The 228,298-nt window shown below is 70.8% G+C and carries 192 protein-coding genes, 5 tRNA genes, 8 pseudogenes and 1 riboswitch (2 of these 206 only partly in view); of the genes and pseudogenes, 89 read left to right on the top strand and 116 right to left on the bottom strand.

The genetic code is table 11. The features are described 5' to 3' along the window. The 5 genes in view from QFZ76_RS42385 to QFZ76_RS42365 are tightly spaced (at most 11 nt apart) and all read right to left on the bottom strand, a layout consistent with a single transcriptional unit that may run on beyond the window. Positions 1-122, bottom strand: partial view of a Gfo/Idh/MocA family protein gene (locus QFZ76_RS42385; protein WP_307678651.1) — the beginning only. 907 nt of this gene lie to the left of the window's left edge; 122 of the gene's 1,029 nt are visible here — the first part of the coding sequence; it begins with the start codon at positions 120-122; the stop codon falls past the left edge of the window. A gap of 11 nt (positions 123-133) precedes the next feature. Then, the gene (locus QFZ76_RS42380) at positions 134-1,036 is read right to left on the bottom strand and encodes a sugar phosphate isomerase/epimerase (RefSeq protein WP_307678650.1); all 903 of its coding nucleotides are present in this window, start codon (positions 1,034-1,036) and stop codon (positions 134-136) included. Between the two features lies 1 nt (position 1,037). Then, positions 1,038-1,958, bottom strand: a complete 921-nt coding sequence (locus QFZ76_RS42375; RefSeq protein WP_307678649.1) for an ATP-binding cassette domain-containing protein — start codon at positions 1,956-1,958, stop codon at positions 1,038-1,040. A gap of 5 nt (positions 1,959-1,963) precedes the next feature. Further along, a complete protein-coding gene (locus QFZ76_RS42370) occupies positions 1,964-3,040 on the bottom strand; it encodes an ABC transporter permease (protein ID WP_307678648.1) in 1,077 nt (358 codons plus the stop codon). After that, positions 3,040-4,059, bottom strand: a complete 1,020-nt coding sequence (locus QFZ76_RS42365) for a sugar ABC transporter substrate-binding protein (protein WP_307678647.1) — start codon at positions 4,057-4,059, stop codon at positions 3,040-3,042. The genes QFZ76_RS42370 and QFZ76_RS42365 overlap by 1 nt, the downstream gene beginning before the upstream one ends. A gap of 285 nt (positions 4,060-4,344) precedes the next feature. Between QFZ76_RS42365 and iolC the strand changes: the two genes are divergently transcribed. The 3 genes from iolC to galE (QFZ76_RS42350) all read left to right on the top strand — a co-directional run bounded on the left by iolC (position 4,345) and on the right by galE (QFZ76_RS42350) (position 7,432). Further along, positions 4,345-5,337 (top strand): 5-dehydro-2-deoxygluconokinase, encoded by a 993-nt coding sequence (gene iolC, locus QFZ76_RS42360; protein ID WP_307678646.1) that lies wholly within the window; start codon positions 4,345-4,347, stop codon positions 5,335-5,337. A gap of 116 nt (positions 5,338-5,453) precedes the next feature. Next, positions 5,454-6,239, top strand: a complete 786-nt coding sequence (locus QFZ76_RS42355; RefSeq protein ID WP_307678645.1) for a GntR family transcriptional regulator — start codon at positions 5,454-5,456, stop codon at positions 6,237-6,239. 122 nt (positions 6,240-6,361) lie between these two features. Continuing rightward, positions 6,362-7,432, top strand: coding sequence for a UDP-glucose 4-epimerase GalE (gene galE, locus QFZ76_RS42350; protein WP_307678644.1), 1,071 nt, complete (start codon positions 6,362-6,364; stop codon positions 7,430-7,432). 97 nt (positions 7,433-7,529) lie between these two features. Here the strand turns inward: galE (QFZ76_RS42350) and QFZ76_RS42345 are convergent, their stop codons facing one another. Genes QFZ76_RS42345 through QFZ76_RS42325 form a run of 5 tightly spaced genes read right to left on the bottom strand, consistent with a single transcriptional unit; the run spans position 7,530 to position 13,729 of the window. Then, positions 7,530-9,335: a glycoside hydrolase family 15 protein gene (locus tag QFZ76_RS42345; RefSeq protein ID WP_307678643.1), complete on the bottom strand. Its 1,806-nt coding sequence runs from the start codon at positions 9,333-9,335 to the stop codon at positions 7,530-7,532. Then, positions 9,332-10,348, bottom strand: coding sequence for a dTDP-glucose 4,6-dehydratase (gene rfbB, locus QFZ76_RS42340; RefSeq protein ID WP_307678642.1), 1,017 nt, complete (start codon positions 10,346-10,348; stop codon positions 9,332-9,334). The genes QFZ76_RS42345 and rfbB overlap by 4 nt, the downstream gene beginning before the upstream one ends. Then, positions 10,345-11,412: a glucose-1-phosphate thymidylyltransferase gene (locus QFZ76_RS42335; protein ID WP_307678641.1), complete on the bottom strand. Its 1,068-nt coding sequence runs from the start codon at positions 11,410-11,412 to the stop codon at positions 10,345-10,347. The genes rfbB and QFZ76_RS42335 overlap by 4 nt, the downstream gene beginning before the upstream one ends. Further along, positions 11,409-12,386, bottom strand: a complete 978-nt coding sequence (locus QFZ76_RS42330; RefSeq protein ID WP_307678640.1) for a UDP-glucuronic acid decarboxylase family protein — start codon at positions 12,384-12,386, stop codon at positions 11,409-11,411. Before QFZ76_RS42330 ends, QFZ76_RS42335 begins: the two co-directional genes overlap by 4 nt. A 17-nt stretch (positions 12,387-12,403) precedes the next feature. After that, positions 12,404-13,729 carry a UDP-glucose/GDP-mannose dehydrogenase family protein gene (locus QFZ76_RS42325; RefSeq protein ID WP_307680292.1) on the bottom strand — a complete coding sequence of 442 codons (1,326 nt, stop codon included), beginning with the start codon at positions 13,727-13,729 and terminating at the stop codon, positions 12,404-12,406. A gap of 760 nt (positions 13,730-14,489) precedes the next feature. On the opposite strand from QFZ76_RS42325, the gene QFZ76_RS42320 reads away from it, so the two are divergent. The 10 genes from QFZ76_RS42320 to QFZ76_RS42275 all read left to right on the top strand — a co-directional run bounded on the left by QFZ76_RS42320 (position 14,490) and on the right by QFZ76_RS42275 (position 27,879). Further along, on the top strand, positions 14,490-15,257 hold the full coding sequence (locus tag QFZ76_RS42320; protein ID WP_307678639.1) for a glycosyltransferase family 2 protein: 768 nt from the start codon (positions 14,490-14,492) through the stop codon (positions 15,255-15,257). A gap of 137 nt (positions 15,258-15,394) precedes the next feature. Then, entirely contained in the window at positions 15,395-15,862 is a 468-nt protein-coding gene (locus QFZ76_RS42315) for a hypothetical protein (RefSeq protein WP_307678638.1), read from the top strand. Next, the gene (locus tag QFZ76_RS42310; protein WP_307678636.1) at positions 15,859-16,110 is read left to right on the top strand and encodes a hypothetical protein; all 252 of its coding nucleotides are present in this window, start codon (positions 15,859-15,861) and stop codon (positions 16,108-16,110) included. The genes QFZ76_RS42315 and QFZ76_RS42310 overlap by 4 nt, the downstream gene beginning before the upstream one ends. 25 nt (positions 16,111-16,135) lie before the next feature. Then, a complete protein-coding gene (locus QFZ76_RS42305) occupies positions 16,136-18,472 on the top strand; it encodes a DUF2206 domain-containing protein (RefSeq protein WP_307678635.1) in 2,337 nt (778 codons plus the stop codon). A gap of 120 nt (positions 18,473-18,592) precedes the next feature. Next, on the top strand, positions 18,593-19,888 hold the full coding sequence (locus QFZ76_RS42300; protein ID WP_307678634.1) for a lipopolysaccharide biosynthesis protein: 1,296 nt from the start codon (positions 18,593-18,595) through the stop codon (positions 19,886-19,888). 65 nt (positions 19,889-19,953) lie between these two features. Continuing rightward, positions 19,954-21,729: a glycosyltransferase gene (locus QFZ76_RS42295; protein WP_307678633.1), complete on the top strand. Its 1,776-nt coding sequence runs from the start codon at positions 19,954-19,956 to the stop codon at positions 21,727-21,729. Positions 21,730-22,582: 853 nt separating this feature from the next. Then, entirely contained in the window at positions 22,583-23,752 is a 1,170-nt protein-coding gene (locus QFZ76_RS42290) for a glycosyltransferase family 4 protein (RefSeq protein WP_307678632.1), read from the top strand. Between the two features lie 149 nt (positions 23,753-23,901). Beyond that, complete coding sequence (locus tag QFZ76_RS42285; protein ID WP_307678631.1) at positions 23,902-25,101, top strand: glycosyltransferase family 4 protein; 1,200 nt, start codon at positions 23,902-23,904, stop codon at positions 25,099-25,101. 187 nt (positions 25,102-25,288) lie between these two features. Beyond that, positions 25,289-26,602, top strand: a complete 1,314-nt coding sequence (locus QFZ76_RS42280) for a glycosyltransferase family 4 protein (protein WP_307678630.1) — start codon at positions 25,289-25,291, stop codon at positions 26,600-26,602. 74 nt (positions 26,603-26,676) lie between these two features. Next, entirely contained in the window at positions 26,677-27,879 is a 1,203-nt protein-coding gene (locus tag QFZ76_RS42275) for a glycosyltransferase family 4 protein (RefSeq protein ID WP_307678629.1), read from the top strand. Positions 27,880-28,040: 161 nt separating this feature from the next. Here the strand turns inward: QFZ76_RS42275 and QFZ76_RS42270 are convergent, their stop codons facing one another. Next, positions 28,041-29,234 (bottom strand): glycosyltransferase, encoded by a 1,194-nt coding sequence (locus QFZ76_RS42270; protein WP_307678628.1) that lies wholly within the window; start codon positions 29,232-29,234, stop codon positions 28,041-28,043. A 192-nt stretch (positions 29,235-29,426) separates the two neighbouring features. Here QFZ76_RS42270 and QFZ76_RS42265 point away from each other — a divergent pair, with 192 nt between their 5' ends. Next, on the top strand, positions 29,427-30,398 hold the full coding sequence (locus tag QFZ76_RS42265; protein ID WP_307678627.1) for a class I SAM-dependent methyltransferase: 972 nt from the start codon (positions 29,427-29,429) through the stop codon (positions 30,396-30,398). Positions 30,399-31,144: 746 nt separating this feature from the next. Here the strand turns inward: QFZ76_RS42265 and QFZ76_RS42260 are convergent. Beyond that, the gene (locus QFZ76_RS42260) at positions 31,145-32,152 is read right to left on the bottom strand and encodes an NAD-dependent epimerase/dehydratase family protein (RefSeq protein WP_307678626.1); all 1,008 of its coding nucleotides are present in this window, start codon (positions 32,150-32,152) and stop codon (positions 31,145-31,147) included. Beyond that, positions 32,152-32,844 (bottom strand): sugar transferase, encoded by a 693-nt coding sequence (locus QFZ76_RS42255; RefSeq protein WP_307678625.1) that lies wholly within the window; start codon positions 32,842-32,844, stop codon positions 32,152-32,154. Before QFZ76_RS42255 ends, QFZ76_RS42260 begins: the two co-directional genes overlap by 1 nt. 183 nt (positions 32,845-33,027) lie before the next feature. Here QFZ76_RS42255 and QFZ76_RS42250 point away from each other — a divergent pair, with 183 nt between their 5' ends. Continuing rightward, positions 33,028-33,855: a 2OG-Fe(II) oxygenase gene (locus QFZ76_RS42250; protein ID WP_307678624.1), complete on the top strand. Its 828-nt coding sequence runs from the start codon at positions 33,028-33,030 to the stop codon at positions 33,853-33,855. Here the strand turns inward: QFZ76_RS42250 and QFZ76_RS42245 are convergent. Then, on the bottom strand, positions 33,852-34,817 hold the full coding sequence (locus QFZ76_RS42245; protein ID WP_307678623.1) for a glycosyltransferase family 2 protein: 966 nt from the start codon (positions 34,815-34,817) through the stop codon (positions 33,852-33,854). The two genes, QFZ76_RS42250 and QFZ76_RS42245, sit on opposite strands and share 4 nt — an antisense overlap. Beyond that, positions 34,814-35,878 (bottom strand): glycosyltransferase, encoded by a 1,065-nt coding sequence (locus QFZ76_RS42240; protein WP_307678622.1) that lies wholly within the window; start codon positions 35,876-35,878, stop codon positions 34,814-34,816. The genes QFZ76_RS42245 and QFZ76_RS42240 overlap by 4 nt, the downstream gene beginning before the upstream one ends. Positions 35,879-35,991: 113 nt before the next feature. Between QFZ76_RS42240 and QFZ76_RS42235 the strand changes: the two genes are divergently transcribed. Together QFZ76_RS42235 and QFZ76_RS42230 are read left to right on the top strand one after the other, a co-directional pair. Next, complete coding sequence (locus QFZ76_RS42235; protein ID WP_307678621.1) at positions 35,992-37,422, top strand: polysaccharide biosynthesis tyrosine autokinase; 1,431 nt, start codon at positions 35,992-35,994, stop codon at positions 37,420-37,422. A 7-nt stretch (positions 37,423-37,429) separates the two neighbouring features. Continuing rightward, the gene (locus QFZ76_RS42230) at positions 37,430-38,836 is read left to right on the top strand and encodes an O-antigen ligase family protein (protein ID WP_307678620.1); all 1,407 of its coding nucleotides are present in this window, start codon (positions 37,430-37,432) and stop codon (positions 38,834-38,836) included. Here QFZ76_RS42230 and QFZ76_RS42225 read toward each other — a convergent pair. From QFZ76_RS42225 to QFZ76_RS42210, 4 genes are read right to left on the bottom strand one after another with little or no spacing between them, the layout of a single operon-like run. Beyond that, positions 38,721-39,863, bottom strand: a complete 1,143-nt coding sequence (locus tag QFZ76_RS42225) for a hypothetical protein (protein WP_307678619.1) — start codon at positions 39,861-39,863, stop codon at positions 38,721-38,723. The genes QFZ76_RS42230 and QFZ76_RS42225 overlap by 116 nt on opposite strands. A 15-nt stretch (positions 39,864-39,878) precedes the next feature. Then, positions 39,879-41,462, bottom strand: a complete 1,584-nt coding sequence (locus tag QFZ76_RS42220) for a lipopolysaccharide biosynthesis protein (RefSeq protein WP_307678618.1) — start codon at positions 41,460-41,462, stop codon at positions 39,879-39,881. An 8-nt stretch (positions 41,463-41,470) separates the two neighbouring features. Beyond that, the gene (locus QFZ76_RS42215; protein WP_307678617.1) at positions 41,471-42,508 is read right to left on the bottom strand and encodes an LCP family protein; all 1,038 of its coding nucleotides are present in this window, start codon (positions 42,506-42,508) and stop codon (positions 41,471-41,473) included. Then, positions 42,508-45,261 carry a DegT/DnrJ/EryC1/StrS family aminotransferase gene (locus tag QFZ76_RS42210; RefSeq protein ID WP_307678616.1) on the bottom strand — a complete coding sequence of 918 codons (2,754 nt, stop codon included), beginning with the start codon at positions 45,259-45,261 and terminating at the stop codon, positions 42,508-42,510. The genes QFZ76_RS42215 and QFZ76_RS42210 overlap by 1 nt, the downstream gene beginning before the upstream one ends. 155 nt (positions 45,262-45,416) lie before the next feature. Between QFZ76_RS42210 and QFZ76_RS42205 the strand changes: the two genes are divergently transcribed. Together QFZ76_RS42205 and QFZ76_RS42200 are read left to right on the top strand one after the other, a co-directional pair. Continuing rightward, entirely contained in the window at positions 45,417-46,172 is a 756-nt protein-coding gene (locus tag QFZ76_RS42205) for a TetR/AcrR family transcriptional regulator (RefSeq protein ID WP_307678615.1), read from the top strand. Between the two features lie 555 nt (positions 46,173-46,727). Further along, positions 46,728-47,708: a hypothetical protein gene (locus tag QFZ76_RS42200; RefSeq protein WP_307678614.1), complete on the top strand. Its 981-nt coding sequence runs from the start codon at positions 46,728-46,730 to the stop codon at positions 47,706-47,708. Positions 47,709-48,027: 319 nt separating this feature from the next. Here QFZ76_RS42200 and QFZ76_RS42195 read toward each other — a convergent pair whose 3' ends face one another. Continuing rightward, positions 48,028-48,594: a TetR/AcrR family transcriptional regulator gene (locus QFZ76_RS42195; RefSeq protein ID WP_307672523.1), complete on the bottom strand. Its 567-nt coding sequence runs from the start codon at positions 48,592-48,594 to the stop codon at positions 48,028-48,030. Positions 48,595-48,669: 75 nt separating this feature from the next. On the opposite strand from QFZ76_RS42195, the gene QFZ76_RS42190 reads away from it, so the two are divergent. The 3 genes from QFZ76_RS42190 (at position 48,670) to QFZ76_RS42180 (ending at position 51,077) form a co-directional block, all read left to right on the top strand. Next, positions 48,670-48,996, top strand: coding sequence for a multidrug efflux SMR transporter (locus tag QFZ76_RS42190; RefSeq protein WP_307672522.1), 327 nt, complete (start codon positions 48,670-48,672; stop codon positions 48,994-48,996). 51 nt (positions 48,997-49,047) lie between these two features. Then, on the top strand, positions 49,048-49,473 hold the full coding sequence (locus tag QFZ76_RS42185) for a TIGR03618 family F420-dependent PPOX class oxidoreductase (protein ID WP_307672521.1): 426 nt from the start codon (positions 49,048-49,050) through the stop codon (positions 49,471-49,473). A 368-nt stretch (positions 49,474-49,841) separates the two neighbouring features. After that, a complete protein-coding gene (locus tag QFZ76_RS42180) occupies positions 49,842-51,077 on the top strand; it encodes an IS701 family transposase (protein ID WP_307679931.1) in 1,236 nt (411 codons plus the stop codon). A gap of 44 nt (positions 51,078-51,121) precedes the next feature. Here QFZ76_RS42180 and QFZ76_RS42175 read toward each other — a convergent pair whose 3' ends face one another. After that, on the bottom strand, positions 51,122-52,108 hold the full coding sequence (locus QFZ76_RS42175; protein WP_307678613.1) for an aldo/keto reductase: 987 nt from the start codon (positions 52,106-52,108) through the stop codon (positions 51,122-51,124). A 95-nt stretch (positions 52,109-52,203) separates the two neighbouring features. Then, complete coding sequence (locus QFZ76_RS42170) at positions 52,204-52,866, bottom strand: NUDIX domain-containing protein (RefSeq protein ID WP_307678612.1); 663 nt, start codon at positions 52,864-52,866, stop codon at positions 52,204-52,206. A gap of 196 nt (positions 52,867-53,062) precedes the next feature. Between QFZ76_RS42170 and QFZ76_RS42165 the strand changes: the two genes are divergently transcribed. After that, on the top strand, positions 53,063-61,366 hold the full coding sequence (locus QFZ76_RS42165) for a type I polyketide synthase (protein ID WP_307678611.1): 8,304 nt from the start codon (positions 53,063-53,065) through the stop codon (positions 61,364-61,366). Next, complete coding sequence (locus QFZ76_RS42160) at positions 61,363-62,874, top strand: tryptophan 7-halogenase (RefSeq protein ID WP_307678610.1); 1,512 nt, start codon at positions 61,363-61,365, stop codon at positions 62,872-62,874. Before QFZ76_RS42165 ends, QFZ76_RS42160 begins: the two co-directional genes overlap by 4 nt. 125 nt (positions 62,875-62,999) lie before the next feature. On the opposite strand, the gene QFZ76_RS42155 is transcribed toward QFZ76_RS42160, so the two are convergent. The 3 genes from QFZ76_RS42155 to QFZ76_RS42145 form a co-directional block, all read right to left on the bottom strand. Next, positions 63,000-64,199, bottom strand: coding sequence for a right-handed parallel beta-helix repeat-containing protein (locus tag QFZ76_RS42155; protein ID WP_307678609.1), 1,200 nt, complete (start codon positions 64,197-64,199; stop codon positions 63,000-63,002). Between the two features lie 185 nt (positions 64,200-64,384). Next, positions 64,385-64,588 (bottom strand): cold-shock protein, encoded by a 204-nt coding sequence (locus tag QFZ76_RS42150; RefSeq protein ID WP_266450516.1) that lies wholly within the window; start codon positions 64,586-64,588, stop codon positions 64,385-64,387. A 247-nt stretch (positions 64,589-64,835) separates the two neighbouring features. Continuing rightward, positions 64,836-65,696: an endonuclease/exonuclease/phosphatase family protein gene (locus tag QFZ76_RS42145; RefSeq protein ID WP_307678608.1), complete on the bottom strand. Its 861-nt coding sequence runs from the start codon at positions 65,694-65,696 to the stop codon at positions 64,836-64,838. Between the two features lie 82 nt (positions 65,697-65,778). On the opposite strand from QFZ76_RS42145, the gene QFZ76_RS42140 reads away from it, so the two are divergent. Next, a complete protein-coding gene (locus QFZ76_RS42140; protein WP_307680291.1) occupies positions 65,779-66,780 on the top strand; it encodes a glycoside hydrolase family 43 protein in 1,002 nt (333 codons plus the stop codon). A gap of 72 nt (positions 66,781-66,852) precedes the next feature. On the opposite strand, the gene QFZ76_RS42135 is transcribed toward QFZ76_RS42140, so the two are convergent. Further along, positions 66,853-66,926 (bottom strand) — tRNA-Pro (locus QFZ76_RS42135). 118 nt (positions 66,927-67,044) lie between these two features. On the opposite strand from QFZ76_RS42135, the gene QFZ76_RS42130 reads away from it, so the two are divergent. From QFZ76_RS42130 to QFZ76_RS42115, 4 genes are all read left to right on the top strand, one after another. Next, on the top strand, positions 67,045-67,572 hold the full coding sequence (locus QFZ76_RS42130; RefSeq protein WP_307678607.1) for a DUF309 domain-containing protein: 528 nt from the start codon (positions 67,045-67,047) through the stop codon (positions 67,570-67,572). A gap of 60 nt (positions 67,573-67,632) precedes the next feature. Continuing rightward, a complete protein-coding gene (cobF, locus tag QFZ76_RS42125) occupies positions 67,633-68,403 on the top strand; it encodes a precorrin-6A synthase (deacetylating) (protein WP_307678606.1) in 771 nt (256 codons plus the stop codon). A 165-nt stretch (positions 68,404-68,568) separates the two neighbouring features. Continuing rightward, positions 68,569-70,560 (top strand): MDR family MFS transporter, encoded by a 1,992-nt coding sequence (locus tag QFZ76_RS42120; protein WP_373464563.1) that lies wholly within the window; start codon positions 68,569-68,571, stop codon positions 70,558-70,560. A gap of 43 nt (positions 70,561-70,603) precedes the next feature. After that, positions 70,604-71,107 carry a hypothetical protein gene (locus QFZ76_RS42115; RefSeq protein ID WP_307678605.1) on the top strand — a complete coding sequence of 168 codons (504 nt, stop codon included), beginning with the start codon at positions 70,604-70,606 and terminating at the stop codon, positions 71,105-71,107. A gap of 12 nt (positions 71,108-71,119) precedes the next feature. Here the strand turns inward: QFZ76_RS42115 and QFZ76_RS42110 are convergent, their stop codons facing one another. After that, entirely contained in the window at positions 71,120-71,857 is a 738-nt protein-coding gene (locus tag QFZ76_RS42110; RefSeq protein WP_307678604.1) for a cobalt-precorrin-6A reductase, read from the bottom strand. 84 nt (positions 71,858-71,941) lie between these two features. On the opposite strand from QFZ76_RS42110, the gene QFZ76_RS42105 reads away from it, so the two are divergent. Then, a complete protein-coding gene (locus QFZ76_RS42105; RefSeq protein WP_307678603.1) occupies positions 71,942-72,751 on the top strand; it encodes an HAD-IIA family hydrolase in 810 nt (269 codons plus the stop codon). Here the strand turns inward: QFZ76_RS42105 and QFZ76_RS42100 are convergent. Both QFZ76_RS42100 and QFZ76_RS42095 read right to left on the bottom strand, forming a co-directional pair. Continuing rightward, positions 72,731-73,504 carry a sulfite exporter TauE/SafE family protein gene (locus tag QFZ76_RS42100; protein WP_307680290.1) on the bottom strand — a complete coding sequence of 258 codons (774 nt, stop codon included), beginning with the start codon at positions 73,502-73,504 and terminating at the stop codon, positions 72,731-72,733. The two genes, QFZ76_RS42105 and QFZ76_RS42100, sit on opposite strands and share 21 nt — an antisense overlap. 246 nt (positions 73,505-73,750) lie before the next feature. Beyond that, positions 73,751-73,994: pseudogene (locus QFZ76_RS42095) on the bottom strand (3-oxoadipyl-CoA thiolase); the annotation flags it as partial. A 187-nt stretch (positions 73,995-74,181) separates the two neighbouring features. Between QFZ76_RS42095 and QFZ76_RS42090 the strand changes: the two are divergent. The 3 genes from QFZ76_RS42090 (at position 74,182) to QFZ76_RS42080 (ending at position 76,085) form a co-directional block, all read left to right on the top strand. Beyond that, positions 74,182-74,664, top strand: coding sequence for a Dps family protein (locus QFZ76_RS42090; protein ID WP_266450499.1), 483 nt, complete (start codon positions 74,182-74,184; stop codon positions 74,662-74,664). 37 nt (positions 74,665-74,701) lie between these two features. Then, on the top strand, positions 74,702-75,034 hold the full coding sequence (locus tag QFZ76_RS42085; RefSeq protein ID WP_307678602.1) for a DUF3140 domain-containing protein: 333 nt from the start codon (positions 74,702-74,704) through the stop codon (positions 75,032-75,034). Between the two features lie 265 nt (positions 75,035-75,299). Next, positions 75,300-76,085 carry an SAM-dependent methyltransferase gene (locus QFZ76_RS42080; protein WP_307680289.1) on the top strand — a complete coding sequence of 262 codons (786 nt, stop codon included), beginning with the start codon at positions 75,300-75,302 and terminating at the stop codon, positions 76,083-76,085. 95 nt (positions 76,086-76,180) lie between these two features. Here QFZ76_RS42080 and QFZ76_RS42075 read toward each other — a convergent pair whose 3' ends face one another. After that, positions 76,181-77,329, bottom strand: a complete 1,149-nt coding sequence (locus QFZ76_RS42075; protein ID WP_307678601.1) for a sensor histidine kinase — start codon at positions 77,327-77,329, stop codon at positions 76,181-76,183. Positions 77,330-77,406: 77 nt separating this feature from the next. Between QFZ76_RS42075 and QFZ76_RS42070 the strand changes: the two genes are divergently transcribed. From QFZ76_RS42070 to QFZ76_RS42055, 4 genes are all read left to right on the top strand, one after another. Continuing rightward, complete coding sequence (locus QFZ76_RS42070; protein WP_307678600.1) at positions 77,407-77,880, top strand: DUF4333 domain-containing protein; 474 nt, start codon at positions 77,407-77,409, stop codon at positions 77,878-77,880. A 19-nt stretch (positions 77,881-77,899) separates the two neighbouring features. Then, positions 77,900-78,583 (top strand): ABC transporter ATP-binding protein, encoded by a 684-nt coding sequence (locus tag QFZ76_RS42065; RefSeq protein ID WP_307678599.1) that lies wholly within the window; start codon positions 77,900-77,902, stop codon positions 78,581-78,583. Positions 78,584-78,615: 32 nt separating this feature from the next. Then, the gene (locus QFZ76_RS42060; RefSeq protein ID WP_307678598.1) at positions 78,616-80,637 is read left to right on the top strand and encodes an FtsX-like permease family protein; all 2,022 of its coding nucleotides are present in this window, start codon (positions 78,616-78,618) and stop codon (positions 80,635-80,637) included. A 69-nt stretch (positions 80,638-80,706) separates the two neighbouring features. Next, on the top strand, positions 80,707-81,402 hold the full coding sequence (locus QFZ76_RS42055) for a response regulator transcription factor (RefSeq protein WP_307678597.1): 696 nt from the start codon (positions 80,707-80,709) through the stop codon (positions 81,400-81,402). A gap of 7 nt (positions 81,403-81,409) precedes the next feature. Here QFZ76_RS42055 and QFZ76_RS42050 read toward each other — a convergent pair whose 3' ends face one another. Then, positions 81,410-82,819: a cytochrome P450 gene (locus QFZ76_RS42050; protein ID WP_307678596.1), complete on the bottom strand. Its 1,410-nt coding sequence runs from the start codon at positions 82,817-82,819 to the stop codon at positions 81,410-81,412. Between the two features lie 254 nt (positions 82,820-83,073). Between QFZ76_RS42050 and QFZ76_RS42045 the strand changes: the two genes are divergently transcribed. From QFZ76_RS42045 to QFZ76_RS42020, 6 genes and pseudogenes are all read left to right on the top strand, one after another. Then, positions 83,074-83,922 carry a hypothetical protein gene (locus QFZ76_RS42045; protein WP_307678595.1) on the top strand — a complete coding sequence of 283 codons (849 nt, stop codon included), beginning with the start codon at positions 83,074-83,076 and terminating at the stop codon, positions 83,920-83,922. Between the two features lie 113 nt (positions 83,923-84,035). Further along, positions 84,036-84,848: an SAM-dependent methyltransferase gene (locus QFZ76_RS42040; protein WP_307678594.1), complete on the top strand. Its 813-nt coding sequence runs from the start codon at positions 84,036-84,038 to the stop codon at positions 84,846-84,848. Positions 84,849-84,887: 39 nt separating this feature from the next. Beyond that, a complete protein-coding gene (locus QFZ76_RS42035; protein ID WP_307678593.1) occupies positions 84,888-86,291 on the top strand; it encodes a glutamine synthetase family protein in 1,404 nt (467 codons plus the stop codon). Between the two features lies 1 nt (position 86,292). After that, a complete protein-coding gene (locus QFZ76_RS42030; RefSeq protein WP_307678592.1) occupies positions 86,293-87,468 on the top strand; it encodes an amidohydrolase family protein in 1,176 nt (391 codons plus the stop codon). A 33-nt stretch (positions 87,469-87,501) separates the two neighbouring features. Beyond that, the gene (locus tag QFZ76_RS42025; RefSeq protein WP_307678591.1) at positions 87,502-88,038 is read left to right on the top strand and encodes an NUDIX hydrolase family protein; all 537 of its coding nucleotides are present in this window, start codon (positions 87,502-87,504) and stop codon (positions 88,036-88,038) included. 55 nt (positions 88,039-88,093) lie between these two features. After that, positions 88,094-88,201: pseudogene (locus QFZ76_RS42020) on the top strand (FAD-dependent oxidoreductase); the annotation flags it as partial. A 180-nt stretch (positions 88,202-88,381) separates the two neighbouring features. Here the strand turns inward: QFZ76_RS42020 and QFZ76_RS42015 are convergent. Further along, positions 88,382-88,714 carry a DUF2218 domain-containing protein gene (locus tag QFZ76_RS42015; protein WP_307678590.1) on the bottom strand — a complete coding sequence of 111 codons (333 nt, stop codon included), beginning with the start codon at positions 88,712-88,714 and terminating at the stop codon, positions 88,382-88,384. Positions 88,715-88,904: 190 nt separating this feature from the next. Further along, positions 88,905-90,032 (bottom strand): Lrp/AsnC family transcriptional regulator, encoded by a 1,128-nt coding sequence (locus QFZ76_RS42010; protein ID WP_307678589.1) that lies wholly within the window; start codon positions 90,030-90,032, stop codon positions 88,905-88,907. A gap of 104 nt (positions 90,033-90,136) precedes the next feature. Here QFZ76_RS42010 and QFZ76_RS42005 point away from each other — a divergent pair, with 104 nt between their 5' ends. Together QFZ76_RS42005 and QFZ76_RS42000 are read left to right on the top strand one after the other, a co-directional pair. Further along, positions 90,137-91,426, top strand: coding sequence for an amidohydrolase family protein (locus QFZ76_RS42005; RefSeq protein WP_307678588.1), 1,290 nt, complete (start codon positions 90,137-90,139; stop codon positions 91,424-91,426). Further along, a complete protein-coding gene (locus QFZ76_RS42000; protein ID WP_307678587.1) occupies positions 91,426-93,006 on the top strand; it encodes an AbgT family transporter in 1,581 nt (526 codons plus the stop codon). Before QFZ76_RS42005 ends, QFZ76_RS42000 begins: the two co-directional genes overlap by 1 nt. A 47-nt stretch (positions 93,007-93,053) precedes the next feature. Here QFZ76_RS42000 and QFZ76_RS41995 read toward each other — a convergent pair whose 3' ends face one another. After that, entirely contained in the window at positions 93,054-94,901 is a 1,848-nt protein-coding gene (locus tag QFZ76_RS41995; protein ID WP_307678586.1) for an ABC transporter ATP-binding protein, read from the bottom strand. 1,599 nt (positions 94,902-96,500) lie between these two features. Here QFZ76_RS41995 and QFZ76_RS41990 point away from each other — a divergent pair. Next, complete coding sequence (locus tag QFZ76_RS41990; RefSeq protein WP_307678585.1) at positions 96,501-97,631, top strand: hypothetical protein; 1,131 nt, start codon at positions 96,501-96,503, stop codon at positions 97,629-97,631. 42 nt (positions 97,632-97,673) lie between these two features. Here QFZ76_RS41990 and QFZ76_RS41985 read toward each other — a convergent pair whose 3' ends face one another. Further along, a complete protein-coding gene (locus tag QFZ76_RS41985) occupies positions 97,674-98,084 on the bottom strand; it encodes a type II toxin-antitoxin system VapC family toxin (protein ID WP_307678584.1) in 411 nt (136 codons plus the stop codon). Then, on the bottom strand, positions 98,071-98,289 hold the full coding sequence (locus QFZ76_RS41980) for a hypothetical protein (RefSeq protein WP_210589781.1): 219 nt from the start codon (positions 98,287-98,289) through the stop codon (positions 98,071-98,073). Before QFZ76_RS41980 ends, QFZ76_RS41985 begins: the two co-directional genes overlap by 14 nt. 443 nt (positions 98,290-98,732) lie before the next feature. Here QFZ76_RS41980 and xerC point away from each other — a divergent pair, with 443 nt between their 5' ends. Beyond that, positions 98,733-100,199: a tyrosine recombinase XerC gene (gene xerC, locus QFZ76_RS41975; protein ID WP_307678583.1), complete on the top strand. Its 1,467-nt coding sequence runs from the start codon at positions 98,733-98,735 to the stop codon at positions 100,197-100,199. Here xerC and QFZ76_RS41970 read toward each other — a convergent pair. Further along, positions 100,162-100,238 (bottom strand) — tRNA-Pro (locus tag QFZ76_RS41970). The two genes, xerC and QFZ76_RS41970, sit on opposite strands and share 38 nt — an antisense overlap. A 134-nt stretch (positions 100,239-100,372) precedes the next feature. Here QFZ76_RS41970 and QFZ76_RS41965 point away from each other — a divergent pair. Beyond that, entirely contained in the window at positions 100,373-101,080 is a 708-nt protein-coding gene (locus QFZ76_RS41965; RefSeq protein ID WP_307678582.1) for a transketolase, read from the top strand. A 42-nt stretch (positions 101,081-101,122) separates the two neighbouring features. Continuing rightward, the gene (locus tag QFZ76_RS41960; RefSeq protein WP_307678580.1) at positions 101,123-102,040 is read left to right on the top strand and encodes a transketolase family protein; all 918 of its coding nucleotides are present in this window, start codon (positions 101,123-101,125) and stop codon (positions 102,038-102,040) included. Between the two features lie 60 nt (positions 102,041-102,100). On the opposite strand, the gene QFZ76_RS41955 is transcribed toward QFZ76_RS41960, so the two are convergent. The 8 genes from QFZ76_RS41955 to tdh all read right to left on the bottom strand — a co-directional run bounded on the left by QFZ76_RS41955 (position 102,101) and on the right by tdh (position 109,782). Beyond that, entirely contained in the window at positions 102,101-103,447 is a 1,347-nt protein-coding gene (locus QFZ76_RS41955; protein WP_307678579.1) for an MFS transporter, read from the bottom strand. 132 nt (positions 103,448-103,579) lie between these two features. Further along, positions 103,580-103,939 (bottom strand): MmcQ/YjbR family DNA-binding protein, encoded by a 360-nt coding sequence (locus QFZ76_RS41950; protein ID WP_266450460.1) that lies wholly within the window; start codon positions 103,937-103,939, stop codon positions 103,580-103,582. A gap of 30 nt (positions 103,940-103,969) precedes the next feature. Next, positions 103,970-104,521 carry a GNAT family N-acetyltransferase gene (locus QFZ76_RS41945; protein ID WP_307678578.1) on the bottom strand — a complete coding sequence of 184 codons (552 nt, stop codon included), beginning with the start codon at positions 104,519-104,521 and terminating at the stop codon, positions 103,970-103,972. Continuing rightward, positions 104,518-105,087: a helix-turn-helix domain-containing protein gene (locus QFZ76_RS41940; RefSeq protein WP_373464438.1), complete on the bottom strand. Its 570-nt coding sequence runs from the start codon at positions 105,085-105,087 to the stop codon at positions 104,518-104,520. Before QFZ76_RS41940 ends, QFZ76_RS41945 begins: the two co-directional genes overlap by 4 nt. A gap of 51 nt (positions 105,088-105,138) precedes the next feature. Then, a complete protein-coding gene (locus QFZ76_RS41935) occupies positions 105,139-106,500 on the bottom strand; it encodes a radical SAM protein (protein WP_307680288.1) in 1,362 nt (453 codons plus the stop codon). Between the two features lie 48 nt (positions 106,501-106,548). Continuing rightward, on the bottom strand, positions 106,549-107,451 hold the full coding sequence (locus tag QFZ76_RS41930; protein WP_307678576.1) for a LysR family transcriptional regulator: 903 nt from the start codon (positions 107,449-107,451) through the stop codon (positions 106,549-106,551). Between the two features lie 31 nt (positions 107,452-107,482). Next, entirely contained in the window at positions 107,483-108,682 is a 1,200-nt protein-coding gene (locus QFZ76_RS41925; protein ID WP_307678575.1) for a glycine C-acetyltransferase, read from the bottom strand. Positions 108,683-108,753: 71 nt separating this feature from the next. Beyond that, a complete protein-coding gene (tdh, locus tag QFZ76_RS41920) occupies positions 108,754-109,782 on the bottom strand; it encodes an L-threonine 3-dehydrogenase (RefSeq protein WP_307678574.1) in 1,029 nt (342 codons plus the stop codon). Between the two features lie 410 nt (positions 109,783-110,192). Here tdh and QFZ76_RS41915 point away from each other — a divergent pair, with 410 nt between their 5' ends. Next, positions 110,193-110,798, top strand: coding sequence for a GPP34 family phosphoprotein (locus QFZ76_RS41915; protein ID WP_307678573.1), 606 nt, complete (start codon positions 110,193-110,195; stop codon positions 110,796-110,798). 42 nt (positions 110,799-110,840) lie between these two features. On the opposite strand, the gene QFZ76_RS41910 is transcribed toward QFZ76_RS41915, so the two are convergent. From QFZ76_RS41910 to QFZ76_RS41885, 6 genes are all read right to left on the bottom strand, one after another. Continuing rightward, positions 110,841-111,419, bottom strand: coding sequence for a GAF domain-containing protein (locus QFZ76_RS41910; RefSeq protein ID WP_307678572.1), 579 nt, complete (start codon positions 111,417-111,419; stop codon positions 110,841-110,843). A 61-nt stretch (positions 111,420-111,480) separates the two neighbouring features. Beyond that, on the bottom strand, positions 111,481-112,080 hold the full coding sequence (locus QFZ76_RS41905; RefSeq protein ID WP_307678571.1) for an ATP/GTP-binding protein: 600 nt from the start codon (positions 112,078-112,080) through the stop codon (positions 111,481-111,483). Further along, complete coding sequence (locus tag QFZ76_RS41900; protein ID WP_053755441.1) at positions 112,058-112,429, bottom strand: DUF742 domain-containing protein; 372 nt, start codon at positions 112,427-112,429, stop codon at positions 112,058-112,060. The genes QFZ76_RS41905 and QFZ76_RS41900 overlap by 23 nt, the downstream gene beginning before the upstream one ends. 2 nt (positions 112,430-112,431) lie before the next feature. Then, complete coding sequence (locus QFZ76_RS41895; RefSeq protein ID WP_266450442.1) at positions 112,432-112,866, bottom strand: roadblock/LC7 domain-containing protein; 435 nt, start codon at positions 112,864-112,866, stop codon at positions 112,432-112,434. 68 nt (positions 112,867-112,934) lie between these two features. Further along, entirely contained in the window at positions 112,935-115,148 is a 2,214-nt protein-coding gene (locus QFZ76_RS41890; RefSeq protein ID WP_307678570.1) for a sensor histidine kinase KdpD, read from the bottom strand. A 1,086-nt stretch (positions 115,149-116,234) separates the two neighbouring features. Continuing rightward, positions 116,235-117,500, bottom strand: coding sequence for an MBL fold metallo-hydrolase (locus QFZ76_RS41885; protein ID WP_307678569.1), 1,266 nt, complete (start codon positions 117,498-117,500; stop codon positions 116,235-116,237). Positions 117,501-117,646: 146 nt separating this feature from the next. Here QFZ76_RS41885 and QFZ76_RS41880 point away from each other — a divergent pair, with 146 nt between their 5' ends. After that, entirely contained in the window at positions 117,647-118,825 is a 1,179-nt protein-coding gene (locus QFZ76_RS41880) for a glutamate dehydrogenase (RefSeq protein ID WP_307678568.1), read from the top strand. A gap of 119 nt (positions 118,826-118,944) precedes the next feature. Then, entirely contained in the window at positions 118,945-119,556 is a 612-nt protein-coding gene (locus tag QFZ76_RS41875) for a TetR/AcrR family transcriptional regulator (protein ID WP_307678567.1), read from the top strand. Between the two features lie 130 nt (positions 119,557-119,686). On the opposite strand, the gene QFZ76_RS41870 is transcribed toward QFZ76_RS41875, so the two are convergent. The 4 genes from QFZ76_RS41870 to QFZ76_RS41855 form a co-directional block, all read right to left on the bottom strand. Then, positions 119,687-120,472 carry an SGNH/GDSL hydrolase family protein gene (locus QFZ76_RS41870; RefSeq protein WP_307680287.1) on the bottom strand — a complete coding sequence of 262 codons (786 nt, stop codon included), beginning with the start codon at positions 120,470-120,472 and terminating at the stop codon, positions 119,687-119,689. Between the two features lie 145 nt (positions 120,473-120,617). Beyond that, the gene (locus QFZ76_RS41865) at positions 120,618-121,334 is read right to left on the bottom strand and encodes a DUF6250 domain-containing protein (protein ID WP_307678566.1); all 717 of its coding nucleotides are present in this window, start codon (positions 121,332-121,334) and stop codon (positions 120,618-120,620) included. A 197-nt stretch (positions 121,335-121,531) separates the two neighbouring features. Beyond that, positions 121,532-122,518 carry a LysM peptidoglycan-binding domain-containing M23 family metallopeptidase gene (locus QFZ76_RS41860; RefSeq protein WP_307678565.1) on the bottom strand — a complete coding sequence of 329 codons (987 nt, stop codon included), beginning with the start codon at positions 122,516-122,518 and terminating at the stop codon, positions 121,532-121,534. Positions 122,519-122,522: 4 nt separating this feature from the next. Beyond that, positions 122,523-122,680: riboswitch (cyclic di-AMP (ydaO/yuaA leader) on the bottom strand. Positions 122,681-122,987: 307 nt separating this feature from the next. Next, entirely contained in the window at positions 122,988-125,060 is a 2,073-nt protein-coding gene (locus QFZ76_RS41855; protein ID WP_307678564.1) for an alpha-galactosidase, read from the bottom strand. A gap of 180 nt (positions 125,061-125,240) precedes the next feature. Here QFZ76_RS41855 and QFZ76_RS41850 point away from each other — a divergent pair, with 180 nt between their 5' ends. Continuing rightward, entirely contained in the window at positions 125,241-126,038 is a 798-nt protein-coding gene (locus QFZ76_RS41850; RefSeq protein ID WP_307678562.1) for a tyrosine-protein phosphatase, read from the top strand. Between the two features lie 4 nt (positions 126,039-126,042). Here QFZ76_RS41850 and QFZ76_RS41845 read toward each other — a convergent pair. From QFZ76_RS41845 to QFZ76_RS41755, 20 genes and pseudogenes are all read right to left on the bottom strand, one after another. Continuing rightward, a pseudogene (locus QFZ76_RS41845) lies at positions 126,043-126,164 on the bottom strand (DUF6126 family protein). Beyond that, positions 126,161-126,625, bottom strand: a pseudogene (locus QFZ76_RS41840) (cupin domain-containing protein); the annotation flags it as partial. The pseudogenes QFZ76_RS41845 and QFZ76_RS41840, both read right to left, overlap by 4 nt. A 169-nt stretch (positions 126,626-126,794) precedes the next feature. Continuing rightward, positions 126,795-128,213, bottom strand: coding sequence for an aspartate aminotransferase family protein (locus QFZ76_RS41835; RefSeq protein ID WP_307678561.1), 1,419 nt, complete (start codon positions 128,211-128,213; stop codon positions 126,795-126,797). Next, positions 128,210-130,129 (bottom strand): 1-deoxy-D-xylulose-5-phosphate synthase, encoded by a 1,920-nt coding sequence (dxs, locus tag QFZ76_RS41830; RefSeq protein ID WP_307678560.1) that lies wholly within the window; start codon positions 130,127-130,129, stop codon positions 128,210-128,212. Before dxs ends, QFZ76_RS41835 begins: the two co-directional genes overlap by 4 nt. Positions 130,130-130,156: 27 nt before the next feature. Next, complete coding sequence (gene ispG / locus QFZ76_RS41825) at positions 130,157-131,314, bottom strand: flavodoxin-dependent (E)-4-hydroxy-3-methylbut-2-enyl-diphosphate synthase (RefSeq protein WP_307678559.1); 1,158 nt, start codon at positions 131,312-131,314, stop codon at positions 130,157-130,159. A gap of 4 nt (positions 131,315-131,318) precedes the next feature. Next, a complete protein-coding gene (hpnH, locus tag QFZ76_RS41820) occupies positions 131,319-132,341 on the bottom strand; it encodes an adenosyl-hopene transferase HpnH (protein ID WP_307678558.1) in 1,023 nt (340 codons plus the stop codon). 5 nt (positions 132,342-132,346) lie between these two features. After that, complete coding sequence (locus QFZ76_RS41815) at positions 132,347-132,988, bottom strand: 1-hydroxy-2-methyl-2-butenyl 4-diphosphate reductase (protein WP_307678557.1); 642 nt, start codon at positions 132,986-132,988, stop codon at positions 132,347-132,349. After that, the gene (gene shc / locus QFZ76_RS41810; protein WP_307678556.1) at positions 132,988-134,979 is read right to left on the bottom strand and encodes a squalene--hopene cyclase; all 1,992 of its coding nucleotides are present in this window, start codon (positions 134,977-134,979) and stop codon (positions 132,988-132,990) included. Before shc ends, QFZ76_RS41815 begins: the two co-directional genes overlap by 1 nt. Before the next feature lie 119 nt (positions 134,980-135,098). Then, entirely contained in the window at positions 135,099-136,163 is a 1,065-nt protein-coding gene (locus tag QFZ76_RS41805; RefSeq protein ID WP_307680286.1) for a polyprenyl synthetase family protein, read from the bottom strand. 71 nt (positions 136,164-136,234) lie between these two features. Beyond that, positions 136,235-137,662 carry a hydroxysqualene dehydroxylase HpnE gene (gene hpnE, locus QFZ76_RS41800; protein ID WP_307678555.1) on the bottom strand — a complete coding sequence of 476 codons (1,428 nt, stop codon included), beginning with the start codon at positions 137,660-137,662 and terminating at the stop codon, positions 136,235-136,237. Next, complete coding sequence (locus QFZ76_RS51970) at positions 137,659-137,799, bottom strand: DUF6380 family protein (protein WP_373464436.1); 141 nt, start codon at positions 137,797-137,799, stop codon at positions 137,659-137,661. Before QFZ76_RS51970 ends, hpnE begins: the two co-directional genes overlap by 4 nt. After that, positions 137,799-138,749, bottom strand: coding sequence for a presqualene diphosphate synthase HpnD (hpnD, locus tag QFZ76_RS41795; RefSeq protein ID WP_307678554.1), 951 nt, complete (start codon positions 138,747-138,749; stop codon positions 137,799-137,801). Before hpnD ends, QFZ76_RS51970 begins: the two co-directional genes overlap by 1 nt. Then, entirely contained in the window at positions 138,746-139,657 is a 912-nt protein-coding gene (gene hpnC, locus QFZ76_RS41790; protein ID WP_307678553.1) for a squalene synthase HpnC, read from the bottom strand. Before hpnC ends, hpnD begins: the two co-directional genes overlap by 4 nt. A gap of 387 nt (positions 139,658-140,044) precedes the next feature. After that, positions 140,045-140,824, bottom strand: a complete 780-nt coding sequence (locus tag QFZ76_RS41785; RefSeq protein WP_307678552.1) for an ABC transporter ATP-binding protein — start codon at positions 140,822-140,824, stop codon at positions 140,045-140,047. Next, a complete protein-coding gene (locus QFZ76_RS41780) occupies positions 140,817-141,746 on the bottom strand; it encodes an ABC transporter permease (protein WP_266450410.1) in 930 nt (309 codons plus the stop codon). The genes QFZ76_RS41785 and QFZ76_RS41780 overlap by 8 nt, the downstream gene beginning before the upstream one ends. A 96-nt stretch (positions 141,747-141,842) precedes the next feature. After that, positions 141,843-142,724 (bottom strand): glycosyltransferase family 2 protein, encoded by an 882-nt coding sequence (locus tag QFZ76_RS41775; protein WP_307678551.1) that lies wholly within the window; start codon positions 142,722-142,724, stop codon positions 141,843-141,845. After that, positions 142,721-143,500 carry a CDP-alcohol phosphatidyltransferase family protein gene (locus QFZ76_RS41770; protein WP_307678550.1) on the bottom strand — a complete coding sequence of 260 codons (780 nt, stop codon included), beginning with the start codon at positions 143,498-143,500 and terminating at the stop codon, positions 142,721-142,723. Before QFZ76_RS41770 ends, QFZ76_RS41775 begins: the two co-directional genes overlap by 4 nt. Then, positions 143,478-144,539, bottom strand: a complete 1,062-nt coding sequence (locus tag QFZ76_RS41765; RefSeq protein ID WP_307678549.1) for an iron-containing alcohol dehydrogenase family protein — start codon at positions 144,537-144,539, stop codon at positions 143,478-143,480. The genes QFZ76_RS41770 and QFZ76_RS41765 overlap by 23 nt, the downstream gene beginning before the upstream one ends. Beyond that, entirely contained in the window at positions 144,527-145,279 is a 753-nt protein-coding gene (locus tag QFZ76_RS41760; protein WP_307678548.1) for a phosphocholine cytidylyltransferase family protein, read from the bottom strand. The genes QFZ76_RS41765 and QFZ76_RS41760 overlap by 13 nt, the downstream gene beginning before the upstream one ends. Then, positions 145,276-147,099, bottom strand: a complete 1,824-nt coding sequence (locus tag QFZ76_RS41755) for a DUF5941 domain-containing protein (RefSeq protein ID WP_307678547.1) — start codon at positions 147,097-147,099, stop codon at positions 145,276-145,278. Before QFZ76_RS41755 ends, QFZ76_RS41760 begins: the two co-directional genes overlap by 4 nt. Positions 147,100-147,386: 287 nt before the next feature. On the opposite strand from QFZ76_RS41755, the gene galE (QFZ76_RS41750) reads away from it, so the two are divergent. The 3 genes from galE (QFZ76_RS41750) to idi all read left to right on the top strand — a co-directional run bounded on the left by galE (QFZ76_RS41750) (position 147,387) and on the right by idi (position 150,220). Further along, complete coding sequence (gene galE, locus QFZ76_RS41750; RefSeq protein WP_307678546.1) at positions 147,387-148,358, top strand: UDP-glucose 4-epimerase GalE; 972 nt, start codon at positions 147,387-147,389, stop codon at positions 148,356-148,358. A 145-nt stretch (positions 148,359-148,503) separates the two neighbouring features. Further along, on the top strand, positions 148,504-149,439 hold the full coding sequence (locus QFZ76_RS41745; RefSeq protein WP_307678545.1) for a cation diffusion facilitator family transporter: 936 nt from the start codon (positions 148,504-148,506) through the stop codon (positions 149,437-149,439). A gap of 187 nt (positions 149,440-149,626) precedes the next feature. Next, on the top strand, positions 149,627-150,220 hold the full coding sequence (gene idi, locus QFZ76_RS41740) for an isopentenyl-diphosphate Delta-isomerase (RefSeq protein WP_307678544.1): 594 nt from the start codon (positions 149,627-149,629) through the stop codon (positions 150,218-150,220). 6 nt (positions 150,221-150,226) lie between these two features. Here idi and QFZ76_RS41735 read toward each other — a convergent pair whose 3' ends face one another. Then, positions 150,227-150,736, bottom strand: coding sequence for an ATP-binding protein (locus tag QFZ76_RS41735; RefSeq protein WP_307678543.1), 510 nt, complete (start codon positions 150,734-150,736; stop codon positions 150,227-150,229). A 283-nt stretch (positions 150,737-151,019) separates the two neighbouring features. On the opposite strand from QFZ76_RS41735, the gene QFZ76_RS41730 reads away from it, so the two are divergent. Beyond that, positions 151,020-151,775, top strand: a complete 756-nt coding sequence (locus QFZ76_RS41730) for an enoyl-CoA hydratase/isomerase family protein (protein WP_307678542.1) — start codon at positions 151,020-151,022, stop codon at positions 151,773-151,775. Here the strand turns inward: QFZ76_RS41730 and QFZ76_RS41725 are convergent. Continuing rightward, entirely contained in the window at positions 151,762-152,397 is a 636-nt protein-coding gene (locus QFZ76_RS41725; protein WP_307678541.1) for a DJ-1/PfpI family protein, read from the bottom strand. The two genes, QFZ76_RS41730 and QFZ76_RS41725, sit on opposite strands and share 14 nt — an antisense overlap. Positions 152,398-152,720: 323 nt before the next feature. Next, complete coding sequence (locus QFZ76_RS41720) at positions 152,721-153,680, bottom strand: GlxA family transcriptional regulator (protein WP_307678540.1); 960 nt, start codon at positions 153,678-153,680, stop codon at positions 152,721-152,723. Between the two features lie 183 nt (positions 153,681-153,863). On the opposite strand from QFZ76_RS41720, the gene QFZ76_RS41715 reads away from it, so the two are divergent. The 3 genes from QFZ76_RS41715 to QFZ76_RS41705 all read left to right on the top strand — a co-directional run bounded on the left by QFZ76_RS41715 (position 153,864) and on the right by QFZ76_RS41705 (position 157,116). After that, entirely contained in the window at positions 153,864-153,995 is a 132-nt protein-coding gene (locus QFZ76_RS41715) for an LPFR motif small protein (protein WP_010042827.1), read from the top strand. A 96-nt stretch (positions 153,996-154,091) separates the two neighbouring features. Further along, a complete protein-coding gene (locus QFZ76_RS41710; protein ID WP_307678539.1) occupies positions 154,092-156,476 on the top strand; it encodes a Tex family protein in 2,385 nt (794 codons plus the stop codon). Positions 156,477-156,558: 82 nt separating this feature from the next. Beyond that, on the top strand, positions 156,559-157,116 hold the full coding sequence (locus tag QFZ76_RS41705) for a putative glycolipid-binding domain-containing protein (protein WP_307678538.1): 558 nt from the start codon (positions 156,559-156,561) through the stop codon (positions 157,114-157,116). Here the strand turns inward: QFZ76_RS41705 and QFZ76_RS41700 are convergent. Further along, positions 157,113-158,753: an ABC-F family ATP-binding cassette domain-containing protein gene (locus QFZ76_RS41700; RefSeq protein WP_307678537.1), complete on the bottom strand. Its 1,641-nt coding sequence runs from the start codon at positions 158,751-158,753 to the stop codon at positions 157,113-157,115. The genes QFZ76_RS41705 and QFZ76_RS41700 overlap by 4 nt on opposite strands. 49 nt (positions 158,754-158,802) lie before the next feature. Continuing rightward, positions 158,803-159,825 carry an oxidoreductase gene (locus tag QFZ76_RS41695; protein WP_307678536.1) on the bottom strand — a complete coding sequence of 341 codons (1,023 nt, stop codon included), beginning with the start codon at positions 159,823-159,825 and terminating at the stop codon, positions 158,803-158,805. A 66-nt stretch (positions 159,826-159,891) separates the two neighbouring features. On the opposite strand from QFZ76_RS41695, the gene QFZ76_RS41690 reads away from it, so the two are divergent. Continuing rightward, entirely contained in the window at positions 159,892-160,857 is a 966-nt protein-coding gene (locus QFZ76_RS41690; protein ID WP_307678535.1) for an FAD-dependent oxidoreductase, read from the top strand. A gap of 20 nt (positions 160,858-160,877) precedes the next feature. Here QFZ76_RS41690 and QFZ76_RS41685 read toward each other — a convergent pair whose 3' ends face one another. The 3 genes from QFZ76_RS41685 to QFZ76_RS41675 form a co-directional block, all read right to left on the bottom strand. Further along, positions 160,878-162,578, bottom strand: a complete 1,701-nt coding sequence (locus tag QFZ76_RS41685; RefSeq protein WP_307678534.1) for a BCCT family transporter — start codon at positions 162,576-162,578, stop codon at positions 160,878-160,880. An 88-nt stretch (positions 162,579-162,666) separates the two neighbouring features. Then, positions 162,667-163,911, bottom strand: a complete 1,245-nt coding sequence (locus QFZ76_RS41680) for a M14 family metallocarboxypeptidase (protein ID WP_307678533.1) — start codon at positions 163,909-163,911, stop codon at positions 162,667-162,669. Then, positions 163,908-165,860, bottom strand: coding sequence for a Xaa-Pro dipeptidyl-peptidase (locus tag QFZ76_RS41675; RefSeq protein WP_307678532.1), 1,953 nt, complete (start codon positions 165,858-165,860; stop codon positions 163,908-163,910). Before QFZ76_RS41675 ends, QFZ76_RS41680 begins: the two co-directional genes overlap by 4 nt. Before the next feature lie 198 nt (positions 165,861-166,058). Here QFZ76_RS41675 and QFZ76_RS41670 point away from each other — a divergent pair, with 198 nt between their 5' ends. Further along, positions 166,059-167,564: a M1 family metallopeptidase gene (locus QFZ76_RS41670; protein WP_307678531.1), complete on the top strand. Its 1,506-nt coding sequence runs from the start codon at positions 166,059-166,061 to the stop codon at positions 167,562-167,564. A 90-nt stretch (positions 167,565-167,654) separates the two neighbouring features. Further along, positions 167,655-168,545, top strand: coding sequence for an arginase family protein (locus tag QFZ76_RS41665; RefSeq protein ID WP_307678530.1), 891 nt, complete (start codon positions 167,655-167,657; stop codon positions 168,543-168,545). A gap of 12 nt (positions 168,546-168,557) precedes the next feature. Here QFZ76_RS41665 and QFZ76_RS41660 read toward each other — a convergent pair whose 3' ends face one another. Together QFZ76_RS41660 and QFZ76_RS41655 are read right to left on the bottom strand one after the other, a co-directional pair. Beyond that, positions 168,558-169,037 (bottom strand): macro domain-containing protein, encoded by a 480-nt coding sequence (locus QFZ76_RS41660; protein WP_307678529.1) that lies wholly within the window; start codon positions 169,035-169,037, stop codon positions 168,558-168,560. A 39-nt stretch (positions 169,038-169,076) separates the two neighbouring features. Continuing rightward, positions 169,077-169,226: pseudogene (locus QFZ76_RS41655) on the bottom strand (L-asparagine permease); the annotation flags it as partial. Positions 169,227-169,263: 37 nt separating this feature from the next. Here QFZ76_RS41655 and QFZ76_RS41650 point away from each other — a divergent pair. Further along, positions 169,264-169,965: a MerR family transcriptional regulator gene (locus tag QFZ76_RS41650; protein WP_307678527.1), complete on the top strand. Its 702-nt coding sequence runs from the start codon at positions 169,264-169,266 to the stop codon at positions 169,963-169,965. 58 nt (positions 169,966-170,023) lie between these two features. Here the strand turns inward: QFZ76_RS41650 and QFZ76_RS41645 are convergent, their stop codons facing one another. The 5 genes from QFZ76_RS41645 to QFZ76_RS41625 all read right to left on the bottom strand — a co-directional run bounded on the left by QFZ76_RS41645 (position 170,024) and on the right by QFZ76_RS41625 (position 176,281). Next, a complete protein-coding gene (locus QFZ76_RS41645; RefSeq protein WP_307678525.1) occupies positions 170,024-172,198 on the bottom strand; it encodes a 3-hydroxyacyl-CoA dehydrogenase NAD-binding domain-containing protein in 2,175 nt (724 codons plus the stop codon). 70 nt (positions 172,199-172,268) lie between these two features. After that, positions 172,269-173,483: an acetyl-CoA C-acetyltransferase gene (locus tag QFZ76_RS41640; protein ID WP_307678524.1), complete on the bottom strand. Its 1,215-nt coding sequence runs from the start codon at positions 173,481-173,483 to the stop codon at positions 172,269-172,271. A 19-nt stretch (positions 173,484-173,502) separates the two neighbouring features. Continuing rightward, positions 173,503-174,645: an acyl-CoA dehydrogenase family protein gene (locus tag QFZ76_RS41635; RefSeq protein ID WP_307678523.1), complete on the bottom strand. Its 1,143-nt coding sequence runs from the start codon at positions 174,643-174,645 to the stop codon at positions 173,503-173,505. After that, entirely contained in the window at positions 174,642-175,772 is a 1,131-nt protein-coding gene (locus QFZ76_RS41630; RefSeq protein WP_307678522.1) for a CaiB/BaiF CoA-transferase family protein, read from the bottom strand. The genes QFZ76_RS41635 and QFZ76_RS41630 overlap by 4 nt, the downstream gene beginning before the upstream one ends. Before the next feature lie 128 nt (positions 175,773-175,900). Next, positions 175,901-176,281 carry an MmcQ/YjbR family DNA-binding protein gene (locus QFZ76_RS41625; protein ID WP_307680285.1) on the bottom strand — a complete coding sequence of 127 codons (381 nt, stop codon included), beginning with the start codon at positions 176,279-176,281 and terminating at the stop codon, positions 175,901-175,903. A 93-nt stretch (positions 176,282-176,374) separates the two neighbouring features. On the opposite strand from QFZ76_RS41625, the gene QFZ76_RS41620 reads away from it, so the two are divergent. After that, a complete protein-coding gene (locus QFZ76_RS41620) occupies positions 176,375-177,553 on the top strand; it encodes a trans-acting enoyl reductase family protein (protein ID WP_307678521.1) in 1,179 nt (392 codons plus the stop codon). A 6-nt stretch (positions 177,554-177,559) separates the two neighbouring features. Here QFZ76_RS41620 and mmpA read toward each other — a convergent pair whose 3' ends face one another. After that, the gene (mmpA, locus tag QFZ76_RS41615) at positions 177,560-177,706 is read right to left on the bottom strand and encodes a morphogenic membrane protein MmpA (protein ID WP_307678520.1); all 147 of its coding nucleotides are present in this window, start codon (positions 177,704-177,706) and stop codon (positions 177,560-177,562) included. Between the two features lie 110 nt (positions 177,707-177,816). Beyond that, positions 177,817-178,506: an endonuclease V gene (locus QFZ76_RS41610; protein ID WP_307678519.1), complete on the bottom strand. Its 690-nt coding sequence runs from the start codon at positions 178,504-178,506 to the stop codon at positions 177,817-177,819. A gap of 49 nt (positions 178,507-178,555) precedes the next feature. Between QFZ76_RS41610 and QFZ76_RS41605 the strand changes: the two genes are divergently transcribed. After that, the gene (locus QFZ76_RS41605; RefSeq protein ID WP_307678518.1) at positions 178,556-178,852 is read left to right on the top strand and encodes a YciI family protein; all 297 of its coding nucleotides are present in this window, start codon (positions 178,556-178,558) and stop codon (positions 178,850-178,852) included. 3 nt (positions 178,853-178,855) lie between these two features. Here the strand turns inward: QFZ76_RS41605 and QFZ76_RS41600 are convergent, their stop codons facing one another. Together QFZ76_RS41600 and QFZ76_RS41595 are read right to left on the bottom strand one after the other, a co-directional pair. After that, positions 178,856-179,185, bottom strand: a complete 330-nt coding sequence (locus QFZ76_RS41600; protein WP_307678517.1) for a plasmid stabilization protein — start codon at positions 179,183-179,185, stop codon at positions 178,856-178,858. Between the two features lie 71 nt (positions 179,186-179,256). Then, on the bottom strand, positions 179,257-180,369 hold the full coding sequence (locus QFZ76_RS41595) for an oxidoreductase (RefSeq protein WP_307678516.1): 1,113 nt from the start codon (positions 180,367-180,369) through the stop codon (positions 179,257-179,259). Positions 180,370-180,612: 243 nt separating this feature from the next. Between QFZ76_RS41595 and QFZ76_RS41590 the strand changes: the two genes are divergently transcribed. Beyond that, entirely contained in the window at positions 180,613-181,029 is a 417-nt protein-coding gene (locus QFZ76_RS41590) for an SsgA family sporulation/cell division regulator (RefSeq protein WP_307678515.1), read from the top strand. Between the two features lie 143 nt (positions 181,030-181,172). Here the strand turns inward: QFZ76_RS41590 and QFZ76_RS41585 are convergent. Together QFZ76_RS41585 and QFZ76_RS41580 are read right to left on the bottom strand one after the other, a co-directional pair. After that, positions 181,173-181,871: pseudogene (locus tag QFZ76_RS41585) on the bottom strand (isocitrate lyase/phosphoenolpyruvate mutase family protein); the annotation flags it as partial. A 116-nt stretch (positions 181,872-181,987) separates the two neighbouring features. After that, positions 181,988-182,626: a GPP34 family phosphoprotein gene (locus QFZ76_RS41580; RefSeq protein ID WP_307680284.1), complete on the bottom strand. Its 639-nt coding sequence runs from the start codon at positions 182,624-182,626 to the stop codon at positions 181,988-181,990. Between the two features lie 312 nt (positions 182,627-182,938). On the opposite strand from QFZ76_RS41580, the gene QFZ76_RS41575 reads away from it, so the two are divergent. From QFZ76_RS41575 to QFZ76_RS41560, 4 genes are all read left to right on the top strand, one after another. Further along, positions 182,939-184,564, top strand: coding sequence for an ABC-F family ATP-binding cassette domain-containing protein (locus QFZ76_RS41575; RefSeq protein ID WP_307678514.1), 1,626 nt, complete (start codon positions 182,939-182,941; stop codon positions 184,562-184,564). 10 nt (positions 184,565-184,574) lie between these two features. Next, positions 184,575-186,830 carry an excinuclease ABC subunit UvrA gene (locus tag QFZ76_RS41570; protein WP_307678513.1) on the top strand — a complete coding sequence of 752 codons (2,256 nt, stop codon included), beginning with the start codon at positions 184,575-184,577 and terminating at the stop codon, positions 186,828-186,830. Between the two features lie 83 nt (positions 186,831-186,913). After that, positions 186,914-187,690, top strand: coding sequence for a dimethylargininase (ddaH, locus tag QFZ76_RS41565; RefSeq protein ID WP_307678512.1), 777 nt, complete (start codon positions 186,914-186,916; stop codon positions 187,688-187,690). Positions 187,691-187,901: 211 nt separating this feature from the next. After that, entirely contained in the window at positions 187,902-188,879 is a 978-nt protein-coding gene (locus QFZ76_RS41560; protein WP_307678511.1) for an acyl-ACP desaturase, read from the top strand. A 23-nt stretch (positions 188,880-188,902) separates the two neighbouring features. On the opposite strand, the gene QFZ76_RS41555 is transcribed toward QFZ76_RS41560, so the two are convergent. The 6 genes from QFZ76_RS41555 to QFZ76_RS41530 all read right to left on the bottom strand — a co-directional run bounded on the left by QFZ76_RS41555 (position 188,903) and on the right by QFZ76_RS41530 (position 192,206). Beyond that, positions 188,903-188,978 (bottom strand) — tRNA-Trp (locus tag QFZ76_RS41555). A gap of 15 nt (positions 188,979-188,993) precedes the next feature. Continuing rightward, on the bottom strand, positions 188,994-190,181 hold the full coding sequence (locus tag QFZ76_RS41550; protein WP_307678510.1) for a ribonuclease inhibitor: 1,188 nt from the start codon (positions 190,179-190,181) through the stop codon (positions 188,994-188,996). Continuing rightward, positions 190,178-191,506, bottom strand: a complete 1,329-nt coding sequence (locus QFZ76_RS41545; protein ID WP_307678509.1) for an SDR family NAD(P)-dependent oxidoreductase — start codon at positions 191,504-191,506, stop codon at positions 190,178-190,180. Before QFZ76_RS41545 ends, QFZ76_RS41550 begins: the two co-directional genes overlap by 4 nt. A 30-nt stretch (positions 191,507-191,536) precedes the next feature. Next, a tRNA-Glu gene (locus tag QFZ76_RS41540) sits at positions 191,537-191,608 on the bottom strand. Between the two features lie 10 nt (positions 191,609-191,618). Next, positions 191,619-191,689: transfer RNA gene (locus tag QFZ76_RS41535), tRNA-OTHER, on the bottom strand. Between the two features lie 271 nt (positions 191,690-191,960). Beyond that, positions 191,961-192,206 carry a WhiB family transcriptional regulator gene (locus QFZ76_RS41530; protein ID WP_266450345.1) on the bottom strand — a complete coding sequence of 82 codons (246 nt, stop codon included), beginning with the start codon at positions 192,204-192,206 and terminating at the stop codon, positions 191,961-191,963. 257 nt (positions 192,207-192,463) lie between these two features. Between QFZ76_RS41530 and QFZ76_RS41525 the strand changes: the two genes are divergently transcribed. Then, positions 192,464-193,258 carry a VOC family protein gene (locus QFZ76_RS41525; protein WP_307678507.1) on the top strand — a complete coding sequence of 265 codons (795 nt, stop codon included), beginning with the start codon at positions 192,464-192,466 and terminating at the stop codon, positions 193,256-193,258. A 15-nt stretch (positions 193,259-193,273) separates the two neighbouring features. Here the strand turns inward: QFZ76_RS41525 and QFZ76_RS41520 are convergent, their stop codons facing one another. Beyond that, a complete protein-coding gene (locus tag QFZ76_RS41520) occupies positions 193,274-194,308 on the bottom strand; it encodes a LacI family DNA-binding transcriptional regulator (RefSeq protein ID WP_307678506.1) in 1,035 nt (344 codons plus the stop codon). A 95-nt stretch (positions 194,309-194,403) separates the two neighbouring features. Next, positions 194,404-195,369, bottom strand: a complete 966-nt coding sequence (locus QFZ76_RS41515) for a multicopper oxidase domain-containing protein (protein WP_307678505.1) — start codon at positions 195,367-195,369, stop codon at positions 194,404-194,406. 189 nt (positions 195,370-195,558) lie between these two features. Here QFZ76_RS41515 and QFZ76_RS41510 point away from each other — a divergent pair, with 189 nt between their 5' ends. Both QFZ76_RS41510 and QFZ76_RS41505 read left to right on the top strand, forming a co-directional pair. Beyond that, complete coding sequence (locus tag QFZ76_RS41510; protein ID WP_307678504.1) at positions 195,559-198,054, top strand: ThuA domain-containing protein; 2,496 nt, start codon at positions 195,559-195,561, stop codon at positions 198,052-198,054. After that, a complete protein-coding gene (locus QFZ76_RS41505; protein WP_307678503.1) occupies positions 198,051-200,285 on the top strand; it encodes an OmpL47-type beta-barrel domain-containing protein in 2,235 nt (744 codons plus the stop codon). The genes QFZ76_RS41510 and QFZ76_RS41505 overlap by 4 nt, the downstream gene beginning before the upstream one ends. A gap of 13 nt (positions 200,286-200,298) precedes the next feature. Here QFZ76_RS41505 and ligD read toward each other — a convergent pair whose 3' ends face one another. Further along, positions 200,299-201,336 carry a non-homologous end-joining DNA ligase gene (ligD, locus tag QFZ76_RS41500; RefSeq protein ID WP_307678502.1) on the bottom strand — a complete coding sequence of 346 codons (1,038 nt, stop codon included), beginning with the start codon at positions 201,334-201,336 and terminating at the stop codon, positions 200,299-200,301. Positions 201,337-201,410: 74 nt separating this feature from the next. On the opposite strand from ligD, the gene QFZ76_RS41495 reads away from it, so the two are divergent. After that, entirely contained in the window at positions 201,411-202,475 is a 1,065-nt protein-coding gene (locus tag QFZ76_RS41495; protein ID WP_307678501.1) for an ATP-dependent DNA ligase, read from the top strand. 29 nt (positions 202,476-202,504) lie between these two features. Here QFZ76_RS41495 and QFZ76_RS41490 read toward each other — a convergent pair whose 3' ends face one another. Then, positions 202,505-203,695 carry a zinc-dependent alcohol dehydrogenase gene (locus QFZ76_RS41490; protein WP_307678500.1) on the bottom strand — a complete coding sequence of 397 codons (1,191 nt, stop codon included), beginning with the start codon at positions 203,693-203,695 and terminating at the stop codon, positions 202,505-202,507. A 190-nt stretch (positions 203,696-203,885) separates the two neighbouring features. On the opposite strand from QFZ76_RS41490, the gene QFZ76_RS41485 reads away from it, so the two are divergent. After that, positions 203,886-204,890 carry a DUF3048 domain-containing protein gene (locus tag QFZ76_RS41485; protein ID WP_307678499.1) on the top strand — a complete coding sequence of 335 codons (1,005 nt, stop codon included), beginning with the start codon at positions 203,886-203,888 and terminating at the stop codon, positions 204,888-204,890. A gap of 14 nt (positions 204,891-204,904) precedes the next feature. On the opposite strand, the gene QFZ76_RS41480 is transcribed toward QFZ76_RS41485, so the two are convergent. Continuing rightward, a complete protein-coding gene (locus QFZ76_RS41480) occupies positions 204,905-205,369 on the bottom strand; it encodes a MarR family winged helix-turn-helix transcriptional regulator (protein ID WP_307678498.1) in 465 nt (154 codons plus the stop codon). Between the two features lie 213 nt (positions 205,370-205,582). Here QFZ76_RS41480 and QFZ76_RS41475 point away from each other — a divergent pair, with 213 nt between their 5' ends. The 8 genes from QFZ76_RS41475 (at position 205,583) to QFZ76_RS41440 (ending at position 212,892) form a co-directional block, all read left to right on the top strand. Beyond that, a complete protein-coding gene (locus QFZ76_RS41475; RefSeq protein ID WP_307678497.1) occupies positions 205,583-206,338 on the top strand; it encodes a CoA transferase subunit A in 756 nt (251 codons plus the stop codon). Further along, entirely contained in the window at positions 206,338-206,982 is a 645-nt protein-coding gene (locus QFZ76_RS41470; RefSeq protein WP_307678496.1) for a CoA transferase subunit B, read from the top strand. The genes QFZ76_RS41475 and QFZ76_RS41470 overlap by 1 nt, the downstream gene beginning before the upstream one ends. Beyond that, a complete protein-coding gene (locus tag QFZ76_RS41465) occupies positions 206,979-208,181 on the top strand; it encodes an acetyl-CoA C-acyltransferase (RefSeq protein ID WP_307678495.1) in 1,203 nt (400 codons plus the stop codon). Before QFZ76_RS41470 ends, QFZ76_RS41465 begins: the two co-directional genes overlap by 4 nt. A 17-nt stretch (positions 208,182-208,198) precedes the next feature. Then, entirely contained in the window at positions 208,199-208,972 is a 774-nt protein-coding gene (gene pcaH, locus QFZ76_RS41460; RefSeq protein WP_307678494.1) for a protocatechuate 3,4-dioxygenase subunit beta, read from the top strand. 6 nt (positions 208,973-208,978) lie between these two features. Then, positions 208,979-209,584, top strand: coding sequence for a protocatechuate 3,4-dioxygenase subunit alpha (gene pcaG / locus QFZ76_RS41455; protein ID WP_307678493.1), 606 nt, complete (start codon positions 208,979-208,981; stop codon positions 209,582-209,584). Further along, positions 209,581-210,912, top strand: coding sequence for a 3-carboxy-cis,cis-muconate cycloisomerase (pcaB, locus tag QFZ76_RS41450; RefSeq protein WP_307678492.1), 1,332 nt, complete (start codon positions 209,581-209,583; stop codon positions 210,910-210,912). The genes pcaG and pcaB overlap by 4 nt, the downstream gene beginning before the upstream one ends. Further along, complete coding sequence (pcaD, locus tag QFZ76_RS41445; RefSeq protein ID WP_307678491.1) at positions 210,909-212,036, top strand: 3-oxoadipate enol-lactonase; 1,128 nt, start codon at positions 210,909-210,911, stop codon at positions 212,034-212,036. Before pcaB ends, pcaD begins: the two co-directional genes overlap by 4 nt. A 64-nt stretch (positions 212,037-212,100) precedes the next feature. Beyond that, the gene (locus QFZ76_RS41440) at positions 212,101-212,892 is read left to right on the top strand and encodes an SDR family NAD(P)-dependent oxidoreductase (protein ID WP_307678490.1); all 792 of its coding nucleotides are present in this window, start codon (positions 212,101-212,103) and stop codon (positions 212,890-212,892) included. A 1-nt stretch (position 212,893) separates the two neighbouring features. Here the strand turns inward: QFZ76_RS41440 and QFZ76_RS41435 are convergent, their stop codons facing one another. Beyond that, the gene (locus tag QFZ76_RS41435) at positions 212,894-215,578 is read right to left on the bottom strand and encodes an AAA family ATPase (protein ID WP_307678489.1); all 2,685 of its coding nucleotides are present in this window, start codon (positions 215,576-215,578) and stop codon (positions 212,894-212,896) included. A gap of 247 nt (positions 215,579-215,825) precedes the next feature. Between QFZ76_RS41435 and QFZ76_RS51965 the strand changes: the two are divergent. Both QFZ76_RS51965 and QFZ76_RS41430 read left to right on the top strand, forming a co-directional pair. Next, a pseudogene (locus QFZ76_RS51965) lies at positions 215,826-215,951 on the top strand (anhydro-N-acetylmuramic acid kinase); the annotation flags it as partial. Positions 215,952-216,011: 60 nt separating this feature from the next. Next, positions 216,012-217,022, top strand: coding sequence for a DUF2510 domain-containing protein (locus tag QFZ76_RS41430; RefSeq protein WP_307678488.1), 1,011 nt, complete (start codon positions 216,012-216,014; stop codon positions 217,020-217,022). 150 nt (positions 217,023-217,172) lie between these two features. Here the strand turns inward: QFZ76_RS41430 and QFZ76_RS41425 are convergent, their stop codons facing one another. After that, positions 217,173-217,787, bottom strand: a complete 615-nt coding sequence (locus tag QFZ76_RS41425; RefSeq protein WP_307678487.1) for a TetR/AcrR family transcriptional regulator — start codon at positions 217,785-217,787, stop codon at positions 217,173-217,175. 210 nt (positions 217,788-217,997) lie between these two features. Between QFZ76_RS41425 and QFZ76_RS41420 the strand changes: the two genes are divergently transcribed. Beyond that, positions 217,998-218,804 (top strand): phosphatase PAP2 family protein, encoded by an 807-nt coding sequence (locus tag QFZ76_RS41420; protein WP_307678486.1) that lies wholly within the window; start codon positions 217,998-218,000, stop codon positions 218,802-218,804. Next, the gene (locus QFZ76_RS41415; RefSeq protein WP_307678485.1) at positions 218,801-219,754 is read left to right on the top strand and encodes a hypothetical protein; all 954 of its coding nucleotides are present in this window, start codon (positions 218,801-218,803) and stop codon (positions 219,752-219,754) included. The genes QFZ76_RS41420 and QFZ76_RS41415 overlap by 4 nt, the downstream gene beginning before the upstream one ends. A 408-nt stretch (positions 219,755-220,162) precedes the next feature. Here QFZ76_RS41415 and QFZ76_RS41410 read toward each other — a convergent pair whose 3' ends face one another. Both QFZ76_RS41410 and QFZ76_RS41405 read right to left on the bottom strand, forming a co-directional pair. Continuing rightward, the gene (locus tag QFZ76_RS41410; protein ID WP_307678484.1) at positions 220,163-220,984 is read right to left on the bottom strand and encodes a phospholipid scramblase-related protein; all 822 of its coding nucleotides are present in this window, start codon (positions 220,982-220,984) and stop codon (positions 220,163-220,165) included. A gap of 64 nt (positions 220,985-221,048) precedes the next feature. Then, entirely contained in the window at positions 221,049-223,100 is a 2,052-nt protein-coding gene (locus QFZ76_RS41405) for a phosphocholine-specific phospholipase C (protein WP_307678483.1), read from the bottom strand. Positions 223,101-223,215: 115 nt separating this feature from the next. Between QFZ76_RS41405 and QFZ76_RS41400 the strand changes: the two are divergent. Beyond that, positions 223,216-223,418, top strand: a pseudogene (locus tag QFZ76_RS41400) (MFS transporter); the annotation flags it as partial. 77 nt (positions 223,419-223,495) lie between these two features. Here QFZ76_RS41400 and QFZ76_RS41395 read toward each other — a convergent pair. The 5 genes in view from QFZ76_RS41395 to QFZ76_RS41375 are tightly spaced (at most 52 nt apart) and all read right to left on the bottom strand, a layout consistent with a single transcriptional unit that may run on beyond the window. Continuing rightward, the gene (locus tag QFZ76_RS41395) at positions 223,496-224,428 is read right to left on the bottom strand and encodes a sugar phosphate isomerase/epimerase (RefSeq protein ID WP_307678482.1); all 933 of its coding nucleotides are present in this window, start codon (positions 224,426-224,428) and stop codon (positions 223,496-223,498) included. Then, complete coding sequence (locus QFZ76_RS41390; protein WP_307678481.1) at positions 224,425-225,036, bottom strand: nucleoside deaminase; 612 nt, start codon at positions 225,034-225,036, stop codon at positions 224,425-224,427. Before QFZ76_RS41390 ends, QFZ76_RS41395 begins: the two co-directional genes overlap by 4 nt. Before the next feature lie 14 nt (positions 225,037-225,050). After that, positions 225,051-226,577, bottom strand: coding sequence for a GMC oxidoreductase (locus QFZ76_RS41385; protein WP_307678480.1), 1,527 nt, complete (start codon positions 226,575-226,577; stop codon positions 225,051-225,053). A 52-nt stretch (positions 226,578-226,629) separates the two neighbouring features. Next, positions 226,630-227,775: an ROK family transcriptional regulator gene (locus tag QFZ76_RS41380; RefSeq protein WP_307678479.1), complete on the bottom strand. Its 1,146-nt coding sequence runs from the start codon at positions 227,773-227,775 to the stop codon at positions 226,630-226,632. Next, on the bottom strand, positions 227,769-228,298 hold the final stretch of the coding sequence (locus QFZ76_RS41375) for a carboxylesterase family protein (protein WP_307678478.1). Its footprint extends 862 nt past the window's final position; only the last 530 of its 1,392 coding nucleotides appear in the window; the start codon falls outside the window, past its right edge; it ends in the stop codon at positions 227,769-227,771. Before QFZ76_RS41375 ends, QFZ76_RS41380 begins: the two co-directional genes overlap by 7 nt.

Here is a 228,298-nt window from a genome sequence, read left to right as displayed (position 1 = left end):
GCCACGGCGGTCACCCGGGCGCCGCTGGTGACCTGTTGGATACGGCGGACATGATCGGCGCCCATCCGGCCGGTGCCGATGACGGCGACGCGGAGTTCCTCGCTCGTGCCACGGGTGGTCATGGTCGTCCCCTTCAGGCGCCGCAGGACCTCAGGAACGTGCGGGTACGCACGGCGATCGGCAGCGGTTTGTCCGGCTCGCACGGGTACATGTCCTGCTCGACGATCGCGAACAGCTCCACGCCGAGCCGCTGCGCGGCCACCAGGACCGGCTCCAACTCCGGTACGCCGGACGGTGGTTCGCACATCACTCCGCGCTGTACGGCTGGCCCGAACGGCACCCCGTTCTTGACGACGTCGGCGAGGATCTCCGGGTCGACCTGCTTGAGGTGGAGGTAGCCGACGCGTTCGCCGTACGTCTCGATGAGCTTGACGCTGTCGCCGCCGCAGTAGGCGTAGTGCCCCGTATCCAGGCAGAGGTTGACCAGGTCGGAGTCGGTCGAGTCGAGGAACCGCTCGACGTGGTCCTCGGTGTCGATGTGGGTGTCGGCGTGCGGGTGGACGACGATGTCGAGGCCGTACGTCTCCTTGACCTCATGGCCCAGCCGCTCCATGCCCTTGGTCAGCTGGGCCCACTGCTCGCCGGTCAGCTCCGGCGGCTCCAGGATCTCGGCGGTCTTGTCGTCGCGCCAGAAGGACGGGATGACGACGAGGTGCTTCGCTCCCATCGCCTGGGTGAGCGCGGCGACCTGGCTGACGTGCTCCCAGGTGGCCTCCCAGACGGAGGGGCCGCGGTGCAGGCCGGTGAAGACCGTGCCCGCCGAGACCTTGAGGTCACGCCGGGCGATCTCGTCCGTCAACCGGGCCGGGTCGGTGGGCAGATAGCCGTACGGTCCCAGCTCGATCCAGGAGTAGCCGGCCTCGGCGACCTCGTCCAGGAAGCGTTCCCAGGGCACCTGCGCCGGATCGTCCGGGAACCAGACGCCCCAGGAGTCAGGTGCCGAGCCGACCCGGATACGGTCCAGCGCAGAGGCCATGTCAGGACTTCCCTTCGCCGGTGGTCGCGACGGGTGCGGTGAGGTCCTTCTCCTCCGGGAGTTCCTCGACGTCGACGCCGCGGACCTGGGCCAACTCGTGCTTGAGTGCGGCGAGTTCGGTGCCGCCGGCCATGTGGTTGGTGAGCTCGTCCAGGCTGACCTCGCTGCGGTCGGCGGAGAGTTCCATGGTGCCCAGGCGCAGGACGCTGAAGTGATCGCCGACCATGTAGGCGTGGTGCGGGTTGTGGGTGATGAAGATGACGCCGAGGCCGCGGTCGCGGGCGGCGGCGATGTACTTCAGCACCACGCCGGACTGCTTGACGCCAAGAGCGGCGGTGGGCTCGTCCAGGATGAGGACGCGGGCGCCGAAGTAGACGGCGCGGGCGATGGCGACGCACTGGCGCTGGCCGCCGGAGAGGGTGCCGATGGGCTGTTCGAGGTCGTCGAGGACGATGCCCATGTTGCGCAGTTCCTCGTCGGCGGTCTTCTTCATCCTCTCGATGTCGAGACGGCGGACGGGCCAGGGGCCGCGGGTCATCTCGGAGCCGAGGAAGAAGTTGCGCCAGACCGGCATCAGGGGGACGACGGCGAGGTCCTGGTAGACGGTGGCGATGCCCTTGTCGAGGGCCTCGCGCGGGGTGGAGAAGCGTACCGGGGTGCCGTCGACGAGGAAGTCGCCCTCGGTGTGCTGGTGCAGCCCGGAGATGATCTTGATGAGGGTGGACTTGCCGGCGCCGTTGTCGCCGAGCACGCAGGTGACCCGGCCGGGGTGCACCTGGAGGTCGACGCCGTGCAGGGCGCGGATGTTGCCGTACGACTTGCCCGCGCCGCGCAGTTCGACGATCGGCGCGTCCGTGGCGGGCGCGGCATCGCTCTCGGGAAGGACGGCGCCGTGAGTGCCGGTTCCGTTGGTGGTTGTCATGGGGGTCACCTCCGGGTCGCCGACTGGCGGACCCACAGATTGATCAGGACGGCGCCGAGCAGCATCACACCGAGGAACGCCTTGAACCAGTCGGGGTTCCAGCCGGCGAAGACGATCCCCTGGTTCACCATGCCGAACATGAAGGCACCGAAGACCGGGCCGATCGCCGAGCCGTAGCCGCCGGTCAGCAGACAGCCGCCGATGACCGCCGCGGCGATGTAGATGAGCTCCTGGCCGACGCCCTCGCCGGACTGGACGGTGTTGAAGGTGAACAGCTGGTGCATGCCGACGAACCAGGCGCCGAGGCCGACCAGCATGAACAGGGAGATCTTGGTGAAGGTCACCGGGACACCGACGGCCCGCGAGGAGTCCTTGTTGCCGCCGACCGCGAAGATCCAGTTGCCGTACTTGGTGCGCAGCAGGACCCAGGTGGCGATGGCCGCGAAGACCAGCCAGTAGAAGACCGTGATCTTCACCTGGACGCCGCCGATGTCGAAGGACGAGGCGAAGATCTTCTTCGCCTGGTCGAAACCGGCCATGTCGCTGATGTCGTCGGTGGCCACGTTGGTGGTGACCAGCTTGGTGACCGCGAGGTTGGCGCCCTGGAGGATCAGGAAGGTGCCCAGGGTGACCAGGAAGCTGGGCAGTCCGGTCTTGACGACCATCCAGCCGTTGAAGAAGCCGACGGCCAGGGACACGACCAGCGCGGCGATCACACCGACCCACACGTTCATGGTCAGTTGGTAGCTGAGCATGCTCGCGGTGAGCGCCGAGGTGAGCACCGCGACGCCGGACGACAGGTCGAACTCGCCGCCGATCATCAGCAGCGCCACCGGCAGGGCCATGATGCCGATGGTCGACGACTGGTACAGGATCGTGGACATCGAGCTGCCGTCGCGCACCGGCGGTGCCGCGATCAGGAAGAACACGTACACCGCGGCGGCGCCGAGAAAGACACCCACCTCGGGCCTGGCCAACAGCCGCAGGGCCAGGGGGCGTTCAGAGGTCCGGCCGTCGGTCTTGTTCGGGCCGGAGGCCGGCGGAGTGGTCACCGCCGGCTCGGCATGCTGGGTCATACTCATCACCGGGTGCCCTTCGCGGCGAACGAGGCCACGGCGTCGACGTTCGTCTTGTCGACGAAGGCCGGCCCGGTCAGCACCGGCTGTTCACCGCCGCCCATGTAGTTGCCGTTGTTCTTGTAGAGCCACAGGGAGTCGATCGCCAGGTAGCCCTGGAGGTAGGGCTGCTGGTCCACGGCGAACTCGATGGTGCCCTGGTCGATGGCGCTGGTCAGCTGCTTGTTGAGGTCGAACGTGGCGATCTTCGCCTTGCTGCCGGCCTCGGACACCGACTGTGCCGCGGTCATCGCGAAGGGGGCGCCCAGGGTGACGATCTGGTCGATGGAGGAGTCCTGCTTGAGCTTGGCGGTGATCGTCGACTTCACGGACGGCATGTCGGTGCCGTTGACGAACAGCGTCTGCAGCTTGCCGGAGAAGGTCTTCTCCACGCCGTCACAGCGCTGGGTCAGGCCGATGTTGCCCTGTTCCTGGACGACACAGACGGCGTTCTTGGCGCCGGCCGCGTTCAGCCGGTTGCCGAGTGCCTCGCCGGCGACGGTCTCGTCCTGGCCGAAGAACTCCATCAGGCCGAGCTTCTTCCATTCGCTCACACCGGAGTTGAGGCCGACCACGGGGATGTTCGCGGCCTTCGCCTTGCTCACGACGTCCTTGAGGGCGTCGGGCTTGGCGAGGGTGATGGCGATGCCGTCGACCTTCTGGTCGATCGCGTTCTGCACCAGGTTGGCCTGGTTGCCCGCGTTCGGGTCGGCGGAGTAGATCAGCTTGATGTTGTCCTTGGCGGCAGCGGCCTCGGCGCCCTTGCGGACGATGTCCCAGAAGGTGTCACCGGGCGACTGGTGGGTCACCAGCGCGACCGTCATCCGGGGCGTGGTGGCCTTGCCCGCGGAGGCGCCGCCTTCGCTCTCCTCGGCCTTCTTGCCGCCGGAACTGCTGGAGCAGCCTGCGAGGGTCAGGGCCGCGGCCGCGGCGAGAGCCACGGCGGGGGCGAATCTGCGGGAGCGGAAGCCTGAAATGCGGTCCATCTTTCCTGCACCTCACTGTGCTACGGGGGAAACGCAATCACGGGATTGTCAGGGGCCCGGGACCTCGGAAGACCCGGGTCGTGCGCCGCGGGAACACGGCTTGTGCGCTGGGTCCGGATCCAACTCCTTCGCCTCGCCCGCTGTCAATACTTTGTTAAGACATCATTTCACAAGCAGGTCCGAATGTAAGTACAAACTCTTGACAGTGTCACCCTCCGCGGCCTACACCTGGGGGCGGTGGGTCCTTCGGGATCCACCTCCCCCCGCAGCTCGAGGAGGTCGCGCATGGCCGGATCAGCCAAGTCCTTCGACCTGATCACTATGGGCCGTATCGGAGTCGATCTCTACCCCCTCCAGTCCGGCGTGCCCCTGGCACGTGTGGAGACCTTCGGGAAGTTCCTCGGCGGTTCGGCCGCGAACGTGGCGGTCGCGGCAGCCCGGCTCGGGCGCGCCACCGCGGTGATCACCCGCACCGGCGCCGATCCGTTCGGAGTCTATCTCCACCAGCAACTACGTGAGTTCGGGGTCGACGACCGCTGGGTGACCCCGGTGGACGGCCTGCCCACCCCGGTGACGTTCTGCGAGCTCTTCCCGCCGGACGACTTCCCGCTGTACTTCTACCGCCGGCCGAGCGCCCCCGACCTGGCCGTCCACACCGACGAGCTGGACTACTTCGCCATCCGTGCGGCCCGGATCTTCTGGATCACCGGCACGGGGCTGAGCCAGGAGCCGAGCCGCTCGGCGACGCTCGCCGCCCTCAAGTGCCGGGACAAGGCGGGCACGACGGTGTTCGACCTCGACTGGCGGCCCGCGCTGTGGAGCGACACGGCCTGGGGAGATCCGGAGGAGGCCCGGCCCTACTACGCCGAAGCACTCCGGCACGCGACCGTCGCCGTCGGCACCCTCGACGAGTGCGAGATCGCCACGGGGGTGCGCGAACCCCACGCGTGCGCCGAGGCGCTGCTGGCGGCGGGCGTGGAACTGGCGGTGGTGAAGCAGGGGCCGAAGGGAGTGCTCGCCGTGCACCGCGACGGTACGACGGCCGAGGTCCCGCCGGTCCCGGTCGAGGTGGTCAACGGCCTCGGCGCGGGCGACGCCTTCGGCGGCGCGCTGTGCCACGGGCTGCTCTCCGGCTGGGAACCGGAGCGGACCATGCGGTACGCGGCCGCGGCCGGCGCCCACGTCGCCTCCCGCCTCGCCTGCTCCTCCGCGATGCCGACGGCGGCCGAGGTCGAGACCTTGCTCGCGGCGGCATCGGAACCGAGTCCGACCGCCTGAGACGGACTGACGCCACGAGTCGGCCGTACGGGCGCGGGCGGCGTACGACCTCCAGGTCGCCGCCGGCCGCCACCACCTCCGAACCCCCGCTCCCGACCCTCCGAGGGAGGTACCCCATGGCGAATACCGGCGGCTACTCACGTGCCGCGACCACCCCCGCGCTCAGCTCCCTGGACTTCGCCCTGGACCGGGGCAGTCCGGTGCCGCTGTACTACCAGCTGGCCCAGCAGCTGGAGGCGGCCATCGAGCACGGCCAGCTGGCCCCGGGCAACCTGCTGGGCAACGAGATCGACCTGTCCGTACGCCTCGGACTGTCCCGGCCGACAGTCCGCCAGGCCATTCAGTCCCTGGTCGACAAGGGACTGCTCGTACGGCGGCGCGGGGTCGGCACCCAGGTGGTGCACAGCCAGGTCAAGCGCCCCCTCGAACTCAGCAGCCTCTACGACGACCTGGAGGCGGCCGGACAGACACCCGCCACCCAGGTCGTGCGCAACGAGGCCGTCCCGGCCTCCGCCGACGTCGCGGCCGCCCTCGGCCTCGCGGAGGGCGGCCAGGTCACGGTCCTGGAGCGGCTGCGCTCGACATACGGCCAGCCCGTGGCCTTCCTGTGCAACTACCTCCCGGCCGGCCTCCTCGACCTGGACACCGCGCGGCTCGAGTCGACCGGCCTGTACCGGCTGATGCGCTCCGCCGGCATCACCCTGCACAGCGCCCGCCAGACCATCGGCGCCCGCTCCGCCACCACCGAGGAGGCCGCCCTCCTGGACGAACAGGAGGGCGCCGCACTGCTCACCATGCAGCGCACGGCGTACGACGACACGGGCCGGCCGGTGGAGTACGGGACGCACATCTACCGCGCCTCGCGGTACGCGTTCGACTTCCAGCTGCTGGTCAGACCCTGACGCCGCGATTCCGGGCGCCGGGCGGCCCCAGTTTCTCTTGACGCCGGGAGCAGAGGGGCGCAGAGTCGTACGCATACGTCGTAAACGTACGGCATCTCCGCAACACGCGGGAGCGTCCTGCCATGGCACGCAGCAAGCCGGTACCGTCGACCGTCCTCGTCACCGGCGGGGCCGGTTTCATCGGCAGTCATGCCTGCGTGGACCTCCTCGACCACGGCTACGAGGTCATCGTGGTCGACGACTACTCCAACAGCACCCCCCAGGTCCTCACCCGGGTGGAACGGATCGCCGGCCGCTTCGTCGGCGCCGTGTACGAGCTGGACATCCGTGACCGGCGCGCCCTCTCGGCCGTGTTCGACCGCCACGCCGTGGACGCCGTCGTGCACTTCGCCGCGCACAAGTCGGTCAGCGGCTCGACCCGCACACCCGTCGAGTACTACGACACCAACGTCGGCGGCACCACCGCACTGCTGCGCACCATGCAGGAACACGGGGTCCACCGACTGGTGTTCTCCTCCTCCTGCTCGGTCTACGGCGACGCGGACGACGGCCCCCTCGACGAGTCCACTCCAGCCCGCCCCACCAACCCGTACGCGGCCTCCAAGTGGCTCTGCGAGCAGATCCTCGCCGACGTCTGCCGGCGGCGCCCCGAGTACACCGTGATGTGCCTGCGCTACTTCAACCCCACCGGCGCCCACCCCAGCGGGCTGCTCGGCGAGGACCCGCGCGGCGAGCCCGACAACCTCATGCCGTACATGACCCAGGTGGCCGTCGGCCGACGGGAGCGGCTGCGGGTGTTCGGCCACGACTACCCCACCCGCGACGGGACCGCGATCCGCGACTACATCCACGTCATGGACACCGTCCAGGCCCACCGCGTCGCGCTCGACCACCTCGCCGACGCACCGGGCCTGCACGTGTACAACCTCGGCCTCGGCAGGGGCAGTTCGGTCCTGGAGGTGGTCGCAGCGTTCTCCGAGGCCTGTGGCAGGGCGGTGCCGTACGAGTTCGCGCCGAGACGCCCGGGCGACGTCGCCGAACTCGTCGCCGACGCCGGCGCGGTGGCCCGCGCCTGGGGCTGGCGGCCCGCCCTGGACCTGGCCGACATGTGCCAGGACGCGTGGCGCTTCCAGCGGCTCAATCCGGAGGGGTATGCGGGGTCGGCGCGGTGGCCGAAGGCGAAGGACGACTGAGGGCTGAGGGGACCACTGAGGGCTGAGGGGTGGCTAAGGGGCTGAGGGGTGACTGAGGGTCGAGGGGCGCTTGCCTCGTGGTCGACGGCGGCTCGGGTCAGCGGCGGTCCGGCGCCTGCCCCGCCGACAGGGCGAACGCCGTCTCGACCAGGGCGATGTGGCTGAAGGCCTGGGGGGCGTTGCCGAGTTGGCGTCCGGCGTCCGGGTCCCACTGCTCCGACAGCAGGCCGACGTCGTTGCGGACGGCGAGGACGCGCTCGAAGGCCTCCCGGGCCTGCCGCGGCCGGCCGGTCGCGGCCAGGGCCTCGGCGTACCAGAGGGAGCAGGCGACGAACGCGCCCTCGCCGCCGTGCATGCCGTCCACCCGGTGCGGTCCGGTGCCGCCGTGCGCGTATCGCCGCACGAAGCCGCCGTGACCGAGCCCGCGCATGGCCCGGACGGTGGCGCGCACGCGCTCGTCCCGGGCGGGCAGGAAGCCGAGGCGGGGCATCAGCAGGGCTGAGGCGTCCAGGGCCGAGGAGCCGTAGGACTGGACGAAGGACCGCCGGGCCGGGTCCCAGCCCTCCTGGCAGACCTGGCGGTGCACCTCGTCGCGCATGGCCCGCCACTCGCCCGACGAACTGTTACGGCCCAGCAGTTCGCCCATGCGCAGGGCGCGGTCGGCGGCCACCCAGGCCATCACCTTGGAGTGCACGAACTGCCGCCGCGGTCCGCGCACCTGCCACAGCCCCTGGTCGGCCTCGCGCCAGTGCCGGTGCAGGAAGCCCATCAGTTCCTGGACCAGGTCCCAGACATGGGCGGGCATGGGGATCCCGGCCCGCAGCGACAGCCACAAGGTGTCCAGGACCTCCCCGTACACGTCGAGCTGGAACTGCCCCACCGCCGAGTTCCCGAACCGCACCGGCCGCGACCCCGCGTAGCCGGGCAGCCAGGGCGCCTCGGTCTCCGGCAGCAGCCGCTGCCCCTTGACGCCGTACACGGTCTGCAGGTCGGCCGGGTCACCGGCGATGGCCCGCACGAGCCAGTCCAGCCAGGCCGTGGCCTCGGCGTGGTAGCCGCTGCGCAGCAGACAGGACAGGGCAGCGGTGGAGTCGCGCAGCCAGCAGTGCCGGTGGTCCCAGTTGCGTTCGCCGCCGATGCAGCCGGGCAGCGAGGTGGTCGGCGCGGCGACGATGCCGCCGGTGGGGGCGTAGGTGAGCGCCTTGAGGGTGATCAGGGAGCGCACCACGGCTTCCCGCCAAGGGCCCTGGTAGCAGCACTGGGCGCTCCAGTTGCGCCAGAAGTCGATGGTCTCCTTGAGCACCGTCTCGGCGGGAAGGAACAGCGGCGCCGGCGGTTCGGGCAGGTGCGAGGGCGCCCAGGCCAGGCTGAGGGCCAGCCGGCGTCCGGCCGGAACCGTGACCTCCCAGGACGTGGCACTCCCGTCGCCGTCCGCCACCCGCACCAGGCCGTCCGCGCCGAGCCACACAGCGTCCGGCCCGGCGACCGCGACCGTGCAGGGTGCGATGTCGCGCACCCAGGGCACGACACGCCCCTGATGGAACCGCAGCCGAAGCTCACTGCGGACGGTCACGGCACCCTTCAGCCCCTCCACCACCCGCACGACACACGGCAGTTGCCCCCTGGGCGGCATGAAGTCCGTGACGCGTACCGTCCCGGCCGCCGTCTCCCACACCGAGTCCAGAACCAGCGTGTCCGACCGGTAGGCGCGCCGCGTACAGGCGCCACCGGAAACGGGCGCGACCCGCCAGAACCCGTGATCCTCGGTGCCCAGCAGGGCGGCGAGACACGCCGGGGAGTCGAAGCGCGGCAGGCACAGCCAGTCGACGGAGCCGTCGCGGCCGACCATGGCGGCGGTCTCCAGGTCGCTGATGAGGGCGTAGTCCTCGATGGGTGCGCTCATGACGGGACCCTCGTGGGGAGTGCTCTCCCCATCTCGGCCCGGCGCAGCATCGGCTCCCACCAGGAGCGGTGCGTCCGGTACCAGTCGACCGTCTCGGCGAGTCCCGAGGACATGTCCTTGGTCGGCATGAAGCCGAGCTCGGTGCGGATCTTCGTGAAGTCGACCGAGTAGCGCCGGTCGTGGCCCTTGCGGTCCTCGACGAACCGCACCATGTCCCAGTCGGCGCCGCAGGCAGTGAGCAGCAGCCCGGTCAGCTCCCGGTTGGACAGTTCGTTGCCCGCGCCGATGTTGTAGGCCTCGCCGGGGCGGCCGAGGGTGCGGACGAGTTCGATGCCTCGCACATGGTCGTCGACGTGGATCCAGTCGCGGACGTTGTGCCCGTCGCCGTACAGCGGCACCGGTCTGCCCTCCAGCAGCCGGGTGATGAACAGGGGGACGAGCTTCTCGGGGAACTGGTGGGACCCGTAGGTGTTCGAGCACCGGGTGACGCGGACGTCGAGGCCGTGGGTGCGGTGGTAGGCCAGCGCGATCAGGTCCGAGGCGGCCTTGGACGCGGAATAGGGCGAGTTGGGCCGCAGCGGGTCGGTCTCCGGCCAGGAGCCGTGGCGGATCGAGCCGTAGACCTCGTCGGAGGAGATGTGCACGAACCGCTTCGGCCTGTGCCGCAGGGCGGCGTCCAGCAGGTTCTGGGTGCCCTGCACATTCGTCCGGACGAAGGCGGCGGCGCCCGAGATGGACCGGTCGACGTGGGACTCGGCGGCGAAGTGCACGACCTGGTCGTGGGCGGCCACGAGCCCGTCGACGAGGTCCGCGTCGCAGATGTCGCCCCTGACGAATGAGAAACCGTCGGCGCGGCAGACCTCGTCCAGGTTGGCGAGGCTGCCGGCGTAGGTGAGCTTGTCCAGCACGGTCACCGCGACGTCGGACGGGCCGTTCGGGCCGAGCAGTGCGCGGACGTACGCCGAGCCGATGAAGCCGGCTCCGCCGGTGACGAGGATGCGGGTCGTGGTCATGACGGGATCTGCACCTTGCTGTGGTCGCCGAGCACCAGCCGGTGCACGGCGGGGGTACGCGGGGCGGGGGTCACCTCGACGTCGTGGCCGATGAGCGAGACCTCGACGCGGCGGGTGCCGCTGACGGTCGCCCTCCCGAGCACGATGGAGTACTCGATCTCGCTGTCCTCGATGCGGCAGTCCTCGGCGATCGAGGTGAACGGTCCCACGTAGGAGTCGGTGATGACGGATCCGGCGCCGATGACGGCCGGACCGACCACACGGCTGCCGAACACCTTGGCGCCGTCCTCGATCCGGACCCGGCCGATGATCTCGCTGGCCTCGTCGACGCTGCCGCCGGTCCACGGCTCGACGGTCTCGAGGACCGAGCGATTGACCTCCAGCATGTCGGCGACGTTCCCGGTGTCCTTCCAGTAGCCGGAGATCGTCGTGGCGCGCACGTCCCAGCCGGCGTCGATGAGCCACTGGATCGCGTCGGTGATCTCCAGCTCGCCGCGCCGGGAGGGCCTTATGGCACGCACCGCCTCGTGCACGGCCGAGGTGAAGAGGTAGACGCCGACCAGGGCCAGGTCGCTGCGGGGCTGCCGGGGCTTCTCCTCCAGACCCACCACCCGGCCTGCCGCGTCGAGTTCGGCAATGCCGAAGGCGGCGGGTTGGGAGACGTGGGTCAACAGGATGCGGGCGTCAGGGCGTTCGCGGCGGAAGTCGTCGACCACGCCGGAGATGCCGCCGACGATGATGTTGTCGCCCAGGTACATCACGAAGTCGTCGTCGCCGAGGAACTCCCGGGCGATCAGCACGGCGTGGGCGAGGCCGAGCGGCACCTCCTGGGGCAGGTAGGTCACGTCCAGGCCGAAGCGGGAACCGTCGCCGACGGCCGCCCGGATATCCCGCGACGTGTCCGCGACGATAATGCCGGTCTCCCGTACCCCCGCGGCGGCGATGGCCTCCAGGCCGTAGAACAGCACCGGTTTGTTGGCCACCGGCACGAGTTGCTTCGCCGAGGTGTGGGTGATGGGGCGGAGGCGGGTGCCGGCTCCACCGCACAGGACGAGTGCTTTCATGATGACCGTCCCACTGGGGAGTGCGCCGGGGGTCGTACGGATGTGTCCGACTGCGCCGCGAACCAGGCGACGGTGCGGCGCAGCCCCGCTTCCACCGGCACCCTCGGGCTCCAGCCGAGCCCTTCGCGGGCACGCGTGATCACGGGCCGCCTGCGGACCGGGTCGTCGACGGGCAGGGGCAGGAAGCGCAGTCCGCCGTCCGAGCCGGTGAGCCGCAGCACCAGCTCGGCGAGCTCCCGCACGGTCCGCTCGCTGGGGTTGCCGAGGTTGAACGGACCCGGCAGATCGGTGTCGACCATGGCCAGCAGGCCGCGGATCAGGTCGTCGACGTAGCACAGGCTCCGCGTTTGGCTGCCGTCCCCGAAGACGGTCAGGGCCTCCCCGTCCAGGGCCTGACTGACGAAGGTGGAGACCACCCGTCCGTCGTCGGCACGCATCCGGGGGCCGTACGTGTTGAAGATCCGCACGATTCCGGTGTCCGCGCCCTGGCTGCGCCGGTAGGCCATGGTGAGGGCCTCGGCGAAGCGCTTGGCCTCGTCGTAGACACTGCGGGGCCCGACGGGGTTGACGTGTCCCCAGTAGTCCTCGTCCTGCGGGTGCACCGCGGGGTCGCCGTAGACCTCGCTGGTCGACGCCAGGACGAAGCGGGCCTGGTGCCGGACCGCCAGCCGCAGCAGGTTCTCGGTACCTCGGCTGCCGACGGCCAGCGTCTCCAGCGGATGACGGGCGTAGTCGAGGGGGGACGCCGGGCTCGCGAGGTGCACGACGGCGTCGACGTCGACGTTGACCCTGAGCTGCTGGGTGACGTCGCTCGGGGTGCACACAAATCCGGGCTCGCTGAGCAGATGGGCCACGTTGGACGCCCGGCCCGATGAGAAGTTGTCCAGGCAACAGACCTGGTCTCCCCTGCGCAGCAGCGCTTCGCACAGATGCGATCCCAGGAAACCGCACCCGCCGGACACCACGACACGCATGATCTTTCTCCTGCCGGTCAGCCGAGGCGCGGTCGCCCCGGCGCACACAGCGTCCACCCCGCGGCACACCAGGCCACCGGGTCGAGGGCGTTGCGCGCGTCGACGATGGCCGGGGTGCGCACCACCGTGGCGAGGACGGCGGGGTCGAGTTCCCGGTACTGGGGCCATTCCGTCAGGTGCAGGACGACGTCGGCACGCTCGCACGCCTTGGCCACGTTCAGGGCGTACTGCAGCGCGGGGTACGCGGCCCGGGCGTTGTCGACGGCTTCGGGATCGTGCACGCGGACCCGGGCTCCGCGGCGGCGGACCTCGTCCGCGACCGCGAGCGCCGGCGAGTCCCGGACGTCGTCACTGCGGGGCTTGAAGGCGGCTCCCAGCACGGCGACGTTGCGCTCGGCGAAGTTATCGCCGACGAGCCGCTCCGCCATGTCGACGATGCGTCGGCGCTGCCGCGTGTTGATGTCGTCGACCTGCCGCAGGAAGGCCACGGAGTCGCCCAGACCGAGTTCCTCGGCACGGGCGGTGAAGGCCCGGATGTCCTTGGGCAGGCAGCTGCCGCCGAAGCCGAGGCCGGGGGCCAGGAAACGCGGCCCGATGCGGGAGTCCCGGCCCATCGCCTCGGCCAGCGTGAGCACATCGCCTCCCGTGGCGTCACAGATCTCGGCCATGGCGTTGATGAAAGAGATCTTGGTGGCGAGGAAGGAGTTCGATGCCACCTTGACCAGCTCGGCGGTGGACGGGTCGGTACCTATGAAGGGAGTCCCGGCATCCAGCAGAGGTGCGTAGAGCGTCCTCATCCGCGCCTCGGCGTGCTCCGAACGCGTGCCCACCACGATGCGCTCCGGTCGCAAGGTGTCCTGGACCGCACACCCCTCACGCAGGAATTCGGGGTTCCAGGCGACTTCGGCGCCCGGGGCGGCTGCGTTGAGTCGCCGGGCCAGCCGGTCCGCCGTACCGACCGGCACCGTGGACTTGCCGACCACCAGGACCCGCTCGTACCCGCTGTCGTGCAGATACGGCGCCAGGCCGTCCACGGCGGCCTCCACGTGGCGCAGATCGGCGACGCCCGAGCCGTCGTGCTGCGGGGTGCCGACACAGATGAAGTGGGTGTCGCCGAACCATGCGGCCTCGACCGGCGACGTGGTGAAGCGCAGCCTGCCCGCGTCCACCGCCTTCCTGAGCATCTCGGACAGCCCGGGCTCGAAGAACGGGGGCCTCCCGCTGGTGAGAGCAGCGATCCGTTCCGCGTCGACGTCGACGCCGAGGACCTCGTGCCCGATGTGTGCCATGCAGGCGGCGTGGACGGCTCCTACGTAGCCGGTGCCGATGACTGTGAGGCGCATGGTGGCCTCGCTCTCTGTTGTCGGCGTGGTGATGAGGTACGTCACAGGGGCAATCGCGTCGGCGACGGGAGCCTTCGCCGGTTTCGTATATTTACGTCGTATACGTACATCGTCGCCCGGCATGCGGCGTGAGTCAATCCGACAACGCAATGATCGGTCGCCCGGGGCGCCGAGCATGCAGAGGAGACCAAGCAACTCCCCAAAGAAGACGGCGAGTTGATCCGGACAAGCGAAATCCTTAAAAACCTCGACCGGCTTTGCCCCGGAACTCGACCGCCCTACCCGAATGACCATCGACCGGCAGGTCACGTACCACATACCGGCCGAACCCCCGGAGGCACAAACCCCTGGACCGACTTCGACCAGGTCGAGCGGGCAACCTCATCCCTCACCCGACTGCACGCGGCGCGTCGAGTGCGAACGCGACTGCTCACGAGTTCGATGCCCCCATCCGCCCCAGCCCGTAGGCCGACCGACCTTCCGGACATATCGGAACTTGACTACCGGCACTCCAACCTGCACAGTGGGATTTACGTCGTAAACATACGCTATAGGTGTACGTCAGACGCTTACGTGTTAGTCGACTCGGCGTTCCGACCCAGTACCGCGCACGGGATGCACCCTCATCGGTCGACATCTGCACCGGGCGCGCCCGCTCGGAAGCCAAGGCCGTCGCCATCCGGAAGCTCACCCACGATCTTCCTCGGCATCCGATCCAGGCGATCACGCACCGTGCCGTTCATCAAAACAGAGGCATTCCATGCGCATCCTGTCGATTGTCATACCTGCGTTCAACGAGGCTTTGAACCTGCCTCCCGTCATGGCGACAATCCCGGTGACCAAGCTTGAGTCAGCCGGCTGGGAGACTGAGGTGCTCGTCGTCGACAATGCCTCGACTGACGGCACCGGGGACGTCGCCCGTTCCCTTGGCGCCCGTGTAGTCCTGCAGCCTGAGCGCGGCTATGGCAACGCCTACCATGCCGGTTTTGCGGCAGCCACCGGCGATGTGATCGCCACTGGCGACGCCGATTGCACATACCCGTTCGACATTCTGCCGTATCTGCTGCGGATACTGGTTGACCGGAACGTTGAGTTCCTCACAACGAACCGGCTCAGTCGTGACAACAAAGATGCAATGCAGGCGCTGAACTCGTTCGGCAACCATGCACTCAGTGCGGTGAGCCGCACGCTTTTTCACAACGGACTTCGTGACTCGCAGTCAGGCATGTGGGTCCTGCACCGCCACGTCTGGCAAAGTCTCGACATTCGTTCGACGGGCATGGCGTTCTCGCAGGAGCTCAAGAATGCTGCGACGCTTGCGGGTTACCGGTACATCGAGGTGCCGATCGAGTACCGAAAGCGCGGCGGCGAGGTGAAACTGCACGCCATACACGATGGCATGGCCAATCTTCTCCAGCTCTTTGAGCACCGCCTCCGCAAGACAAGACCACAACAGCTGCCGACGGAAGTTGGCCTCGCGGAAGGCACCACCGCGCCGCACGCAAGTCGTTCGGGGGCCACCCGATGACGTTGTCAAGACACACTGATGACTGCACGCTGCCTCCCGTTGAGCGCGCGCGGACCGTCGAAGGACTGGTTGACGGCGACGCGGGGGATGCAGACGAGTTCCCGGCTCCGGCTGAGCATGAGGGTCGCCAGGAGACGTTGGGTCGCAGGCATCGGCGTATTCGTACTCCGATCGGCGGCCGCACGGCTGCCGCGCTGCTGATCCTCGTCGTGATCGTCGCCGTAGTGGCTGTGCTCACTCCAGCCGTACGGCGGGAGCTACGCCAGTCGTTCACGCAGATGCCGACCCGGTACACCGAGCTGTACTTCACACGTCTGCCGACCGTTGAGCACGACGTCGCCGTCGTCCCGGTCTCGCTCGTCGACCACGGATCCGGTAGCCGGACGTACCGGATCCAGGTGCGGCTGGCCACGTCCGACGGCCGCTTCACAGCCTCGACGGTGACCAATCTCGCCCCACGGCCCGGTGTGCCGACACCCGTTGTTGCACGTCTCCCGCTGAGCAGTGACTCCGCCGTCGTTCACGTCGCGCTGCTCGACCATCGCCAGACACTGCACTTTCGACTGAGCGCTCGCGGCTCTCCAACTCCCGGGGGCGCGCCATGACCGCCATACGGACATCTGTAAGTCCCCGTGGACACACCCGTGTCGTCGTCACGACGAGTTGGGACGACGGGCACCGGATCGACGCCTGTCTCGTCGCTTCGCTCGACAAGTACTGCATCGCCGGAACGTTCTACATCGCTTCACGCAACCGGGAGTTCGCCCCGGCCGAGGAGATGCGCGTCGGCACCGGTCGTCCCGACGTCGAATGTGTCCCCGATCGCTCCCTCTTCGAGGTTCCGGTCCCATGAGCAACGCCGACGCGGAGGTCCTCCCATGACCGCGGCCTCAACGCTGGCGGGACGCCTGGCCGGGCGGCGCGCCGTCCTCGGCGCCACCGCGCTCGCCACTCTCGTCGAGTTCCTGCCGGAAGCACCCGGTGTGCTGCTCGCCCTTTCCGGTCTGTGGCTTCTCCTGGGCGCCACAACGGTGCTGTGGTACACCGTTGCGGCCCGCGTCGTGTCGACCCGAGACGGCGCCGTGCTGCTCGCCGTCGGCCTGAGCGTCCTCGGCGACATCGTCGTCGCACTCGTTGTGAACTCCGCCCTGCCACTCGTCGGCGTGACGCACCCGCTGGCTCGCACGCCACTGACTGTCGCCTCGGCGCTGACCGTCCTGATCCTCGCTGTCGTGGCGGGACCTGCCCCCGGAGGTGTGGTCGGCGCCGCGTGGTGGCTCAAGGTACGTACCCGCCCCCTGCCTCCGGGCCTTGGCACCGTCATATCCCTCGGCGCCGTAACGCTGGCGCTGTCGGTCGCGGGGCCGATCCGGCTCAACAACCAACTGGGCTCTCAGATCAGCATCGCCGCGCTCATCAGCATCGCCGCGCTTCTTGCGCTCCTGATGGGGAGGCGTCGGCGTTACTCGGAATCCGTTCTGGGGCTGGGTCTGTTCTTCGCCGCCGCGGCGCTGCTGTTCCTCACGTCGCTTCGCGGCTGGTACATCACAGGTCACGACATCCAGCGGGAGTTCGAGGTCTTCCAGCTGACAGCGAACGCCGACCGCTGGAACATCGCCGCCTTCCGCGATCCGTACAACGCCTGCCTGAGTATCAATCTGCTGCCGACGTCATTGGTGCGGCTGGCCGGCATCCCCGGCATTTACGTCTTCAAGGTCGTGCTGCCCCTGCTCTTCGCGCTCGCGCCCGTGCTCGTCTACCGCTCGGTACGCAACGTAGCTCCTCAGCTCGTCGCACTCTTGTCGGCCGTCATCTTCATGACGTTCCCCACCTTCTTTACAGACATGATGTTCCTGAGCCGCCAGGAGATCGCCTTCGTCCTCCTCGGGTGCGCGATGCTTGTGCTGACCGACACCGGTCGCCCGCTGAAGAACCGGCGGATCATGTTCCTTGCGTTGACCACGGGTATCGCGCTCGCGCATTACGCAACGATGTACGTCCTCGTGGCGGTCCTCGGCGCGGCATTCTGCATGGACCTCCTCTGGCGCCTGCTCTCGGGCTTGCGGCGCAGGACTCGATCCACTGCTGCGCCACGAGCCTTCGTGACCTGGTGGATTGTCGCTGCGACGGCAGCCGCAGTGGTGGTGTGGGTAAGTCCCGCGACGCATACGACTGGGCAGTTGCGCAGCACAGTCGTTTCGAGCGTGAAAGGGCTGGTGGGCGGAGGGCCCCGGAACTGGTCGACCGATGTGTCGTACACCCTGTTCGGTGAAGCGCGAGTCAGCCAAGAGCAACGGTTGCATGATTACCGCGCCGATACAGTGCACCAGACAGCTCCGGCGAGGGCGGCTGGTGAATACGTGCCAATCAGCGTGGTCAACAACTATTCCGTCCCGGCCGCAGAGAAGCACTTCCTTCCGCTCACACCGCTCGGCCGCACGCTTCAGCAGCACGGCGTCGATGTGAAGACCGTCGACGGCTTCTTCCATAACTCCCTCGCACGACTGTTGCAGCTCTTTCTGCTCCTCGGTGTCGCAACGACCATGTGGGGGAAAAGAAAGGCTTTCCACGCCACACGTGACCAGGTGACGCTGACCTTCGGAACGATCGCCGTCATCGGATCGTTCCTCGTCCTGCCGCAACTGTCGGTTGACTACGGCATACTACGGGGTTTTCAGCAAGGACTTTTCGTCTCCGCGCCATTTGTCACAGCAGGCATGCTGTGGACCTGCAGATGGGCCGGGCGGCGGCTGTCAGCACGGCTTGCCTGCGCGCTGACTATTCTGCTCTTTCTCTGCTTCACCGGTGTGACCTCAACACTGGTGGGAGGAAATCAGCCACAGCTACTTCTGAACAACGCCGGCCGATACTTTGACACTTACTATTCTCACCCCGAAGAGCGCACGGCGATCACTTGGCTGAAAAACCGCACACCCGAAGAGGAGGCCGCCGCGAACATTCAATCGGAGGTTCAGACCGACCGCTACACCTTCACCAATTCACAGAAGCTCATCCATGCACGTGGGGCAAATGACATCTACCCCACGCTCGTCAGAAAGCAATCTTACGTCTTTCTGGGCTCGACGACAGCGCGTAAAGGTGAAGCAACCATCTTTTACCACGGCGATCTTCTGACTTATCGCTATCCCACGGGATTCCTTGACGCCACGAAGAACAAGCTCTACAGCAGCGATGGAGCGGAGGTCTACCGATGACGAGATGGACCAGACGCCCCATGCGGTATGCCGCAAACAGCTTCGCCTGGGACGAGCACGCCCCGGCACTCCTCCGGCCCTACGGAGACGTCATCCCCGCGGTGCGGGAGGTGCAGCACCGTGGTTGACACCTGGCGCCCGTGGCGTCAAGACCAACTGATACGCAACTCCTTTTTCCTCATCGCGTCGTCGACGATCACTTCCCTGCTCGGCTTCGTGTTCTGGATCGCAGTTGCCCGGCTCTACACGCCGACGCAAGTGGGGGTAGCGACGACACTCATATCGGCCTCATCGCTGATCGCGTACTTCAGCCTGTTCGGGCTGAACAGCACACTTATCCGGTTCCCCGCCCCCAAGCGTTCCCGCAACGCTCAGGTCACGCAGGCGATCGCCCTGGGCGCGGTCGCCTCGTGCCTCATTGCGTCCGCCTACCTTTTCGGTCTGCCCTGGTACGGACCGAAGTTGTTGTTCGTCCGCTCCAATCTGCTGTTGTCGGTGGTGTTCGTCGCGTTCTGCGTGTTCGCCGCGGTCAACCTGCTCACCGACGCCGTCTTCATCGGCGAACGCGTACCGAAATACAACATGGTGGTCGACGGCGGCATCCAAGGGCTGACAAAACTTGTGCTGCCTCTTGCCCTGCTCGGCCTGGGCTCGTTCGGCATCGTAGGGGCGTCCGGGGGCGGCTACTTGGCTGCCGTTCTCGCGTCGCTGTTCTTCATGCGACGGAGACTCGGCTTCCGTTTCGATGTCCGCCTGGTCCGCACACCGCTCGTCGAGCAGGTCAGATTCTCCGCTGCGAGCTATATCTCAATGGCGCTCGCCCTCATGCCAATCACGGTGATTCCGCTAATCACGCTGCAGCAGCTAGGTGCGGCCGCAGCCGGCTATTACTATGTGGCATTCCAGATCGCAAGCCTGCTCAATTCGCTGTCGCACCAAGTCGGTGAGGCGGTGTTCGCCGAAGTCTCCCACGAGGAGTCACGCTTCGCCGAGCTCCTACGACGCTCGGCAATCATCGTGGCTGCTATACAACTCCCTGCATCTGTCGCCGTCATCGCAGCCAGTGGCTTCCTGCTTCAGATATTCGGAGACAGCTACGCAACCCATGCCCGGACCCTGCTCATCGTGTTGGTGCTCGGCGCCCTCACCTCAGCATTGAACAGCTTGGCAAGCTTCGCGCTCAAGGTGGTCCGATGCTTGACACACCTCGTGCTGAGCCACATCATCCTCGCCACCGTGACCATCGGCCTCACCGCAGTGTGGGCGTCACGTGGACTTGTCTGGATCGGCTGGGCCTGGTGTATCGGCAACCTCGCGGCTGGCATCTACGGCATAGCGGCGCTGACCAGGCCCTGCAGCCACCCAGCTCCAACCCCGGCGGAATCACTCGTTTCAGACCAGGAAGGCCACCACTGAGACCGTCGTCGACCCACTCGTCGCGCCCCGAGCCTATCGGTTCGGGTCAATCCCGGAGGTACCTCATGAGAACGCGTACGGTCCTGCTCGCCTCAGCGTACTTCTCTCCCGATCTCGGTAGTCCGGAGAGGTATGTGTGGCATCTCGCACGGCTGCTGCATTCCCGGCACGGATACCGAGTCGTAATCGCGACGACCGCGACCCGCGGCACGAAGCCCGGCCGGTACGAACGCCCCGACGGCATTACGGTTTACCGCATCGCGGCGCCCTGGATGGTGTCACACACTTCTGTCGGCCTGCACTGGCAGCGCAGGCTTCGCAGCATCATTGACGAAGAACAGGTCGATCTCGTCAACGGCCACGCGCCCATGCCGCTGTTCGCCGACGCTGCCGCGCGCGCGTGCGGCGACCTGCCGTTCGTGTTGACCTACCACACCGGCCACCTACGCAAGGGCCACCTACTGCCCGACGCAGTGTGCACCGTGTACGAACGCACGGTGCTGGCCAGAACTGCGCGCCGTGCACAGGAGATCGTGTGCTCCTCGGACTTCGTCGCGGCCGACCTGCAAGATCTCTTCGCAGGACGTTCCACAACAATCCCGCCAGGTGTTGATCTCGGATCCTTCACCGCGAGTCCGGTGCCGGAGGTGCGCTGGGAACAACACTGCGACCGCACTGTCGAGGTCTTCGACCGTGCTGTCGATAGAAGGAGCCATCCCGTGCGCACTGTTGCCGTCGTCGCGCCCAACTACCCGCCGCGCATCGGCGGCGCCGAGAACTACGCGGCCCGCGTCGCACACGCGATTGCCGACGACCCCGCGCTGCGTGCCGTCGTCATCACCGCGAACACGACCGGGTGGCGTACCTCGGTCGGGGGCGACGGTGACGTGCCGGTCATCCGGCTCGGAACCTGGGTACGCCGGGACAGCATGCCGGTCAGTCCGCTGTGGCCGGTGCAGCTGCGCCGCTGGCTCCGCCGGCTCAAGGTCGACATCGTCAACGCCCATGCCCCGCCCCCCGGCCTCGGGGACATAGCGGTCGCCGTGTCCGGGCGGCGCCCGACCGTCATGACATACCACTCCGGATCCATGATCAAGGGCCACACCTTCCGTGACCGACGGGCCGGCTGGTACGAGCGGCACATCCTGCCCCGCGTGTTCGCGCGCGCCAGTGCGCTCGTCGCCGAGGCACCGGTGTCGCTGGCCTCCCGTTACCCGGGCGCCATCCAGATCACGCCCGGTGTCGACCTGGAACGGTTCACCCCGGGCCCGCCCGCTTCGACACGGCCACGCACCATCCTCTACGTCGGACGCATGGAACGCGGGTCGTCATGGAAAGGCATCGACGTCCTGCTGCGCGCGTTCGCGGTCCTGTCCGACCTGCCCGACGCACGACTGCGCTTGGTGGGCGACGGGGACGCCCTCCCCGACCACATCGCACTCGCCAAGCAACTCGGCATCACCGACCGCGTGGAATTCACCGGCGCACTCACCGGGGATGCCCTCGTCGCCGCAGTGCAAAGCGCCGCGATGATCGCACTAGCCTCACGAACAGAGGCAGAATGCCACCCGCTTGCGCTGATCGAAGCGATGGCCTGCGGCACACCCATCGTAGGTTCCGACGTGGGAGGTATCCCCTACATTGTCACCCCCGGCATCAACGGGCTGCTCGTCCCACCGGACGACCCCGCAGCGCTGGCCGCCGCCTGCCGACGCCTGCTCCAGGACGGCGACCTCGCCGACCGCATGGGCACAGCCGGCCGACAGCGCGCCGTCGAACGCTACGCCTGGCCCGCCCTGACCGACCGCTACCTCCAACTCCTCCGAACACTGCTTCCTTGAACGCCGACCAGTAGCCAAGCGCACGGCCCGCCCGGAGTGTCAAAGGCAGGCTTGGCGCTCCCATAGGCGCGATGCAAGCAACTCTCACCCCGCAGCAGCGGTAGGCGTGCCACATCAGTGCACGGTCAATGGGGCTCGGCGCCGCGCGCAGTGCGTCCGCGACAACCAAGGCTGCCATCCCTCGATCGCGCATGTCGCCAACGACCCGTCCGTCCTTCCCCGCCTGTCTTGACGCAGCCCTGCGCCATTCGTCGACAACCCGATCCCGAGCAGAACGTGATCACCGAGTGGCACTCAAGACACCGCTCCCCCAGCCGCGACCAAAACTGGTGCACAGCGGGGCGTCTGCGGGCGCCGACCGTGCACGCGCGCCCGCTGCTTCAAGGACGCGCTGGACAGGGCTCTCTCTGCTCTTGACCGCGGAGGCTCTGTCCTGCATCGTATATATACGATGTAAACTTACAAACGCTCTCGGAGGATATTCAATCCCCGCGGCGAGCCGCCCGAATTGCCGATCTAGTACCGCAAGCGCGGTGACGAAGCGCACGGGGCACGGACTGCGGATTCCGCCGGGCGACGCGGATGCGCCGACTGCGGCGTGTCGGCCGTGATGCAGGACGGCGACCTTGCCGACCGCATGGGCATAGTCGGCCAACGGCGCGCTTGGTGCCGGCCTCCACGGGCTACTCAGCAGGCGTGGCGGAGCGGCGGGGTGGTCCGAGTTTGAGGAGTTCTTCGACGCCCTCAAACAGCACTCCGGGGAGGTTACGACAGGATGAAGATCGTCTGGGGGCATCAATCCGACCGCACTGTCGAGGTCTTCGACCGTGCTGTCGATAGAAGGAGCCATCCCGTGCGCACTGTTGCCGTCGTCGCGCCCAACTACCCGCCGCGCATCGGCGGCGTCGAGAACTATGCCGCCCGTATCGCCCGCGCAGTCGCCGACGACCCTGCACTGCGTGCCGTCGTCATCACCGCGAACACGACCGGGTGGCGTACCTCGGTCCGGGTCGAGGGTGACGTGCCGGTCATCCGGCTGGGGACATGGGCTCGGCTGTCGAACACGCCGCTCAGCCCGCTGTGGCCTCTGCAGGTGCGCCGCTGGCTGCGTCGGCTCAAGGTCGACATTGTCAACGCCCACGGCCCGGTGCCCGGGCTGGGGGATCTGGCGGTCTTCTCGTCCGGGCGGCGCCCGACCGTCATGACCTACCACTCCGGATCCATGATCAAGGGACGCAGCGGCGTCGACCGACTGCTCGGCTGGTACGAGCGGCACATCCTGCCCCGCGTGTTCGCGCGCGCCAGTGCGCTCGTCGCCGAGGCACCGGTGTCGCTGGCCTCCCGTTACCCGGGCGCCATCCAGATCACGCCCGGTGTCGACCTGGAACGGTTCACCCCGGGCCCGCCCGCTTCGACACGGCCACGCACCATCCTCTACGTCGGACGCATGGAACGCGGGTCGTCATGGAAAGGCATCGACGTCCTGCTGCGCGCGTTCGCGGTCCTGTCCGACCTGCCCGACGCACGACTGCGCTTGGTGGGCGACGGGGACGCCCTCCCCGACCACATCGCACTCGCCAAGCAACTCGGCATCACCGACCGCGTGGAATTCACCGGCGCACTCACCGGGGATGCCCTCGTCGCCGCAGTGCAAAGCGCCGCGATGATCGCACTAGCCTCACGAACAGAGGCAGAATGCCACCCGCTTGCGCTGATCGAAGCGATGGCCTGCGGCACACCCATCGTAGGTTCCGACGTGGGAGGTATCCCCTACATTGTCACCCCCGGCATCAACGGGCTGCTCGTCCCACCGGACGACCCCGCAGCGCTGGCCGCCGCCTGCCGACGCCTGCTCCAGGACGGCGACCTCGCCGACCGCATGGGCACAGCCGGCCGACAGCGCGCCGTCGAACGCTACGCCTGGCCCGCCCTGACCGACCGCTACCTCCAACTCCTCCGAACACTCCCCCGTACGGCACCCGTCCGCCGCCGATCACGACGACAGCGCCGTGCGGCACGCTGAGACAGGCTCGGCACTGCCGTCCACGCAGCGCTGCCCTCGACGGTCGGTTCGGCCAGCATGGCACTCCGGAGCATTGGGCAACACCGTGGGCCGCACGGCGGCATCGAGGAGTTCCTCGACAGCGACCCTCTTGGAAAGGTCATGACACGATGAAGATCGCCTCGGAGCGCCAGCCCGACCACACAGTCAAGGTGTTCGATCGTGCCGCAGAACACAGCCGCAGCCCGCTGCGCACTGTTGCCGTCGTCGCGCCCTACTACCCGCCGCACATCGGTGGCGTCGAGAACTATGCCGCCCGTATCGCCCGCGCAGTCGCCGACGACCCTGCACTGCGTGCCGTCGTCATCACCGCGAACACGACCGGGTGGCGTACCTCGGTCCGGGTCGAGGGTGACGTGCCGGTCATCCGGCTGGGGACATGGGCTCGGCTGTCGAACACGCCGCTCAGCCCGCTGTGGCCTCTGCAGGTGCGCCGCTGGCTGCGTCGGCTCAAGGTCGACATTGTCAACGCCCACGGCCCGGTGCCCGGGCTGGGGGATCTGGCGGTCTTCTCGTCCGGGCGGCGCCCGACCGTCATGACCTACCACTGCGCATCTATGATCGACGGCCACAGGTTGCGCGACCCTCTTGTCGGCTGGTACGAGCGGCACATCCTGCCCCGCGTGTTCGCGCGCGCCCGTGCGCTCGTCGCCGTGTCACCGGTTTCATTGGCCTCCGGCCGTCCGGGCGCCATCCAGATCACGCCCGGTGTCGACCTGGAACGGTTCACCCCGGGCCCGCCCGCTTCGACACGGCCACGCACCATCCTCTACGTCGGACGCATGCTTCGCGCATCGCCGTGGAAAGGTGTCGACGTCCTGCTGCGCGCGTTCGCGGTCCTGTCCGACCTGCCCGACGCACGACTGCGCTTGGTGGGCGACGGGGACGCCCTCCCCGACCACATCGCACTCGCCAAGCAACTCGGCATCACCGACCGCGTGGAATTCACCGGCGCACTCACCGGGGATGCCCTCGTCGCCGCAGTGCAAAGCGCCACCATGCTGGTGCTGCCATCACTGACGGAGGCGGAGTCCTTCGGCATGGTACTGGCCGAAGCGATGGCCTGCGGCACACCCGTGGTGGGGTCCGACGTGGGAGGTATCCCGGAGGTTATCGCCCCTGGCGTTACAGGGGTGCTGGTCCCCCCGGGCGACGCAGACGCGCTGGCCGCCGCCTGCCGACGGCTGCTCCAGGACGGCGACCTCGCCAACCGCATGGGCACAGCCGGCCGACAGCGCGCCGTCGAACACTATGCCTGGCCCGCCCTGACCGACCGCTACCTCCAACTCTTCCGATCACTGCTTCCTTGAACGCCGACCAGTTGCCAAGCACAACGACAGCGCCGCCCACGGCGCTGACAACACGCTCGGCCCCGCCCTCGGCAGGCTGCTCGGCAAGCAGCACGGCGCACCGGAGCAGATAAGGGCAACACCGTGGGCCGCACGGCGGCAACGAGGAGTTCCTCGACACCGACCCTCTTGGAAAGGTCATGACACGATGAAGATCGCCTCGGAGCGCCAGCCCGACCACACAGTCAAGGTGTTCGATCGTGCCGCAGAACACAGCCGCAGCCCGCTGCGCACTGTTGCCGTCGTCGCGCCCAACTACCCGCCGCACATCGGTGGCGTCGAGAACTATGCCGCCCGTATCGCCCGCGCAGTCGCCGACGACCCTGCACTGCGTGCCGTCGTCATCACCGCGAACACGACCGGGTGGCGTACCTCGGTCCGGGTCGAGGGTGACGTGCCGGTCATCCGGCTGGGGACATGGTCACACCGGTTGGTCAACGCGCCGGTCAGTCCGCTGTGGCCTCTGCAGGTGCGCCGCTGGCTGCGTCGGCTCAAGGTCGACATTGTCAACGCCCACGGCCCGGTGCCCGGGCTGGGGGATCTGGCGGTCTTCTCGTCCGGGCGGCGCCCGACCGTCATGACCTACCACTCCGGATCCATGATCAAAGGCCACAGGTTCCGCGACACGCTGCTCGGCTGGTACGAGCGGCACATCCTGCCCCGCGTGTTCGCGCGCGCCCGTGCGCTCGTCGCCGTGTCACCGGTTTCATTGGCCTCCGGCCGTCCGGGCGCCATCCAGATCACGCCCGGTGTCGATGTCGAACAATTCACCCCGGGCCCGCCCGCTTCGACACGGCCACGCACCATCCTCTACGTCGGACGCATGGAACGCGGGTCGTCATGGAAAGGCATCGACGTCCTGCTGCGCGCGTTCGCGGTCCTGTCCGACCTGCCCGACGCACGACTGCGCTTGGTGGGCGACGGGGACGCCCTCCCCGACCACATCGCACTCGCCAAGCAACTCGGCATCACCGACCGCGTGGAATTCACCGGCGCACTCACCGGGGATGCCCTCGTCGCCGCAGTGCAAAGCGCCACCATGCTGGTGCTGCCATCACTGACGGAGGCGGAGTCCTTCGGCATGGTACTGGCCGAAGCGATGGCCTGCGGCACACCCGTGGTGGGGTCCGACGTGGGAGGTATCCCGGAGGTTATCGCCCCTGGCGTTACAGGGGTGCTGGTCCCCCCGGGCGACGCAGACGCGCTGGCCGCCGCCTGCCGACGGCTGCTCCAGGACGGCGACCTCGCCAACCGCATGGGCACAGCCGGCCGACAGCGCGCCGTCGAACACTATGCCTGGCCCGCCCTGACCGACCGCTACCTCCAACTCCTCCGAACACTCCCCTGTACGGCACCCGCCCCGCCAAGCACAACGACAGCGCCGCCCACGGCGCTGACAACACGCTCGGCCCCGCCCTCGGCAGGCTGCTCGGCAAGCAGCACGGCGCACCGGAGCAGATAAGGGCAACACCGTGGGCCGCACGGCGGCAACGAGGAGTTCCTCGACAGCGACCCTCTTGGAAAGGTCATGACACGATGAAGATCGCCTCGGAGCGCCAGCCCGACCACACAGTCAAGGTGTTCGATCGTGCCGCAGAACACAGCCGCAGCCCGCTGCGCACTGTTGCCGTCGTCGCGCCCTACTACCCGCCGCACATCGGTGGCGTCGAGAACTATGCCGCCCGTATCGCCCGCGCAGTCGCCGACGACCCTGCACTGCGTGCCGTCGTCATCACCGCGAACACGACCGGGTGGCGTACCTCGGTCCGGGTCGAGGGTGACGTGCCGGTCATCCGTCTGGGGACATGGTCACACCGGTTGGTCAACGCGCCGGTCAGTCCGCTGTGGCCTCTGCAGGTGCGCCGCTGGCTGCGTCGGCTCAAGGTCGACATTGTCAACGCCCACGGCCCGCTGCCCGGGCTGGGGGATCTGGCGGTCTTCTCGTCCGGGCGGCGCCCGACCGTCATGACCTACCACTCCGGATCCATGATCAAAGGCCACAGGTTCCGCGACACGCTGCTCGGCTGGTACGAGCGGCACATCCTGCCCCGCGTGTTCGCGCGCGCCCGTGCGCTCGTCGCCGTGTCACCGGTTTCATTGGCCTCCGGCCGTCCGGGCGCCATCCAGATCACGCCCGGTGTCGATGTCGAACAATTCACCCCGGGCCCGCCCGCTTCGACACGGCCACGCACCATCCTCTACGTCGGACGCATGGAACGCGGGTCGTCATGGAAAGGCATCGACGTCCTGCTGCGCGCGTTCGCGGTCCTGTCCGACCTGCCCGACGCACGACTGCGCTTGGTGGGCGACGGGGACGCCCTCCCCGACCACATCGCACTCGCCAAGCAACTCGGCATCACCGACCGCGTGGAATTCACCGGCGCACTCACCGGGGATGCCCTCGTCGCCGCAGTGCAAAGCGCCGCGATGATCGCACTAGCCTCACGAACAGAGGCAGAATGCCACCCGCTTGCGCTGATCGAAGCGATGGCCTGCGGCACACCCATCGTAGGTTCCGACGTGGGAGGTATCCCCTACATTGTCACCCCCGGCATCAACGGGCTGCTCGTCCCACCGGACGACCCCGCAGCGCTGGCCGCCGCCTGCCGACGCCTGCTCCAGGACGGCGACCTCGCCAACCGCATGGGCACAGCCGGCCGACAGCGCGCCGTCGAACACTATGCCTGGCCCGCCCTGACCGACCGCTACCTCCAACTCCTCCGAACACTGCTTCCTTGAACGCCGACCAGTAGCCAAGCACAACGACAGCACCGCACACGGCGCTGACAACACGCTCTAGCAGGAGCTCAACCGCCAGGGCCACCGAGTGGCCCGCTGCAAGGTCGAGTGCCTGATGCACGCGATCGGCATCGCTGGCGCCGTCCGGGGCAAGCAGTTGATCACCGCCATCCTGGACCCGGCTGCGGCACCGGAAGCCCCAGCAGCCCGCAGTAACAGTTGTCGATCGCAGCGCACATCACCTCCGGCGCAAAGGCCTCCCGCACACGCTCGCGCCCCTGCTCCCCCATGGCGCAAGCCTCACGCGGGTGGTCCAGCAGCCAGCCGACCGCGCGGGCCAGCCCCTCCGGGTCGGTAGGCCTCGCGAGCAGCCCGGTAGCACCGTGCTCCACCAGATCGGGCACACCATTGACAGCCGTCGCGACAACCGGGCGGCCGGTGGCAAGGGCCTCGGTGAGTGCACGGCCGAGGCCTTCGTAAAGCGACGTGATCACGAAGATGTCCATCGCAGCGACCAGCCAGGTGGCGTCCGGCCGGTAACCAGTGATCCGCATGCGCACACCGAGCTCAGCGGCGAGCCGTTGGACCTCCTCCGCCAGCGGCCCGTCACCGACCATGATGAACGCTGTGTTCGGGTGCTCGGCATGTACTGCGGCGGCCATCCGGACGAAGTCCAGCGGGGCCTTCTGTGCGTCGATCCGGCCGACCGTGCCGACGAGAGTCGTACTGCGGGGCACGCCGAGCACATGTCGGGCGACGGGCTGGAACCGCTCGGGGATGTGCCGCAGGTCCACCGCGGACGGCACCACCTGTACGCGACCCGGCGGGGCCAGTCGCTCCTCGACGGCCTGCTCGGCCACGCGCGGCGCGACGGCGAGGAACCGATGGGTGAAGCGGCGCGTCGCCCGCTCCAGACAGCGGTAGGCCGTGCGCCTGGGCCGGGACTGGTACGGATGGAAGCTGAAGCCGTGGAAAGTGTGCACCACCACGGGTGTGCGGCACAGCCGCGCGGCGATCCGGCCGAGGAATCCCCCCTTGGCCGAGTGGGTGTGCACTACGGTGAACCGCTCCCGCCGGAGGAGCCGCACCAGCCGCCACAGAACCAGCAGATCCGCGGGGGTCAGGGTGTGCCGGTATCCCGGTATCTCGACCGTGCGTACCCCGGCGGCCCTGGCCCGCTCCCACAGTTCGCCGCCCGGCACTCCGGTGATCCAGACCTCGTACCGGTTGGGGTCCATGCCCACGGCCGACAGCAGCGTGTTACCACCAGCTCCCGCGTGGAACCGCGTGATGACGTGCAGGACCTTGATGCGGGGCAGCGCCGGCGGCGACGGCAGCAGCGCCGTCGGCGCCACCTTCGGGGGTGGCGTGGGCCAGTCGGCGGCCGTTGCGTCCGACGGCCGCGAGTAAGCGACAGGTGTCCCGCTCCGCGTCATCGATCACCGCCGGGGTTTCAAGCGTATATATACACTGTACTCTTCGAGCGATTCTAGGCAATCCGCCACAAGATGGGGTGTACGAGGCGCGTCGAGTCGAAGGGATCCCGTATGCCCCTCGCCGAGCTGACAGCCGTCGAACAGCTGCTGGTGTGCCCGCGCTGCCGGTCGGACGTGGTGTCCGAGCCCGGCGGCTTCCGTTGCACCGCTCCGGCCTGCCCGTGCCATGCCCCGGCGGCCTTCCCCTGGGCCGGGCCATGGCCGGTGCTCGTCGACTTCGAGCGCAGTGTCGTGGACCGGGCGGCGGTGTTGGCACGGGCCGGTCGCCGTGACGCGGCGGAGCTGCCGACCGCCACGGGTGCCGAGGGACTTCCCGCTCCCCTGCGCCGCATCGTCAAGCCTCCCAACCGCGTCGCCGCCCGCAACATCGACCTGCTGCTGCGCGGTCTTCCCGGCCCCTCGCCGAGACTGCTTGTCGTCGGCGGGGCCACCGTCGGCAACGGCGTGGACGCGGTCTACCGCGATCCGCGGGTCCAGGTGATCGGCTTCGACATCATCGGCAGCCCGCTGACCCAGTTCATCGCCGATGCCCATGGGATTCCGCTGCCCGCGGCGAGCGTCGACGCGGTACTGGTGCAGGCCGTACTGGAGCATGTACTCGATCCGGGCCTGGTCGTCGCCGAGATCCACCGGGTGCTCACGGACGGCGGTCTCGTCTACGCGGAGACACCGTTCCTGCAACAAGTGCACGCCGGTGCCCACGACTTCACGCGTTTCACCGCGAGCGGCCATCGATATCTCTTCCGCCGGTTCGAGGAACTTGCCGCAGGCTCCGTCGCCGGCCCCGGCACCCAACTCCTGTGGAGCGTCGACCATGCGATTCGGGGCCTGACCCGCTCTCCTCTCGCGGGCCGTGCGCTGCGGGGCCTCATGTTCTGGCTGCGCGCCCTCGACCACCTGGTCCCACCGACCTTCGCGGAGGACGACGCGTCGGCCGTCTACTTCCTGGGGCGCAAACGGGAGCGGGAGATGACGGCCGCGGAGATCATCGGCTACTACCGCGGGGCGCAGGTGTCCGACTGACCGGACAGGCGGCGCCGTCCCGTGCCCGTGACGCTGGTTGTGGAGCAGGGTCCTTTGCGTGCGACACCGGCGACGATGTAGCGCGGTTTCGGGTGCGAGGCGCTCGCAGACGATCCGGTCCACCACCCCCCAGGGCGCGACGCTGCCTCTCCGAGCGCCCCAGCAGACCGAGAACCCCGAGCGTCGGAAGTCGTAGCCCTCGAAAGGAGACAGCAGAGTGCCGATCTCCCCCAGCGAAGGGTAGTCCCAGCCTCTCTGCCCCCAGCCGAAGTGATTGCAAAGTGCCTCGCGTACCCGGCTGCCTCGCACTCCTTGGGCGAACCACAGTTCGCCGCCGGCCCGCAGAGCCCCCCACATGTTCCGCACCGCGGTGCGCTGCCGCGTCACCGCGTCCTCGTCACCGATGCCGAAGAATCCGAGCAGCGACTTGAAGGCGACCACATCGAAGCTCGCGGTGTGCGGGAGGTCCAGCACGTCGATCGCCTGTACTCAACAGCCTGCCCGACCCCGTAGGCGGCGTGACAGTGGCGAAGCGCGTCCGACGGCTCCTCCACGCCCGAGCACAACGCGGAAACCCTTCGCGGCGAGCCACAGTGTGAGGTTTCCGTGCGTGCCGCCGGCGCCCACCTCCAGAGCCCGCAGTCCGGTCGGGCACAGGCTCGTGCGCCGTTCCCAAAAGGCGAGCGCCCTGGACCAGTTCACCGTGTCCCAGCCCACGCTCTCCTCGATGAGCTCCTTCCGTAGCATCATCTCGTCTCGCTTCCGTGCAGATCTCGGCGCCCGCGGAGGGCCGGAGCGAAGGACGGGCCCGCCGACTCGTCTCGGTGTGATGCGCGTTCGGCGGCGACCATCGCGGCGAGCCCGGTACGGATGTCTGTGACGGGCCGGTAGCCGAAGGCGTCCCGTGCCACGGCGATGTCGGCCGCCGTGCGCCGGGCGTCTCCGGGACGAGCGGGCCCCGACACCACGTTCACCGATGCGGTCAACTCCCCGAGCAGCGCGATGACCTGGTTCATCGTCACCTCGCAGCCGCCGCCGAGGTTGGCGACACCGTTCCATGGGGAGAGCGCGGTCTCCCGCATGGCTGTCACCACGTCCCCGACATACGTGAAGTCACGGCTTTGGCCACCGTCCCCGTAAAGCGGGAAGGGGCGATGCGTGCAGGCGGCCGCCACCAACCGGGAGAACGCCATGTCGGGCCGCTGCCGAGGGCCGTAGACACTGAAGAGCCTCAGGGAGGCCGTCGGGACGCCGAATACGGTGCGGTAGGTCTCGCACAGCTGCTCCGCGGCGAGCTTCGTGACGCCGTACGGGGAGACCGGCTGCGGGCGGAGGGTCTCCGGCGTCGGGTACGTCTCCGCGTCCCCGTAGACCGACGAGCTGGACGCGAAGACCAATCGGCGCAGCCCCGTGTCCCGCGCCGTCTCCAGTACGCGCTGGGTGACGAGGACGTTGCGTTCGAGGTAGACGGCGAACTCCCCGCCCCAGGAGCCACGGACGCCGGGCTGGCCGGCAAGGTGGTAGACGGCGTCGGAGTCCGCGAACAGCGGCTCCAGGCGGAGGTCCAGAAGGTCGCCCTGCCGGAAGGTGAAGCGGTCATGCCCCAGCAGCCGGTCGAGGTTGTGCCGCTTGCGCGCGGGCTCGTAGAAGTCCGTCATCGCGTCGATGCCGATGACCTCGTCCCCGCACGACACCAGATGCTCGCACAGGTGCGAGCCGACGAATCCGGCCGCGCCGGTCACCAGGGCTCGCATCAGGCCTCACCCTCTCGATCCTGCTGACCGCCTCGGTCCCACGGGGCGGTCAGCACGTACAGAATGGTTCGGGCCACGAACCGTACGACGTTCCCCACTGTGGCGTGGCTCAGGAACTGCGCGTCCAGCGCCATTCGTTCGGGTACGAGCACCGTCAGGTAATACCCCTCGGGATCCGGGCGCCCATCAAGCTGTGCGGTGTACGCGTGCGAGCGGAGCTGGCAGGGCCCGGTCAGCCCTGGGCAGTGCCGGAACACCCATCGGTACTCCGGGGGGTAGCGCCGGGCGAGGTCGGGGACCTCGGGACGCGGGCCGACCAGCGTCATGTCCCCGCGCAACACGTTCCACAGCTGGGGCAGTTCGTCCAGGCTCAGGCGGCGCAGCAGCCGTCCCGTGCCCGTCACCCGCGAGTCCGAGCCGCCGGTGACGCCGGGACCCGCGCTGCTCTCCCGCATGGTGCGGAACTTGTAGAGCGTGAACTCGCCCCCGCCTGCCCGTATCCGTCGCTGCCGGAAAATCACCGGCGGGCCACTCGTCGCCCTCACCAGTAGTACGAGGAGCCCGAGCAGCGGAGCCAGCAGAAGCAGCATGGTCGAGGCGACGACGATGTCCAGGGCCCGCCGCCCCAGCGCCACCCGCACGATGTCCACTGGGGGCAGTGCCTGCCGGGGGACGCGGTCAGTGGTGTCCATGCGGTGCCCTCCTCGATCCAGAGGCTTGCAGATACCGTATATTTACATTGTAAACACAATATGCCGCCGATCGTGAGGGCAATGTCGAACGCACTCCGGCACCGCGGCCCCGGTGGCGGGTCAGCAGCGCGCGACGTAGGTTCGAAAGGACGGTGATCTTCCTGCTGACCGTGAGGATGAGCAATGTTCGAGCCGTACTATTTCTCGAGCGACTCCTTGTCAGCCCTCGCCGCCTCGCATCGTGAGCGGTTCCGTACCGCCGAGCCGTTTCCACACGTCGTTCTGGACGACTTCCTGCCCGAAGGGGTTCTGGACCGCGTGGTGGCAGAGTTCCCCGATCCTGGCGAGGTCCCCTGGAACCAGTTCGACAGGGCGACGTCGAAGAAGCTGGCGAGCGAAGGGGACGAACTCTTCGGGGAGTTCACCCGGCATCTGATGGCGCAGTTCAACTCCTCGGCGTTCCTCCGCTTCCTCGAAGAGCTGACTGACATCGACGGCCTCGTCCCAGACCCGTACTTCGAAGGCGGCGGCCTCCATCAGATCGAGCACGGCGGGTTCCTGAAAGTACACGCGGACTTCAACTGGCACAAAAGACTGCGCCTTGATCGCCGCCTGAACGCCATTCTCTATCTGAACCGGGACTGGGAGGAGTCCTACGGCGGAGCACTGGAGTTGTGGGATCGGAACATGACACACGCAGTCAAGAACCTTCTTCCCGCGTTCAACCGCTTTGTTGTCTTCGCGACCACGGATTTCGCCTATCACGGGCATCCGGAACCGCTGACATGTCCGCCCGACCGGACCCGGCGCTCGCTCGCGCTCTACTACTACACGAACGGCCGCCCGGCAGAAGAACGCAGTTCTGCGCACAGCACCCTGTACCAGAGGCGACCCGGAGAACGCGGGGGCCGCACCCGCAGGGCGGTGGAGCGCATGACTCCGCCGGTCCTGCTGGACGCCGCGAGACACGCCAGGCGACGAGCGCGCTCCGCCAGCCGTGTTGATCGCTAGTCGTACTGACACTGCTGGGGGCTGCCGCATAGCCAGCGCAGGAACTGCCAGTAGACGGGCACCGTGGCCCGCAGTTCCACCCACCGCCCCCGCAGCGCCGCCGCCGCCAGCCGCACGGCCGGTTCCAGGAACAGGGTCAGTGCCATCAGCGTCCACGCCCGAGGCCTCGTCCAGTGGCGGAAGGCATACGTGCTGCGGCTGCGCAGCAGCAGGTAGTGCCGCCAGGGCCCCAATTGCGAGGAACTCACCTGTCCGGCGTGACGGACCCGTACCTGCTCCATGTAATAGGAGAGCCAACCGGCGCGGCGCGCACGCAGGGCGAAGTCGACGTCTTCGAGATACAGGAAGTAGCGCTCATCGAAGCCGTCCAACTCGGTGAACAGTTGTCGGCGTACCAGGAAGAACGCTCCGATGACCTGGTCCACGGGGCCCGACCCGGTCAAGTCCTGTGGCCGGATGTGATGTGAGGGGAAGAAGGCGGGCGCTACGCGGTCGAGCCCGGTCATCTTGCCGAGATAGACACGCAGGGTGGGAAATCTCGAGCACGAGACCTGCCGATTCCCGTACTCGTCGAGCATGAGCCCTCCGAAGATCCCGATGTTCTCCGCAGGGGGTGTCAGCAGGAACGGGCCGAGGGCCTCCAGGGTGTCGGGGTAGAGCTCCGTGTCCGGGTTGAGGAAGAGCAGCAGGTCGCTGTCGCCGCACGCGGCGCCCTGGTTGCAGGCGGCGGCGAAGCCGCGGTTGCGGGAGTTGCACACCACCTCGAGCGGGATGTCGGCCGTGTCCAGCCCGTGGAGGGAGGAGTCGGTGGAGGCGTTGTCCACGACGACGATGCGCGCCACCCGAAGCTGCGACCGATCGGCCCGGACGATGGAGCGCAGGCACTCCCCCAGGTGCCGACCGGCGTTCCAGTTCACGACCACGACGTCGGCGGCCGGGACGGTCCGCGGTGCCGTAGTCATCGGGACACCGGTCCCAGTTCCAGGGCCCCCGTCCACCGGGACAGCCACGCGTCGTACGAGTACCGCCGGGCAGTGATCTCCCGGGCAGCGCGTCCGAGCCGCTCCCGGGTGGCGGCAGCGTCCTCGATCAGGCCGAGGATCGCACTCGTCCACTCGTCCTGGGTGCGCACCGCCGGCATGCCGAACTGGGACAGCAGGTCGGCGTTGACGCCCAGCGGTTCTGCCACGGCGGGCAGCCCGGCGGCGGCGTACTGGAGGAGTTTGTAACCGCACTTGCCGAGGCTGTAGGCGGTCACCGGCAGCGGCATCAGTCCGATGTCCATGGTGGCCAGTGCCGTCCGCTGGGTCTCGGGGCTCCAGGCGACCCGGTCGATGAACGACTCCAGGCCGCCGAGGGACGGGGTGGTGGTGCCGACGAGCGTCAGCCGCGCGCCGGTGCGCCGGTGCACCTCCGTGAGCGCCGTGCCGATCAGCCGGAGGTACGCCTCGTTGTGCGGCGAGCCGATCCAGCCGAGCCGTGGCGGGTCGCACAGCGCGTACGAGGTCTTGGGCTCGTAGTCCTCCAGGGCCACGCAGCTCGGGATCACCACGACGTCGTGATGGTACTGAGAGGCCCAGTCCGCCAGTACAGCGTTGCCCGCGATGACCCGGTCCGCGTGGCGCACGGCCACGTGCACCTTGCCCGCCTTGGGCGCCAGTCTGCGGACGAGACCACCCTCGCCCAGGTCCCACTGCAGAGCGTCGTCGAAGTCGTACACGGCGAATTCTGCACTCCGCAGCAGCCGCCGCTCCCACCAGCCGCGGCTGAGCGGGGAGGCCTCCCGGTGCAGCAGCAGCCGTCCGGGGCGGGCACCGGCGATGGCGCCCAGTCTCAGTTCCGCGCGGGCCAGGGACACCGGGTGACGCACGAGTCGGCCGGCGGAGGCGTCGGACAGCGACAGATAGCTGCCCACGGTGAACTCCGCGCCGATGCGGTCCAGCCACCCGAACACGCGGACCCGGGAGCTTCCGGCTCCCCGGCCGTAGGGCGTGACCACACAGCGATCCAGATGATGAGCCATATTCCATGTCCACCTGTATGCTGATACCGTACGTTTACAACGTAAATTCATATTGCGCCCTCGGTCGGATGACGTCAAGAGCACCCGGACCAGCCCGGACGAAGGGAAGCCCCATGGATTTCCACGACCTGATGACCGCGGTGCGCCGCCGGTGGCAGTTCGTCGTCGTGTGCGTACTGCTCGGACTGGCAGGGGCCGCAGCCGCGACCGCCCTGATGCCGCGCACCTACACGGCGACGGCCCAGCTGTTCGTCAGCACCCGCGACGAGGCCAGCGCCGACGCCTATCAGGGAAGTCTGTTCACGCAGCAGCGGGTCAAGTCCTACACACACATCGTGACCACCCCGGCGGTCCTCGACGGGGTCATCTCCCGTCTCGGCCTGCATACGACGCCCGGACACCTCTCGGAGAAGATCAGCGCCCATGCACCGCTCGACACCACGCTGGTCGACATCCGGGTGACCGATGGGTCGGCCACCCGGGCCCAGGCGATTGCTGACGAGACCGCGCGTCAGTTCACGACGTACATCTCGACCGTCGAAGGCTCACCGACCGCGGCGTCACCGCTCGTCAAGGCCGACGTGGTCGGAGGATCCCAGCCGCCGTCAACGCCGACCAGCCCACGCCCGGCGGTGAACACGGCCATCGGCCTGTTCGCCGGAGTCGTCCTGGGTGTCGGAGGCGCGCTCCTGCGGCACTCCCTGGACACCACCCTTCGCTCGTCGGACGACATCGGCGCCCACCTGGGCCTGACCACGCTGGGTGTCGTTCCCCCGCCCGTCCGGCGCCACCCGCCCAACGGGCCGCGGGCCGGCACCTCGCGGCGGGAGGAGGCGCTGAGTCAGCTGCGCACCCGTCTCGGGTTCGCCGCCGGTGACGGCATCCCCGGCTCGTTGCTGATCACCAGTGCTCTGCGCGCCGAGGGCAGAACCCGTACCGCGGTCGATCTGGCAACCGCCGTCGCCCGCACCGGCAGGCGGGTGATTCTCCTGGAGGCCGATCTGCGCCGGCCGCGCCTGACGGCGGAACTGGGCCTACGCGGCACCCCCGGACTCACCGGTGTCCTCAGGGGCGGTACACCGCTCTACACCGCCCTGGAGAGCTGGGAGGACGGGCGGATACGCGTGCTGCCGAGCGGTCCCGTCCCGGCGGATCCGAACACACTCCTGTCCGGACCGGACATGGTGCAGCTGATGCGCGCCCTGGAGGCCGACGCGGATCTCGTGGTCGTGGACAGTCCGCCACTGCTGTCGTTCGCCGACGGTGCAACGCTCGCCGCCGCCGCGGAGGGCGTGCTGTTCGTGGCCCGGACCGCCAAGACCCACCGCGAGGACGCGCTCCGCGCCCTGGACACCCTCTCGGCGGTCCGCGCGCGAGTGCTCGGTGCCGTCCTCACCGGGACGCGCCCCAAAGGGCTCGCGCACTGGAAGCAGCCCCGGGACTCGGAGCCCCCGGACGGCGTCCTGCCGGTCGACGGGCCCGCGTCCTCGCCGGTAAAGGCCAGGGCCGCCGCACCCGGCCGGCAGCACGAACAGGCGGGGTGAGTACCGGATGACGCAGGATCCGAACCGCATGACGCTGATCATCGGCATCATGGCCCTGCTGTCGCTGGTCCCCGCGACGTTGGCGCTGCGGCGCGCCCGCACCTTCAGGGACTGGAACCTCACCTCGACCATGGTCTTCCTGATCGGTGTGCTGGCCAATGTGCCGACGACCGCGTACGTGCTCCATACGGGCAGTCGGGTGCGGATCGACGCGTTGCGCGAAGTAGAGATCGGGTTCCCACAGTGGGTGAACCAGATCGGAACAGTCACCAACGGCGTCCTGCTCGCGGGCTGCGTCCTCTTCCTTCTGTACCGGCTGCTGATCGCCCGGGCACGGATCAACGCCCTGCCGCTCCTCGCCGCCGCGATAGCCGTGCTGTTCGCCCTCTCCGACGGTCTGCACGGACAGCAGCTCCTCGTACCGCGACAGCTCGTCCTGCTGGCGGCATTGCTCGCCGCGGCCGTCGCCCGCCCGGGCCGTTCGGCGTTCCTGGGCGCGGCGGGCGTCGTCCTGTTGTTCACTGTCCTGGGTGGGATCGAGGCGCTCGTCGAGCCGACCACCGTCCTGCGGGAGTGCCGCACCGACAACCCGTGCGGCATGCTGGGGGTCCACTACGCGGGCGTCTTCACCAACGAGAACATCTTCGCCCTGCTGCTGGTCCTCGGCCTTCCCTTCCTCTGGTTGGGGCTGCGCGGACGCATACGAATCGTTCTCGTGTTCTACGTGGCCTTCCTGGCCGTCGCCACCGGCAGTGTGCTGGCCGATGTCACCGCTGTCGCGACCGTGGCCTTGTTGATGCTGCTCCGCCCGAAACTCCCCGACGAGGCGGCCGTGGACAGGGCACGCAGCTCGCCCGGGCGCGTCCTGCTGACCGTGCCGGTCCTGATTGCGGCAGGCGTCATCGGCCTCGCCACACCGTTCCACCACGCGAACGCCGAGCGTCTCGCGGACCGCGCCGCCATCTGGGACATGGCCAGGGACGAACTGAGCGCGTCACCGCTCGTCGGATTCGGTGGCAAGGCGTGGTCCGCCAAATATCAGATCGGTGAGATTCCCGCCGCCGTCTCGCCGTCCCTTCACAACCAGTGGATCGACGTGCTGTACGGGGGCGGGATCATCGGCCTCGCCCTCTTCCTGCTGCTCCTGATGCACATACTGGTCAAAGGCGGTGTCCGGGGCTTCCCGGCCGCCGCGAGCGTGCTGCTGCCGGTGCTGCTCGCCTCGGTTCTGGAGCGCCCCTGGTCGTTCGGCATCAGCAACTCGTTGACCTTCGCGCTCGTCGCCGCCGTACTCGTGCCTACGGCCGTTCCTCGAGCAGCATCTCCAGCGGCTGGAGGGTCCGGTTCCAGTCCAGCCGTCGTGCCTGCTCGTGCGCCTCGTCGGCGGCCCGTTCCCACCGCGCCCCGTCGCTGAGGTGGTCAATGATCGACGCGAACGACTCCTCGGTGTAGGGCACAGATCCGCGCAGCAGGTCGAGGTGGCGCCGCCAGTGGGGCACGAGAACGGGAAGACCGTACGCCAGGTAATGCAGGTGCTTGGCCGAGAAGCCTTCCCGGCGGAGCAGATCACGGGTGCAGGTGATGAGTCCGAACTGGTACTGCCGCAGGACTTCGGACGAGGCGTAGCCACGATAGTTGAGTCCCAGCGCCGGATCGGGCGGCGGTCCTCCGTAGACATCGACGTGCGGGTATCGCCGACTGAGCCTGGCCAGCAGCCCGAGGTCGATGAACTGCGAGCTGAGCGAACCGAGATAGGCCACACGCGGCGGATCGGCGAACCTGGCCCGCTCCGCCGACGGGGTGCATCCCCAGTTGAGCTGGACGTAGTTGCGTCCGCTCAGCCCGTAGTGCTCCCTGGCGTACCGTCCGTAGGACTCCCAGGAGAACGACAGGTGGTCCATCTCCTCCAGGAAGCGCGTCTCCCAGCGGCGGAACCTCCGATGCTGACGGTCCGTGAGCCGGTGTTCGTGGAACACCTCGTCGGCCCAGGGGTTGGGGCAGTCGTAGAAGGTCCGTGCCGAGGTACCGGTCGTCAGGACCCCGGCGTCGTAGGGCGTCTCGCAGATGACGAGGTCGTACTCGTCGAGGTCCAGTTCGTCCGCGAGGATGCGGCGCCTGAGACGGTGATCGGCCAGCAACACGTAGTACGACACATGACGTCGCCCGAAGGTCCACCGGCGGGTGAGGACCTTGGAGGCGACGTCGTTCACGTAGAGCGTGAGCCGTGCGGGCCGCGCGGAGCCCGGCAGCAGCCGGCCCAGAGACCCCGGCTCGCTGGAGGCCCTGGCCAGACAGCTGGTGTCCACCAGGCGCACGTCATGGCCGCGTTCCCGCAGGAAGCGCTCGATGGCCAGAGGTTTGACGCTGTTGGCGTAGCCGTCCAGCTGGGCCACGATGAGAATGCGCCTGGCACGGGAAGCCGGTGTGCTGACGGAGTCCATGGAGCCTCCTCCTTCTCACGCCTCTTCGTCACGGACAGTCCTTCGCGTAGCGGTGGCCGCGAGGTGCGGCAGGAGCAGGGCCGCGGCGGTGGCCAGGCCGACGAGCACGGGCAGGACCGCCAGCAGCAACGGCAGCGCCCCATGCCACCCCACCCGCAGGACCAGCAGGTTTCCCAGGACGGCCACGCTCGCGGCTGCCGCGGTCGCGAGCAGCCAGCGCCTCGGCAGCCGCCGCTCGCGCAGGCCCGCCAGCCGCCGGCACAGGACCACGAAGTACGTGGAGCCGGCCATGAGGCCGACGGAGGTGGCCAGGACCACACCGACGACGCCGAACAGCAGGGCCAGCGGAACGGTGAGGACGAGGTTGACCACCGTCGAGCACCAGGAGTAGCGGGTCTCGTACCCGGGCCGGCCGATCGCCCGCACGAAACAGGTCCGCGTGCCGGTGAACGCCACCTGTACCGAGTACCCCGCCATCAGGATGGCGGCGACGGCTCCACTGAGGCCCAGCCCGGGGCCGAGCCAGACCTGGACCGTGAGACCCACCGCGGCCGTCGTCACCACCCCGTAGGTGAGGACGGCGGGCAACCAGCGGGGCTGCAGCAGGTGGAACTCCCGCACGGCACCCGGAAGTCCGCGCGCGGCATAGACGTGCGTCATGCGGGTGAGCATCGGCGGAAAGGCGTACAGCGGCAGGCTGCGCAGGGCGTTCGCGACCTGGTAGCCGGCGGCGTAGATGCCGACGTAACGCACCGGCAGCAGCACGGCGACCACCAGGGCGTCGATCTCGCCGTTGAGGAAGACCGTGAAGCCGGACAGTTGCATGCGTACGGCATAGCTCCAGAAGTCGCGGCGCTCACTGCGTGGAGGGAGCAGCGGCCGCCGGATGCGGATGTGCCGCGCGCCCGCGCACAGGCCGCCAACCGTCACGAGCAGATACCTCCCGGCCGCCAGCACCGCGAGCAGCGGCAGGTCCGCTCCGCGGTCGATCAGTGCGATCACGGCGGCCCCGTACACCAGACAGGATCCGCCGCTGACCCCCGCCAGAGCGCGGAAGCGGCCGTTGGCCTGCAGAAGCGCGACGGACGAGTTCGAGGCCAGGGCGAGGGTGAGTAGGGCTCCGAGGGCGAGCAGCAGCTGTCCGGCCTCGCCCTGCAGCCGGGGCGGTACGCCCGCGGCGGCGGTGATCGCGGGCGTGACCAGCAGACACAGGCCGGTGACCGCTGCGCCCAGTGCGACGAAGAGGACGAGCGCGCCGCTCACGAGCCGTCCGGTGCCCTCCCGGTCGCCGCGCGCGGCGTGGTAGGCGTGGAAGCGGGCCAGTGACGCACCGACGCCACCATCCAGCACGGTGAGAGTGGCGAGGAAGACCAGCACCAGCGACCAGACACCGAAGCGGTCGAGGCCCAGATGGCGGATGAGGTAGGGCGTGAGCACCAGGTTGGTGAGCAGTGGTGCCACCTGGGCCAGTGCGCTGAAGCCCACGGCGGGCAGCAGGGTCCGATCGGACGGAGGCGTTGTGGCCCGGTCGGAGTTGCGGGGGGCTGAGGGCGGGGCATCCACGGCGAAGGCTCGGCCGACCGGGTTCCGGAAGCGCATCGGGTGCCTCACTTCCCGGTGCCGGGCGGATGTCCCGTCTCGGCCGCCCGCCACGTCTCCCGCAGTTTCTGTCGGTCCAGGATCAGGGCGTACTGCCCCTTGATCATCTCCGAGCGAACGATCGGCGCGGTGGAGAAGGAGGCGTCGGATGCGGCCAGGTTACGTAGGCCGAGGGCGAGGTTGCGCAGGTCGCCGTTGGACATGCGGTCGTCCATGCTCACGGTGCGGGTGATCGCGTCCAGCATGCGATCGGTGCCGCGCGGATCGGTGAGTTTGCCCCCGCCGCGCACCTCGCCGACCAGGCTGCGCAGGAATTGTTGCTGGTGTTTGATGCGGTCCAGCTCGCCGCCGGGGAGGCCGTGGCGTTGCCGCACGTACGCCAGCGCGTCCTCACCGTTCATGACGTGGGTGCCGGCCGTGAGGTGCCGATGCTGCTCAGGGTCGTAGGAGTCCTCATGGACGGTGACGGCTACACCGCCGACGGAGTCGGTGAGGGCCCTGAAGCCGTGCCAGTCGATGATGCCGAAGTGGTCGACACGGGTCCCGGTGAGCTGCTCCACCGTCTGGACGAGGAGGGACGGACCGCCCCAGGAGAACGCGGCGTTGATCTTGGCGGAACCGTGGCCCGGAATCGGCACCCAGCTGTCCCGCGGTATGGACACCGTGGACGCCGAGCCCTCGTCGGCACTGAGATGCACCAGCATCAGCGTGTCGCTGCGCTGTGCCCCGTACGTCCACAGCTGCGCGGCGGCGTCGGTGCCGGTCGTCGGTTTTTTGGAGCGGCTGTCGACGCCGGCCAGCAGGAAGGTCGTACCGCCGTCGTACCCCTCGGGCTTGGGCGGGCGGGGGCCTGTGGGGAAGGCATCGGGGATGCGGGTGACCTGGTCGCCGTAGTGGTTGGTGGCCCACCAGGCGCCGCCGAGGCCCAGGCCCAGCAGTGCGAGTACGCCGACGAGGGCGATCGCCAGCGCGCGGCGCAGAAAGCGGCGCGGGGACCGGACGCTCTGCCTGGGCGCCCAATCCGGCCACTGACGGGGCGCGGACATCAGAAGTCGTCCGGGTAAGGGACGGCCATGTCGGCGTGTGGCTGTTGGGTCGGCTGTGACGCGGGGAATCCGGGGAGGAGTTCGGCGAGTACGCGGCGCGTCTCGTCGGTGTCGTTGCGCTCCGTCGCGGTATACAGGGCGGGGAGGTTCTGGGCGAGGGCGGCCGGGCGTTCATGCCGGGCGGTGGACGTCGCGGCGAGGATACGCGGGTGGGCGGTACGCGCGTGCAGCTCGTGGGCGGCGAACAGCGTCTCGTTGAGTTTCTCGCCCGGCCGCAGGCCGGTGAAGCGGATGTCCACGTCGGGGACGTGCACGGAGCGGGCGAATTTGCGGACAAGGTCCACGATCCGCACGGGGACGCTCATGTCCAGGACGAACACCTCACCGCCGCGGGCCATGCGCGCCGCCTCCAGGACCAGGCCGACGGCCTCCTCCACGGTCATGAAGAACCGGGTCGCCTCGGGGTGGGTGACGGTCACCGGGGATCCCGTGCCGATCTGCTGCGCCACGACCGACAGCAGCGAACCCCGGCTGCCCAGCACGTTGCCGAAGCGGACGGCCGCGAACACGGTGCCGGGCGGGGCGTCCTGCTGGCCGCTTTGCACAATGAGCTCGGCCAGCCGCTTCGTCGCGCCGAGCACCGACACCGGATCGGCCGCCTTGTCGGTGGAGATCAGTACGAAGCGTGCGGTTCCGGCCGCCGCGGCCGCGCGCACCAGGTTCTCGGTGCCTCGGACGTTCGACTTCACGCCTTCGCAGGGGTGCAGCTCAAGGAGTGGGAGGTGCTTGTGCGCGGCGGCGTGGAAGACCACCTCCGGGCGCAGTTCGCGGAAGATCTGGTCGATGCGGGGGCGGTCCCGGATGTCCGAGATCACCACGTCGTCGGCGCGCAGGGCATCGCCGTAGAGCTCCAGTTGGAGCCGGTGCAGGTTCGACTCGTCGTGGTCGAGCAGGAAGAGGCGGCTCGGGCCGAAAGCCCGCACCTGGTGGCACAGTTCGCTGCCAATCGAACCGCCGGCACCGGTCACCAGCACTCGCCGCCCGGCGATCGTCGAGCCCGCGTCAGGGCTCACCACGTGCATCTCGGCGCGGCCGATCAGCTCGTGCACGTCCAGCGACCGCATGTCGCTGCCCATCACGTCGCGGCGGAGCGCCGCGATGAACGACGGCAGGTAGCGCACGCTCATCCCTGCGGCGCCGGCGGCCCGCGCCACCTGGCTGAAGCGCTCCGGGCCAAGACCGGGGATCGCGACGACCACCACCTCGATCCGGTGGGTCAGCGCTGCCGTCCGGGTGTCGTCCAGCCCTCCCAGCACGGGCAGGTCGCCGATGACACCGGCCCGGCGTTTGGCCGGATCGTCGTCGAGGAAGCCGACGGGCTCGAGCCCAAACTGCGGGGTGTGCGCCAGATCCCGGGCGAGTGCCTCTCCGGCCTCCCCAGCGCCAATCACCAGGGTGCGCAGTCCGGCCGACGGTAGCGTCTCCGCCGGGTGGGCAGCGGCCGCGGGAGCCAGCCGGGTCAGCTCCGCACAGACGCGGTCGACAGCCCGCTCGGTCAGGCCCGGGTAGAGGGGCAGCGACAGCAACTGCGGGAACAGGGCGTCGGCGCCGGGCAGGCCGCCCGGCGGAGTGATCGCAGCGTGCTGGAGGTACGGCATGTGGTGCAGGGGGATGAAATGCACGGAGGTGCCGATGCCGCGCTCCGCCAGGCGGTCGATCAGCTGGTCCCGGCCCGTCCCGTACTCGTCCAGCACGCGCACCACATAAAGATGGTGGGCGTGCCGGCCCGGGGTGGCGGACTGAAGCGGCTGGAGTCCTGGTACGGTCGCCAGCGCTGCCTCGTACCGTGCGGCCAGGGCCCGCCGCCGCCGCTGCCAGTCGTCGAGCCGGTCCAGCTGGGCCCGCCCGATGGCTGCCTGTACGTCCGTCATGTTGGCCTTCAGGCCCGCCTCCTCGACGGTGTACCGCCAGCTGCCTCCCGGCAGGGCCCGTCGCCATGCGTCGGCGGACATGCCGTGGAGTCGAGTCCGCCGGATTCGCTCGGCGAGCTCCGGGTCGTCTGTGGTGACCATGCCGCCCTCGCCGATGGGCAGGTTCTTGGTGGCGTAGAAGCTGAAGCAGGTCGCCCGCGACAGGCCGCCAACAGGCCGGTCGCCCACCGACGTGCCCAGAGCATGGGCGGCGTCCTCGACGACATGGGTGAGGGGCAGCCGCGCGGCTTCCGCGAGGTCGGCGACGGGCGCCGGGGCCCCCCCGTAGTGCAGGACCATCATCGCCTGAGGGCATCCGCACACCCGGGCCGCCTGGGCCACGGTAGCTGGCGTCGGCATCGCGGTGCGCGGGTCGACGTCGACCAGCACGGGCCGCAGTCCGGCGTGCAGAACGGCCTGGGCAGCGCCGCAGAAGGTGACGGCCGGGACCAGGACAGTCCCGCCGGCCGGCAGGCGCAGAGCTCGTAGCGCCAGTTCGAGCGCCGCAGTGCACGAACTCACCGCAACGGCGTGTGCGGCCGATACGTACGCCGCGAACTCGTTCTCGAACAGCTCGGTCTCATGGCCGGTGGTGACCCAGCCGGAAGCGAGCACCCGCTGTGCCGCTCGCCGGGCCTGCGGACTGATCGAGGTCAGAGCGAACGGCACATCCGGCTCCGCCGGCTTCTCGGCGGCGCGGGCACCGGCGAAGGACACGCCGTTCGCGGCGGTCCAGGCCGGTTCGACCGACTCCTGCCGGGGCCTCAGCCGATGGACTGTCATTTCATGCTCCCCACTCCTGCGCTCCGGGGAACGGCAATGCCGCGACGCGCCGGGTAGGCGTATATTTACGACGTATACATACACTTTGCGCCCGTGACTGCGTAGAGTCAACACGAGCAGGACCACGACGTGGGCCAACCATCTGGAGGCGTGGAATGACCAAGGAGCGGGCCGAGGCACGAAGGAAGGGCCCGGAGGCCGGGGCCGGTCCGGCGCGCCGCGCCAGCGACCGCGGCCGCTACGGCCGCCTGAGCCGGGAGCGCGTGCTGGCCAGCGCGCTGGAGCTGGTGGACCGGGAGGGCCTGTCGGCGCTGAGCATGCGCCGGCTGGGGGCCGAGCTCGGTGTAGAGGCCATGGCGCTCTACCGGTACGCGGAGGGCAAGGACGCCCTGCTGGACGGCCTGGTCGAGGCCCTCTACCTGAAGCTGGAGGAACGTCTGGCCGCCGAACCAGACCCCGAAACGAAGGCCGAGGAACCCGGATGGCGCAGCGAGCTACACCGTGTCGCGCGGACGACGTACGATGTCTGCCTCGCCCACCCCCAGGCCGTCCCACTGCTCACCACGCGCATGCTGGCGGTCCCGCTCGCCCAGCGCCCCCTCGCCGTCCTGAAGGACCACGAGAGGGTGCTGACCCTGCTCGGTGAGGCCGGTCTGGACGCGGCCCGCACCTCCGACCTATTCCGTGCCTACACCGCGTGGCTCCTCGGCTATGTGTCAGCGGAACTGCGGCCCATGGTGGACAACCCGGAGGAGCCGGACCCCGGCTTCCGTCTCGGACTGCACCGCATGCCGCCCCACGAGTTGCCCAGGCTCCGGGAAACCGCCCCCGTACTCGAGGCACGGGGCGGTCCGGAGGGCCTGGCGGCCGGGCTGGACGCGCTGCTCGACCGCTTCATCGAAGCGGAGTGAGGGGGGCGGAGTCGAGTCTCCCGACGGCAACCACCGCGGGCGGCGGGTAGCCGCGTCGAGGTGGGCCCGCTCGGGGCGTCGGTGAGGTTCGGCAGTAGTCGCCCTTGACACTTGATCACTTACGTCGGTAACTGCCGTTTATGCAGGCGGATTTCGACTGACCGACGGCAGGCTTTCTGACGCTCGGTCATTTGAAGGCATCATCACCCCGCTGCAGGCCGAGTTATTGCCCAGCGGAACGAACCCGAAGCCGGTATCTCCGCCACATGCTCACAGTCCGCAAAGAAACGCCGCCAATAAAGATCAAGTCGGGGAAAGCCCCTGGGACACCCGGCCTGGCGCTTTAGAAGACTTGAGGTAGAGTGCCCCACTCGAGCGGTGCCGACCGCTATGATTGCTAGGCATGGAGTTCTTGATTTGTTCGGAGCACGGAGATCGCCGGCGGAGATATTCTCCAGTTCCAGCTCTATCCCCCGCAGGTCGATGTTGGCGCTAGCGTCAATCCCCCTTCTGGCCGCAGGGCTACGCCCTTCCCGCAGCAGCGGCAACGTTCTCGTGGCGGATTACCCCACGCCCCAGCTGGCGGCCAATGCCGCCGCCGGCAAGCACCTCGTCTTCCCGGCGGGCAAGACGTACACGGTCACTTCGCTGTCGATTCCGGCCAACTGCTACGTCGAGGGCAACGGTTCCACCCTGCGGTTCCCGGACAACTCCACCGAGTCGACCACTCACAGCGACGAGATCCTTATGGTGCGTGGATCGGGTGTCACGATCGACAACCTCAAGTTCGACGGGCGTGCCGCGAACCAGGGGTCCACCTGGTCCCAGTTCCGCCACTGCGTGCGGATCCAGGGAAACGTCAGCAATGTGATCGTCAAGAACTGCGAGTTCAGGAACATCATCGGCGACGGCGTCTATGTGAACATCGGGAGTTCCGCAAAGAGTTGCACCATCGGGCCGAACAACACGTTCACGTCCGACTACTTCAACCGGAACGGTGTCTCCATCATCACCGGTACGCAGATAGACGTGCACCACAACACCTTTACCAAGTGTTCGCGTTCCACGATGCCTGGACCCATCGACCTCGAGCCGAACACAGCCACAGACACCCTCTCCGACGTGTTCATTCACCACAACACGATCGTCGGCGGCTCGACGACCGGTACGGGCACGTTGCCCGGCATCGTTTACAGCGGATTCCAGAACGCGGCAGCCAACAACATCAATATCCATGACAACGACATCAGCGGAACCAGGTTCACGGACGGCATCCTGATCATCGGAATCAACGGCGGTCCGTTCAACGCCGCGAAGAACGTAAACGTCTTCAACAACAACATCCACGACATCGGAAGCGCGAACAGGTTCGGCGTCAGCATCAACTACTACATAGGCGCGAATGTGTACGACAACACGTTCAACGCCATGCAGTGGGCCATTTACAACTACAAGGGTGCTCTGGGAACTTCGACCGGCAACACGTTCATCGGCGTGGCAACAGACATCATCAATGACGATCCGCACCTTGCCTAGTACTCCAGCTGTAGATCGTGATCTTCATGGGTGATGGGTGGCCTGCCGTTCGTAGTGGCAGACCCGGGACCGGGACCGGGACCGGGCTTGACCGAGAGAAGACGCGATTCACCACATCGACCCAGACATCGCTGTGCTCCGTCGGGTGATGTGCGACACGGGTCCGCCAGCTGATGTGCGACACGGCTGGATCGGCTCCCTGCGCCGGCGGCCCGTCGAGGACGGGCGTGACGAGGGCCCGGACTGGCGGACCGCGGCCACGGGGGCCTTTGGCACACAGTCGGCGGGACCCGCTGTGGACGGATATCACCAGTGCTGGTCAGCCTCCCGCGAATGCGGCGATCGCGTCCGCCAGGTCGCTGACCACGCGCTTGCGGTGGGACTCATGGGGATCGAGCGGCAGGTCCAACTGCAGGCCCATGAACGCGGCGTCCAGCAGCGCCACCGCGCGCCCCGCCCGTTCCCGCGTGCAGCCCGCAGCGACCAGATGGTCGGCGAGGGCTTCCACCCAGCGCTCGTTGGCCTCGCGGACAACCGACACGTAGGGCTCACGCCCGAGTAGACCCAGGGCGGCGGCCTCGACGTACACCCGGTGGCAGTGGTCGGACTCGTCCGAGGTGCTGGCCCGCCACAGGTCCAGGACCGCCGTGCGCACGCTCTGGGACCGCGGCAGCGCCCGGACGGCCTCGACCGACCGGTCGTTGGAAATCCGGAGCACGGTGGCGACGAGGTCGTCCTTGCCTGCGAAGTGGTAGAGCAGCATCCGGTCGCTGGTGCCGATCGCTGCGGCGAGGGGTCGCAGGCTCAGGCCGATCAGGCCGTGGTCGAGCACGTAGTCGGTCGCCAGCGCGGCCAGCTCCTCACGTCGCGCGGTGTTTCGGACCATGACGCCTCCTCGTCCCGTTGAGCCCGATTGTAGCGACTGCTACAGTCGTAGCAGTCGCTACACAAGAGGTGCGTCATGGGTTTGGCCTGGGTGCTGCTGTTGTCGGCCATCGGCGTCGAGGTCGCCGCGACCGCATCGCTGCCACGCACCGACAGCTTCCGCGACCCCCTCTGGACCGGGCTGGTGCTACTTGGCTACGCACTGTCGTACTGGCTGCTGGTCATGGTGATCCAGAACATCCCGGTTTCGGTCGCCTACGCGATCTGGTCGGGCCTCGGCACCGCCGGCATTGCGGTCATCGGCGTGCTGTTCCTCCAAGAGCGCCTCGACCTGGCCAAGGTCGCAGGGATCGCGATGATCATCGTCGGCGTCGCGGTCCTGAACCTGCACGAGGCGCACTGAGACGGGCACGTGTCGAGACAGCAAGCCTGGACTCCTGAGAGGTACGAGATCATGAGCATGAGCGAAGCGGAACTGGAAGCATTCCTCGCCCAGACCTTCCCCACCCCACTTGGTGTCATTGCAACCTTGCGTCGTGACGGATCACCACACGTCATCCCGGTCTGGTTTCGGTGGGACTCAGGCGCCGTGACGATCTGGACGACCGAAACACGCGTCTGGGTGCGCAACCTGCTGCGTGACCCGAGGCTTGCTTTCTCCGTCCAGACCTTCGAGGAGCCCTACCCAGCAGTCATGATGCGCGGAGGCGCGACCGTCGCGACTGCAAATGACGCCGCCACGGTCGAGCAGGCTCGGGCGATCGCCCGCCGCTACCTCGCCCCCGAGGACGTTGAGGGCTACGTTGCCCGCTGGTCGGACCTACGCACCATCGTCACGATCATCCCAGACCACATCGTGTCCTGGTCGGCCGGAGGCTGAGGCCTTATGAGCGAGGACCAGAAAGCTCCGCGTTCGCGAGACGACGATGACGGCTCTGCTCACCCTGGCCAGCGCGTTCACCTGCTACAAGATCCTGAACCGCCCGGGCCGGTTCTGAGTCGACCGACGGCGGTGCGTAGGTGGTCCCCGGGCTACAGGCAAGCCCAGTCCGTGGAATCGAAGGCCGCCGCCACGGACCGCATCAAGCTCCTGGAATTCCAGCTTAGATCGTGATCTTGCTGGTCGGAGCCGGTCCTGGAACGGCTACGGCCACCGGTGATCATCGGTGTGTGAAGACAGAAGATCAGAAGGTGGCCGCAGGTCACAGCATAGATCCTGCCCGCTGGCAGGACACGTTCGAGGTCCTGATGGGCCGTATTGCGGGGCGGTTTGCCCGGGTGGAACCGCGGCGGCGGGCACGGGAGTTCGTGCTCGGGCTCCTGTCGGACCTGCCACGCAAGAATTGCTGGACGCTGGCCGAGCACGCCGGGGATGCGACCCCGCACGGCCTGCAGCATCTCCTGTCGAGGGCGAAGTGGGATGCCGACGCGGTCCGTGACGACCTGCGCGGCTTCGTCGTCGAGGAACTGCACGACAAAGACGCCGTGTTGGTGGTCGATGAGACCGGGGACCTGAAGAAGGGCACGGCCACGGTGGGCGTGCAACGCCAGTACACCGGCACCGCCGGACGCATCGAGAACAGCCAGGTCGCCGTCTACCTCGCCTATTCCAGCCCGCGCGGCCACGCGGCGATCGACCGGGAACTGTATGTGCCGCGCTCGTGGACGCAGGATGCGACCCGCTGCCGGCTGGCCGGGATCCCCGAGGAGGTCGGCTTCGCCACGAAGCCTCAACTCGCCGCACGCATGATCAACCGGACCCTGGATGCCGGGATCCAGGCGCCCTGGGTGGCCGCTGACGAGGTCTACGGAGGCAATCCGCAACTGCGGGGCGCGCTGGAAGACCGCCAGGTCGGCTACGTCCTCGCGGTCGCCTGCGATCACCGGATCGCCACCCGGGCGGGCAAGGTACGGGCCGATGCCCTGGTCAAGAAGCTGCCGAAACGAGCCTGGCAGAAGCTCTCCGCAGGCGCCGGCGCCAAGGGGCACCGCTTCTACGACTGGGCCCTGGCCGACGTCGCCGACGACCGTCCCGGTCATCGCTATCTGCTCGTTCGCCGCAACCGTAGCAGCGGCGAACTCGCCTTCTACCGCTGCTACTCGGCCGACCCTGTTCCGCTGACCACGCTGGTGCGGGTGGCCGGGCGCAGATGGACCGTCGAGGAGACGTTCCAGACCGCCAAGGGCCTGGCCGGGCTGGACGAACACCAGGTCAGGCGTTGGACGTCCTGGCACCGCTGGGTCACCCTCACGATGCTCGCCCATGCCTTTCTGGCCGCGACCACCGCCCACGAACGCGGCCGCCATCCGGCCCCGGACGGGTTGATCCCGTTGACCTGCAACGAGATCCAGCACCTGTTCACCGCACTCATCACCGCCGTCCCACCAGCCGCACATCGCCTCGGCTGGTCCGACTGGCGACGACGCCATCAGGCCCGGTCCCGGGCCTGCCACTACGAACGGCAGGCCACCCATCACCCATGAAGATCACGATCTACAGCTGGAGTACTAGCTGAGGCAGGCCGGCCTCAGTGCACCCCGTCCAACCGCCCCCGCTGCTCCCCCGTCAGCTCGAGCTCCACCGCCGCCAGGTTCTCCTCCAGCTGGGCCAGGGACGACGCGCCCGCGAGAGGGATGACCGGCAGTTCGCCCCCGATCTGCCAGGCCAGCACCACCTGGTTGACGGTCGCGCCGGTTTCCCGGGCCACCTCGCGCAGGGTCGCGAGCCGGGGCGGGGTGCCCGGGTGGTCGTAGCCAGGGAGCAAGGGGCGGTCGGGGTGGGCGTACGTGCCCTTCAGCAGGGGTGAATAGGCGACCAACGTCAGGGCGGGCTCGGCCCTGACGTAGCCGAACAGGTCCGGGCCTGCGGCGGCCAGGCTGCCGTCGGGGAAGAGGTCGCCGGGCACGTCGGTCCGGGGCCGGAGGTAGCTGTGCTCGTACTGGAGCACCTCGTACCCGGGCAGGCCCGCGGCGACCGCCAGCGCGCGGGCCCGTTCCACTCGCCAGACGGCGTGGTTGCTGACGCCGAGCAGGCCGACCGTGTCCTCCTCGACCAGGGAGGCGAAGCCTTCGACGGTCTCCTCCAGGGGGACGGTGTGGTCCTCGATGTGGGCGTAGAGCAGGTCCAGCTTCTCGACGCCGAGGCGCTCGCGGCTGCGTTCGGCCGACTCGCGGATCACCTTCGCCGACAAGCCCTCCGCGTTGTCTACGTAGCTCGTGCCGGGGGCCAGGGGGCGGGCGCCGAGCTTGGTGGCGATGACGATCTCGTCGCCGATGCCGCGGCTGCGCCGCCAGCGGCCGAGGAGTTCCTCGCTCTGGCCGCCCTGGCTGCCGTCGACCCAGAAGGCGTAGTTGTCGGACGTGTCGATGAAGTTCCCGCCGGCCTCGACGTAGCGGTCGAGCACGGCGAAGGAGGTCTCCTCGTCGGTCCGGGAGCCGAAGAGCATCGCGCCGAGCGCCAGCACGCTGACCTCACGGCGGGTGTTCGGGTCACTACCGATGGTGCGGTACTTCATGGTGTCCTCCCGTTCGTGCGCCCGCCTTCGGGCGGCACGAACGGGAGTCTTCATCTTCGTGCGCACTTCAAGTCAAGGGCTCGGTCCTACCGGGCCTACTTGCTGAACAGCCCCTCCAGTGCCGCCCACTGCAGCAGCATGATCGTCTTCGCGTCGGCGATCTCTCCCGTGCGGATCATCTCCAGGGCCCGGCGGAAGGGCAGTTCGAGGATCTCGATGTCCTCGCCCTCCTCGTCCAGGCCGCCACCCTCGTGGGTGTGGGTCGAGGGGCCGTAGCTGGCGGCGTAGAAGCTGACGCGTTCGGTGACCGAGCCCGGGCTCATGTAGACGTCGAAGACGTGCTGGACGTCGCCGATGGTGTGGCCGGTCTCCTCGACGACCTCGCGGCGTACGGCGATCTCGGGGTGCTCGTCCTCGTCGTCGAGCAGTCCGCCCGGGGTCTCGACCAGCAGGCCGTCGGGGTGGCCGTTGACGTAGACCGGGAAGCGGAACTGGCGGGTGAGCAGCACGGTTTCACGTTCGGCGTCGTACAGCAGCATGGTGGCCCCGTTGCCGCGGTCGTGTGTCTCGCGTTCCTGGGTGCTCCAGGTGCCGTCGGCGTGCTGGAAGTCGAACGTCGTGGTGCGCTCGACGTACCAGTAGCTGGACAGGAGGGTCACGTCCCGCACCCTGACCCGCGGGTTGCCGGTGAGGTCCCTGCCGGTGCGGTCGAGTCCGGTGCGGCCCCGGCGGTCGGGGGTGTCGATTCCGGCGGTCATCGGACGCCCGCCGAGGAGGAGGGAGAGTGCAAGTTGGTCATGCCTGCTTTTACCATCCGGCACCGCCGGGACGTTCCGCAACGCCGGTCGCCCGAATCCTCGATCATCCGCTTGGCCTGCCCGTAGGCTCAACCACGTTGATCTGCAAGGGGTTTGACATCGGCCGTGCTGCAACGCGTGCCGGAGGGGCGGGTACATGACGCGCGACGAGCTGATCCGGCCGCTGCCGGAGCTGCTGAAGGACCACGCCGAGAAGTGGCCGTTACGGGTGGCGTACGTCGACGACGTACGCGGTGTCACCTATGCCGAGCTGGAGCGGCGCACCGGCCGGCTGGCCGCCCATCTCGCCCGGGCGGGAGTGCGGCGCGGGGACCGGGTCGCGATCTGTCTGGGCAACTGCGTGGAGATGGTGGAGAGCGTGCTCGCCACCGTCCGGGCGGGGTCGGTCGGCGTGCCGCTCAATCCTCGGTCCTCCGACGCCGAGCTCGGCCATTTCCTGGCGGACAGCGGGGCTTCGGTGGTCGTCACCGACCCGGCGCACCTCGCCCGACTGGACCGCGTGGCCCCTGGGCATCGCCGTACGCGTGTCCTGCTCACCGGCGCGGGACCGGTCCCGGAGGACGCTCCCGAGGGCACGGTCCTCTTCGCGGACGCGGCCGAGACCGAGCAGTCCGAAGCGCCCCGGGACGACCTCGGGCTCGACGAGCCGGCCTGGATGCTCTACACCTCCGGGACCACCCACCGCCCCAAGGGCGTGCTGTCCACGCAGCGCGCGGCCCTGTGGTCGGTGGCGGCCTGTTACGCCCCGATCTTCGGGCTCTCGCCCGAGGACCGGCTGTTGTGGCCGCTCCCGCTGTTCCACAGCTTCGGGCACTCGCTGGCGATCCTGGGGGTCACCGCCGTCGGCGCGAGCGCCCGGATCACCGGCGAACTCCTGCCGCCCGGCGGCCTGTTGCGGGAGCTGCGGACTCCTCACGCAGCTCTTGGCGGCTCCTACACCGTGCTGGCCGGTGTGCCCGCCGTCTACCACCAGCTCGTGTCGTCGGCGGCCGAGGACACCTCGCCCCTGCCTGGTCTGCGAACGTGTGTCGTGGCGGGCGCCCCGAGCGCGCCGGACCTGCGGCGGGCCGTGGGGGACCTGCTGGGGGCGCCGCTGCTCGACGCGTACGGCAGCACCGAGACCTGCGGCATGATCGCGGTGAACCGGCCGGACGGGCCGCGGGTCGACGGGTCCTGCGGGCCGCCGGTCCCGGGAATGGACGTACGGCTCGTCGATCCCGGCTCTGGCAACGATGTCGCGGACGGCGACGAGGGCGAGATCTGGGCGCGCGGGCCGAGCCTGATGACCGGGTACCACAACCAGGCCGAGGCGACGGAGGCCGCGCTGCGGGACGGCTGGTACCGCACCGGTGACCTCGGCCGGCGCGTCGAGCACGGCCATCTCACGCTGACCGGCCGGGTCAGCGAGCTGATCATCCGCGGCGGCGAGAACATCCACCCGACGGAGGTCGAGCAGGCCCTGCTGGGCTGTCCCGGTGTGCGGGACGCGGTGGTGGTGGGCATGCCGCACGACGTCCTCGGCGAGGTGCCGGTGGCCTACGTCGTGCCGGGACCGGACGGGTTCGAGCCGCGGCGGGTGCTGGCCGCGTGCCGCGCCCGGTTGGCCGACTACAAGCTGCCCGTCGAGATCCGCGAGATCGCGGCCGTTCCGCGTACGGCGTCCGGCAAGATAGCCCGCCACGCGGTCCTGCCGGATCTGACCCGGCCGGCTCCGCTCTCCCCGACGGCAGCGACAGCGACAGCCGCCGACGGAGTCCTGCGCCGGCGGCTGCTGTCCCTGCCGCCCGAGGGCCGGGAACGCGCGCTGCGCGAGGCGGTGCTCGCGGAAACGGCCGCGGTCTGCGGCGGACCGTACGAACGGGTCGGCAGCGGAACGTACGAACAGGTCGACGCCAACAGCCCCTTCAGCGATCTCGGGCTGACCTCCGCCGGCGCTGTCACGCTGATCGAACGGCTCGGCGAGGCGACCGGCCTGCGGCTCCCCTCGACGCTGGTCTTCGACCACCCCACCCCGGCGGCCCTGGCCGAGCACGTGCACAGCACCCTCTTCACGCCGGTGTTCACCGGCCCGGCGCCCTCGGCCGCAGAAGCGCGCACGGACGATCCCGTGGTGATCGTCGCCATGGGCTGCCGCTATCCCGGTGACGTGCACTCCCCCGAGGACCTCTGGCGGCTGGTGTCGGAGGGCCGGGACGCGATCTCCGGCTTCCCCACCGACCGGGGCTGGGACCTGGCCGCCCTGTACGACCCCGACCCGGACCGCATCGGTACCTCGTACACCCGCAGCGGCGGATTCCTGCACCGGGCCGCGGAGTTCGACGCGGGACTGTTCGGGATCTCGCCGCGCGAGGCGCTGGCGATGGACCCGCAGCAGCGGCTGCTGCTGGAAACCTCGTGGGAGGTCTGGGAGCGGGCAGGCATTGCCCCGGCGGCGATGCGTGAGAGCGACACGGGCGTGTTCGTCGGTGTGATGCACGGCGACTACTCCGCCCGCCTGACCCGGAGCGAGCTGGAGGCCCATCTGGCGCTGGGCTCGGCCGGCAGCGTGGCCTCGGGCCGGATCTCGTACGTGTACGGCCTGCGCGGGCCGTCGATCACGGTCGACACCGCGTGCTCCTCCTCGCTGGTGGCGCTGCACTGGGCGGCGAAGGCCCTGCGTTCCGGGGAGTGCTCGCTGGCCCTCGCCGGCGGGATCACGGTGATGGCGACACCCAAGGCGTTCACCGCGTTCAGCCGCCAGCGCGGCCTCTCCCCCGACGGCCGCTGCAAGTCGTTCGCGGCCTCGGCGGACGGCACGGCCTGGGGCGAGGGCGCGGGACTGGTCCTGCTGGAGCGGCTGTCCGACGCCCGGCGCAACGGCCACCCGGTGCTCGCCGTGCTGCGCGGCTCCGCCGTCAACTCGGACGGCGCGTCCAACGGCCTCACGGCCCCCAACGGCCAGGCCCAACAGCGGCTGATCACCCTGGCGTTGGCCGACGCGGGGCTCCGCCCGGACGACCTGGACGCGGTGGAGGCGCACGGCACGGGCACCACGCTCGGCGACCCCGTCGAGGCGCGGGCCCTGCTCGCCACCTACGGCAAGGAACGGGCCGCGGACCGGCCTCCGCTGTGGCTGGGCTCGGTCAAGTCCAACCTCGGGCACACCCAGGCGGCCGCCGGTGTCGCCGGGGTCATCAAGATGGTGCAGGCCATGCGGCACGAGGAACTCCCGCGCACGCTGCACGCACAGACACCCACCCCGCACGTCGACTGGTCGGCGGGCCGGGTGGAACTGCTGACCGAGGCCCGCCCGTGGCCCGCCACGGACACCGGGCCGCGCCGGGCCGGCGTGTCCGCCTTCGGCATCGGCGGGACCAACGCGCACGTGATCCTGGAGGAGGCTCCACGGCCACCCCACACGCGCGAGGCTCCACGGCCACCCCGTACGGGCGAGATTCCGCGCCCGCCCAGTACAGGCGAGGCTCCACGGCCACCCCACACGGGCGAGGCCCCACAGCCACCCCACACGGGCGAGGCCCCACGGCCACCCCGCTCGGGATCGACCGCTGAAGAGCTGCCCCTGCCCTGGCTGCTCTCCGGCGCCGACGAGAGCGCTCTACGGGCCCAAGCCGACCGCCTGGCAGCCCACTTGGCGAAACACCCCGACCTGTCCGCGACCGACGTCGGCTTCACCCTCGCCGTGTCGAGGTCGCCGCTGCCCCACCGGGCGCTGGTGCCGCCCGGCGACCGGGCGAGGATGCTCGCCGCGCTGGAGGCGCTCGCCGAGGGCACGGGCGAGGGGCGGGCCGTCGCGGATCCAGGTCTCCGTACGGCCTTCCTGTTCACCGGCCAGGGAGCTCAACGGGTGCGGATGGGCGCGAAGTTGCGCGCCGCGTTCCCCGCCTTCGGCTCGGCCTTCGACGAGGTCTGCAGCGAATTGGACGGGCGTCTCCAGCGACCGCTGGGCACCGTGCTGTCCGCCGAGCCCGGTTCGCCGGAGGCCGCCCTGCTCGACCGTACCGACTTCACCCAGGCCGGTCTGTTCGCCTTCGAGGTGGCGCTGTTCCGGCTGCTGGAGTCCTGGGACGTGCGCGCCGACTTCCTGGCCGGCCACTCCGTCGGGGAGTTGGCGGCGGCCCATGCCGCCGGAGTGCTGGACCTGGCCGACGCGGCGGAACTCGTCGCGGCCCGGGGCCGGTTGATGCACGCCCTGCCCGAGGGTGGGGCGATGGTGGCGCTGCACGCGACGGAGGAGGAGGTCCTCGCCGCAGCCGCACTACCGGAGTTCGGCGGCCTGCGCGACCGGGTGGCGGTCGCCTCCGTCAACGGGCCGCGTTCCGTGGTGATCTCGGGCGTGCGGGACGCGGTGCTCGCCGTCGCGGCCGGGTTCGAGGCGCGCGGTCGAAGGACCGTACGTCTGCGGGTCGGCCATGCCTTCCACTCGCCGCTGGTGGAACCGATGCTCGACGACTTCCGCCGTGTCGCCGAGGGGCTGTCCTTCCGGCCGCCGCGGATCCCGGTGGTCTCGGCCGTGTCGGGCCGCCTGGCCGAGCCCGGCGAGCTGTGTTCGCCGGAGTACTGGGTACGGCACGCCCGCCTGCCGGTGCGGTTCGCCGACGCCGTGCGATGGCTCGGGGATCATGGGGTGTCGGCGTTCCTGGAGGTCGGCCCCGGTCCCGCGCTCACCGCCGCGGCCGAGGACTGCCTGACCGGGTCGGACGACGAGGGCCCGGCCCCCCTGTGCGCCGCGGCGACACGTGGCGGCGAGCACGAGCCCAAGACGCTGCTGTCCGCCGTGGCCCGGCTGCAGGTGCGCGGGGCGCGCGTCGACTGGCCCGCGGTGTTCGCGGGCACCGGTGCGCGGCGGGTGGACCTGCCGACGTACGCCTTCCAGCGCCGGCGGTACTGGCTGGACGCACCGCGCACCCCCGGCCCCGCCGCGAACCCCGACGAACACCCGCTGCTGGGCCCGGCGTTCGCCGTGCCGGACACCGACCGGACGGTGTTCCCCGGTCTGCTCTCCGCCGCGACCCACCCATGGCTCGCCGACCATGTGATCGGCGGTACCGGCCTGGTCCCGGCGACCGCGTTCGTGGAGATGGCCGTACGGGCGGGCGACGAGGTCGGCTGCGGCGCGCTCGACGAACTCGTCGTCCTGGCCCCGCTGATCCTGCCCGCGGCCACGGGCGTACGCGTCCAGGTCGTCGTGGGCGCGGCCGACGAAGGCCGGCGCCCGGTCGACATCTACGCCCGGCCCGCCGCGGACGACGCCGAACCCGCCTGGACCCGGCACGCCACCGGGGTACTCGGCGGGACGGAGACCCCTCAGCCGGAGCCGGAGCTCGCGGTGTGGCCGCCACAGGGCGCGACCGAGGTCGACCTCGACGGCGCGTACGACAGGCTCGCGGACGGCGGCCTCGCCTACGGCCCGGCCTTCCGGGGCGTACGGGCGGTCTGGCGGCGCGGCAACGAACTGTTCGCCGAAGTCCGCCTGGCGGATGCGGAGTTGGCGTCCGCCGGCCGGTTCGGCCTGCACCCGGCGCTGCTGGACGCGGCACTGCACGCCCCGCTGCTCGCGGGCTCCGCATCCGAGTCCGACGCGCTCCGGGTGCCGTTCGCGTGGAACGGCGTACGCCTGTACGCGGCGGGCGCGACGGAGGTACGCGTACGGGTCGTCCCGGGCGGGACGGACACGGTCTCCGTGACTGTCGCCGACCCGACCGGGCGCCCGGTGGCGCGGGTGGGCTCCCTGGTCACCCGGGAGCTTCCGGCCGACACGGCCCTGCCGGCGGCCGAGGTGGTACGACGCGCCCTGCTGCGCCCCGAGTGGAGCAGCGTCGAGCCGCCCGGCGGTGAGCGGCATCGGGTGGACACCGGGTGCTGGGAGCTCGCGGGCCCGGACGACCTTGATCTCGGCGGGCTGCTTCCCGACCCCGTAGGTGCCGGGGCTCCCGAGCCGGACACCATCGTCGTCACGGCTGTCGGCGGCCCGGTGACGGATGCCGACCCATTGGCCGCCGTCCATCTGCTGACCGGCAGGGTGCTCCGTACCCTCCAGGACTGGCAGGACGACCCGCGGACGGCGGGATCCCGCCTGGTGGTGGTGACGCGCGACGCCACCGCACCGGATCCGGATCCGGCCGGGGCGGCCGTATGGGGGCTGGTGCGTGCCGCACAGGCGGAGCTGCCCGGACGCGTCGTGCTCGTCGACGTGGACGGTCGGCCCGAGTCGCTGCGGCTGCTGCCGGCGGCGGTGGCCACCGGAGAGACTCAAGTCTCGGTACGAAGTGGGCAGTTGTCGATGCCGCGTCTCGTCGGGCTCGGTGAACTCCCCACCTCGAGCGGTGCCTTCGGCCCGGACGGCACGGTCCTGATCACCGGTGGTACCGGGGCGCTGGGCGCGGAACTCGCCCGCCATCTCGTCGCCTCGCACGGCGTACGGCACCTGCTGCTCACCGGGCGTCAGGGGCCCCAGGCGCCGAACGCCGAGGAACTGCGCCGCGGCTTGGAGGAGTTGGGCGCCGAGGTGCGGATCGTGGCCTGTGACGCGGGTGATCGCGCCGCGCTGGCCGAGGTGATCAAGGGCTGTGCGCCCGCGCTGACCGCCGTGGTCCATGCCGCCGGTGTACTGGACGACGGCGTGCTGGCGGCACTGACTCCCGAGCGGATGGCCGCGGTGCTCCGGCCCAAGGCGGACGCGGCCTGGCATCTGCACGAGCTGACCCGGGATCTGGATCTGTCGGCGTTCGTCCTGTTCTCCTCCGTGTCCGGCCTGCTCGGTCGCGCCGGTCAGGGCAACTACGCGGCGGCGAACTCCTTCCTGGACGCCCTGGCCCACCACCGCACCCGACGGGGACTGCCTGCCGTGTCCTTGGCGTGGGGGCCGTGGGAGCACGGGGGCGGCATGGCCGGTGCGGGCGCCACGAGCCGACGTACCGGTGACGTGCTCCGGGCGGTCTCCGTGCAGCAGGGCCTGGCCCTGTTCGACGCGGCACTCGGCGCGGGCGAGCCCGTGCTGGCGCCGATCCTGCTGGACCGGGACGCCCTCCGGTCCGCCCGAGGGCCCCTGCCGCCGCTCCTGCACGGACTACTGCGCCCGCGCAGGCCTGCCGCCGGCACCGGAGACGCCGGCACCGGGGATGCCGGCACCGGTTCCGCGCCCGGTACGGAACAGACCTGGGAGCCGGGAGCCTGGCGCAAGGTGCTGTCCGAGCTGCCCGCCGCCCAACGGGAGGAAACACTCGCGGAGTTGATGAGCGCCGACGTGGCGGCGGTGCTCGGATACCCGAGCGCGGACGCGCTTCCGGCCGGCAAGTCCTTCGCCGAGCTGGGCTTCGACTCACTGATGGCGGTCCAGGTCCGCAACCGGCTGAGCATGGCCCTGCGGCTCAGGCTGTCCGCCGCCGTGGTGTTCGAGCACCCGACGGCCCAGGGACTGGCCCGCCACGTACTGGGTCTGCTCGACGACCTGCCCGAGGCCGACCCGGACCCGAACCAGGACCCGGATCCGGACCGCGCATCGGCGGACGACCGACCCCCGCAGACCCTCTCCTCGCTCTACCGGCGGGTCTGCGAGGCCGGTCAGGTGGTCGCCGCGATGCACATGCTGGTCACGGCGTCCTGGGCGGTGCCGACCTTCGACCGGGCCGACAGCCGGGAGCACGCCCTGCCTCCGCTGCGGCGCGCCGAGGGCTCCGGGGAGCGTCCGGTGCTGGTCTTCTTCACCGGGTACCACCCGCCCTTCGCGGCCCCGGGTGGTGAATTCGCCCGGTTCCACGCTCACTTCCAGGGCGAGCGGGACGTCCTCGAACTCCCGCACCCGGGCATCGGGGCGGGCCCTGCCGTACCGGCCGACCGGGACACGCTCGCCAGGACCCACGCGGAGTCGGTGCTGCGGCACGTCGGCGACCGGCCCTTCGCGGTCGTGGGCGTGTGCACCGGGGGCGCCGTCGCCCACACGGTGACCCGGCGACTCGAAGCCATGGGGAGGGCTCCCGTCGGTCAGGTGCTGCTCGACACGTACCTCATCAACGACGGCAACAGCGACAAGGACTGGCTGCTGTCCCTGCCGGCCGTCATCGCGCCGCGCCTGGGCGGCAACCAGTTCACCGGGGACGAGGACACCGGGGTGGCGGCGCTGGGCGCGTACACCCGCATGTTCCTCGACTGGGATCCGGAACCGGTCGGCACCCCGACCCTGCTGGTACGGGCCACGCAGCCGACGCCCGAGATGGTGGCGAGCGCGGACCCCGACGAGTGGCGGACGTCCTGGCCGCTGCCGCACGCCCACGTCGACGTTCCCGGCGACCACTTCTCGTTCATGCAGGACCACACCCCGACCACGGCGGCGGCCGTCCGCACCTGGATCGACTCGCTCGACCGCACGGACGCTCCGCCGACACCGACACCGACACCGACGCCGACACCGACACCGACACCGACCGCAGAAGGAGAACAGTGAACCCCACCGATGAGCGGACGGCGGTCGAGGAGTTCGACGTCGTCGTCGTGGGCGGCGGCCCGGCCGGGTCGACCGCCGCCACGGCCGTCGCCCTGCGGGGCCACCGTGTCCTGCTGCTGGAGCAGCAGACGTTCCCCCGCTACCAGATCGGCGAGTCGCTGCTCCCGTCCACCGTGCACGGGGTGTGCCGGATCCTGGGCGTCGAGGAGGAGGTCGCGCGGGCGGGCTTCAAGACGAAGCGCGGCGGAACCTTCCGCTGGGGCCGGAACCCGGAGCCGTGGCAGTTCTCCTTCGCGCTGTCTCCCCGGCTCGCCGACCCGACCTCCTTCGCCTACCAAGTCGAGCGGTCCCGGTTCGACAAGATCCTCCTGGACAACGCCCGCCGCGTCGGCGTGGACGTACGGGAGGGCTGCCGTGTCAAGGGCGTGCTCGCCGACGAGGAACGTGTCCGGGGCGTGAACTGGACCGGCCCGTCCGGGGAGATCCGCGAGGCCCGGGCCCGTTACGTCGTGGACGCCTCCGGCAACGGCAGCCGGATCCACGGCGAGGTCGGCGGCAGCCGGACATACTCCGACTTCTTCCGGAACATCGCGGTGTTCGGCTACTTCGCCGGAGGCGCGCGGCTCCCCGAACCGAACGACGGCAACATCTTCTGCGCCGCCTTCGACGAGGGCTGGCTCTGGTACATCCCGCTCCGGGACGACCTCACGAGCGTCGGAGCGGTGGTGAGCCGGGAGAGCGCCGCCGCGATCCAGCGGGACCCGGTGACGGCCTGGCGCCGGCTGATCGACTCGTGCCCAGAGGTCCGCGATCTCCTCCCCGGCGTCCCGCAGGCCACCGAGGCGCCCTACGACCAGGTGCGCGTCCGCAAGGACTGGTCGTACTGGAAGACCCGGCTGTGGCGGCCCGGCATGGTGCTGGTCGGCGACGCGGCCTGCTTCGTCGACCCGGTCCTGTCCTCCGGAGTGCACCTCGCCACGTACGGCGCCCTGCTCGCGGCCCGCTCCGTCAACAGCGGCCTCGCCGGGGCGCCGGACGAGAGCCGCCTCTTCGACGAGTTCGAGGCCCGTTACCGGCACGAGTACGGCCTGTTCCACGAGTTCCTGGTCTCCTTCTACGACATGCACCAGGACGAGCGGTCGTACTTCTGGAAGGCGCGCAAGGTCACCCACGTCGACACCACCGAAATGGAGGCGTTCGTCGAGCTGGTGGGCGGTCTCGCCTCCGGCGACGCGTCCCTCGGCGGGCCCGGGCAGTCCGGGCAGGCGGGCGCCCGGCTCGCGGCCGCTTCCTCGGAACTCGACGAGGCCGTGGGCCGGCTCCCGGACTCCGACGGCCTGCGCAATCCGCTCTTCGAGGCCGCCACGATCCGCCAGGTGTTCCAGGAGGGCGCGGTTCTGCAGGAACGGGGCGTCTTCGGCGGCCCGTTGGAGGACGAGACGCCGCAACGCCCCGGTGGTCTCGTGGCCTCGGAGGACGGGCTCACGTGGGTAGATCCCGGCCGCTGAGGCTCCAGAGGGCGGGACTTGCGCCGGTTCCGGGAGGCGGACCTCCCGGAACCGGTGCCCCGCGGGACGGCATCGCCGCAGATCTCACGGCAGCCGCGGCAGCTGTGACAGCCGCGCGAGGTGCGTCAGACCGTGGCGCCCTTCATCAGGTGCGCGTTGCCGCCACCGTCGTGCCAGTCAATCTCGACCCCGTCCAGGAAACCCGAACTGACCACCGTGTAGGCCGAGTTGGTCACGGACACCCCGCGCGCCGGGGAGGCCTGCAGTGCGCCGTCGTCGTCGTTCCCGGCGGTGACGAGCAGCCCGTCGGCCAGCACCTTGGCCGTGGTGCCGACCACCTTCAGCCCGGCGTAACCACCGCCGCCGGCACCGCCGTTGCGGCCGTCGCGGGTCAGTCGGCAACCGCTGAGCTGGAGGATGCCCCGGCCGTCCTTGTTCTCCACCTTGATGCCGTCGTACCCGTTGCGGTCGGTGGAGCAGCCGGTGAACTGGATGACTCCCGTCCAGCCCTGCAGCAGGAAGCCCTCCTTGGCCGTCCATTCGGCCCGGCAGCTGACGAAGTTGGAGTTGCCCGAGCCGGCGATCCACCAGCCGGGGCCGTCGCCTCCGAGGACGTACACGTCATGGAGGACGGAGTCCGTGCAGTTGTTGAGTGCGATGCCGAAGCTTCCCGACCACAGGACGGAGACGCGTTCGAAGTGAAGGCAGAACGGAGCCTGCGGCCCCTTGGGGACGTCCGTGTTGAAGGTGTTGTTGATGCCGACGCCGGTGACCTTGCGCACCTGGACGTCCCGCAGCTGGAAGTGCTGGATCTGACCGACGGCCCGGATGCCGTCGACCTCCGCCCCGTTGCGGGGCAACGCGCTGCCGTCGATGGTCAGTTGAAAGATCCGTGGCTCCAGCGCCTGGCGTGGATAGCCGCCCCGCAGCTGGTCGAGGATCAGCACCACGGCCACTCCGGTGAACCCCGGCAGCGGCTTCAGCCCGAACTCGGGGTTCTTCACGTCCCATTCGTTCTCGCCGGAACCGTGCGTGCCCTGCAAGGTGACGGACGGCGGGATCCGTATCGGTTCGCTCGTACGGTACTGGCCCGCGGGCAGATACACGGTGTTGCCCGGCTCGCAGGCGTCCAGGGCCGCCTGGATGGCGGCCGTGTCATCGGTGGTGCCGTCGCCCGTGGCCCCGTAGGCGCGCACATCATGCCAGCCGAGCTCGTTCGGTCCGGGTTCGGCCGCCTCCGCCGCCGTCGCGCTCCCCGCCCCCGAGGCAACGGCGACGACCCCCGCCGCGGCTCCGCCCATGAACAGTCTTCGTGTGTGCTCCATGCCCATCCCCCTCTGGATGATCCTCTGGATTGATCAGAATCGATCAGAGTCAACCAGAAGCCAGCCTCCCGGGGGTCGCACTCTCCATTACCGAACCGGCGCAAAAGAGAGGGCCGGCACCTGTTGGTGCCGGCCCTCTTCATGCGATCAACTGCGGCAGGTCGGGCCTGCCGGGAGACGCGTGATTACAGCGGGCGGACGCGCGAGGCCTGCGGGCCCTTGGGGCCCTGCACGATCTCGAACTCCACCTGCTGGTTCTCCTCGAGGCTACGGAAGCCGGAGCTGTCGATCTCCGAGTAGTGCACGAAGACGTCCGGTCCGCCCTCGGCCTGGGCGATGAAGCCGAAGCCCTTCTCGGCGTTGAACCACTTGACGGTTCCCTGAGTCATTGCTGCTCCCTTACAGGGGCTGGGTGAGGGACTCGCACCGTGCGAGACCCCGGCCGGTTAACGACGCGGCTCCTCCAGCAACCTGAAGGTAAGCTTCGCGCCCGCAACATCGTTCTCTGCGAGCATGCGACTGACACAAACACACAAGTAAAACTGCGACCGCCTCGTACAACGGGGCCACCACCGGAATCATTCCCGAACACCGGAACTCTTTTTTCCGATCGGTGCGACCGGCCCTCCCGTGGTTTCACCAGCCCAGATCGGCCACCACGGCGTAGTGGTCCGACGGCGCCGGATCGGCGGTGCCGGCCAGGGCAGCCGCCTGAACGGTGACCGCACGGCCGGGCGTGCCCGGGCGCGCGAGGATGTGGTCGATCCGTCCGTCGGCGAGCCACTCGTGTGACCCGACGAAGCCGTTGCCGGTGGTGAAGGTGAAACCGGGCTCTCCGGGACGCGCCGCATCCCAGGCGTCGACGAAGGCCCGGGCCAGCGGGCGGAGCTCCGGTGTGTCGGGGCGCGCGTTGAGATCGGCGGCGAGGACGACCGGCAGCGGGCCGTCGAGAGCGGGGTCGGTGAGCAGTGCCGTCAGCCCGCGGTTCTGGGCGAGCCGGGCGCCAGCACGGTCCGCCTGCCAGTCCGGGCAGGCCGTCGCGATGTGCAGGGGACCCGCCGGATGCTCGAAGGTGACGACGAGAGCCATCGAGGGGTCGCGATCATGCAAGGGGCCGTCCGGGCCGTCGGGCAGCCGGTGCAGCCGGTACTCCAGTACGGGCCACCCGCCGAGGACCGCCAGACCGAGAGCGGGGGCGTCGGCGGCCGGCTGCGGCCTCGGACCGGGAGCCGGCTCGGGACCCGGCTCGGGACCCGGCTCCGGCTCGGGACCCGGCTCGGGACCCGGATCTGGTCTCGGCATCCGGCTTCGGCCGAAGACCGCATGCAGACCGAGCCGCGCGGCCAGTTCGTCGGCCTGGGTCGTGCCCTGCGTGCTCCAGGCCTCCTGCAGGCAGACGATGTCCGCTCGCAGCTCGTCCAAGGTCGCCAGGATCCGTGGCGCTCGTTCGCGCCAGGGCCCGAAACGGCCCCAGACGTTCCAGGTCACCACCCGCATGCCAGGCTCCACCCTCACAAGACGCAACGCTTCCGCCGCCACCACATCGACGTATTCTTCGGCCGTGGCTGAGACCGACCTGATGCGGCTTCCCGACATGCCGCTGCACGATCCGTTCATCGTCGCCGACAAGAAGACCCGCACCTACCACCTCTACACGTCCAACGACCCTTCCGTGTCGGGTGTGGACGGCACCGGCACGATGGTCTACCGCAGCCGCGACCTGCGCGACTGGACGCGCCCCGTCGTGGTGTTCCTGACCGCCGAGCAGCAGGGGATCTGGGCGACCGACGGCGGATGGGCGCCGGAGGTGCACGCGTGGGGCGACAGGTACTACCTGTTCACCACGCTGCACGACCAGGACAAGCCGCTTCCGGTACCACCGCCGAACCAGTGGGGCGCGCCGTTCCAGACCCCGAACCACATGCGCGGCACGATCACGGCCGTCTCGGACTCGCTGCTGGGTCCCTTCACCGCCGTCGCCCCCTCGCGCCCCACGCCGCCCGAGCACCTCATGACCCTCGACGGCACGCTCTACGTCGACCCGTCCGGGCAGCCCTGGTTGGTGTACGCGCACGAGTGGCTGCAGACCATCGACGGAACCATGGAAGCGATCCGGCTCGCCCCGGACCTGTCCCGGTCGATCGGGGAGCCGGTCTTCCTGTTCAAGGCCTCGGACGCGTCCTGGATCAGCGAACAGATACCCGGCGGCGTACCGCATCAGCTCCCGCCCTACATCACCGACGGCCCGCAGCTGTACCGCACCCCTGACGGCTCCCTGCTCATGCTGTGGTCGACGTACGAGAAGAACACGGCCGGCCAGGACGGCACCGTGAGCGGCGGCTATGTGCAGACCTACGCCGTCTCGAAGTCCGGCGATCTGACGGGACCGTGGCAGCAGCAGCGGCCGTTGGTCCGCGACGACAGCGGTCACGGCATGCTGTTCGAAACCTTCGACGGCCGCCTGATGATGGTCCTGCACCGCCCCTTCGACAACGCGCGGGGAAAGCTGTACGAGATGCAGTTCCTCGGCGACGAGCTGCGGGTGCTCCGCCGACGCGCCGACCTGGACGGTGGTGGATGACGCCGCCGTCGCCTACCGCACAAAGGCAACCAGCGGGTCTGCCACTGTCGGCAAACCCGCTGGTCAACACCGTCGGGACGACAGGATTTGAACCTGCGACCCCTTGACCCCCAGTCAAGTGCGCTACCAAGCTGCGCCACGTCCCGGTGCGCGCCTCCCGCGGTGACCCGCGGGATCGCGCGAAGAGCACTTTACCCCACGTCGGAGGCCTCGCCGAAGGCGGGGCGGGGCGAGGTGGGGGGCGGTGCGCGGGACAATCGCCGTATGGGCAGTGCATCCTCAGGACGACAGGCCGACGCGCGGGACCGGGACGACGAGGGGCGGGCGCGCAACGCGCGGCCCCGGGACGGGCTCGGGCGGCCGCTGCCGTACGGCTCGGACGGTGTGGAGCGGCAGCCCGAGGGCGTCGTCCGCACGCCGGACGAGAGCGTCGCCGAGGCCCAGGAGCTGTTGGACGCGGGGAAGCCGTTCCACGCGCACGAGGTGTTCGAGGACGCCTGGAAGTCGGGTCCCGAAGAGGAGCGCGGGCTGTGGCGCGGCCTGGCGCAGCTCGCCGTGGGGCTCACGCACGCGGCCCGGGGCAATGTCACGGGCGGCGCCCGGCTGCTGCGGCGCGGCGCCGGGGCCGTGGCGGAGTGGGCGTCGGCGGCGGGGCGGGAGCGGCCGTACGGAATGGACCTGCCGGGGATCGTGGGCTGGGCGCGGCGGCTGGCCGACGACGTGGAGCGGGGCGAGCGGACCGTCGACGCGCGGGCGCGGGCGCCGCGGCTGCGAGGGGAAGCGGCCTCGTAGCGCCGGGACCGGCGGGGACGCGGTGTCCGCGGTGTCAGTGCCGTGCGGCAGACTCGGGGCGTGCGAAAGATTCATGTCATCGGTATCGGCGCGGGCGACCCCGACCAGCTGACCCTGCAGGCGGTCAGGGCGTTGCGGAGCACGGACGTGTTCTTCGTCCTGGACAAGGGCGAGGTGAAGTCCGACCTCGTGCAGCTGCGCCGGGACATGCTCGACGCGCACGTACCGGAGGGCACGTACCGCGTCGTCGAGGCGCGCGACCCGGAGCGCGACCGCGCGGCCGGCGGGGCCGCGTACTCCCCCGCGGTCGGTGACTGGCGCAGTGCCCGCGCGCAGATCTACGCCCGGCTGATCGCCGAGGAGCTGGGCGAGGACGAGAGCGGCGCGTTCCTGGTGTGGGGGGATCCCGCGCTGTACGACAGCACGATCGGGATCCTCGAGGAGATCCTCGAACGGGGCGCGGTGGCGTTCGAGTACGACGTCGTGCCGGGCATCAGCAGTGTCTCCGCGCTCGTCGCCCGGCACCGCACCGGCCTGAACCGGGTCGCCCGCCCCGTGCAAATCACCACCGGCCGGCGGCTCGCCGAGGGCTTCCCCGAGGGTGTGGACGACGTGGTCGTGATGCTCGACGCCCACCAGACGTTCCGGCAGTACGCGGACCAGGACATCGACATCTACTGGGGCGCCTACATCGGCACGCCGGACGAGATCCTCGCCGCCGGCCCGATCGCGGAGGCGGCGCCCCGGATCGAGCGGCTGCGTGCGGAGGCCCGCGAGCGCAAGGGCTGGATCATGGACACGTATCTGCTGCGCCGGAATCGGCAGGAGTGAGGCACGGGTAGTCCGGGCACTCGTGCGGCCCGTCCCCGCATGCGGGAGCAATCCACCGGTGTGAAGGTGACCTCGTTACAGTCGTGGAGGAAACCGCACTGCCCGCCGCCGCCCAACCCCCCCGTTCTGGACAAGCGCCGCCGCAACGTCGTCTTCGTGACGATCATGCTGGGCATGCTGCTCGCGGCGCTCGACCAGACCATCGTGGGCACGGCGTTGCCGACGATGGTGTCGGATCTCGGCGGCGCGGAGCACATGTCGTGGGTCGTCACGTCGTACCTCCTCGCGGAGACCGTGGCGACGGTCCTGGTCGGCAAGTTCGGCGACATGTTCGGCCGCAAAGTGGTCTTCCAGGTCTCCGCGATCGTCTTCATCACGGGCTCGTTCCTGTGCGGTCTGGCCTCCAACATGACGCTGCTGATCCTCTGGCGGGCGATGCAGGGCATCGGCGCCGGCGGGCTGATGGTGACGTCGATGGCGCTGATCGCCGACGTGATCCCGCTGCGGGAGCGCGGCAAGTACCAGGGCGCGATCGGCGCGGTGTTCGGGGTGGCCACGGTCATCGGGCCGCTGCTGGGCGGCCTGTTCACGGACCATCTGACCTGGCGCTGGGCGTTCTACGTCAACGTCCCCATCGCGATCGTCGTGGTCATCGCGGCCGCCCGCACCATCCCGGTGGTGAAGTCGGCGATCCGGCCGGTCATCGACTACCTGGGCATCGCGTTCGTCGCGGTCGGCGCCAGCGCGCTGATCCTGGCGACCAGTTGGGGCGGCAACGAGTACGCGTGGGGTTCCGGCGTCATCGTCGGCCTGTTCGTGGGCGGTACGGTCGCGCTCGGGCTGTTCTGCTGGGTGGAGACGCGGGCGGCCGAACCGATGCTGCCGATGCGGCTGTTCGGCAATCCGGTGTTCACGGTCTGCTCGATCCTCAGTTTCATCGTCGGCTTCGCGATGCTCGGCGCGCTGACGTACCTGCCGACCTACCTGCAGTACGTCGACGGCGACTCGGCCACGGTCTCCGGTGTGCGCACGCTGCCGATGGTGCTCGGTCTGCTCATCGCGTCGGTCTTCAGCGGCAACGTGGTCAGCAAGACCGGGCAGTACCGGTTCTTCCCGATCGTCGGCTCCCTGGTGATGGGGGTCGGCCTGTATCTGATGTCGCTCATGGACCCGTCCACCGGTGCCTGGCTGGAGTCCCTGTACATGTTCGTGCTCGGCACCGGCATCGGGCTGTGCATGCAGGTCCTGACGATCGCCGTGCAGAACACCGTCGACTACACCGACCTCGGCACCGCCACCTCCGGTGTCACCTTCTTCCGCACGCTGGGCAGTTCCTTCGGCACGGCCGTCTTCGGCACGATCTACACCAACTCCCTCACGCCCAACCTCAGGGACGGGATCGCGTCCGCGACCGAGGTGGGATCCGTGGACACGGCCACCGTCACCCGGGCGGCCACCAGCCCCGAGGGCCTGCACGAGCTCCCCTCCGACGTCGCCGCCCCGATCGTCGGCGCCTACGCCGACACCATCCAGACCGTCTTCCTGTGGACGGTGCCGGTCGCGGCCATCGGCTTCGTGGTCGCCCTGTTCCTCAAGCAGGTCGAGCTGCGGGACAGTGCGCGGGCCGGCTCGACCGACATGGGCGAGGGGTTCGCCCAGCCGTCCGGCGCGGACTCGCAGCGCGTGCTGGAGGCGACCGTCGGAAAGATCATCGGCAGTACGGACCTGGACACCGCCCGCCGGCTCATGACGGAGGCCGACACCCGGCTCGACATCGCCGGTGCCTGGGCGGTCATGCAGGTCGAGCTCTTCACCCGCATGGTGGGCCACGCCGGCCTCGGCATGATCGCCGCCCGCCGCCACGTGCCGCCGGAGGTACTGTTGCCGGTCTTCGACCGCATGGTCGACGAGGGCTATCTGACCCGCGACGGCTCCCTCCTGTCCTATACCGAGGCGGGGGCCCGGGAGGCCCGGGTCATCAGCGAGGCCTGGGGCAGCTGGCTGGCGGACCGGGTAGAGCAGGACATCGGGCGTCCCTCGGGGACGGATCTGCGCGCCGCGGTGGACGCCATGGCGAAACGGCTGCTGGTGGAGGACCTCACCCATGGAGTGACACAGCATCAGCCGGCGGAGTTGGCGTCGAGCACGGCCCGCTGAAAACAAGGTGCCGGGTGGCCGGAGCGATGGCCATACTCTCGGCATGTCTCCGGCACCGACCCGCTTCCGTGACCCGCGCAGCACCACATACGACTTCATCGACTCGGTACTGGTGCGCTGCCCACGCTGTACGCGGATCGCGCACGTCGAGGTCCACAGGACGACCGAAGAAGCGCTGCCCACGCGGCTGCTCGCGCCCCGCCGTCTCGTCTGCCGCGCCTGCGGGCTGTCCCGGACCTGGCAGGGCGGGTCGATCGAGTTCTCCGGCGGCCGCCACTCGCCGGCCCGCGATCCGTACTTCCGCCTGCCGCTCTGGCTGCAGGTCGAGACCCGGCACGGCGGACTCTGGACGTACAACCTCGAACAGCTGGATCTGCTCGGGCAGTTCGTCGGCGCCTCCCTGCGCGAACGCGCTCCTTGGTACGACACAGGTCAGAAAATGACCTACGTCGCCCGCCTGCCCACCTGGATCAAGAGCGCCAAGAACCGCGACGAGGTACTGCGCGCCGTCGACCGCCTCCGCGCCTCCGTCGTCGCCGCGGGCTAGGCCGGACAGGGCCTAGAGGCCGAGCCAGGCCAGGGCCGCCGCCACATCGGGGACCGTCGTCACGCCGTGAGGAAGTGGCGGGCGGGCCACGACCACGACGGGCAGCGCGAGGTGGCGCGCGGCCGTCAGCTTGGCCGACGTCGCCTCTCCCCCGCTGTCCTTGGTCACCAGTACGTCGATGCAGTGGTCGTACAGCAGCGCGGACTCGTCGGCTACGGTGAACGGGCCGCGCGCCAGCAGGACTTCGGTGTGCGGCGGCATCGGCGGGTCGGGCAGTTCAACGGACCGTACGACGAAGTGCAGGTCCGTCAGGTGCGCGAAGGCGGCGAGGCCCAGGCGCCCGGTGGTCAGGAACAGCCGTCGGCCGAGCCGCGGCACCAGGGCCGCGGCCGCCTCCAAGGACGAGACCGTGTGCCAGCGGTCCTCGGGGCCGGGCCGCCAGGGCGGGCGGTGCAGAACCACCGCGGGAGTCCCGGTCGCCGCCGCTGCCGCCGCCGCGTTCGCGGTGATCCCGGCGGCGAAGGGATGCGTGGCGTCGACGAGCGCGTCCACGCGCTGCTCGCGCAGCCAGTCGGCGAGCCCCTCCGCCCCGCCGAAGCCCCCGATCCGTACGTCCCCCGCGATCACCCCGGGCCGCGCCACGCGTCCGGCGAGCGAGGTGGTGACACGAAGACCGCGGCGGGCCGCGAGGACGGCGGCCAGCTCCCGGGCCTCGGCGGTACCACCGAGGATGAGGACGTGCGAAGGCATGGCGCCGAGCCTACGAGGCCCGGACGGAGGACAGCACGCCGGGTACGAGCCGACTTCCCGGGCCCGGGTGGCTATCGTCCAGGCATGGAATCCGTGCGTGCCGTCCTGATCGACATCGACGGGGTTCTCACCGTGTCGTGGCAGCCGCTGCCGGGGGCGGTCGAGGCCTTGCGGGAGATCCGGGAGGCCGGTCTCGCGGTGGCCCTGGTCACCAACACGACGTCCCGGACGCGGGCGTCGATCGCCGCAACGCTGGCGGACGCGGGGTTCCCGGTGACCGCCGGGGACATCCTGACCGCGCCGGCCGTCACGGCCGCGTATCTCGCCGAGCACTGGCCCGGCGCGCGGTGCGCCCTGCTGAACAGCGGTGACATCCGGGAGGACCTGGATCTGGAGGGTGTCACCGTCCTCGACACGGACGACACCGACAGTGTCCCGGATGTCGTGGTGGTGGGCGGGGCCGGTCCCGAGTTCGACTACGCGGCGCTCGACCGGGCCTTCGGCCAGGTGCAGCGCGGTGCGCGGCTGGTGGCGATGCACCGCAATCTGTACTGGCGCACCGACGCCGGGCTGCGGCTCGACTCCGGTGCCTTCCTGGTCGGCCTGGAGCAGGCCGCGCGGGTCGAGGCCGAGGTGACGGGCAAGCCGTCGGCGGCCTTCTTCGCGGCGGCGCTGGCGCACCTCGGCGTCGGCGCGCGGGACGCGGTGATGGTGGGCGACGACATCGAGTCCGACGTACTGGCGGCGCAGCGCGCCGGTGTCACCGGGGTGCTGGTGAAGACCGGCAAGTACCTGCCTGAGACCCACGAGGCGGCGAGCGGCACGCCGGATCACGTCATCGAGTCCTTCGCGGACCTGCCCGCCCTGCTGGGACTAGCGCAGCAGGAGCTGTAGGCCGCCCAGGATCGTCGCCCCGATCACCAGTTGCTCGAACAGGCGCTGGTTGATCCGGTTCACAGCCCATTTGCCGATGAACGCACCGGGCACGACGAACGCCACGAGCGCCGCGTCAAGGAGCAGTGAGCGGCCGTCGATCAGACCGAGCCCAACACTGAAGGGCACCTTGGACACGTTGACGATCAGGAAGAAGAAGGCGGAGGTACCGAGGAAGCCGAGCTTGCGGAAGCCGGCGGACAGCAGGTACATCGACATCACCGGGCCGCCCGCGTTGGCGACCATGGTGGTGAAGCCGCCGAGGACGCCGTACGAACGGGCCTTCACGCGGCCCGATCGGGTGGCGACCGAGTCGGGTTCCTCCTCGGTGTCGGCCCTGCGGCGGCGCCAGACCGTCACCCCGGCCATCAGCAGCAGGATCGCCCCGATCGACGTCCGTACGATCTCGTCGTCCGCCCACACCAGGAACAGCGTGCCGGCGACCACGCCGACCGCGACCGCCGGGAACAGTCGCCACAGCGTGGGCCAGTGGGCGTGCCGCCGGTAGGTGAGCACGGCGAGCAGGTCCCCCGCGATCAGGACCGGCAGGAGCACGCCGGTGGAGGCGCGGGCGGGCAGCACGGCGGCGAAGATCGCGAGGCTGACCGTGTTGGCCCCGCTCACGGCGGTCTTGGAGAAGCCGACGAGCAGGGCGGCGAAGGCGAGGGCGGCGAACTCCCAGCCGGTGATGTGCCAGAGGGTCATGGTGTTCATGCGGAGACCGATGCTATGTGCAAGCAACCAGGCGCGTAAGGAGTGTCTCGCCAGGTGACCGGTGTTGGGGCGGCGAGGTCGGGGCGGGGTTGGTGTGGGCGGCGCCGAGCCGGTGTCGGTGCGGGCGGCGCCGAGCCGGTGTCGGTGCGGGCGGTGCCGAGCCGGGGTTGGTGCGGGCGGTGCCGGGCCGGGGTTGGTGCGGGCGGCGCCGGGCCGGTGTCGGTGCGGGCGGCGCCGGGCCGAGTTGGTGGTGACGGCTTCGAGGCGGGAGGCGCACAGCCGGTTGACCGTGGCGCCGGGCACGGTCTCGGGCAGGCCGGCGAGCAGCGCGGCCATGCGGGCCACGTGGCGGTTGTCCCCGCCGGCCGGGTTGGCGGCGGCGCCCCGGCAGACGTCGTCGGTCGTAGGGCCGTACGGCGGACAGGGCGCCGCGCAGTCCGCCGATGGGAGTGCGGCGAGCGGCCGCGAAGGAGTAAGACACCGGGGACATCTAATTAGCACTGCTAGTTTTCGACTACAGGCAGACCCTCCCGTGACTCCTGGGGAAGATCCCCGGCGAGGAGTTTGCACCGGTTCGCCCTGGGCACCCGCGCCGCCATGGAGTGGTTGCGCGGAGGAGGAGGGCGAGACGCACTGCTCCGCACCACCACAGACGACGCCGCAAGGAGAAGCACCGTATGACTGTCGTGAAGAGCACGATTCCCGAAGCCGCCCGTCAGGTCACCGGGGACGCACTGCAGAGCACGCTGGTGGACCTTCTCGGGCTCTCCCTGATCGGGAAGCAGGCGCACTGGAACGTGGTGGGCCCGCGCTTCCGTTCGATCCACTTCCAGCTCGACGAAGTGGTCACGGCCTCACGGGAGTTCGCCGACACCGTGGCGGAACGCTCCTCGGCGCTCGGTCTGCCGCCCGACGGCCGGCCGGAGACGATCGCGTCGGCGTTCACCCTGCCCAGCCCGAAGGACGGCTGGGTCCGTGACTCGGACGTCGTCGAGGTGATGGTCGAGGCCCTGGAGGCGGCGATCGGCCGGCTGCGCGAGCGCATCGAGGCGACCGAGAAGGCCGACCCGGTCACCCAGGACCTGCTGATCACGGTCACCGCCGAACTGGAGAAGCAGCGCTGGATGTTCGATGCGGAGAACTGGCCCAAGGACAGCTGACCAGCGCCCGAACCCATACGTACCGAAGGGGCATTCGATGACCGACGCCCTCGAACTCGACGCGCTGTGGGAGGACTTCCACCGCGTGGTGAACATGACCTCGCAGGAGCTGGCCGCATGGCTGCGGGTCAGCGACGCCGACGAGAACACGGAGCCCCTGCCGGAGAACGCGGGTACGCCCATGGGGCAGCACGTCCTCGCGATCCTGCAGAAGCGGCGCACGGATCTCACCGATGACGACCTCAGGGTGATGCACGAGGTCGTCGACACCGTCGTCGAAGAGACGGATATGGAGAACGAGCCGACGGCCGAGGACACGGCCCGCCGCCAGCGCCTGATGACGATCGGCCACGACCCGCTCAAGCCGTGACCGACCGGCCACGACGGCCGGTCCCGCTGGACCGGTCGAAGTGGCCGAACCGGCCGTGCCCGCCGCCGCGTTGACGCGGCGGCGCTTGGCCGAACAGGTGGCCGAAGACCGCCTCTGCCACGTCGCATGATCGTGCCAGACTGCTCGAACAGCCTGCCGAGTGTTCGGCGGGCCTTGTCGAGCAGAGGAGTACGGCGTGACCGAGCCGGCCGTCCACCGAACCGACACGAGCCGGACGGCTACGAATCGGACCGGTCCTAGCCGGATCGACACCACCAGACCCCATCCGGCGCGGGTCTACGACTGGTTCCTCGGCGGCAAGGACAACTACCTGGTCGACGAGGAACTCGGCCGGCAGATCATGGCCATCGATACGGGAGCCCCGCGGGCGGCCCACGCCAACCGCCGGTTCATGCAGCGGGCCACCCGCCGACTCGCCCGGGAGGCGGGAATCCGCCAGTTCCTCGACATCGGCACGGGCATACCCACCGAGCCCAACCTCCACCAGATCGCCCAGTCCGTCGCCCCGGACGCCCGGGTCGTCTACGTCGACAACGACCCGATCGTCCTGGCCCACGCCGAGGCCCTGCTGCACGGCACCCCCGAGGGCGTGACGGAGTATCTCCAGGCGGACGCGCGCGATCCGCGAGGCATCCTCGAACAGGCCCGCCGCGTCCTCGACTTCGACCGGCCCATCGCCCTGTCCCTGATCGCCCTGCTGCACTTCGTCGCGGACGAGGACGGCGCGTACGAGCTGGTGGACGCTCTCGTCGAGGCCCTCGCGCCGGGCAGTTGCCTGGTGCTGTCGGCGATGACGGCGGACTTCGAGCCTGAGTCCGTACGGCGGGGCATCGCCGCCTATGCGGCGGGCGGGGTGACGCTGGTGGCCCGGTCACAGGCCGAAATGGGCGGATTCTTCAAGGGGCTCGAGGTGATGGAGCCGGGAATCGTGTCGGTCGCCGACTGGCATCCGGAGCTCACCGCGGAAGGCGAGAAACCCGACGGGGAGGGGCCCGTGTCGCTGTACGGCGCGGTCGGCCTCAAGCCCTGAAACCGACGCCCTGAACCGACGCCCCGACACCGACGCCCTGACGCCAGCGCGTTCACTCCGCCATGCGCGACAGTCGTCCGCACCCTCCGATCCCCTCACGTCGGGAACACCGCCCGCACCTCCCAGCCGTGCCCGCCGCGCGGCCCCGCGTGCAGGTCGCCCCCCAGCGCCGTCACCCGTTCCTTGAGGCCGACGAGGCCGAAGCCACCGCCGTGTGCGGCGTCCGGGAGCCGGCTGCCGCCGCGGCCGTCGTCCGTGACCGACACCTCCAGCCGGCCCTCGTCGCGGCGTAGACGGACGGTGACCTGGGTGGCGTCGCCCGCGTGGCGCCGTACGTTGGTCAGCGCCTCCTGGACGACGCGGAAGGAGGCCGCCTGCACCTCGTGCGGAAGGTCGTCGGGGACGGTGGGGTCGCGGAGCAGGGTGACCTTCTGGAAGGGGCCGGCGAAGCCCTCCGTGAGGTCGGTGATGCCGACGAGGTCGCCCACCGGGCGGCGGTCGGCCGGGTCGGTGCCGGCGTCGCGCAGCACGCCGACCGTGCGGCGCATGGACGCCAGCGCCTCGGTCGCGGCGCGCTCGATGCCGGCGAGGACGGGGTCGAGTTCGTCCTGCCGCGAGTCTGCCATCATGCGGGCCACCTGGCTCTGGACGAGGATCCCGGTGACGTGGTGAGCGACGAAGTCGTGCAGGTCGGCGGCGATGGCGAGGCGCTCCGAGCGGCGGGTCTCGCTGACGGCCACGGTCCGGCGGTAGTCCATGGAGCGCAGGTAGGCGGCGAACCCGGCGGTGAGTCCGATCAGGACCAGTGCGATCAGCATGAAGCCCTGCATGGTGTCCGGCTCGCTGCGCAGGGCCCGCACCGGCAGCGCCAGGACGGCACCGCCGACGAGCGCGCCGCACGCCACGACCGATCCGCGCGGACAGTGCCGTACGGCGATGAACAGCAGGCACAGCAGGATGGTCAGCTCGCCCGGGCCGAACAGGGCCTCCGGGTACTCCACCGTGGCCAGTGTGCAGAGGCCGGAGACCACGGCGGGCACGACCGTGCGCACCTGTGGGGTGAGCCAGGCGGGGCGCCGGTCGGCGGGCCACAGCACGGCGGCGCCGCCGACAAGCAGCACGACCGCGGCCGGCCAGGCGCCGGCGTCCTGGCCGGCCGCGTAGGCCAGGTCGACAGTCGCCGCGCTGAGCAGGGCACCGACGCCGAAGCCCCTGGCCAGGCCCCGGGGAGAAACGGATCTCATGCCGCTCACGGTATGCGGCGCGGACGGCGGCGGGATCGGCCGAACGGTCGAGGCGGCACCGCGCGAACCCTGACCGTATGGCCGAGGCGCGCGGCCGGGTGCGCGGGCGAGGGTGGAGCCACTTCCTCAGCAGGCGGAGCCGCAGCCTGCGCCCCAGCCATCAGAGCCCTCAGGAGTACGTGATGCAGCGCAAGTTCCTCGTCGGTGCCGTCGGCGGTGCCGCCGCCGTCGCGGCCGTCTTCGGTGTCGGCACCCACCTGCTGTCCGGAACACAGTCGACCACCGGGCTGAACGACGATTCCGCGGTGTCCGTCGGCGGACACCGGGCACTGGCCGCCGGCATCGTCGCGGGCCGCACCGAGAGCAAGTACCACCCGCTGCCCTGGGTCGGGGCGAAGGTCTCCGGGGTCACCTGTCCCACCGGCCTCAAGGCCGTCGCCGGGGCCACCGTCACGTGCACCGGCAAGAAGAGCGACGGGGAGACCGTCGACATACCGGTCACCGTGGTCAAGGCCACGGCCCACTCCGTCACCTGGAAGTTCGAGCGCTAGAAAAGGGCCCCGCCACATCATGAACACCGTTCTGGCCGGTCACGGCCTCGTGAAGAAGTACGGCTCCACCACCGCCCTGTCCGGCGTGGACGTCGAGGTCGGCGAGCGCGACTCGCTGGCGATCATGGGCCCGTCCGGGTCCGGCAAGTCCACCCTGCTGCACACCCTGGCCGGGATCGTCCGCCCGGACGACGGGCAGGTGCTGCTGCGCGGCGAGCGCATCGACAAGCTGGGGGAGAACCGGCTCAGCGCGCTGCGCCGGAAGCGCTTCGGGTTCGTCTTCCAGTTCGGCCAGCTGCTGCCGGAACTGCCCGCCGAGGAGAACGTGGCCCTGCCGCTGATGCTGGAAGACATGCCCCGTGGGCGGGCCGTCGAGCGGGCCCGCCGTTGGTTCGCCCCGCTCGGCATCGACGGGCTGGAGAAGCGCCGGCCCGGCCAGCTGTCCGGCGGTCAGGCCCAGCGGGTGGCGATCGCCCGCGCCCTGGTCGTCGAACCGGACGTCGTCTTCGCGGACGAGCCGACCGGCGCCCTGGACCAGACCACCAGCACGGAGGTCGTCCGGCTGCTGACCTCGGTCACCCGCGAGCAGGGCGCCGCCCTGGTCATGGTCACGCACGACGCGGATGTCGCCGCCCACTGCGACCGCATCCTCCAGGTCCGGGACGGCCAGATCACCCACTACACCCAGTACACGGCCGCCTGAGACCCTCGCGCCCAGAACCTCCGGAGACACCGATGCGTTCCCCCGTCCTGCCCCTGACCTGGCATCTGGCCCGGTCCTCCGGCCGCCGCGGCCTGCAGAGCCAGCTGCTGGCGGCCGGGGCCGCCGCCGTCGGCGCGTTCGTCATGCTGGTGATGATCGCCGCCACCTCCGGCGCCGGCATCCGCGCCGACCACACGACCTGGCGCACCCCCGACGCCGTACCGGCGAAGCGGGCCACCGCCGTCCAGGCGCTCGCCACGACGTACGTCCGCCACGAGCCCGTGACCGTCGTCTCGCTGGCCCGACTGCCCGGCCGCGGGACGACCCCCGCCCCGCCCGGCCTGAGCACCTTCCCCGGGAAGGGCGAGGTGTACGTCTCTCCCGCCCTGGCCGCGCTGCTGCGCGAGCTCCCCGCGAACCAACTGGCCGACCGCTTCCCGAAGGTGACGTCGTACGGCACGATCGGCGCCGCCGGTCTCGCCTCGCCCGACGAACTGGTCGCCGTGGTGGGACGGGCGTCGGGCGACCCGGCGGTGTCCGCGGCGGCCGAAGGCAGCACTCCGTGGTTCGACGAGGGGCAGAGTGCCCGTGCCGAGATCTCCGGGTTCTCCGGAACGCAGAAGCCCCTGCTCACCGGCTTGGACAAGGGGATGGTGCTGCTGGGTCTGGTGCTGCTGGCGATGCCCGTGGTCGTGCTGTCCTCGGCGGCCGGGAGGCTCGGCGCGGCCCGCCGCGAGCAACGGCTGGCCGCGCTGCGTCTGGCCGGGGCCACGCCCCGGCAGATCCTCACGATGACCGCGGTCGAGGCGGCGGCGGTCGGCGTGGCCGGAGCCCTGACGGGCGCGCTCGCGTACATGGCGCTGCTGCCGGTCCTCGCCGAGATCCCGTACGGCGTCGGCGGCTGGTACACCGATCAGTTGTGGGTGGGCCTGCCGTGGTGCGCCGCCGTGGTGGCCGGTGTCACAGTGCTCCTCACCGTCAGCGCGGTGTCGATGCTGCGCCAGGTGGCGACCGCGCCGCTGGGCGTCGCCCAGGAGACGAATCCGCGCCGCACCCGCTGGATCCGGTTCGCTCTGTTCGCGGTGGCCCTGCTCTACATATGGCAGTCCGCGGGCGGCGGCCAGCTGTCGTCCCGGCAGGCGCTGGTCCTGCTGGGGCTGTTCTACGGCACGTTCTGGCTGTTCGGGCCGTGGGTCGTGGACCGGCTGGGCCGGATCGTGGGCCGCTTCGCCCGTCGCCCGGCGACCCTGCTGGCCGCGCGGCGGCTCAGCGACGACCCGCGCGGCGCCTGGCGCACCGTCAGCGGGCTGGTGCTCGCCGGATTCGTTGCCGGGTTCTTCTCCGTCAGCCAGCTGGGCAGTCAGCTGGGGAGCTCGGACTACGGGGACCAGGTCGCCGTGGTCGCCCCGAGCGCCGCCGACGCCCGGCACGCCGCCACCGAGGCCCGTACACTGCTCGACCGCGCGGGCGTCACCGCGACCGTCACGACAGGCGGCGCCGACGACTTCGACACCCTGCTGGGCGGCAACCCGGGGGTGATCGCCCATGTCGTCGGCGGTACGGAGCGGATCGACGCGGCCGTCACCGCCCTCACGTCCGTCGCGGCGGGCACGCCTCCGTACACCGAGGACTACGCGACGGCGTCCGACCGCGTCGCCATCGACCGCGTCTCCGACGTCAGCACCGCCACCCTGGCCCTGAGCTTCGCCTTGGCGACCGCCTCCGCCGGACTCACCGCGGCGGCGAACGTCCTGGACCGGCGGCGCGTCTACGGCCTGCTGCGGCTGGCCGGCACCCCGTTGCGGGTACTGAACCGGGCCCGGGTGCGCGAGACGGTCCTCCCCCTGGTCGTCCTGGCCGGCGGCACCACCGCGATGGGGGTCTACGGCTCCTACCAGCTCAACAAGGCGGCCGACGTCACGATCAACACCACCGGGGCCCTGCAGCTGGCCGCCTGCGTGGTCGTCGGCGCGCTGGCGATGTTCGCCGCCATCGCCGGCAGCAGACCGCTGCTGCGGAAGGTCACGGACGGTCCGGCCCCGACCGCGGACTGATGAGCGCCGGGGCCCGCCGGCACCTGCCGGCGGGCCCTCCCCCTCCAACCCCTGAGGCATGATCGAGCCATGACGAGCCCCACCCCGCCCGGCGCCCCCATCCGTGTCCTCATCGCCGACGACCAGGAGATGGTCCGTACCGGCTTCCGCTTCTTCCTGGACGCGCAGCCCGACATCACGGTGGTCGCCGTGGCCGCCGACGGCGAGGAGGCCGTCGCGCTGGCCCGCGAGGTGCGACCGGACGTGTGCCTGCTGGACATCCGGATGCCGAAGCTGGACGGGCTGGAGGCCACCCGGATGCTGGCGGGGCCTCAGGTCGCCGACCCGATGCGGGTGGTCGTGGTGACCACCTTCGACCTCGACGAGTACGTGTACGGGGCGCTGCGCGGCGGCGCGTGCGGGTTCCTGCTCAAGGACTCGGGGCCGACCCTGCTGGCGGAGGCGGTCCGTGCGGCCGCGGCCGGCGACTCCCTGGTCTCCCCGTCGGTCACCGTCCGTCTCCTCAAACACGTCACCGAGACCCCGCAGCCGAGCGCCCCGGCCCGTCCGGCGTCCCCCGCCGAACCCCTCACCGACCGCGAACTCGACGTGGTCCGCCTGGTCGCCCTCGGCCGCACCAACGCGGAGATCGCCGCCGAGTTGTACGTCTCCCTGTCCACGGTCAAGACGCACCTGTCCAGCGTCCAGCTCAAGCTGGCGGCGCGGAACCGGGTGGAGATCGCGGCCTGGGCGTGGCAGAACGGGCAGGCGCGGGCCGGAACTTGACCGCCGCTCAGCCGTCCGAGCGGATGAGGCCCGTCAGGTACCGCCACAGCGACGACCGGCGCTTGGCTGCCTGGTCCGGTACGTCCGCGGCGGGCGTCTCGGCCTCCGGGAGCGCCGGGACATACCGTGCGGGCGATGCGGTGAGCTCGTAGCGCACGGGCAGCGAGCGCAGCCCTCGCATGAACGGCGAGGAGCGCCAGGGCAGTTGGTCTACGGGGAGGGCGAGTTCCAGGTGGCCGAACCGTTCGAAGAGGCGGCTCACTCCGGCCGCCGCGATCGTCGACGCCAGCTCGCGGGCCGGACACTGGCGGGGCCCCGCACCCCACGAGAGGTGCGCGCGGCTGCTGATGGTGGAGGAGCCCGGTGTCATCTGTCCGGAGAAGAGGGGGTCGGCGTGCGCGGCGGCGGAGGACACCCACACGGGGTCGCCGGCGTGGATGGTGTAGTTCCCGAGCCGGGTGTCCGCGGTCGCGAACCGCGGGACGAAGTTGACCAGGGGCGGCTTGCGCATGACCACCCGGTTCATGGTCTCCCGGACCATTCCCGCGGACAGGGTGGTGCGCACTCCGCCCTCGCGGTCTCCGGAGATCACCTCGACCACGGTGTTGGAGATGAGGATGCCGACGTGGTCGGAGGTCATGCCGAGCAGCATGAACAGTTCCCGGGCCAGCTCGTCGACCGAGAGGTCGGGATGGGCGGCCAGCAGGTGGGAGGGGAAGTCGTCCCCCGGTCGCTCGAGCTTGGCGGCGGCCAGCTCCGAGAGCGTCTTCAGGAGCCGCTCCAGGGCGGGTTCGGCGTCCGGGCCCGCGTCCAGCACCCGCCACATGTCCATGAGGGCGTCGTCGCCCTGGGAGCCGGGGAAGCCGAGCAGGTGGCTCGCCGCCATCAGCGGGAGCGGTCGGGAGAACTGCGCCGACAGGTCGGCCATGCCGGTGCCGCCGCCTTGGGCGAGCAGAGTGATCAGCTCGTCGGCGTAGACCGTGACGGCCGACTTCAGCCGCTTGGCCTGGGGGTGCCGGGGGTCCTGGAACGGCCGGAGTGCCGCGTCCCAGGCGGTGCGCAGCGCGGGGTAGCCCGGACCGCCCTGGATCAGCACGTGGTTGACCTCGAGGGAGGGGCCCAGCGGCCAGTCGGCGGGCACCCGGCCCTCCGACCGGGCCCGCCAGTTCTCCAGACCCTTGGGCCACCCGGCGTCGTCCTGCAGCACCTCGAGCGACTCGCGGTAGCCGAGGACGAGCCACGCGGGCACGCCGAGCAGGTCGACCGGCGCGACCGGACCGTGGCGCTGTCGCAGCCGCTCGTAGACGAGCCCGGGACGCGTCTCGTAGTCCCGGGTCAGCAGGGGCTCCGGGTCCAGGGCTTCCAGCCGCGCGCCGTTCGGCGCCGACTCCCCTTCGTCGACCAGGTGGAACTCCATGGTTCTGCCGCCCCCTTCGACACTGCCTGTAGCGGTCCGCAGCCTGTGAGTGCTTGCGGACCGGTGAGACCGTACCTCAGGAATCGCGCGCATCACACAGCGGGGTACCCGCCAGTAATGAGAAACGCACAACCCCTCCTCAAGTCGCGCCACCACCTGGCGCACCCCTCACCCGAACAGGCCCGTGCGCTGGTGGGCCGAGAGGGCCGGTGGTGCGCTGAGGAGACGTACCCGTTTCTCAGGAGGCACCCTCGATGACCGCTCGTCCGTCCTCGCGTTCCGTCCGGTTCCTCGCCTCGGCCCTGGCGGCGGGCGTGCTGATGGTCACCGCGGCCTGCTCGGACGACGGCGGCGACAGCGACGGCGGTTCCGCGGCCGCGGAAGTCGCCGCCTCGCCGTTGGCCGCGAAGTCGCCCACCGCCTCGCCGACCACCTCGCAGGCCGGCCGTCTCACCGCGGCCGGGGCCCGGGCCGCGCTGCTCACCGAGGCCGACCTGGAGGACGACTGGGCGCAGGTGGGCGACAAGGAGGCCGCCTCCTGGCGCGAGAACATGCTCGTCGGCGAGGTCGACGTCGCGGAGTTCCTGACCGCCAAGGCCGACGCCGCCGACTGCCGGCAACTGCTCGACACCCTCTACAGCGACGACCTGCTGGGCAAGCCGTCCGGGGCGGGCGCGCTCAGGGGCTTCGAGCAGGGTGACTCCCGCCTTCTCCAGCAGGTCGCCGCCTACGACAAGGTGGCCCTCGACGAGTCCCTGGCCTGGCTGGAGACCCTGCCCGCCGAGTGCGACCAGTTCACGGCGACCGATGACACAGGCGACGAGCGCACGGTCCAGGTGACCAAGACCTCCGTGCCGAACGTGGGCGACGCCCGGCAGGGCCTGCACGTGACCGTGCAGGGCACGGCCGCCGACACGCCGGCCACCCTCACCCTGGACGTCGCCGTCGTCCGGGTCGGTACCGACGCGATCACCGTCACCGCCGGTGGTCTCGACGGGGGCGAGGACGACTCGGTCGAGCGGGCGGTCGAGCAGGGCACCCAGCGGCTGAAGGACGTACAGGCGGGCCGGACACCGGCCGCGGACCCCGGCGAGATCGACTGACCACCCGCTCCCGCCGCTGCGAACCGCCTTTCGGCTCGACCGTTTCCGGGACAAGCTGATCATCGGACGGCACAATGGCGGCGACGGCAGCAGGCGCGAGAAGGAGCGAAGACGTGAGCGAGAGCCACACCCCGTCCGGCGAGTCGGCGAGGCTGAACACCGGTGTGGCGCACAACGCGCGCGTGTGGAACTACTGGATCGGCGGCAAGGACAACTACGAGGTCGACCAGCAGGTCGGCGAGCAGGTCGCCGGGATGTTCCCGATCATCCGGGAGATCGCCCGCGCCGACCGCTGGTTCCTGGGCCGGGCGGTACGGTTCCTCGCCGAGGAGCAGGGCGTCCGCCAGTTCCTCGACATCGGCACCGGACTGCCGACGGTGGACAACACCCACGAGATCGCCCAGCGCATCGCACCCGAGTCGCGGATCGTCTACGTCGACAACGACCCCATCGTCCTGATGCACGCCCGCACCCTGCTCACCAGCACCAGCGGGGGCGTCACCGACTACATCGACGCCGACGTGCACGACCCGGACGCCATCCTCGAACGGGCCGCGCAGACCCTCGACTTCAGCAAGCCGGTCGCGGTCATGATGCTGGGCATCCTCAATTTCGTCCTGGACACCGCCAAGGCGCGGGACATCGCGCGCCGCGTCATGGCCGAGCTGCCCTCCGGCAGTTACCTGGCCCTGACGCACCCCACCTTCGACGCCGACCTCGGCGGCGAGGGCCAGATCCCGGCGATGAAGTTCTGGAACGAGAACGCCACGCCGCCGATCTGCGCCCGCAGCCGCGAGGACATCGCCGCGTTCTTCGAGGGACTCGAACTGCTGGAGCCGGGGCTGGTGTCGTGCTCGCAGTGGCGTGCCGAGCCCGATTCCCCCGTCGTGGTACCGCAGTTCGGCGCGGTGGCCGTGAAACCCTGACGCAGGCGCCGATCCGGCCGAGCTCGTCATGGAGGACGTATGACCACCCTTGCCGACCCCGTCCCCGGCGGACGCCCCGGAGAGCCCGAACGGGCCGCCGCGCTCGCCGACGAGCTGGCCGGCCGGGGCGTGCACGGCATCGTCCTCGCCTACGTCGACACCGCGGGTGTCACCCGGGTCAAGACCGTCCCAACGAAGCGGCTCGCGGCGGCGGTGACCTGGGGCGTCGGCATGTCGCCGGTGTTCGACACCTTCCTCGCCGACGACTCGATCGTCGCCACCGACGTGCTCGGCTCACCGGACGGCGATCTGCGGCTGTATCCCGACCTGGACCGACTGGTGGCGCTGGCCGGGCAGCCCGGCTGGGCGTGGGCGCCGGTCGACCGGATCACGCAGGAGGGCGAACCGCATCCGGCCTGCGGGCGTACTCTTCTGCGCCGGATCGTCAGGGAGGCCGCCGAGCGGCACGGCCTCGACTTCAAAGGGGGCATCGAGATCGAGTGGGCCGTCGGTCAAGGGCCGTCGGCTGACGGGGACTTCGTGCCCGCGACGACGGGACCGGCGTACAGCGCCACCCGGCAGGTCGAGCTCGGCGACTACACCGCCGACCTGCTGGCGGCCCTGGCGGCACAGGGTGTTGAGGTCGAGCAGCTCCATCCGGAGTACGCGGCCGGGCAGTTCGAGGTGTCGGTGGGCGCGCTCGACCCGGTGGCGGCGGCCGACAGCAGTGTGCTGGTCCGGCAGACGATCCGCGCGGTGGCGGGGCGCCACGGCCTCGTGGTCTCCTTCGCCCCGGCGGTCTTCGCCGAGGGCGTCGGCAACGGCGGCCACATCCACCTCTCCGCCTGGCGCGACGGCACGAACCTGCACTCCGGGGGCGGCGGCCGGTACGGCATGACGGCCGAGGCCGAGTCCTTCACGGCCGGGGTGCTCGCCCACCTGCCCGCTCTCACCGCCGTGACCGCGCCGAGCCCGGCCAGCTATCTGCGGCTCAAACCGTCCCAGTGGGCCGGGGTGTTCACCGCCTGGGGCCGCGAGACCCGCGAGGCGGCGCTGCGCGTGATCACGGGCACGGCGGGGGTCCGCGACCGGGCCGCGAACCTGGAGGTCAAGCCGGTCGACCTGGCCGCCAACCCCTATCTCGCGCTCGCCGGTCTGATCGCCGCCGGCCTGGACGGCCTGGCCTCGTCCGCGCCGCTGCCCGAGGAGACCACCGGGGATCCGGCCCTGCTCGACGCGGAGAAGGCGGCGGCCCGGGGTGTACGACGGCTGCCGGCGACCCTGTCCGAGGCGGTCGAGGCGTTCCGCGCCGACGAGGTGCCGCGGACCGCGCTGGGCCCTGTCCTCGCCGACGCGGTGATCGCCGTACGCCTGGGGGAGATCGCGGCCGTGGCCGGGCTGGACGACGAGGGCGTGGCGGCGGCGTACCGCTGGAAGTACTGACATGGGCGCGGGTCCCGTGCACGAAGCACTCGCCGCCGTGCGGCTGGTGGACCACCACTGCCACGGGGTCGTCACCGCCGACCTCGACCGGGCCGGCTTCGAGTCGCTGCTCACCGAGGGCGAGGCGTGGCCGGGGATCTCGCCGTTCGACAGTCCGGTCGGCGTGGCCGTCCGCCGCCACTGCGCTCCCCTGCTGGACCTGCCGCGCCACGCGCCCGCCGAGGAGTACCTGGCCCGGCGGGCCGAGCTGGGCGCGCGCGAGGTGAACCGCCGGTTCCTCGCCGCCGCGGGCACCGAGGTGTTCTGCGTCGACACCGGGTTCACCCCGGACCGGCTCACCGCGCCGCGGGAACTGGCCGGGGCCGCGGGCGGCCGGGCGTACGAGGTGGTACGGCTGGAGGCCGTCGCCGAGGCGGTGGCGGCGGGCGGGGTCGAGCCCGACGCGTACGCGGAAACGTTTCGCGCTGCCGCGCTGGAGGCCGTACGGCGGCCCGGCGTGGTGGCGGTGAAGTCCGTCGCCGCCTACCGCACCGGCTTCGACCTGGACCCGGCGAGGCCCTCGGACACGGACGTCACCGAGGCGGCCCGGCGCTGGCTCGCCGAGGGCGGCGGCCGGCTGGCCGATCCGGTCCTCGTACGGCAGCTGCTGTGGACGGCCGTGGACCTGGGGCTGCCCCTCCAGCTGCACACCGGCTTCGGGGACGCGGACATCCGGCTGCACCGGGTGGATCCCACGCACCTGACGGACTGGCTGCACCTGACCGCCGGCACCATCCCGGTGCTCCTGCTGCACTGCTGGCCCTACCAGCGCCAGGCGGCCTATCTGTCGGCGGTCTTCGAACAGGTGTACCTCGATGTGGGGCTCACCCTGCACCACGTCGGTCCCGCCCGGGCCGGGGCGGTCCTGGCGGAGGCGACGGAGATCACGCCGTTCCGCAAACTGCTGTACAGCTCCGACGCGTACGGTGTGGCGGAGTTCTACCACCTCGGCGCGCTGGCCTTCCGGCAGGGCTTGGCCGGCCTGCTCCAGGCGCGGGTGGACGCCGACGAGCTGAGTCTGCCGGACGCGCTGCGGATCGCGGCGTGGGCGGGCGGCGACAACGCCCGCCGCCTCTACGGACTGCCCCCGACCGACACCGATCCCCACCCGCCCAGCACCGACCGCCACAGCGACTGAGCGTTCGCGATTCCCGGAAAGTATGATCAAGCAATGTCTGACATGACCGATACCACGCCCGGCTGGCTCACTTCCGACGAGCTCGAGATGGCGCGCGCCCGGATGCCGATCCTGTACGTCGAGGCGGTGCCCGTGCGCGTCGACGACAGCGGCGAAGTCACCAGCGTCGGCCTGCTGCTGCGCATCGGGTCCGACGGAACGGTCAGCCGAACCCTGGTCTCCGGCCGCGTCCTGCACCACGAACGGGTCCGCGACGCCCTGCTGCGCAACCTGGAGAAGGACCTCGGCCCGATGGCGCTGCCCCGGGTCCCGGCCTCCCTGCAGCCCTTCACCGTCGCCGAGTACTTCCCCACCCAGGGCGTCACGCCGTACCACGATCCCCGTCAGCACGCGGTGTCCCTCGCCTACGTCGTCCCGGTCAGCGGCGACTGCCGCCCCCGCCAGGACGCCCTCGACCTGGTCTGGTTCAGCCCACAGGACGCCCTGTCGCCCGCGATGCAGAGCGAGATGCCGGGCGGGCACGGGGTGCTGCTGAAGCAGGCGCTGGCGCACGTGGGCTGCTCGGTCTGAGCGGTCCGACGGCGGCAGTGCCGGTCGTGGCCGGTCGGGGCCGGTCGTCGGTGCGGGGATCGTGGGTTCGTCGATCGCCTGCCACCTGGCTCGCCGCGGGGCCTCGGTGACCGTGCTCGAGCGGGGGCCGGCCCCCGCCACGAGTGTGACTGGTGGATCCTTCGCGTGGATCGGCGAGTGCGGCGGGGACTGGCCGGGCGGCGCGTGGGACCTAGGTGCGGGATCGCCCGGCTCGCGCAGTTCGGCCGCCGGCGCCGGTCGGCGCGCGGGGTGGACTGACGCGCGGCGTGGACTGACGCGCGGGGTCACCGCGACCTCGAGCCTGCGCCGAGTCGTGCAGGGCTCACTCCGGATCTTCGGTCCTGCGCTGGGTGGTCCCGGGCTCGCCCGTGTCGCGTCGCCATTCGACGACCAGCTCGTCCTTGGTGCCGAAGCGGACCAGGTGACGGCCGACGACGTCTTCGAGCAGGTCGAGGTGTTCGGCCTCCGACTCCACGGAGAGCAGCAGGGCGCCGTCGACGGCGGTGAGCGCGCCGGTGCCGTTCTGGAAGAGCAGGCGGCCCTCGCCGGTCTCCTCGTCCCAGCTGGTCCGACTGCGGCGGCCGAGGTGGGAGGCGAGTTGCTTGGCGTAGCGCTGCGGTCGGTCGGTGACGACGCGGGCTTCGGAACGGGGCATGGCGTACTCCGGGGATCGCGGTGTGCGGCGAACGTCTCGATGGTGCCGGAGCGGCGCGCGGAACCCGCACCTTCCCAGGCGTCACACGCCGCAAAGTATGGATGCCTTCCGCGTCAGTCACACCCCGCTTGAGGTCGGCTTGACCTAGGGGAGTTGGCGACCCGAGCAGCGGCCTGAGGCAGCGCTCCCCTTACAGAGCCGAACCGGCAACGGGCCCCGCAGCGACGGACCGAGGACCCTGCGGGTGCCGTAGCGGTACGACTCCTACGCTGCGGCCGTCGTGGTCCAGCAACCGCCCCATGTGCTTGACCGTGCGCAGCACCACGGAGCGGTCGGCGACGGTCAGGCGCGGCAGCTTGCGTGAGAGGTGGGCCTCGAAGGCGTGCACGTCGTGCAGGTCGCGCAGCCAGACGTCGACGACCAGGTTGTACGGCCCCGCGGTGATCGCGCAGGAGCGGACCTCGCGCACCCCGGCCAGCACCCGGCTGGTCTCCGCCACGAACCGGCCCGGCACCGAGGCGAAGTACACGGCGGACAGCGGCCATCCCGACAGCGGCCGGGCCAGGTCGCAGCGCAGGCTCAGCCGGGCGGCGAGCAGGGACTGGAGCCTGCGGCGCACGGTGGTGATGCTGGTGTCGGTCCGTGCCGACAGCTCGCGCAAGGACATGCGCCCGTCCGTGCTCAGCAGTTCCAGCAGGCCCGCGTCCAGGGCGTCCCAGCGGGCCTCGGCGGCGGGCGCGGGCAGAGCCGGCGAGGGGGCGGCCGCCTCGATACGCGCACTCTGTGCCGCGTCCAGGCTCCGCAGCCGCCATCGGCTGCCCTCAGTGGGGACGCCGGTCGACACATGGGTCCGGGTCGCCCGTATGCCCGGTGTGCGCTGGAACAGGAGCGTGGTGAGGCGGGCCAACTCGTCGAGGCTGCGGGCCTGTACGGCAGCCACCAGGTCCCGTCCGCCCGCGGTGAGCTTGATGTTCGGCACCGCCGGGTCCGCGGCGAGCGCCTGCGCCACGTCCTCGGCGACGCCCGGCTCGGTGTCCACCTCGATCACACCGCTCACCACGATCCGCGAGTTGTCCAGCCGGGGGTAGGCGGTCACCCAGGCCAGACCCGCCTCCTGGAGCCGGTGCCAGCGCCGCGCGGCGGTGACGGGGTTGACCCCGAGCACCTCGCCGACGAGCGTCCACGGGGCTCTGGGATGGATCTGCAGGGCGTGCACGACACCCCGGTCGAGTTCGTCGAGTTCGAGGGCGGCGCCCTCCTCATGGGTGTCCTCCGCGGCACTTTCCTGCGCGCCCTCGGGTGGCACTTCTCTGCGCACGTCCGGGGAATCCGGCTCGAAAGCTGCATCGTCACATCGGGTTTTCCTGCGCACCCCACACTCCCCTTCGCCAGTTGCCGACAACAAAGGAGCGACCGCGCCCCATGACGGAAGCCACGACGCCCGAGACCACCCGGACCGCTCTGCGGGTCCACCGTGCCCTGCTGATCGACGGCACCGGCTCGTCCCCCGTGGACGACGCCGTCGTCACGATCGATGCCCAGGGCACCATCACCTACGCCGGTCCCGCCGCGACGGCGCCCCCGGTCGCCGAGGACGACTCCTCGGTCCGGGTCGTCGACGCCGGTGGCCGCACCGTACTGCCCGGCTTCTTCGACTGTCACGTCCATCTCGCCTACGCGCACGGCTCGCCGCCCGGCCGCCGGGCCGAGCTGGACCCGGTCCTGGTCACCCTGGACACGGCCACCCGACTGCGGCAGACCCTCGACGCCGGCATCACCACCGCCCGTGACCTGGGCGGGCTTTCGGCGGGCTTCCGTACGGCCGTCGCGTCCGGCCGGATCGTCGGTCCGCGGCTGCACACGGCCGTACGGATCATCAGCCACACCGGCGGCCACGCCGACGTCCGACTGCCCGACGGCACCGACCTGAGCGCCGGGATGTCGGAGATCGCCGACGGCACCGACGCGGCCCGGCTCGCGGTGCGCCGGGTGCTGCGCGACGGCGCGGACCTGGTGAAGGTCTGTGCCACGGGCGGCATGGGCAGCCCCTACGACGACCCGGACGACGAGGGCCTGTTGGAGGAGGAGATCCGCGCCGTCGTGGACGAGGCCCGCCGGCACGGCGGGAAGCCGGTGGCCGCCCACGCCCAGGGCAACGCGGGCATCCTCAACGCGATCCGCGGCGGCGTCACCAGCATCGAGCACGGATACGGCCTGGACGAGCGGGCGTTGGACATGGCGGGCGAGCGGGGCGTGTTCGTCGTACCGACGCTGTCCACCGTGTACGCGGGCATCAACAAGGAGACGATGGCGGACTACCACTACCAGAAGAAGGTCCGCTGGTCCGGCACCACCAAGGAGAACATCGCCCGGGCCATCGAGTTCGGCGCCCGGATCGCGCTCGGCACCGACGCCGCCGTCGGTCCGCACGGCGTGAACCTGATGGAGCTCGCCTATCTGGTGGACCTGGGCATGGACCCCATGGCGGCGATCGTCGCCGGGACCCGCACCTGCGCCGAACTCCTCGGCCTCGCCGACCGGTTGGGCACCCTGACGGTCGGCCGCACCGCCGACCTCGTCGTCTGCGACGGAGATCCCCTCCAGGACATCGGTGTCCTCGGCGACCCCGCGAACATCGTCTGCGTCGTCCAGGACGGCGTCGTACGCAAAGACCTCCTGCCGTCGGCCGCCGATACCGGAAGGCGCCCCTGATGTCCTCGCTCACCGACCTCCCCGCCCCCGACAGCAAGTCCCCCGGCACGCGCCGCCCCGGCCGCGTCGACCGCGCGCTCTCCCTCATCGAACGGGTGGGCAACGCGCTGCCGAACCCGATCGTCCTGTTCACCACCCTCTTCGTGATCCTGGCCGTCGTCTCCACCGCACTGGCGCTCGCCGACGTACAGGTCACCGTCCCCGGCACCGACGAGACGAAGGCCGTCACGGGCCTGTTCACCGGCGAGGGCGTGCGCTGGCTGGCGGAGAACATGGTCACCAACTTCGCCACGTTCCCGCCCATCGCCGCCGTACTGCTCATGATCATGGCGGTGGGGGTCGCGGAGAAGGCCGGCCTCCTGGAGACCGTCATGCGGGCCACGCTGGCCCGCGCACCGCGTGCGGCGCTGCCGTATCTGGTGGCGCTGATCGCCTGTCAGGCGCACATGGTCAGCGACGTCGCCTCGATCGTGCTGCCGCCGCTGGCGGCCGTGGTCTTCAAGAGCGCGGGCCGCCATCCCGTGGCCGGTCTGATCGGCGGCTTCGCCTGCGTCGGCGCGGGCTACGCCGCCGGCTTCACCATCGGCTCCCTCGACGCCCTCTACATCGGCATCACCCAGCAGGCCGCCTCGGTGCTCCCGGCCGCCCAGGGCCTCGACCTCAACCTGCTCGTCAACTACTTCTTCACCGCGTCCAGCAGCCTCGTCCTCGGCCTGCTGGGCGGCTTCCTGATCAGCCGCGTCCTCGAGCCCCGCCTGAGCCCGTACGACGCCGCCGCGGCCTCGGCCGACGAGCCCGAGGAGCAGGACCTCACCCTCACCCCGGTCCAGCGGCGGGGCCTGCTGCTCACGGCCCTGGTCGTCCTCCTCTACACGGGCGCGGTCCTGTCCCTGTGGCTGCCCGAGGGCGCCCCGCTGCGCGGCGAGGGCGGCGCACTCGTCCCCTCTCCCCTGCTCACCGGCATCGTCCCGGTGCTGTTCGGCGCGTTCCTGCTGGCCGGGCTCACCTACGGGTTCACCGTCAAGGCGCTGACCGGTTCGGAGGGCGTGGTCACCGCCATGTCCGACTCGGTGCGGAACATGTCCGGCTACATCGTCCTGATGTTCGTCGCCGCCCAGGTCATCGCCCTGTTCAACTGGTCCAACGTGGGCATCCTGCTCGCCGTGAAGGCGGCGGCCGGGCTGGACGCCATCGGCCTGACCGGCTTCTGGGCGCTCGTCGCCTTCGTCCTGCTGGCGGCCTGCCTCAACCTCTTCATCGTGTCCGGGTCCGCCCTGTGGTCGCTGGTCGGTCCGGTGTTCGTCCCGGCGTTCATGCTGCTCGGCATGAGCCCGGCCCTCAGCCAGGCCGCCTTCCGCATCGGCGACTCCGCGACCGGCATCATCACGCCGATGAATCCGTACGTCTTCCTGCTGCTCGCGCTGCTGCGACGGTACGAGCCCGAGGCACGGCTGGGCACGCTCATCGCCCGGCTGTCGATCTTCGTCGTGCCGTTCCTGGTGGTGTGGCTGGCGATCCTGGGGATCTTCTACGGCTTCGACCTGCCGCTGGGGCCCGGGGCGCACATCGGTCTGAAGTGAGGGTCGGGGTTGCCGGCAGGCGCGGGGCCACACCCACCGGCTCTCGTTCAGTGCAGGTCCGCCCGCGCGGGACTGTCCTCGGCGGAACTGTCGTCCTCGGCGGAACTGTCGTCGAGGAAGCCGCCCGACTGGTGCTGCCACAGCTTCGCGTAGGCGCCGCCCGACGCGAGCAGTTCGTGGTGCGTGCCCTGCTCGATGATCCGTCCGCGGTCGAGGACGACGAGTCGGTCCATGGTGGCGACCGTGCTCAGCCGGTGCGCCACCACGAGCGCCGTCCGCCCCTCCATGAGCCGCCACAGTGCCTCCTGGACGAGGATCTCGCTCTCCGAGTCCAGGGCGCTGGTCGCCTCGTCGAGCAGCAGGATCGGCGCGTCGCGCAGGATCGCCCTGGCGAGAGCGACCCGCTGCCGCTGTCCGCCGGACAGCTTGACACCGCGCTCGCCCACCATGGTGTCGAAGCCGTCCGGCAGGGCGTCGGCGAACTCCGTGACGTGCGCCGCTTCGGCCGCGCGGCGGATCTCGGCGTCGGTGGCGTCCGGCCGGGCGAACGCGATGTTGTCCCGCAGCGTGCGGTGGAACATGGCCGGGTCCTGCGGCACGTAGGCGATCATGCCGCGCAGGTCGGTCTGGCGCAGCCTGCTGATGTCCTGGCCCCCGATGAGGATCCGGCCGGCCCCGATGTCCGTCATCCGCAGCAGCAGCCGGCTGAGCGTGGTCTTGCCGCCGCCGGACCGGCCGACGAGACCGATCTTCGTCCCGCTGGGCACGGTCAGGTCGAGGCCCTCGAAGAGCGGCTCCGAGCCCGCGTGGGCGAAGGTCACCCGCTCGAAACGGACGTCGGCGGCCCCGGGCAGCAGCGGCTCCGGCACCGCCGGGTCGAGCACGGTCGGCGGCGTCAGCAGCAGTTCGGTGAACTGCGCGGCCTCCGTCATGGAGCTCTCCAGGCGGCGGTAGATCTGGTTGAACTCGAACATGATCCGCGTCGCGTTGGTGTAGTACGTGAAGGCGACCACGACCGCCTCCACGCCGAGCCTGCCCCCGCCGAGCGCGACCGCGAGCAGCAGGCCCAGCGCGTTGGTGAGGATGGACATCGGCGCGATGAACGTGTCGATGCGCAGGTTGCCGTAGTCCCACGACCTCAGCGAGAGCCGTCGCGACTCCGCGACGCGGGACCGGTGCTCGGCGGCCTCGCGTTCCTCCGCGGCGAACGCGCGGACGGTGTCCATGTTCATCAGGCTGTCGGCGACGTGGCCCGACACCCGGGCGATCGCCGCCTCGCGCTGGTCGACGAGTGCCTGGCGGCGCCGGATGAGGGGCGTCACACACAGCGCGGTCAGTGCGATCATCGCCAGGAGACCCACCACGAGCAGCGGTTCGTAGCGCCACAGCACCACCGACCCGAACAGCAGCGGGACGAGGCTGCCCACGACCGAGAACGTCAGAGTGTCGACGAACTGCTCGAATCGGGAGGCGAAGCTCAGGACCCGCTTCGTCAGCGACCCGGCGAAGTTGTCGTGGAAGAACGCGGCGTCCTTGGCGAACAGTTCATCCATGCCGATCACGTACAGATGCTCGATGCCGAGGGCGTCGAGCCGGTTCAGGCAGTGCACGCCGACCCGCCACAGCGCCTCCGCGAGCAGCAGGACGCCGGCGAAGCCGAGGACGTAGGGCAGCGTCGAGCCGAGGGCGATTCCCGCGTCGTCGGCGATGCGGCCGACGAGCTTCGCTACGACCAGCGGCGCGACGTAGTTGAGGCCGATGTTGCCCAGCGCCGACAGCAGCATCGCGGGCACCGTCAGCCAGCGGAGCCGGGCCAGCTCCCGTCCGTAGTAACGAAGCGCGAGGAGCACCGAGCCCCTGCGCGGCGGAACCTCGCGCGATCCAGGCGTTCCCATCCCCACCCCGTGTTGTCGTGCGCCGGCCCGCCGGACGCGGGGCGCGGCGACTGGGCCCCCGCGCGCGGCTCGCGCCGACGTCGACGCCGACGCGCGAGTACGGGGAGGCCAGGAATCGCAGTGTCCCGTGACGGTGCCCAGGGAATCCAGGCGTTTTTCCCGGCCGGCGGCAGGCGCACGGAGGCGCGGACCGAGGGCCGGCGAGCGCCCGCCACGCCGTCACCGTGGTCGACAGGCTCGGGCATCGGCAGTCATGTCGCGACACCGCGTGCCGCAAAACGCATCCAGCGGGCCTGCCGCTGTCGGCAGACCCGCTGATGAACACCGTCGGGACGACAGGATTTGAACCTGCGACCCCTTGACCCCCAGTTGGGTGGTCCGTGAGCGGCGTGCGACGGGTCGTTCTTCGAGGTCAGTGTTCAGCGTACTCGGCCGAGTAAAGGAGTCTGCGCGCTCCGGCCTTTGCCGGTCAACCTCGTTTGATTCACGCGCCGCCTTCCACAGATCGAGTGGAGCCGCCACGGGCTCTTTGTCTTCCATCGTCGCGCTTCACCTGAGAGCGGGCAAGTGAACGCGTGTGCGCCTTGGTGCTCAGCGAGCGTCGAGCAACCTCTCGTGAAGTCCCGGAACAGGCCGTGCATGACGAACTCCCAAAGATGGGGTCGTACTTGGTCATGCTGACGTTGGCTCGACCCACGCGGCCAGCGGAACCGGCCCCCGGCCCGAGCGAGGGTGATCGGCACCTTAGAACTCCTACTGATCTTTTCGGGCTGTTGTCGGGTGCTGATCCCCGCGGTAGGTCGGTGGTATGCGGTACGAGCATGAGTACGTCACGCTCGGCGTAGGCGGCGGCGATGCGCCGGGTCCGGGCTGATGGCGTTGGCCTCGACGTACACGCCTCGGAAGGGGTGCGTGAGGACCTCGTGCGCTACGTCCTCCGCCGCGTGCGGCGGGCAGACTGACAGGACGAAGTCCGCTTGCGGCCAGGGCGGATTCGAGGGACTCGGCGGCCTCCAGGTCTGCCTCCTGGGCCCGTTGGAGGCTGGCGGGGCCGCGGCCGGTGGGGACGTACAACGCCCGGGCTCCCGAACGGGGCGCCTGGCCGCCGACTTTCGCGCCCGTGGCGCCGGGATGCAGAAGCGTCAACGTGGTCATGGGCCTCACGTTAGGCGGGGGCCGTCACCGGGCCCTCGCGTACGGCTGGCGCGACCGATGCCAGGCCCTGGGACTGGGCGACGATGTCACCACGAGCGTAGAGGTTCAACCAGTCGATTCCGTCGGGCAGTCGGAGAGGACTTCCGTCGTGCCCCAGAGAGCGGCGGATGGTGGCCAGGTCTCCTCGCTCTACAGCACGTCCAGCTCATGGTGTCCCACCCGCCTCTTTCGTACCACTTCGCACAGTGATCCTCTTGGCCGTCGTGCGAGGATGCAGGCTCCGCCTGCATATCTCCCATGCCGATCACGCCGATCGGCGAGCCCTCAGCCTCACTGCAGTCTCATCGCTGCACCGCAGCCGGCTGCACGACGTCCAGGCAGAGCCCGCATCCTCGCCCAGTCCACCGTCCCCAGCCCATCAGCGACGGCAGTAGGGTCCGCGATGTGAGCGAGTACCAGTACTACGAGTTCCAGGCCCTCGACCGACCGCTCAGCCGCGAGGAACAGGACCAGTTACGGGCCGTCTCCAGCCGGGCCCGGATCACCGCCACCAGCTTCACCAACACCTACAACTGGGGTGACCTGCGCGGCGACCCACGCCGCATGGTCGAGCGCTACTTCGACGCCCACCTGTACGTCACCAACTGGGGCACCCACCGCCTGATGCTCCGCCTGCCCAGGCAAGCCCTGACCCTGCCCACGGTGAAGCCGTACTGCCTCGACCACCACATCGACGCCTGGACCACCCGCACCCACCTTCTGCTCGATCTCACCAGCGAGGACGAAGGCGGCGACTGGATCGAGGGCGCCGACGACTCACTGGCCGCCCTGATCGGCGTACGCGACGAACTCGCCACCGGCGACCTGCGCCCCCTCTACCTCGCCTGGCTCGCCGCGCTCGCCGCCTGGGAACTCCAAGACGACGAAGAAGAGGAGTACCAGACCTGCCCCGAACCGCCCGTCCCGGCCGGCCTCGGCGAGCTCACCGCCCCGCAGCGCGCGCTCGCGGACTTCCTGCGCGTCGACGCCGACCTGCTCACGGCCGCGGCCCAGGCCAGTCCCGCCGCGCCCAAGAAGTCGGCCAATCCCACGAAGAAGGAACTCGCGCCACTGATCGCCGCCCTACCGGAGCAGGAGAAGGACGCCCTGCTTCTGAGGCTCGCCCTCGGCCCCGAACCGCGGCTGCGCGCCGAACTCCTGCACCGCCTGCGCGGCACCACCATCCCCACTGCGATTCCCGGACGCCGGTCCGCCGCCCACCTCCTGGACGCCGCCCACACCCTGCGCACCGAACGCCGACAGCACGCCGAACACGAACGAGCCGAAGCCCGCACCCGGCACCTGACCGCCCTCGCGAGCGAAGCCGAGTCCGCCTGGCAGCAGATCGAGGCACACATCGCCACCAAGAAGACCACCGCCTACGACCAGGCCGTCGCCCTCCTCACGGAACTGCGCGACGCCTACGCCCACACCGGACGTGACATGGACTTCGACCAGCGCCTGACCCGCCTGCGCGAGGACCACCAACGCCGCCCCGGCCTCATCCACCGCCTCGACCGCCACAGCCTCCGGTAACGCCCCCAGGCCACGGGGCCGAGGAAGCCCGGGCAGAGCTCCTCAGGGAAGCAGCGTGAACGCAGGAACGTGCTCGGGCACGAGCGCCCGGAAGTGCCGGTGGTCGAGCGTCGCGACATCCGTCAGCTTCAGCCGCTCCGCCACAGCGACCACCGAAGCATCCGCGACACCCAGCGGAAAGCCACGGTAGCGGTGCATCAGCTCAGCGATCCGGGCCATGTCCCGCTCATCGGGAAACACCTGCACCAGATCACCGCCGACCACAGACTCCACCAGGTTGACTTCAGCCTCGGCGCCCAGATACTTCCCGACCAGATAACAGCATTCAGTCAGCACATACGGAGTGACAAGGAGATCGCCATCGTACGACTCCAGCAACGCGGCGCACTGCTCGTGATCAGGGTCGTTGCGGTTGAGGAAGGCGACAAGCGGACCAGTGTCAACGATCAGCATCGTCCTCGCCGATCTCCGCCCGCGCGATGTCCTTCGCCCGGGCGCCGAGATCGGTCGCCGGGCCATCGAAGCTCCGCAGTATCCGAAACCGACTCGGCGCGGGCTTCACCAGACGCAGCGCGTGACGGCGCAGCTCCTCCGCCTGCTCGGGCTCCAGACGATCGATGAGCTCGTGCAGCTCCCTGTAGTCGTACGCCGAGGTCATGGCCGCTTCCTCTCCACCGCGCCGTACCTCCACGATAGCGTTGGCGTCCCGAACCCATGACCATGTCAGCAGGTTCCAAGTTGATCGTCCGGGGCGGGTTCCGCCGACAGTCCTGCCGCGTCCGCGACATCCGGGCCCGCGTCTGCCTCGCGCTCTACGCCACCACTGGCGGCGTCTTGCTCCCCTGAACCGTCACTCTCATCTTCCTCAGCCTCTCGGCGCCGCTCGAATCTAACCCACTTGTGACCTTCGACTGACCCTTTGGTGATCAAGGTCAGTCAGGTGAAAGAGGTGATCCACGTGAAGGCTTCCGAGCCGCCGCCCTTGGTGCCGAGTCAGGGGAAACGCGCTGGTCGCGGCTGGCATCGCGGACGTGGTGGTCGCATGTGGTCGCACGAAACTGGGAGAGTCGGCCCTTCCTCCGCGCCCTGGAGGCGATCCCCATGCGTACCACCGCCGACCGCGGCCGCGTCTACCGCAGGTGCGGCTGCCGAGACACCCACCACCGCCAGCTCGGAGCACACTGCCCCCGCCTGCTCACCGACGGTCACCACGGGACTTGGACGTTCGCCGTCGACATCCCCGCCCCACACCGCCACCGCACCACCGTCCGCCGAGGCGGCTTCACCAGCCACGACGACGCCGAGGCCGCACTGCGGACGTTCCTGGAGGGCGAGGCCGGCGGATTCAACGCCGACCCGAACCAGACCGTCGCCGACTACCTCCACAGCTGGCTGGCGGCGAAGGCGCTGGTGCTCAAGCCGACCACCATGGCCCGCTACCGCGACTTCGTGCACAACGATCTCGCCCCCGCCTTCGGCAGCCTCAAGCTGGACGAGCTCAGGCACCGGCACATCAGCGCCTTCGTCACCGGTCAGCTCGCCGCCGGCCGCGGCCGCATCACCCTCTACCGGTGCATGGCCACCCTGTCCAGCGCGCTGGGGGACGCGGTCCGCCAGCACCGCCTCGCCCACAACCCGGCAAGCCCACCGGCCCTACGCCGACCGCCCGCGCCGGAGCGCCGGATCTGGACCGCCGCCGAGGCCGTCCGCTTCCTCCAGCACTGCCACCAGGCCGACCCGGACATGGCCGACCTGTTCGAGTTCCTCATCGGCACCGGCCTGCGCAAGGGCGAGGCCCTCGGCCCGCACTGGGACGACGTCCACCTGAGCGAACGGGTGCTGTACGTGCGCTGCACGCTCTACGCGATCGACAACAACCGACTCGTCATCACCCCGCCCAAGACCCGCTCCAGCAAGAACTGGGGGGCCATCTCACCCCGCGTCGCCGCCGCTCTCCACCACCGGGCCCGCTCCAGGAATCGCACCCACACGTGCCCGGGCGATCCGTTCGCCGGACTCGTCTTCTGCCGACCCGACGGCCGACCGCTGCGGCCCAGCGCCGTCCTGGACCGGCTCCGGCAACTGTCCGACGAAGCCGGTGTCCCCCGGGTGACCGTTCACGACCTGCGCCACCTGGCCGCCACCCTCACCATCACCGCCGGCGTCCCCCTCACCGTGGTCTCCAAGACCCTGCGCCACTCCACCCTGTCCACCACGGCCAACATCTACAGCCACCTCACCCAGCAAGCCGCCCGCCAGGCCGTCGACACCATCGAGCACACCCTCACCCAGGCCGAACAGAGAGCCGACCGGCAGGACCGGCAGGACCGACCGCGCTCACCACGCGACCACATCCAGCGGCTCCGCGAAGCCCTCCACCGGCACCGCTCCCCCGCCCCGCCCGGCTTCTCCGCCACCGCGAGCTTTCCCCAGATGCGGCCTGCGACCACAGTGCGACCACCAGCCCTCCAGGAACGCGAAAGGCCGCCCTCCCGTAAACGGGAGAACGGCCTCCGACCTGCATCAAAGCTGGTCGGGACGACAGGATTTGAACCTGCGACCCCTTGACCCCCAGTCAAGTGCGCTACCAAGCTGCGCCACGTCCCGGTGCCGTCTGACCTGGGATTTCCCCTGGCCGAACACGCATGGAAACAATACCGCACTCGGGTCCGTGGTCGCGCACTCGTTTATCCGCGGACACACTTGACCTCAACCTTGCTCGAGGTTGCACGATCGTTCACATGACGATCACCGAGGAACGCGGCCGTACCTACGGGTACGGCGACTTGTCCCGGCTCATGGGACTGATGACGGGCGACGAGAAGCACGGTCCGGCGGCGACGTCCACGCTGGACGCGCTGTGGGTCCTGTACGACCGGGTGCTGCGGGTCGCGCCCGAGCGGGCGGACGATCCGGGGCGGGACCGGTTCCTGCTGTCCAAGGGGCACGGGCCGATGGCGTACTACGCGGTGCTGGCGGCCAAGGGCTTCGTACCCGTGGACTGGCTGCCGGGCTTCGGCGCGTACGACTCGCCGCTCGGCCACCATCCCGACCGGGTGCTCGTGCCGGGGGCCGAGATCGGCAGCGGGTCACTGGGACACGGGCTGCCGATCGCCGTGGGCACGGCGCTGGGGCTGCGCGCCCAGGGCCTCGACGCGCCCCGGGTGTGGGTGGTGGTCGGGGATGCCGAGCTGGACGAGGGCAGCAACCACGAGGCGATCGCCTTCGCCGGGCCCGCCGGGCTGGACCGGCTGCACACCGTCGTGATCGACAACGCCTCCGCCAGTCACGCCCGGCCCGGCGGCATCGCCGCCCGTTTCGAGGCGGCCGGCTGGTCCGCCGTCACGGTCGACGGCCGTGACCACGAGGCGCTGTACGCCGCGTTCACCGCTCCGCACCCGGGCCGACCGCACTTGGTCGTGGCCCGGGTCGAGCCCAAGTCCGCCTGATCGTCCGCCGCTTCTGACACCTCCGGAAAGGCCCGAACCTCCATGGACACCATGCGTGACCGTCTCGCCCCCGTCGTCTCGCGCCTGCTCGACGAGGATCCGCGCGTCGCGGTCGTCCTCGCCGAGATCGGCAGGGACGCCTTCACCGAGGCGTGGCACCGGCACCCGGACCGGGTGGTCAACGTCGGCATCCGCGAGCAGCTGCTCGTCGGTGTGGCCGCGGGAATGGCCCTGACCGGGCTGCGGCCCGTCGTGCACACCTTCGCGAGCTTCCTCGTCGAGCGGCCCTTCGAGCAGGTCAAGCTGGATCTCGGCCATCAGGACGTCGGGGCGGTGCTGGTGAGCGCCGCCGCGTCCTTCGACTGGCCCGCGGGCGGGTACACCCACATGGCCCCCGGGGACGTGGCGCTGCTCGACACCCTCGACGGCTGGACCGTGCATGTGCCGGGGCATCCGGACGAGGCCGAGACCCTGCTGCGGCACGCCGTCGCCGCGGGCGACGACAAGGTGTACGTACGGCTGTCCGTGCAGGCCAACCGGGACGCGCTCCCGGTCGACGGGGAGCACTTCCGCGCCGTCCGCGAGGGCCGTTCGGGCGTGGTCGTCGCCGTCGGGCCCATGCTGGACGCGGTGCTCGCCGCCGTGGAGGGCCTGGACGTGATGGTGCTGTACGCGACGACCGTACGGCCCTTCGACGCGGCCGCTCTGCGCCGGGCCACGGCGACGGCCGGAGCCGACGTCGTGCTCGTCGAGCCGTACCTCGCGGGCACGTCGACCGCGGCGGCGAACGACGCCCTCGCCCACGTACCCCACCGGGTGCTGGGCCTCGGCGTGGGCCGCCGTGAGCTGCGGCGCTACGGCCGCGTGGAGGAACACGCCGCCGCGCACGGCCTCGACGCGCGGTCCCTGCGGGAGCGGATCGGCGGGTTCGTGGCGGGTGCGGGTGGCGGGGGTTCGTGAGGCGGGGCGGCAACTCACCTTTTCTCTGAGGCCGGTGGTCCACCCGTCAGCAGTGCCCGGTCAGCCGCGCTCGGTCTGCCGCGCCGGCTCACGCGAACCCGTCACCGTCGCCGGACCCGCCGTCGCCGGACCCGCCGTCGCCGAACCCGCCGTCGGTGGATCGACCCGCACCAGGTCCCGTATCGCCGGCACGGCGAGCAGCGCACCCGCGACCACGAAGCTCATCGCCCCGGCGACCAGCAGCACCTGGTCGGCGCCGAGCAGCCCGGCCGCCGGGCCGGCGAGGGCCTGGCCGACCGGCATCATCGCGAGGGAGCCGGCCACGTCGTACGCGTGGATGCGGTTGAGGACGTCGGGCGGGACCTGGGTCTGCACGCTGGTCGCCCACATCACGCCCCAGAAGGACATCCCGGCCCCGGCGACGGCGGCGCCGACGGCCATGGCCGGTATGCCGAGGCCGGCGCCCACCGTCGCCGGGAAGCCGACGAAGCCGAAGAGGGAGAGCGCGCCGGCGCGGAGCATACGGCGGGGACGCAGGCGCAGGGCGAGGAACCCGCCGACGACGGTGCCGGCGCCGAGGGCGGAGTTGATCAGGCCGTAGGCGCCCGGGCCGTACTCCTGCACCACCTCCGTCGCCACCAGCGGGACTGTCGGGCCCCACACCGCGATCATGTAGAGGCACCAGACGGCGATGACGGCCCACAGCCAGGTGCGCGATCTGAACTCCCGCCAGCCTTCGAAGAGATCGGCCCTGAAGGCGCTGCCGCCGCGTCCCGTCATGTGACTGCCCGGGGTGAGCGGCGGCAGGCGCATCAGCAGGAGACACAGGGCACTCACCGCGTACGTGGCCGCGTGGGCCACGAAGACGCCGCCGGGCGAGGCGAGTCCGACGAGTACGCCCGCCGCCGCGGGGCCGGCGAGCTGGGCGACGGACTCGGCGATGCGTATGGCGCCGTTCGCGCCCTGGACGTCGGCGGCGAGCCGGGGCACCGTGCTGGCGACGCCGGGCTGGAACACGGCACCCGCGACGCCGTTGACGAAGCCGATCGCGCAGATCTCCCAGAGCACCACGTGTCCGGAGTAGAAGAGCGCGGCGGCCAGGGCCTGGGTGCCGAGTCGCACCAGGTCGGCGCCGATCATCAGTCTGCGGGTGCTGAATCGGTCGGCGATGACCCCGCCGAAGACGACGAGACCGGCGAAGGCGGCGGCCGTCGAGGCCATGGCGAGGCCCACGGCACCCGCTCCGTACCCGTGCTGGAGCAGGCCCGCGGCGAGGGCGACGGGCAGCATGGTGTCGCCGAGCCGGGCGACGGCCCGGGCGGCGAAGAACAGCGCGAAGTCCCGCGACCAGAGCGACCGCGAGCCCTTCCGCGACGCCGCGCCCGTCGCCCCTGCCGTGCCCGTCATCCCTCAGCGCACCCCTCGCCCGCCGGCCCTGCCGGTCCCTCGTCCATCCGTGGGAGCCGAAGCCCCCTCCGCCCCGGCTCCCACGTTGGCTTCGGATCATGGCACGCGGCACTGACAACGCCCGAGGGGATTTCACTCCGCGGTCGGCAGCCCCAACTCCGGGTGGGCGTCGAGCAGTCGGGTCGGTGCCGCCTGGCGCCAGGAGTCGGCGAGGATGTCACGCAGCTCGTCCTCGTCCTCCACGGCGGCGAGGCGGGCCCGCACCCAGGCGAACTGCGCCTCGTGGTCGGCGATCCAGAACTTCTCCGGCTCGGCCAGCACCAGTTCGTCGCGCTCCTCCTTGGGGCAGCGCACGGCGAGGGAGGTCTCGTCCTCGGGCAGCGTGGCGAACATCTTCCCCGCGACCCGGAACGTGGGCATGCTCCAGGCGATCTTCTCCGTCGTGTCCGGCAGGGACAGGGCGATTCGGCGTACGTCTTCGGCGTCCGGCATGACAGGCACCGTAATGGCTCCCACTGACAATCACCTGGTGAGAGCCTCGACTCCGCCTCCTGAGCCCGCCCCCACGCGTTTGTAGTAGAGCGTCGTCGGCCGCAGCACCCCGGCCGGGTCGGCCGCGTAGTCGGGGATCACTCCGGCCCGCGTCCACCCGGCGGTCGTGTAGAGACGCTCGGCCGGGCTGTCGGTCTCCGTGTCGAGGTGGAGCAGGGTGACGCCCGCGGCGACGGCCGCCTCCTCGGCGGTCGCGAGCAGGCTGCGGCCGAGGCCCCGCCCGCGGGCGTCCCGGTGGACCATCAGCTTGACCAGCTCGGCGCGATGGCGGCTGTTGGGTCTGTCGGGGAAGGCCAGGCTGACGGTGCCGACCGTCCGGTCGCCGTCCCGTGCGACCCACACGGCGAGCTGCCGGGCAGCCACGCCCGCCGCCCGCTCCTTCCACCAGGACGCCGCCACCGCCGGGTCGAGCGGCGCGAGGAAGCCCACCGAGGCGCCGCCGTCCACGGTGTCGACCAGCAGGTCGGCCAACGCGTCGACACAGTCGAGCACTTGAGTGCCGTCCAGTCGGCACACGATCACGGCAGCACCACCGCCAGCGCGTATCGCACCCGCTCGGGGCCCGGGCAGCGGAACCGCGTCGGCCCCCACACCCGCAGCCGCAGGCAGTCACCGGCGTCGAGGTGGTGGTCGGTGTCCTGTGCCGTCACGTCGAGGACCCCTTCGAGGACCCAGATGTGCTGCTCCAGGCCGGGCACGGGCGGCCGGTCGTAGGCGATGTCGGCGCCCGGGGCGAGCCGCCCCTCGACGAGTTCGCCGCGCAGCCCGGAGTGCGGCGGGGACACGGAGCGTCGTACGAAGCCGGAGGCCCGGTCCTCCCACACCGGCTGGTCGGCGGCCCTGACCAGGAGCGCCGGCTCGGCTTCGACCTCGCTGAGCAGCTGGGACATCGTCCGCCCGTAGACACCGCACAGCCGGTTCAGCAGCGAGGCCGTGGGGCTGATCTCCGCCCGCTCGGCCCGGGACAGGGTCGACTTGCTCACCCCGCTGCGCTCCGCCAACTCCCCCAGTGACCAGCCGTGTTCGGCCCTCAGCTCGGCCAGACGGACGCCGAGCCGGGCGTCGACGGGGTCAGGTCCGATCTCCATCCCTTGTTTCATATTCGGGATTCTAGCCCGAATATGAAACAGACGAAACGGTTACTCCCGTCCCCCGAACGCCGCCAGCGTCCGTTCCAGCGCCGGCAGGGCCCGCACCACCCGTTTCGACCGGATCAGCAGGTCCCACGCGGGCTCGAACTTCTTCCAGCCGCCGGAGTACGCGAGGTGCCGCATCCGCTCGTGCGGTCCCGGCTGGGCCGCCGACCCCCGCCAGATGTTGGACCAGCGGTAGAAGTCGCGGTACGCCCGCCAGTAGCCGTCCTCCAGCTGGCGGGGGGTCATGTTCCTGGGCTCGTAGACGACATGCCGGGTGTCGTAGAGGTCCCAGTCGCGGTGCACGATGCGGTTCTCGGACTCCAGCTGCTTCCACAGTCCGGTCGACGGGTACGGCGTCATGATGTGGAAGGTCGCCGTCTCGATGCCCTGCGTCACGGCCCACTCCACGGTGCGGTCGAAGACGTCGGGACCGTCCTGGTCGAGCCCGAAGACGAAGCTGGCGTTGACCATGACCCCGGTGTCGTGCAGCCGCCGTACCGCCGCCGCGTAGTCCGTGCCGATGTTCTGGTTCTTGCGGCGCTCGGCGAGGTTCGCGTCGTTGACGGTCTCGAAGCCCACGAACAGGCTGCGCAGCCCGGCCTCCACCGCACGCTCCAACAGGTCCGGTTTCAGCACGGAGTTGACCGTGCCGGCCGCCTGCCACAGCCGCCCCATTCCCTTCATGCCCTCGAAAAGGGCCTCCGCGAACCGTCTGTTGCCGAGCAGATGGTCGTCGAGGAAGTAGAGGTGGCGGCCGGGCAGGCGGTCGATCTCGGCGAGGGCGTCGTCGACGGCCTGGGTGTAGAAGGACTTGCCGCCCTCGAAGAAGGCGTCCTTGTAGCAGAAGTCGCAGTGGTGCGGGCAACCGCGCGACACCACGATCGAGTTGGGCACGAGATAGAGGTGACGCTTGATCAGGTCCCTTCTGATGGGCGGCAGTCCGGCCAGGGTGCGCAGCGTCGAGTCGTAGCGCCGGGCGGGCACGCCGTCGCGGAAGTCCTTCAGGAACAGCGGCCAGACGTCCTCACCGGGGCCGGTGAAGATCGTGTCGGCGTGAGCGGCCGCCTCGTCGGGGAGCGAGGTGACGTGCAGGCCGCCCATGGCGACGTGGACGCCCCGGGCGCGGAAGTGGTCGGCTATCTCGTAGCTGCGGCGGGCCGAGGTGATGTACGGCTGGACGACCAGCAGGTCGGGGGTGTCGAGGGCTTCGAGGTCGAGGCGCTCCACGTGTTCGTCGTGGAGCGTGACCTCGTCGTCGGGGTCCAGGTAGCCGGCCAGGGTGGCGAGGCCGAGCGGCGGGAACAGCGAGTACTTGATGGGCCGGAACAGCGGGCTCGTCGCCTCGGTCAGGGCCGGAAGGATCATCGTCACACGCATGACAATCCAGACAGCGTTCGACCCGTGGCCGGTTCCCTACCCCTGGGCGGCTTCGCCGAGCGCGTCGAGGACCGGCCGGATCAGCGGGTGCTCCTCGGCTCCCCGACGGACGGCCGCGAAGACCCGGCGGGTGGGCGCGACACCGTCGACGGGCCGTACGACCACACCGGCGAGGTCCATGCCGATGAGCGCCGAGCGCGGTACGAGCGCCACGCCCGCGTCGGCGGAGGCCAGGGCCACGACCGCGCGGAAGTCGTCCGAGGAGTGTTCGAGGCGGGGCTGGAAGCCAGCGCTCTCGCAGGCGAGGACGACCACGTCGTGACAGGGGTTGCCGGGGTAGGGGCCGATCCACGGGTCCTTGGCCAGGTCGGCGAGGGGCACCTCGTCGGCGTCGGCGAGGCGGTGGGTGACGGGGACCACCGCATCGAAGGGCTCGGCGTAGAGCGGTACGTGGGTCAGCCGGGGGTCGTCGGCGGGCGGCGCCCCGCGGTACTCGACGGCCACGGCGACGTCGACCTGCCGGTCGAGGACCATCGGCAGGCTGGCGTCGCCCTCGGCGTCCTGGACGCGGAGGTGGATGCCGGGCGCCGACTGGGCGAGGCGGGCCACCGCGGGCGCCACGACCAGGGCGATGCCGGTGGCGAAGGAGGCGACGGTGACGGTGCCGGCGGCGCCCGAGCCGTAGGCGGCGAGCTCCGCCTCGGCCCGCTCCAGCTGGGCGAGGACCACGTGGGTGTGGCTGAGCAGGATCTCGCCGGCCGGGGTCAGCCGTACGCCCTTGGCGCCGCGCTCGACCAGCCGGTGGCCGGTCTCCTGCTCCAGGGCGGTCAGCTGCTGCGAGACCGCCGAGGGCGTGAGGTACAGCGCGGCGGCAGCCGCGGTCACCGTGCGGTGGTCGGCCACCGCACGGAGGATGTGGAGCCGCCGCGCTTCGATCATGCGAACGATTATCGCAATATGTCCGGGCTGCTCAGCTCTCCAGCTCCGCGCGGGACGCGACGAACGCGTCGACCGCCCGGTTCACGTCCTCGGTCGAGTGTGCCGCGGACAGCTGCACGCGGATGCGTGCCTGCCCCTGCGGCACCACCGGATACGAGAAGCCGATCACGTACACCCCGCGCTCCAGGAGCAGTTCCGCAAGGCGTGCCGCCTTCGCCGCGTCGCCGATCATCACGGGTGCGATGGCGTGGTCGCCGGGCAGGACGTCGAAGCCCTCCTCGGTCATCCGGCGGCGGAACAGGGCGGTGTTCTCGGCCAGCCGGATCCGCAGGTGGTCCGCCGATTCGAGCAGGTCGAGCACCTTCAGGGAGGCGGCGGCGATCACCGGGGCGAGCGTGTTGGAGAAGAGGTACGGCCGGGAGCGCTGGCGGAGCAGGGCGACGATCTCGGCGCGGGCGGCGACGTAACCGCCCGAGGCACCGCCGAGCGCCTTGCCGAGGGTGCCGGTGATGATGTCGACGCGGTCCATGACGCCGTGCAGCTCGGGCGTGCCGCGGCCGCCGGGGCCGACGAAGCCGACCGCATGGGAGTCGTCGACCATGACCATGGCGTCGTGGCGGTCGGCGAGGTCGCAGATCTCGCGCAGCGGGGCCACATATCCGTCCATCGAGAAGACGCCGTCCGTGACGATCAGCTTGCGCCGGGCCCCCGCTTCGGTGGCCTCCTTCAACTGCCGTTCCAGATCGGCCAGATCACGGTTGGCGTAGCGGAATCGGCGAGCCTTGGACAGGCGGATGCCGTCGATGATGGAGGCGTGGTTCAACGCGTCGGAGATCACCGCGTCCTCGGGGCCCAGCAGCGTTTCGAACACACCGCCGTTGGCGTCGAAGCAGGAGGAGTACAGGATCGTGTCCTCCTGGCCGAGGAAGGCGGACAGCCGCGCCTCCAGCTCCTTGTGCACCTCCTGCGTGCCGCAGATGAAGCGCACGGAGGCCATGCCGTAGCCCCAGCGGTCCAGTGCCTCGTGGGCGGCGGCGATCACCTCGGGGTGGTCGGCGAGGCCGAGGTAGTTGTTGGCGCAGAAGTTGAGCACCTCGCCGGGGCGGCCGCCCCCGGTGACGTTCACGGTCGCGGACTGCGGGCTGCCGATCACGCGCTCGGGCTTGTGCAGACCGGCGGTGCGGATCTCGTCGAGGGTGGCGCGGAGGTCGTCGCGCACGGAGTCGAACATGGGGAAACTCCTAAGAATCCGGGAAGAAGCCGGGAAGAATCCGGGAGGAAGCCGGGAAGAATCCGGGTGACTTACGCGGTCCAGTCGAGGATGACCTTGCCGCCGCGGCCGCTCGCCGCGTCGGCGAACGCCGCCTCGAAGTCGCGGTATCCGTACCGTCCGGTGATCACGGGGGCGAGGTCGAGGCCGCCCTCCAGGAGCACCGACATCGCGTACCAGGTCTCGAACATCTCACGGCCGTAGATGCCCTTGATCGTGATCATGGAGGTGACGATCCGGGCCCAGTCGACCGGGAACTCCGCGGCCGGCAGACCGAGCATCGCGATCCGGCCGCCGTGCGTCATGTTGGCGATCATGTCGCGCATGGCCTCGGGGCGGCCGGACATCTCCAGCCCGATGTCGAAGCCCTCGCGCAGGCCGAGTTCGCGCTGCCCGTCGGCGATGGCCGACTCGGCGACATTGAGCGCGAGGCTCACACCGATCTTGCGGGCCAGCTCCAGCCGCTCCTCGCTGACGTCGGTGATCACGACGTTCCGCGCCCCGGCGTGCCGGGCGACGGCGGCGGCCATCAGTCCGATCGGCCCGGCACCGGTGATCAGGACGTCCTCGCCGAGCAGTGGGAAGGACAACGCGGTGTGCACGGCGTTGCCGAACGGGTCGAAGATCGCGGCCACATCGAGGTCGACGGGGACGCGGTGCACCCACACATTGGCGGCGGGCAGGGCGACGTACTCGGCGAACGCCCCGTCGCGACCGACGCCGAGCCCGACTGTGGCCCGGCACAGGTGCCGCCGTCCGGCGAGGCAGTTGCGGCACCTGCCGCACACCAGGTGGCCCTCACCGCTGACCCGGTCGCCCGCCTTGAGGTCGGTGACGTCACGGCCGGTCCCGACGACCTCGCCGACGAACTCGTGCCCGAGCACGAGCGGCGTGCTGACCGCCTGCCGCGCCCAGCCGTCCCAGGACCGGATGTGCAGATCGGTGCCGCAGATACCGGTGCGCAGCACCTTGATCAGTACGTCCCCGGGTCCGACCACGGGCTCGGGCACGTCCATGAGCCACAGTCCCGGCTCCGCCTTCTCCTTGACCAACGCCTTCAACGCTACGGCTCCTGTGCGTGGGTCCCCGGCACCGGGCATACCGAAGCGGCCCGGTCCGGGGAGAGGGGTGGAATCGCGTAGCAATCTGCCGTACGGCGGCTCCCCGGTCCATCGAGGATTTCTTAAGCGGCGCCACAGCTCCGCTTCACGCCCGCCGCCCCGCTCGAAGCAGCGGCCAGTTCCCCCATCCAACGGGGGCACCTCTCGTACGACACCTCACGCGCGCAGCGACTCGGTGGCCCCGAATCCGGCCGCCACCGCCGTCCGGCGCAGCCGTGTCCCGCACCGCACGGCCCTCGTGCGACACTCGGCCCCGGAACGGCGGCCCGCACCACCCGTGGGCGACAGCCCCGGGCGGACCGGGCCTGACGTCGCCGCCCCGAGTCGGCCGACACATAGGGAGCCACCCCATGACCACAGCGCGGGACCTGTTGATCGTCACCATGGACGTGGAGACGGACCGTCCCGTCGAGCAGGGCGATCTGTCACTCGCCCTCGCGGGCGCCGAACTCGTCGACCTCCTCGGAGCGAGCGCCCTCACCCTGGACGGCGACCGGATCGTGCCGGGTTCGCAACCGGCGACGGGCGACCGTCTGCTGGACGAGGCCGCGGCGTCGGTCGTCCGGCAGGAGCCGTACGAGTCGGCCGAGGAGTGGCTGTGGCGGCGGGGCCGTGGACTGTCCGCGGCCTATCTCGCCCAGTTGGAGACGGAAGGACTGATCAGCCGCGAACGCGGTCGCCTGCTTCCCGTCCGCACCGGCCGCAAGACGCTGGTCGATTCGCCGGACCGGCGCCGCGCCGAGGACCGCCGGGTGTCGGACGAACCCGTGCTCGCCGCCCTGACGGCCGCCCTCGGGATCCGCGACGAACCGGCCGAAGGCTTTCCCGAGCTCACCGACGAGGCGGTCGTGACCGTGCTGGCCACGGTCGGTGACGCGCTGACGGAACTGGACGGCGTGCGGCAGCGGCGGACCGTCGAGGACGCGGCCTTCGACAACATCTGGCGAGGACTGTGAGGCCGGACATCCCCCGGTGGAGAAGCCCGTCCCCCAGGAGCCCTAGGAGAGAAGCCCGTCGGCCTCCCGCCGCTCCAGCCGGCCCACCAGGTCCGCCGCCGTCCACTTGATGGCCTCCAGGCCGGCCTTCCCCCAGGCCCGCGGCTCGATGTCGGCCACGCACACAGTGCCCAGCACTATCCCCGTGGTGTCGATGAGGGGCGCCCCGAGATAGGAACGGATCCCGAACTCGTCAACGACCGGGTTGCCGGCGAACCGCGGATAGTCGCGCACGTCCTCCAGCACCAGCGCCTTGCGCCGGACGACGACATGGGGGCAGAAACCGTGGTCACGCTCCATGGAGCGGCCGATCTCCGGCTTCGCCTCTTCGTCGGTGTTCGCACGAGGTCGGACGTCCGGAACGCGCAGGCCCGCGAAGAACTGCCGGTGCTCGTCGATGAAGTTGACCATGGCGTACGCCGCTCCGGTGCGCTCTGCCAGATGATCCGCGAAGGCGTCGAGCGCGGGCTCCGGATGCTCTCCCAGCCCCAGTCGGCGCAGCCGTCGCACACGGGCGGGCGCCTCCTTGTCCTCGGGGGTGAGCAGCAGTCGACCGGCCGGGCGGGGCAGGTCGTAGCTCATGGGCGGGCTCCGTCGCTGTGGACGTACGTCATATGCGGCTCCGTTGCGGGGTGTGCGGGGGTCACATGTGGGCGCCGTGGCTCGGCGCGATGGCCGGGCTGTGGGCGATGAGGTGCCGTACGAGGGTGAGCAGGGTCTGCACCCCCGAGCTGGAGATCCGGGCGTCGCAGCGGACAACGGGGATCTGCGGGTCGAGATCGATGGCGGCTCGGACCTCCTCGGGGTCGTAGCGGTACGATCCGTCGAACTCGTTGATCGCGACGATGAACCCGAGGCCGCGCTGTTCGAAGAAGTCCACGGCGGCGAAGCAGTCCTCCAGGCGCCGGGTGTCGGCGAGGATGACCGCGCCGAGGGCGCCCTCGGAGAGCTCGTCCCACATGAACCAGAACCGCTCCTGTCCGGGGGTGCCGAACAGGTACAGGACGTGTTCCGGGTCGAGGGTGATGCGGCCGAAGTCCATGGCCACCGTCGTCTCGACCTTGTTCTCGATGCCGTCGAGGCTGTCGGTCGCGGCGCTGACCGTGGTGAGCAGTTCCTCCGTGCTCAGGGGCGCGATCTCGCTGACCGCGCCCACGAAGGTCGTCTTGCCTGCTCCGAACCCTCCCGCCACCAGGATCTTCAGTGCGGTGGGGAAGGGGTCAGAGCTGTCGTCGTAGTCCATCGAGCACTGCCTCCAGAAGGGCCCGGTCTGTCGGGTTGTGGGTGAACTCGGGGGGCTTGGTGGTCAGCGCCCCGCAGTCGACGAGGTCCGACAGCAGCACCTTGGTGACCACCGCCGGCAGCTTCAGATGGGCGGCGACCTCGGCGACCGAGACGGGCGCGCGGCACATGTCGAGCACCTGCGCGTGCTCGGGGCCGAGGTAGCCGAGGGGGGTGGCTCCGGTGGCCATCACATGCGACAGCAGGTCGAGCGCGATGGTGGGCCGGGTACGGCCGTTGCTGACCGTGAAGGGGCGCACCAGCCGTCCGGCCGCGTCGTCGAGCCAGGGCCCGTCGCCGGCCGCCGTCACGCTCAAGGCCTCAGCGCCGACGGTTCGACGGCGTGCTGCCGAGGAGCGGTCACCAGGTAGGGGCGGACGCTCTTGACCAGCATCGCCATCTCGTAGCCGAGCACCGCAGCGTCGGCCTCGCGGCCGGCCAGCACGGCGAGACAGGTGCCGGATCCCGCGGTGGTCACGAACAGCAGGGTCGCGTCGAGTTCGACGACGACCTGGCGGACGTCACCGCCGTCGCCGAAGCGGACGCCGGCGCTGCGGCCGAGGGAGTAGAGGCCGGAGGCCAGGGCGGCCATGTGGTCGGCGCTGTCGGGGTCGAGGCCATGGACCGACTTCACCAGCCCGTCGCAGGAGAGGAGAACCGCACTGGTGGTGTGCGGTACGCGCTGCACGAGGCCGCTCATCAGCCAGTCGAGATCGGATGCATGGCCGGTCGGCGCTTCGCTCGCCATGGTGGATCGACTCCTTGAGGTACGAAGGTCTGCGGGAGCGCTGGGGGGTGGGGTGAATGCGGGGATGGTCATCCGGCGGGTGCGCTCCCGTCGTGCCGGGTGGTGTGGTCGAGGTCGAGGCCGGGTGCGGACCCGGCGTCCCGCGGGCCACGTAGGCCGTGCGACCCGGGTCCGTGCGCAGGGCGCGCCTCGGTTATGTGGGACGGATCCATGGGCCGTACGTCCATGGAGGGCGGAGCGGCCATGTCGGTGACGTCCGTGTGGCCGAGGTCCAGGGGCGCGCGGGGCACCGCCCCCGTCCCGGGAAGCGGCACAGGCGTGTGGACGGGGTCCATGGGGGGCGGCTCCATGTGGGGCGACTCCATGTGGGTCCGCTCCATGCCGGTCCGCTCCATGCCGGTCCGCTCCATGTGCGCGGCCTCCATGTGCGCGGGCGTCGTGTGCGCGGGCTCCACGGTGGCCGAGCCCAAGCTGGTCGACCCCATGGGCGACGCCGTGGGCGGTGTGCTCGGGTCGCCGGACACCGCCTCCAGGTGCTGCTGGGCCTCGGCCAGGCCGATGCCCCGCTGGAAGGCCGCCATCAGGCCCGGGTCGTGTCCGGCCAGGTACTCCGATTCCTGGCGGGGCGCCGGCCCGTCGCGCAGTTGGGGCGCGATGTGCTCCTGCGCCCGGCGCCGGGGCAGTTGAGGCTTGCCCATGGTGCCGCGCACGGCGCCGTTGCGCGGGGTGGGCGGCGTGGCTGTGTGCTCCGCGACGAGGTGCCGGTGGTCGGGCCGGACGCCGGGTACGGCCTCCGCCGGGGTGGGCCGATCCTCGCGGGCCCCGCGCACGGGCAGCGGCGGCGCCGGTGCACCGCCGTTCTTCATGGGCGGCGCGGTCTCCCCTTGTCGGGGCCGCGGCGTCTCCCGTTGCTGAGGGCGCGGCGGGGCCGGCGGCGCGATCGGGGCGCCCGGCGTGATCCGGTGCCCTGCCTCGGGCGGCGCGGGCCGCTGATGCTGCTGCGGCCGCGGCACGGACGGCCCGGCCCCGCCCGCCGGGGCGTCCGGCGGGCGCGGTACGGCTCCAGGGGCGCCCGGTGTCGTGCCCAGCAGCGCCTGCGGCACCACGAGGACGGCCTGGACACCGCCGTAGATGTTGGTCTGCAGCCGGACGTGGATGCCGTGCCGCTTGGCGAGTTGCGAGACGACGAACAGCCCGATGCGGCCGTCGGCCAGCAGGCTGGCCACGTTGACCTGATCCGGGTCGGCGAGCAGGGCGTTCATCCGGCTCTGCTCGCCGACGGGCATGCCGAGCCCTCGGTCCTCGACCTCGACGGCGAGCCCCGAGGTGACGAGGTTGGCGCGCAGCAGCACCTGGGTGTGCGGGGCGGAGAACACCGTGGCGTTCTCGACGAGTTCGGCCAGCAGGTGGATCACGTCGGCGACGGCGTGACCGCGCAGCGTGCCGTCGATCGGCGGCACGAGTTTGACCCGCGAGTACTGCTCGACCTCGGCGATGGCCGAGCGCAGCACCTCGGTCATGGAGACCGGGTTGCTCCACTGACGGCGGGAGACGGCCCCGCCGAGCACGGCGAGGTTCTCGGCGTGGCGGCGGATGCGGGTGGCGAGGTGGTCGACGTGGAAGAGGCCCTTGAGGAGATCGGGGTCCTCGATCTCGTTCTCCAGCTCGTCCAGGATCGAGATCTCGCGGTGCACCAGCGACTGCAGGCGCCGGGCGAGGTTGAGGAAGACCTCGAGTTTCTGTTCGCTGCCCGCCTGGCTGGAGAGCTGCGCGGCCTGCACGACGGCGGTGACGGCGCCGTCGTGGGCCCGGGTGAGGTCGGTGGCAAGCAGCTCGAAGTCGTCGGCGTCCTCGGGCGGTCCGCTGCGCGGCTTGCGCTGCGGCGGTCCCTCACCCCGGCGCAAGGCCTCGACCAGCGCCCGCAGGTCGGCCTCGCCGCGCGCGCTGCTGCGCCGCAGGGCACCGATGCGCTCGCTCACCGAGTGGGCGGCGCGGTCGGCGGCCACGGCGGAGATCAGGATGCCCGCGCAGGTCACCGAGACGGCCCCGGCGAGCACGCACCACAGGGTCAGGCTGGGCCGGGCACCGGTGGAGCGGACGGTGAACAGGACGGCGGCGCAGGCGCTGAGGGCGACGGCGACGGGCGGCAGCACGGCAAGACGCAGCAACTGGGACCGTATGTGGATGTCGGGCACCACGGGAACGGCTCGGGCGGCCGGCCGGCCGTGCCGCCCGCCCTCACGGCGGTCTGCGCGGGCGGCCGGGGCGCGGAGGTGAGACATCGGTGTCCTCGTCGTACTGGTCCGTCGGGCCTGATTGCCCTGCTGCTGCACATGTCGGGGGCGTACGCGGGCACGCGCATGCGGGTGTCGATCGACAGAACCGAACGTTCCAGCCCTGCGTCGCCCGACGGACACTGACAGTAGTCGGCAACGCATCATGTGCGGTGGGCAGTTGACAAACTCCCACGGACAGCATCCCGCTCTGGTATGAGGCCTCGTACGACAGACCGATAACCACCTCCTCGGCCCGTCCTCATCAAGACCAGAGTCGATCGACACTGGTCAGGGCCGGTCACAAACGGACTGCGGGGTCGAGGTGTCCCTCCCCTCGACCGAAGCCGCGTGCGTCGACCGACGGTCTCCCTCGATCCGGGAATCGACCGAGCAGGGCCGCGTGAGCACCCCCAGGAGCTTCACGCTCCGTAGCGAATGAGCCGTCCGCGAGGCACTTCTCGTCGTGGATGTGCCCAGACGCAATTGTGGGCGAACGCGCCACTTCGCGACCGGGCAGGCACGGAATGTCGATCACCTCGCGTCCGGCGAAGTCGCCTGCCCCTGCCCTCGGTTGACCGCACACCGAAGCCGGACCTGCCAACAGGCCACTGGTACCGCTGTGTTCGCTCCCTCCCGCGAACCCTGGAACGACGGCAGCGGTGTCACCTTCGCCGATGAGCACGCGCCCCGCAGGTGGCCCAGTCGCCGGTGGGCACGGCGCAGCCGCCGCGTCTCCACGCGACTCGGCAACCTGCACTGTGCAGACCAGCCGCCCGTCCCGAAGGGCCCGGGCCCCGTACGGGAGGGCCCCGCCTCACGCGCCGGCTCGCCCTGCACCGGGCCCTGCTCAGCCCCTGCGCAGACCGGCCACCCACTCCAAGGGGACCCAGGCCCCCGTGGCGAACGGCCCCGCCTCACGCGCCGGCTCGCCCTTCACCCGGCCTGCTCAGCCCCTGGGCCGAGTAGGCCGCGATGTCATCCAGTGACCAGGCCCCGCCCATCCCGACCAACCGGGCCTACCCGCCCTCGGCGGGCAAGCCGCAGCAGCCATATGTCGGCGCGAGCCGCCCGCGGCTGTCCCGCCCCCGCCCCTCAGCCCGCCGGAACAGCCTCCGGCTCACCGCTCCCGTCACCCGTGCCCTCCGGCACTTCACCGGTCGTACCGGCCTGCTCCCGGGCGGCCGAGTCGGCCGAGGTCTTGATCGCCGCCTCGGTCAGCACGTCGGCTGCGGGCCAGCCGCCCGCTGGTTGGGTGGCCACACTCCGCCACCACGGCTCGGTCGGCACGGTCTCGGCCGTGGGCTCGAAGGGCTCGCCGGGCCGGGGCAGGGCGATCGGGGCCTGCACCCCGCGGGCGGACGCGACGGTGCCCTCGCCGGGATCGGCCCACGCGTGCATGGCGAGGTTGAAGGTGGCCCAGTGGATCGGAAGGAACACGCCGTGCGGCCGGCCGCCCTGGAGGTCGAGGTGGGCGCGCATCCCCTCCTCGGGGGTCATGTGGATGTCCGGCCAGTACTCGCTGTACGCGCCGATCTGGATCATCGTGGCGTCGAAGGGGCCGTGCTCGGCGCCGATGTCCCGGAAGCCGTCGAAGTACCCGGTGTCGCCGCTGTGGTAGATCCGGTGCTCGTCGCCGGCGACGACCCAGGAGGCCCACAGCGTGTGCTGGGTGTTGCGCAGACCGCGGCCGCAGAAGTGGCGGGCCGGGGTGGCCGTCAGGGTGAGGCCGCCGACCTTCGTCGCCTCGTTCCAGTCCAGTTCACGCAGCCGGTCGGCGGACACCCCCCAGTGCTCCAGGTGGGCACCGACCCCCAGCGGCACGGCGAAGAGCGTGTCGGTGCCGGCCAGTGCCTTGATCGTGGGCATGTCGAGGTGGTCGTAGTGGTCGTGGGAGATCACGACCACGTCGACCGGGCCGAGCGCGGCCAGCGGCAGGGGCACGGGGTGCAGTCGCTTGGGGCCGGCGAAGGGGAACGGGGAGCAGCGCTCGCCCCAGACGGGATCGAAGAGCACCCGCTGCCCGTCGATCTCCGCGAGCACGCTGGAGTGCCCCATCCACGTCAGCCGCAGCCCCGTGGCCGGGGGCCTGGCGATGTCGGCGAGCGTGGTGGCGTGCACCGGCACGGTGCCCTTCGGGGCGCGGCGGGGGCGCTCGTCCTTGTCGAAGTAGCCCTTCGCGAGCTCCACCGGCGAAGCGGAGGGCCGGGTGCTTGCGGTGCCTCCGGGATTCTGGAAGACCCCGTCCTTGAAGTGGGGCGATCTGCGGATGCGCGCCAGGCGCTCACCGCTCGGGTCCGCACCGAAGGCCGCGGGCCGCAGCGCGCGAAGCCCGGAGCTCGGGGAACGGAAACCGGTCACGGTGTACCTCCAAGGTGGAGTCGGTGAGGCCTTCCATTATGGGCACCCCCTCTGACAGCCGGATTACCACCACCGGTCCATTGTGTGCGTTGACAGGACACGGCCATCCTTCGGATACTGACTCACCGTTCAGTTGAGGAGACCGCATGACCGCCCCGCTGATGTCGCTCACCTGGACCGACCACCTCACCGGCCGCCAGGGCTTCCTGGTCGTCGACCGGCTGGTGCGCGGCGTCTCCAGCGGCGGGCTGCGCATGCGCGCGGGCTGCACCCTGGACGAAGTCACCGGACTCGCCCGCGGCATGACGATGAAGGAGGCCCTGCACTACAACCCCGAGGGCCGCTACATCCCCCTCGGCGGCGCCAAGGGCGGCATCGACTGCGATCCCCGGGAGCCGGGTGCGTACGACCTGCTGGTCCGCTATCTGCGAGCCATGCGACCGTACGTCGAGAGCCTGTGGACCACCGGCGAGGATCTCGGCCTCACCCAGGACCTGGTGGACCGGGCGGCCTCGGAGGCGGGGCTCGTCTCCTCCGTCCAGGCGGTGTATCCGCTGCTCGACGACGAGGCCGCGGCCCGGCGGCGGCTCGCGGACGCCTTCGCGGTCGAGGTGGACGGCATCGGCCTCGACGAACTGGTCGGCGGCTGCGGGGTGGCGGAGTCGGTGCTCACGGCCCTGGACCGGGCCGGGGTGGCGTATGCGGGAACGCGGGTCGCGGTGCAGGGCCTGGGCACCATGGGCGGGGCCAGCGCGCGCTTCCTCACGCGCGCGGGGCTCACGGTCGTGGCCGTCGCCGACATCAAGGGAACCATCGCCAATCCGGCGGGCCTCGACGTCGAGGCCCTGCTCGCGGCGCGGGACGCCTACGGCACGGTGGACCGGTCCGTCCTGCGCCCCGGCGACCGTGAACTGCCGGGCGACGCCTGGCTGTGCGCCGGCGCGCAGGTGCTGGTGCCCGCGGCGGTCTCGTACGCGATCGACACCACCAACCAGGAGCTGGTCACGGCCCGCTGGATCGTCGAGGCGGCCAATATGCCCGTCCTCCCTGAGGCGGAGGAACTGCTGTCCGCGCGCGGGGTGACCGTTCTGCCGGACGTGGTCGTCAACTCAGGAACGAACGCCTGGTGGTGGTGGACGCTCTTCGGTGACATCGACGCCGACGCGGCCTCGGCGTTCGCCCACACACGCCGCTCGATGCGTGCCCTGGTCGAGCAGATGCTGGCCCGTGCGGAGCGGGACGGCACGACCCCGCGGGCGGCCGCGCACGCCATCGTCGCGGACCGGCTGCCGGTGATCGCCGAGCGGTTCGGCTGGTACCGGTAGCGAGGTGCCCGCCCCTCGGCGCGAACGGTCGTTTCAGGTGCGCTACCAGGTCGCGGGCGGTTCGGCCGGTAAACGACCTCTCTCCGGCAGCGCACAGAGCCACGGATTAGGGTGACGGCGTGGCGAGAGTGCGGTTGAGCGTGGCCGAGCGGCGCGAGGAGCTGCTGCGGGCCGCCATCGAGCAGATCGAGGCGCGGGGCGTGGCGGCGGTCAGGATCGCCGACGTGGCCTCGGTCCTCGGTGTGAGCAACGCGCTGGTGCTGTATCACTTCTCCACGAAGGAGAAGCTGGTCGCCGCCGCTTTCACGTACGCGGCCGAGGACGACCTCGCCCATCTGTCCAAACTGCTCGCCCGCCGCACCACCGCACTGCGCCGGCTGCGGGCGGCCGTGCGCTGGTACGCCCCGACGGGCCAGGCCAAGGGCTGGCGGCTGTGGATCGAGGGCTGGGCGGCCGCGCTGCGCGAGCCCGCGCTCCAGGAGGTCACCCGCGACCTCGACCGCCGGTGGAAGGCGGCCCTCGCCGAGGTGATCGCCGAGGGTGTGGCCGCGGGCGAGTTCCCCTGCCCGGACCCGAGCGGCACGGCCCTGCGCCTCACGGCCCTGCTGGACGGGCTCGCCGTACAGCTCACGTCGTACCCGGGCGCGGTGTCGCGGTCCCGGGCGCAGGAGTGGGTGGACGAGGCGCTGGCCCGGGAACTGGGGCTGACGCGGGAGGCGTTGACCACGTAGGGGCGCCGAGCCCCCTGCCCCGCACGAGCCCACCGCGGGCCACAAGGCGAGTGCCCGGTGCGTGCCGCCCGTAGGCCGGCCCGCACCGGGCACCCAAACCCCCGCGCCTCCGCAGATCTTCCGCAGACCTTCAAGCCACCGAAGCGATCCGCGTCTTGATGTCGACCGGCGACAGCGTGCCCTTGGCGGTCACGTGGTCGCCCGACGACTCCCCGCGCAGCCGGCGGCCGATCCACGGCACCAGGTACTCGCGCGCCCAGTGCACGTCGTCCCGCCGGACCTCCAGCGTGCCGCGCGGCGGCAGCGGCGGCCAGGGCTGCTCCGGGTCGGCCGGGATCTCCAGTCCGAGGACCTGGCCCGCACGCAGCGCCACGCGCGTGTGCCCGTCCGCCGACAGGTGGAGCCGGTCGCCGTCCCAGGCCCGCCGGTCCTGAATGCTCTTCAGGGACCACAGGTCGAGCACCGGACAGCCGTGGCGGTCGGCGATGGCCCGCACGTGTCCGTTGTAGGTGGCGATCTTGCCGCGCAGACGCTTGAGCACGGGCACGCCACGGGTGTCGAATCCGGTCGTCACCATCACCGTGCCGGCGACTGCGGTGAGCCGCACCACCGCCTGCTCGAAACGCTCGGCGACCTCGTCGGGGTCGGTGCCGGGCCGCAGGATGTCATTGCCGCCGGCGCAGAAGGAGACCAGGTCGGGGGCGAGTTCGAGAGCCTGCGGAAGCTGGTCCTCCACGACCTGGTCGAGAAGTTTCCCGCGCACGGCGAGGTTGGTGTAGTCGAAGTCGCCCTCGGGCCGCCGGTCCGCGAGCAGTACCGCGAACCGGTCGGCCCAGCCGACGAGCGACCCGTCGGGACCGGGGTCGCCGACGCCCTCGGTGAAGCTGTCCCCCACCGCCACGTACGACCCGATCACTGATCTGATGTCATTCTTCGAATCGTCTGCCACGTCGGCCCATGATTCCCCTTCGGATGTGAGCTACGCGACCGTAGGAAAGGGTTGACGTGCGGTGAGATAAGCCACTCTTCAAGGATTGGTCAAACCAGGAATAGCCCTCTTCTCAGCGCTGTTGAGGCGGCAACTGCCACACCCGGAATCCACTGATCCGGAAATGGCTCCAAGTGGTCCGGAAGCCGAAGTGCCCGCTCGTATACGGCTGAGGATCGCTGTAGTCGAAGACGAGCCGCCCGTTGTCCCACCACCGGACTCCCGAGCCGTCGGAGACGATCCGGACCCGGTTCGGTTCGTTCGCCACGAGCAGCGGCTCGGTGTAGTCGTACACCAGCGGCCGGACGCCCGCCTCACCGACGTAACGGCGCAGCCTGGTCGTCGTGTTGGTGTTGGCGCCGTAGCCGACGTAGTACGTCTTGAGGTGGTCGTACTCCGCCAGCGCCCCGCTCCGCCGGGTGGCGAAGAGGTCGTCGGGGGAACGGACGTCGACGGCGTTCCAGAAGTTGTTGAGGTCGGAGACCCGGTCGTTGACCCCGCCCGCCGACACCGGCGTGGCGGTGTACTCCAGGACGTACGGCCCTTCGAGCCGCTTCTTGAACCAGACCGTCGCGCCGGCGGGCACGTCGACCTCCAGGGTCCCGCGGGAGGCGGTGACAGTGCCGCCCTTCTCGAGTTCCACCGCCCACTGGCCGAGCCCGTGACGGAAGTCGTCGTGGGCGATCAGCCGGCGGTGGCGGGGCGTGGCGCTCGCGTCGGTCGCGGGGGCGAGGGCGGCCAGGGCGGCGCCTGCGGCCAGGGCTCCGAATGCTCTACGCGTGCTCGTCACGGGAGACGGCTCCTTCCGGGAGGGCGATCGAGGCTGTTGCGTCCCCACTCTCCCGCCCCTGGCGACGCCCTGGGCACGCTTGCCACAAAACCGCAATGAAGCGATCACCATGAACGAGCACAGATCGACACACCGAAGGCCGGACCCGGGGATCGGGATCCGGCCTTCGGCAGCGTGTCGGACAAGCAGTCGGGGAATCAGCCGACGGAGACGCCCTTCGTGCGGAGGTAGGCGACCGGGTCCACGTCCGAGCCGTAGTCCGGCGAGGTGCGGATCTCGAAGTGCAGGTGCGGACCGGTCACGTTGCCGGTCGCGCCCGAGAGACCGACCTGCTGGCCGGCCGTCACGGACTGGCCGTTCGAGACGGAGAGCGAGGACAGGTGGGCGTACTGCGCGTAGTAGCCGTCGGCGAGCTTGACGACGACCTGGTTGCCGTACGCCCCGCCCCAGCCCGCGGAGACGACGGTGCCCGCGCCCACAGCCTTGAGAGAGGTGCCGGTGGGGACGCTGAAGTCGACGCCGGTGTGGTAGCCGCTGGACCACATGCTGCCCGCCGTGCGGTAGGCGGTCCCGACGGCGGCACCGCTCACCGGGGCGGTGAAGCCACTGGCGGTGTCGGCGCTCTGGGGGGCCGCCTCGGTCTTCGAGGAGGAGGACCCGGAGGAGGACGACTTCGACGATACGGACGAATCCGACGAAGAAGACGACTTGGATGAAGACGATGAAGGAGACGAAGAGGACGAAGAGCCCGAGGGTGACGAGGACTTGGGCGTGCTCGTCGTGGCCTTCTTGCCGATCGAGAGCTTGAGACCGGGGTGGATCAGCGACGGGTCGGCGCCGACGGCCTCGCGGTTGTCGGAGTAGAGCTTCTTCCAGCCACCGCTGACATTCTGCTCGTCCGCGATCTTCGCGAGATAGTCACCGGCCCGCACGGAGTAGGTCTTCGCGCCCGAGGCTTTCACGGAGGCCGTCTTTTCGGCCGTCGCCTTTTCGGCCACGTTCTTCACGGTGGCCGGAACGGACGACTGAACGGCCTTTTCCGAGACGGACTGCGGGGTGGCGGCGTTGGCGCCGGTGGCCCCGAGAAGCGGAAGAGCAAGTGCGGCGCCGCCGGTTCCGGCGACGGCGATGGATCGGGTGAAGCGCTGGGTCTTCGGTCGGCGGTGCTTACCCTTGGCGGGCATGGCGAATTCCTCTCCGGCGCCTGCGAGGTGAGCTGTCGGGTGCGGACTGGAGATGCCCGGCCGTACCGAAGTACGGCTTAACCCCTAGCCGTTCCGGAGACCGGAACAGGCGGTTCTACCTGTGGGTCCCCCGCTCCTGCCATGGACGGGTGATTGGTGTGCGGGCTCCGGGCGGCGGCAGGATTGGGCGTCCGTCCGGATCGGTGGTGAACGTAAGCGACCAAGACGCAAAGGGACAAGTAAGTGGTTGCCCGTGAATGTGTTTCTGTTTGGTACCTGAGGGAATTCCCGGTCACCCTCCGTGCTTTCAGGAGGCTCTCTTTGACCAAACACCCTTGAAAACCGCATTGATTACGTGAGCATGACGGGCGACGCACGGTCACGAATATGACGCTCCTCACGTGGCACACGCACAGGCCCCTTTGTTCCAGACGGAGTTGGAACGAAGGGGCCAATTCAGACAGAAGCCCTAGATGCGACGCAGTCGGATAACCGACGCATCGAGGTCACCGCGCAGCCCCGTCCGCAGTCCGTGATGCAGCAGTACGGCACCTCGATGAACTTCGCCCGTTTCGAGGCATTCGTACGCTGCTGTCGGGTCGAGGCCGCGCAGCCGCAGCACCGGCACCGGCTCGCCGTGATGTTGCGCCTGGAGCCAGGCGAGGACGACGGCCTCGCCACCGAGCACGTACTGCACCGCACTCAGTCCGCCCTCCGGGGGCCGCAGCCGGTAGAGGTCGCCGCGCTGCACGAGGGGCCGGATCTCCTTGTAGCGATCCACCCAGTCGCGGGCCTCGGCCAGCTCCTCCTCGGTCCACTCGGCGAGGTCGCCCCCGACGCCGAGCACCCCGGCCATCGCGCTCACGAAGCGGAACCGCAGGGAGCTTGCCCGGCCGTTGAGCTGGGTGTTGGGGCTGTCGGTGACCCAGGCGGCCATGACCCGGGCGGGGTGGATCTGGCTGAAACCGTGCTGGATGGCGAGCCGGTCGAGCGGGTCGGTGTTGTCCGAGGTCCACACCTGGTCCGTACGGCTCATCACGCCGAGGTCGATCCGGCCGCCGCCGCCCGAGCAGGACTCGAAGGCGACGCCCGGGTGTGCCGCCCGCAGCCGGTCCAACAGGCGGTACAGGGCGTGCACGTGGTCGACCCACAGGCGCTGCGGGTCGGCCTCCCCGGGCCAGCCCGCGTCGGTGAAGCAGCGGTTGAAGTCCCACTTCACGTAGTCGATCGGGGCGCTGGAGAGGAGTTCGTGGAGCTGCCCCCAGAGGTACTCCTGGACGTCCTCGCGAGCGAGGTTCAGTACGAGTTGATTGCGCAGTTCCGTCCGCTTTCGCCCCGTCTGGTGCTGGACCCAGTCCGGATGGGCCCGGTACAGCTCGCTGTCCGCGTTGACCATCTCCGGTTCCACCCAGATCCCGAACTTCATACCGAGGGCGTGGACGTAGTCACCGAGCGGCTTGAGGCCGCCGGGGAAGCGGTCCGGGTTGGGCTTCCAGTCGCCGAGCCCGGCGCGGTCGCTGGTGCGGGCCCCGAACCAGCCGTCGTCCACGACGAACAGCTCGACGCCGATCGCCGCGGCCCGCCGCGCGAGCACCCCCTGCTGCTCCTCGGAGATGTCGAACTCCGTGGCCTCCCAGGAGTTGAACAGCACCGGCCGGTCCTGGTCCGCGTCCGGGATGACGTACGCGCGCTGGTAGGCGTGCCAGGCGCGGCTCGCCCCGCCGAAGCCGCCGTCGCTCCACAGGCCGGCGAAGACGGGCGTCGTGAAGGACTCCCCCGCCGCCAGCCGCAGCAGCCCGGAGTCGTCGTACCCGGCCCCGCCGGTGATCTGCACACGCGCGTCCGGGAGTTGGGCCACGGCGATGCGCCAGGACCCGGACCAGCCGAGGGCGCAGCCGAAGACCTCGCCGCGCTCCTCGGTCGCGTCCGTGTCGAGGGCGACCCAGGGCAGGTGCTGGTGCCCGGTGTGGCCGCGGCGGCTGCCGATGACCTTCTCACCGTAGGTGAGGGAAGAGCGCACGAGCCGGGACTCCGCGGCCCAGCGGCCGTGCAGCTGGGACAGCCGCCAGCCGTCACGGTCGGGCAGGGTCCAGGTGGCGGAGTCGGCGCGCAGGAGTTCCACGGCGGCGGGCCCGTCGTTGTCCAGGGTCACCCACCGTTCGAGGACGTCGCCCCGCATCCGGTAGTGCAGCGTGATCGCCAGCCCGCCGTCGCGGAACCGCAGCCGCAGCTCGTCGTCCTCGGTCTCGTGCGCCTCGAAGCTCCACTCGGTGCCGCGCCCCTCCGACGTGCGCACCGACAGGGCGGGCCGGACGAAGCGGGCGCCGCCCTCGACGGGGTACTCCTCGCGGCCGTCGAGCGGGGACTCGAAGGGCCAGTAGTCGGGCAGCGGGCGTACGGCGAGGGCCTCGGCGTCGACGAGGGCGATGCGCGGCCCCCAGTGGAGGTGCAGGAGCTCGTCGTCGGCGGTGAGGTGAAGGGCGTAACTGCTGGTCGGTCCGGACAGAAGCCACGTGCGGCCGTTCTCGGCGATCTCCGGCATGCGTCCCTCACGGATTCGAACAAGCGCGAACAGGTCCACTCAAGCACCAACATCATCAAGGGCGGTGAGCCCTCGGTGCAACGCCTGTGGACAACTCGTTGCCCCAGGAACGCATGTCGTATCGTCGAGGGCGTGCCCGTCGTCGAGCCGCGGCGGCGGGACCGAGTGGGGGGAGCCCTAGTGACGCAGCAGGTCCCGTCGACCGAGCCCGAGCTGGCCGCCGTGCGCAACTTCCGGGACGTGGGCGGACTGCCGACAGTGGACGGCCGGCGGGTGCGGCAGGGCGTGCTGTTCCGCAGCGGCCACCTCGCGCACGCGACCGAGGAGGACGCGGCGTTCCTCGCCTCTCTGGGCCTGCACACGATCTTCGACTTCCGCAACGCCGCGGACCAGAAGTTCGAGGGTCCCGACGTCGAGCTGCCGGGCGTGCGCAATGTGAACCTGCCGCTGAGCGACCCGGCGGACGGCGCCGAGTTCTGGAAGATGGTCCGCGACGGCGACCTCGACCAGCTGCGCGAGCTACTCTGCGACGACAAGGGCGCGAAGCGGATGATCGCGTCGTACCGCATGATCATCAAGGAGCGCACCGCCGAGCACTCCCGGGTGCTGCACTCGCTCGCCGAGGACAGCGTCCCGGCGCTGATGCACTGCGCCGCGGGCAAGGACCGCGCCGGCCTGTCGATAGCCGTGACGCTGCTGACCCTGGGCGTGGAGCGGGAGGCGATCCTCGCCGACTACCTGAAGTCGAACGCCAGGCACCGCCGCTACAAGGTGCGCCGCAGCAGCAGCGCCGCCTCGGCCTACTCCCCCGAGGTCATGGAACTGCTCAGCCCCCTGTTCGACGCGCGCGCCGAGTATCTGGCGACGGCCTTCGACACCATCGACGAGACGTGGGGCAGCGTGGAGACGTACCTGGAGCAGGGGCTCTCCGTCACTCCGGCGATCCGGGAGCGGCTGCGGGAGCGCCTGCTCGACTGACCGCTCACTGTTTGGCCCCCAGCGCGAACAGCAGGTAGATGAAGGCCGCGAACAGGTGCCCCACCGCCAGGTAGATGATCAGCGCACCCACAGGGCGCGTGGGAACTTCTCCTCCATGTTGCTCATGGCATCTCTCCGATGGTGGGGCCCAGGCACAGCGCGGCCGTGGGGCTCTGCAGCAGGGTGTGGACGAACAGGAGCTCCACGCCGCCGCGGTCCTCGGCGACGATGCGGTGCGGGGTCAGCGAGTCGAAGTGCGCGCTGTCGCCCGCCGCGAGCAGGTGCGTGGTGTCCCCGAGGCGCAGCCGCAGCCGCCCCTCGATGACGTACAGCCACTCCTCGCCCGGGTGCACGCGCACGATGTCGCCCTGGGAGCCGTGGGGCACGTGGACGCGCAGCTTTCACAAAGCGACCGGGGGCCGTCCGTGCCAACCACACGGGCGACCCTCACGAGCGGCTCCGTGTCGTCGGCGCGGACGGCCCCGGCCAACGTTGGTCTCGTTGCACAGTTCCGAGACCGTCGTACCTTGAAGTTCTCTCCCGGACGCAACCGGGAGACTCTCCCCTGGATCGCTCCGGGGAGTTTGACGGTCATGCCCGTCCGACGACGACCCTTCCGGCCGCAGGAGCAAGTGCAGGACCTGCTCGGACAGTTGGGGACTTGGTTGTCGCCCCCGACAGGAGGCCGATCATACCGCCCCGTCACTGGGTGCTGCCACACAATCGCGCACCGCAAGCACGGCGCCCTTCAAACCGTCATCGGTTGGCGACCGCCTGCTTGATCAGCGTCTTGCCGAAGTCCCACATCAGACCGCCGCCGCTGTGCGCGTCGTCCATCACGTCCGTGAAGGCGTCGACGAAGCGGTCCACCTCCCGTTCGCCGATGACCAGCGGGGGGATCAGCTTGATCACCTCCATGTGATCGCCGGACACCTGGGTGAGGATCCGGTGGCGTTGCAGCAGCGGGACGACCACCATCTGTGCGAAGAGCCCTTTGCGCGCGGCCTGCAGCATGGTCCAGCGGCTGCGCAGCTTCAGCGACTTGGGCCTGCCGAACTCGATGCCGATCATCAGGCCCCGGCCGCGGACGTCGGCGAGCAGCTCGTACTTGTCGATCAGTGCCGTCAGCCGGGACTTCAGCTGTTCCCCGGTCGCCCGGGCACCCGCCACGACCTGCTCGTTCTCCATGACGGAGAGCACGGCGAGGCCTGCCGCCATGGCCTGCGCGTTGGAGCCGAAGCTCGCCGAGTGGACCAGCACGCGGTCCATGGACGAGTAGACCTTCTTGAAGATCCAGTCCTTGCCGAGGGTGGCGCCGACCGGCACATAGCCCCCGGAGAGCGCCTTGGCCACACACACAAGGTCGGGTTCGACCCCGTCCTCGTGCTGGTAGGCGTAGAAGTCGCCGGTCCGGCCGAGGCCCGTCTGCACCTCGTCCAGGATCAGCAGCGCCTTGTGCTTGTGCAGCAGTTCCTGGGCGGCGCGCAGGTATCCGGGCGGGGCCTCGTGCACGCCCTTGCCCTGGATGGGCTCGACGACGAGGGCGGCGACGTCGCCCTTCTTCAACTCCCTTGCCAAGGCGTCGAGATCGCCGAGTGCCAGGGCAGTGTCGGGCAGCAGCGGGGCGAAGCCGTCCCGGAAGCCGTCCTCGCCGTTGACCGACAACGCCCCGGTGGTCAGGCCGTGGAAGGCGTGGTCGCAGTACAGGATCCGCGGCTTCCCGGTGGCGTAGCGGGCGAACTTCAGCGCGCCCTCGACGGCCTCGGTGCCGCTGTTGCCGAAGAACACCCGGTCCAGGTGCGGACTGTGCGCGAGCAGCTTCTCGGCCAGCAGCCCGGGCAGCGGCTGGCAGTCGAAGCGGGTGAGGTCGGCGAGCTGGGCGTCGAGGACGTCGTGCAGCGCCTTGCGGACGACGGGGTGGTGGCGCCCCAGGCCCATCACCCCGAAGCCGGCGAGCATGTCGAGGTACTCGTTGCCGTCCGCGTCCCAGAAGTACGGGCCCTCGGCACGCTCGTAGACCTTGTCGAAGCCGATGGTGTGCAGCATGCGCGGGAGCTGGTGGTTGAGGTGTCTGGTGTGCAGCTCATAGCGCTCGGCCCCGCGCTCGGCCAGCAGCGCGCCGAGGTCGAACTCCCCGGCCTGCGAGGAGGACGACGCGGGCTTGGCGGTGGTCATTCCTGTTTCTCCTTGGACAGCTCTTCCTGGACGGCCAGGGTCGCTTCCTTGACAGCCAGGCTCGCGCTGATCCGTCCGGCGACCTCGACGGGCGTGAGACCGATGTCGGCGAGCACCTCACCGCGCTTGGCGTGCGCGAGGAACTGCTCCGGGATGCCGAACCGCCGTACGGGGACGTCGACTTCGGCGTCCCCGAGGGCGAGCGCGACCGCGGCGCCGACCCCGGAGGCCCGGCTGTTGTCCTCGGCGACGGCGACCAGCCGGTGCTCGGCGGCGAGGCCCGGGAGGGCGGGGTCGACGGGCTTGACCCACCGCGGGTCGATCACCGTGCAGGTGATGCCGCGGGCTTCCAGCAGTTCGGCGGCCTGGAGGCAGACGGGCGCCATCACGCCGACGGCCACGAGGAGCACCTCGGGGGTGTCCGAGCCGCGGTGCAGGACGTCCAGTCCCCCCACCCGGTCGATCGCCGGGACGGACGGACCCACCGACTCCTTCGGGAAGCGCACCAGCGTCGGCGCGTCGTCCACCGTGACCGCCTCCCTGAGCTGCGCCCGCAACTGGTCGGCGTCGCGCGGCGCGGCGATCCTGAGGCCGGGGACGACCTGGAGGATCGACATGTCCCACATGCCGTTGTGGGAGGCCCCGTCGACACCGGTGACGCCGGCCCGGTCCAGCACGAAGGTGACGCCGCAGCGGTGCAGGGCGACATCCATCAGGAGCTGGTCGAAGGCGCGGTTCAGGAACGTCGCGTAGACGGCAACGACGGGATGCAGCCCGCCCGTCGCAAGGCCGGCCGCGGACACGGCGGCGTGCTGCTCGGCGATGCCGACGTCCCACACCCGGTCCGGGAAGCGGGCCGCGAACTTGGCGAGCCCCACCGGGTGCAGCATGGCCGCGGTGATCGCCACGACGTCGTCGCGCTCCTCGCCGATCCGCACGATCTCGTCGCCGAACACCGAGGTCCAGGAAGGCCCGTTGGAGGGGGCGAGCGGCTCGCAGGTGAGCGGGTCCATCACGCCGACCGTGTGGAAGTGGTCCTCCTCGTGGGCGATGGCGGGTTCGTAGCCGCGCCCCTTCTCGGTCAGGCAGTGGATCAGCACAGGCCCGTGGAAGCGTTTCGCACGCCTGAGCGCGGACTCGACGGCCCCGATGTCATGTCCGTCGATCGGACCGACGTACTTCAGCCCCAGGTCCTCGAACATGCCCTGCGGTGCGAAGGCGTCCTTGAAGCCCTTCTTCGCGCCGTGCAGGGACTCGTAGATCGTGTTGCCGACCACGGGCGTCCGCAGCAGTACGTCCTTCCCCCAGGCCAGCACCTTCTCGTAGCTGTCGGTCGTCCGCAGGGTCGCGAGGTGGTTGGCGAGCCCTCCGATGGTCGGCGAGTACGACCGTTCGTTGTCGTTGACGACGATGATCAGCGGCCGGTCCTTGGCGGCCGCGATGTTGTTGAGCGCCTCCCAGGCCATGCCGCCGGTCAGGGCCCCGTCGCCGATCACCGCGACGACATGGCCCTTCTCGCCCTGCACCTGGCGGGCCTTGGCGAGCCCGTCGGCCCAGCCGAGCGCGGTGGAGGCGTGGCTGTTCTCGATGACGTCGTGCTCGGACTCCTCCCGCGAGGGGTAGCCGGACAGGCCGCCCTTGCCCCGCAGTTTGGAGAAGTCCTGACGCCCGGTCAGGAGTTTGTGTACGTAGCTCTGGTGACCGGTGTCCCACAGGATGCGGTCGACCGGTGACTCGAAGACCCGGTGGAGGGCGATGGAGAGTTCCACCACCCCCAGATTGGGCCCGAGATGCCCGCCGGTCCTGGCCACCGCATGCACCAGGAACTCCCGTATTTCTTCGGACAGTTCGCCGAGTTCCGCCTCGGACAGCGCCTTCAGGTCGCGTGGTCCCCGGATGTTCTCCAGAATCGTCACGTCGGGCCCCCTATCGGTCCGTGCTGTTCAGCTCACGGTGACGGCCGGCTCCCCCGAGGCGACGCCGTCCTGCTCCATCTGTTCGGCGATCTTCATCGCCTCTTCGATCAGGGTCTCGACGATCTTCGACTCGGGGACGGTCTTGATGACCTCGCCCTTCACGAAGATCTGCCCCTTGCCGTTCCCGGAGGCGACGCCCAGATCCGCCTCGCGCGCCTCTCCCGGGCCGTTCACCACGCACCCCATGACGGCGACCCTGAGCGGCACCTCCATGCCCTCCAGGCCCGCCGTGACCTCGTCGGCCAGCTTGTAGACGTCGACCTGGGCGCGCCCGCAGGACGGGCACGACACGATCTCCAGCCGGCGCTGCCTGAGGTTCAGCGACTCCAGGATCTGGATGCCGACCTTGACCTCCTCGGCGGGCGCGGCGCTCAGCGACACCCGGATGGTGTCGCCGATGCCTCGTGACAACAACGCCCCGAAGGCCACGGCCGACTTGATCGTCCCCTGGAAGGCGGGCCCGGCCTCGGTGACGCCGAGGTGCAGCGGGTAGTCGCAACTCTCGGCGAGCAGCGTGTAGGCGTTGACCATCACCACGGGGTCGTTGTGCTTCACCGAGATCTTGATGTCGCGGAAGCCGTGCTCCTCGAAGAGGGACGCCTCCCACAGAGCCGACTCCACCAGCGCCTCGGGCGTGGCCTTGCCGTACTTCTGCAGCAGCCGCCGGTCCAGCGAACCCGCGTTGACCCCGATCCGGATCGGCGTGCCGTGATCCTTGGCGGCCCGCGCGATCTCCTTCACCTTGTCGTCGAACTGCTTGATGTTGCCGGGATTGACGCGCACGGCCGCACAGCCGGCCTCGATCGCGGCGAACACGTACTTCGGCTGGAAGTGGATGTCCGCGATCACCGGGATCTGCGACTTGCGCGCGATGGTCGCGAGGGCGTCCGCGTCGTCCTGCGTGGGGCAGGCGACGCGGACGATCTGGCAGCCGGACGCGGTGAGTTCGGCGATCTGCTGGAGGGTGGCGCCGATGTCGGACGTACGGGTCGTCGTCATCGACTGCACCGACACCGGGGCCCCGCCCCCGACCGCCACCGGCCCGACCTGGATCCGCCGCGACACGCGCCGCTCGGCGATCGGCCGGACCGGTACCTCGGGGACGCCCAAGGACACGGCGGTCATGACGTCACTCCCGGTTTCCGGAGACCGTCTCGCGCATGGCGCGCAGCGACTCCTTGAGGGAACCCATGGTGGCGAGGACGGCGGTGGGCTCGTAGCCGCAGTGCGCCATGCAGTTGGCGCAGCGCGGGTCCTTGCCGCGGCCGTACTTGTCCCAGTCGGTCTCCTCGATGAGTTCGCGGTACGTCGGGACGTACCCGTCGCTCATCAGGTAGCAGGGGCGCTGCCAGCCGAAGAGCGAGTAGTTCGGGATCGCCCAGGCCGTGCACGGGAAGTCGACCTTGCCCTCCAGGAAGTCCAGGAAGAGCGGGGAGTGGTTGAGCCGCCAGCGGCGCCGGTTGCCGCCCGCGAAGGCCTTCTTGAAGAGCTCGCGGGTCTGCTCCACGCCCAGGAAGTGCTCCTGGTCGGGTGCCTTCTCGTAGGCGTAGGCGGGCGAGATCATCATCTCGTCGACGTGCAGGTCGTCGTTGAGGAAGTTGAGCACCTCGATGATGGTCTGCGGGGTGTCCGTGTTGAAGAAGGTCGAGTTGGTGGTGACCCGGAAGCCGCGCTTCTTCGCCTCCTTGATCGCCTCCACGGCCTCGTCGAACACACCCTCCTTCGCCACCGACTCGTCGTGCCGCTCCCGCAGCCCGTCGATGTGCACGGCGAAGGCGAAGTAGGGAGAGGGCTTGAACTTGTCCATCTTCTTGCGCAGCAGCATGGCGTTGGTGCAGAGGAAGACGTACTTCTTCTTCGCCACCAACTGCCGCACGATCTCGTCGATCTGAGGATGCATCAGCGGCTCACCGCCGGCGATGGACACCATCGGCGCACCGGACTCCAGCACCGCCCCGACGGCCTGGGCCACCGGCATGCGCTGCTTGAGCACCCCCGCCGGGTGCTGGATCTTGCCGCAGCCCTCGCATGCGAGGTTGCACGCGAAGAGGGGCTCCAACTCCACGATGAGCGGGAACTTCTCCCGCTTGCGGAGCTTCTGTTCGGCCAAGTATGTAGCGACCTTGATGGACTGACGCAGCGGCATGGCCATCTGGCTCACCTCCTGGGGAGCAGCAAGGAACGGTGCCATTCGTAGAAAGCAGGAAGGACGGAACGAAGGACGCGGAAGGCTGATATTCCACCGCGCACCGTGCCGATCCGGACGAGTTCATGTTCTGGAGCGTCCACGACCACCCGGACGGCCGCAACGGGGCGTTCGCCCACGCGCACGGCGCTCAGAAGTGTGGCCGCGGACTCCATGTCGACCGCGATCGCGCCGGTCGCGAGCAGATCCGACCGTTCGTGACCACGTACCACGTGATCGGAGCCGGTGAGGGGCCCGGTGTGGACGGTGCGCCCGGGCAGGGTCCGGATCAGCTCCTTGACGAGCCGGTCGGTCCCGACGCACCGCACGGTGCCGCGCGGATCCCGGGTCTCCTCGGCGACGACCAGGTCGCCGGGGTGCATGCCGGGGGCCAGCCCCGCGCAGAAGCCCGTGGCCAGTACGGCGGCCTCACCGAGCGCCGGGTCGGCCAGCACCCGGGTGACGGAGCGCTCGGCCGCGGCCGGGCCCATCCCCGTGCGCAGGACCGTGACCGGCCCGTCGGTGCCGCCGCGGTCGCCGCTGCGCAGCGCGAGGTGCTCGATGCCGAGCGCGCAGGCGATGAGCAGCGGGGCCGGGGCGGGCTGGGGACTCATCAGCCCTCCTTGACCCCGGAGAAGGGCTCTCCGTGGACGTACCGGCCGAGTGCGGTGAGCGGGAACACCTGCCGGTAGAGGTGGTAGTTGATGGAGAAGTCCCAGGGGAAGCCGGTGCCGGTGAAGTAGGGCTCGTCCCAGGAGCCGTCCTCGCGCTGGGTGCTCGCGAGCCACTCGATACCACGCTCGACCGCCTTGGAGTCCCGCTCCCCGGCGGCCAGCAGCGCCATCAGCGCCCACGCGGTCTGCGAGGCGGTGGAGGCACCCCGGCCGCTCCATTCCTTGACATACTTGTAGGAACGCAGGTCCTCGCCCCAGCCGCCGTCGTCGTTCTGCACCGACTCCAGCCAGCTCACCGCGCGGCGGATCGACGGGTGCGAGGCGGGGATCCCGGCGGCGGTCAGGGCGGGTACGACGGACCCGGTGCCGTAGATGTAGTTGACGCCCCAGCGACCGAACCACGAGCCGTCCGCCTCCTGTTCGGCGAGCAGCCACTCGATGCCGCGCCGGGTGCGCGGGTCGTGCGAGAGGCCCTCGACGGCCAGCATCTCGACGACGTGCGCGGTGACGTCCGCCGACGGCGGGTCGATGACTTCACCGAAGTCGCAGAACGGCAGCCGGTTGGGGAACGGGCTGGTGTTGTCGACGTCGAAGGCGCCCCACCCGCCGTTCTTCGACTGCATCCCGAGGTTCCAGCGCACCCCGCGCCCGATCGCCCGCTCCAGCCGCTCCGGGTCGTGGTGCCTGACGCGGCGCAGCGCGAGGACCACCTCGGCGGTGTCGTCGATGTCGGGGTAGTTGTCGTTGTGGAACTCGAACGCCCAGCCGCCCGGGGGCAGTCCGGGCCGCTTGACCGCCCAGTCGCCCGGCCGGACGATCTCCTCGCCGAGCATCCAGTCCGCCGCCTTGACGAGCTGCGGGTGGTCGGCGGGAAGGCCTGCGTCAGCGAGCGCGATGGTCGCCAGGCAGGTGTCCCACACCGGCGACTGGCAGGCCTCGATCATCCGGGCCCCGTCCTCGCGCCACACCGCGTAGCGGTCCAGCGACTCGAGTCCGGCGCGCATCACGGGATGCTGGAGGTCGTAGCCCAGCAGGTGCAGGGCGATGACCGAGTACACGGCCGGCGGCTGGATCCCGCCCCAGCAGCCGTCGTTCTCCTGCCGTTCGACGATCCAGCGCGCGGCCGTGTTCATCGCGGCCTTGCGGAGTCTGCGCACCGCGACCGTGCGGTAGCCGCGCACGACCTTGTCGAGCCGCTGGAAGAGACCGTCCCAACTCGTCGGCGGAGCCAGGGGCTTGGGCGGGTTCGGGTTGGCGGCGTCGGTGTGCAGCTCGTCGAGCGCGAACGGCGCCGGACGCACCGGACGCTTCGCCGAGACGACGGTGAGCGGCACGATGGTCTGCCGCGCCCAGCACCCGAAGTTGTAGATGTTGAGCGGGAACCACTTGGGGAAGTAGAGCAGTTCCGGCGGGAGTTCGGGCAGGTCCTCCCACTTCCACCAGCCGAACAGGGCCAGCCAGATCCGGGTGAACACGCGGGAGGCGGCGATGCCGCCCCGCTCACGGACCCAGGCGGACGCCTTCGCCATGTGCGGCGCCTCCGGCGCGTCACCAGCCAGACGGAGGGCGACGTACGCCTCGATGGTGGTGGAGAGTTCGCCGGGTCCGCCGTAGAAGGAGGCCCAGGCGCCGTCCTCGCGCTGCTCGCCGCGGATGAACAGGGCGGCGGCGTGGGTGGTGGCCTCGTCGCGGATGCCCAGGAACTGACGCAGCAGCAGATCCTCGGCGTCCATCGTGACGTTGGTCTCGAGATCGCCCTTCCACCAGCCTTCGGCGTCCTGCCTGGCCAGCAGGAAGTCGGTGGCGCGCTGGACGGCGCGTACGGCGGCGTCGTGCACCCCGGCCGCCACGGGGGTGTTGATGTCGGTTTCGCTGGCCGCGGCAGCGCGGGGCGGCACGGCCCCGGTGCTTCCGTCGGTCGTCGCTGTCATGGCTTCCCCTTCGTGCAGTGTGCATACGGTGCGTCTGCTGTGGGTCCGCCGTCGGCCGGTGCGTTTCTTCCTCGCAACACCGGCCGGCGACTACGCGAGGGCTATTCGACCGATAATGATCATCTCTTTCGTACGACGACGAAGTCGGCGAGTGCCGTGAACTGCGCCCGCACCCGGTCGGGCATGTCGACGGCATCGAGGGCTTCGATGGCGATGGTGTGCTGACGTCGTGCTTCCTCGGCGGTCCATTCGCGGCCGCCCGCCTTCTCGATGAGGGCGGCACGGGCCGCGAACTCCTCCTCCGAGAAGTTCTCGAAATCGCTGCTCTTGGCGTCGGCGGCGAGGAGCTCGCCGAGCCGCTCGGACGCGGCACCGCTCGCCGCGAGCGCTGCCACGACCGGCAGGGACTTCTTGCGCTGGCGCAGGTCGCTCCAGGTCTGCTTACCGGTGGCGACCGGGTCGCCCCAGATGCCGAGCAGGTCGTCGACGGCCTGGAAGGCGAGGCCCAGGTGGTAGCCGTACTTCTCCAGGGTGTCGGCGGTGCGGTCGTCCGCGCCGCCGAGCACCGCGCCGATGGAGCTGGCGCAGGCCAGCAGGGCGCCGGTCTTGTTGCCCTCCATCTCCAGGCACTCCTCGACGCTGACGCGGTCGCGGTGCTCGTAGGAGATGTCCTGCGCCTGACCGTCGATCAGGGCGCGGGTGGCAGTGGTCAGACGGCGGGTGGCGCGGCCCGCCTCGACCGTGCCGAGCTCCAGCAGGACCTCGTTGGCCAGGGCGAACAGGGCGTCGCCGACCAGGATGGCCTGGGCCGGTCCGTGCACCTTCCAGACGGTGTCGCGGTGGCGGCGCTGTTCGTCGCCGTCCATCAGGTCGTCGTGCAGCAGCGAGAAGTTGTGGACCAGCTCGACGGCGACGGCGCCGGGGATCCCGGCCTCGGGCGCGGCACCGGTGACCTCCGCGGAGAGCACCGCGAGGGCGGGGCGTACGGCCTTGCCGCCGTCGCCGTCCGCCGGGTTGCCCTCGGCGTCGATCCAGCCGAAGTGGTAGGCGGCGACCGTGTCCATGGGAGATGCCAGGCGGTCGACGGCCGCCCGCAGTACCGGTGTGGCAAGGGTCCGGCCGCGCTCCAGGAGCGCGGTCACGTCCACCGCGGTCCTCCGAGCGGCCGTCGAGGCCGGGGGCACAGTGGGCACAGTCTCTCCTCTTGTCGCGGTACCGAAGGTGCGGGGGCCTGACGTGCCCTGCTGATCGAGCGTCACGCCGCCTCCTCGAACTCGAAGAGGTGACGGGGGCGGGGCCGGCCCAGGGCGCCGAGCACGGCGTCCGCCGCACTCACACCACTGCGGACCGCACTCTCCATGGTCGCGGGCCACCCGGTGGCGGTCCACGCTCCGGCCAGGTAAAGGCCGGATGCCTTGGTGCGGGCGCCGGGCCGCAGTCGCCCGACGCCGGGAGTGGGAGCGAACGTCGCCGTGCGTTCCCTGGTCACGAAGAAATCCTTCACCTCGGCCCCCCGCGCGCGGGGCAGCAGCCGCTCCAGCTCGGGAAGGTAGCGCTCGCGCAGCGCGGCGACGGGTTCGTCGATCTCGTCCTGCGCGGCCGACTGGGACAGGGCGAGGTACTGGCCCTGGTGGAGCCCCGACGCCTCGGTCCGGTCGAACACCCACTGCACCGGGGTGCCGAGGGCCGCGAAGAACGGCCTGCCGAGCACCTTGCGGTCGTAGACGACATGGACGTTGAGGATCGGCGCGGTACCGATCTCCAGAAGCCGTTCGGGGGCGTCCAGCGCCCCGGCAGGCAGCAGGTCGTGGGCCTCGCGCTGCGGGACGGCGAGGACGACCGCGTCCGCGCGGAGTGTCTCGCCGGGAACTTGAACGCTCCAAGTCCCGTTGTCGTCAGTAGAGATGGAGGTGACGCGTGTACGGATCTCGGTACGCACGCCCGCGGAGTCGAGCGCCTTGCGGGCCAGCCGGTCATGCAGGTCGCCCAGCGGGACGCGCGCCCATCCGATGTCGGCCGCGCCCGGGTCGGACAGCAGACCGGTCTTGAACACCATCGCGGCGAGCCCGAGCGAGCACTCGCCCGCGACCGCGTTGAGGGTGGCGACCCCGACCAGGTCCCACAGGGCCTCGACGGCACGCGCCGACTGACCGTGCGCGGTCAGCCAGCTGCCGAAGTCCTGCGTGTCCAGGTTCGGATCGGCGAGGTCGAGTCCCTTGAGCGCGAGCGCGGCACGCCCCACTCTGGCCCGCTCGGCGAGCGAGAGATGCGGATACGTGGCGAGGCTGCGCCCCAGATGCAGGGGCACCGGCAGCGCGTCGCGCCGCAGTCTGCCCAGCCGCCGCCCCTCGGGCCGCGCCACGTCGAGTACGGGCACGTCGAGACGATCCTGCAGCGGAGCCAGCGCCGCGCCCTCGATGCGGTCGAGGAACCAGCGGTAGGCGGTGCAGCAGCGCAGGTACACGTGCTGTCCGTTGTCGACGGTGAGTCCGTCGCGCTGGAAGGAGAAGGCGAGCCCACCCAGCCGTGGCCGCCCTTCGAGCAAGGTCACCCGGACTCCGGCGTCGGCGAGCGCGAGCGCGGCGGTGATGCCGGCGAGCCCGCCGCCGATCACCACGGCGTCCCGCCCGAGCCGTCCCGGCGTGTCCGCGAGCGACGCGCCGGGCTGCGTACCGTCGGTCATCGTGCACCCTCCCCCGAGCGCCCGCTGTGCGCTGTGATCCGTGCACGGCAGGCCGTTGCAGTCAGGGACGCCGTGCCCCACCGGAGGGTTGCGTGCCACTTTTCGCCGACGGCATCACCTTGGACCGAATTGTCCATCAGGCGCGCCTCCTGACGGCCCGCCGCGTCACATGCCGGGCGTCGAGGCCCGACAGGCCCCGCACCGCGACGTACGCCTTCTCCCGTCCGGGCAGCGAGACCCGGCCGCGCAGCACCGCCTCCGGGTCGCGCTCGATGCGGTCGAGGAGACGGCGGTAGATGCCGGCCATGGCGGCCACACACGCGCCGCTGCGCCGGTCGAGCATGGGGAGCAGCCGGTAGCCCTCGGCGAAAAGGGCGCGGGCCCGACGCACTTCGAAGTGCACGAGGCCCGCGAAATCGGCGCCCTCCGGTGGTTTCGGCCCCTTGAAGCCCGCCGAGCAGCCGAACTTGGCGAGGTCGTCGGCGGGCAGATAGGTGCGCCCGCCCTCGGCGTCCTCACGGACGTCCCTGAGGATGTTGGTGAGCTGAAGCGCGAGCCCGAGCGTGTCGGCGTACTCCGGCGCGCGCTCGGCGCCGCGCGCTTCCGGCTGCGTACCGAACACGCCGAGCGAGAGCCGCCCGATGGCGCCCGCCACACAGCGGCAGTACACCTTCAGGTCGTCCCAGGTCTCGTAGGTCTCGCCGCGTACGTCCATCAGCACGCCGTCGATGAGTTCGTCCAGGCCGCCGAGCGGGATCGGAAAGGTCTCGGCGGCGTGGGCGAGGGCGACGGCGACCGGGTCCGTGTCGTCCTCGGCGACCGCGCCGTCGCGCACCCGGGCCAGCATCGCCCGGGTGTCCTCGAGTCTCGTGCTCTTGATGTCGCCGGCCAGCGCGCCGTCGCCGATGTCGTCGACGCGCCGGGAGAAGGCGTACAGCGCCGACATCGCGCGCCGCTTGGGCGTCGGCAGCAGTCTGATGCCGTACGCGAAGTTACGGGCCTGCTGTCCGGTGACGGCCTCGCAGTAGCTGTAGGCGGCGAGTACCGGTGCGGACACGTCCTGTTCCGACTCCACGGTCCGGATCACCCCTTTCCTCGCAGAGTCACGCCCACCTCGCGCAGCAACCGGAGCTTGCCGGGCTTGGGCGGGCCGGGAAGTACGTCGTATTCGGCGGCGGCGATCGCGTGGATCGCCGCTCTTCCCCCCGCCACGAACCCTGCGAGCAGCAGCTTCAGCCTGCCGTGGACGCTACCCACCAGGGGGGCGCCTTCATTCAGGAGATCGCGGGCGCGTTGCGCTTCGTATGCAACCAGTGCGCGCACTGATGCGCCCCCGATTTTCGTGGCGAGATCCGCCTCCTGGACGTGAAAACGCTTCATATCCGCGGCGGGCAGGTAGATGCGGTCGCGGCCGAGGTCCTCGGCGACGTCCTGGAGGTGTTCGACGATCTGCAGGGCCGTGCAGATCGCGTCGGAATGACGGATCCGCTCCGGGGTCGAGGTGCCGGTGACGGCGAGGACGAGACGGCCGACGGGATTGGCGGACAGCTCGCAGTAGGCGAGCAGGTCGTCGTAGGTCTCGTAGCGCGTGACGAACTGGTCCTGGCGGTTGGCGGCGATCAGGCCGAGGAAGGGCTCGGGGGTCAGCGCGCGGCGGCGGACGGTCGGCTGCAGGCGGCGCAGCAGCGGGTGGCGTGGCCCTGAGCCGGCCGTGTCGAAGACCCGGTGGAGGTCGGCCTCGAAGGCGTCCAGCATCACCAGGCGGTTCTCGGCGTCCGCGGGCGGCACGCCGAGCAGACGGGCGTCGGCGCCGCCGGGGGCGAGGTCGCCGTCGCCGATGTCGTCGACGAGGCGGGCAAAGCCGTAGACGGCCATGAGGTCGGCGCGCCAGCCCCTGGGCAGGAAGAAGGGGGCCACGGGGAAGTTCTCCGCCGCGGCCTTGTCGAGCGTGCCGCGCTCCGTTCGGCCGGGGCGCGTCGTGCCGGTTCCCGTCACCGTCGGCTGCCCGCGCCGGGGACGGCACGTGCTGCGTGGAGCTGGGGAGTTTCCGTAGCCATTGCCGTCACATCTCCCGTTCTACACCGCCGACCCAATACCCACTATTTCGGACACGCCGCCCGGCCGTCCGCGCGGCCGCCTCGGCAGCGGATGTCGCGCATTATCGCCCCACTTGCCGCGATTCGGGACGGCCCCAGCTTACGTTGTACAACGCGCCAAGGATCTCCGGGGTGTCCTGCGCATCACAAGAACACACCAATTGGCCTCAAGATTCCTGAGGCGGGCCGAAGTTGACGTTTCCTTTGCAGACGCGGAGCCCCGCCGGAGCAGTTCCGGCGGGGCCCTGGGAAGCGGGGTGGGCTCTTTCGCCCGGGTCCGGGTGGACTACTTGCCCGTGAACTTCTCGTACTCCTTGAGGACCTCGTCGGTCGGGCCGTCCATACGCAGCTCGCCGCGTTCCAGCCACAGGACGCGGTTGCAGGTGTCACGGATCGACTTGTTGTTGTGGCTGACGAGAAACACCGTGCCGGCCTCCGTTCGCAGCTCCCGGATCCGCTCCTCGGAGCGCTTCTGGAACTTGCGGTCGCCGGTGGCCAGGGCCTCGTCGATCATCAGGACGTCGTGGTCCTTGGCGGCGGCGATGGAGAACCGCAGGCGGGCGGCCATACCGGAGGAGTAGGTGCGCATCGGGAGGGTGATGAAGTCGCCCTTCTCGTTGATGCCGGAGAACTCGACGATCTCCTCGTAGCGCTCCTTGATCTGCTCCCGGGTCATTCCCATGGCGAGCCCGCCCAATATGACGTTCCGCTCGCCGGTGAGGTCGTTCATGAGGGCCGCGTTGACGCCGAGCAGGGAAGGCTGGCCGTCGGTGTAGACCTTGCCCTTCTCCGCGGGGAGGAGACCGGCGATGGCGCGCAGCAGGGTCGACTTGCCGGAGCCGTTCGAGCCGATCAGGCCGATGGCCTCGCCCCGGTAGGCGACGAAGGAGACGCCCTTGACGGCGTGCACCTTGCGCACCCCGCGTTCCTCGCCTCGCTTGAGTATGCGGCTGAGGGCCGCGGTCGCGCTGCCCTTGCCGGCCTTGGCGCCGTTGACGCGGTAGACGATGTGCAGCTCGTCCGCGATGACGGTGGGGATCCGCTCCTCGAAGGTGTGATCAGCCACGGCCGTACCTCTCCTCCGCCTTCCAGAAGTACACGAAACCGCCGACCGCCACGAGCAGCGCCCAGCCGCCCGCGGCCGCCCAGACGTGGTCGGGCAGGTTCTCGGAGCCGTAGCCGTCGATCAGCGCGAAGCGCATCAGGTCCATGTAGATGGCGGCCGGGTTCCACTGCAGGACGGACGCCATCCAGGCCGGCTTGTCCTCCAGCATGATCGGGATGGAGAACATCACGCCGGACGCGTACATCCACGTACGCATCACGAACGGCATGAGCTGTGCGAGGTCCGGGGTCTTCGAGCCCGCCCGGGCCATGATCAGGGCGAGGCCGGTGTTGAAGGCGAACTGCAGGACCAGGACCGGGACGATCAGCGCCCAGGACAGGTCGGGGTAGCTGCCGAAGGCGGCCGTGACCGCGAACAGCACGATCATCGAGGCCAGCAGCTGCTGGAGCTGCTGGAGCGCGAAGGAGACCGGCAGCGAGGCGCGTGGGAAGTGCAGGGCGCGGACCAGGCCGAGGTTTCCGGAGATCGCGCGGACGCCCGCCATCACCGAGCTCTGCGTGAAGGTGAACACGAAGACGCCGGTGACCAGGAACGGGATGTACACCTCGCGGGACATGCCGCGGTCGGCCTCGAGGATCACGCCGAAGATGAAGAAGTACACGGCCGCGTTCAGCAGCGGCGTGACCACCTGCCACAGCTGGCCCAGCTTCGCCTGGCTGTACTGGGCGGTCAGCTTCGCCCGGGAGAAGGCGAGGATGAAGTGACGCCGGTCCCAGAGCTGGCGGACGTACTCGACGAGGGAGGGGCGGGCGCCGCTCACGGTCAGCCCGTACTTCTCGGCGAGCCGTGCCGCCGTCAGGCCCTCGTCGGGCGGTACGGGCGCGCTCACCGCGACCGAGCCGTCGTGCGTTGTCTCACTCACTAGTGGAAACTTTCGTCTTCGGGATGCGCAGCCTGTGCGGGCATGGCATGAGCCCGGAACCTCGGTACGGCCCCGGTGCACTCAGGAACGAGCTTGTCAGATGACAGGGGGCCGGCCCAGCCGAGTCAGCCGCCACACCGTACGCCACTTCATGGGCCGGCGCGGTCCGCAGGGCATCGTCCAGCCTTCCCGGAATCCGCCGAACCACGCCTTCAGGGCGGAGCGCGAGGGACGGCGCAGCAGGGTGAGCAGCAGCCAGACACCCAGGTAGACCGGGATCAGGAGCCTGGGCAGGTTGCGGCGGGCGAGCCAGACCCGGTTGCGGGCGACCATGCGGTGGTAGACCGCGTGCCGGGAGGGCGCGGTGGTGGGGTGGTACAGCACCATGTCGGACCGGTAGTCGATCATCCAGCCCGCGTCGAGGGCCCGCCATGCCAGGTCGGTTTCCTCGTGTGCGTAGAAGAATTCGTCCGGGAGACCGCCGACTTCCGCGAGAACTTGGGTGCGTACGGCGTTGGCGCCGCCGAGGAAGGTGGTGACCCGGGAGGAGCGCATCGGGTCGGAGGCGCGCAGCCGCGGGACGTGGCGGCGCTGGGTGATCCCGGTCTCGGGGTCGGCGATGCGGAAGCTGATGATGCCGAGTTCGGGGTCGGCCTCGAAGGCCCGGCGGCACAGCTCGGCGGTGTCGTGGCCGGCGAGGAGGCCGTCGTCGTCGAGGAACAGCAGTATGTCGACGTCGCGGCCGCTGGGGCCGAAGGCCTCGATGCCGACGTTGCGGCCGCCGGGGATGCCGAGGTTCTCCGGCAGTTCGATGGTGCGGACGCCTTCGGGGACGTCCGGGACGGGCGAGCCGTTGCCGACGACGACCGCCTCGACGCGGTCGCCGTCCTGCTTGGCGACCGAGTCGAGCAGGGCACGCAGTTCGTCGGGGCGGTTGCCCATGGTGATGATGACCGCGCCGACCTTCATGCCACTCATCGCAGCCTGCTCGACGCGAGGATGGACACGAGGTGCAGCAGGGTCTGCAGGAGCGCGATGCCGGCCAGGACCGCGACGCCGAGGCGGGAGAAGAACAGGTCGTCCCGCACCGTGTCCAGGACCGCCAGGACCAGGATCAGCAGGGACGCCTCGATGCCGAGCACCAGGCGGTGGAACTTCAGTGCCGCGGCGGCCCTGCGGGCCAGCGCCATGCCGGACGAGCGCGGCTCGGCGGCCGACTCCTTGACCGGTGGCAGGCCGCCCTGGTGGCGGGCGACGCCGACGAGGTCGGTCTCGGCCTTGATCAGGATCGCGCCGAGCGCGGCGAGCGTGCCGAGGAAGGCCCACAGCCAGTCGATGCGCCCGCTGCCCCACAGGTCGGCGGCGCGCAGGCCGAAGCCGACGAGCACGGCCGCGTCGGTCAGGTAGGCGCCGACCCGGTCCAGGTAGACCCCGCCGAGCGAGAACTGCTGCTTCCAGCGGGCGATCTCGCCGTCGACGCAGTCCAGCAGCAGGTACAGCTGGACGCACACCACGCCGAGCACGGCGCCCGGGATCCCCGGCACCAGGAGTGCCGGGGCCGCCAGGACGCCGAAGACGGTCATCAGGTACGTGAGCTGGTTGGGCGTGACCCTGGTGTTGACCAGGTAGCGGTCGACCCGCAGGGACACCTCGCGCATGTAGAGGCGCCCCATCCAGTGCTCACCGCTGCGCCGGTCCTTCACCCCCGCGGGGTGGACGACCGGCCGGAGTTCAGCTACCGATGGCCTTGACATAGTCGGCGTAGATGTCCTTGATCTGTTCGGTCTTGAGGTCGAGGTGTTCGAGGATCGTGTAGCGGCCGGGCCTGGTCTCCGGAGCGAACTCCACGACCCGGACGAACTCGTCCACCGTGAAGCCGATCTCCTCCGGGAGCACCGGAAGCCCGTGCCGACGCAGCACCTCGGCCATGTAGGCCGACTCCTCGTGGGCTCCGCGCAGGTACATCGCGAAGGCGGCGCCCAGTCCGCACTGCTCTCCGTGGGCGGCCGCCCGCTTGGGGAAGAGCAGGTCGAAGGCGTGGTTGATCTCGTGGCATGCCCCGGAGGAGGGGCGGGAGTCGCCGGACACCGACATCGCGATACCGCTGAGGACCAGCGCCTCGGCGAGCACCTGGAGGAAGTCGGTGTCCCCGATGCCGCCCGGGTGCCTGAGGACCGCCTCGCCGGCCTGCCGGGCGATCGCGGCGGCAAGGCCGTCGATCTTCTCGCCCTTGACGCGGTTGGCGAGCTCCCAGTCGGCGATCGCGGAGATGTTGGAGACGGCGTCGCCGATTCCAGCGCGTACGAAGCGGACCGGGGCCTCGCGGATGACGTCGAGGTCGATGACGACCGCGATCGGGTTCGGGACGCCGTAGGAGCCGCGGCCCGCGTCGTTGTCGAGGGTGGCGACCGGCGAGCACAGGCCGTCGTGCGCGAGGTTCGTCGGTACGGCGACCAGCGGGAGGCCGACGCGTGCCGCGGCGAACTTGGCGCAGTCGATGATCTTGCCGCCGCCGAGGCCCACGACCGCGTCGTAGTGGCCGGCCTTTATGTCGCCGGCCAGCCGGACCGCGTCGTCGAGGGTGCCGCCGCCGACCTCGTACCAGGTCGCGCCGGGCAGCGAGGGGGCGAGGCGCTCACGCAGCTTGGCGCCGGAGCCGCCGCTGACGGCGATGGCGAGCCGGCCGGAGTGCGAGATGCGCTCGTCGGCGAGGACCCCGACCAGGTCGTCCAGGGCACCCGGGCGGATGTCCACGACGACCGGCGAGGGGATGAGCCGGGTCAGTAGAGGCACGCGATCTCCCGTCCACGGGCGAGATCGTCGTGGTTGTCGATCTCGACCCACTTGACGTCGCCGATCGGCGCCACGTCGATCCGGAAGCCGCGGTTCACGAGCTCCTGGTAGCCGTGCTCGTAGAACTGCTGCGGGTCCGTCTCCCACACCGTCTTCAGCGCGTCGGCCAGCTCCGGGGCGGCGTCGCCCTCGATGAGGGTGACGCCGATGTACTCGCCGGTGGCCTCGGCCGGGTCCATCAGCTTGGTGATCTTCGTCATGCCCTTGGCGGGGTCGACGACGACCTTCATCTCCTCGTCCGCCAGGGACTTCACCGTGTCCAGGGCGAGGATGATCTTCTTGCCGTCGCCGCGGGCGGCGAGCAGCGTCTTCTCGACGGAGACCGGGTGGACGGTGTCGCCGTTGGCGAGGATCACGCCGTCCTTGAGGGCGTCACGGCCGCACCACAGGGAGTAGGCGTTGTTCCACTCCTCGGCCTTGTCGTTGTCGATGAGCGTGAGCTTGAGGCCGTACTTCTGCTCCAGGGCCGCCCGGCGCTCGTACACGGCTTCCTTGCGGTAGCCGACGATGATCGCGACCTCGGTCAGACCGATCTCGGCGAAGTTGCCGAGGGTCAGGTCCAGGACCGTCGGTTCGCCCTCTATGCCCGCGGGCCCCACCGGCACCAGCGCCTTGGGAAGGCTGTCGGTGTAGGGGCGCAGACGCCGTCCGGCGCCGGCCGCCAGCACGAGGCCGATCATGCGGGTTCTCCTTCATCGTGTACGGCGGGCGCGCCACCCTTGTGGGCGGACACCCAGAAGCGGATGCTCTCGAAGAGCACCACCAGGGCGACGGCCACGGCGAGGGCCGTGAGCGCGACCTTGAACTGCGAGGCGGAGAGCACCGCGGCCAGGACGGTGACGAGCAGCGTCCGCCCTTCGTGCCCCCCGATGGCGCGCACCAGCCAGGCCGGGGGCGCCCCGGCGTTGCCGCGGATGCGGTACACCGTGTCGTAGTGATGGTAGGCGACTGCCCCCACCAGGCCGAAAGCTGCAGGAAGGGCCCCGTTCACGTCCGCTTGGGCCGCCAGTACCAGGACGGTGCCGTATTCGGCGGCGCGGAAGAGCGGGGGGACGAGCCAGTCGAGGGCGCCCTTGAGGGGCTGCACGACAGCAGCGCCCGAGGTGAGCACGTACAGCGCGGCCAGGACAACGGGCCACGCGCTGCCGTACGGCTCCAGCGCCGCGACGCCGACCATCAGCGCGGCGGCAGGCAGCACGAGGAAGGCGCGGGAGCCGAGCGGGCCGTAGGTGGGCAGCTTGCGAAGGAGTGCGGCCACTCCCTCGGCGAGCGGCCCGCTGTCCGCCAGGTCCGCCAGCGCCTGCGCCGCCCGGTCGGTCCGCGTGGCCTTCCGCGTCAGCGACCGCAGCACCCGGCCCGCCGTCGTGTACGTCGCGGCGAACGCGCACCCGATGAGCAGCGCGTAGAAGGTGATACGCGGAGTGGTCACCGCCGTGAGGACGGCGATCATCGCCCACCGTTCACCGATCGGCAGGACGATCATCCGGCGCACCCACACCGTCCACCCGACGCTGTCCAGCTTGTCGGAAAGGGCAGCCGTGGGGCTGGTGTTGGCGGTGGCGTCGTGGTTGGCCTCGTTGAAGGAGAAGTCCACGATGTGCCGGCAGCTCTGCAGGACCATCGCGCCGAGCGCGAGGGCCCAGACATCGTCACTGCCGCCGCCGCGGGCGGCTCCGAGGGCCAGGCCCGCGTAGTAGGCGTACTCCTTGGCCCGGTCGAAGGTGGCGTCCAGCCAGGCGCCGAGCGTCGAGTACTGCAGGGAGTAGCGGGCGAGCTGTCCGTCGGTGCAGTCGAGGACGAAGGAGAAGATCAGCAGGATGCCCGCGGCGATGAAACCGCCGCGCGTTCCGGTGGCCGCGCAGCCCGCCGCTATCAGCGCGGTGATCAGGGAGGCGGTGGTGACCTGGTTCGGGGTCAGGCCCCGGCGGGCACACCAGCGGGCGAGGTAGCGGGAGTACGGGCTGATGCAGTAAGTGGTGAAGAAGCCGTCGCGGGCCTTCACAGCCGACTTCAGGCGTACGGCCTCGTCGTCGACGGCGGCCACGGCCTGCCGTGCCTCGTTGCGGGCCTGCGGGTCGGCCGGGACCTCGGCGACCAGGCTGCCGAGCTCGGGGCGGTGCACCTCGGTGCCGTCGGCGGCCAGGGCGGCGACGACGCGGTCGGCGAGGCTGTCGACGGCGAGGGCCGTACCGCCGCCCGCGGAGTTCTCGCGGGCCACTGCCCGGGTCAGGGCCTGGCGGCCGGCCGGCTGGGCGGTCACCGCTCCCGGCACCGCGGCGAGCGGGAAGCGGGGGTCGGTGAGGCCGAGGCGCAGCGCGTGGACGTGCCCCACCAACCGGGCGTCGACCACGGCGACCCGCTGGTCACCCGGCACCCGGGCGAGGAGCGCCTCGGCGTCGGCGGCGTCGGCGGCGGTCCGGACGTCGAAGCCGAGGGACCGCAGATCACCCTCGATCGACGATCCGGGGACCGGCTGACCGGTGAGGATGGCGGTCGACAACCGAACTCACTCCCTGAACTCCGACGTGTGGGCGCCGGGCATGTGCATGGTGGGGCGCCCCTTGGCGTGGTGGGACTGCACCAGCCGGGCGGCGTGTCGGCAGAGGCTATCGGATCCCCGGAAGCTGGTGTTCACCGCCCGTTCACGGGCAGATCAACACCGTCTCCACCGGCCTTTGCCACGATCATCATCGGTGATCACGTGCCCCGCCCACAAACCTGCCCTCCCAGACCGGGCATCCCGGACATTGCGCGGAGTGTCGGGGCGTGCGCATAAGGTGGGCGACCATGACATGGCTGATCACCGGCGGTGCCGGATACATCGGGGCCCATGTGGCGCGGGCCATGACCGACGCCGGGGAGCGCGTCCTCGTCCTCGACGACCTCTCGGCCGGGATGCCAGCACGGCTGCCGGCGGGCGTTCCGCTCGTCCACGGCTCGTCGCTGGACGCGGGCCTGCTGAAGCGGGTGTGCGCCGAGCACGGGGTGACGGGCGTGGTGCATCTCGCCGCACGCAAACAGGTCGCCGAGTCCGTGGCGCAGCCGACGCGCTACTACCGGGAGAACGTCGGCGGCCTCACCACGCTTCTGGAAGCGGTCGCCGAGGCCGGGATCAAGCGCTTCGTCTTCTCCTCCTCGGCGGCCGTGTACGGCAACCCCGATGTGGACCTGATCACGGAGGACACTCCGTGTGTTCCGGTGAACCCGTACGGCGAGACCAAGCTCGCCGGGGAGTGGCTGGTGCGGGCGGCGGGCCGGGCGCACGGCATCTCGACCGTGTGCCTGCGCTACTTCAACGTGGCCGGGGCGGCCGCGCCCGAGCTGGCGGACACCGGGGTCTTCAACATCGTCCCCATGGTCTTCGACCGGCTCACCCGCGACGAGGCACCGCGGATCTTCGGCGACGACTATCCGACACCGGACGGGACGTGCATCCGTGACTACATTCATGTCGCCGATCTCGCCGAGGCCCACCTCGCGGCGGCCCGTCGGCTGACCGAGGACACCACGCCCGGCGACCTGACGGTCAACATCGGTCGCGGAGAGGGCGTCTCCGTACGCGAACTGATCACGGTCATCGGTGAGGTGAGCGGCGACCGGCGGCCTGCCCTCGTGGAGGCCAGGCGTCCCGGGGACGCGCCCCGCGCGGTCGCCTCGGCCGCCCGGGCCGCCGAGCAGTTGGGCTGGACGGCCCGGCGCGGGGTGCGCGAGATGGTCGGGTCGGCGTGGCAGGGGTGGCTGCGGCACCACGGCGGGTGAGCCGGGCGGGAGTTGGCCGCCGCCCTGACCTGCGGATCGTTTCTGCAGGTCAGGGCACATGACAACGGTGTTCAGTGCCGCGTTGCCCCATACCCCCCACCCGTAGTTCACTGGGGTCCCGGGCGGAAAACAGGAGGCGCTTTTCATGGGGGCTGGGCACGATCACGGGCATACGCACGGTCCGCCGGCGGGTACGGCGACCGCCGCGTACCGCGGGAGGCTGCGGGTCGCGCTGTCCATCACGCTCGGCGTCATGGTGGTCGAGATCATCGGCGGCGTGGTCGCCGACTCGCTGGCGCTGGTCGCCGACGCGGCGCACATGGCGACCGACGCGCTGGGCCTCGGCATGGCGCTCCTCGCGATCCACTTCGGGAGCCTCCCGCCCAGCGACCGGCGCACCTTCGGGCTGGCCCGCGCCGAGATCCTCGCCGCCCTCGCCAACTGCCTGCTGCTGCTCGGGGTCGGCGGATACGTCCTGTACGAGGCGATCCAGCGGTTCGTCACACCCGCCGGCACCGAGGGCGGGCTGACCATCGTGTTCGGCGCGATCGGCCTGGTCGCCAACATGGTCTCGCTGTCGCTGCTGATGCGCGGCCAGAAGGACAGCCTGAACGTGCGCGGCGCGTTCCTGGAGGTGGCCGCGGACGCGTTGGGCTCGGTCGCGGTGCTGATCTCCGCGGTGGTGATCCTGACCACCGGCTGGCAGGCCGCCGACCCGATCGCCTCGCTCGTCATCGGCCTGATGATCGTGCCGCGCACCTGGAAGCTGCTGCGCGAGACCCTGGACGTGCTGCTGGAGGCGGCTCCCAAGGACGTGGACATCGCGGACGTGCGGGCCCACATACTGGCCCTGGACGGTGTCGAGGACGTCCACGACCTGCACGCCTGGACGATCACCTCCGGGATGCCGGTCCTGTCCGCGCACGTGGTGGTGCGCTCGGACGTCCTGAGCGCGATCGGCCACGAGAAGATGCTGCACGAGCTCCAGGGCTGCCTCGGCGACCACTTCGACGTGGAGCACTGCACCTTCCAGCTGGAGCCGAGCGGGCACGCGGAGCACGAGGCGCGGCTGTGCCACTGACACACGGGTTCGGGCACTGAAACCCGGGTTCGGACGGAACGCATCGGTCCGGTGGACGGCTGCGTCCTCATACTCACAGCCCCGCCCCGGACGGTTCCTCGGCCGCCGCGCCGGGCACGATCAGCTGCCGGGAGTGCCGGATTCGTACGGCACACTTGGGGCGCGAAGACCAATGCGAAGGATGGGTATGCCGATCACACCTGCCACCGCGACGCACAGTTCGTCGAACGGCACCGTGGACGCGATTTTGCTGGAACTGGTCGACGAGAACGGTGTGACGATCGGCACCGCGGAGAAGCTCGCCGCCCATCAGCCGCCGGGGCGGCTGCACCGCGCCTTCTCGGTGTTCCTGTTCGACGAGCACGGCCGGCTGCTGCTCCAGCAGCGGGCGCTGGGCAAGTACCACTCCCCCGGCGTCTGGTCCAACACCTGCTGCGGCCACCCCTATCCCGGCGAGGCGCCCTTCGCGGCGGCCGCCCGGCGGACGTACGAGGAGCTCGGCGTCTCCCCCTCGCTGCTCGCCGAGGCGGGCACGGTCCGCTACAACCACCCCGACCCGGCCTCGGGCCTGGTCGAGCAGGAGTACAACCACCTCTTCGTCGGGCTGGTGCAGTCCCCACTGCGGCCGGACCCGGAGGAGGTCGGCGCGACCGCCTTCGTGTCTCCCGCCGAGCTGGCGGAGCGGCACGCGAAGGACACCTTCTCCGCCTGGTTCATGACCGTCCTGGACGCGGCCCGCCCCGCCGTCCGGGAGCTGACGGACACGTCCGCCGGCTGGTAAGCCGCCTTACGGCACGCTCGCGGGCTTGAGCGGCAGGGCGGCCCAGATCACCTTGCCGCCGCTCGCCGTGTGCTCGACGTCGCACACCCCACCCGCCTCCCGGGTGATCTCGCTCACCAGGAGGAGTCCGCGGCCGCCGGTCCGGCCGTGGTCGGCCTCCAGGGCGGTCGGGCGGTAGGGATGGTTGTCCTCCACGGACACCCGCACCCACTCCGCGCCGACGGCGATCTCCACGGCGAGCATCGGCGACAGCAGCGCCGCGTGCCGCACCGCGTTCGTGACCAGCTCCGAGACGATCAGCAGCAGCCCCTGGACGAGGTCGTCCGAGACCGGCACTCCCTGGCGGTGCAGCAGGTCCCGTACGGCATGCCGCGCCTGCGGGACCGAGGCGTCGACGGCGGGAGCGGTGAACCGCCACACCCCTTCGTACGGCAGCGGTTCCGGCGGCCTCGGGGCGCCGGGCTCGTCCGTGCCGTCTGCTGGGCGTGGGCCGGACCCGCGCCCATGGTCTTCCATCGTCCGGTCGCCATCCTTGCGCTCGATTGTCACCACATCTCGAGTGTTGGTAACGAGCCCCTCCACCCCGAAGAACTGAACACAAGTCAGCGCCTATCGAGCGGTTCTGACCGTTGGCGTATGACAGCGTCAGTTGTGGGACCGCTCTTGTCCGCCTCTCACCGCCTTCGCGGACTATTCGGGTTGTACGGGTTTGACCGCCCCCTCGTCCGATTCGTTCCGCCTGTCGCTCTCATCGGACCTCTTGATCGCCGGCGCGGACGGGGCGGATAGCATCCGGCGCATGGAGCCGCAGCTGTTGCACACCGTCGCCGACTCGGTCGCCACCGTCGTCATCCACCATCCGGCCAAGCGCAACGCGATGACGGCCGCGATGTGGCGGGCCCTGCCGCCGCTCCTCGACACGCTGGCCGCCGACCCGGACGTACGGGCGCTGGTGCTGACCGGTGAGGGCTCGACGTTCTGCGCGGGAGCCGACATCTCCACGCTGCGGGGGTCGCCGGACGAGGCGCAGGGGTTGGCCGTGCGTGCCGAGGAGGCCCTCGCCGCCTTCCCGAAGCCGACGCTCGCGGCGGTCCGCGGTCACTGTGTGGGCGGCGGGTCGCAGCTCGCGGCGGCCTGTGATCTGCGGTTCGCCGAGGAGGGCGCGCTGTTCGGGGTGACGCCGGCGAAGCTCGGAATCGTGTATCTGGCGTCCTCCACCCGGCGGTTGGTGTCGCTGGTGGGGCCGGCCGCGGCCAAGTACCTGCTGTTCTCGGGTGAATTGATCGACACCGAGCGAGCGCTGCGCACGGGTCTGGTGGACGAGGTGCTGCCCGAGGGCGGACTCGCCGAGCGGGTGGCGGAGTTCGGCCGGATCCTGGTGTCCCGCTCGCAGCTGACACAGGCCGCGGCGAAGGAGTTCGCGGACGGGTGCACGGACCGCGACGCGTTCTGGGCCGGGCAGGCGCGCGGCAGCGGCGACACCGCGGAGGGGGTCGCCGCGTTCCTGGAGCGCAGACAGCCGCGCTTCACCTGGAGCGTGTCTACGTCGGAGTGAAGCGGCTCTTGGCGCGGAACTCCTCGACGAGGTGCGCCGGGGCCTTGTGCGGGGATCCGGCGTCGTAGGGCGGCTGCGGGTCGTACTCCGTCAACAGCTGGACCGCCTGGGCGTGTTCGTCGCCCGCGATCCTGCCGAGCAGGGTCAGGCCCATGTCGATGCCGGAGGAGACGCCGGCCGCGGTGACGTACTTGCCGTCGAAGACGACCCGCTCCTCGGTCGGTTCGGCGCCGAACCGCTTCAGGAAGTCGAGCGCCAGCCAGTGCGAGGTCGCTCGGCGCCCGGTGAGCAGGCCGGCCGCGGCGAGCAGCAGGGAGCCGGTGCACACGGAGGTCGTCCAGGTGCTGGTGGCGTCGGCGGTGCGCAGCCAGTCCAGGAGGGTCTCGTTCTCCATCTGCGGGGTCTGGCCGGGGCCGCCGGGCACGACCACGATGTCGGGGTCCGGCACGTCGGCGAGCGTCCGGTCGGCGGTGAGGGCGAGGTTCCCGGTGTCGGTGCGCACCGGGCCGGTCCGCTCGGCCACGAAGACGGTCTCCGCGTCCGGGAGGCGGCCCAGGGTCTCGTACGCGCCGACGGCGTCCAGGGCGGTGAAGCGGTCGAAGAGGACGATGGCGATCTGCATCTGCTTCCTTTCGGCGGGCGGGCGGGTGAGGGGTAGGGGGCGGGTGCGGCAGGTGGCGGGTGCGGGCGTCAGCGGGCGGACGCGGAGCAGGTGGCGGGTGCGGGCGTCAGCGGGCGGGTGCGGAACAGCAGGCGGGTGCGAGCGTCAGCGGGCGGACGCGGAACAGCAGGCGGGTGCAGGGCAGCGGGCGGCAAGGGGGCGAGTGCGGGCGTCAGCGGGCGGATGCAGGGCAGCGGGCGGATGCAGGCAAGGGGACAGGTGCGGGCGTCAGCGGGCGGATGCGGGGCAGGGGGCGAGTGCGGGCAAGGGGGCGGGTGCGGGCGTCAGCGGGCGGGTGCGGGGCGGAACCGGCGGCGGTACTCGGCCGGGGCCGCGCCGAGCGTCTTGAGGAAGGCGCGGCGCATGGCCTCGGGGGTGCCGTAGCCGCTGGCGCGGGAGATCTCCTCGACTCCGTCGCCGGTGTCCTCCAGGAGGCGGCGGGCGTGTTCGAGGCGGACCCGGTCGACGTAGCGGCCGGGTGTCATGCCGGTCTCGGTGCGGAAGGCGCGGGCGAAGTGGCGGGGTGACAGCCGGGCGCGTTCGGCGAGCGACTCGACGCTCAGGTCTCCGGCGGGATGCTCGGTGATCCACTGCTGGACCTCCCGCAGCGGTTCGCGCTGAGCGGTCTGGGCAGCCAGCTGGGCGCTGAACTGGGCCTGGTTTCCGGGCCTGCGCAGGAAGACGACCAGGTGGCGGGCGACGGTGAGCGCCGCTTCCCGGTCCAGGTCCTCCTCGACGAGGGCCAGGGCCAGGTCGATGCCCGAGGTGACGCCCGCCGAGGTGGAGACCTGCCCGTCCCGTATGTAGATGGGGGCCGGGTCGACGTCGATGGCGGGGTGGTCGCGGGCGAGTCTGTCGCAGTACGCCCAGTGGGTAGTGGCGCGGCGGCCGTCCAGCAGGCCCGCCTCGGCGAGCAGGATCGCGCCGGTGCACACGGAGACGAGGCGCCGCGCTCGGGGGCCGTGCTCGCGCAGCCATCCGGTCAGCCGCGGGTCGGGGGTCCGGGTGCCCTGGCCGCCCGGGACGAGGAGGGTGTGCGGGCCCGGTGTGTCGGCGAGGGTCGCGTCCGGTACCAGGGTCAGGCCGCTGGAGGTGCGCACGGGAGCGCCGTCCAGGGAGGCCGTGCGCACGCGGTACGTGCCCGGGGTGTGCTTCTCGGCCCCGGCGAAGACCTCGACGGGGCCGGAGACGTCCAGGCTCTGGACGCCGTCGAAGAGGACGACGAGAACGGATCGCTGCGGCATGGGGCCGATTCTTCGCCGAGGGCGGCGTGGCGGCAATGACGAGTACCCCACCTTTTCTGCCATGCGGCCTGCCATGGCCGCCGGGCGGGCTGCCGGGACCGCTGGGACGGTGAGCATGGCCCGCGATCGCCGAGGTACTCGGTGATCCCGGCCGCAGTGGCCGGGAGTCGAAAGGGGAATGACGTGTTCCGTGCGATCGCAGACGTACTGCGCCAGATCGGTGGGGCCATCGCCACCGTCGTGACGCTGCCCTTCCGGGCACTGGCCCGGCTCTTCGGAGGCGCCTCGAGTTCGACGCGCAGCCGCAGGGTCTGACCGCCCGGCCCGCCGGGATTCCGCCCTGGACCCCGACTGTCGGTGCCACCTGCCACAATTGCCGCGCAACCTCAGTGGAGAAGGCGGTACGGCATCGTGACGACACCCCTCGTAGGGTCCATCGAAGGCAGGATCGCCGAGGAACTCGGCGTACGGGAGCGGCAGGTCAGGGCTGCCGTGGAACTGCTCGACGGCGGTTCGACGGTGCCCTTCATCGCCCGCTACCGCAAGGAAGCGACCGAGATGCTCGACGACGCGCAGCTGCGCACGCTCGAGGAGCGGCTGCGCTATCTGCGGGAGCTGGAGGAGCGGCGGACGGCGATCCTGGAGTCGGTGCGCGAGCAGGACAAGCTGACGCCCGAGCTCGAGGCGCAGATCCGCGGCGCCGAGACCAAGGCGCGGCTGGAGGACATCTACCTGCCGTTCAAGCCGAAGCGGCGCACCAAGGCGCAGATCGCCCGCGAGGCCGGTCTCGAGCCGCTGGCGCAGGGGCTGCTCGGTGACCCGGGCGTGGAGCCCCTCGCCGCGGCCGCCGCGTTCGTCGACGCCGACAAGGGTGTCGCCGATCCGCAGGCGGCTCTCGACGGCGCCCGGGCGATCCTCACCGAACGGTTCTCGGAGGACGCCGACCTGATCGGTGAGCTGCGCGAGCGCATGTGGGTGCGCGGACGGCTGGTCGCCAAGGTGCGGGAGGGCAAGGAGGAGGCGGGCGCCAAGTTCTCCGACTACTTCGACTTCGCCGAACCGTTCACCGCACTGCCCTCGCACCGCATCCTGGCGATGCTGCGCGGCGAGAAGGAGGACGTCCTCGACCTCGTCCTGGAGCCGGAGGAGCCGACGGAGGGCCCTTCGTCGTACGAGGGGATGGTGGCGCACCGGTTCGGGATCACCGACCGGGGCCGACCGGGCGACAAGTGGCTGCAGGACACGGTCCGCTGGGCCTGGCGCACCCGTCTCCTCGTGCATCTCGGCCTTGACCTCAGGCTGCGGCTGCGGACGGCCGCCGAGGACGAGGCCGTCAACGTGTTCGCGGCGAACCTGCGCGACCTGCTGCTCGCCGCCCCGGCCGGCACCCGCGCGACGCTGGGGCTGGACCCCGGGTTCCGTACGGGCGTCAAGGTCGCCGTGGTCGACGCGACCGGCAAGGTGGTGGCGACGGACGTCATTTACCCGCATGTCCCGGCGAACAGGTGGGACGAGGCGATCGCCAAGCTGGCCCGCCTCGCGAAGGAGCACGCGGTCGAGCTGGTCTCGATCGGCAACGGCACGGCGTCCCGGGAGACCGACAAGCTCGCCGGTGAACTGATCGCCAAGCATCCGGAGTTGAACCTCACCAAGGTGATGGTGTCGGAGGCGGGCGCCTCCGTGTACTCGGCCTCCGCGTTCGCCTCCCAGGAGCTGCCCGACATGGACGTGTCGCTGCGCGGCGCCGTGTCGATCGCGCGCCGGCTCCAGGACCCGCTGGCCGAGCTGGTGAAGATCGACCCGAAGTCGATCGGGGTCGGCCAGTACCAGCACGACCTGTCCGAGGTGAAGCTGTCGCGTTCGCTGGACGCGGTGGTGGAGGACTGCGTGAACGGCGTGGGGGTCGACGTGAACACCGCCTCGGCACCGCTGCTCGCCCGGGTCTCCGGCATCTCCTCGGGGCTCGCCGAGAACATCGTGGCGCACCGCGACGCGAACGGGCCGTTCAAGTCCCGCGCGCAGCTCAAGGGCGTGGCGCGGCTGGGCCCCAAGGCGTACGAGCAGTGCGCGGGCTTCCTCAGGATCCGCGAGGGCGACGACCCGCTGGACGCGTCCAGCGTGCACCCGGAGGCGTATCCCGTCGTACGGCGGATGGTGAAGACCGCCGGGCAGGAGGTGGCCTCGCTCGTCGGCAACACCGGTGTGCTGCGCTCCCTGAATCCGCAGGACTTCGTCAACGAGACCTTCGGTCTGCCGACGGTGACCGACATCCTCAAGGAGCTGGAGAAGCCGGGGCGCGACCCGCGGCCCGCGTTCAAGACGGCCACCTTCAAGGAGGGCGTCGAGAAGATCGGCGACCTGTCCTCCGGGATGATCCTGGAGGGGGTGGTCACGAACGTGGCGGCCTTCGGGGCGTTCGTCGACGTCGGCGTCCACCAGGACGGCCTGGTGCACGTGTCCGCGATGTCGAAGACGTTCGTCAAGGACCCGCGGGACGTGGTGAAGCCGGGCGACATCGTCAAGGTGAAGGTGCTGGACATCGACATCCCGCGCAAGCGGATCTCGCTGACGCTGCGCCTCGACGACGAGGCGGCACCGCAGGACCGGCAGCCCGCCTCGGGCGGCGGCGAGCGCCGGCAGCGGGGCGGACGTCCGCCGCAGCAGCGGCAGAACCGGGGCGGCGGCAGTGGTGGCGGTGGCGGTGCCTCGCGTCAGGCTCCGCCGCCTTCCAACAGCGCGATGGCCGACGCCCTGCGCAAGGCGGGTCTCGTCGACCCGAAGAAGGGCAGGCGCTGACAAGGCGGCGTCCGAGCGGTCCGGCCCGGATTCTCCGGTATGCCACGGAGAGTCCGGGCCGGTTCGTCCGTAGGGTGGCGCCATGCGGACCTCACGTGTGCTCACCTGGGACGTGTCCGAAAGCGGGGGCTACGAGACGGCCTGGGTCGACCTCGACGAAAAGGTGCTGCGGGCCCGTGGCCGGGCGGTCGGCACCGTGCCCGAGACGCACTGGATCTCGTACGCGCTCGACACGGCCGACGGCTTCGTCACCCGCCGTCTGCTGGTGGAGGCCGCCACGCCGCACGGCACCCGCTTCCTCGACCTGCGCCGCGACGACGGGGGCCACTGGACCATGAACGGCGAGCGGATCCCCCAGGTCGACGGCGCCCTCGACTGCGACCTCGGGCTGTGCCCGCTCACCAACACCATGCCGGTGCTGCGGCACGGCCTTCATCGAGAGCCCGGGGAGCGCGAGTTCCTGATGGCGTGGGTGCGGGTCCCCGAGCTGACCGTGGAGCCGTCCCGGCAGACCTACACGCACCTCGGCCAGGGACGGGTGCGCTTCGCCTCCGGCGACTTCCGCAGCGACCTGGAGTTCGACGAGGACGGCTGCGTGGTCGACTATCCGGGCCTGGCGCGGCGTCTCACCTCACGTTAGCGCTCGGTCACCTTGCCGTCCGCCACCTCCAGGCGGCGGCTCACGTGGACCGCGTCCAGCATCCGCCGGTCGTGGGTGACCAGGAGAAGTGTGCCCTCGTAGGCGTCCAGCGCCGACTCCAGTTGTTCGATGGCCGGCAGGTCCAGGTGGTTGGTCGGCTCGTCGAGGACCAGGAGGTTCACCCCCCGGCCCTGGAGCAGGGCCAGCGCGGCCCTGGTGCGTTCGCCCGGGGAGAGCGTGGCGGCCGGGCGCAGGACGTGGTCCGCCTTGAGGCCGAACTTGGCCAGGAGGGTGCGGACCTCGGCCGGTTCGGTGTCCGGGACGGCCGCGCCGAAGGCGTCCAGCAGGGCTTCCGGGCCGTGGAACAGCTTGCGGGCCTGGTCGACCTCGCCGATCAGGACGCCCGAGCCGAGTGAGGCGCTGCCCGCGTCCGGCTGGAGGCGGCCCAGGAGGACGGCGAGGAGCGTCGACTTGCCCGCGCCGTTCGCTCCCGTCACCGCCACCCGGTCCGCCCAGTCGATCTGGAGGGACACCGGGCCGAGCACGAAGTCGCCGCGCCGGACCTCGGCGTCCCGCAGGGTCGCGACGACCGCGCCCGAGCGCGGGGCGGACGCGATCTCCATGCGCAGGTCCCACTCCTTGCGGGGCTCCTCGACGACGTCGAGGCGTTCGATCATGCGCTGGGTCTGGCGGGCCTTGGCGGCCTGCTTCTCGCTGGCCTCGCTGCGGAACTTGCGGCCGATCTTGTCGTTGTCGTTGGCCGCCTTGCGGCGCGCGTTCTTCACGCCCTTGTCCATCCAGGAGCGCTGGGTCTGGGCCCGCTCCTGGAGGGCGGCCTTCTTGTCGGCGTACTCCTCGAAGTCGCCGCGGGCGTGCCGGCGGGCGACCTCCCGCTCCTCCAGGTAGGCCTCGTAGCCGCCGCCGTAGAGGGTGATCTGCTGCTGGGCGAGGTCGAGTTCGAGGACCTTGGTGACCGTGCGGGTGAGGAACTCGCGGTCGTGGCTGACGACGACCGTGCCGGCGCGCAGGCCGCTCACGAAGCGTTCGAGGCGCTCCAGGCCGTCCAGGTCGAGGTCGTTCGTCGGCTCGTCGAGGAGGAAGACGTCGTACCGGGACAGGAGCAGGGAGGCGAGGCCGGCCCGGGCCGCCTGGCCGCCCGACAGCGAGGTCATCGGCTGGTCCAGGTCGACCGCCAGGCCGAGCGAGTCGGCGACCTCTTCCGCCCGCTCGTCCAGGTCGGCGCCGCCGAGGTCGAGCCAGCGCTCCAGGCTCGTCGCGTAGGCGTCGTCGGCGCCCGGTGCGCCGTCGACCAGGGCCTGGGTGGCCTCGTCCATCGTGCGCTGGGCCTCGGCGACGCCGGTGCGGCGGGCGAGGAAGTCCCGGACGGACTCGCCGGGCCGTCGCTCCGGCTCCTGCGGCAGATGGCCGACGGTCGCCGTCGGCGGGGACAGCCGCAGCTCGCCCTCCTCCGGGGCGGTGAGGCCGGCGAGCAGCGTGAGCAGCGTGGACTTGCCCGCGCCGTTGGCTCCGACCAGCCCGATGACGTCTCCGGGCGCGACGACGAGGTCGAGCCCGGAGAACAGGGGGCGGTCGCCGTGGCCGGCGGCGAGATTCTTGGCGACGAGGGTGGCAGTCATCAGACCGCCGATGATAGTGGCCCGGCGCGGCGGCCCGCGTCCGGGTTTTTCAGTGCGCCATCGCCTCCACCAGCACACTCCCCGAGGTGCGCGCCACCACGAAGGACTCCCCCTTGACCGCTTTGGTGTCCAGGGCGATGCGGTGGCGGCCCGGTTCCAGGATGCCGTCGAAGAGCTCGTGGGCGTGGGTGCGGTAGAGGCGGTCGAGGCGGTACGCGGTGAGGCGGACCCGGCACGGGGAGGTGACCTCGACGCCCGCCTCGCCGTCCGCGGCCACCAGGCGGGTGAGGCGGCGCCGTTCCACGGGACTGCGGTCCAGGGCGTTCTCGATCTGGGCGACGAGGAGGGGGACGATCGGGGCGAGGCCGTCGACGTAGGCCACGTCGACTCCCGCGCGTTCGAAGGAGTGGCGCACGGAGGCACGTTCCTCCTCGGTGACCGCTCGGCCGAAGGCTACGGCGCCGTAGGTGCGCAGTTCGTCGGCGGGGACGTCCTGCGCGTCCCGGGTGATGTCGGCGCCGATGCCGATGGTGCGCAGGGCGGCGGCGAGCTTGGCGAGGAGGGCGACGCGGGCGCCGATCAGCAGCACGCGGCGCCGGCGGGTGTCGGCGGAGGTGTCCAGGAGTGAGCTCAGCGCCGCCCGGTACTCGGCGCCGTGGAAGCGGAACGGACCGATGCCGTGGTAGCCGTTGAGCTCCAGGTCGGCGTGTTCGTCGGTCTGCCAGGCGAAGTCCCGCCAGATGTAGTCGTCGTCGTCCCGGTCGATCACGGCGGTGACCGCGCCGCAGGCCAGGTCCTCGCAGTCGGGGCAGCCGTAGACGACGTAGCGGCCGTCGGGCAGCGGTGCGTCCGTCTCCCGGAGCAGGCTGCGGACCTGGGCGGTGAAGATCGCGGGCGGGATGTCCGAGGCGAGCGGGGAGACGGCGTCGAGGTCGGAGAGCTGGAAGAGGAGCGGGCGTCCGTCGACGATGAAGTCCACGAAGTCCCGGTGGATGTGGTATTCACCGTTGGCGAGGACTTCACCGGCACGCATCGCCGGTGCCAGGCCGAAGGTCGCGTACTCGGCAGACATGCTGTGAGTATCCCCAGAGCGGGCTCTGTCTGAGCACGGCATGACATATTCCGCTACTGTCCGCCGATGGAAAGCGAACGGCAGGACGCCGTCGTCGTGGTCGGCGGCGGTGTCATCGGCCTGACGACGGCCCTCGTGCTCGCCGAGCGCGGCCGGCGGGTGCGGGTGTGGACGCGGGATCCGGTCGAGCGGACCACCTCGGCGGTGGCCGGGGCGCTGTGGTGGCCGTACGCGATCGAGCCGGTCGAGCTCGCCCGCACGTGGGCGCTGCGCTCGCTGGACGTCTACGAGAAGCTGGCGGCCTCCCCCGAGCTGACCGGCGTACGCATGGTCGAAGGGGTACAGGGCGAGGCGGACCTGGACCAGGCCGTGGCCTGGGCGGGCGCGCGGCTGCCGGGGCTGCGGGCCGCGACGGCCGAGGAGTACGCCGGGACGGGGATGTGGGCCCGCCTCCCGCTCATCGACATGTCGACTCATCTGCCGTGGCTGCGGGAGCGTTTCCTCGCCGCGGGCGGGGTGATCGAGACGCGTACGGTGGCCGACCTGGCGGTGGCCGACCTGGCGGAGGTCGACGCGCCCGTCGTGGTCAACTGCACGGGACTGGCCGCACGCGAGCTGGTGCCGGACGCTTCCGTGCGTCCCGTGCGCGGGCAGCTGGTTGTCGTGGAGAACCCCGGCATCCGCACCTGGCTCGTCTCCACGAACGCGGCCGGGGAGACGGCGTACTTCTTCCCGCAGCCCGGCCGGCTCGTGCTGGGCGGCACCACGGACGAGGACCAGTGGTCTCTCGAACCCGATCCCGCGGTGGCGGAGGCGATCGTACGGCGGTGTGCGGCGCTGCGGCCCGAGATCGCCGGGGCGCGCGTGCTGGGGCACCTGGTGGGGCTCAGGCCCTCCCGGGACGCGGTCCGGCTGGAGCGTGAACTCCTGCCCGATGGACGGGTGTTGGTGCACAACTACGGTCACGGCGGTGGCGGTGTGACCGTGGCCTGGGGGTGCGCGGAGGAGGCGGCCGGGCTGGCCGCCCCCTGAGAGCCTCTGCGCGAGCGTGCTCAGCCGTGGTCGTGGCCGAGTGGGTCGCCCACCCTCTCGGTGCCCGACCCGGGGCCGACCCTGATCTCGAACTCGCCGTCGTACCTCTTGTGGCCCTCGATCACGGCGAGTTCGACGGCCTCGGAGCCCATCTCGCCGCGCACGATGACCGGGTCCTGGCGCAGATCGCGCATGAGGGCGACGCACATGCCGATCATCACGAGCACGAAGGGCGCGGCGGCCAGGATCGTGAGGTTCTGCAGCCCGGTGAGCGCGTCGCCCTGACCGCTGCCGACGAGCAGCATGATGGCGGCGACCGCTCCGGTCACCACACCCCAGAACACCACGACCAGTCGGCCCGGCTCCAGGGCGCCCTTCTGGGAGAGCGTACCCATCACGATGGACGCGGCGTCGGCGCCGGAGACGAAGAAGATGCCGACGAGGATCATCACGAGCAGGCTGGTGACGGTCGCGATCGGGAACTCCTGCAGGACGCCGAAAAGCTGTCCCTCGGGGGTCGACTCGCCGCCGAGCGCGCCGCCCTCCTTCAGCTTCATCGCCGTACCGCCGAAGACCGCGAACCAGACGAGGCTGACGGTGCTGGGCACCAGGATGACGCCGCCGACGAACTGCCGGATGGTGCGGCCCCGGCTGATGCGGGCGATGAACATGCCGACGAAGGGCGTCCAGGAGATCCACCACGCCCAGTAGAAGACGGTCCAGCTGCCGAGCCAGTCCGCGACGCCCGCGCCGGCACTGGCCTCGGTGCGGCCGGCGAGTTGCGGCAGGTCACCGAGGTAGGAGAAGACGGAGGTGGGCAGCAGGTCGAGAACGATGATCGTGGGGCCCGCGACGAACACGAAGAGGGCGAGCACGAGGGCGAGCACCATGTTGATGTTGGACAGCCACTGGATGCCCCGCTCGATGCCGGAGACCGCCGAGGCGACGAAGGCCAGGGTCAGCACGGCGATGATCGCGACGAGCAGGCCGGTACTCACGTCGTCCATCCAGTCCAGCTCCTGGAAACCGGAACCGATCTGGAGCGCGCCCAGGCCCAGCGAGGCCGCGGATCCGAAGACGGTGGCGATGATCGCGAGGATGTCGATCACCCGGCCCGGGATGCCGTTCGCGTGCTTCTCGCCGATGAGCGGTGTGAAGACCGCGCTGATGGTCTGGCGCCGGCGTTTGCGGAAGGTGCTGTAGGCGATACCGAGACCGACCACCGCGTAGATCGCCCAGGGGTGCAGCGTCCAGTGGAACAGCGTGGTGGCCATCGCCGTCTCCATCCGTTCGGCGGAGTCGGCTGGGCTGGTGCCCGGCGGTGGGGTCGTGTAATGCGAGAGAGGTTCGCTCACGCCGTAGAACATCAGGCCGATGCCCATGCCGGCGCTGAACATCATCGCGACCCAGGACACCGTGCGGAACTCGGGTTCCTCGCCCTCCGCGCCGAGGTGGATCCGGCCGTAGCGGCTGACCGCGAGCCACAGCGCGAAGACGACGAAGCACGAGGCCGCCAGCATGAAGGCCCAGCCGCCGTTGTGGATCAGGCTGTTGAGCATCTTCGTGGAGGCGCTCTCCAGCGAGTCCGTCGCCACCGCGCCCCAGAGCACGAAGGCCACAGTGATGACAGCGGCGACGCCGAACACCACTCGGTCCGTTGAGTGGCCGGAAACGTCCGAAGGACCTTCCCGGCCTCCCCTCTTCTTCAGGTCTTCCGTCATTTGCGGCATCTTCCCCTGTAAGCCCGTGGGTACGCATGTTCCGCACGCGCCCAAGGACCTACCACACGTGCCGTGTGCCTTCCTCGCTTCAGCAGTCGGTGTCGGGCTCCCCGACCGTGAGGTGGTACGCGGCGCGTTCGTCGAGGAGCAGCGGGACGAGGGCGCGCAGGGGCTGGCGGAGCGGGACGTAGGTGCCCTTCGTTCTCACCCCGTGCAGGGCGAGTTCGTCGCGCACCTCCGCGTACTGGTCGGTGGTGAGCCGGTAGCCGCAGGGCGGGTCCGGGATCACCTCGGCCGGTTCGGGCGGGTCGTTGTCGGCGCCGCCGACGTAGACGGGGCCGGTGTCGGCGTAGCCCGCGAGCCGGGCCGTGTCCGTCGCCGCCTCGACCTGCGCCCGGCGCTCGCCGGTGAACCCGAACAGCCCCTTCAGGGCGGCGCGTTGGGAGTCCACCCGGCGCTTGTTGTTGACGGCCTCCCCGACGTCGGTCAGCGGCTCGACCCGGCTTTCGATGAGCAGGCCGAGCGAGTGCTTGATTCCGGACATGTTCCGCAGGATGCGTTCCTGACCGTCGCCGGCGACCTGGCGGATCGGTTCACCGGTGACGGGGTCGGTCCAGATGCCGTACGTGCCGGTGGTGTAGCCGGCGCGCTGTGCGGCGGGCCGTACGTACGCCCGGGACAGGGTCTCGGCCTCGTCGTGGACGGCCGCGGCGGTGTTGAGGTTGCGCGGCCACAAGTCGAAGAGGTCCTTGTCGTAGTACGGCGGCGTGGCGCCGTACTCGTGCAGGTCGTAGATGACGTCGGGGCGTCGGTCGCGGATGACGGCGGCCATGGCGCGGCCCTCGGCCGTCTGCAGGGCGAGGTGGTCGCGGTTGATGTCGACGCCGTCGCTGTTGCCGCGGGTGTCGGCGGCGCGGCCGTCGGGGTTGGCGGTGGGGACGACGAGGACCGTGGTGCGGTCCAGGTAGCGGCGGGTCGGCCCGTCCTGCGCGTACGCCAGGTCGCGGACCGTGGTGAGGCAGGCCTCGCGGCCGGACGGTTCGTCGCCGTGCTGGCTGCACACGAGCAGCACCTGGTTCGGGGCGTTTCGTGCGCCGACCTGGACGAGTTGGAGCGGGCGGCCCTGTTTCGTCGTACCGATGGAGGCGACCGAGACGCGGCTGCTCGTCCGGTCGACGGCCGCCAGGAAGTCCTGTTCCTCGGACTCCCGGGTCCAGCGGGCGCCGTTCGACTCCTCGAAGCCGGTGCGGGGCGGGGTTTGGGTGGCGTCGGCCGGGGTCGCGATCAGGGATGCGGCCAGGGCGGCCGTCACGAGGGTCAGGGTGCGGATCACCGGGCTCCCTCCGGGACGCGCTGGGCGGTGCGCGGTGCCTGGACCCCGTCGAGGGGCGTGATCTCGGGGGCGGCGGACGCGGAGCCCGCGGTGGCGCGCGCGAACGCGGCCGCGCCGCCGACGAGCGGGACGCGGGCGGACGTACGGGACAGGTCGACCGTCAGGGTGGGGGTGGTGGACGGCGGGTCGATGAGGTCCTTGTCGGTGCCCGCGACGACCAGTGCGAGGCGGTGTCCGGCCGGGACGACATGGTCGGTGGCCCCGAGGTCGAGGGTGATGGTGTACGCCTTGCCCGGGGTGAGCGGGACGCCGGTGCCGGAGGCGTGGTTGCCGAGGTCGGCCCAGCCGCGGCTGACGACGGTGTAGTCCACATCGGTGGTCTTCGCCTGCGTCTCCCTGAAGCAGGAGCTGTCGCCCGTGGTGCTCACGCCCCAGCAGGTGCGGTCGGTGAGCGTGCTGATGCCCTCGCCGCTCGCCGCGTAGTCGCGGATCGTGTCGGGGCCCAGGTCGACCAGGACGGCGGACAGGTGGGCCGTCGACGTGGTCGGGGTCGCGGTGACGGTGACCTTGGAGGAGCCGGATACGCGCAGGTCGCGGGTGAGCGGCCCGGTCACGAAGCCCGCCTTGTCGGGGGTCGACGTGTCGATCTGCGCCGCCCAGTCGGTCTCGCTCAGCTGCGGGTTGTCGGTGAACGTCTCCGTGCCGCTGCCCTTGCGCAGGCCCAGCGTGCCGACGCCCTCCTGGCTGCCCTCGGCGGGGCGCAGGGTGGTGGTGTCGGTGCCGCGCGGCGGCCAGGCCTTCGAGGTGACCCACTGGTCGGGGTGGCGTTCGATGTCGGCCATGGGCTCGCGGTCGATGCCGTTGTCGTAGCCGAGGAGTTCGTGGTCGAACCAGCGGTGCAGGGTGTCGACCCAGGCGGTGCGGCGGAAGTCGAAGGGGTCGACGTGGCCGGTCTGGGAGAGCCAGATCTTGCGCTCGACGCCGTTCTTCGCGAGGACGTCCCACCACGGACCGACGTGCTGCATACGGACGTTGAGGTCCTGCATGCCGTGGATGAGGAAGACGCTCGCCTTCACCTTGCTCGCGGCCTTCACATAGTCGCGCTCGCTCCACAGCGGGGTCCGGTCGCCGGTGCGCGGGGCTCCGGCGACGAGTTCCTGCTGGACGGCGGCGCACTTGGCGCGGGCGTCGGGGCTGTCGACGTAGTTGGACAGCCAGTCGGGGCCCGAGTCGTAGAGCGGGGCGCCCTTGGAGAAGTAGTAGTCGTACCAGGTGGAGATGGCGCTGATCGGGACGATGGTCTTGAGTCCCCTGACTCCGGTGGCGGCGACGCCGTTGGCGATGGTGCCGTCCCAGCTCTTGCCGATCATGCCGGTCTTGCCGTTCGTCCAGCTCGCCTTGGCGGTGGTGGTGCCGGTGCGGCTGGTGTAGGCCCTGGCGCGGCCGTTCAGCCAGTCGACGACGGCCTTCGCGGACTGGATGTCGGAGCGTCCGCCGACGTCCACACAACCGTCGGAGCGGTTGGTTCCGGCGAGGTCGACGCCGACGAAGGCGTAGCCGCGGGGCACGAAGTAGTTGTCGTAGAACAGCGGCATCCGGACGACGTTGCCCGCGGCGTCGTACGTCTTCTTCTGGCTCTCGTTGCCGCGCCCGCAGCAGGAGTAGTACGGGCTGGCGTCCATGATCACGGGTATCTTGCGGCCCTGTTGGGCGGGTTCGCGCGGCCGGACGATGTCGACGGCGACGCGGTCCGACGTTCCGTCACTGTCGCCGTCGAGTCCGGTGTCCACCCAGACGGCCTCGCGGACGGCGTTCTCGTACGAGTAGACAGGTCTGCTCTCCTGCGGGGCGGGGTGGGCGGCCATCGGGGTGACGAGGACTGCCACCAGGGCGGCGACGGCGGCCGTGGCGAGCGATCTCCAGGTCGTGAAGCGCATGCGTATCGGCATGCGCGGACGGTACATCGGTCAACTCCCGTGCAGAAGAGGGCGATCGGACACGTACGGGGCCAGTGATGCTTTGCGGGATGGTGGGTTCATGACGGCCGAATGGCATTCATGTGACAGCGGTGGCCGTGGACAGACTCGGACCCACAGGGAATCAATAGGCTCCGAACAGACTTCGTGCCCCTACGACTTGGAGCTTTTGTGCACCGCAGAATCACCGCGCCGGGCGCACTCGCGGCGGCCACCCTGTTGCTGGCGATCCCGGCATCGGCCGCAAGTCACTCCCCTGGTGCGCCGGGCATCGGCGACCCCTACTACCCGGACTACGGCAACGGCGGATACGACGTCTCCCACTACGACCTGCGGCTGAAGTACCAGCCGTCCACGGACGAGTTGGAGGGCACGGCAACCCTGCTGGCCCGCACCACGCAGGACCTGTCGCGGTTCAATCTGGACTTTCTGCTGGACGTGAGCGAGGTGCGGGTCAACGGCGCGAAGGCGTCGCTGGCGACCTCCGGCGAGCACGAGCTGGAGATCACCCCGAAGACCCCGCTGGCGAAGGGCACCGACATCACCGTCGTGGTGCGCTACAGCGGTGTGCCGTCGTCGAAGCAGGCGTACGGCTTCACCAGCTGGCACCGCACTCCGGACGGCGGTGTCGCGGCGAACGAACCCGAAGCGGCCTGGTGGTGGTTCCCCAGCAACGACCACCCGCTCGACAAAGCCACCTACGACGTGTCCGTGCTGGTGCCGGACGGCACCCAGGCCATCTCCAACGGCACCCTCCAGTCGACGAGTTCACGCGTCGGCTGGACCCGCTCCAACTGGCGGTCCAACAAGCCGCAGGCCACCTATCTCGCGACACTGGCGGTCGGCAGGTTCGACGTCACGACCGGTACGACCGAGAGCGGCATCCCGGTCGTCAACGCCTACAGCAAGGACCTCGGCGACAACTACGGTGCGGCGCGGGCGAGCATCGAGCGGACCGGGGAGATCGCGGACTGGCTGACCGGGTATTTCGGGCCGTATCCGTTCAACGCGCTCGGCGGGTACGTGCCGAACACCGACACCGGGTACGCGCTGGAGACACAGACCCGGCCCTTCTACAGCCCGCGCCAGTTCGCGGCTGGGACGAACACCTCCGTGGTCGTGCACGAGCTGGCCCACCAGTGGTACGGCGACCTCGTGTCCGTCGCCGGCTGGAAGGACATCTGGGTCAACGAGGGCTTCGCGCGGTACGCCCAGTGGCTGTGGTCCGAGCACGAGGGCGAGGGGACAGCACAGGAACTCGCCGACTACGTGTACGCCTCGCATCCGGCCGACGACCCGTTCTGGACGGTGAAGCCCGGGGATCCGGGGCCGGAGAACCAGTTCCACCTCGCCGTCTACGACCGTGGTGCGCTGGCCCTGCAGGCCTTGCGCAACGAGATCGGTGACGAGGCGTTCTTCGCGATCCTGAAGGGCTGGCCGCAGAAGTACGCGCACGGCAACGCGTCGGTCGCCGACTTCCAGAAGTACGCCGAGCAGGTGTCCGGGAAGCCGTTGGCCGCGTTGTTCGACACGTGGCTGTTCCAGCCGGTGAAGCCGGCGGTGCCCGCGGCGCGGGACGCCTTGCCCGCCCGGTCCGCGGCGGCTCCCGTACAGCCGAGGTCGTGGAAGAAGATCGCGGCGACGAACGACGTGCACGAACACGAGCACGCTCGCTGAGGGGCCCCGTTCTGCCCGGCGGTCTACGGTTGGCTCATACGCCGGACGCGTGAGCCGGCCGGCGCCGCCGGACTGACGGAGGTGTCGGACGTGCGGGACGTGGCGGTCATCGAGGCGCCGTCCGTGCTGGGGCTGCGGCCGACCGGTGTCGAGGAGCTGCCCCGGGCGCTGCTCGGGGCCGGGCTGGCCGAGGGGCTGGGGGCGGTGCGGGCGGGCCGGGTCGAGCCGCCCGCGTACGACGCGCGTCGGGACCCGGACACCGGGGTCCTCAACCCGGACGGCATCGCGGCGTACTCCCTCGCGCTGGCCGACGCGGTGGGCGGTGTCCTCGACCACGGCCGGTTCCCGGTGGTCCTGGGCGGTGACTGCAGTGTCCTGCTCGGCAGTCTGCCCGCGGTGCACCGCCGGGGTCGCCACGGTCTGCTGTTCCTCGACGGGCACACCGACTTCTACCAGCCCGCGGCGGAGCCGGCCGGCGAGGTGGCCTCCATGGAGCTCGCCCTGGCCACCGGCCGCGGGCCGGACGTCCTGGCCGATCTGGAGGGCCGGGGGCCGCTGGTGCGGGACGAGGACGTGGTCGCCCTCGGCTTCCGGGACGAGGAGGAGTCCGCGGCGGCCGGGATGCAGCCGCTGCCGGCCGAACTGCACGCCATGGACCTGTACGACGTGCGGGCCCTCGGCGTGGACCGCGCGGCGGGCAGTGCGGTCGACCTGCTCGCGGTGGACCGCCCGGGCGGTGCCGACGGCTACTGGATCCACCTCGACGCCGACGTGCTGGACGACGCGATCATGCCGGCGGTCGACTACCGCCTGCCCGACGGGCTGACCTGGCGGGAGCTGGAGACCGTGCTGCGGACCGCGCTGTCCGGCCCGGGAGCCGTCGGCTTCGACGTCACGATCTTCAATCCCCGGCTGGATCCGGACGGGATCATCGCGGCACGCCTCACCGAGTGTCTGGTACGGGCGTTCCGGGCCGCCTGACAGAGGGCTCGGTCAGTCTCCGTGGTCGTACACGGTCACCGCGATGTCCCGCTTCGCCAGCCGCTCGGTGACCAGCGGCTCGACCCGGGACCACTTGCCGCCGGCCAGGCCGCACCCTATGCGGGGCATGTGCACGGAGGCGCCGAGCTCGGCCGCCTTGTCGGCCACCCTGCCCAGGGCCGCGTCGATCGCCTCGTACCGCACGGGCACGCCCTTGCTGCCCGTGCGTGTCCCCCGCTGACCGACCATGTTGGCCACCCACACATACCGTTCCACCTGCACGAACTGGACCGCACCCAGACCGAAGTCGTTCGCCGCGCGGTCACGGTGCCAGGCCCGGAACGCCGCCTCCGGCTCCGGCCAGCGCCGCGAGAGGGCCAGGACGAAACCCTTCCCCCAGCCCCCGAGGTCGTTGCAGACGTGGGCGATCAGCTTGACGCCCTTGACCGACGGAACGGTGGCGTCACCCCGGACGAACGTGATCTCCGACATGACGCCACCGTAGAGGCCGCCACTGACAGTGGCCCCTCGTTATTCGGTGACCCCAGCCGGCTCCTGGTCGGCCGCCCTGGCGACCCTGCGCCGGATCCCGAACCAGCCGCCCACCAGCAGGACCGCGATCACCGGGATGAGCAGCAGCGTCCTGCGGCCGACCTCGGGGTCGTTCGCCATCATGCCGAGGTTTCACACCATTGGTGAGACAGCGATACTGCTGGACATGACGACCGACACCACAGCTGCCGGGGAGCCGACCCTCACCATCGACGAACTGGCCGCGCGGGCGGGTGTCACGGTCCGCACGGTCCGCTTCTACGGCACCAAGGGCCTGCTGCCCCCGCCGGTGATCGGTGCGCGGCGGGTCGGTCACTACGGCCGGGAGCACCTCGCGCGGCTCGCGCTGATCGAGGAGTTGCAGCAACAGGGCATGACGCTGGCGGCCATCGAGCGCTATCTGCAGCAGCTGCCGCCGGACCTGAGCGCGCACGACCTCGCCATCCACCGGGCCGTGGTCACCTCCTGGGCGCCGGACACGGTGGAGACGCTGTCGCGGGAGGAACTTCGGCGGCGGGCGGGGCGGGAGCTGGACGACGGGGACGTCGCGCGGCTCACCGCGATGGGCGTGGTCCGGGCGGACGGCGGCTCGTACCGTGTCGACCTGGGCCTGCTCCGGCTCGGCGTGCAGCTGCTCGACGTACCGCTGTCGCAGGAGGCGATCCTGGCGTCCCGGAACGTCCTCGTCGAGCACTCGCGCGCGGCGGCCCACGAGCTGGCGGAGCTCTTCCGCAGCGAGGTGTCGGAGCGCGACGCGGAGGATGTGCGGTCGCTGTCCGCGCACATGCATCCGCTGGTCGTGCAGGCGCTGCTGACCACCTTCCAGCGGTCGTTGAGGGAAGAGCTGCGCGAGTCGCTCACGCAGTGACCGTCCGTTCAACGGCGGTTCTCGCCCCCGCCGCCCCTACCCGTCCCGTCCCTGGGGGTCACGCGTCCCCGAACCGCTCCCCCTTCTCCGCCTTCTCCACCAGCAGCGCGGGCGGTGCAAACCGCTCCCCGTACCGCTCGGCCAGCTCACGCGCGCGTGCCACGAAGCCCGGCAGCCCGCCCTCGTAGCCGTTGATGTACTGCAGGACACCCCCCGTCCATCCCGGGAAGCCGATGCCGAAGATCGAACCGATGTTGGCGTCCGCGACGGACGTCAGGACGCCCTCCTCCAGGAGCTTCACCGTGTCGAGCGCCTCGGAGAAGAGCATGCGTTCCTGCATGTCCTCGAAGGGAATCTCCGCGTCCTTGCGCGTGAAGTGCTCCCGCAGCCCCGGCCACAGGCCGGTCCGCGCACCGTCCTCCCGGTACTCGTAGAAGCCCGCTCCCCCACTGCGACCGGTGCGGCCGAACTCGTCGATCATGCGGTCGATGACGGCCTCGGCGGGGTGGGCCGTCCAGGTGCCGCCCGCCTCCTCCACGGCCTGCTTCGTCTCGTTACGGATCTTGCGCGGGAGCGTGAGCGTCAGCTCGTCCATCAGGGACAGCACCTTGGCCGGGTAGCCGGCCTGCGCCGCCGCCTGTTCGACCGATGCGGGCTCGATGCCCTCGCCGACCATGGCCACGCCCTCGTTGAGGAAGTGCCCGATGACGCGTGAGGTGAAGAAGCCGCGCGAGTCGTTGACGACGATCGGCGTCTTCTTGATCTGCCGGACCAGGTCGAAGGCGCGGGCGAGGGCTTCGTCGCCGGTGCGCTCGCCCTTGATGATCTCGACGAGCGGCATCTTGTCGACGGGCGAGAAGAAGTGCAGCCCGATGAAGTCGGCCTGGCGCTCGACGCCTTCGGCGAGGGCGGTGATGGGGAGGGTGGAGGTGTTGGAGCACAGCAGCGCGTCCGGCTCGACGAGGTGCTGGATCTCCTGGAACACCTTGTGCTTGAGCGAGGTGTCCTCGAAGACGGCCTCGATGACGGCGTCGCAGCCCGCGAGGTCGGAAGGGTCGGCGGTGGGCGTGATGCGGGCGAGCAGCGCGTCCGCCTTGTCCTGCGTCGTACGGCCACGGGAGACGGCCTTGGCGCACAGCTTCTCGGAGTAGGCCTTGCCCTTGAGGGCCGCTTCGGGGGAGACGTCCTTGAGGACGACGTCGATGCCGGCGCGGGCGCACGAGTAGGCGATGCCCGCACCCATCATCCCGGCGCCGAGGACGGCGACCTTGCGGACCGGGCGCGGCTCGATGCCCTTGGGGCGGTTCGCGCCGGAGTTGACGGCCTGGAGGTCGAAGAAGAACGCCTGGATCATGTTCTTCGAGGTCTGCCCGGCGGCCAGCTCCACGAAGTAGCGGGCCTCGATGACCTGGGCGGTCTCGAAGTCGACCTGGGAGCTCTCGACGGCGGCGGCGAGGATGTTGCGCGGCGCCGGGTAGGGCGCGCCGGCCGTCTGCTTGCGCAGGGTGGCGGGGAAGGCGGGCAGGTTCGCCGCGAACTTGGGGTGGGCGGGCGTACCGCCGGGGATCCGGTAGCCCGGCTTGTCCCAGGGCTGCTGCGAGGCGGGGTTGGCCTCGATGAAGGCGCGGGCCTTGGCGAGGAGTTCCTCCTGGGTGGCGGCCACGTCGTCGACGAGGCCGTTCTCCAGGGCGCGCTGGGGGCTGTACTGGGTGCCCTGGAGGAGGACTTTGAGGAGCGCGTCGGCGATGCCGAGCAGGCGGACGGTGCGGACGACGCCGCCGCCTCCGGGGAGCAGGCCGAGGGTGACCTCGGGGCAGCCGATCTTGGAGCCGGGCGCGTCGAGGGCGATGCGGTGGTGGCAGGCCAGGGCGATCTCGTAGCCGCCGCCCAGGGCCGCGCCGTTCATGGCGGCGACGACCGGCTTGCCGAGGGTCTCGATGCGGCGCAGGTCGCGCTTGATGGCCATGCCGCCGTCGAACAGTTCCTGCGCGGTCTCGGGCGTGACGCGGATGAGGTCGCGCAGGTCGCCGCCGGCGAAGAAGGTCTTCTTGGCGGAGGTGATGATGATGCCGCGGATGGTGTCCTTCTCGGCCTCCAGGCGGTCGGTGATCACCGCGAGGGAGTCGCGGAACGCCTGGTTCATGGTGTTCGCGGACTGGTCCGGGTCGTCGAGGACGAGGGTGACGACGCCGGTGCGGTCCTGTTCCCAGCGGATGGTGGTGCTCTGTGTCATGACAGGGTCTCCGTAGAGGTCTCTTGGATCCGGATCAGAGGTCTCCTGGGTCCGGATTTCCGCCGGGGATTCAGACGCGTTCGACGATCGTGGCGATGCCCATGCCGCCGCCGACGCACAGCGTGGCGAGGCCGTACCGCTTGTCCTGGCGCTCCAGTTCGTCGACGAGCGAGCCGAGGATCATGGCGCCGGTGGCGCCGAGCGGGTGACCCAGCGCGATGGCGCCGCCGTTGACGTTGACCTTGTCGAGGGACAGGCCCATGTCCCGCGCGAAGCGCAGGACGACGGCCGCGAAGGCCTCGTTGATCTCGACGAGGTCGATGTCGTCGATGGTCAGCCCGGCCTTCGCGAGGGCCTTGCGGGTGGCGGGGGCGGGGCCGGTGAGCATGATGGTGGGCTCGGAGCCGGAGACGGCGGCGGAGACGATCCGCGCGCGCGGGGTGAGCCCGTAGCGGTCACCGACCTCCTTGGAGCCGATCGCGACCAGCGACGCGCCGTCCACGATGCCGGAGGAGTTGCCCGCGTGGTGGACGTGGTCGATCTTCTCCACCCAGTGGTACTTCTGCAGGGCCACGGCGTCGAAGCCGCCGAGGTCGCCGATGTCGGCGAAGGACGGCTTCAGCCTGCCGAGGGAGTCGGCGGTCGTCCCCGGGCGCAGGTGCTCGTCGTGGTCGAGGACGACGAGGCCGCTGCGGTCCCTGACCGGGACGACGGACCGGTCGAAGCGGCCCTCCTTCCAGGCGGTCGCCGCCCGCTCCTGCGAGAGCGCCGCGTACTCGTCGACGTCCCGCCGGGAGAAGCCCTCGATGGTGGCGATGAGGTCCGCGCCGATGCCCTGCGGCACGAAGTTGGTGGCGAGGTTCGTCATCGGGTCGTTGAACCAGGCGCCGCCGTCCGAGGCCATCGGCACCCGGGACATCGACTCGACGCCGCCCGCGAGGACGAGGTCCTCCCAGCCGGAACGCACCTTGGCGGCGGCCATGTTGACGGCCTCCAGACCCGAGGCACAGAAGCGGTTCTCCTGGACGCCCGCCACCGTGTCCGGCAGTCCCGCGGCGACGGCGGCGATCCGGGCGATGTCGGAGCCCTGGTCGCCGACCGGGCCGACGACGCCGAGCACGATGTCGTCGACCGCGGCCGGGTCGAGGCCCGGGAAGCGGTCGCGGATCTCGTGGATGAGCCCGACGACCAGGTCGACGGGCTTCGTGCCGTGCAGGGCGCCGTTCGCCTTGCCGCGGCCGCGGGGGGTGCGGATCGCGTCGTACACGTACGCTTCGGTGCTCACATCAAGCCTTTCGGGGAGGTCAGCCCAGCAGGGAACGGCCGATGATCTCCTTCATGATCTCGGTGGTCCCGCCGTAGATGGTCTGGATACGCCCGTCGGTGAAGGCCCGGGCGACGGGGTAGTCGGTCATGTAGCCGTAGCCGCCGTGGAGTTGGAGGCAGCGGTCGGCGACCCGCTTCTGCAGTTCGGTCGCCCACCACTTGGCCATGGAGGCGTGCACGGCGTCGAGTCCGCCGCTGGAGTGGTCCTCGATGCAGCGGTCGAGGAACGCCCGCGTGACGGCACACTCGGTGGCCATCTCGGCGATCTCGAAGCGGATGTGCTGTTTGGTCGCCAGGGGCCGGCCGAAGGCCTCGCGTTCCTTGACGTACTCCGTGGTGATCTCCAGGAGGTGCTCGGCGGCGGCGATCGCGGCGACGGCGATGCTCAGGCGCTCCTGGGCGAGGTTCGTCATCAGGTGGACGAAGGCGCCGTGGAGCTCGCCAAGAAGGTTCTCCTTGGGTACGTGCACGTCGTGGAAGAACAACTCGGCGGTGTCCTGGGCCTTCTGGCCGATCTTGTCGAGGTTGCGGCCGCGCTCGAAGCCCTCCGTGCCGCGTTCGACGACGAGCAGCGACAGGCCGTGCGCGCCGCCCTCCGGTGTCGTCTTCGCGACGACGATCACCAGGTCGGCGAGGATCCCGTTCGAGATGAACGTCTTCGAGCCGTTGAGCAGCCAGTGGTCGCCCCGGTCCTCGGCGTGGGTGCGGATGCCCTGGAGGTCGGATCCGGCGCCCGGCTCGGTCATGGCGATGGCGGTGATGAGCGAGCCGTCGCAGAAGCCGGGCAGCCAGCGCCGCTTCTGCTCCTCGGTGGCCAGGCCGGTCAGGTACGGGCCGATGATGTCGTTGTGCAGGCCGAGGGCGAGCCCTGGGGCGCCCGCGCGGGTGAACTCCTCTGCGAGGACGGCGCTGTAGCGGAAGTCGGCGGTGCCGCCGCCTCCGTACTCCTCGTCCGCGGCGAGCCCGAGCAGGCCCTGCTTGCCGGCCGCCCGCCAGGCCTCGCGGGAGACGATGCCGTCCTGCTCCCACTGTTCGTAGTACGGCAGCACCTCCCTGGCCAGGAAGCTGCGCACGGTCTCACGGAACGCGTCGTGCTCGGGGGCGAAGATCTGCCGCTTCATCCGAGGCCCTTCAGGAGGTCGGGTACGTCCCAGTCGCGTGCCACGTCCGCGGTGTCGGCGCCCGGCCGAGCAGGGCCGGTGCGGACCTGGGTCGGAGTGGCGGAGAAGCGGGGTGCGGGGGCGGGCTGGGTGATGCCGCCGTGGTCGGTGAAGGTGCCGCGGGCGGCGAGGTGCGGGTGCCGCGGGGCCTCGCGCAGGGTCAGTACGGGTGCCACGCAGGCGTCGGAGCCCTCGAAGACGGCCGTCCACTCGTCGCGGGTGCCGGATGCGAAGCGGGCGGCGACGGCCTCGCGCAGCTCTCCCCAGCGGGTCCAGTCCTTGCGGGCCCCGGTGTGCTCCTCGAGGCCCAGCAGGCTCAGGAACTCCTCGTAGAACTGCCGCTCCAGGGCGCCCACGGCCATGTACTTCCCGTCGGCGGTCTCGTAGGTGCCGTAGTAGGGGCAGCCGCCGTCGAGGAGGTTGGCGCCGCGCCGGTCCTGCCAGCCGCCGGCGGCGAGCATGCCGTGGATCATCGCGGAGAGGTGGGCCGTGCCGTCGACGATGGCGGCGTCGACGACCTGGCCGGTGCCGGTCGCGCGGGCGTGGTGCAGGGCGGCGAGGACGCCGACGACGAGGTACAGGGAGCCGCCCGCGTAGTCCCCGAGCAGGTTGGCCGGGACGGCGGGCGGCCGGGATGGTTCGCCGATCATGCCGAGGGTGCCGGTGAGCGCGATGTACGCGATGTCGTGTCCGGCGCGCGGGGCGAGGGGGCCTTCCTGGCCCCAGCCGGTCATCCGGCCGTAGACGAGCTTCGGGTTGCGGGCGTGGCAGTCCTCGGGGCCGACGCCGAGGCGCTCCGCGACCCCGGGGCGGTAGCCCTCGACGAGGACGTCGGCGCGGGCGGCGAGGTCGAGGACACGAGCGGCGCCGTCGGGCGCCTTGAGGTCGACGATCACCGAGCGCTTGTTGCGGTTGGTGACGTCGAACTCCGGGTCGATGGCGAGCCCGGAACCACCGGGCCGGTCCACACACACCACATCGGCGCCCAGGTCGGCCAGGAGCATGGCGGCGAACGGCCCGGGCCCGATCCCGGCCAGCTCGACCACGCGTACGCCGGAGAGCGGGCCCGGCCTTGGCGTCGTTGCCATTCAGCCCCCAGAGGTATGACACAAGGTATGACACAACTGATGTAACACCAGCGATGCTAAGAATGCCTTCCTACGGGCACAAGACCTGAAGAGCAAGCGCTTAGTCGGATTGTGCCCCGTCGACCGGCTCAGCGACCATCGAGCTCGACTGTCAGCCGCTTCGGTGCAATCGTGCGGTAGCTCTCCTCCACCCAGTCGCACAGCAGTTCGGCGGCCGGGGCGCCCCGCGGCTCCAGCGGAACGCTCACCCAGCCGGACTTCCCGAGGCCGTACCCGGCGGGTTCGGCGCCGGGGCAGGTCAGCGCGTGGGCGTGGGCGGCCTCGTCCTTGAGCTTCAGCGTGACGCCCAGCGGATAGCTGCCGTCGTCGACACCGAGGAAGACGAACACCTTCTTGTTGACCTTGGCGACGGTCTCGCCCCAGGGAAACTCCTCCGTGGCACCCGGCATCCCGAGAGCGAACTCGCGCACTTTCCCCCACTTCTTCAGAGCGTTCTTCGGCACGGCCACCTGCACACCTCCGGCCTCGTCGGCGGGCTCCGCACTCCTCACGCTAGCCTCGGCCACCGACAACGGCGCGTGCGGCGAAACCGAAGAGGTGTCATGAGCAGGCTGAACAGGACGGATCGTCCCTACGACATCGTGCTCTTCGGAGCCACCGGCTTCGTGGGCACGCTCACCGCCGAGTACCTGGCCGCGCACGCTCCCGAGGGGCTGCGCTGGGCGATCGCCGGTCGCAGCGAGGAGAAGCTCCACCGGCTGCGGGAGGGGCTGCCCGGCGGCTCGGAGGTCGGGGTGCTGAGGGCCGACGTGTCGGATCCGGCCTCGCTGCGTGAACTCGCGGAGCACGCGCGCGTGGTGGCCACCACGGTCGGCCCCTACGTGACCCACGGCGAGGAACTCGTCGCCGCCTGCGCGGACTCCGGAGCGGACTACCTGGACCTCACCGGTGAGCCGGAGTTCGTGGACCTGATGTACGTCCACCACGACGCACGCGCGCGTGAGACGGGCGCCCGGCTGGTGCACGCGTGCGGCTTCGACTCGGTGCCGCACGACCTGGGGGCGTACTTCACCGTCCGGCAGCTCCCCGAGGGCGTGCCCCTGCGGGTCGACGGGTTCGTGACCGCGGACGCGACCTTCTCGGGCGGCACCTTCGCCTCGGCGCTCAACCAGTTCGCGCGCGGACGGCAGCTGCTGGCCGCCGCCCGGGACCGCGGCCGGCACGAGCCCCGCCTGGTGGGCCGGCGCGTCTGCGCACCGACCGGCGCACCACGGTTCGCCCCGGAGGTCGGCGCCTGGGCGCTGCCCCTGCCGACGATCGACGCGCAGATCGTCCGGCGGTCCGCGCAGGCGCTGGAGCGGTACGGCCCGGACTTCCGCTACCGCGAGTACGCGGCGGTACGGCACCTGCCGGTCGCGGTGGGCGGGGTGGCGGCCGTGGGCGCGCTGATCGCGGCGGCCCAACTGCCGCCCGCGCGGCGCTGGTTGTCCGACCGGCTCAAGCCCGGGGAGGGGCCCGGCCCGGAGAAGCGCGCGAAGAGCTGGTTCAAGGTCCGTTTCGTCGGCGAGGGCGGCGGCCGGCGGGTGTACACGGAGGTCGCGGGCGGCGACCCCGGGTACGACGAGACGGCGAAGATCTTCGCCGAGGCGGCGCTGTGCCTGGCCTTCGACGACCTCCCGCCGACCGCCGGTCAGGTCACCACGGCGGTCGCGATGGGCGACGCGCTGACCGAGCGGCTGCGGCGGGCCGGGATCACCTTCCGGGTGGCCGGGAGCCGGTGAGCGGCCCTACAGCGGCCACTGGGCGACGGTGTAGATCATGCCGACGATCCAGCCGAGCCCCGCGAGGGTGGCGAGGACGAGCGCGGCGGTCACGGCACGCTCGACGGGGCGGTCGGGGTCGGCGAGGGGCTTGGGGGAACGGTGCGAGGTCATGCGCCACAGCCTGCCGAGCGGACCGCCGGCCCCGCATCCGTACAGGTACTCAGACGACGTACTCAGGAGCAGTACTCAGAGCAGTACGCAGACGCAGTCCTCGCGCCCCCTCAGGGAGTTGCTTCCCGCAGCGCCCGTCGGCACAGCGCGTCCGCCCTGCGCGTGGTCTCCGGCAGCCGGTACTCGGGGGTCAGCGCGAGGGTGTGGGCGCAGGCGTTGTCGAGACCCACGCGGTGACCGACCGAGACGAAGACCGGCTTGACGGCCGCCCGGGTGCGCAGGGCGCGGCCGACCTCCTCGGTGCCGGCAAGCAGGGGGGCCGTACTGCCGCGTGCGGTGCCCGGGTCGTCGTACGTGAAGGTGAAGGGGTTCTTGGCGACCCCGATGGTGGGCAGCCCGGTGAGGACGCCGAGGTGGCTGGCGAGGCCGAAGCGGCGCGGATGGGCGAGGCCGTAGCCGTCGCACACGACCAGGCCGGGCGGGCAGGTCAGGGCGTCGAGGGCCGCGAGGACCGTGGGGATCTCGCGGAAGGCGAGCAGGCCGGGCACGTACGGGAAAGAGATCCGGCCGACGGCCGTGGCCTCGGCGACGACTTCGAGACTCGTCGCGTCCAGCACCACGGCGGCGGCCGCGACGACGTCGTGCTCGTCGTCGTAGGCCACGTCGACACCGGTCACCCGGCCCGTGCCGGGCGGCGGTCCCGGCTCGTCGAGCACCACGCGCCCGCGCAACTCGTCCTGGACCGCGCGGGCCTGCTCCTCGGTCGCGGGCCAGTCGGGGGGAGTTCTTACCGTCGTCATGATGGGACGAGCCTACGGCCCGTCCCCCGGACGGCGTAGCCTCGCGATCATGTTCGTACTGGAGCTGACCTACACCGCCCCGCTCGATGCCGTCGACGCCGTGCTGGAGGCGCATGTCGCCTGGCTCGACGAGTTGTACGAGCAGGGTGTCTTCCTGGCGTCCGGGCCCAAGAATCCCCGCGAGGGCGGGGTGATCCTCGCCGTCGCGGGGGACCGGGCGTGGATCGAGGGGATCGCCGCGGGCGATCCCTTCGTCACCGCCGGGGTGTGCGAGTACCGCATCGCCGAGTTCGCCGCTACGAAGACGGCACCAGGGCTGGAGCGGTTCCGTCAGACGCCGGTCTGAGGCTCAGCTCTTGCCTCCCAGCGCCCGCTGCAGCTGGCTCTTGTTCATGTCCGAACGGCCCTTGATGCCCCGCTGCTTGGCCTCCTGGTAGAGCTGGTCGTAGGTGGGCCCCTCGGAGCCCTTGCCGGACCGCTGGCCGCCCCGCTTGCCGGACGACATGTCCTGGGTCGAGGTGCGGCTGGCGGTCTTCGACTCGCCGGACCGGGCGCGTTCCTTGTTCACCGTCCGAGCGGCGATCTCCTTGGCGCGTCCCTTGTTCTCGCCCCGGTCCTCGGCGCTCTCCTTGATGTGCTCGTACTGGCGCTCCCGCTTGGAGCTCGAACCACGTGGCATGTCCGCTCACTCCTTTCCCGTTCGGGGAACGGGTACCCGCATTCCGGACCTATGCGGCACGCCCTGCGGACTCAGCTCTCCAGACGGGCCACGCGCCCCTGTTCCCCGGCCGCCCAGCACCCCAGGTCGGGCGTGCAGTCCACGGTGTCGTACGAGCCCGTGTCCACCGTCCGCCAGGTGCGGCCGCCGTCCGTCGTCAGGTCCGTGCCGGTGGGTCCGACCGCGAGGGCGGCCGTGCGGCTGTACGGGAGCCAGGCGACGCCCGAGCGGTAGGCGGGCGGCGGCTGGGCGGCGGGCCGCCAGTCGCGGCCGCCGTCGGCGGTGCGGGCCGCCGGCTGCGGTGAGGTCTGGTCCGGGCGGTAGTCGCCGCCGACCGCGAGGCCGTGCGTACGGTCCCGGAAGGCGAGCGCGAAGACGCCGCGGGCCGGGTCGCCCGCCGGGATCGGCGTGTCGGAGGCCGTCCAGGTCAGGCCCCGGTCGGCGGAGTGCAGCACGCGCGCGCGTGCGGCCCCGCCGGTGGCCAGCCAGACGTCCCGGGACCCGGCGGAGACCAGGCACTGGCCGCCGGCCGCGAAGCCGGCCTCGCCGGGCAGCGCGGCCGGCATGCCGGCGCTGGGCAGCACCGTCCAGGAGCGGCCGCCGTCGCTCGTCGACAGGATGCGGAACTTCCCGTCGACCGGGTCGCTCATCGCGAGGCCGTGGCGGCGGTCGAAGAAGGTGAGGCAGTCGTAGAAGGCCCGCGCGTCGGTGTTGCGGAAGGACTCGGTCCAGGTCGCGCCGCCGTCGTCGGTGCGGTAGACGCGGGACGCCTCGCCCTCGCCGATGGCCAGCACCACCGCGCGCCGCGCGTCGAAGGCCTCGATGTCCCGGAACTGCAGCTCTTCGGCGCCGGGCGGCGAGGCGTTCCGCCAGCTCGCCCCGCCGTCCGTGGTGCGCAGGACGGTGCCCTGGGTGCCGGACACCCAGGCGGTGTCCCGGCCGACGGCCGCGAGCCCCCGGAACCGCACACCGGTGCTGCCGGTGTCCTTCACCTGCCAGTGCGGTGTCCGCTGTCCGGACTCCTGCGCCTGTGCGGGTACGGCGGTCAGGGCGGCCAGCGCCGCCGCGCACGCCACCCCCGCGCCCACCGCTCGCCTCGTCCGTCCGGACCGTCTCGTGCGTCGCGTGATCCCCAAGCGCCTCATGGCGGGCGAAGCTAGCCCACCGCCCGGGTGCCGTCCAGAGGGCCCCGACCGTCCTCCCCGGAGGCTGCGTTTGCCACAAGTGCCTTTCACACCCCGGGAGAAGAGCCTGGTCACTTCCGTGAATGAAGACGGTGACAGAGGTCACTCGACATCGGTGTGCACGGATTGGCTCATTCCGTCGTCTCTTTTCATGCCCGGCCTCATCCCCGGAAGTCCGTTCAGCCGTCACAAGGGAGCAAGGCGTTGTCCATCGTCATCGAGCAGCCCGTCGAGGCCCGGCTCGTCGCCGCCGCGCCGCGGATGCCGAGCATTCCCGCCACGCTGCACTACGACCGGCGCGACCCGTTCGCCGTCCGCATGACCTTCCCGGCCCCGGCCACCCTGGAGGGCGTGGAGGTCTGCTGGACCTTCAGCCGCGAACTCCTCACGGCCGGTCTCCAGGAGCCCGAGGGGCACGGCGACGTGCGGGTGCGGCCGTACGGCTACGACCGCACCGTCCTGGAGTTCCACGCTCCCGAGGGCACCGCCGTCGTGCACGTCCGCTCGGGCGAGCTGCGCCGGTTCCTGGAGGCGACCAGCGAGCTGGTGCCGGTCGGTCTGGAACATCTCCAGCTGGATCTGGACCACGACTTGGCGGAGTTGATGCGGGACGCCTGCTGAGCCCGGCCGGCGTCAGCGGCCGAGCAGCGTGTTGAGCTCGCCGTAGCCGAGCCCGTCCGCCAGCGCGTCGTACGTCCCGTGCCCAGCAGTTCCCGGGCGGCCCGCCGGACCAGGGCGTGCGCGGCCTGGGCGATGCCCGAGCCGACGCTCACGCGCGCGACGCCGAGCGCGGCCGGCTCCGCGACCGGCGGCGCACCGGGACCGGCCAGCACGTTCAGCGGTCCGTCCACGCCGTCGGCGAGCAGTTTCACGGTCTCCGGGTCGACGGCCCCGGGAACGAAGATTCCGTCGGCGCCCGCGGCGAGGAAGGCGGCGGCCCGCTCCAGGGTGAGGTCGACTCCCCCGGCGCCGCGCAGGAACGTGGGTCGATGCGTGCGCTGACGAACAGCGGCACGCCCGCCGCGTCGGCGGCCCCGCGGGCGGCGGCGATCCGCGGCGGCGATCCTCCCCCAGACTCCGTCCGGGGGGACCCCCATCTCGCTTCGCTCGGCCTGTTCGGCCACCGCCCGCAGCGGGCCGCCGTCGCCCTCGTACAGCGCGTCCTCGATGTTCACGCCGACCACGCCCGCGGCGAGCACGGCGCGGATCGTGTCGGCCACCCCGGCCGGGTCCTTCGCGTAACCGCTCTCGACGTCCGCGCTGACGGGCACGTCGGCCGCGGCGGCGATGTCCGCCACGGCCGCCAGGGCCCGGTCGCGGTCCAGCGTGTCGCCGTCCGCCGCACCCAGGGCCCAGGCGAGACCCGCGCTGGTGGTCGCCACCGCGGCCGCGCCCGCGTCCTTGACGATGCCCGCGCTCGCGGCGTCCCAGGCGTTGGGCAGGACGAGCGGGCGGCCCGGCACAGGGCGCGGAAGGCGAGAGCGCGGTCGCGCAGGATGGCCTCGTTCGTCATGCGCCTCACTCAACCAGCGGCCGTGCAGGGCGGTCTGGCCGGAATCCGACAGGGACGTGCCGCGGGTCAGTCGAGGGCGGAGGCCGCCGCCCTCGCCGTCCGCACCTCCCGGCCGACCGTCCGCAGCACGGGTGCCGCCACCCCGCCCCGCTCGGTGAGTTCTTCGAGGCGCCCCCGGCCGTGCGCGTCGTCGGACACCAGCCCCGCGGCGTCCGCGAGCACGGCGAGGGCCGCGTCCCGCTCGGAGACCTCCGCGACCGGCACCGGCCCCAGCACGACCGCCCGCGCCTGCGCACGCAGCGCGTCCACCACGGCGACGCCCTCCAAGGCGTACTCGACGGTCGGGAAGACCCCGAGGACCCGTCGCTTCTCGGCGTGCAGGAAGCCCCCGGCGGCCAACTGCTCCCGTACGGCGTCCAGAGTGATCCGCGCCCGCAGGGTCACCCAGGTCCGCCACCGGTGCGGCCGGGACTCCCGGACCAGTTCGAGCAGGCCGTCGAGGACGGGGTCCCCGGTGTCGGAGTCCATGTCGGCCGGCGTGGCGACGCCGTCCTCGTCGACGAGCAGGCCGCGCCGGACCAGCTCGACCAGGGCGCCGGCCCGGACCAGAGCGGGCAGCCGGCCGGCGTCGGCGACCTCGGTCTCCGTGCTGTCCCAGGCCAGCAGGCACAGCTGGGCCGGGAGCGAGAGCGAGCCATGGGGCACGAGGTGCACGGGGTCTCCTTCGGGCGGTGGGATCGGGGCTCAGTTAATGCGTTGACAGCCCCCAGGGCCGCTCATACGGTGTACAGCGGTCCTGTTGCCGTCGATTGGAGAAGGACGTTGCTCGTCTGAGGTTCTGGGACACCGCGTCACACACGTGAAGTGTGTGCGTTGCGTGCGACCTCGGCGTCCGAGCCGTCCTCCGGAACAGGGCTTTTCTCATGCCCCTGGGTCTCCGGGGCCTCTCCCCCTTGGTCGCAGGTGTCTCGATACGCGTTTGCCCCCGACCACCTCAAGCAACCGCGGAGACCCCGTATGTCTACTTCCCTCACCTGTACCTCCCTCGCCTTCGCATGGCCCGACGGCACCCCCGTCTTCGAGGACCTCGACGTGGCCTTCGGCCCCGGCCGCACCGGCCTCGTCGGCGTCAACGGGTCCGGAAAGTCGACCCTGTTGAAGCTGATCGCCGCCGAGCTCACTCCTGCCGACGGCACCGTCCGCGTCGCCGGCGAGGTCGGCTACCTCCCGCAGAACGTCACCCTCGACACCCGCCTGAGGGTCGACGAGGCACTCGGCATCGCCGCACAGCGGACCGCGCTGCACGCCATCGAGGCCGGTGACGTGGCCGAGGAGCACTTCGAGACGGTCGGCGACGACTGGGACGTGGAGGAGCGCGCGCTCGCCACGCTCGGTGAACTCGGACTCGGTCACATCGAGCTGGACCGGACGATCGGCGAGGTGTCGGGCGGCGAGTCGGTGCTCCTGCGGCTGGCCGCGCTGCTGCTGCGCCGCCCGGACGTCCTGCTGCTCGACGAGCCCACCAACAACCTGGACCTGTACGCCCGCAGGCGGCTGTACTCGGCCGTCGAGTCCTGGCCGGGCGTCATGGTGGTGGTCAGCCACGACCGCGAACTCCTCGAACTGGTCGACCAGATCGCCGATCTGCACTCCGGCGAGGTCACCTGGTACGGCGGCAACTTCTCCGCCTACGAGGAGGCGCTCGCCACCGAACAGGAGGCCGCCGAGCGGATGGTGCGGGTCGCCGAGTCGGATCTGAAGAAGCAGAAGCGTGAACTGACGGAGGCCCAGGTCAAGTTGGCCCGGCGCAAGCGGTACGGGCAGAAGATGTGGGACCAGAAGCGCGAGCCGAAGATCGTCATGGGGGCACGCAAGCGGGCGGCACAGGAGTCCGCGGGCAAGCACCGCATCCTGCACGAGGAACGGCTCGCCGAGGCCAAGGAGCGGCTCGACGAGGCGGTGGAGGCCGTACGGGACGACGACGAGATCCGCGTCGACCTGCCGTACACGGCCGTACCGCCGGGCCGTACCGTCCTCACCCTCATGGACCTCCGACTCGCCTACGGCGCGAGCGTTGCGGGCGGCTTCGACCTGCGCGGTCCGGAGCGGATCGCGCTGATCGGGCGCAACGGCGCGGGCAAGACGACGCTGCTGCGCACGATCGCCGGGGAACTGGAGCCGGTGTCGGGCGAGGCGACGACCCACGTGCCGATGCGGCTTCTGCCGCAGCGGCTCGACGTCCTCGACGACGAGCTGACGGTCGCCGAGAACGTGGCCCGGTTCGCGCCGGGCGCCACCAACAACCGGGTCCGGGCGCGGCTGGCCCGCTTCCTGTTCCGGGGCGCCCGCGCCGACCAGAAGGCACAGACCCTGTCCGGCGGCGAACGCTTCCGGGCGGCCCTGGCCGCGCTGATGCTGGCCGAGCCCGCGCCGCAGCTGCTGATGCTGGACGAGCCGACCAACAACCTCGACATGGCGAGCGTGCGGCAGCTGACGACGGCCCTGGAGTCGTACGAAGGGGCGTTGATCGTGGCCAGTCACGACCTGCCGTTCCTGGAGTCGATCGGCATCACCCGCTGGCTGCTGATGGAAGAAGGAGAACTCAGGGAAATCAAGCCAGAAGCTGTCGGGTATCCCGCCTAGCGTCGGGTACATGCCCGATTTCATCACCCTCACCGGAGCCCGCGAGAACAACCTCAAGGACGTCACCCTCCGCATCCCGAAAGGCCGGCTGACCGTGTTCACCGGCGTTTCGGGGTCGGGGAAGTCGTCGGTCGTGTTCGACACGATCGCGGTCGAGTCGCAGCGCCAGCTGAACGAGACGTTCACCTGGTTCGTGCGCAACCGGCTGCCCAAGTACGAGCGGCCGCACGCGGACGCGCTGGAGGACCTGTCGCCCGCGATCGTCGTCGACCAGCGGCCGGTCGGGGCCCACTCCCGGTCCACCGTCGGCACGATGACCGACGTCTACTCGGTGCTGCGGGTGCTGTTCTCCCGGCACGGCACCCCGAGCGCCGGACCGGCGACGGCGTACTCGTTCAACGACCCGGCGGGCATGTGCCCCGAGTGCGACGGTCTCGGCCGGACGGTACGCCCCGACTGGGACCGCATCCTCGACCCCGGCCGCTCGCTCGCGGACGGGGCGGTGCGCTTCCCGCCGTTCGCCGCCGGGACCTGGCAGGGGCAGGCGTACACCAACACCGGGGAACTGGACCCCGGCAAGCCGGTCGGCACCTTCACCGCCGCCGAGCGGCGGTTCCTGATGCGCGGCCGCCCCGGCAGCAAGGTCACCGTCAACGCCACGGGCGGCACCTGGACCACCGAGTACGAGGGCCTCGCCGACCGCTTCGAGCGGCTGTACCTCAAGCGCGACCTGTCCGCCATGAGCCAGAAGACCCGTGACCTGGTACAGGAGTTCCTGGCCGAGGGCACCTGCCCGGCCTGCGCCGGCGCCCGCCTCAACCGGGCGGCGCTCGCCACCCGGATCGGCGGCCGGAACATCGCCGACTGCACACACATGCAGGTCAGCGATCTGATCGGGGTACTGAAGGAGATCGACGACCCGGTCGCCCGGCCGATCGCCGGGGCCGCCGTCGCCGCCCTCGAACGCATCGACGCGATCGGCCTCGGCTACCTCAGCCTCGACCGCGAGACCTCCACCCTGTCCGGCGGCGAGGAACAACGGCTGAAGACCGTACGGCACTTGGGCTCCAGCCTGACCGGGATGACGTACATCTTCGACGAACCCACCGTCGGCCTGCACCCGCGGGACGTCGGCCGCCTCGGTGACCTGCTGCTGCGGCTGCGCGACAAGGGCAACACCGTGCTGGTCGTCGAGCACGACCCGGACGTCATCACGCTGGCCGACCATGTCGTCGACATGGGGCCGGGAGCCGGTGCCGAGGGCGGGCGGGTGGTGTTCGAGGGAACACCGGCGGAGCTCTCCGAGTCGGGGACGCCGACCGGGCGGTGCCTGCGCCGCCGTACGGCACTGAAGGAGCACGTGCGGGACGCCACCGGCGCACTGTGGGTCAAGGGTGCCGACCGGCACAACCTGCGGGACGTGACCGTCGCGTTCCCGACCGGGGTGCTGACCGTGGTGACCGGGGTCGCCGGGTCCGGAAAGAGCACGCTGGTCGCGGAGTTCACCGCCGCCCACCCCGACACGGTGGTCGTCGACCAGTCGTCCATCGGGATCTCCGCGCGGTCCACCCCGGCGACGTACATCGGGATCATGGACACGGTACGGAAGATCTTCGCGCGCGAGACGGGCGCCGAGCCGGGGTTCTTCAGCTTCAACTCGACCGGTGCCTGCGCCACGTGCGAGGGCCGCGGGATCATCTGCACCGACCTGGCGTTCATGGATCCGGTGACGACGACCTGCCACGACTGCGAGGGACGCCGCTTCAAGGACGAGGTGCTGCGGCTGACCGTCGGCGGCAACTCGGTGGCGGACGTCCTGGAGATGACGGCCGACGAGGCGCTGGAGTTCTTCGACGACTCCGGTGTACGACGCCGGCTGAGCGCCCTGCGGGACGTCGGCCTCACCTATCTCACGCTCGGCCAGCCGCTGTCCACGCTCTCCGGCGGTGAACGGCAGCGAATCAAGCTGGCGACCCGGCTGCACCGGACGGGAGCGGTGTACGTCCTCGACGAGCCGACCACCGGGCTGCACATGTCGGACGTGGACGGGCTGCTCGGCCTGCTGGACCGGCTGGTCGACGCCGGGAACACGGTCGTGGTCGTGGAGCACAACCTGGATGTGGTGGCACACGGCGACCGGATCATCGACCTGGGCCCGGACGGGGGCCGGGACGGCGGCCGGGTGATCTTCGAAGGGACCCCCCGGGAACTGCTGTCCGCACGGGAGTCCAGCACGGCGGAGCATCTCAGGAGGGCCACAGGCTGACGACAGGGGTTTTGCCCGCGCGCACCGGCCCTGCATGATGGCGGACAGGCCACACCCCTGTCCCACCGATCCGGAGATCCCTCGTGCCCAGCAAGAAGGCCCTCGTCCGCCGCCCCAGCCCGCGCCTCGCCGAAGGCCTGGTGACCCACATCGAGCGCGAGAAGGTCGATGTCGACCTCGCCCTCGACCAGTGGGAGGCGTACGTCGAGGCCCTGCGCACGCACGGCTGGGAGACCATCGAGGTGGATCCGGAGGACGACTGCCCCGACTCGGTGTTCGTCGAGGACACGGTCGTCATGTACAAGAACGTCGCGCTGATCACCCGGCCCGGCGCCGAGTCGCGGCGCGAGGAGACCACAGGGGTCGAGGAGGCCGTGGCCCGCCTGGGCTGTTCGGTCAACTGGATCTGGGAGCCCGGCACGCTGGACGGCGGTGACGTGCTGAAGATCGGCGACACGATCTACGTCGGCCGGGGCGGTCGCACCAACGCGGCGGGGGTCCAGCAACTGCGGGCCGCCTTCGAACCGCTCGGGGCGCGGATCGTCGCCGTACCGGTGAGCAAGGTGCTGCATCTGAAGACCGCGGTCACCGCGCTGCCCGACGGGACCGTCCTCGGACGCATCCCGCAGTTGGACGCGCCCTCGCTGTTCCCGCGCTTCCTGCCGGTACCGGAGGAGTCCGGGGCGCACGTGGTGCTGCTCGGGGGCGACAAGCTGCTGATGGCGGCGAGCGCGCCGAAGACCGCCGAACTCCTGGGCGACCTCGGCCACGAGCCAGTCCTGGTCGACATCAGCGAGTTCGAGAAGCTCGAAGGCTGTGTGACTTGCCTCTCGGTGCGCCTGCGGGAACTGTATGCATGACCGGGTGAGCAACTCGCCCTTCCGCCCCCGGACCTGCGCTTCCCGGGGCCCTTTGTCATGCTCGGGGAACACCCCTGATCAGGGATCTTTACACGGCTCTTAACCTACGGTCTCGTAACCTACGGATACGTAGCCTACGATTCCGTAGGTACCGGTTCGGCACCGCTCGCCGACCACCCTCATAACTGTTCCGCGTCCCCCTGGAGTACCCGTGACGATCACTTCCCCTCACCTCGGCAGCCCGTCCTCCGCCTGGACCGACGCCCGCCTGCTGTACGCGCTGGAGGAAGTCGTCGAACAGGAGCTCAACCGGCACCTGAAGGTCGCCAAGGACTGGATGCCGCACGAGTACGTCCCGTGGAGCGACGCGCGCAACTTCCCCGGCCTCTTCGAGGACGGCGAGCCGTGGGACAAGCAGCAGTCCAAGGTCACCGAGCTCGGCCGGATCGCACTGGTGGTCAACCTTCTCACGGAGGACAACCTCCCCAGCTACCACCACGAGATCGCCTCCCTCTTCGGCCGTGACGGCGCCTGGGGCACCTGGGTGCACCGCTGGACCGCGGAGGAGGGCCGGCACGGCATCGTGATGCGCGACTACCTGCTCGCCTCGCGCGCGGTCGACCCGGACAAGCTGGAGCAGTTCCGCATGGCCCACATGGCGGAGGGCTTCGAGTCGGACAACCGCCACTCGATGCTGCACTCGGTCGCGTACGTCGCCTTCCAGGAGCTGGCCACCCGCGTCTCGCACCGCAACACCGGCCACCAGTCCGGCGACCCGGTCTGCGACCGCATGCTGGCGCGCATCGCGACCGACGAGAACCTGCACATGGTCTTCTACCGCAACCTGCTGAAGGCGGCCTTCGACCTCGCGCCCGACCAGACGATGCAGGCGGTGCGCGACGTGATCGTGAACTTCCGGATGCCCGGCCACGGCATGCCCGGCTTCGAGCGGGCCGCCGCGCAGATGGCGATCGGCGAGGTCTACAACATGCGCATCCACCACGACGACGTCATCCAGCCCGTCCTGCGCTTCCTGAGGGTCCTGGAGATCGACGGTCTCGGCCCCGAGGGCCTCAAGGCCCAGGAGGAACTCGGCCTGTACATGGGCGGCCTGGACGCGGAGGCGTCGAAGTTCGACGAGAAGCTCGCCGCGCGCAAGGCGCGCATGGCGGCCCGCGCGGCCGGCTGACACAGCCACGTCGTTCCAGAGGGGGCGGGGCGGCTGGATTCGAACCAGCGTGTTCCGGTTCTGGAGACCAGCGCGTCTGCCTCTGCGCTACGACCCCGCCCTTGACGTCAGACACTAGCCCCCCGGCTGCGGCCGGGGGGCTGTTCTGTGCACGCTGCGTACGGCTGCCACGTCGGCCGGGACCGCCGGGAGCGGGACGTGGGCGCTGAGGGCCTCCAGGCGGCGTTTGACGCTGGTGGCGATGGACCGGCCGAGGACGAAGCGGGTGGCCGTGCCCGCGCGGGGTGCGGTGTCGAGGAGGCGGTGGGCCTCGCGGCTGCGCATGCCGGTGTGGGTGAGGACGAGGTGGGTGAGGCGGTGGGCGGTGCCCGCGAGGGCCTCGGCGATCGCCTCGGCGGCGGGCATGTCGATGTGGTTGTCCGCCGCGCCCAGTACCGCCGCCGCCCGGACCCGGCCGAGGTCGAGCAGGGTGACACCGGCCATGGTCGCCGCCGCCACCAGCCGGGCCGCGGCCCGCGGACCGATACCGTTGGCGGCGACGGACAGGCGGGTGAGCCGTCCGTACGGTGCCCGCTCCAGCGCGTGGGCAAGGTGCTGGGCGCCCGCGTCACCCAACCCGGCCGCGGAGACGTACAGTTCGCCGATCGCCCCGGCCGCGAGTACGGCGGCCAGCGGTACCGCCCCGGCCTCCCCCAGTGGGTTGCCGCCGACGAAGAGCCGCTCGATCCGGCGTCCGTTGCCGGCGGCCGCGAGCAGGGCGTCGGCGAGGACGGCGGTGCCCGCGGGGTCGAGGCCGGTCTGGACGAGGTCGAGGGTGCGCAACGACCGGGCCGACTCGACGAGTTCGGCCGCCGCCCGGCCGCCCCCGGCGCCCAGCGGGTTGCGCTTCAGCCAGACGCCGGTGACCACCTGCGGGGACGCGCGCAGCTGGTCGGCGATGCGGCAGGCGCCGCCCGCGGTGATGTTGTTGCAGCCGAGGTAGAGCGTCTCGACACTGGTGTGCGAGCCGGCCACCGCGGTGGCGCCGGCGTCGCCGAGCGCGTCGGTGCCGAGCAGCAGGTGCCGTACGGGAGAGGGGCCTTGGGAGAGCGCTTCGGCGACCAGGGCGGCGCCCTGGGCACCCAGTCCCTGCTTGCACAGGTCGAGGCGGCCGTCGGGCAGCGCCGTACCGGCCGTGAAGTCCAGGCGCTCCCCGGCCGGGCGGCCGGACCGCAACCAGTCAAGGAGCGGGGCGAGTTCGGCGCGCGGGCGCGGCACGACGTGCGGGACACCCGCGAAGCCCGTCACGGGTTGTTCGCTCACCACTGAGCCTCCCGGTAGTCCTTGAGGAACACCCCGGACACGGGGTCCCCCGCCTCGCCGCGCACGATCGGGTCGTACACGCGGGCCGCGCCGTCCACGATGTCCAGGGGCGTACGGAAGCCCGCGTCCGCCATCCGGGCCTTCTTCGGCGCCGGGTTCTCGTCGGTGATCCAGCCGGTGTCGACGGCGCACATGTGCACGCCCTGCTCGGCGAGTTCGGCGGCGCTGGTGCGGGTGAGCATGTTGAGGGCGGCTTTGGCCATGTTGGTGTGCGGGTGGCCGGGCATCTTGTTGCGGACGGCGAACCGGCCCTCCACGGCGGTCACGTTGACCACGTACCGGCGCGGGTGCGGCGAGGCGAGCAGCAGGGGCAGCAGCCGGTCGCACAGCAGGGCTGGGGCAAGCGCGTTGACCAGCTGGGTCTCCAGGACCTCGGCCGGGTCGAGGGCACCGAGCCGGGCCGACCAGGAGTTCTCCGGAGAGGGGTCGGGCAGCAGTCCGGCCTCGTCGGCCTCTCGCAGCGCTGCCGGCAGGGACGCGGCACCGCCGCCCAGCATCCGCATCGGGGTGAAGCCGGGCGCGTGCCGGGCGCCCTCGGGCAGCGCGTCGTACTCGCCGGCCGTGAGCAGCGCGTACGACTCGGGCGGGCGGCGCACGGTCTGCGCGGCGTTGTTGACGAGGACGTCCAGCGGCTCGCCCTTGCGCCGCAACTCCTCGCACAGGCCAAGTACTTGGCGCGGGTCGCGCAGGTCGACGGCGAGGACGGTCAGCCGGTCGAGCCATTTCCCGCTGCCCGGCTCGGCCCGGAAGCGGCGCACTGTGTCGTGCGGGAAGCGCGAGGTGACCAGCAGCTCCGCGCCGTCGCGCAGCATCATCAGCGCCAGCTGGAAGCCGATCTTCACCCGGCCACCGGTGAGCAGCACCCGGCGTCCGCTCAGGTCGGTGCTCAGGGCGCGGCGGGCGGTGTTGTCGGCGGCGCAGCGCGGGCACAGGCGGTGGTAGAAGGAATCGACCTGTCGGTAGGGCGACTTGCAGACATAGCAGGTGCGCGGCTTGCGGAAGACTCCGCCGGTACCGGCGACGGCCAGAGGGGCGTCCTCGCGCCGGTCGGGCGCGCCGGTGGCGGTCGCGGCCATCACCTCGGCGTCGGCGGCCGACAGTTCGGCACCGCGTGTCCTGCGGCGGCGCAGGCGCCCGTCCCTCGCGAAGGACGCGGCGACCTGCTCGGCGTGCAGGCGTACCGGGTCGTCGACGGGCAGCGCCCGCAGCCTGGCGACCGTGCGGTGGAAGGCGGCCAGCTCCTCCTCGCCGAGTGCCTCACGCATGTGTCCCCGCCCGTCCGGTGCCGTGCTGTGGTGGCCGGGCCGGATTCGAACCGGCGTATCCGCCCTGAGAAGGCGGCGCGCCTGCCTCTGCGCGACCGACCACCTGCGCGGGCCCGGACGACCGGATTCGAACCGGCGTATCCGCCTGGCAAGGCGGCGCGACTGCCTCTGCGCTACGCCCGGCCGCGCCCCCGGATCCTAACCGCGCCCCCTACGACCGGTCGCACGAATTTACGGCCCGCCCGGCGAGGAAGGGCGGCCGAAGCCTCCAGTGCCCGTCCGGCGGATCACTTCGCGGACGCGGGGCATGGCACGCCGGTTGGCGGCGTTGTCGTCGGTCGCCGACGCTCCACATCGACGCCCTCCTCCGCCTTGCACCCGACGCACGACGCCCCACTCACCCGCGTCGGTCAGGCACCGCCGATTTCCTCGGGCCTGACCCGCCGGTCAGGCCCTAGTCGTTCGTCCGCCTCAGGTGCAGCCGTTCCTTCTCGGACAGGCCGCCCCAGACGCCGAAGCGCTCGTCGTTGGACAGTGCGTACTCCAGGCACGCGGTGCGCATCTCGCACATGCCGCAGATGCGCTTCGCCTCGCGCACCGAGCTGCCCGGTTCGGGGAAGAAGAAGTCCGCCCCGGTCTGCGCGCACAGGGCCTGCGTCTGCCAGCCGAGGTCGGCCGGGGTGATGGTGTCGATGTGCATGCCCGAGATCGTGCCGGGGCGCGAAAAACATTCCATCAACGCGCGATCAACGCGGTGCCCGCACGGCCTCCGCCCGGCCGATGATGACGCGGCCGGACACCCTGACGCACGGCGGCGCGCGGAACGTCGTACGACAAGATGAGTTCCTGCGGACACTCAGGGTGACCGGGTTCCGTCGGTCACGCCCGCGCGATTGTCAGTGGGCGGTGCGAGACTCGGCAGTGCAGGCAACGGGACCCTTCAAAGGAGTGGCAGAGATGCTCACCACCCGTTATGTCACCGGCGCCCCGAACTGGCTCGATCTCGGCACACCCGACATCGAGGGCGCCTCCTCCTTCTACGGCAGCCTCTTCGGCTGGCAGTTCCGGTCGGGCGGGCCCGAGGCCGGCGGCTACGGCTTCTTCCAGCTCGACGGCAGGACGGCCGCGGGCGGCATGCAGACCACCCCGGAACAGGGTCCGCCGTCCTGGACCGTCTACTTCCAGACCCCGGACGCGGACGGCACCGCGAAGGCGGCCGAGCACACGCACGGCTCGGTGCTGATGCAGCCGATGGACGTCATGGACCAGGGCCGGATGGCGATCCTCGCCGACCATGCGGGCGTGACCTTCGGCATCTGGCAGCCCGCCGCCAACAATGGCCTGGACGTGGTGCAGGAGCAGGGCTCGCTGTGCTGGCTGGAGTTGTACACGCCGGACCTTCCCGCGGCCGCCGGGTTCTACAACGGGCTGTTCGGCTGGGAGACCTCCGCGCTCACCTTCGCCGGGGGCACCTACACCACCGTCCACCCGTCGGGGACCGAGCCGGACGCCATGTTCGGCGGCATCGTCCCGCTGGAGGACGACCCGACCAAGGCAGCGGCCGGGGCCTGGCTGCCGTACTTCGAGGTCCCGGACACGGACGCGGCCGTCAGCACGGCGCAGGAGCGGGGCGGCACGGTCCGGCTCCCGGCGACCGACCTGGAGGACGTCGGCCGCATCGCCGAACTCGCCGACCCGTACGGGGCGCGCTTCGCGGTGATCAAGAGCACGCCGCCCCAGCAACAGGCGTAGGAGGGAGCAGCGGGGTCAGGCCGAGGCGCGGCGGACCAGGGTCGTCGGCAGGACGACACCGGACCGCGGCGCCTGTTCGCCGGTGTGCGGGCCGTCGGGGCCGCGCAGGAGCAGGCGGGCCATCAACCGGCCCATTTCCTCTATGTCCTGACGGACCGTCGTGAGGGGTGGGTCGGTCTGCTCGGCGACGGGCAGCATGTCGTCGAAGCCGATCACGGCGACGTCCTCGGGCACGCGCCGCCCGTGCTCGCGCAGCACGCGCAGGGCGCCGGCGGCGGTGAGGTCGTTGGCCGCGAACACCGCGTCCACGTCGGGGCGGTGGTCGAGGAGTTCACGCATCGCCCGCTCACCGCCGGCCGGGGTGAAGTCGCCCGGCACCACCAGCCGCGGGTCGGCGTCGGCCATGACGTCCCGGTATCCGTCGAGCCGGTCCGCCGCCGAGGTCTGGTCGAGCGGGCCGGTGATGTGCGCGACGCGGGTGCGGCCGAGGGCGACGAGATGGCGTACGGCGTCGCGGGCGCCGCCGCGGTTGTCGCTGTCGACGTACACGACGTCACCGCCGTCGCCGTCGCTCCAGCCGGGGCGGCCGCCGAAGACGGTCGGGATCCCGGCCCGGCGGATCAGGCCGGGCAGCGGGTCGTCGAGGTGCAGCGAGAACACCAGCGCCCCGTCGACATGGCCGCCGGCGAGATAGCGGCCGACCCGGGCGTGGTCGTCGCGGCCCTCGGTGAGCAGCAGCACCAGCTGGTTGTCGTGCGCCGTCAACTCCTTGCTGATGCCGCGAAGTTGCAGGGCGAAGAAGGGGTCGGCGAAGACTCGGGTCTCCGGTTCGGCGACCACGACGGCCACGGCGTCGTGCCGCTTCGTCACCAGGCTGCGGGCGGCCTGGTTGGGCACGTACCCGAGTTCGTCGACCGCCCGCCGCACTCGTTCCACGAGAGGCTCCCGTACCCCGTCCCCGCCGTTGACCACCCGCGAGGCGGTGGCCCGCGAGACCCCCGCCCGCGCGGCCACGGCCTCCAGCGTGGGACGCGGCGCTGTCTCGGTCACTTCGGGGCTCCTCATCGGCGGGGTGGCGATCAGGATAGCCCTGGGCATCGGGCGGGGGTGAGAGCGCTCTCGGAGCGCGAAAGCCCGCGATCGACTCAGTGCGACTCGTGCGACGCATGGGGCCCGTGCGGCTCGTACCCCGGGATCGTCCCGTCCGTCTTCTTCACCAGGAACAGGCCGACCATCCCCATGTCGGAGTGGCTCTGCACGTGGCAGTGGTACATCCACGCCCCGGCGCCCACCCCCTCCCCCGCGATCACCTGGAAGCCGAAGGAGTCCGCCGGGCCCACGATCTTGTTGTCGACGACCTGACTGGGGTCGTCGGGCCCGGTGAGCATGCCCGTGCGGTTGTCCGCCCAGCGATGACCGTGCACATGGAAGGTGTGGTAGTACTCGCCGTGCGTGATCACCACGAACTCGACCCGATCGCCCACCGTGGCCTCGAAGTTCGGGCCCGAGTGCGCGGGCTTGTTGTTGATCAGCATGTCGTTGAAGACGATGGTGTGGGTCCGGTCCGGCAGGACATCTCCCTTGCGCCGTACGATCACCGGCCCGTACAGGCCTTTGCGGATACCGCCCGTGCCGTGCTCCGTCCCCACGACGTGGTCGTGGTAGTGCCAGTAGCCCGCGCTGCCCGCCCGCCAGGTGCCGTCCTTGCGGCGGCCGGGGGCGTGGGTGCGCCAGGTGTAGGTGCGGATGCCGCCGGGCTCGACATCGCTCTTGTTCAGCTTCGTGCCGTCGCTGGAGATCTCGTAGTCCAGGCCGTGCACGTGCAGGCTCGCCGCCACGTCCATGGTGTTCTCGAACTCGATGTGCAGGGTGTCGCCCTCGTTGAGTTCGATCAGCGGTCCGGGGATCGTCGCCTTCCCCTTCTCGAGGCCGTAGCCCATCTGCCCGTCGGCGAGCTTCTCGGCGTACAGCTTGATGCGTTTCACCTCGCCCCCGGCCGGGGCGGTTCTCGCCGGCACCTCGGCACTCATGGCCTCGGGCCCCAGGGACAACGATGTCGCGACAGCAGCGCCGCCCAGCAGTACTCGTCGGTTGAACCCGCGTCTGTCCATGCGGAACTCCCCACCCTGATACGGAATTTGCGGAGACGTACCTGTGATGAACCGGTGAGACGGTACCGGCCGTGCGGGCGTTTATCCACACTCAGGACAAAGTTCGTCGTAACTCGGTCATAGGTATTGGCGAGTTGCGCAAAGAGGTCTAGCTTCCATCGCGCTGTTGCTGTGACCGAGGAGGTGCCCATGCACTTACGAGGCTTGAGCGCGAGAAGCACGAGGAACAGAAGAAGACGGGCCTGGGCGGCGAGCGTTGCCGCCGGGGTCGTCGCCGCCGGACTGATGTCGGGGCCCGCCGCGAACGCGCGTGAGGCCCCGGAGCCGTCCCCGACAACGATGTCCGTCAAGTCGCCGCCGGGCGGCGCGAACGTACGGGTGCTGATCTTCCACGGGTCCGCGGCCGCCGGGGACGAGTCGCCGGTCGTGAACGCCGGAATCGAGGCGATCGAGCAGATCGGCCTGTCCGGACCGGCGAGCGGGCGCTTCAAGGTCGAGGCCACGGGTGACCCCTCGGTCTTCACCAACGAGACGAAGCTGGGCCGCTTCAACGCGATCGTCTTCCTGACCGGCGGCGGGGACGTCCTGGACCCGGAGCAGGAAGCGGGCCTGGAGGCCTACATGGAGGCCGGGGGCGGTTTCCTCGGCATCCATGACGCGGCCCGCGCGGAACCGTACTCGGACTGGTTCACCGGCCTCGTCGGCGCTCGTCCGGCCGCGGCCGGCCCGACGGGTGTGCAGCGGGCGACCGTGGAGGTCGGCGACCGGCGGCACCCGGCCACCAAGGACCTGCCGCTCCAGTGGAAGCGGCCCGACCAGTGGCTCAACTGGGTGAAGAACCCGTCGGGTGACGTGCATACAGTCGCCCGTGTACGGGAGTCGACCTACCAGCCGGGTACGAGCGCCAACGGCTGGGACCACCCGGTGAGTTGGTGCCGGGACTACGACGGCGGACGTTCCTTCTACACCGGCATGGGCGGCACGGTCTCGTCCTACGACGAGACGGACTTCCGCACGCATCTGCGCGGCGCGCTGCTGTGGACCACCCGGCTGGCGCAGGCGGACTGCAAGGCGACGATCAACGGCAACTACAAGGCGGAGCGGCTCACACAGCCCAACCAGCCCGGGCAGAACGACCAGATCGGCGAACCGCACGGCCTGGTCACCGCACCCGACGGCCGCGTGTTCTACATCGGCCGGGGCGGCGCCGACTCCTCCCAGCCCGTGATCACCGACTGGAACAACCCCGACATCGGCAAGGGCAGGGGCGAGATCCACGTCTACGACCCCGCGACCAAGAAGGTCACCCTGGCGGGCGCGTTGACCGTCTTCGGCAACAAGGGCGGCGGCGACGAGCTGGTCAAGGTCGAGGAGGGCCTGCTCGGCATCGAACTCGACCCGCGCTTCGAGCAGAACGGCTGGGTGTACCTGCACTACACGCCGCACGCGCAGATCAACCGCGACACCCGGATGGCCGAGCGGCGCGTCTCCCGCTTCACCCTCGACCGCGCCACCGACAAGCTGGACCTGGGCAGCGAGAAGGTGCTGCTCAAGTGGCCGGTGCAGATCCACAGTTGCTGCCACGCGGGCGGCGGGATGGCCTGGGACTCCCAGGGCAACCTGTACATCGCCACCGGCGACAACAACTCCAGCGGATTCAGCGGGGGTTACTCCGGGAACAACCCGCAGCCCAACTACAAGGGCGTCTCCTTCGCCGACGCGCGCCGCACCGCCGGCAACACCAACAACCTCAACGGCAAGATCCTGCGCATCCACCCGGAACCCGACGGGACGTACACGCTCCCGGACGGCAACCTCTTCACCGGCAAGGAGACCGACGAGGGCGGCGGCAAGACACGCGGCGAGATCTATGTGATGGGCGTGCGCAACCCGGCGCGCATCTTCGTCGACCAGCAGACCGACACGCTCTACGCCGGCTGGGTCGGCCCCGACGCGAGTGCGCCCTCGACGACCTGGGGGCCCGCCAAGTACGACACCTTCGCCGTCATCACCGAGGCGGGCAACCGCGGCTGGCCGTACTGCATGGGCAACAAACAGCCCTACCGGGACCGCAACCTGCCTGACCCCACCCAGCCGCTGGGCTGGTACGACTGCGACCACCCGAAGAACGAGTCGCCCAACAACGACGGCCTGGTCAACCTGCCGCCCGTCACCGGCAACAACATCTGGTACTCGCCCCAGGGCGGCGCCCCGGACTACCCGCGCGACGCGAACGGCATCCCCTCGTACAAGCAGGAGGAGGCCACTTACCTGCTGCCGTGGCTGAAGGGCGGCGGTCAGGCCGCGATGAACGGTCCCGTCTACCGGTACGACGCGGCGAGCACGAGTGCGGCCAAGTGGCCCTCCTACTGGGACGGCAAGTGGTTCGTCGGCGACTTCTACGACGCCGACCAGCCGCGCAACGCGGTCATCACCGACCCGAAGAACCAGGGCGCCGGCGGGCTGCCGGTCCACTCGGAGTCCCTGAAGAAGATCGTGCCGGTCGGCAACGACGGCATCAGGAACCTCATGGACTGGAAGTTCGGTCCGGACGGCGCGCTGTACGTCCTCGACTACGGCCGTGGCTTCTTCACCTCGGACGCCAAGTCGGCACTGTGGCGGGTCACTTACACGGGCGGCGGGGCGACTCCGGCCGCCGACCAGCTGGCGAGGGGGACGCAGTGACACGGCAACGAAGAATCTGGACGGCCCTGCTGGCCGCGCTGCTCGTCATCCTCGGGCTGCAGGCGCTGCCCGCGGCGGGGCAGACCCAGCAGCAGGCCCAGCAGGAGAGCCAGCGGCCCCAGGAGCAGGCCGCGGCCCAGGTGCTCACCTGGACCGCCGGCAACGACATCGACAAGTACACGTCGGCGCCCGCGACGGCCGTGGCGGGCGCGGCGACGATCGTCTTCGAGAACAGTGTGGCGACCGGCAACACCATCGGAATGCCGCACACGTTGACGTTCGTGACGAGCGACCCGGAGTTCAACAGCGACGTCCAGCTCAACATCCTCGCCAACCCGGGCGACGACCAGGGCGGCCGTCACACCGCCGAGGTCACGCTCACGCCGGGCCGCTACTTCTACCACTGCACGATTCCCGGCCACGGCCAGATGCAGGGCATCCTCGTGGTCACCGAGGGCGGCGGCGAGGACACGACACCGCCCGAGACGGCCGCGCAGGTGACCGGCACGCAGAACGCGCAGGGCGAGTACGTCGGCTCGGCGAGTGTCGCGATCAGCGCGACCGACGAAGATGGCGGGTCCGGGGTCGACGGCATACAGTATGCGGTCGGCGACGCGGGCGACTGGATTCCGTATACCGCACCGGTCGTCGTCGACCAGGTCGGCAGCCACACGATCCGCTACCGCGCCCTCGACAAGGCGGGCAACGTCTCGGCGGAGAAGAGTGCCGCGTTCACGGTCGTCCCGCCGGCCTCCGACGACACCGCACCGCCCGACACCTCGGCGACGGTGAGCGGCGAGCAGAACGCCGACGGGACGTACATCGACATGGCGACGGTCACCGTGAGCGCCTCCGACACCGGCTCCGGGGTCAACACCATCGAGTACGCCGTCGGGTCCGGGGCGTGGCAGCCGTACACCTCCCCCGTGATGGTCCACCAGCTCGGCACCCACACCGTGCGCTACCGGGCCACCGACAAGGCAGGCAACGTGGCCGCCGAGAAGAGCGTGCAGTTCACGGTCGTCGCGGCGCCACCGCAGGACACGACCCCGCCGGTGACCGGCGTGACCCTGGACGGCACACGGAACTCCGACGGGGCGTACGTCGGGAACGCCAAGGTGACCGTGAGTGCGACGGACGAACACGGCGGGTCGGGTGTCGACCGGATCGAGTATTCACTCGACGGTGGACCGTACATTGCATACAGCATTCCGGTGGTGGTCGACCGTGCCGGCGCACACACCCTCGCGTACCGGGCGATCGACAAGGCGGGCAACACCTCCGCGGCACGCACCGTCAGCTTCACGGTGGTGGCCGGCGGCGGGGTGCCCGCGCCCAACTGTTCGGAGTACGACGAGCGGTTGACGGTCATCGTCGGCACGGTCGACTCGGGCGTGCCGAACCGGGTCACGAACAACCGGTGCCGGATCAACGAGTTGATCGAGGACGAGAAGGAGTGGACGTCCCACGCGCTGTTCCTGAAGCACGTCAAGACAGTCCTCGACAAGCTGCTGAAGGAAGGAGTCGTCGACCAGCGCGAGTACAACGCGATCCAGAAGGCCGCCCGCCAGTCCGGGATCGGCAAGCCCGGCCAGACCGAGGGCTACCGCACGATCCTCGACGGCAGCACGGAGTCGTTCGCCAAGTGGCAGCAGGTGGGCGGCGGTTCGTTCGCGCCGAACGCCGACGGGTCGATCACCTCGGGCACCACGAAGGCCGGGCTCGGGATGCTGTGGTACCCGCAGCGCAAGTACGGCGACTTCTCGCTCAGGCTGCAGTGGCGTGACGACGCTCCGGGCACCGGCAACGCCAACTCCGGTGTGTTCGTGCGGTTCCCGGGGGTGCACGACCACCCTGAGGAGCCGCGGCCGGAGTGGGTCGCCATCAAGTACGGGCACGAGGTGCAGGTGCTCGACCGGCCGGACGGGGACATGTACAAGACGGGCTCGGTGTACGGCTTCGACCGGGTCGGGCTCGCCGGGGCCGGCGTCACCCAGAAGGGCACCTGGAACGACTACGAGATCCGGGTGGTCGACCAGCACTACTCGGTCTACCGCAACGGCGTGCTGATCAACGAGTTCGACAACATCGGCGGCCAGGACTTCACCCCGCCCCGCTCGGACGACCCGGGCACGGACGGGCGACGGTTCGCCTCCGGCTACGTCGGGCTCCAGGTGCACGGCACGACGGACGTGGTCTCGTACCGGGACATCAGGATCAAGGAGCTGTAGTCAGGGCTGCAGGTCAGGAAGGCGGCGCCTCCGGCGGGGGCGCCGCCTTCTTCGCCTTGCTCGGCTGGACCCGCTTGGGCTCTCCCGGCATCTTCGGATACTCGGGCGGGTACGGCAGGTCACCGAGCCCGTGATCGTGCTCGTCGCGGCGCGCCAGCTCCAGGAGTGGCTCGAGGGAGAAGGCGTGCTCGTCCATGTCGGCGTGCACGTCTCCGAGTTCGGCGAAGCGGGCCGGCATGGACGCGATGTCGAAGTCCTGGGGATGTGCCTCGCCCACCTCCTCCCAGCGCAGGGGCGCCGAGACGGGGGCGTGCGGGCGCGGCCGTACGGAGTAGGCGGAGGCGATCGTGCGATCCCGTGCCGTCTGGTTGTAGTCGATGAAGATGCGCTCGCCCCGCTCCTCCTTCCACCACTTGATCGTCACGTGGTCCGGCATCCGGCGTTCCATCTCCCGCCCGACCGCGATCGCGGCCCGCCTCACCTGGGTGAAGGTCCAGCGCGGCTCGATCGGCACGAAGACGTGCAGGCCCCGGCCGCCGGATGTCTTCGGCCAGCCGCGCAGGCCGCCGAACTCGTCCAGTACCGCGCGCAGTTCGTGGGCGGCGCGGACGGCGTCGCCGTAGTCGGTGCCGGGCTGCGGGTCGAGGTCGATGCGGAGTTCGTCGGGGCGGTCGACGTCGTCGCGGCGCACCGGCCAGGGGTGGAAGGTGAGGGTGCCGAACTGGGCGGCCCACAGCACGGCGGCTTCCTCGGTGGGGCACATCTCGTCGGCGCTGCGGCCGCTGGGGAAGGTGATGTGGGCGGTCGGGATCCAGTCGGGCATGTTCTTGGGCGCCCGCTTCTGGAAGAAGGACTCGCCGCTCACGCCCTCCGGATAGCGCTCCAGGGTGGTGGGGCGGTTGCGCAGGGCGCGCAGGATGCCGGGGCCGACGGCCTGGTAGTAGCGGGCGAGGTCCAGCTTGGTGAAGCCGCGCTCCGGGAAGAAGATCTTGTCCGGGCTGGACAGCCGTACGGTCCGGCCGCCCGCCTCCAGTTCCACCGCTTCGCCCATGCGAGCCACGGTAGGCGTACCGCGCATACCTTGCACACCGGGCGTATCCCGGCATACGAGGGCAGAATCGGAGCATGGATCTGCCGGTGATGCCGCCCGTGAAGCCCATGCTCGCCAAGTCGGTGGCGACGATTCCGCCGGACATGCAGTACGAGGCGAAGTGGGACGGGTTCCGGGCGATCGTGTTCCGCGACGGGGCCGAAGTCGAGCTGGGCAGCCGTACCGGAAAGCCGCTGACCAGGTACTTCCCGGAGCTGGTGGCGGCGCTCAGGGAGCGGTTGCCGCAGCGGTGCGTGGTGGACGGGGAGATCGTCATCGCGCGGGAGGGACGGCTGGACTTCGACGCGCTGACCGAGCGCATCCACCCGGCGGACTCCCGGGTGCGGATGCTGGCGGAGCGGACGCCGTCCTCCTTCGTCGCCTTCGACCTGCTGGCGCTGGCGGACGAGTCGCTGCTCGACGTGCCGCTCGCCGAGCGTCGGTCGCTGCTGACCACGGCCCTGGCCGAGGTGACCACCCCCGTGCACGTGGCGCCGGCGACGACCGACATCGACGTGGCACGGCAGTGGTTCGAGCAGTACGAGGGGGCGGGCCTGGACGGTGTCATCGCCAAACCGCTCACCGTGCGCTACCTCCAGGACGAGCGCGCCATGTTCAAGGTCAAGCACGAGCGGACGGCTGACGTGGTGGTCGCGGGCTACCGCCTCCACAAGAGCGGCCCGGTGGTCGGCTCGCTCCTGCTGGGCCTGTACGACGACCGGGGCGCCCTCCAGCACGTGGGCGTGTCGGCCGCCTTCCCCATGAAGCGGCGCGCCGAACTGGTCGAGGAGCTGGAGCCGCTGCGCATGGACGACGTCACGGGACACCCGTGGGCGGCCTGGTCCGAGGAGGCGGCGCACGAGACGGCCCGGCTGCCGGGGGCGCCCAGCCGCTGGTCCGGCAAGAAGGACCTGTCCTGGGTGCCGCTGCGGCCGGAGCGGGTGGCCGAGGTGGCGTACGACCACATGGAGAACGGCGCGCGCTTCCGGCACACGGCCCGCTTCCGCCGCTGGCGCCCGGACCGGACCCCGGAGAGCTGCACGTACGCGCAGCTGGAGGAACCGGTCCGCTACGACCTGGAGGAGATCCTCGGCGCCTGACTCACGGGGCCCGACTCCCTACGCCTGGCTCACGGCGTCATCAGCACCTTCACCGCGCCCTCCCGCTTCCGCTGGAACATCTCGTACGCGTGCGGTGCCTCGCTGAGCGGCAGCCGGTGGGTGGCGAAGTCGTCGACGCCGAGCGGGTCCTCGTCGGTGAGATAGGGGATGATCTCGTCGCTCCAGCGGCGTACGTTGGCCTGGCCCATCCGCAGCTGGATCTGCTTGTCGAACATGGTGAGCATGGGCAGCGGGTCGGCCATGCCGCCGTATACGCCGGACAGCGAGATCGTGCCGCCCCGGCGCACCAGCTCGATGGCGGTGTGGAGGGCGGCGAGCCGGTCGACGCTGAAGCGCTCCGCGAACGGTCCGCCGATCTTGCGCGGCAGCAGGGACGAGGCCTGCTGGGCGAGCTTGGCGGCGGCACTGCCGTGGGCCTCGGTGCCGACGGCGTCGATCACGGCGTCGGGGCCGCGGCCGTCCGTCTCGTCGCGGATCGCCTGGACCAGCTCCTTCTCGTTGTCGAAGCTCCTGAGGTCGTACGTCTCCACGCCCCGCGATCGCGCCCGGCGCAGCCGCTCGCCGACCAGGTCCACGCCGAACACCCGCCCGGCGCCGCGCAGCTGGGCGATGCGACAGGCCATGTCACCGATGGGCCCGAGGCCGAGTACGGCGACGCTGCCGCCCTGGGGCACGTCCGCGTAGGCGACCGCCTGCCAGGCGGTGGGCAGGACGTCGGAGAGGTAGACGAACCGGTCGTCGGGCGGGCCCTCGGGGACCTTGATCGGCCCGAACTGCGCCTGCGGGACGCGCAGGTACTCGGCCTGGGCGCCGGGGACCGCGCCGTACAGGCGGGTGTAGCCGAAGAGGGCGGCGCCCATGCCCTCGCTGGTGACCTGGGTGGTCTCGCACTGCGTCGGCAGTCCGGTCATGCACATCCAGCAGCCGCCGCAGGCGATCTGGAACGGCACCACGACCCGGTCGCCGGCCGCGAGGTCGGGCACCCCGGCGCCCACCTCCTCGACGATGCCCATCGGCTCGTGACCGAGGATGTCGCCCGGCGTCATGAACGCGGTGAGCACCTCGTACAGATGCAGGTCGGAGCCGCACAGCCCGGTGGAGGTGACGCGGATGACGGCGTCCGTCGGCTCCTGGATCGTCGGATCGGGTACGTCCTCCACCCGCACGTCCCGCTTGCCCTGCCAGGTCACTGCCTTCATCGCACGCTCCCAGTTCGCGTCGGCGTGTCCGGTCTGCGGTGGCGCCCGGGTACCCGGGCGCCACTCGGTGAACCACCGCACCTGGGCCGATCGGCCTATTCAACGCGGCGAATCAGATTCGATCGGGTATGGCCATCAATGAACTTATAAGCGCACAATCAATAAGTAGAGACAGGTGGCCACGGTGGGCATGGGACACAGGGCGCGCACGCGGCGTGCCGCTACGGCGGTGGCGCTGCTCGCCGCCACGGCGGCCGCCTCGCTGGCGGCGGGCTGCACGGGCGGGCGTGGCACGGGGGACGACGGGCGCGGACAGTTGCGGACGCCCGCAGACAGCCGGAGCGAGGGCGAGGCCGAGAGCCCGAGCGAGAGCGCCGCCGCCGGTTCCGTGCTCGCCGTGAAGATCGACAACGCCCGCGCGGCCCGGCCCCATACGGGCCTGAACTCCGCCGACATCGTGTACGCCGAGCAGGTCGAGGGCGGGATGAGCCGGCTGATGGCGGTCTACGCGACCAAGCTGCCGAAGGCCGTCGGTCCGGTGCGCAGCGCCCGCGAGTCGGACCTGGAGCTGCTGCGGCAGTTCGACCGGCCCACGCTCGCCTTCTCCGGGGCCCAGGGCAAGCTGATGCCGCTGATCAACGAGGCGCCGCTGGTCGTGCAGACCCCCGGCGAGGTGTCCGGCGCCTACTACCGCGGCACCGACAAGCCCTCCCCGCACAACCTCTACCTGCGCCCGGACCGGCTGCTGTCCGCCGCGCCGGGCGCGGACGCGCTGACCACCGGCTTCCGGTACGGCGCCGCACCCTCCGGCGGGCAGAAGGAGACCTCGCGGACCGTGCGCTTCCCGGCGGCGCGCTTCACCTTCACCTGGTCCGCGGACCGGGACCGCTGGCTGGTCTCGATGGACGGGACGCCGACCGTGACGACGGACGGGAAGCGGGTGGCACCGGCGACGGTCGTCGTGCAGTACGTGAACGTGCGCAAGTCCGGCTTCCAGGACTTCCTCGGCAACAACACGCCGTACACCGAGACGGTCGGCGAGGGGACCGCCGAGGTGCTGCGCGGCGGGCGTGCCTACGACGTGAACTGGTCGCGCCCGAAGGCGACCGAGGGCACCGAGTTCACGACGGGCGACGGTACGCCGGTGAACTTCGCCAAGGGGCAGGTGTGGGTGGTGTTCGCGAAGGCGTCATGAGCGGCTGAACGGGCTCAGGGCTGGGTGACGAGGGGTTCCGTCGGGTTGCGGAGCCCCTCGGCCGCGTCCGAGACCCGCCGGATGAGGTCGAAGAACACGGACTGCTCCTCGGCGGAGAGCGGGGCCAGGAAGACCTGGTTCATCCGGGCCGTGCGCACGGTCAGCTTGCGGTGGGTGCGCAGGCCCTCGTCGGTGAGGCGCAGCAGGAAGCGGCGGCCGTCCTGCGGGTCGCGCACCTTGTCCAGGAGCCCGCGGCGGCCGAGCCGGCTGATCACCTCGGCGATGGTCGACCGGTCGAGCCCCACCCGCTCCCCCACCGTGCGCTGATCGAGGCCGGGCTCGGCGACGAGCGCGTTGAGGACCGCGAACTGTGGCGAGGTGATCTCCTCGGAGACCATCGTGTTCCACAGCAGGTAGTGCGCCTGCTGGAGCCGCCGGGCCAGGTGCCCGGGGTGGGTGGTGAGGTCCACCGCGACCATGTGCGCTCCCCAGATCGGATTCGTTGGTGCACTGAACAATACCGGCGCGGCACGGCACCTGTCTGCGGCTCCACCTGGTGAGCTGACCTTGTATTTCTCCTGGGCCTTGACGCCCCGCAGCTCCGGTGGCAGCGTGAGGGACACCTCGCTGAAATAATCAGTGCCCTGACTAATTCCTCGGGACGGGCGCTCGGACGGGATGGGGCTTCACGGATGGACAAGGTGGTCGCCACGGCCCTGGAGGCGGTGGCCGATGTGCCGGACGGTGCGTCGCTCGCGGTGGGCGGCTTCGGGCTCAGCGGTGTGCCGAACGTGCTGATCCAGGCGCTGTACGAGCGGGGGGTCACCGGCGTGAGTGTCGTCTCCAACAACTGCGGGGCGATGGAGTCCGGCCTCGCGGTGCTGCTGTCGGCCGGGCGGATCGCCCGGGTCACCGGTTCCTACATCGGCGCGAACAAGGAGTTCGCCCGCCAGTACCTGGGCGGGGAGCTGGAGGTGGAGATGATCCCGCAGGGCACCCTCGCCGAGCGACTGCGCGCGGGTGGCGCCGGGATCCCCGCCTTCTACACGCCGGCCGGTGTGGGCACGCAGGTCGCCGACGGCGGACTGCCCTGGCGCTACGACGGCTCCGGCGGCGTCGCGTTGGCCTCGCCCCCGAAGGAGGTGCGGGAGTTCGACGGCACGGAGTACGTGCTGGAGCACGGGATCCGCACGGACTTCGCGTTGGTCAGGGCCGCGAAGGGCGACCGGTACGGCAACCTGGTCTTCAACAAGTCCAGCCGCAACTTCAACCCGCTCGCGGCGATGGCCGGCCGGGTGACGATCGCGGAGGTGGAGGAGCTGGTGGAGCCCGGCGAGCTCGATCCGGACGCGGTGCATCTGCCGGGGATCTTCGTGCAGCGGGTCGTCGCGCTCACCCCCGAGCAGGCGGCGAACAAGGGCATCGAGAAGCGGACGGTGAGTTCCTGATGGCGTGGACGCGTGAGGAGATGGCCGCCCGGGCCGCTCGCGAGCTCCAGGACGGCCAGTACGTCAATCTCGGCATCGGCCTGCCGACCCTGATCCCCAACTACCTCCCGCCGGGCGTCGAGGTGATCCTCGAATCGGAGAACGGCATCCTGGGCACCGGCCCCTACCCGACCGAGGACCAGGTCGACCCCGACCTGATCAACGCGGGCAAGGAGACGGTGACGGTCCTGCCGGGCGCCTCCTTCTTCGACTCCTCGCTCTCCTTCGGGATGATCCGCGGCGGACACATCGACGTCGCGGTGCTCGGTGCCATGCAGGTCTCCGAGAAGGGCGACCTCGCCAACTGGGCCGTCCCCGGCAAGCTGATCACCGGCATCGGCGGGGCGATGGACCTCGTCCACGGCGCCCGCACGGTCATCGTCGTGATGACCCACACCGCCAAGGACGGCTCCCCGAAGATCCTCGCGGAGTGCGCGCTGCCGCTCACGGGCAAGGCGTGTGTGAACCGGATCATCACCGACCTCGGCGTCCTGGACGTCACGGAGAACGGGCTGCTGCTCGTCGAGACCGCGCCCGGCGTGAGCGTCGACGAGATCACCGGCAAGACCGACGCCAAGCTGACCGTCGCGGAGGGCCTGAAGTGAAGACCGTCTACATCGTCGACGCCGTGCGCACCCCGATCGGCCGTTACAGCGGTGCCCTCGCCGCCGTCCGCCCCGACGACCTGGGCGCGCACGCCATCCGGGAACTCCTCGGCCGGACGCCTGAGCTGGACCCGTCCCGGATCGAGGACGTGTACTTCGGCAACGCCAACGGTGCCGGCGAGGAGAACCGCAACGTGGGCCGGATGGCCGGGCTCCTCGCCGGCCTGCCCACCTCCGTGCCGGGTGTGACGGTCAACCGGCTGTGCGCGTCCGGCCTCGAGGCCGTGATCCAGGCGGCCCGCGCCATCGCGGTCGGGGACGCCTCCATCGCCGTGGCCGGTGGTGTGGAGTCGATGACCCGGGCGCCGTACGTGCTGCCCAAGTCGGACAAGCCGTTCCCGGCCGGGCACGCCGAGTTGTACTCGACCACGCTGGGCTGGCGGATGGTCAATCCGCAGATGGAGCCGCAGTGGACGGTCCCGCTGGGCGAGTCGGCCGAACTGATCGCCGAGAAGCACAAGATCAGCCGTGCGCAGCAGGACGAGTTCGCGCTGAACAGCCACCAGAAGGCCGCGCGGGCCCAGCAGGCGGGCCTGTTCGACGCCGAGCTCGCGGCGGTGTCGATCCCGCAGCGCAAGGGCGAGCCGGTGGTCTTCGGTGCCGACGAGTGCGTACGGCCGGATGCCTCGCTGAGCGCCATGGCCAGGCTCAAGCCGTCCTTCCGTACCTCCGGGGGAACGGTCACCGCGGGCAACGCCTCGCCCCTCAACGACGGTGCCGCCGCCCTGCTCCTGGTCGACGAGGAGGGCCTGAAGGCCACGGGCCGCGAACCGCTGGCGCGGATCTCCGCGACCGGTGTCAACGCCCTTGACCCGCACTACTTCGGCCTCGCCCCGGTGGAAGCCGTCAACCGTGCGCTCGCCAAGGCGGGCAAGGGCTTCGACGATCTGTCCGTGCTGGAGCTGAACGAGGCGTTCGCCGCCCAGGTGCTGGGCTGTGTCGCCGAGTGGCCCGAGTTCGACCCGGCGATCCTCAACCCGCAGGGCGGCGCCATCGCCCTCGGCCACCCGCTGGGCGCCTCCGGTGCCCGGCTCGCCGGTACGGTCGCCCACCAGCTCGCCCGCCAGGGCGGCGGAGTCGGCGTCGCCACCCTCTGCATCGGCGTGGGCCAAGGTCTCGCCCTCGTCCTCGAGCGCTAGGAAGCGTGAGGAACCCCATGACTCTCACCCAAGCGGACATCGACCTGGAGATCGCGGCCGAGCACGCCGCGTACGAGAAGCGCCTCGCCGACGGTGCCCCCGTCGAGCACCAGCCGCGCCGCGACTACGCCCCGTACCGCTCCTCGGTGCTGCGGCACCCCAAGCAGCCGCCGGTCGCGATCGACGTGAGCCGGGACCCGGAGCTGGTGGAGCTGTCCTCCCCCGCTTTCGGGGAGCGGGACATCACCGAGATCGACAACGACCTGACCCGGCAGCACAACGGCGAGCCGATCGGCGAGCGCATCACCGTCTCCGGGCGGCTCCTCGACCGGAACGGGCGGCCGGTCCGCGGCCAGCTGGTGGAGATCTGGCAGGCGAACTCGGCCGGCCGCTACGCGCACCAGCGCGAGCAGCACGACGCCCCGCTGGACCCGAACTTCACCGGCGTCGGCCGCACCCTGACCGACGACAGCGGCTTCTACCAGTTCACGACCGTCCAGCCGGGCCCGTACCCGTGGCGTCAGCACGTCAACGCCTGGCGGCCGGCTCACATCCACTTCTCGCTGTTCGGCTCGGCGTTCACGCAGCGCCTCGTGACGCAGATGTACTTCCCGAGCGACCCGCTGTTCCCCTACGACCCGATCATCCAGTCGGTGACGGACGACGCGGCCCGGCAGCGGCTGGTGGCGACGTACGACCACAGCCTGTCGGTGCCGGAGTTCTCGATGGGCTACCACTGGGACATCGTGCTCGACGGGCCGACCGCCACCTGGATCGAAGAAGGGCGCTGACCTGCCATGACGAAGATCGACCCAGGTCGTCCGGAGACCGTGCTGCCCACCCCGTCGCACACGGTCGGCCCGTTCTACGGCCACGCCCTGCCGTTCCCCGGCGGCGGCGACATCGCCCCGGTCGGCCACCCGGACACGATCGCCGTGCACGGGCGCGTGTACGACGGCGAGGGCAACCCGCTGCCCGACGCGTTCGTTGAGCTGTGGGGTCCTGACCCGGACGGCAACCTGCCGACCGTCGACGGCTCGATGCGGCGCGACACGGCCAGCGGCGGCTTCCTCGGCCGCAACGGCGTGGAGTTCACCGGCTGGGGCCGCATCGAGACGGACGCGAGCGGCCACTGGTCCGCGCGGACGCTGCGGCCCGGAGCGCGCGGGCAGAGCGCCCCGTACCTGAGCGTGTGCGTCTTCGCGCGCGGGCTGCTGGTGCACCTGTTCACCCGGATCTACCTGCCCGGCGACGAGGCGGCGCTCGCCGCGGACCCACTGCTCGCGCGGCTGGACCCGGAGCGACGCGGCACGCTGATCGCGACCGGCGGGGGCAACGGAACGTACCGTTTCGACATCCGCCTTCAGGGCGAAGGCGAGACGGTCTTCCTGGAGTTCCAGTGACATCAGCCGAACCGGACGCCGGACTGCTCGCCCCCGGGTGGTCCGGCTCCCCCGCCGCGGCCGCGACGGCCGACCGCGCCTTTCTGCAGGCGCTGCTCGACGCGGAGGCCGCGCTGACCCGCGCCCAGGCCGCGCTGGGGCTCGCCCCGCAGGAGGCCGCGACGGCGGTGACCGAGGCGGCCCGCGCGGACCGCTTCGACCCGCAGGCGCTCGCGGAGCGGGCCCGTGGCGGCGGGAATCCGGTGATTCCCCTGGTGGCCGACCTGACCGAGGCGGTCGGCGCCGAGTACGGCCCGTACGTCCATCGGGGTGCGACCAGCCAGGACATCATGGACACGGCGATGATGCTGGTCGCCGTGCGCGCCCTGGACCCGGTCCTCGCCGACCTCGCCCGCACCGAGCGTGCGCTGGCCCATCTGGCCGCCGAGCACCGTGACACCGCGATGCCCGGCCGGACCCTGACGCAGCACGCCGTACCGACGACGTTCGGGCTGAAGGCGGCCGGATGGCGGTCGCTGGTGCTGGACGCCCGGGACCGGGTGACGCCCGTACGGGACTCGCTGCCCGCCCAACTCGGCGGTGCCGCCGGGACCTTGGCGGCCTTCACGGCGTACGGCGCGGCCGACCCCACCGCGCTGCTCGCTTCCTTCGCCCGGGAGACCGGCCTCGACGCGCCGCCGCTGCCCTGGCACACGCTGCGGACGCCGGTCGCCGATCTCGCCGGGTGCCTGGCGTTCACGGCGGGGGCACTCGGCAAGGTCGCCGCGGACGTGCTGACGCTGTCCCGGACCGAGATCGCCGAGCTCGCGGAGGGCAGCGGGGGCGGTTCGTCGGCCATGCCGCACAAGGCGAACCCGGTGCGGTCCACGCTGGTCGCGGCCGCCGCCCGGCGGGCGCCGCAGCTCGCGGCCACGCTGTACGGCTCGCTGGTCGCCGAGGACGAGCGGCCCGCCGGGGCCTGGCACGCCGAGTGGGAGCCGCTGCGGGACCTGCTCCGGCTGGTCGGCGGTGCCGCCCGCGACGCGGCCGAACTGACCGAGGGGCTGCGGGTCCACGCGGACGCCATGCGCGAACACCTCGACCTCACCCACGGGTTGGTGGTCTCCGAGCGGCTGTCCGCCGAGCTGGCGCCCGTCCTGGGCCGTGCCCGCGCCAAGGAACTGCTCACGGACCTCGCCGGGCGTACGTACGCCGAGGGGCGGAGTCTGCGTGAACTCCTTGCCGAGCAGCCCGAGTTGAAGGACGTCGGCCTCGACGAGCTCACCGACCCCGCCCGCTACACCGGCTCCGCCGGAGTCCTCACCGACCGTGCTCTGGAGCGACGTTGACCGACACAGTCCTCAACCACCGTGCCGAGGGGCCCACATCGGCTCCCCCGCTGCTGCTGGGCCCCTCGCTGGGCACCTCGTACGCCCTGTGGGACCGGGTCGCGCCCGAGCTGTCCGCCACCCACCGGGTGATCCGCTGGGACCTGCCGGGGCACGGCGGTTCGGCGGCCGGCCTGATCGGGCCCGGGGCGACCGTCGGTGATCTGGCCGATCTGGTGCTCGCGCTCGCCGACTCCCTGGGCATCGAGCGGTTTGCCTACGCCGGGGTGTCGCTGGGCGGTGCGGTGGGGCTGCATCTCGCCGTGCACCATCCGGAGCGGGTGTCCTCGCTCGCGGCGATCTGTTCCTCCGCCCACTTCAACGGCTCCAAGCCGTGGGAGGAGCGGGCCGCGCGCGTCCGCGGCGAAGGCTTGGACGGGCTGGCGGAGAGTGCCGACGCGCGCTGGTTCACGTCCGGGTTCACCGTGCCGGAGCTGGTCCAGGACCACCGCGACGCCGACCCCGAGGCGTACGCCGCCTGCTGTGACGCGCTGGCCGCGTTCGATCTGCGGGAGCGGCTCGCGGAGATCTCCGCGCCCACCCTCCTGATCGCCGGCCGCGAGGACCCCGCGACCCCGCCGGCGCATCTGCGGGAGATCGCGGACGCGGTGCCGGGCGCCGCTCTGGTGGAGATCCCGGGCGCCTCGCACCTGGCCCCCGCACAGTGCCCCGAGGCCGTCCTGACCGCCCTGCGGGCGCACTTCGACGGCGGCGCCAAGCGGGGCATGGAGGTGCGGCGCGAGGTCCTCGGCGACGCGCACGTGGACCGGGCGCAGGCCCGGCAGACACCCTTCACCGCCCGCTTCCAGGACTTCATCTCGCGCTACGCGTGGGGCGAGATCTGGACCGACCCGACACTCAGCCGCCGCGAGCGCAGCATGATCACGCTGACGGCCCTGGTCGCGCACGGTCACTACGACGAGCTGGCCATGCATGTGCGGGCGGCCCGGCGCAACGGGCTCACGCCCGAGGAGATCGGCGCGGTGCTGCTGCAGACGGCCGTGTACTGCGGGGTCCCGGCGGCGAACTCGGCGTTCGCGACCGCCCAGCGGGTGCTCGCGGAGGAGGACGGCCCCGCAGGGTGACCCTGGCGGTAGTAGCGTCAGGAGCACCACGCCGAGAGCGGCGCCACGTGCCTACGGTGGGGGCATGTCCACCATTCTGATCACCGGTGCCACCTCCGGTCTCGGCCGGTACGTCGCCTTCGAACTGGTCCGCTCCGGCCACCTCGTCCTCGCCCACGGCCGCGACACCGCCCGCACGGAGCAACTCGTCCAGGAGCTGCGCGGCGAGGGCACGGCCGAGGGGTTCGTCGCCGATCTGGCCTCGCTGGCGCAGGTGCGCGAGCTGGGCGCGAAGGTCGCCGAGGCGCACCCCGAGCTCGACGTCCTGGTCAACAACGCGGGCGTGGGCAGCGGTTCGCCCGGCTCGGGGCGCGAGGTGAGCGCCGACGGGCATGAACTGCGGCTGGCGGTCAACTACTTGGCGCCGGTCGCGCTGACCCGCGCCCTGCTGCCGGTGCTGCGCGCGAACCCGCCCGCGCGGATCGTCAACGTCGGCTCGGCCGGCCAGGAGCCGCTCGACGCCGACGATCCGGAACTCACCCGCGGCTACAGCGGCGTCTCGGCGTACTGCCGCAGCAAGTTCGCGCTGGCCGCACACACCTTCGCCCTGGCCGAGGAACTGGACGGCACCGGAGTCGCGGTGAACGTGCTGCACCCGGCGACCTACATGGACACGGCGATGGTCCGCGAGGCCGACGTCAGCCCCTGGAGCTCGGTCGCCGACGGCGCCTCGGGGGTGCTCGCGCTGGCCACCGGGGAGCTGGGCAGCGGCCGTTACTTCGACGGCACGCGGCCGGCGCGGGCGCACGAGGCGGCGTACAACCGGGACGTACGCACACGTCTGTCGGCGGTCACCGACCAGCTGCTGGACGGCTGAACTACCGCAGCCCGCGCTCGGTCTCCAGCATTGCTCTCGCCTGCGCCACCAGCCCGTCCGCGCCGCAGGACTCCGCCAGCGCCAGGCCCCGGTTGAGCTCGGCGACCGAGCGGGAGAGGATGCCGTACTCGACGCGGGCCGCCGCGTGTTCGTACTGGCAGGGCGAGGCCTCCAGGTAGGCGACCGCCTGGGCGGCCAGCCGGACCGCGCGCTGGCCGGTCTCCAGGGCGGCGGCGCAGCGCAGGGCTTCGCCGATGGCCGTGTCGGTGCCGAGGCGTTCGGCGTGCCGGCGGACGTCGGTGGCGAGCCGGCTGGCGCGGCCCGGGTCCTCGGTGGCGAGGGCGCGGGCGAGGTCGAAGGCCCAGGGGACGAGCACCGGGTTGTGGTGGCCGCGGGCAGCGGCCGCCTTCTCGGCGGCCTCCAGTTCGTTGATGCCGTCCTTGGTGCGGCCGACGGCGAGCAGGAGCCGGCCGCGCACGGCTCGTGGGTCCGGCAGCACTATCGTGGACGGATAGGGCGGGGCGAAGCCGTATCGTTCAGCGACGTCCCAGGCCTCGTCGATGTGGCCGCGGGCGAGCAGCGTGTCGACGAGATTGCAGGTCGCGGTCCAGTACAGGGGCAGTCCGCGGCCGACGCGTTCGGCGATGGCCAGCGCCTCGCGCAGGGACTGCTCCGCGTCCGCGAGGCGGCCGCGCCTGCGGTGCCCGACGCCGACGTAGGCGTGCGCCAGGGCGAGGTGTCCGCCGCTCCAACCGGCGCTCACATAGCTGCGCACGGCCTCGTTGTACAGGCTTTCGGCGCGGTCGAGGCAGTCGGTGTACGCGTACGCGTTGGCCAGCATCAGCAGCAGTTCGATGCCCCACTCGGTGCCGGTCCAGCCGAGCCCGGGAGCCAGGCGGCCGTTGACGAGGGCGCGGTCGCACAGCTCGATGACCTCCTGGGCGCCCTCGCCCTGCATCAGGGCGTCGAAACCGCGCAGGATGAGCAGCGCGCGTTCGGAGTTGTCCCGTCCGGTGCAGGTCCGGGCGAGTTCGGCCAGGCGCTCGGACCGGCCGGGTGTGGCGGCCTCACCGGCGTGGATGCCGTCCCACATGATGTGCACGGCCTCCAACCGCAACCGGGCGGGCCCGGGTTCGAGCCGGGCCGCCTCCGCCTGCACCGTGCGGACGGCCTCCTCCAGCTGGTCGTTGTGGACCAGCGCCTGGGAGAGGCGGACGACGGCGTCCACTCGGTCGTCGGCGTCGAGGCCCGGCATGCCGAGCGCGGCCCGCATGTGGCCGATGGTCCTGTCGGGCATGGTCAGCAGACTGGCGCAGCCGAGTTCGTAGAGCAGGCGCGCGTGGACGTCGGGCGTGGGCGGTTCCAGCAGGGCGCGCTCGAGGCAGCGGCGGGCCGCGTCGGGGGCGCCGACGACGAGGTACTCCCGGGCGGCCTCGCGCAGTTTCTGGACGAGTTCCTCGTCGTCGTCCGGGTGGACCTGGAGAAGATGGCGGGAGGCGGCCGCGGCGCCCCGGCCCAGGTCGGTGACCATCTGGGCGGCGATGCCGTGCATGGCGGTGCGCAGGGCGGGCGGGATGGAGTCGTACACGGCGGTGGCGATGAGCGGGTGGACGAACTCCAGGTCGCCTTCGTCGGCTTGGCCGTTCGCCGGGTCGAGTACGGTGAGGATGCGGGCGCTGCGCAGCAGTTCGGCGCAGCGCACGGCGTCGTCGCGGCCGAGGGTGGCGAGCTTGGCCACCAGGTCGACGGAGATGCCGGTGCCGAGGATCGCGGCCGCCCAGGCGAACCGGGTGGCGTCGATGCCGAGTTCCTCCAGGCGGGCGACGAGGCCGCCGCCGCGCGCCGAGCGGTTCAGGGCGCGCAGTTCGCCGGCCGCGCTCTCGGTCGGCTCCAGTTCGCTGTCCTGGACCTTGGCAAGGAGTTCGACGGCCTCGTAGGGGTTGCCCGCGGTGACGGCCCAGACCTCGCGGCAGAACGCGGCGTCGGCGTGCTCGCCCAGGGTGGCGCGGGTGAGTCCGGCGGTGGCGTCCGGGGTGAGGGCGTTCAGAGTGGTGGCGGGGCGGGCCGCGGTGGCGGCGACCGCGTCGAGGAGCCGGGCGCTCTCGCCGGTCATCTCGCGGGGGCGGCGGGCCACCACGACCAGGACGGACAGGTCGTCCAGGCGTTCGGCGAACGCGGCGAGCCAGCACAGGGTCTCCTGGTCGGCCCAGTGGGCGTCGTCGATCAGCAGAACCAGCGGCCAGTCGCGCCGGGACAGCCGGCGCACCACGGTGACCAGGCCGTCGGTGACGCCCTGCGGGTCGGCCTGGCGCTCACCGGGGTCGGTGAGGCCGAGGGCGGGGCCCGCTATGTCGTACCAGTCGCCGAGGTACTCGCGGGCCTCCTCCGGCATCAGCGACATCAGGGCGGGTTGCAGCAGTTGCCGTACGACGTTGAAGGGGACGGACCTGAGGGTCTCGCCGCCGCGCGCCGACCACACCGTGCAGCCGCGTTCCTCGGCGAGGCGGCGGGTCTCGGCGAGCAGGGCGGTCTTGCCGAAGCCGGCCTCGCCGCGGATCATCAGCAGGCTGCCCGAGGAGGCGCTGTCCGCGCCCAGGGTGTCGATGGCCCGTACGACGGCGGCGACTTCCTCGTCGCGCTCCCACAGCGAGGCCGGGGCGGCCGCCAGGGGCCGTACCTCCGTCATCGCGCTACCTCCCCAAGTCGCCCGAACGACGTACAGACCTCGAGCGTAGCCGTCCGGATGCCGAAGCGGAGGCGGGTCGGGGCACCAGTTGCCGTGACGGGTGACGTCGGGTGCGCGAGGGCGACGCGCCCTGCCCACGACCGGCCGTCATGAAACTTGACCATCAGTCAGAAACGCTCGGGAGGGATCGTCGGCACGGGCGGCGACCGGGCTGCCCGTGGTCGCCGACTTCCCCGACACGGCCCGGGGGCGCTGCCCGCCGAGCACCGGCGCCCGGCGCGCGAGCCTGCTCGGTTCGGTCACCCCGGGCCGGGGCGGATTGCGGCTCGTGCCGCCCACGCGAGGGCATCCCGTACGACTCGTCCAGGAATGAGGGGAATTTGCGACCCTCCCCTCTCATGCCTCTTTCACCGAGGCCTCATACGGTGGGGACATGACGCAGGCGACTCCCCCCGGGTGGTATCCCGACCCCGGACAGACAAGTGACGGTCCCGCCACCGAGCGCTGGTGGGACGGCAAGGCATGGACGGACCAGACCCGCCCCGCGGGATCGGCCGCCGCGTGGGGTCCCCCCGAGGCACCGGCGGGCGCCGGCCCGTACCCGGTGCATCCGGGGTATCCCGGGTACCCCGTCCAGCCGCCGGGCGGCTCGCGGCGCGGACTGCGCACGGGCATAGCCGTGGCGGCGGCCGTGGTGGTCCTCGCCTGTATAGGCGTGGGCGTGTCGGCGCTCTCCGGCGACGAGGGCGGCAGCGGCAACACCGCCAACTCGCAGGGGCCGGGCGGGCAGAGCGGCGGCCCCGGCGGCCAGGACGGCTCCACGGGCGGCCAGGGCGGCCCGGGTGGCGGCGACGGGGGCAACGGGGGCTCCGGAGGCCAGTCACCGTCTCCCGGCCAGTCCGAGGCGCCGAAGATCGAGAGCGGTTCGGTGACCGACCCGATCGACGGGATCAGCCTGCCCATACCGGACGACTGGTACGGCCAGCAGATGGCGGCGGGCGCGAGCCTCACGTCGAACGACTCCTACGACTGCCCCGGCGACACCTCCAAGTCCTGCACGAAGGGCGGCGCCTACTCGACGCCCGCCCTCGCGCTCGGCACCAAGGGCACCACGGCCGAGGAGATCGCCAAGGCGGACATCTCGGCCAACGCCGAGGAGTCCTACGGCGGCACGACCTACGGCGAGATCACCTCGCACGAGGTGCTGGCCTCCAAGGCCGTGACCGTCGCCGGGCAGAAGGGTTACCTGGTCCGCTGGAAGGCGGTCACCAGCAAGGGCTCCGACGGCTATGTCCAGTCGCTGGCCTTCCCCGCTCCCGCGAATCCCCAGCAGATGGTCGTCGTCCGCTTCGGTGTCGACGTCGAGGAGACGCAGGCCGTGCTCGACGAGATCACCAAGGGCATCAAGGTGTCGACGGACGGCGGCAGCGGCCAGGACGTGTGACGTCCGGGTCCCGGAAAACCTGGCGGCCGGGTGGGGCGCCTCTCCGCTCAAGAGGAACCCCACCCGGCCGGGGGGTGCGCGCCGCCCCCGTCCCCACGGTGCGGCGCGAGCAGGTCGCCGTCCGGTCATCCGCGGACGGCGACCTGGGTCCTAGGTCAGGCCCAGCGCGGGCAGCACCGCGGCCTCCACGAAGTGGACCATGTAGTCCGGGTCGGCGTACTTGCCCTCCAGGACGGGCCGCATGCGCAGCACACCGAACATCTGGGCCGGGATGTACTCCAGCGCCGGGTGATCGGCGGCGACCTCGCCGCGTTCGACGCCGCGCCGCAGAATCTCCTGAAGCGCGGCGATCTCCGGTTCGACGAGCGCCTCACGCAGCGCCAGCGCGAGTTCCTCGTCCTGCGTGACGGCATGGCCGAGCGCATGGACCAGCTTGGTGTCGCGCGTCGCCCCGGCGCCCGCCGCCCTTGCGGCCCCGCGCAGATCCTCGGCGAGCGAGCCGGCGTCGATGCCGGCGAAGCACGCCCGGCGGCTGCCCCGCAGGGCCGCCGCCACGAACTGGGGCTTGGTCTTCCACTGCCGGTACAGCGTGGACTTGCTGCAGCGCGTGCTGGAGGCGACGCCGTCCATGGTGACGGAGTCGTAGCCGCATTCGCGGATCTGTTCGAGCACGGCCTCGAAGAACTCCCGCTCACGCTCCGGCGTGATCTTGGAGCGGCGCGAGGCGACGACCGTCTCCGGTCCGTTCGCGACCTGCGACGTCATCTGCCCTTCTCCTCACTCGGATCCCGCGGGCGGTGAGGCCCGCTCTTCCAGTGTGTCGTATGTCAAACGAAACTCCAGTGTACCGGTACGGCAACGTATCGGTACACTAGCGTTTCGGTACTCACTCGTATCGATGAGTTCCGGCCGTTCCACGAGTCACAAGCTCGTCCGGCATCAGCACACGCACCACGTCAGCGAAAGGGCCGGGGGATGGATGCCCGCACCGAGCCTTCCCAAGCGGCGCCCAGCGCGACAGCGCGGCCGCCGCTCGTCCGTGAGCTCCTGCTCGTCGTAGGGCTCTTCCTCGTCTACAAGTTCGGCCGGCAACTGGCGACCGGCCACACCGGCGAGGCCTTCCACAACGCGCACCGCGTGTGGGACCTGGAACGGACCCTCCAGCTGCCCGGCGAAGGCCCGGTACAGTCCCTGCTGCTGCACGGCGACACGCTCGCGCACCTGGCGAACACCTACTACGCGACCGTCCACTTCCCGGCGACCCTGGCCTTCCTGGTCTGGCTCTACCTGCGTCGCCCGGCGCACTACGTGTGGGCCCGGCGTCTGCTGGCCGCGCTCACCACCGCCGCGCTGGTGCTGCACCTGGTGTTCCCGCTCGCCCCGCCGCGCATGCTGGCCGCCACCGGCCTGGTGGACACCGCCCGGGTCTACGGACCCTCGGTGTACGGCCCGCCGCAGACCGACACCCTGTCGAACCAGTTCGCGGCGATGCCCTCGCTGCACTTCGGCTGGGCGCTGATGCTGGCGATCGGCCTCATCGTCGCCACCCGCTCGCCCTGGCGCTGGCTGTGGCTGCTGCATCCCCTGCTGACGCTGCTGGTGATCGTCGGGACGGCCAACCACTACTGGCTGGACGCCCTCGCCGCGGGCGCCCTGCTCGGCCTCGCGCTCGCGGTGATCCACCTGCCGCACCGGACGGCGACCACCGCCGGACGCGCTCAGGACACCGCCCTGGTACCCGCCCCCGCCGAGGAGCAGGTTCTCGTGGGGGCCGGCCGATGAACGCCACCCTGCTCGCCGTCGTCCTGTCCCTCTTCTCCTCCGTCGCCTACGCGGCCGCGGCCGTCGCCCAGGAGCGGCTGGCCGCGCGCAACCCGGGCTCGGGCATGCTGCGGCTGCTGCGCTCGGGCGCCTGGTGGGGGTCGGTCGTGCTCAACGCGTCGGCCGCACTGCTGCACGTCGTCGCCCTGAAGTACGGGCCGCTGACCGTGGTCCAGCCGCTCGGCGCGCTCACCCTGGTCGCGGCGGTGCCCATGGGGGCGCGGGTCGCGGGGCGGCGGGTCAGCCCGGTGGAGTGGCGGGGCACCGCGCTGACGCTCCTCGGCCTGTCCGCGATCCTCGTCACGGCGTCCGGACCGGCGCCCGAGCAGGTGCTGAGCGCACCTCAGGCGGTGGCGGTGGCGGGCGTGACGGCGGCCCTGATCGGCGTGCTGGCACGCCCGGGCACCCGTCCGGGCCTGCGGCACGCGTCCGCGTCCGGCTTCGCCTCCGGTGTCGCCTCGGCGCTCACCCAGACCGTGACGGTGGCCGTGACCGACCGCACGGAATCACTGCTCAGCGTGCAGGTCGTCGGGGTGGCGCTGCTCGTCGCCGCCTTCGCGACCGGCGGACTGCTGCTGTCCCAGACGGCCTACCGGGGCGGCCTCGGCGCCCCGCTCGCGGTGGTGACCCTGGCGAACCCGGTGGCCGCCGCCGCGATCGGCCTCGCCCTGCTCGGCGAGCGGCTGCAAGGCGGCGCGGCGGGCGTGCTCCTCGCGCTGGCGGGGGCGGGGCTCGCGGCGTGGGGCGTGGTGCTGCTGTCCCGGGTTCCGCCCGCCGCGGACCCGCACGCGAACGACGACGAAGAACACCCCGTCGCCGCGGTCCTCGCCCTGAAGCCGGAATCAGCGACAGCCGAACCGGCACTGGTGCCCCGACAGCCCGAGCCGAGACACCTCACACCGTTCCTGTGAACTGAGCGGGCGTGAGCCCGTTCAGCCGCGCGCCCCGAACGGTCTTGGGCGCGCTGGTCCCCGGCGTACTCAGCCCCGGGGCGGCGACACGCATCCTGTGCGTGGTCCGTGCCCGGGAGGTCGGTTCCCTCGCGACCTGGCCATGTGGGTACGGCCAGAGGGCGACGGGGAGGCCCTGAACCATCACTCCGGTAGAGCAGGGGCCCCGCACGCTGACGCCGTACCCGGCGTCCCAGATCGCAAGATCACGTTAACCCGAATGGCCCGGGGCAGCGCAAGCCCGGATGTCGACCATCACACGATCGAGCTAATTCGACCTCGTACGCACTCCTTGGCGAGCAGCTACCACCCCTATGACGAGGGCCCCTGTGACGGGGGCCGCTGTGACAGGGGTCTCCGTCACGGGGCTCAGCCGAGTCCCCGCGAGTCCTGCTTGAGCGCCGTGTCGACGGTCAGCGCCGTTGCCACGACCAGGCTCAGCAGCGGCTCGGGCAGCTGGTAGTGGATCTGCAGGACGTAGTTGTCCGCGGTGGTGAACATCGTCTTGGCGAGGCCCTCCCAGGTCTTGGTGATCCGGGCGACCTCCTTGTCGGTGTGGTCGACGATCGCGAAGTTCCACGCCCGCCAGTTCTCCGCCTTGATCGCGCCGACCTGTTGGCCGTTCACATTCATCGCGAAGTTGATCTTGCCGATCATGTTCTGCTGGACGATCTCGCCGACCGGCTGACCGTCCGGCCGCGCCACGAGCACCCGCGACTTCATGAACTTCCGCGGCCGCGTCAGCAGCAGCACGGGCTGTCCGTAGGCGTCGCGGATCTCCAGCTTGTGCGTCATGAACTGGTCGATGCTGGCGACGAAGCGAAGGATCTTCTTCAGCGCGCTCTGCCCGACCTGGACGACCGAGCCAAGCTGGTTGCCGTTCTGGTCCATGACCGTGTACTCGTTGGTCAGCTCGATCAGCTTGGCCTTCTGGTTCACCACCAGGACGGGCTCGCTGAACAGGCTGCCGCCGCCGGGGCCGCCCGCCGCGACCCCGGCCTGCTGCTGCACCTGATGCTGGACGCGCTGGTCCGGGCCGGCCGGCTGCTGCGGCATCTGCGGCGCCGCCTGGGCCTGCTGGTTCGGGTTCGTGTGCTCGGTCCACTGCGCGCCGTCCCAGTAACGGAGCGTCTGGGCCGCTCCGTGCGGATCCGGGTACCAGCCTGCAGGTGTGTTCGATTGCGTGGTCACCGAGGCACACTATCCCGAGCATCCCGGTCCCTGACCAGACCGGATCTTTACCCTCGGGAAGGCTTTACCCAGTCATGACGGCCGGGTCGCTCACCCCCGGACGCCCGTTCTCCACATGTCCCGCGCACCTTCGCAGAAACGCCGGATCCGCCTCGGACGTGACGGTCAGGTCGTACCAGCGCCTGCTCGCCGTCAGGTCGAAGGTGTGCCTCACGGTGGCTCCGGCGCGCACGGTGAAGGTCCTGGCCCGGTCGCCGTATCCGCTGGTGACCTTCAACCGGGCCGTGCCCGAACCCTTGTTGGTGAAGGTCAGCTCGACGTCGTCGCCGGTGTGGCGGGCGGTGACCTCGGGTCCCGCGGTCTTGTCCGGGCCCTTGAAGACGCGCAGGAAGCCGTTCGGGCCGTGCACGGCAAGGTCGTAGGAGCCGTTCGAGTACGCCGAGTTCCAGGTGTCGGCGATGCTCTTGCCGGCTTCGGTGGTGTACGTCCACGGGCCGTCGGTGCGGTTGCCGGAGGTGACGTGGAAGGCGGCACCCGCCTTCGCCCCCGAGGCGAAGGTGAGCGTGTACGTGCCGGCCCTCACGTCCGCCGAACCGGACACGAGCGGGGCGTACTTCAGCGGGCGGGCCGGGCGCAGGCCGCGCTCCTGAACGGGCATGTCCGGGTCCGCGGGGGGCGTCGGGCTGTAGTCGGGGTGCCGTTCGCGGTCCGGCGGCTCGTAGCCGTCGGTGTCCGGCAGCGCGGCCGACCTGGTGTCCTTGCGGGAGAAGTCGAACGCGGACGTCAGGTCGCCGCAGACCGCGCGCCGCCAGGGCGAGATGTTCGGCTCGCGGACGCCGAAGCGGCGCTCCATGAACCGGAGGATCGAGGTGTGGTCGAGGGTCTCGGAGCAGACGTAACCGCCCTTGCTCCACGGCGAGACGACCAGCATCGGCACGCGCGGGCCGAGGCCGTAGGGGCCGGCCGGGCGCTTGCTGTCACCGGGGTAGACGTCGAGGGAGACGTCGACCGTGGACTTGCCCTGCGCGGCGGACGCCGGCGGCAGCGGCGGCACCACGTGGTCGAAGAAGCCGTCGTTCTCGTCGTACGTGATGAACAGGGCCGTCTTCGCCCACACCGCCGGGTTGGAGGTGAGCGCGTCCAGGACCTGCGAGATGTACCAGGCGCCGTAGTTCGAGGGCCAGTTGGAGTGCTCGGAGAAGGCCTCGGGGGCGGCGATCCAGGAGATCTGCGGCAGCCGGTCGGCCTTGACGTCCGCCTTCAGCCGGTCGAAGTAGCCGTCGCCGTTCTTGACGTCGGTGCCGGTGCGGGCCTTGTCGTACAGCGGGTCGCCGGGCTCGGCGCCCCGGTAGGTGTTGAAGTAGAGCAGCGAGTTGTCGCCGTAGTTGCCGCGGTAGGCGTCCTCGATCCAGCCCCAGCTGCCCTTCGCGTCGAGGCCGTCGCCGGTGTCCTGGTAGATCTTCCAGGAGATCCCGGCCTTCTCCAGCCGCTCCGGGTAGGTCGTCCAGCCGTAACCCAGCTCGTCGTTGCCGAGGACCGGGCCGCCGCCCTGACCGTCGTTGCCCGTGTAGCCCGACCACATGTAGTAGCGGTTCGGGTCGGTCGAGCCGATGAACGAGCAGTGGTAGGCGTCGCAGACGGTGAAGGTGTCGGCGAGCGCGTAGTGGAAGGGGATGTCCTCACGGTCCAGGTACGCCATGGTCGTGGTGCCCTTGGCGGGCACCCACGTGTCGTACTTGCCCCCGTTGTAGGCGGCCTGCCCGTCGGTCCAGCCGTGCGGCAGGCCTTCCAGGAACTGCAGGCCGAGGTCGTCGGCGTCCGGGTGGAAGGGCAGCACCTCCTTGGTGCCGTCCGACTGGTGCCATACCGACCTGCCGTTGTCGAGCGCGACCGTACGCGGGTCGCCGAAGCCGCGGACACCCCTCAGCCTGCCGAAGTAGTGATCGAAGGAACGGTTCTCCTGCATCAGGACGACGATGTGCTCGACGTCCTCGATCGACCCCGTTCGGTGGTTGGCGGGCAGGGCGGCGGCGCGCTCGATGCTGGCCGAGAGCGCGGAGAAGGCCGTGGTGGCACCCGCGAGTTGGAGGAATCTGCGCCGGTTGACTTCGGACATGGCTGAGGGACCTCTCGCCTGGAAAGTTGTTCGACCGGCCGGATGGTGACGGAATGCGCGCGAAAGGAGTGTTCCAGGAGCACCGAACGTCAGGGAAGGGTGTGATGGCGCTCATGTGAAAGTCGTCGGTACGTGGGGTGCTCGGGGCCGGAGTGAGGGCAGGTCCGCGATCATGACGGACACCCACACCTCACTGTCCACCCCGCCGAAGCGGCCCGTACGCCAGCTCCTCGCCGCCTCCGTGGGGGGCCGGTCGGCGGGCTGTTGATGGGAGCGATCGCGGACCGGCAGGGGCGGCGCGCCGCGCTGACGGTCACTGGTACGTGGGTGTCAGTCCGACGAGCAGGCTGCTGCCACCCATGTATCTGCGCCTGCCGGAGACGGCCCACACGGAGCTACGGCGCTGAGGCCCACCGCTGCGCCACGGCCTTGCCCGCCCGCAGCGCGGCCACGGGGTCGGCCGCCTCGTCCAGTTCGACGAGTACCGTTCCGGCGCCGGGCGTACGGGACATCGCGTCGGCCCAGCCCTGCCAGTCCACGATGCCCGTGCCCAGTGCGGTCATGTAGGGCTGCTGCTGGGCGAAGACCGTGTCGTCGATGGTGAGGTCGACGTCGATCGGCCTGACCGCGTCCTTCCAGTGCGCCAGCGCGATGCGCGGGGTGTGGCGGCGGGCGACGGCGACGGGGTCTCCTCCGCCGAGGGCGATGTGGCAGGAGTCGGGGCACAGCCACACGTAGCGCGGGTCGGTGAGGGCCATGAACAGGTCGATGTCGCGCTCGTACCAGAGGGTGCTGTTGGACTCCGTGTGGAAGGCGAGCCGCACACCGTGCCGGGCCACCGCCTCGCCGACCGCGTGCGCGATGTCGGCCATGCGGGTCATGTAGGCGGCGTCGACGAAGAAGGGCGGGCGGGTCCCGTACGTCGTCCGCATGGGCAGGCCGGTGACGAGGAGGTCCGCCCCGACGTCGGCGAGGAAGGCCGCGCGGCGTTCGGCGTCGGCGAGGATCGCGGGCAGGTTCTCGCCGTGGCGCCAGTCGGGGGCGTCGCTGCCGGCGATGAAGGCGCTCACGACGGACAGGTCCCGGCTCGCGAGCTCGTCGCGGAACGCGGTCGCGCTGCCGAAGGCCCGCAAGGTGGAGTCGATGTCGCCGGGGGCGAAGGTCAGCTCGATGCCGGTGACTCCGGCGTCGACCAGGGCGTGCATGACCCGCTCCCAGAAACGCTCCGGGTTCGCCGCGGCCCAGCCCCGCACGGCGTCAGCTGACTCGAGCCCCCAGAAGTCCGGGTGGTAGAAGGTGATGATGTCGGTGGCGAAGCGGGGCGTCATTCGGCACCTCCGCGGGCGTTGTAGACGACGATGCCGTCGGCGGAGTCGACGGCCTTGCGGTAGTCGCGGAACACGGTGAGTGCCTCGTCCCGGAGCACGTCCTGCACGACCTCGATGCCGCGTGCCTCGAACTGTCCGGCCCAGTCGGCGCCGAGCGGGCCCTCGTCGAAGGTGGTGATCTCCTCCAGTTCCGGGCCCTCACCGGCGACCACGAGTCCGCGCACGCCGGACCACAGGGTGGCGCCGTAACACTGGATGCAGGGACGCCAGTTGACGACCAGTTCGTGCGCGGGCAGTCCGTCGCCGCCGAGGTCCCAGCCGCCGGTCGCCGTCTGGGCGAGGCCGAGCGCGACGACCTCGGCGTGGGCGCTGGAGATGCCGGAGGCTAGGACGACGTTCACGCCGACCGAGACGATCCGGCCGGTGGTCCGCTCGGCGACGAGGGCCGCGAACGGGCCGCCGTTGCCCTCGCGCCAGTTGCGGTCGGCGAGGCGGTGCACGAGGCGCATGCGGTCGTCGCGGTCGGGGACGGCGGCGGGCACGTCGGCCAGTTCGTCGTCGATCCAGGCCGGCAGGGCCACCTGGTACCGCTTGGCGATGTCGATCATGATCAGGGTTCCTGTCAGTGGGCGGCGAGCGCGGTGTTTCGTACGGCTACGGCACGGGCGGCCCGGACGGCGGTCACCGTGCCGGTCAGGGTGACGTTGGCGGCCATCGCGGTGGGGATCACGCCGTTGCCGGCGAGGTACAGGTTGTCGTAGCCCCACACCCTGCCGTCCGGGTCGCACACGCTGGTGCCGTCGTCGGCGGTGCCGCAGCGGACGGTGCCGGTCTGGTGCAGCGACGAGCCGGGCGGGAGCAGGGCGCTCTCGGTCGCGGGGTCGAAGGGGCCGAACTCCTCGGCCAGCGACCGTACGTCGTCCAGTGCCCGGCCGATCAGGGCGCGGTCCGCGTCGGAGTAGCCGAAGTCGACGGTGATCCGGGGCATCCCGGCGAGATCGGTCCCGGTCTCGGAGAACACGAGCCGGTTCTCGGGGCGCGACTCGACGGGGACGTACAGGGAGAGGCCCACGGAGTGGGCGAGGGGCCGGCCGGTCTCGTCCACGTAGGTGCGGTCCATGATCTGACCGTGGAACGGCTGGGCCGTCCCGTTCTGCGGCAGCCACAGCGAGTCCGTGCTGAACTCGCCGGGGCGTGGCAGGGGCAGGGCGTCGCGGTCGATGCCGAAGCGGTCGAGGTCGAGCAGGACCCGGGCGGTGACGAAGGCGTGCTCGTTGAGGTGACGGCCCAGCGCGTGGGGCCGTATGCCCGAGGCAAACAGCAGTTGCGGGGTGCGCAGCGCGTCGGCGCACACCACCACGGTGTCGGCGAGGAGTTCGGACTCGGCGCCGTCGGCGACGCGGCGCAGCCGGGCGCCGGTGACACGGTGGTCCGAGACCAGGAGCGAGGTCGCGAGCGTGCCGGTCACCAGAGTGAAGGCCGGGTCGCCGCCGGTCGCGAGCGCGGGGAAGATCGTCCCCGGAGCCGTGCGGGGCATGGGGCCCGACGGCGTCGGGGTGACGGCCATGGGCATCGGCTGCGGCCCCCGGTCGTGCGGCCCCACGCCGTGGAAGCGTCGGCGCAGGACGTCGAGCACCGTGCGGCCGACCTCGGTCGGGCCGATCGCGGCGGGGGTGACGGCGAGGATCCGGTGTGCGGTGTCGAGATCCGCCGCCCAGCGGGCCGGATCGCCGAAGTCGAACACCTCGTGACCGGCGGGCCAGGGCGTGGCGGCGGTCCAGTGGACGCCCATGCCGCCCGCGTTCCACGCGAGCGCCGTCGCGGGCATCGCCTCGGCGTCCTCGCCGAAGGCCAGGGCGTGGAACATGCCGGGCGTCAGGTCGATGAGGTCGCCCGCGACCTCGCGCACCACCTCGGCGCCGGTGTACATGCCCTGGATGCCGGTGGCGACCTGTTCGTTGTAGCGCGCCCACAGGTCCGGGTCGTCGAGGTCGTGCAGGTGCAGTCCGGGGGCCTCGCCGATCGCGCTGCCGCCGTCCACCATCGTGATGTGCAGCGCCGGGTCGCCCTCGCGCAGCTGCCGGGCCACGACGGATCCCATGATGCCGCTGCCCACGATGAGGACGTCGGTGCGGGGGGTGTCGGTCAAGTTGAGACTCCATGTGTTGTGCCACGGGTGCGGGATGCGTGGGGGGTTGGGGTCACGCGCGCGGGACGAGCGGGCCGAACAGCTGGGTGTCCATGCGGTCGAGGGCCAGCTTGACGGCGCCGACGAGGGCCGCGTCGCGGCCCAGGCGAGTGGCCCGCAGCTCTGTCTCGGGGGCGCGGGCGTCGAGCATCGCCTCCCGCACCCGGGGCAGCAGCACGTCGGCCGCGTCCTCCAGACCGCCGCCGAGCACGATGAGCGAGGGCGCGACCGTCCAGGACAGGATGGTGAGGATCGACGCGATGTTCTCCACGAACTCGTCGACCTCCGCGAGCGCGGCCGGCTCGCCCGCCCGGGCGGCCTCGCAGCGGGCGAGGGCGACGGCCCGTTGGGCGGGTTCCGGTGAGCTCAGCCAGGCCACCGGGTGGTTCTCGACCGAGGCCGTCGGTATCGACCGCGCCTCGACGATCTCGCCCGCCGCGCCGTCGAGGCCGCGGTGCACGGCGCCCCGGATGAGGATGCCGAGACCGGTGCGGTTGCCGAGGATCGCCCAGACGACGTTGTCGTGGTCGTCGGCCACGCCCCGCCAACGCTCCGCGAGCGCACCGAGGTTGGTGTCGTTGTCCGCGAACCAGGGCATCGGGATGCGCCGGCCGAGTTCCTCGGGCAGGTGCACGCCTTCCCAGCGGGTCGTGTGCACCAGGCGCCGTACCACTCCCTCGTCGTCGATCGCGCCGCCGCTCGCGACCGCCCCGGCGCGCAGCCGGTCCGCCGATCCACCCGCGTCGTCGAGCGCCTTGAGGACCAGTGCCGCCGCGTCGTCGAGGGTGACCTGCGGGTCCTGGTAGGCGCGCAGCGGCCCGTGCGCCCGGCCGAGGATGCGGCCGCGTACGTCGGCGACGACCGCGGTCGCATCGGAGGTGGTGATGCACACGGCCGCCAACAGGGCGTGTTCGGCGCGCAGTTCGTAGCGTCGGGCGGGGCGCCCGGCGGAACCGCTGACCGGCACCCGGTCCAGTTCCGCCACCCAGCCGGCCTCGACGAGCGAGTCCAGGATGAGCTCGATGGTGCGGCGGGACAGACCGGCCTGCTCGGCGAGCGCGGTCAGCGTCGTCGGTCCGGCGGACACCGCCAGGGCACGCAGGATGACCGAGGTGTTGACGCGTCGGACGGCGCTCTGGTTCATCCCTGACATCAGCATGCCCCTGCCGCCTCGGACCCCGACGGTGACCCTGACTCCGGCCGTACGACGGGATCGAACCCGCCCGTGGTGTCGGCGACGAGCGCCGCGCCGGGCCGGCCGTACTCGCGCGCCGGATCGCCGATGGCCCCGGTCGCTCTCGTCCAGGCCGGGTCCCGGTCGTGGACGAACGCGGTCAGGTCGGCGTGCATCGACGTGGCCAGTTCCCGGGGCGGGTTCGGGCCCAGTGCCTGGGCGACTCCCGCGGCGTCGAGGACGTCGAAGAAGTACGGGATGTCGACGCAGTGCGCGGCGCCGCCGAGCACGGGCGAGGGCCACTCGAAGGAGTACAGCCAGGTGCCGGCGGCGGCGTCGCGACGGGCGGCCGCGGCGCGCGGGCAGGCGGCGCGGAACAGGGTGTCGGTGAGGCGGGTTCCGGCGAGGCGGCCTTCGTCGGACGAATCGGCGCCGCTGTCGAACTCGTCCCCCGTCGCCCCGAGCAGCAGCGGTATGTCGTGCCCGTGCGCGGCGAGTCCGTCGGCGA

Source organism: Streptomyces sp. V4I2, assembly GCF_030817655.1.
GTDB lineage: Bacteria > Actinomycetota > Actinomycetes > Streptomycetales > Streptomycetaceae > Streptomyces > Streptomyces plumbiresistens.
This window is presented reverse-complemented; position numbering and strand designations above follow the sequence as displayed.

Bases quoted from the DNA above. Each gene is read 5' to 3' on its own strand.
- QFZ76_RS42380 (WP_307678650.1), bottom strand. From the start codon at position 1,036: ATGGCCTCTGCGCTGGACCGTATCCGGGTCGGCTCGGCACCTGACTCC.
- QFZ76_RS42375 (WP_307678649.1), bottom strand. From the start codon at position 1,958: ATGACAACCACCAACGGAACCGGCACTCACGGCGCCGTCCTTCCCGAG.
- QFZ76_RS42370 (WP_307678648.1), bottom strand. From the start codon at position 3,040: ATGAGTATGACCCAGCATGCCGAGCCGGCGGTGACCACTCCGCCGGCC.
- QFZ76_RS42365 (WP_307678647.1), bottom strand. From the start codon at position 4,059: ATGGACCGCATTTCAGGCTTCCGCTCCCGCAGATTCGCCCCCGCCGTG.
- iolC (WP_307678646.1), top strand. From the start codon at position 4,345: ATGGCCGGATCAGCCAAGTCCTTCGACCTGATCACTATGGGCCGTATC.
- QFZ76_RS42355 (WP_307678645.1), top strand. From the start codon at position 5,454: ATGGCGAATACCGGCGGCTACTCACGTGCCGCGACCACCCCCGCGCTC.
- galE (WP_307678644.1), top strand. From the start codon at position 6,362: ATGGCACGCAGCAAGCCGGTACCGTCGACCGTCCTCGTCACCGGCGGG.
- QFZ76_RS42345 (WP_307678643.1), bottom strand. From the start codon at position 9,335: ATGAGCGCACCCATCGAGGACTACGCCCTCATCAGCGACCTGGAGACC.
- rfbB (WP_307678642.1), bottom strand. From the start codon at position 10,348: ATGACCACGACCCGCATCCTCGTCACCGGCGGAGCCGGCTTCATCGGC.
- QFZ76_RS42335 (WP_307678641.1), bottom strand. From the start codon at position 11,412: ATGAAAGCACTCGTCCTGTGCGGTGGAGCCGGCACCCGCCTCCGCCCC.
- QFZ76_RS42330 (WP_307678640.1), bottom strand. From the start codon at position 12,386: ATGCGTGTCGTGGTGTCCGGCGGGTGCGGTTTCCTGGGATCGCATCTG.
- QFZ76_RS42325 (WP_307680292.1), bottom strand. From the start codon at position 13,729: ATGCGCCTCACAGTCATCGGCACCGGCTACGTAGGAGCCGTCCACGCC.
- QFZ76_RS42320 (WP_307678639.1), top strand. From the start codon at position 14,490: ATGCGCATCCTGTCGATTGTCATACCTGCGTTCAACGAGGCTTTGAAC.
- QFZ76_RS42310 (WP_307678636.1), top strand. From the start codon at position 15,859: ATGACCGCCATACGGACATCTGTAAGTCCCCGTGGACACACCCGTGTC.
- QFZ76_RS42305 (WP_307678635.1), top strand. From the start codon at position 16,136: ATGACCGCGGCCTCAACGCTGGCGGGACGCCTGGCCGGGCGGCGCGCC.
- QFZ76_RS42295 (WP_307678633.1), top strand. From the start codon at position 19,954: ATGAGAACGCGTACGGTCCTGCTCGCCTCAGCGTACTTCTCTCCCGAT.
- QFZ76_RS42285 (WP_307678631.1), top strand. From the start codon at position 23,902: ATGAAGATCGCCTCGGAGCGCCAGCCCGACCACACAGTCAAGGTGTTC.
- QFZ76_RS42280 (WP_307678630.1), top strand. From the start codon at position 25,289: ATGAAGATCGCCTCGGAGCGCCAGCCCGACCACACAGTCAAGGTGTTC.
- QFZ76_RS42275 (WP_307678629.1), top strand. From the start codon at position 26,677: ATGAAGATCGCCTCGGAGCGCCAGCCCGACCACACAGTCAAGGTGTTC.
- QFZ76_RS42265 (WP_307678627.1), top strand. From the start codon at position 29,427: ATGCCCCTCGCCGAGCTGACAGCCGTCGAACAGCTGCTGGTGTGCCCG.
- QFZ76_RS42260 (WP_307678626.1), bottom strand. From the start codon at position 32,152: ATGCGAGCCCTGGTGACCGGCGCGGCCGGATTCGTCGGCTCGCACCTG.
- QFZ76_RS42255 (WP_307678625.1), bottom strand. From the start codon at position 32,844: ATGGACACCACTGACCGCGTCCCCCGGCAGGCACTGCCCCCAGTGGAC.
- QFZ76_RS42250 (WP_307678624.1), top strand. From the start codon at position 33,028: ATGTTCGAGCCGTACTATTTCTCGAGCGACTCCTTGTCAGCCCTCGCC.
- QFZ76_RS42245 (WP_307678623.1), bottom strand. From the start codon at position 34,817: ATGACTACGGCACCGCGGACCGTCCCGGCCGCCGACGTCGTGGTCGTG.
- QFZ76_RS42240 (WP_307678622.1), bottom strand. From the start codon at position 35,878: ATGGCTCATCATCTGGATCGCTGTGTGGTCACGCCCTACGGCCGGGGA.
- QFZ76_RS42235 (WP_307678621.1), top strand. From the start codon at position 35,992: ATGGATTTCCACGACCTGATGACCGCGGTGCGCCGCCGGTGGCAGTTC.
- QFZ76_RS42230 (WP_307678620.1), top strand. From the start codon at position 37,430: ATGACGCAGGATCCGAACCGCATGACGCTGATCATCGGCATCATGGCC.
- QFZ76_RS42225 (WP_307678619.1), bottom strand. From the start codon at position 39,863: ATGGACTCCGTCAGCACACCGGCTTCCCGTGCCAGGCGCATTCTCATC.
- QFZ76_RS42220 (WP_307678618.1), bottom strand. From the start codon at position 41,462: ATGCGCTTCCGGAACCCGGTCGGCCGAGCCTTCGCCGTGGATGCCCCG.
- QFZ76_RS42215 (WP_307678617.1), bottom strand. From the start codon at position 42,508: ATGTCCGCGCCCCGTCAGTGGCCGGATTGGGCGCCCAGGCAGAGCGTC.
- QFZ76_RS42210 (WP_307678616.1), bottom strand. From the start codon at position 45,261: ATGACAGTCCATCGGCTGAGGCCCCGGCAGGAGTCGGTCGAACCGGCC.
- QFZ76_RS42205 (WP_307678615.1), top strand. From the start codon at position 45,417: ATGACCAAGGAGCGGGCCGAGGCACGAAGGAAGGGCCCGGAGGCCGGG.
- QFZ76_RS42195 (WP_307672523.1), bottom strand. From the start codon at position 48,594: ATGGTCCGAAACACCGCGCGACGTGAGGAGCTGGCCGCGCTGGCGACC.
- QFZ76_RS42190 (WP_307672522.1), top strand. From the start codon at position 48,670: ATGGGTTTGGCCTGGGTGCTGCTGTTGTCGGCCATCGGCGTCGAGGTC.
- QFZ76_RS42185 (WP_307672521.1), top strand. From the start codon at position 49,048: ATGAGCATGAGCGAAGCGGAACTGGAAGCATTCCTCGCCCAGACCTTC.
- QFZ76_RS42180 (WP_307679931.1), top strand. From the start codon at position 49,842: ATGGGCCGTATTGCGGGGCGGTTTGCCCGGGTGGAACCGCGGCGGCGG.
- QFZ76_RS42175 (WP_307678613.1), bottom strand. From the start codon at position 52,108: ATGAAGTACCGCACCATCGGTAGTGACCCGAACACCCGCCGTGAGGTC.
- QFZ76_RS42170 (WP_307678612.1), bottom strand. From the start codon at position 52,866: ATGACCGCCGGAATCGACACCCCCGACCGCCGGGGCCGCACCGGACTC.
- QFZ76_RS42165 (WP_307678611.1), top strand. From the start codon at position 53,063: ATGACGCGCGACGAGCTGATCCGGCCGCTGCCGGAGCTGCTGAAGGAC.
- QFZ76_RS42155 (WP_307678609.1), bottom strand. From the start codon at position 64,199: ATGGAGCACACACGAAGACTGTTCATGGGCGGAGCCGCGGCGGGGGTC.
- QFZ76_RS42150 (WP_266450516.1), bottom strand. From the start codon at position 64,588: ATGACTCAGGGAACCGTCAAGTGGTTCAACGCCGAGAAGGGCTTCGGC.
- QFZ76_RS42145 (WP_307678608.1), bottom strand. From the start codon at position 65,696: ATGCGGGTGGTGACCTGGAACGTCTGGGGCCGTTTCGGGCCCTGGCGC.
- QFZ76_RS42140 (WP_307680291.1), top strand. From the start codon at position 65,779: ATGCGGCTTCCCGACATGCCGCTGCACGATCCGTTCATCGTCGCCGAC.
- QFZ76_RS42130 (WP_307678607.1), top strand. From the start codon at position 67,045: ATGGGCAGTGCATCCTCAGGACGACAGGCCGACGCGCGGGACCGGGAC.
- QFZ76_RS42120 (WP_373464563.1), top strand. From the start codon at position 68,569: ATGCTGGGCATGCTGCTCGCGGCGCTCGACCAGACCATCGTGGGCACG.
- QFZ76_RS42115 (WP_307678605.1), top strand. From the start codon at position 70,604: ATGTCTCCGGCACCGACCCGCTTCCGTGACCCGCGCAGCACCACATAC.
- QFZ76_RS42110 (WP_307678604.1), bottom strand. From the start codon at position 71,857: ATGCCTTCGCACGTCCTCATCCTCGGTGGTACCGCCGAGGCCCGGGAG.
- QFZ76_RS42105 (WP_307678603.1), top strand. From the start codon at position 71,942: ATGGAATCCGTGCGTGCCGTCCTGATCGACATCGACGGGGTTCTCACC.
- QFZ76_RS42100 (WP_307680290.1), bottom strand. From the start codon at position 73,504: ATGAACACCATGACCCTCTGGCACATCACCGGCTGGGAGTTCGCCGCC.
- QFZ76_RS42090 (WP_266450499.1), top strand. From the start codon at position 74,182: ATGACTGTCGTGAAGAGCACGATTCCCGAAGCCGCCCGTCAGGTCACC.
- QFZ76_RS42085 (WP_307678602.1), top strand. From the start codon at position 74,702: ATGACCGACGCCCTCGAACTCGACGCGCTGTGGGAGGACTTCCACCGC.
- QFZ76_RS42075 (WP_307678601.1), bottom strand. From the start codon at position 77,329: ATGAGATCCGTTTCTCCCCGGGGCCTGGCCAGGGGCTTCGGCGTCGGT.
- QFZ76_RS42070 (WP_307678600.1), top strand. From the start codon at position 77,407: ATGGCCGAGGCGCGCGGCCGGGTGCGCGGGCGAGGGTGGAGCCACTTC.
- QFZ76_RS42065 (WP_307678599.1), top strand. From the start codon at position 77,900: ATGAACACCGTTCTGGCCGGTCACGGCCTCGTGAAGAAGTACGGCTCC.
- QFZ76_RS42060 (WP_307678598.1), top strand. From the start codon at position 78,616: ATGCGTTCCCCCGTCCTGCCCCTGACCTGGCATCTGGCCCGGTCCTCC.
- QFZ76_RS42055 (WP_307678597.1), top strand. From the start codon at position 80,707: ATGACGAGCCCCACCCCGCCCGGCGCCCCCATCCGTGTCCTCATCGCC.
- QFZ76_RS42050 (WP_307678596.1), bottom strand. From the start codon at position 82,819: ATGGAGTTCCACCTGGTCGACGAAGGGGAGTCGGCGCCGAACGGCGCG.
- QFZ76_RS42045 (WP_307678595.1), top strand. From the start codon at position 83,074: ATGACCGCTCGTCCGTCCTCGCGTTCCGTCCGGTTCCTCGCCTCGGCC.
- QFZ76_RS42035 (WP_307678593.1), top strand. From the start codon at position 84,888: ATGACCACCCTTGCCGACCCCGTCCCCGGCGGACGCCCCGGAGAGCCC.
- QFZ76_RS42030 (WP_307678592.1), top strand. From the start codon at position 86,293: ATGGGCGCGGGTCCCGTGCACGAAGCACTCGCCGCCGTGCGGCTGGTG.
- QFZ76_RS42025 (WP_307678591.1), top strand. From the start codon at position 87,502: ATGTCTGACATGACCGATACCACGCCCGGCTGGCTCACTTCCGACGAG.
- QFZ76_RS42015 (WP_307678590.1), bottom strand. From the start codon at position 88,714: ATGCCCCGTTCCGAAGCCCGCGTCGTCACCGACCGACCGCAGCGCTAC.
- QFZ76_RS42005 (WP_307678588.1), top strand. From the start codon at position 90,137: ATGACGGAAGCCACGACGCCCGAGACCACCCGGACCGCTCTGCGGGTC.
- QFZ76_RS42000 (WP_307678587.1), top strand. From the start codon at position 91,426: ATGTCCTCGCTCACCGACCTCCCCGCCCCCGACAGCAAGTCCCCCGGC.
- QFZ76_RS41995 (WP_307678586.1), bottom strand. From the start codon at position 94,901: ATGGGAACGCCTGGATCGCGCGAGGTTCCGCCGCGCAGGGGCTCGGTG.
- QFZ76_RS41985 (WP_307678584.1), bottom strand. From the start codon at position 98,084: ATGCTGATCGTTGACACTGGTCCGCTTGTCGCCTTCCTCAACCGCAAC.
- QFZ76_RS41980 (WP_210589781.1), bottom strand. From the start codon at position 98,289: ATGACCTCGGCGTACGACTACAGGGAGCTGCACGAGCTCATCGATCGT.
- xerC (WP_307678583.1), top strand. From the start codon at position 98,733: ATGCGTACCACCGCCGACCGCGGCCGCGTCTACCGCAGGTGCGGCTGC.
- QFZ76_RS41965 (WP_307678582.1), top strand. From the start codon at position 100,373: ATGACGATCACCGAGGAACGCGGCCGTACCTACGGGTACGGCGACTTG.
- QFZ76_RS41960 (WP_307678580.1), top strand. From the start codon at position 101,123: ATGGACACCATGCGTGACCGTCTCGCCCCCGTCGTCTCGCGCCTGCTC.
- QFZ76_RS41955 (WP_307678579.1), bottom strand. From the start codon at position 103,447: ATGACGGGCACGGCAGGGGCGACGGGCGCGGCGTCGCGGAAGGGCTCG.
- QFZ76_RS41950 (WP_266450460.1), bottom strand. From the start codon at position 103,939: ATGCCGGACGCCGAAGACGTACGCCGAATCGCCCTGTCCCTGCCGGAC.
- QFZ76_RS41940 (WP_373464438.1), bottom strand. From the start codon at position 105,087: ATGGAGATCGGACCTGACCCCGTCGACGCCCGGCTCGGCGTCCGTCTG.
- QFZ76_RS41935 (WP_307680288.1), bottom strand. From the start codon at position 106,500: ATGATCCTTCCGGCCCTGACCGAGGCGACGAGCCCGCTGTTCCGGCCC.
- QFZ76_RS41930 (WP_307678576.1), bottom strand. From the start codon at position 107,451: ATGATCGAAGCGCGGCGGCTCCACATCCTCCGTGCGGTGGCCGACCAC.
- QFZ76_RS41925 (WP_307678575.1), bottom strand. From the start codon at position 108,682: ATGTTCGACTCCGTGCGCGACGACCTCCGCGCCACCCTCGACGAGATC.
- QFZ76_RS41915 (WP_307678573.1), top strand. From the start codon at position 110,193: ATGACCACAGCGCGGGACCTGTTGATCGTCACCATGGACGTGGAGACG.
- QFZ76_RS41910 (WP_307678572.1), bottom strand. From the start codon at position 111,419: ATGAGCTACGACCTGCCCCGCCCGGCCGGTCGACTGCTGCTCACCCCC.
- QFZ76_RS41905 (WP_307678571.1), bottom strand. From the start codon at position 112,080: ATGGACTACGACGACAGCTCTGACCCCTTCCCCACCGCACTGAAGATC.
- QFZ76_RS41895 (WP_266450442.1), bottom strand. From the start codon at position 112,866: ATGGCGAGCGAAGCGCCGACCGGCCATGCATCCGATCTCGACTGGCTG.
- QFZ76_RS41890 (WP_307678570.1), bottom strand. From the start codon at position 115,148: ATGTCTCACCTCCGCGCCCCGGCCGCCCGCGCAGACCGCCGTGAGGGC.
- QFZ76_RS41880 (WP_307678568.1), top strand. From the start codon at position 117,647: ATGACCGCCCCGCTGATGTCGCTCACCTGGACCGACCACCTCACCGGC.
- QFZ76_RS41860 (WP_307678565.1), bottom strand. From the start codon at position 122,518: ATGCCCGCCAAGGGTAAGCACCGCCGACCGAAGACCCAGCGCTTCACC.
- QFZ76_RS41855 (WP_307678564.1), bottom strand. From the start codon at position 125,060: ATGCCGGAGATCGCCGAGAACGGCCGCACGTGGCTTCTGTCCGGACCG.
- QFZ76_RS41835 (WP_307678561.1), bottom strand. From the start codon at position 128,213: ATGACCACCGCCAAGCCCGCGTCGTCCTCCTCGCAGGCCGGGGAGTTC.
- ispG (WP_307678559.1), bottom strand. From the start codon at position 131,314: ATGACCGCCGTGTCCTTGGGCGTCCCCGAGGTACCGGTCCGGCCGATC.
- hpnH (WP_307678558.1), bottom strand. From the start codon at position 132,341: ATGGCCATGCCGCTGCGTCAGTCCATCAAGGTCGCTACATACTTGGCC.
- QFZ76_RS41815 (WP_307678557.1), bottom strand. From the start codon at position 132,988: ATGAGTCCCCAGCCCGCCCCGGCCCCGCTGCTCATCGCCTGCGCGCTC.
- shc (WP_307678556.1), bottom strand. From the start codon at position 134,979: ATGACAGCGACGACCGACGGAAGCACCGGGGCCGTGCCGCCCCGCGCT.
- hpnE (WP_307678555.1), bottom strand. From the start codon at position 137,662: ATGACCGACGGTACGCAGCCCGGCGCGTCGCTCGCGGACACGCCGGGA.
- QFZ76_RS51970 (WP_373464436.1), bottom strand. From the start codon at position 137,799: ATGGACAATTCGGTCCAAGGTGATGCCGTCGGCGAAAAGTGGCACGCA.
- QFZ76_RS41775 (WP_307678551.1), bottom strand. From the start codon at position 142,724: ATGAGTGGCATGAAGGTCGGCGCGGTCATCATCACCATGGGCAACCGC.
- QFZ76_RS41770 (WP_307678550.1), bottom strand. From the start codon at position 143,500: ATGTCAAGGCCATCGGTAGCTGAACTCCGGCCGGTCGTCCACCCCGCG.
- QFZ76_RS41760 (WP_307678548.1), bottom strand. From the start codon at position 145,279: ATGATCGGCCTCGTGCTGGCGGCCGGCGCCGGACGGCGTCTGCGCCCC.
- galE (WP_307678546.1), top strand. From the start codon at position 147,387: ATGACATGGCTGATCACCGGCGGTGCCGGATACATCGGGGCCCATGTG.
- QFZ76_RS41745 (WP_307678545.1), top strand. From the start codon at position 148,504: ATGGGGGCTGGGCACGATCACGGGCATACGCACGGTCCGCCGGCGGGT.
- idi (WP_307678544.1), top strand. From the start codon at position 149,627: ATGCCGATCACACCTGCCACCGCGACGCACAGTTCGTCGAACGGCACC.
- QFZ76_RS41735 (WP_307678543.1), bottom strand. From the start codon at position 150,736: ATGGAAGACCATGGGCGCGGGTCCGGCCCACGCCCAGCAGACGGCACG.
- QFZ76_RS41730 (WP_307678542.1), top strand. From the start codon at position 151,020: ATGGAGCCGCAGCTGTTGCACACCGTCGCCGACTCGGTCGCCACCGTC.
- QFZ76_RS41725 (WP_307678541.1), bottom strand. From the start codon at position 152,397: ATGCAGATCGCCATCGTCCTCTTCGACCGCTTCACCGCCCTGGACGCC.
- QFZ76_RS41720 (WP_307678540.1), bottom strand. From the start codon at position 153,680: ATGCCGCAGCGATCCGTTCTCGTCGTCCTCTTCGACGGCGTCCAGAGC.
- QFZ76_RS41705 (WP_307678538.1), top strand. From the start codon at position 156,559: ATGCGGACCTCACGTGTGCTCACCTGGGACGTGTCCGAAAGCGGGGGC.
- QFZ76_RS41700 (WP_307678537.1), bottom strand. From the start codon at position 158,753: ATGACTGCCACCCTCGTCGCCAAGAATCTCGCCGCCGGCCACGGCGAC.
- QFZ76_RS41695 (WP_307678536.1), bottom strand. From the start codon at position 159,825: ATGTCTGCCGAGTACGCGACCTTCGGCCTGGCACCGGCGATGCGTGCC.
- QFZ76_RS41690 (WP_307678535.1), top strand. From the start codon at position 159,892: ATGGAAAGCGAACGGCAGGACGCCGTCGTCGTGGTCGGCGGCGGTGTC.
- QFZ76_RS41685 (WP_307678534.1), bottom strand. From the start codon at position 162,578: ATGACGGAAGACCTGAAGAAGAGGGGAGGCCGGGAAGGTCCTTCGGAC.
- QFZ76_RS41675 (WP_307678532.1), bottom strand. From the start codon at position 165,860: ATGCCGATACGCATGCGCTTCACGACCTGGAGATCGCTCGCCACGGCC.
- QFZ76_RS41660 (WP_307678529.1), bottom strand. From the start codon at position 169,037: ATGTCGGAGATCACGTTCGTCCGGGGTGACGCCACCGTTCCGTCGGTC.
- QFZ76_RS41650 (WP_307678527.1), top strand. From the start codon at position 169,264: ATGACGACCGACACCACAGCTGCCGGGGAGCCGACCCTCACCATCGAC.
- QFZ76_RS41645 (WP_307678525.1), bottom strand. From the start codon at position 172,198: ATGACACAGAGCACCACCATCCGCTGGGAACAGGACCGCACCGGCGTC.
- QFZ76_RS41635 (WP_307678523.1), bottom strand. From the start codon at position 174,645: ATGAAGCGGCAGATCTTCGCCCCCGAGCACGACGCGTTCCGTGAGACC.
- QFZ76_RS41630 (WP_307678522.1), bottom strand. From the start codon at position 175,772: ATGGCAACGACGCCAAGGCCGGGCCCGCTCTCCGGCGTACGCGTGGTC.
- QFZ76_RS41620 (WP_307678521.1), top strand. From the start codon at position 176,375: ATGAGCAGGCTGAACAGGACGGATCGTCCCTACGACATCGTGCTCTTC.
- mmpA (WP_307678520.1), bottom strand. From the start codon at position 177,706: ATGACCTCGCACCGTTCCCCCAAGCCCCTCGCCGACCCCGACCGCCCC.
- QFZ76_RS41610 (WP_307678519.1), bottom strand. From the start codon at position 178,506: ATGACGACGGTAAGAACTCCCCCCGACTGGCCCGCGACCGAGGAGCAG.
- QFZ76_RS41605 (WP_307678518.1), top strand. From the start codon at position 178,556: ATGTTCGTACTGGAGCTGACCTACACCGCCCCGCTCGATGCCGTCGAC.
- QFZ76_RS41600 (WP_307678517.1), bottom strand. From the start codon at position 179,185: ATGCCACGTGGTTCGAGCTCCAAGCGGGAGCGCCAGTACGAGCACATC.
- QFZ76_RS41595 (WP_307678516.1), bottom strand. From the start codon at position 180,369: ATGAGGCGCTTGGGGATCACGCGACGCACGAGACGGTCCGGACGGACG.
- QFZ76_RS41575 (WP_307678514.1), top strand. From the start codon at position 182,939: ATGTCTACTTCCCTCACCTGTACCTCCCTCGCCTTCGCATGGCCCGAC.
- QFZ76_RS41570 (WP_307678513.1), top strand. From the start codon at position 184,575: ATGCCCGATTTCATCACCCTCACCGGAGCCCGCGAGAACAACCTCAAG.
- QFZ76_RS41545 (WP_307678509.1), bottom strand. From the start codon at position 191,506: ATGCGTGAGGCACTCGGCGAGGAGGAGCTGGCCGCCTTCCACCGCACG.
- QFZ76_RS41530 (WP_266450345.1), bottom strand. From the start codon at position 192,206: ATGCACATCGACACCATCACCCCGGCCGACCTCGGCTGGCAGACGCAG.
- QFZ76_RS41525 (WP_307678507.1), top strand. From the start codon at position 192,464: ATGCTCACCACCCGTTATGTCACCGGCGCCCCGAACTGGCTCGATCTC.
- QFZ76_RS41515 (WP_307678505.1), bottom strand. From the start codon at position 195,369: ATGGACAGACGCGGGTTCAACCGACGAGTACTGCTGGGCGGCGCTGCT.
- QFZ76_RS41510 (WP_307678504.1), top strand. From the start codon at position 195,559: ATGCACTTACGAGGCTTGAGCGCGAGAAGCACGAGGAACAGAAGAAGA.
- ligD (WP_307678502.1), bottom strand. From the start codon at position 201,336: ATGGGCGAAGCGGTGGAACTGGAGGCGGGCGGCCGGACCGTACGGCTG.
- QFZ76_RS41495 (WP_307678501.1), top strand. From the start codon at position 201,411: ATGGATCTGCCGGTGATGCCGCCCGTGAAGCCCATGCTCGCCAAGTCG.
- QFZ76_RS41490 (WP_307678500.1), bottom strand. From the start codon at position 203,695: ATGAAGGCAGTGACCTGGCAGGGCAAGCGGGACGTGCGGGTGGAGGAC.
- QFZ76_RS41485 (WP_307678499.1), top strand. From the start codon at position 203,886: ATGGGACACAGGGCGCGCACGCGGCGTGCCGCTACGGCGGTGGCGCTG.
- QFZ76_RS41480 (WP_307678498.1), bottom strand. From the start codon at position 205,369: ATGGTCGCGGTGGACCTCACCACCCACCCCGGGCACCTGGCCCGGCGG.
- QFZ76_RS41475 (WP_307678497.1), top strand. From the start codon at position 205,583: ATGGACAAGGTGGTCGCCACGGCCCTGGAGGCGGTGGCCGATGTGCCG.
- QFZ76_RS41470 (WP_307678496.1), top strand. From the start codon at position 206,338: ATGGCGTGGACGCGTGAGGAGATGGCCGCCCGGGCCGCTCGCGAGCTC.
- pcaH (WP_307678494.1), top strand. From the start codon at position 208,199: ATGACTCTCACCCAAGCGGACATCGACCTGGAGATCGCGGCCGAGCAC.
- pcaG (WP_307678493.1), top strand. From the start codon at position 208,979: ATGACGAAGATCGACCCAGGTCGTCCGGAGACCGTGCTGCCCACCCCG.
- QFZ76_RS41440 (WP_307678490.1), top strand. From the start codon at position 212,101: ATGTCCACCATTCTGATCACCGGTGCCACCTCCGGTCTCGGCCGGTAC.
- QFZ76_RS41435 (WP_307678489.1), bottom strand. From the start codon at position 215,578: ATGACGGAGGTACGGCCCCTGGCGGCCGCCCCGGCCTCGCTGTGGGAG.
- QFZ76_RS41430 (WP_307678488.1), top strand. From the start codon at position 216,012: ATGACGCAGGCGACTCCCCCCGGGTGGTATCCCGACCCCGGACAGACA.
- QFZ76_RS41425 (WP_307678487.1), bottom strand. From the start codon at position 217,787: ATGACGTCGCAGGTCGCGAACGGACCGGAGACGGTCGTCGCCTCGCGC.
- QFZ76_RS41420 (WP_307678486.1), top strand. From the start codon at position 217,998: ATGGATGCCCGCACCGAGCCTTCCCAAGCGGCGCCCAGCGCGACAGCG.
- QFZ76_RS41415 (WP_307678485.1), top strand. From the start codon at position 218,801: ATGAACGCCACCCTGCTCGCCGTCGTCCTGTCCCTCTTCTCCTCCGTC.
- QFZ76_RS41405 (WP_307678483.1), bottom strand. From the start codon at position 223,100: ATGTCCGAAGTCAACCGGCGCAGATTCCTCCAACTCGCGGGTGCCACC.
- QFZ76_RS41395 (WP_307678482.1), bottom strand. From the start codon at position 224,428: ATGACGCCCCGCTTCGCCACCGACATCATCACCTTCTACCACCCGGAC.
- QFZ76_RS41390 (WP_307678481.1), bottom strand. From the start codon at position 225,036: ATGATCGACATCGCCAAGCGGTACCAGGTGGCCCTGCCGGCCTGGATC.
- QFZ76_RS41380 (WP_307678479.1), bottom strand. From the start codon at position 227,775: ATGCTGATGTCAGGGATGAACCAGAGCGCCGTCCGACGCGTCAACACC.